The organism is Thermoleptolyngbya sichuanensis A183 (genome assembly GCF_013177315.1).
GTDB lineage: Bacteria > Cyanobacteriota > Cyanobacteriia > Elainellales > Elainellaceae > Thermoleptolyngbya > Thermoleptolyngbya sichuanensis.
Genome location: NZ_CP053661.1, coordinates 1,034,390 through 1,265,075, shown reverse-complemented (window position 1 = coordinate 1,265,075; position 230,686 = coordinate 1,034,390). Strand labels below are relative to the sequence as shown.

The window sequence follows — 230,686 nt, the reverse complement described above, 5'->3', positions numbered from 1 at the left end:
TTGATTGCCCTGGCAGTCTATATGACCATGCGGGGCGTAAAAGGGGTTGGGGGCTAGGCTGCAAAGGGTTGAGATGGGCATAGAGGAAGCCTGGAATCGGACGATCGCCCTCCATCCTTAAACCTCCATTCTCAACCCAATCGCCCTAAATAGCAAAACCTATCGCAAAACTTAGTGATATTTTTTAGTGATATTTTCGAGCTTTTTGCGCTATCCTGCGATCGCCCCAAATTCTCACATTCCCAAATTCTCACATTTTCCATCCCCTACCCCCCTCGACCTTGCTTGACTCGACCTGGCTAGATTGGTTCGCCGTCCTTGGCTATATCTCCCTGGCGCTGCTGGTTTGCTGGCGCGTCTTGCAAACGCAGCCCAAGAAGTAGCCTAGACAGTGCCTAGAAAATGCCTAGAAAATATCGCTCTTCAGAAAAACGCTCCCAAAGGTCTTCATGGCAAAGAAACCAAAGCATGATCTGAAATGGGTGAAAGAAACCCTCAGCCTGCCCGAAAACCACAACTGGAAATCGCAAGATGGCTACAACATTTTCGTAGCTGGACGCGGTGCGGTTCGATTCGACGTTCCCGAAGATTGGATCTTCGAGCCAGATGAAAAATCCTTCAAGTTTTTTGACGGCAAGCCGCCCAACGACAACTGCCGCCTGGAGGTGTCCTATAACCTGCTGCCAGAGGGCGACTGGACGCTGTTTCCGCTGGTCAGCGTGATGAAGGAACTAGTCGAAAAAGACGAACGCAACATTTTAGAAAAGGGCGAGATTGTCAGCCTCAAACGACAAACCGCCCGGATCGTCTGGACAGAGTTCAAGTTTCTCGATTCGCAGGAAAATCGCGAAGCCTACTCGCGTACCTGCATTGGGCTGGGGTCAGGGGTGCAGTGCCTAATCACCTTCGACTATTGGGTAGACGATGCCGAGCGGCTCACGCCCGTTTGGGACGTGGTCATGAATACACTGACGCTGGGGTTGTTTATCCGCGACCCCAGGCAGGGCTTTGCGTTTCCTGATTAACACTTCCTGATTAACACAATGTGCAGCTTTGCCGATTCCTTTGTGTGAATCGTTGGGCGGCGGTGCTGCCCAGCGATTCACGCTCTTAGAAAAGCATTTGTGCAAGAGGTCTACTAAAGATCAGCATCTTCTCTCCGAATGCGATCGCACAGCACGTAAATCGCCTGCACCACGCGCTCGTACAGTGCCTCATCAGACCCTTCATGCTCAAACAACTGGCGCGTTTCTTCGACCCAAGCATCGGCCGTTTCGGTCGTCCATTCTTCCATCAGGTCTAGCTCCATCTCTTCCAGTTTCATCGCTTCTAGCTCCAGGTTTTGTAGCAGTACCGGGTCTTCGGGCATGTCGATTTCTGTTTCGATCCATTGGTTCGAGTCAGCCCGTTCCGAATCAGCTGTCAAATTCCACAGCAAGTCCATCTGAGCAAAATCGGGCGGGTATTGGGGTCGTCGTGCCATGTCGCCTCACAAAATTTAGTACAAATATACTAAACCGGATTGGAGTAAAACACTAGCCCTGGTGACGGATTTTTAGCTTGATTTAACGACTTGTAGGACTTATCAGTTGGACAATTTCTCGCGGGCTGCGCCTGCGAGAAATTGTCCAAAACCCAAAGAGCTTATCGCAAGTGCCTAAGTCCTGGACTTGATTGAACGACTTGATTGACGGGCAATCCAAAATCGAGAATTGATATAGTCTCTGGCCTCAATCCGTCTTGCAAAGCGCCAAAATTTAGCCCTGAGACAGAGCATTGAGAACAGTTCTGGGCGATCGCCCGTGCTACAGTCTAAGCATCACAAGCGCTGACAATGCGCGGTTTGAAGCCCTTGGGTTTGGGAGCTTTTGGTCAACCATGCCGTTTCCCCGTTCTAGTGGTATTTTGCTGCACCCCACGTCGTTTCCCAGCCGCTATGGAATTGGGGATTTGGGAGACAGCGCCTATCGGTTTGTCGAATTTTTGCAGCGCAGCGGGCAGCAGTTTTGGCAGGTGTTGCCGCTGGGGCCGACGGGGCATGGCAACTCGCCCTATATGTGCTTTTCGTCGATGGCGGGCAATCCGCTGCTGATCAGCCCCGATCGCCTCTATCACGAGGGCTGGCTGACGGATGAAGACCTGGCAAGTTTGCCCGATTTTCCCGCCGAGCGAGTCGAGTATGACCGGGTGATTGAAACCAAGATGCCGCTGTTGCTGAAGGCAGCCCAGCGCTTCAAGGAACACGCCACGGTGGAGCAGCGCATGGAGTTCGATGCGTTTTGCGCCAGCCGCGCCTTCTGGCTGAATGACTATGCGCTGTTCATTGCGCTGAAGCAAGCCCAGGGCGGTATGAGCTGGCACCAGTGGGATGAGGCGATCGCCAGTCGAGACTCAGAAGCCCTGGCCGAGTGGCGGCTCAAGCTCAGCGAAGAAATCTTTCAGCACAAGTATTTGCAGTTCGAGTTTTTCCGCCAGTGGTCTACGCTGCGCAACTACGCCAATGATCTGGGCATCCGCATCATTGGCGACATCCCCATCTACGTGGCACACGATAGCGTGGACGTGTGGGCATTTCCCGAATTCTTCCATCTCGACCCAGAAACGGGTGAACCCTCGCTGATGGCCGGCGTGCCGCCCGATTACTTCAGTGAAACAGGGCAACTCTGGGGCAACCCGATTTATCACTGGGAAGCGCTAGAAAAAGCAGGCTTTGGCTGGTGGCTCCAGCGGTTTCGCGCCACGCTGGACTATGTAGATATCGTCCGCATCGACCATTTTCGGGGCTTTTGCGCCTACTGGGCCGTGCCCCAGGGCGAAGAAACTGCAATGAATGGGGAATGGATTGATGCACCGGGCACTGCATTCTTTGAAACCCTGGAAACGGAACTGGGGCATTTGCCGATTTTGGCAGAAGACCTGGGCGTGATTACGCCGGATGTAGAAGACCTGCGCGATCGCTTCGAGTTTCCCGGCATGAAAATCCTGCAATTTGCCTTTGGCGGCGGCGCGGATAATCCGTTTCTGCCGTTCAATTTTGAGCGTAACTGCGTCGTTTACACAGGCACTCATGACAACGACACTACCCAGGGCTGGTTTAGCGAACTGCCCGAATACGAGCGCGATCGCCTGATTCGCTACTTGGGCTGCACGTCCGAAGCGGGTATCCACTGGGATCTAATTCGGCTGGGCATGGCCTCGGTGGCTAACCAGGCCATTTTCCCGCTGCAAGACCTGCTAGGACTGGGCACCGAGTCCCGCATGAACTATCCCGGCAAGCCCGATGGCAACTGGGGCTGGCGCTATGGGGCCGAAGTTTTAACGGAGGAACTGGGCGATCGCCTCCTAGCACTCGTGGAACTCTACGGCCGCGCTCCCAAGCCTCCCTCCAAGCAGGAACGAGAACCCCTGCCCGACATCGAGCCTGGCCATCACGACCATCACTAGCTGTAGGACTTACGCATCTGTCCAATTTCTCGCGGGCTGCGCCGCGAGAAATTGGACAAAATCCAAAAAGCTTATCGCAAGTGCGTAAGTCCTGAGCTAGTTAAAACGGGATATGCAACTTTGCCGATCCCCATCAACCTTTTCTAGTGTGCCGAAGGCTTTATTTGAGCCCTCTTCCAGCGCGGGAGAGGAACTTCAAGCCTCTCTGGCGCCCCTTCTCTCAGGTCGGGAGAAGCGGCTGGGGGATAAGGGCGATTTGGAACGCAGAACTCTCAGTTGGTCTGAGCATTCGCAGAGGCTTGAGTACTGTCCTGCTCTGGCGGCGGCGGAAACACGACAGACTGCACGGCTCCAGGTTGACCGATGGGCTTTGCTTCCTGCTCGTTGTAGGACACCAGCACGCCACCCGCGTTGCCAGCGCGAATACGAACTTCGCGGTCGGCTGCCCAACTGCGCTGCGTACCTGCCTGCATCATGCCTTCAAAATCGGTACGTCCGTCCACCGTCACCCGCAGCCAGGATTGTTCCCGCAGCGTGATTTCTACACGCACGGGCTTGGCAGGTACAGCAGGCGACGGGCTGGGAGAGGGACTGGCGGCGATCGCCTGTGTGGTGGGCGATTGTCCAGGCTGGGCGGCGGGGCTGGCGGCAGTCGGCGAGGGCGAGGCGATGAGCGAGGGGACAGGAGAGGGCTGGTTCGCCGTAATCGGCGTGGTAGAACGGCTCCAGACGTAAGACAGCCCGGCGATCGCCGCTGCAATCAGCCCCAAATAGGCAAAGTACAAATGCAGCGGGCGCAGTTGCGCCTCCGGGGTTTCTTGCCAGGAGGGTTGAATTTCCGCGTTTTGCGGCTCCAGTGGAAACTCATTTGCCAGGGCGTGTCCGTCTAGCCCAAGCGCATCCGCATAGCGGCGCAAAAAGCCCCGAATATAGACTCCTTCGGGAAGCTCTTTGAAATTTCCAGACTCGATCGCCCGAATCACTCGCGGCTGAATCATCGTCCGGGCAGAAACCTGGTCAATCGAGAGCATCTGCTGCTCCCGAAGCTGGTGCAGTTCATAGCCCAACTCTTCTAGCTTCAGGATTTGCTCTTGCTCTAGTGGAGAAAGACCCTTACTCATAGCATCCAGCACCTTATGCTCCTCACTGTGACGTGACCTGTTGAGACGACATGACTTGGTGAGACATGATTCTGATGATTCGGTCGGCCGCACAAGCTCGGCATCATCCTCAAAAAGCCAGACTCTAAACCCCCAAAAGAGGGCGACACGGATAAGAGCATATTACTTCAAAATCCTACGGGTCTGAAGGGGTTTTGGCGAAGTTACCAGCCTGCGCTCGGAGAAAATCCAGCTCCTTGGAGGTCAGGTTTCGATAGCGTCCGGGAGACAAATCTCCCAGCAAAATCGGCCCGATCGCTACTCGATGGAGCGACATTACGGGATGCCCCAACTGCTCAGCGACGCGGCGGATCTGTCGATTTCGCCCTTCATACAAGACAATTTTCAGCAGGGTTTTGTTCGCTCGATCATCGAGGAGCGTGACTTCGGCAGGCAGGGTTGGGCGATCGTCTAACAGCACGCCGCCTTGCCACTGCCGTAGGGTCTCTGCGCTGGGGCAGCCAGCAACCCACACTTCGTACACCTTGGGAATGTGGTGAGACGGATGGGTGAGGGGAAAGGTCAGGGAACCGTCGTTGGTCAGCAGCAGCGCCCCGGTGGAGTTGGTATCTAGGCGGCCAACCGGATGTAGCCCACTGCTCTGGCGCAGATGCGCTGGCAACAGGTCTAGCACGGTGCGCCGTTGCTGCGGATCGTGGCAGGTGGAAACCACGCCGGTCGGCTTGTGCAGCAGCAGGTAGAGCAAGTCTGGACGCGCCTGGGCATTTAGCAGGTTGCCGTCTACTTCGAGGCGATCGCCCGCCAAATCCGCCACCTGCCCCAGCGTCGCCACCTGCCCATTCAGCCGCACCCGCCCCGCTCGAATCATCTGCTCTGCCTGACGGCGCGAAGCAATGCCATATTGAGACAAAATTTTCTGAATTCGCTCAGCCATATCGACATATCGACTCAGATTGATTCTCGATTTTGGATTTGCGATTTTGGCCGGTCGAGCATCCGCGAGGCTTCCAGCCATCCCATTCGTAGCGCCCTACAGGAAGCCTGATACCCGCCGTGCCTATCTGGTTCGCACCCTGTGATCCCCCCATCCCCCATTGCCCAACGCCCGCAGCCCTCACGATCGCCGAATATTCAAGCAGCACCAGTCCTGCCTGCGCCAGAGCGTAGCAACAACCCAGCCATTGGCTTCGAGCGAGTCGGCAATGGGCTTCACCTGATCCAGCAAGATGCCGCTGAGAACGCCCCAGGTGCTGGGCTTGGCGATCGCCCCAAAGCCAGGGATCAAGTCAAGAATCACCTCTGCCAGGATATTGCACACAAACCCATCGACGGGCGCAGGCAATATTTGGGTTAGATGATCCAGGCTGCCCAGTTTGACGATCAGGCGCTCTGGCGCAAGGCCGTTTAGCTCTCGGCTGGCATTGGTGGAGTCAATCGTCAACGGGTCCGTATCCACCGCGTAGGCTTGCTTTGCCCCCAGCAGCAGCGCCGCGATAGAGAGAATGCCAGAACCACAGCCAATATCGGCAATGGTGATATCCGACGGCCCCTCAATCCGCATTTCCAGCGCCTCCAGACAAAGCTGCGTTGTGGCGTGGGCCCCTGTGCCAAAAGCAACCCCAGGGTCGAGTTGCAGCACAATGCGATCGCCCTGTGCGGGGACAGGCAGCCAAGCAGGGTTAATCAAGAGGCGATCGCCTACTTCCTGCGGATGCCAATACTGCTTCCAGCTACTCGACCAGTCTTCTTCGTCAATCATCTGCCACTGCACCCCGGGCACCGCCACCCCCGCGCACAGGGCATCCTGCTTGAGCCGCAGCGCCAGCGCCGACAGATCCAGCAGCTCAGCTTGAGTCTGTGGCAAGTAACCGCGCACCAGCACGCCAAACTCCTTGCGTTCGCTCGCCGTGCCTTTACAGCCAAACTCCTCCAGCCGCCAAGACACCAAGTCTTCTGCCGCCGGATCGCACAACGCCTGTATTTCCCACCAGGTGGACATAAGAGGTTGGGGTGTGTTGTTAAAGCTGGCAGGAATGACGCACGTTACGCACTTAAGAACTTGAAGGACTCCAGTCCAGTGCACACATCTCGGTTTTTTGCGTCAGGCTCTGAAAGATCCCCCTAAAATCCCCCTTAATAAGGGGGATTTTCGATCCAGTTTTCCCTGCTTCGGGTCACTCCGGGTTCAGTTCCCCCCTTGTCTAAGGGGGGTTAGGGGGGATCAAAGCATCGCCAATAAGCAGACTTTCGATCCAGTTTTCCCTGCTTCGGGCCACTCCGGGTTCAGTTCCCCCCTTGTCTAAGGGGGGTTAAGGGGGGATCAAAGCATCGCCAATAAGCAGACTTTCGATCCAGTTTCCCCTGCTTCGGGTCACTCCGGGTTCAGTTCCCCCCTTGTCTAAGGGGGGTTAGAGGGGATCAAAGCATCGCCAATAGCTGAACGGTCACCTTTTACGCGACGCGCACAAACCAATCAACCCTGCAAACCAGCACTAAGAGGTGGGCAGCGTCACCGTATAGGCATCGCGGATGCCGGGAACCTGGGTGATTTCGTTGAGAATGCCGTCTGGCAGGGGATCGTCCAGGCTTAGCACCATTACCGCGTCGCCCCGCACAATCTTGCGGCCGACCTGCATACTGGCAATGTTGACATTCAAGCTGCCTAGCAGGGAACCCAGTTTACCAATGATCCCCGGCATGTCGCGGTGCAGGGTGAACAGCATGTGGCGACTGGGCGGCACGTTAATGGGGAAGTCGTCGATATTGGTGATGCGGATTTCGTTGTCGCCCAAGAGCGCACCTGTGACGGTGTGTTCGCCGTTGGGGCCGCTGGCCGACAGGCGCAGAGAACCCGTGTAGTCAATCACCGCCGCGTCGCGGGTTTCCACCACGCGAATGCCTCGCTCCTTGGCTTCGATGCTGGCGTTGACGTAGTTAACCCGCTCTTGCAAGGCAGTAGACAGCAGACCCTTCAGCGCCGCCACCACGACGGGCTGGCTCTCGTTGCTAGCAAGTTCGCCCTGGAGCCGCACATTCAGCGACTCGACGCGGCCACCCGTGAGCTGGCTAATCAGGTTGCCCAAAATTTCTGCCAGTTGCAGGTAGGGGCGCAGTTTTTCCAGCAGGTCGGGCCGCAGACCAGGAATATTGACCGCCGAGCGGGCAGGCAGCCCCAGCAGCACATCGCGGATCTGCTCGGCTACATCGATCGCCACGTTGACCTGGGCTTCTTCGGTGGATGCGCCGAGGTGGGGCGTGAGGATGGCTTCTTTGCCTAGGGCCCGCAGGGGTGACTCACCCAACGGCTCTGATTCGTATACATCTAGGGCGGCTCCGGCGATTTTACCTTCCTTGAGGGCGATCGCCAAGGCTTCTTCGTCAATGATTCCACCCCGCGCACAGTTGATAATACGAGCCGTGGGCTTCATCTTGGCTAGCGACTCAGCATTGATCATGTGCTGCGTTTCTGGCGTTTTGGGCAGGTGCAGCGTAATATAGTCCGACTCGCGCAGCAGCAGATCCAGATCCACCAAGTGGCAGCCCATCTGCTCGGCGCGTTCGCTGGAAAGGAATGGGTCGTAGGCAAGCAGGCGCATCTCCATTGCCCGCGCCACTTTCGCCACATGGGAGCCGATCTTGCCCAGCCCAACGATCCCCAGCGTCTTCTTGTAGACCTCGACCCCTGTGAAGCTCTTGCGATCCCACTCGCCCGCCTTCACCGATTGATTGGCAGCGGGGATATGACGCGACAGGGCCAGCATCATCGCCAGGGCGTGTTCTGCTGCGGCGATGGTGTTGCCTTCGGGCGAGTTGACCACGAGGATGCCGCGACGGGTCGCCGCAGGCACATCGACATTATCCACACCCACGCCCGCACGGCCAATGATTTTGAGCTGAGTGCCTGCTTCGATGATTTCCTGAGTAACGCGCGTACCGGAACGAATCATCAGCGCGTCGTAGTCGGGAATAATCTGTACCAGTTGGTCAGGAGACAGCCCGGTTTTCACATCGACCTGAGCAACCTGCGAGAGGATGTCAATTCCGATTTGGTCAATTGGGTCGGAAACAAGAACCTTAGACATGATGATGGGCTGACAGGTTGAGAGAACAGTTTAGACAGACAGCTTAGACAGTTGGACAGTTTGAAAGACGAGTCAAAAGCAAACGCGAAACCGAAACCCGCACTAAGGGTATGAAGCGCTGAGGTGTGAAGGCAACCGAATGAGGCGTTCAGACGAAGCCCAGGCGCAGTTTAGACGCAGGTTCACGCTCCTCAACAGGCAAGTTGCTCTGGTATTGAACCCGTCATGGGCGATCGCCCCAAGAACCCCAGAATCTTTGGACGGGAAAAAGCCGGGCCGGTTCGCAGTGCGCCGGAGCAGAACAAAGTTTTCCACAGACCGAAGGTCATTTTACTGCAAAGCGGTATACCAATCGGGTTTACACCCGAAAGTTTTTGGGTTTACCCGCTGGGGCCGGGTTCCAATGACGGATTTCAATGACGGCCCTTAGAGCTAATTTGTAAAGGAGCCTGAAAGCCTTGTTAATCAAGGATTTCCGAGAAACCGCTTTTCCTGGGCAAACATGACCTCAAAGCCACACATGCCAAGAGTTTCAGGCTTCTTAAGATTTGCTTCATAAATTAGCTCTTAGAGTACGGCTATCCGCACTCGCGGAGAAATTGCAATGTTTTGAAACATTTTGTTATATTTATTTACATATTGAAACAAACCAAGACAGGAGGCTGTTATGACGCTTCTCATTGCACTGTTTGTAATCGCCTGGGTCGCCGCTTCAGTCATTGGAACTCAGGCCTACTTCCGGGGCGAACAGTCCAAGCCAATTCACGAGCGCAACTGGAATTCTGAGTCCTTCGAGCAGCTTGCCGCCTCCATTACTGCGACGGAAGTGGACTACAGCACGCGAGTTCCCGGTTACCTGGGGATCAGAGGTTAGATAAGGGTTTGGGAGGCTGATCGGGCTTGCCGCTGGTTGCAGTGTCTCTCCTCACTGTGCCGCCAAGGTCGAATGGAGCGATCGCTCTCTGACACGCCTACCCACGCCTCTGAGTTTCGTTGCAACGCACGATTTGAGCCAGATCACCTGCGCCCTCCTGCTGGGGGGCTTTTTTGTGCCCAATCTTGCGTTAGGACTGACGCAGTTGGACGATTTCTATCCCAAACTCCTGAACCCCAGTCGCTAAAGCGTCATGAACATCCGTCGATCGAGCGTCCGGGGATCATGACTTTCCATGAAGTGCGTCAGGTCTTCGTCGCTTTCGAGCCGCCCATCGACCAGGCTGACAATGCGATCGGCAATGTCGAGGATGCGGTTGTCGTGGGTCACCATCAATATTGTGCAGTTCTGTTCCTTGGCCAACCGCTGCATCAGTTCTACAACTTCTCGTCCGCTTTTTTTGTCGAGGGCGGCGGTGGGTTCGTCCGCCAGGATCAGGGTTGGCTGGTTGACTAGGGCACGGGCGATCGCCACGCGCTGTTTTTGCCCGCCAGAGAGGGCGCGGGGCTTGTAATCGACCCGTTCCCCCAATCCCAGTTGGGTTAGCATGGCAACGGATTGCTCTCGCTTGGTGCGCCAGTTGGGCATTAGCTCCACGGCCATTTCCACGTTTTGGGACGCAGTGAGCGAGTCAAACAGGTTGTGGGCCTGAAAGATAAAGCCGATGTTGCGCCGCACCTCCACAAGCTGCCCCCGGCCCATGCCCACCAGCTCGCGCCCCAGCACCCTGAGGCTGCCGTCTTGCACAGTTCGCAGTGCGCCAATCAGCGTCAGCAGCGTGGTTTTGCCGGAGCCGGATGGGCCGGTCATGATGACAATTTGCCCCGGCAGCAGGTCGAGGTTGATGTTGTAAAGCACCTGCTTCTGGAGTTCGCCCTGACCAAAGAAATAATTGAGGTTGCGAATCTGAACCGTGGCGCTTGGCGAGGGTGCCACGACTGCTGTTGCGCCAGCGGCGGGGTTGGGTTCAGCCGTAGGGCGATCGCCCGCCAGATTTTCCATCATGCAGCAAAGTTCGTAATTCACTAGAAGCAGCCCACTGGGTATCCCCAGGTTGCCTCCCATTATCGCTACTGCAACGTCGTTTTGGAGACGATGCGGGTCTTTTTGCGATCGCTCTCCGACAGTTCCTCACCCTCTTGCAGGCGGGTGGCGTTTTCTTGCAGCACGGTGGCAGCCGTCTGGTCGCCCATTTGCAGCGCAGTCTTGGCAGCAGATTGCAGCATGGTAGCCGCCCCAGCGCGATCGCCCTGTTGCAGCTTTTGCTCGGCAATTTGGGTTTGGCGATATTTGCCCAGCGCCAGCACATGCTGCTGCACCTGCGGGTCGGGCGCTGGCTGGAACGTGGTCACAACGTTCGCTTCAACAATCACCGGGTCACTCAGCACGCTCTCCAAATTCTGCGCCGGGTCGTCATAGCGCACCTGCACCTGCACCAGCGGATGCCGCCCCACCGGAAGCTGAGAGGCATAGAGGTTTGCCAACACCACCCGTGGCGAGTCCACCATCAAGTCGCCCAGGCGCACCGACACCTGCCCCGCCTCCTGAATCGGCTGCAATTCCACCGTTTCGGGCACGACTTGCGCCACGGGCTTGAGTTCCGCCAGCCGTACACCGGGCATCATTCTCAGCAGCAGATAGGCATTCGTCAGTCCGACAGACTGCACCCGGCTAAACAAGCGCGTAAACTCCAGCAGCGCATCTTCCGGCGTTTGGATATAGGTCAATGCACCGCCGCCTGCATCGGCAATCTGTTCCAAAATGTCCTGGTTCCAGTGGTCGCCAAAGCCCAGCGTATTCAGCGTCAGGTTATATTCCGCCGCCAGATGGGCCAGCTTCAGGCAGCGATCGTTGTCGCCATGCTCGTTTTCGCCATCCGTCAGCAAAAACGCCTGGGAAATCGTGTCTTTTTTTGCCTTGGCCAGTTCTTCAATGCCCAACCGCATCCCTTCGTCGATGCAGGTGCCGCCGCTGGTTTTGAGGCGACTGATCTCGTTCTTGAGTCCGGCGGGATTGTCAATCACCTGGTTGGGCACCAGCACTTTGGCCTTGTGGTCAAACACCACCACCGAGAGGCGATCGCCCGGCGACAGGCTATCCACGATTTTCAGCGCCGCCTGTTTGACGGTTTCCATTGGGCGACCGTTCATCGAGCCGCTGTGATCCAAAATCAGGCACAGGTTGAGGGGTGCCGTGCGACCTGCTGAAGCGGCGATCGCCGACATCGAAATTGCCAACTGCCGCTGACTGCTCACCTGCGCTACATCCAAATTGGCATCACTCAGCGACGCTTGCAGACCCACTTTCATAGCCCCAGGCTCCAGTCTAAAGAGAATGTAATATGTTGAAAACAGGCGGCATTTCCTGACGGAGTGAAGTCCACACTGCCCGAACCAGACGAAGGGATCGGAATCTCCCGCAAACCTCACTCACTTCAAAAACGCTATATTTCGATTTTCTGCCTCTTCAATACTCCAAGGCCCCAGTTCCCAATTCCGCAAACTGCTCCAATCTTCTCACGCTTTTCCCAAATCCCTGATGGGCCAGTCTTCTCGACCGCTGCGATGCCCCGCACGCTACTATGTTAAAAGCGGCGTTCGTAGAAACAGCGCAGTTCATACGCTAATTCAGGCGTAAGTCCTCCCGCAAGTTCACACGCCAACTGTTTCGGCAAGCGTCCAGGCGAGTTTGATCCTATGAGTTCATCGATTAAGGCCGTTCAGTCCAATTATTACTACGGGGATGCTGCCTATCGCACACCCCCGCCCGATCTGCCCTCGCTGCTGCTCAAAGAGCGCATCATTTACCTGGGGCTGCCGCTGGTTTCGTCAGACGACCTCAAGCGCCAGTTAGGGGTCGATGTGACCAAGCTAATCATCGCGCAACTCCTCTACCTCCAGTTCGACGATCCCGAAAAGCCCATTTACTTTTACATCAACTCCACAGGCACCTCCTGGTATACCAACGATGCGATCGGCTACGAAACCGAAGCCTTCGCCATCTGCGACACCATTGCCTACGTTAAACCCCCTGTCCACACCATCTGCATTGGCCAGGCAATGGGCACGGCTGCCATGATTCTCTCAGCAGGCACGAAGGGCTTCCGCGCCAGCCTGCCCCACGCCACCATCGTGCTAAACCAGCCCCGCACGGGCATGGGCCAGGCCCAGGCAACCGACATCCAGATTCGCGCCCGCGAAGTGCTAATCAACAAGCAGTCCACTCTGGAAATTCTTTCTCGCAACACAGGTCAGCCCATCGAGAAAATCGCCAAGGACACCGATCGCATCTTCTATATGAATCCCTACGAAGCCAAGGAATACGGGCTAATCGATCGCGTCCTCGAAAGCGCCAAGGAATTGCCAAAGCAAGTTCCGGCACTGACCTAGCTGCATTCGCTAGCTGCATTAACAAGATGATCAGGCGATGCGGTGAGGATGGGAATTGCTGATATTCCAGGACTTCCCTACTCCCATCGCTCCGTCTGCCATTCTCGCACCCCTCCCACTCACAGTCTTGCCCATGTCTGTAGATCCCGTCCTCCGCGTTCCCTACAACATTCCCGGTAGTCCTTACTGGCAGTGGATCAACATCTACACCCGCATGAGCCAGGAGCGGATTATTTTTCTCAACCAGCCCATTACCGACGGGTTTGCCAATTCCATCATCTCAGCACTGCTGTATCTGGACTCGCAGGATCAGAGCAAACCGATTTACTTTTACATCAACTCGCTGGGCGATCCGCTGATGGCGGGCATGGGGTCGATGGCGATTGGCATGATGTCGATCAATGCTGGCCTGGCCATCTACGACACGATGCAGCACATCAAGTCGCCGATTCTGACGATTTGTATGGGCCAGTGTTTTGGAATGGCGACGGTGCTGCTGTCGGCGGGCACGAAGGGCAAACGAGCCAGCCTGCCGCATACCATGATTGCTCTGGCCCATCCCCAGAGCGGCTCTCGCGGTCAGGCAACTGACATCGAGATTAATGCAAAAGAAGTGTTGAGCAAGCAGCGCACGATTATAGAGCTACTCTCGGAAACCACCGGACAGCCCGCTGAGCGCATCCATCAAGATATGGATCGGATGTTTTATCTCACGCCGACTCAGGCAAAAGAGTATGGGCTGATTGACTTGGTACTAGAAAGCCCGAAGCTGGCAGGAGCAGGAGTTGGGCGCTAGGGGTTTCATAAGACTCTCTACCGAATCCTTCCCCAGTTCCAACACCCCCCTCCTCCAAATCCCCATTACATACCCTTTCACCCCTTCAAAGACCTATGCCGATTGGAATTCCTAGCGTCCCCTATCGCCTCCCTGGCAGTTCCTTTGAGCAGTGGATCAGCATCTACGAGCGGCTGTTTCGGGAGCGGATTATTTTTCTAGCAGAAGAAGTAGATGACGGCATTGCGAATGCAATTGTCGCCTATATGCTTTATCTCGATTCGGACGACAACACGAAGCCAATTTATCTTTATATCAATTCGCCGGGCGGCTCGGTGACAGCAGGCATGGCAATCTACGACACCATGCAGCACATCAAGTCGGAAGTGGTGACGATCTGCGTGGGGCTGGCGGCCTCGATGGGCGCATTTTTGCTGACGGCGGGCGCAAAAGGAAAGCGACTGGCGCTGCCCCATGCGCGGATCATGATTCACCAGCCGCTAGGCGGAACGGGTCGTCGCCAGGCCACCGACATCGACATCGAAGCGCGGCAAATCTTGCGGGTGCGCCAGGAACTCAATGAGATGATGGCGCTGCACACGGGCAAGACGGTGGAGCAGATTGAGAAAGACACCGATCGCGACTATTTCATGTCAGCGCAGGAGGCGATGGAATACGGCTTGATTGACCGAGTGATTACGGATGCGAACGCCCAAAGTTGAGATTTCAATCATTCTTCCAATCATTCAAATTGAAATTTCTAGGAGCGAACGATTACACTTGGAACGCTAAGTGTGAAACGCCCAGTGTGAAACCCTGAGTGTGGAACGCTAACGTGGAACGCTTGAGGCGATCGCCCGGTTGATGAGCCTTGTTGATGAACCTTGCTGAGTGCTATCGGATTTTGGGACTGAGAAGCAGCGCCACCTACGAGGAGATCAAATCTTCCTATCGGCGGCTGGCGCGGCGATATCATCCCGACCTGAATCCGGGCAGCGCTCAGCAGGCAGAGCAGTTTATCCAGGTGAATGCGGCCTATCGGCGGCTGATGGAGTTGGTGCGACCAGCGAGCATGGGCGATCGCCCTCTGCCTTCCCCTGCCCCGCCGCGACCCGCACCAAGCGCAGCCGATGCTTCCCCATCAGCCGCCTCGCCAAAAGCCACATCGCCCTCCTCCGCCCAAAAAGCCCAAACCCAGCGGAGTCCCACCGCACAGTCCAGCTCTGGCATTCGCAAGCGCCCGCCGATCCAGCGCAACCCGGATGCCTCGCCGACGGATCATCAGCTCAAAGAGCATGTCTATAGCCGCCTCCAGCAATTGTTGCGGCAGCAGCGCTATCCCCGCGCCGTCGCGCTGGTTGAAGGGCTGGCCCAGCGGCTGCCCAACGACCTAGAGGTGCGCCAATGGCTGGCGATCGCCTATCAGCGCTGGGGCCGCCACCTGGTTGACCTGAAGCAGCCCGAAAAAGCCCGCACCTATCTCAACAAGGCCCTCCGCACCGACCCGCGCAATCGCGCCCTCTGGTTTGAGGTCGATCGCGACCTGCGCCGACTGGACGGCATCGAGATTTTGTAATGTCTGTGCCCTAATATCCGTCTTTCCTGCCCTCTTAAAATAGAGCCACAGAAATAGAGCCACAGAGGAAACTGCTAGACTCCCTACACATTCCTGGCCTAGCTATCCAAAATTGCCAATCTAAAAATCTTTAGTTTGGACTAACTGGCATCACAATAATGCTCAACAGGATGCCATAAAGAATCTGCTCAACCGTTCATAACAGTTGAACTTAAGGAATTGGATACAATCCTGCTCGCAGTTAAGCTGCTGTTGCAACCGGACTGTTCAGGGATTGTTCGGATGTCTTGCGTTTCGAGGCTCGTTTTTTGACCATCGGATAGCAGGGACGAGGAGTTGGCTTGTGCCCCTTGCCTCGTCCTGGCGATTTACCACGAGGTTTAGGCGCAGGAGCAGGGGTGCCAATCGCTGCCAAAATGCCTGCAAACGCTTGTGCGACCCGACCCGGAGTCAACGTTTCTTGCGGTGCCTGCCAGGGCAAGGGGTGGTCAGTACAGTCCTTTCGCGCTAACCACAACTGCCAACTGAGCAACGGCATCAGGCTGCTCCACTGTTCGGTTGCCGATACAGAACTGAACTGGGGATGTGTCCAATATAGCCTCTGCTTGGCAAAGCGATACCAGTGTTCAATGGCAAAGCGACGGAGGTAGTGCAACCACAGGGTTTCTAACGGAGGCATCTGCTCACCCAGCCAAACTAACCACAAAGGAGCCAAGCGTCGCGTGCTGCTCTGTGTCTCCAGCACCTCCACGCGCAACACTTCCATTGCCCGTTTGGGGGATTTGCGGAAATGGTATGCACTCCAACGACTGACCCGCACTCGTCCCCAGTTGGGATCATCGACTTCAACGGTTTCGACCGGGACACTCCAAGTGTCAGGGTCATTGAGTTTCATCTTATGTCCATGCTTGGCAGGTGCGCCTCGCCCTCGATACGCTGGGGGCGCGCCATAGACACATCGATTGGATGTAACCCGCAGCAGCAAGTCTGCCTCAATCCCTGCCGTTTGGTTGACAAAACTGGCATTGCCGTACCCTCGGTCGTAGATCGCCAACGGACGCACCGCTAACTGCCGAGTCACTTGTTTGAGTTGGAATGCCGCTTTACTGGCGGGTGTTTCAAAGCTGGTGATGCGCTCATGCCGCAATGGTAATGCCCAACTGCCCCTGTCTTCAGCAATCCAGGCTAAGGTACTGTAGTTTTGTCCGGCTATCGGGGCATGTCCTGTTCTGCCTGATAAGGTGCGGTCTTTCAAACGCCTGGCAGCAGGACGGTTCCACCGACTCGCATCACCTGCCAACAACGGTTGCTGCTGAGTCGGTATCTGCTGCACCAACAGCTTCAGCACCTTTGATCGGGGTAGGCGGCTATCGCGCAACGCTTCATAGGTGCTCGACCACTGGCGACGAAAGACAGGACTCTGCGATAGCCTCACAAACGACACGATGCACGCACTCACTAACACGGCATCCATCAGATCAAACAGGGCATCTCTGGCGTTTCCCAAGCTGGCATACAACGTTTGGCGAAATTGCTGAAGTTCGTTGAAAATCATGGGGTCAATGTTGGTTGTACTTCATTGACCTTACGGCAGTCGGTGCTTCTCATTGACTGCCTTCCTCTTCACCATTAGTCCAAACTAAAGAAAAATCCAAAATTGACCAAAACTCACGCACTTGCGATAAGCTTTCTAGGTTTTGGACAATTTCTCGCTGGCTGCGCCCGCGAGAAATTGTCCAACTGTGTAAGTCCTAATTAACTAAGGCGTTGCCTTAAGCACCGTGCGCTCGGCAGGGTCGAGGGTAAATTCTAGCGGAATGCGGTCTTCGTAGGCTTTGACGACCTGGCGATAGACCTCGTAGCGCGTGGGCAGCGTGCGGTTGTCTTCGCCGGGACGACGGAACGTGATGGTGTAGTTAACGGTTTTGTTGAGTCGCGGTGTGCCAGGTCGCTCTTGGCGCTGCTGGCGGGCTTCAATGTCATCAATCGTCGGCTTGGGGGGCAGGGCGGGCCACCAGAGTCCCTTGTCGTCGGGGCCGGTGACTGCGCCCTCTGGTTTCTGACCGTTGCGATTTTCTAGCGAGGTGGAGGCAAATTCTTCGATTCGGGGCGGCCGTTCGCCTGGTCGGTTTGCGCCCTCGTATTCCACCAGCCAGGTGTAGGTTGTCGTGGCGGTGGCCTGATACTGGGTGGAAGTGGGCGTTTCGCAGCCGCTAATTGCCAGAATGGGCAGGCTGGCCAGCAGGAGCGCCACACGCTGCCAGGGGCGGCTTGCAGAACGGTTGTGCGGGAAGGGCGATCGCAGAGATTGTGTCATAGCGCGTTCTATCCAGGAATCCATACAAGCTATACAAGCACAAGCGATCCAAGCGGTTGCTATCGCTTTCGATATTTTAATTTTGTTCGCTCCCAGCAGCAGGAAAATCCCAGCCCTAGACACTTTTCGCAAAGTCACAGCCGCAGATCTGATCAATTTTTTTAGCACTAGGATGTCTCAGCGCCAAACTTTCTCAGCCCCCAGTTGCCAAAAGTCCAAAGGTTTTGAAAAGGGCGATCGCCCCCCTTCAAACTGCTAGAAAAAGTGCCATCTAAGTACGCCAGGTCAAGCTGAATGAAAGTTGATCCGCCCTGGGAAAATGGCGCTATAGTCAATAGGCGAAAACGCTCTCAAGCAAATTTCTGCCTCATTTTTTGACCATCGATCAATGGGCTTTTAATCAGCATCTAGGGTGTATCCCACTTTTGTAACCCTCACCCTAAATCCCTCTCCTGCTTTAGGAGAGGGACTTCCAATTCGGCTCCCTTTCTCCCTTTTGGGGAGAAGGGGCTGGGGGATGAGAGCAGGCTTGCATAGCTGGGATGCGCCCAGCATCTACCTGGCTGCTCAGGTCAGCACTTTGTTAATCAGCGTTAATCAGCACTTTGTTAAGGCGTTACGGCCCGTTTTCACGCACCCCAAGGATGTTTGAATAGCAACTCCGATTACAGGCGATTCTCAAAACAACCGTTTAGAAGGCACTTCTGGTAATGACATCATTTTTGGCGGTGCTGGGAACGATACGCTGTTGGGTTTAGGCGGCGATGATCGGCTGTTTGGCGAAGCAGGAGACGATCGCTTAGACGGTGGAATTGGCAGTGACTTTTTGAGCGGCGGCGAGGGAAATGACCAGCTTGATGGCGGTGCCGGTGACGATACGCTTGATGGCGGCGCAGGCAGCGACACGCTCACCGGGGGAGCCGGGAACAACACTTACGTCATTGACGCACCGGGCGATCGCATCGTTCAAAGCAACAACCAAACCACCACAACCATTCGCTCTTTCATTACCTTTAACCTTGGTTCTCTGGGGCTGTCGGCGGGTTTTCAAAACCTCGTGTTGTTGGGCAATGCCGACATCAACGGCACAGGCAACAACGGGGATAACGTCCTGGTGGGCAATCGCGGCAGCAACGTGCTGCGGGGGCTGGCAGGAGACGACCGCATCTCTGGTGGGCCAGGCGGAAACGACCTGCTGGATGGTGGTACGGGCAACGATATCCTGGTGGGCAACGCAGGCAACAACACCTTTGTAATCGACAGTCCGGGCGATCGCATTTTGGGCGCAGGACGCGGCATTGATACGGTCGAGTCTTCGGTGGACTATTTCCTGGTGCGGGGGCTGGAGAACTGCAACCTACGGGGCGAGGCGCGGCTCTGCGTGGGCAATCGGCTCAACAACGCGCTGACGGGCAACCGCAACGACAACACCCTCGTCGGCGGCGCGGGCGCAGATCGACTGCTGGGCAACGACGGCAACGACACCCTCAGCGGCGGCCAGGGCGACGACGACCTCACAGGCGGTCGCGGCAACGACACGCTGACCGGGGGCGAGGGGCGCGATTTGTTCTACTACCGGAGCGATCGCAGCTTTAGAACCAGCGACTTTGGGCGCGACACCATTACCGATTTCCGAGGCACAGACAACATCGTCTTATCGCGGCGCACCTTCGGACTCCGCAGCAGTCGAGGCTTTGGGTTTAGCCAAGACAGCGAATTTGCCGTCGTAGCCAACAATCGCCTGGCCGCCAGCAGCAGCGCCCGCATTGTCTACAGCACCGGGTCGCGCACGCTGTTTCTCAACACCAACGGCAGCAGCAGCGGCTTTGGCTCCTCTGGCAGCAGCGGTGCATTCATCACGTTCAGCAGCCCCACCAACCTCAGCGCCCTCAGCTTCTTGATTGTTTAGACCTGCCGAGTAAACCCTCTTGGTCTGCTATCTACCCTCCAGCTGACAACCTCTGCCTAGAGATTGGGGTTATGATAGAAGGCATTGTTGATATTTCTTAACACTGGATGGTTGAGTCCTCCGCTGGCTTGGGGCAGGCCAAGGCAAACCTCACGGAATTCATCACTGAGAAGGTGCTATTTGGCAATCGCCCAACGCCTGAACTGGTTGCGATTCTGCTGGTCTACTTTGTGCAGGGCATTTTGGGTCTGGCACGGCTGGCGGTCAGCTTTTTCCTGAAGGATGACCTGGCGCTGAGTCCGGCGCAGGTGTCGGCGCTGCTGGGCGTGGCTGCCATTCCCTGGATGATTAAGCCGCTGTTTGGCTTTATGTCTGACGGGCTGCCGATTTTTGGCTATCGTCGCCGTCCGTACCTGATCTTGTCGGGCGTACTGGGGGCGATCGCCTGGGTGGCTATGTCTACAGTCGTCCATAGTGCCTGGGCCGCCACGCTGGCGATCGCGCTGAGTTCATTGGCGATCGCCGTCAGCGATGTGATTGTGGACTCGCTAGTCGTTGAGCGGGCCCGCCTGGAATCCAGCAAAACGTCTGGTTCGCTGCAATCGATTTGCTGGGGCGCGTCGGCCCTGGGCGGGCTGATAACGGCCTACCTCAGCGGCTTCTTGCTGGAGCGGTTTTCGGTGCAGACCGTGTTTGCCATTACAGCCACCTTCCCGCTGATCGTGTCGCTGGTGGCAGGGCTAATCGACGAATCCCCCGTCATGCAGCCTGCCGACTGGTCAGCCATTCGGTCGCAGGTGAAGGATTTGTGGGCTGCTATTTCGCAAAAGTCCATCTGGCTCCCCACGGCCTTCCTCTTCCTCTGGCAGGCCACACCCACCGCCGAATCCGCCTTTTTCTTTTTCACCACCAACGACCTCGGCTTTACCCCAGAGTTTCTGGGCCGCGTCCGTCTGGTCACCAGCCTGGCCTCGCTGCTGGGCATCTGGCTCTTCCAGCGGTTCTTTCGCACCGTCCCCTTCCGCACCTTCTTTGGCTGGACGATTGTGATTTCTACGCTGCTGGGCATGACCATGCTGCTGCTGGTAACCCACGCAAACCGGGCGATCGGCATTGATGACCACTGGTTTAGCCTGGGCGACAGCCTGATCCTGACCGTCATGGGACAGATCGCCTATATGCCCGTGCTGATTTTGGCCGCCCGCCTCTGCCCGCCCGGTGTAGAAGCGACGCTCTTCGCCCTGCTGATGTCCATCACCAACCTGGCTGCGCTGGTGTCCTACGAACTGGGCGCAGGGCTGATGCACTGGCTCGGCGTAACCGAAGACAACTTCTCAAACCTGTGGCTATTGGTCATCATCACCAATCTCAGCACCCTGCTGCCGCTGCCTTTCCTGGGTTGGCTCCCCGGCAAAGAGGATGAAACACTGGAAATCCACACCCCCACTCCGCGAGCAACGCAGCCCGTCGTAGAGATTGGCGAAGGGGTCGGCGTAGCGGAGTGACAGATTGACAGACAGATTGGCAGACGAATTGACAGGCGGATTGACAAATGACCCTCGCAATGAACCCTCGCAATGAACCCTCGAAATTGACCCTTGCAATGGACACTTAAAACACTGCTGGAAACTCGAAAAGTTTCGACCTCCAAATCAACCTCCAAAATCGCTCATTGCTTCTGCTCAGCACTCAGTCGCCCAACACCCGCTCCAATCGCCAAACCCTCAAAATCTGACATGCAAACCCAACCGCTCTCTACCACTCGCCCCTACAGCCGCAGAGATTGGCAGACAGGCTATCGCTCCTTGGAGCAAGAGCTTGATTACGCCATCGAGGATGTTGCAGGTGAAATTCCGCCAGAGCTAGAGGGGACGCTGTTTCGCAATGGGCCGGGGCGGCTGGAACTGGGGGGGCAGCGCTATCGGCATCCGTTTGATGGCGATGGGATGGTGTGTGCGATCGCCCTCCGCAACGGTCGCGCCCATTTTCGCAATCGCTTTGTCCGCACCGAGGGATTTGTCGCAGAGCAGCAGGCGCAGAAGATTCTCTATCGCGGCGTATTTGGCACACAGAAACCGGGCGGCGTGCTGTCAAACGCCTTCGATCTGCGCCGCAAAAATATTGCCAATACCAACGTGATTTACTGGGGCGGCAAGCTGCTGGCATTGTGGGAAGCAGCCGAACCCTATCGCCTCGACCCGCGCACCCTGGAAACGCTGGGCCCCGACGACCTGAAGGGCGGGCTAAAGCCTGGTGAAGCGTTCGCGGCGCATCCCTGGGTTGACCCCGCTAGCGAACTGGACGGCGGCGAACCCTGCCTGGTGAATTTTTCCATTAGCCCCGGACTCTCGACGCGAATCACGGTCTACGAACTCAACCCGGCAGGCGACGTGGTGCGCCGCTATAGCCACTCAGTCCCCGGTTTCGCGTTTATCCACGATTTTGTGATTACGCCCCACTACTGCATCTTCTTCCAGAATGCCGTGTCGTTTAACCCGCTGCCGTTTGTGCTGGGGCAGAAGGGGGCGGGCGAGTGCGTCCAGTTTCATCCCGAAAAGCCGACGCAGGCAGTGATCATTTCCCGCCGGGGCGACCATGAGAAGCGGGTGATTTCGGTCAATTCAGGATTTGTGTTTCACCATGTGAATGCCTTTGAAGCGGGCAAAACCCTGGTGGTGGACTCCATCAGCTACGATTCGCTGCCGACGCTAGAACCGGGACAGGACTATCGCGAGGTGGATTTTGACGCGCTGGCTCCGGGGCAACTCTGGCGCTTTCGCTTCGACCTGGCATCGGGTTCTGTGGCTCAGCAAAAGCTCGACGAACGCTGTGTCGAGTTTCCGGTGGTGCATCCCGACCGGGTGGGACGCGACTATCGCTATTTGTTTGTCGGGGCAGCTCACGAACCGACGGGCAATGCGCCGCTGCAAGGGGTGCTGAAGGTGGATTTGCAGACGGGCGATCGCCAGCTTTGGAGCGCTGCGCCCTACGGCTATGGCAGCGAACCCATCTTTGTGCCGCGGCCTGGGGCCACCGCAGAGGATGACGGCTGGGTGCTGGTGCTGATCTACAATGCCGAGCGGCAAAAGTCGGAACTGGTGATTCTGGATGGGCGGGATTTGGGCCGGGGGGCGATCGCCACGCTGCGGCTAGGGCATCACGTTCCCTACGGGCTACACGGCAGCTTCACTCCCGAATATTTTGGTGACCTTTGACTTTTGGCGATCTTTGACTTTTGACGATTTTTTGACGACTAATGCATCAAGCAAAAGCCGTCGAGCGCCTGAAGCCCATAAGCCAGCATTTAGCTCTGAGCCGATTTGCCAACTAAGAAAAAGTCCGAGAACGCTTTCAGAGCTTCCTCTTCCAGCACCGGGCCAATCACTTCGACCGGGCGCTTGCCATGCCTCAGCACTGCTTCGGCGCTGAGCGGTAGTTGGTAGGGCGACTCGCCCTGGGTTTTGTAGAGGCGATCGCTGCTGAGAGCATACACCAGCCGCCCTACACCGCTCCAAAACACGGCTCCGGCGCACATCGGGCAGGGTTCGGTGCTGGCATAGAGGGTGCATTGTGCCAGCATGTCTAGGCTGAGGCTTTTGTCCATTTGCCGCAGCAGGTTGGTTTCAGCGTGCCCGGTGCAGTCTTGGTCGGTGACCTGGGTGTTTTCGCCCTCCGCCAGGATGTGACCCGACGCATCCGCCAGCACTGCGCCAAAGGGACGGTTGCCATGCTCGCGGGCGCTATGGGACAGGGCGATCGCCCGCCGCAATAGCACCAAATCCTGCTCACTGACAGCACTCATTTCGGTCACTCCTGATCACACCGAATCGATACGTCCCCCATCATCCCACCCTTTTGCTAGCTTTCGGCTGGTTTGGGAAAGCCGTTGGGAATCTCGAAGCGATCGCCCGTACGGCAATACTCGTAGCCCGCCATCCGCCCGATCGCGCCCAGCTTATCGGAGTCAATCCGGTTGCGATCCCCCAGCACGTCGTCTCGCACAAACAGATGCACCACCTGCCCGATCACCACATGAAACTGGCCCACCGGAACGATTTGCAGCGTGCGGCATTCAAACGCCACGGGCGACTCCGCCACGCGGGGCGGCTTCACCACTTTGCTGGGTGCAGGCGACAGATTCACATAGTCAAACTCCGACTCGCCATAGGGCAGCGGCTCGGCGCATTCCGCCACCTGATGCGCGTAGGATTCGATCGCCAAGTTGATGACGTATTCTCCGGTGCCGCCTTCGCTGGGCGGGCGCACGTTCCGCAGGGTATCCTTCTCGCTGCCGTCGGGCTTCAGGCTAACGCTAAACATCAGCGCCAGGGGAATGTGTCCCACCGCGTTGAAATAGGAAAACGGCGCAAGATTGGCCACGCCCTGGGGCGATAGGCTGGAAACAAAGGCGATCGGACGGGGCACGACGCTGCCGATTAGCAGCTTATAGCGCAGCGACGGTTCCAGCAGCTCAGGGTCAATTTCCATAGAGGGTTAGTTTAGTAATTACGAGGGATGGCATGAATTCTGACATGATTCGCGAGTGCATCCTGAAACAAGTACAACAGCGCGGGCTCGACAAGAGCATTTGCCCGTCGGAAGTGGCGCGATCGCTCGGTGGCGAAACCTGGCGATCGCTGATGCCGCTGGTGCGCGAGGTCGGAGCAGACTTGGCGAAATCTGGGGCGATTGTCGTCACTCAGAAGGGCATCCCCGTTGACCCACAGACCGCTAGGGGGCCAATTCGATTTAGGCAGGCGACGGATCGGGGGAATGGGGACGTTTCGTAACCTCTACTCCCGCCGCAAGTCAGCCTGCCTCCCTCACGTCCCCACCTCTTCTATGGGGCGAAAGCGAGTGCTGGGTTTGATGCCGAGTTTTTGGACAAGGGTGCGCGCCATTTCGCCGTTCCTCCTGTGATCTCCATCACGCGATCGCCCCAGTTTGGTCACGTTTGGCGACCGGATGGGTCACTTCATCTTACGGGTAGAATCACGCGATCGCCCCCCGCTCTATCACTTCCCAAATCCGAGAAATCCCCGATATTTAAGACATCCTGAATCGCTTTACGTTCCTGAAAACGTCACTTTTCCTTAGAGACTCTCACTAACCATGCTTCCGTCTATGAGCCTACTTCCCGGTGCGATCGCTGAACTCTTTGCCCAAGCCAGTGTAACGGGCGTGCTGACGCTGGCAGATCGCTACGGTCTTCTCGCCGCAATCCTAGAAGATTCATTGAGCGAAGAGGAACGCTACGCCATCAACCGGGTTCTCCGTGCGGTGTGCCGCGGCCATGTCCACGTTGTCGATGAGTTGTCTGTGGTACGTTAGGGCTGGATACTTGCACCTGCCCCAACCATGTTCGACCATCTTTCGCTGGGTGTTGCTGACCTGTCGCGCAGCCTTGCCTTCTACGATGCCATCCTCGCGCCGCTGAGCTTTACTCGATGCTTTGCCCTGCCGCACATGGCTGCCTACGGCCCGGGCCAGCGCCCAATGTTTTGGATCGCGCACAAAGCAGAATTCTCAACCCCGCCCCAGCCCGCCATTGGCTTCCATCTTGCCTTCCAAGCCGAAAGCCGTCAGGCCGTAGATGAATTCTACAAAGCGGCGATCGCCCACGGAGCCACCGACGACGGCCCACCCGGACTCCGTCCCCACTATCACCCCAACTACTACGCCGCCTTCGTGCTAGACCCCGATGGGTATCGCATCGAGGCGGTTTGCCATCAACCCGCTTAATCCAGCCCGCTTAATCTTATGCCTGCCCTCGAAGTGCCTGCCCTCGAAGCCTGACAAAAGGCTCGGTCTACCCAGGCTAAAAGCGCAATCGCTGCCGGAAATTGTGGACTGACTCCACCAGCCCAATCGCGACGAAATTGGTGAGCAGAGCCGATCGTCCATAACTCAGCCAAGGCAGCGGAATGCCAGTAATCGGTGCCAGGCCGATTGTCATGCCGATGTTGACCAATACCTGAAACACAATCATCGCCAGCACGCCAATCGCCAGCAGCGAACCAAAGTTGTCTTTGGCGTTTTGCGCGATGATGACTAGCCGGAAGCAAACCAGCCAAAAGCAAATCAGCACTGCCACACAGCCGACAAAACCCAACTCTTCACCAATCGCAGAAAAAATAAAATCGGTGTGCTGCTCAGGAATGAAGTTCAGCTGCGTCTGAGTGCCCTGATTCAGCCCCCGACCAAACAGCCCCCCAGCGCCGATGGCAATGCGCGACTGAATCAGGTGATAGCCGCCGTTGAGGGGGTCTTTATCAGGATCGAGGAACAGCGTCAGGCGATCGCGCTGATATTGCTTCAGCATTCCCCAGAGAATTTTGCCCATGCCGCCGGCCACCAGGTTGATGGTTGCTGCGCCAATTGCCCCCGGCAGCGGCCAAGGCAGGGTGCGCCATCCCAAAAAAATCATCAGCGCCGTCCAGGCCAACCAGGCCGGCAAATAGACGCTAAACAAAATAGCCGACACCAGCGGCGACAGCAGCAGCAGCAGCCAGCCGGGGTTGGCGTTCGCCCAGTACAGCATCCCTAGGGTAATTGCGCCAAACACCAGACCCGTGCCCAAGTCGGGTTGCAGCATGATGAGCAGCCAGGGTAGCCCTGTAATGGCGATCGCCTGGAGCATGGCTGGAATCGTCGAAGCCGTCCGCTCGTGCAAAATCGCCGCCAGGGAGATAATCACGCCGACCTTGGCAAACTCTGACGGCTGCACGTTGAAGTTGCCAATCGTCACCCAGCTCTGGGCCCCGTTTGCCGTTGTGCCAATCAGAATCACAATGATCAGCGATACGTTGGTAATGGCATAAATCAGCCAGTGCCAGTTCACCAGGTTGTCGTAGCGCCAGCGGGCGATCGCCAGCGCCAGCACCAGCCCCACCCCGCCTGTAATCCAATGCTGAATCCAATCCGTCAGTTGCAGCGTTAGCTCTGCACTCCGAATCGCCAGCCCCCCCAACAAAGTCAGCGCCACCGTTAGCAGCAGCAGCGTCCAATCCACATCCTGCCAGGGATAAATCAGCGACTTCCAGCGGAGACGGCTGATGAAGGACTTTTGTAGCATAGGCCTTAGAAGAGATTGAGAAACCGTGCAAAATCCGAAACCTTGCAACCCCGATAGTAACCGATCGGGCACTCGATCCAGTCAGAGAAGCATGGGTTGGAACCATCCCAAAGCTGGTCAGCCCAAGTAAACCAGTCTCTCACGGTTTGCCCCAAGTTCCCTGCCGCCTATCTCGTGGCTCTATGGCTCTCTAGCTTCACTCGTTTTCCTTTCCGTAGGCCTGCCACGACAGATCCACCAGCCCGCTGACAATTGCCGCTGCAACCACCGCATTGCCCTTGCGCCCTTCAATACGGATATGGGGGACTAGAGAATCTTTCAGCCGCTCCACCGCCGACCCCATGCCAATGAATCCGGCTGGCGTGCCAATCACCAGCGCAGGCTTAATTTCTTCTTTTTCAATCAGATCGACTAATCCAGAGAGGGCGGTTTGGGCCTGCCCAACGACAAAAATGCCCTCTGGATAGCGACGAGCCAGCGTTTCGATACCCCAGGACACGCGGGTTTTCTCGCGCTGCGGGCGAGTCAGAGCGTCCATGCTGCAATAGACCGGATTGGCAAATGTCGCCTGAATAATCGGCACAATGCCGACCTGCACCATTGGCACATCTACAATAATCGTGCTGCGGGCTGCGAGGGCTGCGGCTCCCGCTTGCAACGCCTGCTCCGAAAAGCGAATCAGATCCCGATACTCAAAGTCGGCCGTTGCGTAAATAACTCGCCGCACAATTTCATATTCCGCAGGCGAAAAGGCGTGATTGCCTATTTCCCGATCGATGATTCTCAGGCTTTGAGCATCGGTAATATGCCACTCCATGCGCCCAGTTCCTCAGGGTGCTAACTGACATTCAATAGTGGCACATTTCCATCCCGCCATTGCCCTGCACTTCGCAGAACTTGTGGGAAAAAGCCGCCTTCACGAAGCCACCTCGCCATTTCAGGGAGATTTGCAGAGTTCAAAGAGGGAAGGTTCTGACCAGATTCGGTTAGCGTCGGGAAGGCTCATTCCGCCGCCCGCAGAAGTGCCCCCAGCCGACCGAACCTCAAGTTTCAGACGGCGTGGAGCCATTGAACATGGGCGACAAGAACGCCACCAAAGCGCCCATTGCAAAGCCCGCCACGTTCCGCAGCAGGGGCAGCCAGTCGGCGGTGCGGGTAATCACTGGGGCAATGCCAAACGCAATGAACAAAATGCCCCAGAGCGGCGAGAAGATGAGCGCCCACTGCCATGCAATCACCTGACCGGGCTTGCGCGGATGAGCCGCAAAACCGCAAATGATGCCCCCCAGCACCGAGGTAATTAACGTCAAAATCCACTGTTCTCGGGGCAGACCAGGCACAACGTTACAGCCACCCTGGCGCAGGCAGGTTTCAATCGACTGGAGCGCCTGGATGATCGAGCTATCCTCACCGTTGTCGCGGACGAAGAACTGGTTTCCATAGCGGGTCTGTAGCTCGATCCAGAAGGTGCGGGGGAGAAGATCGTATAGCGCGTCGCCGACGCTGAAGTTGAGCAGATTGCCACCGCGTGGATCAGCGACGAGCATAACGCTCTTGTCGTCGAGTCCCCAGAAGTCTTTGACGGCGCGACCGGGGGTGCGGTCGAACTGGGTGAGGACGCGCAGTTTCCAGCCCGTTTCGGCTTCAAAATCTTGCAAATGCTGATCCAGCTGGTCTTGCTGGGTGTCGGTGAGGGCGTTTGCCAGATCGATGATGTTGGTCGGCCGATCGGGCAGCAGGTCTGGGTTGTCGTAGGCATAGGCGGTCGGGGCGATCGCCCAAGTCGAAAGCATCAGCAGCGTGACCCACAAACCAAGACTCAACCGAGAAAACAATGACCGCAGCATGGGCAAACTTATCAGCTTTATCAGCGTGTAGAGATGACTAGAATCCCAACTTGTGGCAAAGCTTAAGCGATAGCCGCAATTGTTTACGATTCTTTACCTTAGTCTAATATAGCAGGGATAAGGACTGAACGTTCGCTCAACCCCACCAATAGGCTTCCTGATGGTCGTCAGCTTTTCGTGAAGCGCTGCATTCCGCAGGTGTAAACAAGTGTAGACACGGAAACGTCCGCGCCGACGGTCGAGAAGTGGCGCGGACGATTGCGGGGATCGCGAGCAAGCACGAGGCAGGGAGTAAACGCCTGTCAACGAGCGCTGTGGCGTTTACTGAGAGGGATGAGAGGGGGGCTTTAGGGTCGATTTTCCAGCGGTGGGAGGTCTTCTTCCCAAAGATCCTGTTCAAAACCGTCGCGGGCTTCGCCTTCCAGAGGTCGAGTGGACGTGGGCGATCGCCGACTCAGCAATGGCGCTGCTGCATCGGGTCTAGCAGGCTCAGACGCAGGGGCATCCTCCCAACAGTTCGGCTCGTCATACTGCTCCGAGCTATAGACCCTGGGCAAATAGCTATCGGGATCGCGGGCGCTGTCAAAGTCGGTCTCTGGGTTGTGGGTCTCTGGGCTGTGGGCAGCATACTCCTCGGTATACTTCTCAGCCCCATAGGCGCGAGGCGGGCCGCCCGAATCCTCCCAATCGTCTTGGGCATCGTACCGCTTCGGCAATGCGTCGGGGTATCGATCGGGGCGATCGCCCTCCCAGTCCGGCGGCACGGCGCGGCGGGTGTGTCTAGCAGGCGGTGGCGCAGGCTTCAACAGGGTTTGCCAGGCCGCACGAAACCCCACGGCTAGGCTGCGCGTCACGCGCTGGGCTTTTTTTGCCTGCTGCTGCACCCCCAAAAGGCTCTGATCGACCTGCTTGACCATGCGACCCGCACTCTGCAGGCCTTCGCTCACGTCATCGGTCAGATCAGTTAGCTCCAGCCCCGTCCGGCGAATCGCGTCCAGCGTAGGCGGTAAATCTCGGTTCAGCGTGTCGAACAGCTTCTCAGCACTGCGGGCGGCCCGCGACAGTTCTCGAACCGCAGGCAGCAGCGCCACCAGCACAGCCGTCAGCGAGACGGCCACCAGCAGCAGGGACAATGCCAGCCAAAACAGGGGATCAGACACGGCAGATTTGTACTAACCTCTGCTCACGTCAAGCTAGAATCGCGGGCCGGGGGGCGCGGGTCGGGGGCGGGACGCGGGTCTTTTTGAGCCGTAGCCTGACGATCGCGCTGGCTGGCCTCGATGCCGACGGCGATCGCCTCCTTCAGTCGAGACAGCGTACCGTCCCAATTTTTCAGCGCCGACCCCGACAGGCGATCGGCCTGAATTTGCACACTGCTGGAAATGTCTTCGGCAATTTCGGGCAGCGCATCGGCGGATTTTTTCAGTAGGCGGCGCGTCTCACGTCCAGTGCGCGGAGCCAGCAGCAGCCCCGTCACCGCGCCGATTGCCACACCCACGATCGCCCCTGCCAAGAAGGTTCCTGCCGAACCCGACCGATTGTCTGCCATGTCTCTTTACTCCTGCCTGTTCTCCTAGAAAACCTAGCTCAAGCCCTGCGCTGAAGCTCTGCTGTACCAAAGCCTTGCCGTCGCCCTGTTGAGCGGTTCAGTTCGCTACTCTACTCCAAGTCTGACCGCTCAATCCAGAATGACATCTGACCCAACCGCACAACGGGCAACGCCCATTCAATCCCTGGATTTGCCGCGTCCCCGATAGGACTGGGATTGTCGCGCCTGTTTAGGCGCTGCCTTTGCTTTCGCGCGTCTCCGGGTCCCAAACCCCCAGCCGCCAAACCAGCGGGATTGCGCTAAGCTGACCAGGGCGATCGCCTGTCGCAGCCGCTGCACCTGGGGGCCAACCTGCTGAAGTTGCTGCCGCAGTTGTTCAATGTGGGTCTGTCCCTGGGCGATCGCTACGGGTGCGCCCTGCAACGTCCGATAGGTCTGGCGCTCGGCACGAGTCAGCGTATCAGCCACCTGTCGCAGCCCCCGCCCCAGTCGCCACACCCACCCGGCCGCATACAACCCAAACAGGGCCAGGCTAAAATTAAGCACCACCACCGCCATCAGCATGGTTTTGGGCTTCCCTCACTCAAATCCGCGTCCACTCTTGTCTTGAATAGCTTGAATAAACTGAATAAATCGTCAACAAATCGCCAGCCTATACGACAGCCTATTGCCAGTTTACTGCCCGTTAATCGCTAGACGCTTGCTGGATTCAGACCTCCCATCAAGCCCCCTCCGACGCACCCGACCCCTAAATTCTAATCACAACTGGCCTGATTTAGGCTGAAATCAGGCCCAAACCCGACCGTTCCTTCGACTCCACTCTGGCATCATGGCCCCCGCACAAAGGGGGATTTTTGAACATGGCATCCTCTTCTCCCTTTCAACCGCTCTCTCAGACGCTCTCTCAAGCGCTCTACGTCAACCCTGCCACGGGTCGCGATGACGCTAGCGGCAGCCAGTCCGCTCCTTATCGCACCATCACGCGGGCGCTGCGGCGGGCAACGGCAGGCACAGTGATCCAGCTTGCGGCAGGAACCTACAGCACCAAGACGGGCGAAACCTTTCCGCTGGTGGTTGGTGCGGGGATTACCGTGGTGGGTGATCCGGTCTCGAAGGGCGATCGCCTGATCATCGAAGGCGGCGGCGACTACCTCAGCCCCACCTTTGCCCGACAGAGCGTGACGCTGCGGCTGGAGGACAAGGCCGAACTGCGCGGCGTGACGGTAATCAATCCCCAGCCCCAGGGCACAGGCGTTTGGCTGGAAGGGGCAACCGGGGCCAACCCAGCGGCCCGCGTAGCGCAATGCACCTTCACCCGCTGCGGGCAGGGCATTGTGGCCACGGGCAGCGCCCTGCCTGAAATTGCCGACTGCATGTTTCAGCAAAACACCGTCAGCGGCATTTCCCTCAGCCGCAACGCCAAGGGCGAACTGCTGCGAAACCTCTGTCAGCAAACCGCGACGGGCATCACCCTCAGCGACAACACCGCCCCTCTGCTGGTGGGCAATCGGCTGGTGCAAAACCGCGTGGGCATCGTGATTTCGGGCAATGCTCGTCCGGTGCTGCGGAATAACGTGGTGGAGCGCAACGGCGAAGACGGCCTAGTGACCGTGGGCAACGCTGCGCCCGACCTTGGCAAGCCCCAGGACCCCGGCGGCAATGTGTTTCAAAACAACGGCGCAGCCGACGTGCGAAACAGCACCAGCGCCGTTCTGGCCTCCGTGGGCAACCAGATTAATCCAACCCGCGTCAACCTGGGCGCATTGCCGTCGGCCAAAGGCTTGGAGTTCATTGCCAGCACCGTAGCAGAGCAGATTCGACCCATCTCGCCGCCGCCGCAGCCGCGGCCCGTGCCGACTCCGCCATTGCCCCCCGTCCCGATTCCCGAAACCGGACTGACCGATATATCGGGTCATTGGGCAGAGGCCTTCATCGCGGCGCTGGTAGAACGCAGCATTATTGGCGGCTTTCCCGATCGCACCTTCAAGCCCGATTTGCCGCTGACACGGGCGCAATTTGCCACGATTTTGACGCGCACCTTTGACCTGCCCGCCGTGCGCTCGCCCTCCAGTTTTGTCGATGTTGCGCCAGACTTTTGGGCCACAGCGGCGATCGCCCGTGCTGTAGAAATGGGCTTTTTGGCGGGCTTTCCCGACGGTACGTTTCGCCCCAATGTCAACCTGACGCGGGTGCAGGCGATTTTGGCCCTGGTCAACGGGCTGGGGCTGACGGGCGGACATCCGGGGCATCTGGGCGTATACCGCGATCGCGCCCAAATTCCCACCTACGCCACCATCCCCATCGCCACCGCCACCCAAAAGCGCCTGATTGTGAACCATCCCCAGGTGGAGCTGCTGCGCCCCATGAGCGACATCACCCGCGCCGAGGTGTCGGCCATTCTGTACCAGGCACTCGTGATTACCGCCCAGGCTCGCGCCATTCCCTCGCCCTACATCGTGGTTCCCGATACGGTCGCTGTCGCCTTTTCAGACACCACCCGCCACTGGGCAGCAGACTTTATTCAGGGCCTGGTCAGCCAGGGCGCAGTCAGCGGGTTTTCCGACGGCACGTTTCGGCCAGAGGTCGGCATGAGCCGCGCCCAGTATGCTGCGCTTTTGGTCAATACCTTCAATCCGCTGCCCCGGCGGCCCGCGCTGGAGTTTACCGATGTGCCCACGACGCACTGGGCCTATCGCGCCATTCAGCAGGCCTATCGCGGCAAGTTGCTATCGGGCGTGGGCGAAAACCAGTTCCGCCCCGACCAAAACGTGCGGCGCATCGAGGTGCTGCTGTCGCTGGTGAACGGGCTGGGACTGCCGCCTGGAAATCCGCTGCTGCTGAACCGCTATGCTGACCGCGACACGCTGCCTACCTTTGCCCAGCCTGCCGTCGCCAGCGCCACGGGCCAGCGCCTCGTGGTCAACTATCCCGACCTCAATCGCCTAGAACCTGTGCGCGAAGCCACCCGCGCCGAAGTGACCGCGATGGTCTACCAGGCGCTGGTGCAGGCTGGGCGATCGCCCGCGATTTTCTCTCCCTACATCGTCGAGCCACAGGTGGCGGCTCAGTCTGCAATGGCTCCAGCGGCCCCGTCGGTGGGGCAATCGTCTCCGCCGGGTAGCTATCCCGCCGGCCGACCGGAGGATCTGCCAATGGTGATCCTCGATCCGGGGCATGGCGGCGCTGATCCGGGCGTGGTCGCGGGTGAAGCGCAGGAAAAAGACCTGACGCTGGCCATCGCCCTGGACATAGCCAAACTGCTCCAAGACTATGGCGTACAGACCCGCCTCACCCGCACGGACGACCGCACGGTGTCGCTGGGCGATCGCCTTGCGATTCTGCAACAAACCCAACCTGCACCCAGCGCCCTGATCAGCCTGCACCTCAATGCCACCCGCCCGCCGCGCCCCACCATCAACGGGCTGGAAACCTATCACCTGCCCAACGCAGCCGAGAGCCGCCGCCTGGCCCAGAGCATTCACACCAATATCGTGCAAACCCTGGAAATGGGCGATCGCGGCATTCGCACCGCCTCCTTTGCCCTCCTGAGGCCACCCATTCCCGCCGTGCATCTGGAGTTGGGCTATTTAACTGGCGAAACAGACGTTGCCAATCTGACCAGCCCCGACTATCGCCAGCGGCTTGGAAAGGCGATCGCCTTGGCAGTCGTGCAGTTTGTCAGGCAAACCGTGGGATAAGGGGGGAGGCAGAAGCGCAAAAGATGATGCGATGATGGGAGGGAAAACTGATTCGAGATCCCTCCCTGCCAACCCAATGCGTCCCTGCCTCCCTCCTGCTCCGCTCAAACCTGGCGATTTGCTGCGTGTGATTACTCCCAGTGGGGCCCTGCGAGAGATGGAGGCTTTTCATCTGGGCGTGGAAATTTGGCGATCGCACGGCTATCGGGTCGAAGTCCCCCCCCACATCGACAAGCGCTGGGGCTATCTGGCAGGCACGGATTTGGAGCGGCGATCGCAGTTTGCCGAAGCCTGGAACGATCCGACCTGTCGCGGGATTCTCTGTGCGCGGGGCGGCTATGGCGGCAGTCGCCTGCTGGAGGAATGGGACTGGGGCACAGCGGAACCCAAGTGGCTGATTGGCTTTTCAGACATTACCAGCCTGCTGTGGGGGCTGGCGCAGCAGGGCATCTCCGGCGTGCATGGCCCCGTGCTAACGACGCTGTGCGTAGAGCCAGACTGGTCGGTGGAGCGGCTAATCCATTGCGTCGAGGGCAAGCCGCTATCTCCCCTGAAGGGCGACGGCTGGGGCGGCGGCACGGCCAAGGGGCTGCTGCTGCCTGCAAACCTGACAGTGGCGACGCATTTGCTGCATACGCCGCTCCAACCCGACCTGAATGGCGTAATCCTGGCGCTGGAAGACGTGATGGAAGCCCCCTACCGCATCGACCGAATGCTGACCCAGTGGCGCATGAGCGGTTTGCTGTCGCAGGTACGCGGCATTGCGTTGGGTCGCTTTAGCCAGTGCGACGCACCGCAGCACATTCCCAGCTTTTCGGTGGAGGGCGTGTTGAGCGATCGCCTCAGTGATTTGGGCATTCCGGTCGTGTCTGATCTGCCCTTTGGCCACGACGGCAGCAATGCAGCGCTGCCGGTAGGTGTACCCGTCTGGCTGGATGGCGATCGCGGCATCCTCAGCTTTGAAGGCGAATAATTTGAAGGCGAATAAGCGATAATTGCAGCCCCCAATCCAAGATTTGAAGCTCGGCCTAGCCGATCTTTTCGTGCCGATAGAGCGTGTAGGAATCGAACAAAATACCCACCAGGCTAGACACAGACGCAATCACCAGCAGCCCGTGGAGGGGATTGCCGCTGCCAAAGACTCGCAAAAACTCGACCACCGGAGCAATGCCGGCCTGACTCATGACTTCCAGGCTGGGAATTTCTTGCAGCACCCGCAGCGGCACCAGCAAGCAGCCCACCAGCACCACAGGCAGCAAAAAGCTGAAAATGGCTGTAATCAGGAGCGATCGCATCAGGTTAGGAAACATACGCATAACGTGTGACAAAACCAGGGAAACGAACGGTGGCAGAGTTTAGGACGCAAAGTGCGATAGGCAAGTGCAGCAGAATACAGGTGCAATCAATGTGCCCCATATTCGGTGCAATCGCTCACGATGCAGACTGAACCAGCGCAAGCTCGACCCCGTTTTGGCGATCGCCCCAGTCAGCCTGTTGCATCCAAGATAGGCGGAATCTGGGGCGACCCGCAGAATATGACAGAAATCTTAAATCGCTCTCAGAAAACGCAATCTGCGAGCGATCGCCCTAGAGAAATCACTGAGACAACCTGAAACCGATGAGTATTCGCGGCTTCTAACACACTCCAACCCCAAAGCGCGGCCGAGAAACCGGAGTTGGGGCGATCGCCCGTCCTGCCCTTTCTGAATTCTGTAACGCCGAGTTAAGAAAGACACCCGGAATCAAGCCCCTGTTTTCTAGAGCGACGCGATCCAGTTTCTAGCGCGATCGAGTCATGTCAGAGGAGTGAAGTTCGCATAGTATTCGCATAGTATCAATCTATTGCACACCCTAGAGAGTCGGCGGAAACATCCTTGAGTACGGAGTTGGGAAATTCGAGTTTGGGGCGCTGGTGGCGACGGCTCGTGGCGGCAGTGTTTCTGGGCGGGCAGGTGCTGGTTCACCTGCTGACAGGCAAGATCCACGTCCGCAATACGTCGGAGCAAATGGCCGTCGTTGGGCCAGAGTCGCTGCCCATCAACCTGCTGACCGCGCTGACCGTAGGGATGGTGTTTACCATCGGCGTGGCGCGAGAATTCATCGCCTTTGGGGCAGGAACGGCGGTGGGGGGCGTTTTGGCGATCGCCCTCTCGCGAGAACTGGCCCCTCTGGTCACGGCGATCGTGGTCACAGGGCGCATCGGGTCTGCCTTTGCGGCCGAAATTGGCACCATGCAGGTGACGGAGCAAATCGACGCGCTCTACATGCTGAAAACCGACCCCATCGACTATCTGGTGATCCCCCGCGTCATCTCCTGCTGCCTCATGCTGCCGCTGCTAACGGTGTTGTCCTTTGTCACCGGAATGGCAGGCGGGGCAATTCTGGCGGAGTCGCTTTACAATATCTCGACACAGGTTTTTCTCGACTCTGCCCAAAATCTTATGCAAGAGTGGGATTTGATCAGCGCTTTAATCAAGTCGGTGGTGTTTGGGGCGCTCATTGCCATCATCGGCTGTAGTTGGGGCCTCACCACCACAGGCGGCGCAAAAGGGGTCGGCCAATCGACCACCGCCGCTGTGGTAACGGCGCTGCTGGCGATCTTTGTCAGCAACTTCTTCATGTCCTGGCTCATGTTCCGAGGCATTGACACTGGCGCTTCGTTTTGAGGCTGGCGGGCGAACGGGGTCTCCTGGCTGCGGTAATGGGCGCTCGATCCGGGTGTTCTTCAAACCGCATTCTGAAAGGGTCGTCAGCAACACGACTTAGAATAGAGGAATAGAGAGGAATCTTGTAACGCTGCTTTCAAATTTCAAAAAGCAACCCAAACATCCACTCAAAAATCAACTGCAAGAATCAACGTGAACTCACCCTCTGCGATCGCCCCTACTGATCCCGTGCAGCTTGCACCCAGCTATCGATTGCCCATCGGACTGTTGCTGCTGGCGCTGCCGCTGGTGTGGCTCCAGGTCTGGGTTGGTGCGGCGGTTGGGCTGTTTGGCGTGTTCCTGCTGGTGCAAACCGCAACACTGCGGCTCCACTTCACTGACACGGCCCTCGACATTTTTCACGGCGAAACGCGCATCCGCCGTTTTCCCTATCAGGACTGGCAAAACTGGGCGATTTTCTGGCCACCCGTGCCCATTCTCTTCTATTTCAAAGAGGTGAACAGCATCCACTTTTTGCCAATCCTGTTTGACCCCAAAGCGCTACAAGCCTGCCTGGAGCAGCGTTGTCCGACCGTTTCCGAGTAATTTGCCTCATGAATCCAGACGAATCCAACGCAGATTTTTTTGACTCGGACGAGGAGAAGTCTTCTCAGTCCCCCGGAGTGAATTTCACGACACCCGCCAGCGAAATGCCAGACGGGGCCGTTGCGCCGCTCAGCCTCTCGTCGCCAGCGACCCCGCCACCCAGGGCTGACGAGAACAGCGTCGGGGCGATCGCCAGTTTGGATGCGGCGGCTAATTCGGATTTCTCCTCGGAACCTGGGGCTGAATCGACCCTGCCAGCAGCGGATGAGAACGGGTCGAGCAACTGGGCCGATGATTTGCCCTCCGGTGCGGAACCGATGGCAGAATCCGTCGCGCCTCTGGCGGCCCCACGCTCGACTGCACCCGCCGAGTTCTCCGCCGATTGGGCGAAGGATGCCGACGACGACTCTCCAGCGGCGATCGCCGCACGGGTTGCCGACCTCAAAGCGCAGGAGCAAGACCTGAAGCGGGCGATCGCCCAACTCCAGGCCGATTTTGCTGCCACCGAGCGAATGTTGGGTCGCCTGGCCCGCGAAAGTCTGGGCGAGTTGGAACAGCGAAAACAGGCGCTGCAAGTTTCTGTGGAACAGTTGGAGCGTCGCCAAGAGCGCATTCGCACCGAAATGCGGAGTACCTTTGCGGGCAGTTCGCAAGACATCGCCATCCGCATCCAGGGCTTCAAGGATTACCTGGTGGGCAGCCTGCAAGATCTGGTCACGCTGGCAGATGACCTGAAGCTGTCTGCACCGCCGCCGCGAGAACGGGAGCGCGATCGAGAGCGGGAAAAAGAGCGCGAAGAACCCGCCCCCAAGCCTAAATTCGGCGAACCCGCGTTTCAGGAAGAAACCCGGCAGATCCGCAAGCTGCTGGAGCAGTATCGCACCTCGCCCGACTATTATGGCCCCGCCTGGCAACTGCGCCGCACCTTCGAGCCAGTCCACGCCGAGCGCGTTGCCAACTGGTTCTTTACTCAGGGCGGCCGCGGCGCAACCCGAACGATGGGGTCGCGCCTGCAAAACATTCTGGTGGCTTCGGCGATTATCTCTATCCTGCGGAAGCTCTATGGCCCCAAAGTGCGGACGCTGATTCTGGCAGACACACCAGAACGCCTGGGCGAGTGGCGGCGCGGCCTGCAAGACTGCCTCGGCATTTCCCGCACCGATTTTGGGGCAGATCAGGGGGTGGTGCTGTTTGAAGCGCCGGAACCTCTGGCCCAGCGGGCCGATCGCCTGCTCAAGCAAAAGCAGCTACCGCTGATCATCATGGACGAGTCGGAAGATGTGGTGAACCTGTCGCTGCTGCAATTCCCGCTGTGGATTGCCTTCGCCAGCGACCCCACCCGCCCGATGGTGTACTAGCGCTTTTGCCAAGGCCAAGGAACAGGGGCGATCGCCCACCCCTCAACTCCAGCCCTAAAATCCAAACCCCAAAATCCTAAATAGGACTTACGCAGTTGGACGATTTCTCACGGACTGTGCCTGCAAGAAATCGTCCAAAACCCAGGAAATTTAATCGCAAGTGCGTCAGTCCTACTAAAACCCAAACCCCAACTCCCAGCCTGCTCTATCGCTCCACCTCCACAATCCGGCGCAACGCCTGGACGCGGGTGGCAGCTTGCAGACTATCACTGCGGGATTCCAGATCTGCCAGGGTTTCCAGCATATCGATGCGGAGCGATCGCATCTGTGGCGACGCGGGCGAACTGAGGGTCAGCGCCAGGGCATCGTACCAGATACCGTCCTCAGCCATCTGCTGGGCATCGCGCACTGGGTCTGCCGAACGCGCCCCAGTCGGCGCAACCACCACAAACTCCGCCACATCGCGCAGGTTCAGCGATGGGCGATTGCTGTCGCACATTAGCACCACGCGCCACGCATAGGTTTCACCCACCGTGAGATCCTGCGGCACCGTCCAGGTCATGATGCCAGCGCGGCTGGTCAGCGTTTCGTCTAGCAGCGGCAGCTCAGTTTCCCGCTCCAGATCGCGCAGGGTCCCCCGAAACACCTGAATAACCAGCATCCCCGCCACGTCTCCGGGGACGTACCAGGCGAGAGTGGGACGGCGGGTACTGGTCTGCCCCTGGTGAAGCTGGGGCGCAAGGGCCAACAGCGGCATATTGCTGCAATCGGAGGTTCGTATTCCGCCACCGGGGGCGGGTGCTTGATAGTCCGAATTTGGTGGCGGCGGCTTGTAGGACTTGAGCGCGGCGGGCGGCTGCGAGGGTTTTGCCTGCCCGACGGTTGCCGGGGCTATGACGACACCCAGCAGAGCAAGCCCCAGCACGCATCCAGTGGCGATCGCCGGGGGCAGAACCCGCCGCCTGGATAGTCGATGGAAACGCGAACGCCGGGTCATGGGGCAAACCTCCTCGTTCAGGGCTAGGTTCAAGGTCAATGCGGTGGAAGGGGAGGAAGGGATTTGGGTTTTGGATTTTGGATTTTGAGTTTTGGATTTTGGGTTTTGGATTTTGGTGTCTGCCCTAATCCCTGTTCCTTCGCCTTGTCCCTTCGATAAGACTCTATATCAACGAGCTAATTCACCTATGCATTAGGCTATCGGAGAAAATTCCTTTTGCCTATGAAGAGTTCGGAAAGATCGCTGGCGAGTTTGGGAGGGGGCGATCGCCCAAAACCGTCATCCCCCTTGCAGAAAACAGCAGGGCAGCAGAATTCCGTTCAACCTCACGTCCAAAGTTCAACCTCACGTCCAAAATCGAATCTTGCTAGGGTTCCACATCAATTCACACAGCGTTCCGTGGGGCGTGATCGGCTCTCGTCGAAATTTGCCGCCAAGCTGATTCGCGATGCTTTCCGCGATCTGTGTGCCGCGTCCTCCCAGCGCAGGCGGCTTGATGGATTGTTCGGGGTCTATTCCTTTGCCGTTATCAATCACGCGGATGAGATTCTGACCATTTTCCTGCTTGCACACGACGTTCAACTGGGTGACTCCAACGGCGTATTTCCCCACGTTGCAAAGCGTCTCTTCCAGAAACCGACAGAGTTCTCGCTTGTGTTCTAGCGTCAGCCCAGCAGTTTCCAGCGGATCAAATGTGGTCAGGCGCAATTTCAGCGTCTTAAAGCAGTCAAAATCTCGCCGCAGCGTGTGGTCATAGACCTCGTACAGCGCTTCTTCAAAGGGGCCGTTGAGATCAAGAGCCTGGTCTTCGGACAGGTAGAGGCTGCCGTCTTCCGTCAGGATTTCTTTACGAACCGAATCGTAGACGACGCGCAGTTCCCGGTTGAGATGCTCTAGCTCTGTTTCCCACTGGCGTTCGGGCAAGTGGCCAGACCGCGTTTTGCTGAGCAGGCGCGACAGGGTTTGCAGCGGGCCGCTGTGAATGGCGTTGAAGGTGTGGTCGATGACATATTGGCGATCGCGCAATTGCAGCTTCAAATCCTGCTGGTGGCGATAGAACAGCGCCGCCGTCAGCCCTACCCCATTCAGGAAAAACGCCAGCAGCGCAGGCACCAGCGGCACCCACCAGCCCGCCAGCAGCAGCGCAAAGCACAGCCCCAGCAGAATGATTAGCCCCAGCCCCAGCCCCGCCAGAATCCGCAGGGGACTGACCAGAAACCGCCCCAGCCCGATACCCAAAATGCCCCAAAGAATCAGCCAGCCATATTCCCAGGGGTCTGCCCAATCGCGCAGCAGCGGCCGCCCGTAGAGCGCGGCCTGAATGATCTGGCTGGTGGCGTGGGCGTGGGCTTCAACTCCGGCGATGGTGCCCGCCGGGATTTCTGGAACACCCGTGACGGCGGCCATAGCGTTAAAGGTATCTTTGACGCTGGGCGCAACGACACCGATGAGGATGATGCGATCGCGCACTTTGTCTGCCGACACCTGCCCCGCCAACACCTCGCGCAGGGTTACCAAGTCAAACGGTCGAGAACCGCTGCGGAAAAACAGCAGCGTTTCCACTTCCATGAGCGGTATCTGGTGATAGCTGCCTGTGTTGGGCTGGGTGCGGGGCAGTTCCGCCGGGCCAAATCGCATGGCGTAGGGATCGCGAATGCCGCCTGCAAGCGATATACCGCGTTCCGACAGAAAGCGTTCGGCCAGACGCTGCGCCAGAGAGAAGCGAAACTCGGTCTTTTCCGCGTTGTAGCTACCGAGGGCGCTGCGGCGCAGTTTGCCGTCTAGGTCGGTGGGCAGGTCTGCGAAGCCGACTCGCTCATCGGGCAGGTCGGGGGGCGGGGCGATCGCCCGTCCGATCACTTTTTCTATGCCGTATAGGTTGGTCTGGCTACGAAACAGCGCTTGCAGGTCGGCGCTGCCCGGCTCTTGGGGCAGATCGCGGTACAGGTCAAGGGCGATCGCCGTCGGCCGCGATTGTTGCAAGGTCTGGATCAGCGCCGCCAGTTGCCCATCGGGAATGGGGTATTGCCCAACCGCCTCGATGTCGTCTTCATCAATGCCGACGATCAGGAGATGCGGGTCGGTGGGTTCGGCCGGCCGCAGCAGCAGCAGCAGATCCAACGTCAGAAGTTCCAGCACTTGCAGGCTGCCCGTCAGCCGCAGCAGCGCCACCAGCCCAATCACCGCCAGCCCCGGCAGCGCCCCCGCTTTCCAGATGCGCCACTCGCGCCGCAGCGCCGCCCAGGGCGTTTGCCGCTTGTTCATAGCTAGTCAATCAGCCCTTCTTCGCGGGCGCGGATTTCGGTCTGGATGCGCTGGTTTTTGCCGCTGTCGGGATACACGCCCAGCGCATCTTGCACCTGCGTCCAATAGTGGCGGACGGTGCGCTCAGCAACGCTCATCCGTTCGGCGATCGCCTTATCCTGCAAGCCTTCATGAAACGCCAGCCGCAGCACCTCCAGCCACTCTGGTTTGATTTCCAGCCCAGTTCGCATTTCCTTCGGCGTAAACACCAGCCCCTGCATCGCCCACTCCACCTTGGTCAGCATTTCCCTTAGCGACAGGCTCTTGTCAGCAATAATGAAACCGCCCTCGTGGGCATTGATCGCAGGCTTCAGCCGCACCAGCGACTTGGCATTGGCACTTTGCACCACAATGTTGAGGCTGGGATATTGCTGCATCAGCGTCCGCAGCAGTTGCAGCCCCACTTCTGGGCGCGAAGGTTGGCCCGGCTGTTCGGGCAGCGCCAGATCGACCACAGCCAGATCGGGCTGGGTTTGGGCAATCTGGGCGAGGGCGCTGGCTGCGGTTTGGGCCGTGGTGATTTGGGCATCGACATACTGCTGCCGGAGGGCTTCTACGGTGCTGTTCAGCACGAGTTCATGGTCGTCCACCACCACAATTTTCTTCAGGGTAGAAGATCCCGCCATGTGCGCCTCCCGTCGTTTCTCCCTCTCTAGCTTAAGCGCCAGCGCTGTGGTCATTTGCGATCGCCGCTTTTGGGGCTTGCCCGCTGCGATCGCTGGGTTAAAGGCGAGTGCTCTGGTCATCATAATGCGCCGTCCTTACTCTTGTCATAACGTGGATGGGGGCTGATCCAAGACAGCATTGCGCGATCCGCAGGGATGAGACAATCGATCCAATCGTGAATCAACCTGGGTTTAATCTGAGTTCAATCGTGAATCAATCTGGGTTCAATCTGGGTTCAATCTGGGTTCAATCTGGGTTCAATCTGGGTTCAATCTGGGTTCAATCTGGGTTCGATCTGAGTTCAACCTGGGTTCAACATCGGAGGGCGATAGGTCTGGCGAGAGCCGCCAGCGAAACTGCCAAACTATGCACTGCGCCTGTCGCCGTCGGGTGCAGCGGCCTGGAGCCAGCACCGCAAAGGCACGACTGAGCAGCGCCCACTGGGGCGATCGCCCGGCTGCCCTTGCCGCCGCCACCGCCGGATACTCCAGCCGAATGGTCAGTACGCCAATGTGACCGATGCCGAGGGGCGATCGCTCCACCAGTTCTAGGGCGATCGCCGCTGGCCCGTCTCTCCCAGACATCGCTCCCCGCAGCAGATGCGTCAACATCGACAGCAGCAGCGACACCCGCAGCGTCGGCTCCACTGGCCACCTCGACGGTAAACACAGCAGCAGCCCCGACAGCCCCTCCTCCTGCGCCCACGCCTGAAGCGCCAGCGGCAGGCTGGTTTCCAGATACGGCGGCGAGAGTTCATCGCTCAACCGCACCAGTTGCCCTACCAATTGCCCATTTAACTGCGTCACTTGGGCCATCCAGGCGGGCTGCTCGGTCAGGGGGTTGCTCAGAGCCTCCGAGTTCCTTTCCGAGTTCATTTCCAAGTTCATTTCCAACTGTCGCCGCATAACGAAGGTATTCTGCAAAGGGCCGTTGCGAACCTGCTCCGCCTCGCGACAAAGCCAGTGGTGCTGCTGCTCAAACCACCACCGCAAGGCTCGCTGCGTTTGCCAATGAAACACTGCCAGCCAAACCAGGAAACCGATCAACAGCACAGAAATCACAAAGGAACCCGGAATCGCAAACGCGAAATAGTGGCTTAAGAACTGAACCGCTCAAGTTGGGCTGGGGTGGGACACTTCCCAAACTGGAACTGCATCACACCCGAACTATATCGGAGCGACCCAGCCCTAGGGCTGAAGTTTTTGCTCAAAGGATTTGCTGAAACCTGAAAACTTGCTTGCACTTTTCTGCAATGGCCCCAGGGGAGAACCGCTAAAACTGCTGAATTTAATGAACTTTTTAGATGCGTTTCACCCAAAAGCAGGATGGTAGACTACAGGCAACTTTTGCTCTCCGAAAAGCGTCTATGCGTCCCCCATCCCGCCCCCAGTCCCAACGCCCTACTTGGTCTAGTCCACCCCAGGGAACTGTCACAGCCTTTGCCCTCGCGGCGGCCCTGGGCCTGCTGACCATGCCGTCTGCTGCCCAAGCGCAGGCAATTCTTGAAGATGGCACGCTGGGGGCAGAAAGCTCCGTAGTGACGCGGGACGTGCTGATTCAGGGCATTTTGAGCGATCGCATCGATGGCGGGGCCCGGCGCGGCGCAAACCTGTTTCACAGCTTTGAACAGTTCAACATCGACGCGGGGCGCGGCGCGTATTTCGCCAATCCCGCCGGGGTGGAAGCCATCTTTAGCCGCGTCACCGGGGGCAACCCCTCCAACATTTTGGGACGGCTGGGCGTGTTGGGCAGCGCCGACCTGTATTTCCTCAATCCCAACGGCATCCTGTTTGGCCCCGCCGCCAGCCTCGACCTCCAGGGGTCTTTCCTGGCCACCACCGCCAGTGGCTTCCAGTTTGGCAATTTGGGACGCTTCAGCGCCACTGCCCCCGAAGTTCCGTCGGCGTTGCTGACCATCGATCCTTCGGCGCTATTTTTCAATCAGGTGGCCGCAGGAACTATCGTCAACCGCTCCGTCACGCCTGTTGCTCCAGGCAACCCGTTTTTGGTGGGGCTGCGGGTTCCCAATGGGCAAAGCCTGACGCTGCTGGGGGGCGACGTGCAGGTCGAAGGGGGACGGTTGAGCGCCTTTGGCGGCCGCATCGACATTGGCGCAGTGGCGGCGGGCGGCACGGCGCAACTAAACCCTAACGGGAGCCTGGTGATTCCCGACGGGCTGGCGCGGGGTGACGTGACCTTTACTAACGGCGCAATTGTGGACGTGCTGCTGGGGGACAAGGGCGATATCAACGTCACCGCCCGAAACATCTCGCTGCTGGGCGATAGCGAGTTGCAGGCGGGCATCGCATCTACCTTCGGCGCAGAGGGCAGCCAAGCGGGCGACCTCCGGCTGAATGCAACGGGCACAGTGCGAATCGCAGAAGACAGCCTTGTGAGAAACCGCGTGAATGAAAACGCGATTGGCAACGCGGGCAATGTGGAAATTGTGGCCAATCAACTGGAACTGCTAGACACGGCCCAGATCAGCACCAGTACCCTGGGGCAGGGCAATGCGGGGAGCGTGATTCTGACGGTGGGCGATCGCATCTTACTCGATGGCGGCGATATCTTTAGCCGCGTGGGAGAAGAAACCCTAGCCCTAGACGACAGCATTCAGCTTCAGGGCGGCAATATTCAAATCACCACGGGGTCTTTGGTGCTGATCAACGGAGCGCAACTGCTCGCCAACACCGAAGGGCAGGGCAGCGCAGGCAGCATTCTGATCCGCGCCCGCGAAGACGTGACGTTTCAAGGCCGCAGCCCTACTGATACCTCGCTGCCATCCGCCGCCTTTGTGCGCGTTGATGAAGGAGCCAGAGGACGCGGCGGCAATATCGACATCCAAGCCCGCAACCTGTTTGTGCTGGACGGGGCGCGGCTTTTTGCGGGCACACTGGGGACGGGCGATTCGGGCAATATCCTGATCAACGCCACAAATCAGGTGCGCTTCGCTGGAACTGGGGCTGGCGGACAGACCACCGTGGCGTTTACCAATGTTGAAGAGGGCGGCATCGGCCGGGGCGGCAACATCAGCATTACCGCCGAAACCGTGAACCTCGCCGATGGAGCGCAACTGATCGCCAGCACAGATGGGCAGGGCGATGCAGGCAGCATCACGATTCGGGCGGCGGGCGATGTCACCTTTCGCGGACGTAGCCCAAATGGTGTATTGCCAACCGCCGCCTCTAGCCGCGTGGGAGAAGATGGACAGGGTAATGGCGGCAATATCGACATCCAAGCCCGCAACCTGTTTGTGCTGGACGGGGCGCGGCTGTTTGCAGGCACGCTCGGAAGGGGCGATTCGGGCGACATTATCATCAATGCCACCGGGCGAGTGCGATTTGCCGGAAATAGCGCCAACGGACAAAACAGCGTTGCCTTTACCAATGTTGAAACTGACAGCTTTGGGCGGGGCGGCAATATTAGCATTACGGCTGAAGCAGTAGAATTCCTAGATGGCGCGCAACTCGTCGCCAGTACAGAAGGGCAGGGCGACGCAGGCAGCGTTACGATTCGGGCGGCGGGCGATGTCACCTTTCGAGGGCGTAGCGCCAACAACCAATTCCACAGCGCGATCTTTAGCCGAATCGGCGCAGGCGGCAGGGGTCAGGGCGGCAATATCGATATCCGCAGCCGTAACTTATTCGTGCTGGACGGAGCGCGGCTGTTTTCGGGTACGTTAGGCCAGGGCAATTCGGGCGATATCATCATCAATGCCACCGGGCGAGTGCGATTTGCCGGAACCAGTCCCACTGGACAAACCAGCGTAGTATTCGCCAATACAGAGGGAAACGCAGTAGGCGATGGAGGCAACATCAGCCTGACCGCCAACGTGCTAGAGATGGCTGATGGGGCGCAACTGGTCGCCAGCACGAGCGCTGAAGGAAATGCGGGAGACGTGGTGATTCGAGTGGGCGATCGCATCTTACTCGATGGTAAGGACACGTCCATTTTCACCCGTATCAATGCAGAAACCCTGGCGCTAGACGACCGCATCCAGCTTCGCGGCGGCACCATTGACATTGAAACAGGGTCACTGTCGGTGCTAAACGGCGCACAGCTTTTGTCCAATACCAACGGTCAGGGCGATGCGGGAGATGTTTTGATTCGCGCAAGTGGGGATGTGCTGTTTCAGGGACTCAGCGCAGACCAGCAGTTGACCAGCGCCATCTTTAGCCGCGTTGACAACGGTGCGACCGGAAATGGTGGCAGCATTTACATTCAAGCCCGCAACCTGTTTGTGCTGGACGGGGCACGGCTATTTTCGGGCACGCTGGGCAAGGGCAACTCCGGAGACATCACGATCAACGCTACGGGTCAGGTGCGCTTTGCTGGAACCGGCCCCAATGGACAGGTCAGCGTTGCCTTTAGCAACGTTGAAGGGAATGCAGTCGGAAACGGCGGCGACATCAGCATTACCGCCAATCGGTTGGAACTGGCTGATGGGGCGCAATTCGTCGCCAGCACTCGCGCACGGGGCAATGCGGGAGCTGTGATTCTTCGAGTGGGCGATCGCATCTTTCTCTCAGGCACAGGCACAGGTATCTTCAGCAATGTAGAAACTGGTGGAATCGGGCAAGGCGGCAGGGTCAACATCAGAACCGGATCGCTGGCCATCACCCGTGGGGCCCAACTGGTGGCCAATACCCGCGGAGGGGGCAATGCAGGCGACATTCGGGTGATCGCAACAGGCAATGTCCGGCTGGCAGGATTGACCAACCAAACGGGTCGCTCCAGCGGATTGTTCACAAATGCTCAGCAGGGCGCACAGGGGCGCGGCGGCGAAATTTTCATTCGAGCTAACCGTCTGCGAATTCTAAATGGGGCCGTGATCTATGCGCTCAGCGAAAACAACCGTCGCGGTGGCAGCATTCGCCTATCGGTCAACGAGTTTGAGGCGACGGGCGGCGGCCAGGTGATTGCCAGCGCGTTGCGGCGAGGGCAGGCGGGCAGCGTTACCCTGGAGGGCGGCGACATTCTGTTTTCGGGCAGCGATTCAACGGTGGGCGATCGCCGCGAAAAATTTGGCACTGCGGTCGCCAACGTAGCCGATGGGCAGAGCGGGCTATTTGCCGACACCCGGCTCAACTCCAGAGGACGCGGCGGCAACATCACCCTGCGCGGCAACAGCTTGCAGGTGTTGGACAGCGCCACCATTTCTGCCCAAACCGCAGGGCAGGGAGATGCAGGCGATATCAACATCGCAATTCGCGGCGGCACGCGGTTGAACAATGGCAATATCACTGCCGCAGGACGGTTTGCCGCAGGCGGCAGCATCACGCTGAGTACTAGCAGCCTGAACCTAACCGACAACGCCGCCATTACCGCAGAAAATACGGGAGGGCGCACGGCGGGGAACATCACGCTGACCGTGGGCGATCGCACCTTTCTGACCAACAGCAACATCACCGCCGCCAGCCGCCGAGACGCAGGCGGGAACATCACGCTGAACACGGGCAGCCTGTTCCTCAACGAACGCGCCACCATCACTGCCGCCAGCAGCGGGCGCGGCACAGCAGGCAACATTCGCATCAACACGGGCGATCGCCTGGAAATGTCCGACGGCGACATCACCACCCGCGCCCCCCGCTCCTCCGGCGGCAATATCGAAATCAACACAGGCAGTCGGTCAACCCGCAGCCTCATGGTGCTGGAGGGCGACAGCGACATTACCACCAATAGCCGGGGCGACGGCGGCAACATCACCATCGGCGGCGCGGGCGTGGTCGCCTTCGACGACAGCGACATTATTAGTCGAGCAGCCGAGGGGCGTGGCGGCAACATCACGCTCCCGCCCTTTTTCAGCGAGACGAATCCCCCCGGTAGCGCAGATGACTTTGACGGCAACGACCAGGTAGACCTAAACGCCTCAGGACAAACCGCCCCCGGGCAAATCATCACTCCCGATACCAGCAGCGTCCAAAATAGCCTCACGCCGCTAGCAGATGCCTCGATAGACGAGGGGCGACTGCTGGCCAGTAGCTGCGTGGTGCGCGATCGCCAATCGGGTCGCTTCGTCATTACGGGGTCTGGCGGCTTGCCCTACGCACCGGGGGATGCGTCGCTGTCGCCCTTCCCAACCGGAGACGTGCAGCCGCTACCCGAAACGACCCCAGAGCCATTGCCCCAGAGCCGTTCCTGGCAGCCCGGCGACCCCACTATCGAACCGCAGGGCGTGTATGAATTAACCGACGGGCGGCTGGTGCTGAGCCGAGAATGTGACTCTGAGACAACCCTCTAACGTGAGCCGCAGACCCCGTCTCAAGAGAGCGGCGCAATCACAATCGGCAAAACGGGCGGCTCCGGCTCCATTGGCGAAAGCGTGGGGCGGACATGAATCAGCGGCGGCTTGATCAGCCGCACAGCAGGGCCCGGCTGCACGGGTTCGTCGCCCCCGTATCCCACGCTGGTAAAGCAGATCGTCGGGTCTTCAGGAAAGTAGCAGAACGGCACCACCACACCGCCCAAATCCGCCGCGCTGCCAGGGTTCGGCTGCACCTGGGTTTCGGTGGTGGGGGGAACTTCTGCGGCGCTGGCCCGCTGGGCAAACGACCCGCCCAACACGCCAAAGATTCCAAAGATCATCGTACCGACTGTCAACGTGATGACGGTCCAATCAAACACGGAACGCTCAAATTCGGGAACCGGGGACAGCGGAAAGGCGACATTACGAATAGCATTCTGAACCGATTTAGGAACAGATGTGAGGGCGAGTATGGCAGTCATGGGTGAATGTCCTCTTCTGGATTGATCAGGGGGGCGCACAATCAGACCGGAACAGATTTAGCAATTAAGCGCGATCGCCATGACGCTTTATTTTGTGGCTCGTGTTGCGACCTTGCTTCGATGCTTACTAGCCTACCGAGATGGAACCGAAAAGTCACTACGCTTTTACGCCGACTCAAGAGGTAAAACTGGTCTTTGAATCTGCATTTTTAGGATTTAGAACTTGCGCTTTTGTGCAACTTACTTTGCTGCATAGGGCTGAGTGAGCGTTACTGATTGCCAACCAGGCACTACCAGTCGCTTTCTCGGTGTCCAGAAGTCAATAGCTGTGGATATAGGCGCTTTAGCCAGCCACGCATCAGCTCAACAGCATAGGTATAATACCCATCCGTATCTGTAATGATGCCACATTTTTGTAATGCTGAAAGAATCGGCTGGAGGCTCGAAACACTCAGCCCGGTTTTGTCTGAAATCTCTGAGATAGAGAGTGGGCGATCGCACAAGCAAAGCAGTACTTTAGATTGATGATCAGGCTGGCTACTTCCTACCTGTCGCCAAATTCCCATAAAATAAGCATCTCCATCTCGATAGAAACTTGAGGAATTGATCACCATTTCTAGATCCTGAAGTGTTATTTTTTTATTTCGTATAGCACCTTGCTCAAATACCACCCGATTGAAGCAAGTAACTAACGTATGTCCTAGAAGTTGCACAAGGTAAGGCTGTCCATTCGTAAGGGTAAAAATTTTCTGAATAACTGCTAGTTCATATTCCAATTCGAAATCAGGAGAGGGTTGCATTATTATATTAATTGCTGCACTGCTGAAAACGAGAGAGGCCCTACTGGAATAGCAGTTACACTACTAAAAAGCGGACACCAGTAGTCTTGCCGCATTTCATCAAGGGTATGCAGTCCAGCAAAGGCCATAATAAACCACGGATAGGTTTGAATTAGCCCTCGCCAAAAGGTGATTAATCGTTGTTCTACCACATTGGCTTCAATAAGCTGTTCTAACAACTCAAACTCATCAACCGTGATAATAAATCGCCTGCCAGCTCGAACAGAATCAAGATGCTTAAGAAACCGTAGAAAAGATTGATAAGGATTATTCTGCATGAACTGAGAAAGCTGGGGTTCCTGGAATGTAACAGTTAAGGGTGGAGGCAGCCTATCGTACATTTCTATGGCAAGCGCATAGAGCAATTCGTGAGTATTATTGACGATGCCCATGACCTGCAAATTGAAGTCGACGATGACAGCGCGATCGCCCAAAATAGCTTCAAGGTTGTGCAAAATTGACGATTTTCCCATGCGCCGCTGCCCATACAACACCACAGACGGCACCTGTTGACTAGGCAACCAGAGTTCTTCGAGCCGACGCATAATGTCCTCACGACCCACGAAAAGGCTACCTGTCACTGGGTTGCCGATGACATAGGGATTAGGGATTGGCTGAATAAGCTGGGCATTGCCAATTTCTCCACTGGCTATGCAAACAAGATGCTGCCAGTGATGAATCACTTGCCGCAAAAGGATTCGCTCAGGCGTAATAACGTGTGCGTCGAGCTTTTCTTCTAGCAAGTTGAGCGTGTTGGTTGTTCGCAGCAAGGCCGCCTGTTGATTAACCCGGCTGGTTTGCTCAGATGTGTAGATGTCGATTGCAATCGTTTGCAATTGATGCAAAATCTCTAGTGCGGGTGGATTAAGCGCATCTTTTTTGCGGAGAAAGCGGAGATCTGTATGAGAGACTGTCTCTGCAAGAGGCGCAAGGCGATCGCCCTTGAGAAAAATATGAATAACATCAAACATCTGACAGATTTCTGCACCGCCGGGATAGGAGTCAAGCTGAGCTGCGATCGCCTGGATTTCAGCAATCTGCCGCAATGAAAGCTTTTGCTGGGATATTTCTGCAAGCTGCAACTGGAATAAGATCCTAGCCCATTCGGTTAGCGGGGTCTGGCTATTGTTTCGCAAACAGCGGCTGATCTGATAAATCAGATGCTCAAACAAGCGGCTGCTGGGATCAGTAGTGCAGTTGACCCAGCGATCGTGTAATTCCCCTAAAAGAACATAGTTGATTGCTGGAATATGCAGCCAGCCGTGATGACTGAGCGGCGCAAAAACGTATGCATGGCTTGCTGGGTGAGTCAGTAAGCCATGCAGCTCATGAAGTGGGCTAGGGTGATGGATAAGATAATGTTTTAGTGCAGACTGTGCAACCCAACGCTGAAAAGGATTGCAGGCTATATAACAAAGCTGTATCACACCATGATCAAAATCTTGCTGTATCTGCTGCAAAAGTTGCTGTCGCGACCCAGGAAGATAAATAACTAGCAGCTCATCCCATGCAGCAAGATTGCATTTTTGAGGGCAGCACCCTGCCCAAACTAACTCGATAATATAAAACGGCAAGCGTAGTGAGCAGGAGATGGCGATCGCCCCCGTCAGCAGACCGACAGCCGGAGTGGACGAAAACCCAACCGCAACCCCCACGGCCGCTGAAATAATAACGCTGCTAAAAATCCCCTTTACCAGACTAACCGCAGCCCCGCCAGTCGCGATCGCCACCAACCCAAACACAAATCCAAATACGATACCTGTATGCTCAGCGGCAATGTCAATTGCCGATAGGGCAACGATCAGCACGCTAAACACCATGCCAACGATCAGGCTTCCAGTGCTTCCTAACACCAGCCCCACAATGCCCCCCGCTACGCCACCGATCGTCACACCGACCATAATTCCAATAGCCAGCCCAAAGGACAACGCAAAGGACGCAATAACCCCAGGTTGTGTTTCTACATTTAGCCAGGGTAAGCTCTGCGAAATGCCAAGGATGACGCAGAATAAAATACTATTCATAATGCCGCTAGCAACGCCAACCACTGTGCTTGCCATCAGTCCTCTGGCAATACTGACCACAGTTCCAAGCACGCCTAGAAATAAGATAAAAAATAAGCTTCCTACGGCTGCTCCGGCGATCGCCCCACCTATGGCCCAAAATAGACCAACAGAATGCTGCAAGTGCCAGCCCGCGAGCCACAATAAAGGTAGCCCCAGCCCCAGTCCAAAACATAGACTCAGGATAGGAATCATGCAGTAAAGATTCCGATACGGCGAAAGCTGAGTTGTGCGAAAGATGGTCTGAAGCCCTGGTTCAGCCTTATAGATTGCAGGATTAATGTGATAGAAATATTCCTTCAACCGAGTTGGGCGAAAATAAACCCAATACAGTAGCCAGAGATAGTGTTGCCCTCGCAACAGGCTAAGGCAGCGAGTCCGCCTCGAAGCCCAGGAGCATTGGGAATCTACAGAAAACTGTGGCATTGTGGTCAATTCAGGCTTCCAACAACTGACGGTACAGGTCTGACGCACTCTCTTGTAGACGCGCAGGATGCCCCCCGCTCTGGGCAATTAGCTGGTGGATTTGGGCAGGCGTGAACTGGATTGGGCCATTTTGCAAACGGTGCATGATAAAAGATTGGGCGATCGCAGGCGAAAATGGCTCTACTTGAATAGTCTGGCAAATGCCTGCCAGTGGGGAGGTTTGCTCTGGTGAGTCGGGAAACAACTGGCTCAGGGGCAAGCGACTGGCGGTGACGAGTGTTAAGGGGGCGATCGCCCCATCTGCCAGCCCCCACAGTTCTGTCCGCTCGCGCCCGCTAAAGTCGTCGGAATGGCTCATCCGCTCGACCTCATCCAGACACAAGATATGGTGTGTATCTTTCAGCTTGCGACGCAGCGCATAGCCCCGGCAGGGCGGCTCGATGCCCAGTTCCTGACACAGCGCTTCAAAAAATTCAGCTTCATCTCGAATCGACTGCATATTGAGCTGCACAAAAGCGGTGGGCGGTAGCTGAAGCTTTGCCGGCCCCTTGGCACAAATCATCGCCAGCAAAGAAGACTTTCCTATCCGCGACTCACCGACCAGCGACACACTGACCCCATGATGCAACGCTTCAAAGACCTGCCTGAGAATCTCATATCGGTCAAAGAATCGAGAGGGGTCGGTGATACAGCCGCGATCGCCAAATGGATTGGTAGGTAAGTTAATTGACTTTTTTTGAAGGGATAAGTCTGGGGAGAGAGCCGCTTGAGCAGGTTCGGGCGGGCGATGCCCCAGCCGCTCTGACAAGCGCACTAGCGCCATCTGAAACGTAGACTTCTGAACTTTTACGCCATCTCCAAGCGCCTGAGAAAAACATTTCCACAGCCGCGAACCTGCATCTTTCACCGTCTTAAAAGCCCAGCCGTCTGTCATTTGCTCGTAGCTTTTGCCCTTAAACGACTCTTGCAGCACATAGCGCTCCAAATCGCTTAGCGGTCGTTTGAGTTCTTGCCGAACAACAGCATCCGCAACCCTGATCAACTCATCCAGATCCATAGGTTCACACCACACAGTGTATCGCCGGACTCGGTACGTTTAGTCGATTTTTCAAAACTATACGGCTTTTCACGACTTTTTGCGGCTTATACCGACCTCGTTATTTTGCAGTCACGACTTTATCGCCCTGACAGTCTCAGTCCCTTGCCACACAATTCAATGCGAATAGCAGTTAGAGGGCGATCGCGCATCACTCGTCCCATAAGCAAAGGTATTTATATACCTGACGCACCAAGCTTATCTATTTTCAGGTGTATTAAATTCATGGAACCTGTGTACTATCTATTACTTTTGTTTGATCTTTTGATGAATTTACAGCACATTTTCGTTTTTAACTTTAACAAATCGGGAATCTTGAGTAAGCGATCGCCTTTGTTTCAAAATTCATTTTAGATCTGTCGAAATCCTTGCCCAGCAAAGGTTTAGCAGATCTGATCAGAGTACAGGCGATTGCCTTCAACCTCACGAGAGGGGTGCATCCCAGTCTTACAAGACTCAGGATGAGAATTGACCATTGAGATAAGCGCAGCGATGGCGAAGGACTTGTGGAACGTTGTCTTCCTTCCACTGAGCGCCTGAAATTTTCACCCGCCTACCAATTTGCTTGATAGTCGACTCCACGGCACCCGAGCCAATTGAAATCCCCTCAGCTTGGTAGTAGCTGTAGTTAACGATACGGAGCCGATGCTTAGCCAGATAGCCGATAAACTGGTCTACCCGCTCATGGGACCAGTCGTCGAATAGCCTAACCGCCCCATCCACATCCCCTTGCCACAAGCAGGCTTCGACGGCATCAAGACGCTGTTGAGACCCACCCACGTTACCCAAATTCTCCATCAGGTGGTACCAGTCCAAGATCTCAAGGCGCTCGCTGCGATGCCCGATCTGTGAAAACAGGTTCCAGATGCCGTCGTGACCATCCCCAAGACAAACGAGGGGATGCGCTAAGGGCTGCTGGTTGAGCCAGTTGACCAAGCTGTCGTTGTCTTTGTAGAAGGCGCTAATGCTGCACTGATGCAGGTTTACCCCCTTGTAATCGCGCCACTGGCAGGGCTGCCCCTGAGGAGTCCGCAGACGGACTTTGCCCCCGTCTAAGCTCATTTCCTTAACCCCGCTGTCCACCGCTGGTGGCTCTAGGTCTTGACGATGCACCAGCCGTTGCTGGGTACTCCCTGACACGCACACCCCGGTGAGCACAGCGATATCGTCGGCAGCTCGCGCATAGGCTTCGTTGGCACTCAGCAGCAAGCAGCACGTCTCAACCTGAGGACTCCACTGGGTGCGGGCCTTGACCTTAAGCCGCTGGCTCTGGCGCTGACTCAGACTTAAGCGTCCGACGATACTCTGGATGTGCCGCTTTCGCCCAGAGCTTGTGCCGCTGCTTGTGCAGATAAAAAATTTCCGATCTCAGGCCCCACATACTCCAGTAGGTGGTCACGAACGGCGACTTCGATCCCGGCCAATGTTTTGACTTGTTCAGGGTCTGTCTCGTCGTAAAGCAACTCCGCTAACGCCAGTGCATGGGCTTTGATTTGGGCTTCCTTGGTGGCATCCATCGCTTCAACTATCCTTAGAGCAACTGCTCTGAGCCTACGGCGTCTGCCCTTAATCTGCACTAAGCACTTCTACTCATTGCATAACTGGGATGCACCCCACGAGAGCGATTCCCGTGCCAAACGAACCCCGACTCGCGACCTTTGTTTCCTGCTGCAAAGAACACTTTGCTCAGGGTGACGAGAAAAGTGAATCCCAATCGTTTTTGAACGAATTCTTTAGAGCCTTTGGATACGAAAGTGCCAAACACGCCGGAGCCGAGTTTGAATATCGGGTAGATCGTGGCGGCGAAAAAGGGCACAAGGGCTATGCGGATCTCGTGTGGAAGCCACGCCTATTGGTCGAGATGAAATCCAGGGGCGCGAACCTCAAGCACCACTACGACCAGCTTGAACGCTACTGGATGAGGCTTGCGCCAAAACCCAAATACTCAATCCTGAGCAACTTTGATGAGTTCTGGATCTTTGACTTCAACAACCAAGTTGATGCGCCAGTCGATGTCATCAGGTTAGAGGAATTGCCCAATCGGGCAAGTGCCTTTGGCTTCATGTATCCAGATGAGAAGCCGCCTGTCTTTCAAAACAATCAGGTCGAGATCACAGAGCGCAACGCTCAACTGATGGGGCAACTCTATCGAGACCTGAGCAACAGAGCCAAAAAGACAAACCATCTTGACTTTGATGAACAGGCAGCCCAGCGGTTTGTGTTGCAGTGCGTTTTGGCGATGTTTGCCGAAGACCGGGGCTTATTGCCTTGCGATATGTTTGTTTCGTGCCTAGAGGACTGCATTCAGCGCAAAGGCAGTTCCTACGACATCCTGGGTGGCTTGTTCAACGCGATGAACCAACGGGGCATCGTTCCGGCGGGTCGCTATCGCGGCGTTGACTATTTCAACGGTGGGCTATTCGCCAAAATCCACTCGATTGAGCTTAGCCCAGAAGATCTCAAGCTTTTGGAAGACTGCGCCAAACAACGATGGGATCTGGTTCGTCCTTCCATCTTTGGCAGCATCTTTGAATCTGCGATTGACCCGGTAAAACGCCATGCCCACGGGGTACATTTCACCTCCGAAGCTGACATTCGGCAAATCGTCATCCCGACCATCACGGAACCGTGGGAAGACCTAATTGCTGACTTTAGTTTGGACTAACTGGCATCACAATAATGCTCAACAGGATGCCATAAAGAATCTGCTCAACCGTTCATAACAGTTGAACTTAAGGAATTGGATACAATCCTGCTCGCAGTTAAGCTGCTGTTGCAACCGGACTGTTCAGGGATTGTTCGGATGTCTTGCGTTTCGAGGCTCGTTTTTTGACCATCGGATAGCAGGGACGAGGAGTTGGCTTGTGCCCCTTGCCTCGTCCTGGCGATTTACCACGAGGTTTAGGCGCAGGAGCAGGGGTGCCAATCGCTGCCAAAATGCCTGCAAACGCTTGTGCGACCCGACCCGGAGTCAACGTTTCTTGCGGTGCCTGCCAGGGCAAGGGGTGGTCAGTACAGTCCTTTCGCGCTAACCACAACTGCCAACTGAGCAACGGCATCAGGCTGCTCCACTGTTCGGTTGCCGATACAGAACTGAACTGGGGATGTGTCCAATATAGCCTCTGCTTGGCAAAGCGATACCAGTGTTCAATGGCAAAGCGACGGAGGTAGTGCAACCACAGGGTTTCTAACGGAGGCATCTGCTCACCCAGCCAAACTAACCACAAAGGAGCCAAGCGTCGCGTGCTGCTCTGTGTCTCCAGCACCTCCACGCGCAACACTTCCATTGCCCGTTTGGGGGATTTGCGGAAATGGTATGCACTCCAACGACTGACCCGCACTCGTCCCCAGTTGGGATCATCGACTTCAACGGTTTCGACCGGGACACTCCAAGTGTCAGGGTCATTGAGTTTCATCTTATGTCCATGCTTGGCAGGTGCGCCTCGCCCTCGATACGCTGGGGGCGCGCCATAGACACATCGATTGGATGTAACCCGCAGCAGCAAGTCTGCCTCAATCCCTGCCGTTTGGTTGACAAAACTGGCATTGCCGTACCCTCGGTCGTAGATCGCCAACGGACGCACCGCTAACTGCCGAGTCACTTGTTTGAGTTGGAATGCCGCTTTACTGGCGGGTGTTTCAAAGCTGGTGATGCGCTCATGCCGCAATGGTAATGCCCAACTGCCCCTGTCTTCAGCAATCCAGGCTAAGGTACTGTAGTTTTGTCCGGCTATCGGGGCATGTCCTGTTCTGCCTGATAAGGTGCGGTCTTTCAAACGCCTGGCAGCAGGACGGTTCCACCGACTCGCATCACCTGCCAACAACGGTTGCTGCTGAGTCGGTATCTGCTGCACCAACAGCTTCAGCACCTTTGATCGGGGTAGGCGGCTATCGCGCAACGCTTCATAGGTGCTCGACCACTGGCGACGAAAGACAGGACTCTGCGATAGCCTCACAAACGACACGATGCACGCACTCACTAACACGGCATCCATCAGATCAAACAGGGCATCTCTGGCGTTTCCCAAGCTGGCATACAACGTTTGGCGAAATTGCTGAAGTTCGTTGAAAATCATGGGGTCAATGTTGGTTGTACTTCATTGACCTTACGGCAGTCGGTGCTTCTCATTGACTGCCTTCCTCTTCACCATTAGTCCAAACTAAAGTGCTGAAGCCAACACCAAAAAAGAGCTAAACATCCTGCATCGCAAGCTGAGAGATTACAAAGTGCTGGATGCCGCCTGTGGGGCGGGAAACTTCCTGTATGTGGCGTATCAGGAACTTAAAAAGGTGGAACTGCGGCTATTGGACAAGCTCAGTCGCTACCAAACGGCTGACGATAAGCAGCTTTCCATCAGCTTCGTAACGCCAAACCAATTCTACGGGATGGACATCAACCCATTTGCCATAGAGCTGGCACGAGTCACCATGATGATCGCCCGCAAGATCGCGATTGACCATCTGGAGCTGATTGAACCCTGGTTGACTGACAAAAGTTACCTGAGATCTGCTGAACAGCTTGTGGCGCGGTAGTTTCAGGGATTGGAGGAAGAAGTGGGGAGCCAGCGTTCTAAGCTTAGATACCACTCAAAAGCGTAGATGCTGTGAAAAAAACTCCCCCCTCTACAATGCCTTGAACGCTTGGCTGGGTCAATCGGTGCCCTGGGCTCATCGTAGCCATCTGACGACCTGCCTGTGGATGGTGGTGGCTTTGCTCCAGCGCGGAGAAATCAACCTGACTCGCTGGCTGCCCTATGTGCCGTGTCGAGGGGTGCAGGCACAAAGCAAACAACGACGGCTAAGCCGCTGGCTGCACAACAGTCGCCTGAACGTCCATCGCCTGTACAAGCCCCTGATTCAAGCGGCATTAGCCCATTGGGATGAGGATTGTTTGTACCTGAGCTTGGACACCTCGCTGTTTTGGGATGAGTATTGCTTGATTCGCCTAGCGGTGGTGCATCGAGGCCGGGCGTTGCCTGTGGTCTGGCGGGTGCTCCAGCACCGCAGTGCGTCCGTCGCCTTCAGTGACTACCGGGAGATGCTCCACCAAGCCGCCCATCGCTTGCCGGCGGGGGTAAAAGTGGTCGTCTTAGCCGACCGGGGCTTCATTCACACCGAGGCCATGAGCCGCCATAACCGCTGAACTCGGGTGGCACTACCGCATCCGCATCAAGCGGAATACTTGGATTTGGCGGGCGGGCCATGGATGGTGTCAATTGAAGGACATTCACCTTCAGCGCGGGGAGGCTCTCTGTTGGCACACCGTGAAGCTCCACAAAGGCGAGTGGTACGGGCCGGTGCATATCGCCTTTGGTCATAACAGCCTCAACGGCGAGTTTTGGACCATCGTCAGCGATGAACCCACCCACCTGCGCACCTTCGAGGAATACGGCTTGCGCTTCGACATTGAGGAGGCGTTTCTCGATGACCAATCCAACGGCTGGAATCTCCAGAAATCTGAAATTCGCTCCCTCTGCGCCCTATCCCGGCTTTGGTTCCTTTTGGCCGTCGCGACGCTCTACGTCACCGCTCAAGGTCTCGAGGTCGTCGCAACAGGCAAACGGCGATGGGTTGACCCCCATTGGTTTCGTGGCAATAGCTACTTCCGCATTGGATGGGATTGGCTGAAAGCCGCCCTAGAGAACGGGTGGCCACTCATCCGTCATGTCTGTTTCACTCATAACCGCGATCCTGAACCCGCGATGGCATCTCGCAAACAGCATGAGCAACGCACCTATCGAATCGAATTCAAAGTACACACGTACTGCTGTGTCGCCGATTAGTTTTGTCAGTCAACCAGCGTGAAATCTTTATCTCCTAACTTTTTAAGCAGGTTTAAGTAAGTGGACACCAATAAACATAACATCAAGAACCCTGCACTGCCCGCACAGTGCGCGGTGCAGGGTTTGGAATCTGATTTTTAATTTAGTCTACCTACTTAGAACTTTTTCCAGGACTTTAGCGTTTCGCCAAAGCCCGTATAAACCCGTATAAAGGCGATTATCTCGATATAAACGTCTAGCAGGCTGGCAAATTGCGTGAGTTTTCGGAGTTAGCCGCTGCCCTTCTCCACCCACACTAAGAGAGCGCTGGTTTATGTGTCTTGATTTGCGCGTCTCAAGTTGGTTGCTGAAGGCGAAGCCGTATGCTGTTGCTTAATTTTTTGCTACTGGGTCTTGCGGGGCTGCTGCTGGTGCCCGTACTGGTACTGTTTGTGGAATGTGCGATGGCGCTACTGCCGCTGCCTGCGCCTAGAATGCGCGGACGCAGAGTGCATCTCCGAACGACGGTGCTGATGCCTGCTCACAACGAAGCGGCGGGCATTGGCGCGGCGATCGCCACGATTTTGCCGCAGCTCCAGGCGGGCGATCGCCTGCTGGTGGTAGCCGACAACTGCACCGACGATACCGCCGCTGTAGCCTTTGCGGCTGGCGCTGAGGTGATTGAGCGGCGCGATCCCGATCGTCGTGGCAAGGGCTATGCGCTGGATTTTGGGCTGCGCCACCTTGCCAAAAACCCGCCAGAAGTGGTGGTAATGGCCGATGCAGACTGCTGGATGAACGCTGGCGCACTGTCCGATATCGCCAGCCTATCAGCGGCAACCCATCGCCCGGTGCAGGCAGTTTATTTGATGGAAACGCCGCCCCGCCCCAGTGCCGCCAGCGCTGTGTCCTCCCTGGCGTTTCTGGTAAAAAATCAGGTGCGCCTGCTGGGGCTATCCCGCCTGGGGCTACCATCGCTGCTGACGGGCACGGGCATGGCCTTTCCCTGGGACGTGATTCGGCAGGTGTCCCTGGCCAGCGGCAATATTGTGGAAGATATGCAGCTTGGGCTGGACTTGGCGATCGCCGGCCATCCGCCCCTGTTTTGCGCCACCGCCTACGTGATGGGGCTGTTGCCCGCCCGCCGAACCGCCGCCGACCAGCAGCGCACCCGCTGGGAGCATGGCCATCTGCACACACTGATGACTCAAGTTCCCCGACTGCTGCGGCAAGCGCTGCGGCAAGGGCGTATTGACCTGCTGGCGATCGCCCTTGATCTGGCCGTGCCGCCCCTATCGCTGCTGGTGATGCTGTGGGCAATGACTTTGGGTCTGGCGGCGATCGCCCTGCCGCTGGGTGCCTCTCCCCTGCCTGCGGCGCTGCTGCTGGCCCAGGGCTGCCTGCTGCTGGGCGCGCTCTCCGGCGCATGGGTTCGCTTTGGCACAGCGCTGATCCCCGCCCATGCGCTGCTGAGCATTCCGCTCTACGTGCTTCGCAAGATTCCCCGCTACTTCGGCTTCTTCACAAACCGTCAAACCCAGTGGATTCGGACAGAGCGAGAGCCAGAGGTTGGGAGCTAGGAGGGGTGGAGGGGGAAAGAGAGAAGAGAGAAGAACGGAGAGGGAAGAACGAAGAACGAAGAACGAAGAGAGAAGAGCGAAGGGATTCCAGTTTTCGTTTTTCGCTCTTCGTTTTTCGTTTTTTTCTCGCCCCATCACTCCACTCCCCCGTCCCCCTCCAGCAACGCTTTAATCAGCATACCGATGCCGACGATGAGGGCGATCGCCACGGTTCCTAAACCCAGAGGACTGGGAACCCAAAACACCGCCTCCAAATGATTCAGCTCGCCGGGTTCCAGCCTCCAGGCAAGCTGGCGATTTTCCTTCGGAAACGCTCCGCGATCGCCCACCTCCGCTGCTGGGGTGCTGTCCACGCGCCGCACCCCCCAAGGCGTGTTGAGCCTGAAATCGACATCCAGCAGACCACCGGGCGACACCAGCAGGCGGCCATCCGCTCCCCGAACGGCGAGCGATCGCAAGTCCAAATCTAAACTTAGCCGATTGCGCTGCACCAGCAGCAGGTTCGTTTCACGGACACTCATCTGAGCGGCGATCGCAGGTAGTTCCGCCAGATCTGGCCCCCAAAGCTGCCGCCGCTCCTCCGCAGACGGGTTAAAAAAGCGGTTGAACTTCGCGGCCAAGTCTTTGCCATTATTAAACGGAATGGTAATTAGCGACTCCTGCTTCGACGGGTGGCGCACCTTGCCACCCAGTTTCCGCGCCTGTTGCTCCAGGCCATCCAGCCATGCCCGCGCCGTCGATTGCCGCGCCGCCGGAATCTGCCCATCCAGCCGAATCCGCTGCACCAGTTCTCCGTGGATCTGGCTGTCGTAGGTAATGCCCACGTCGTATTGAATGCAGCCCGTCAGACAGAGGCAGAGGAGGAGCAGCGGTAGGAGGCGGCGCATGGCTGGAAATCTGGCAGGGGAACAGATGTGAGGTCTGGGGATGAGGAATGAGGAATGAGCTTAAATACAGCCCAAGGTTGTCTCATTCCAATCCTTCAACACTCTCTTGATCTCATCATCCCACCATCAACTCTCCCCAACGCATCAAAACGCCATCACGCCCACCCCAAACCTGCTGGACAACCTTCAGGACAAGACTTCAGGACAAAAATAGTTCTCGAATTCCCGCGCTGCCAATTTCTACTGCCAGCGCTGCCAGGATAAAGCCCAGAAGCTTTGCGGCGATGGTGGTTCCGGTTTCGCCCAGCCATTTTTCAATGCGGGTAGACTGGCGCACAATGATCCAGGTCACGAACATTGATAAGACGATCCCCAGCACCACGCTCAGGCGAGCCGTAGGGCGATCGGCCATAAGCAGCGTGACGGTGGTGAGCGCACCAGGGCCTGCCAGCAGCGGCAGTGCCAGCGGCGTAATCGCCACGTCGCGCTCTTGCTCCGCCTCATAAGTGTTAATTTCTCCCTGCAACATATCCAGCGCCACGAGCAGCAGCAATAGCCCGCCCGCCACCTTCAGCGAGGCCGTGCTGATGTGCAAATAGGTGAGAATCGGCTGACCGACAAAGGCAAAACCCAGCAAAATCAGGGTGGCAACCAGCGTGGCGCGATCGACCACGCGGTTTTTTTGGTCGAGATCCATGCCCTTGGTAAGCAGCACGACGATCGGCGCATTGCCCAGCGGATCGGCTAGCACAAAGATTGCCAGAAATGTTTGCGTGAGAACGGAAATGTCCATAGGGCAGGTGCGGCGTTGTAAATCCCAGGAGGCAGGCAGGTAAGGGCGATCGCCCCAGAGAGTCCCCCCAGACTTGGAGCAGACGCTCACCAAACAGCGGGGCTTGGTTTCAACACTAGCCGCAGGTGAGAAGACCAGTCCAGGCGAAAATGCTTAAGATTTCTAAGAAGCGTTTCAACGCAATCTTCATGAAAGTTCTGTCCGCAGTTTTGGTTTTTTTTAGTAAAACTGGGCACAACCTGACCGTCTATTAATCGCTCTGCTGAGCATTTCTTCCAAGACAACCTGAGTTAGCCATAGACATTTATGGTTGAAGTTACTATAATTTCAATCATCCAGTCCTTACGCAGTTGGACGACTTCTCGCGGGCTGCGCCCGCGAGAAGTCGTCCAAAACCCAGAAAACCTATTAGAAAACCTATTACAAGTGCGTAAGTCCTGTCATCTTCAATCATCTTTAATCATCAATGACGGCTGATGGTGGCTGATGGTGGCTAATGATGGCTGAAGCTTCCTCCTCTTTCACTCGCCAACCTGGCTTATGGCTGCCTCTGCGCTGAACATTACGCCCGCAGACTACGGATTACTGACCGATCTCTACCAGCTCACAATGGCGGCTTGCTACGTCGGCGAAGACCTAGCACTGCGACCCGCCAGCTTCGAGCTATTTGTGCGGCGGCTGCCCCAGAGCTTTGGCTATCTGGTGGCAATGGGGCTGGAACAAGCCCTGGATTACCTGCAACAGTTGAAATTTAGCACGTCCCAGCTTGACGCACTGAGGGCTACCGGACTGTTTGACCATGCACCTGCTGCGTTTTGGGACATTTTGGAAACCGGGCGCTTTGGCGGCGACGTGTGGGCCTTGCCGGAGGGGACGGTCGTGTTTGCCCATGAACCAATGCTGCGGATCGAAGCACCCCTCTGGCAGGCACAACTGGTGGAAACCTACCTGCTGAACACGCTGAACTATCAAACCCTGATCGCGACGCGGGCGGCGCGGCTGCGAGATTTGGCAGGCCCCGAAGCGACGCTGCTGGAATTTGGCACGCGGCGGGCCTTTAGTCCCCAGGCTTCGATTTGGGCGGCGCGGGCGGCTCTGGCGGCGGGGTTAGACGCGACCTCAAACGTGCTGGCGGCGCTGCAACTGGGACGCAAGCCCAGCGGCACAATGGCTCATGCGCTGGTGATGGCGCTGGAAGCGCTGGAAGGCAGCGAGCAGGATGCGTTCACCGCATTTCATCGCTATTTTCCCAAAGCGCCGCTGCTGATCGATACCTACGATTCTGAGGCGGCGGCGGCCCGGCTAGCCGAGCGGATGAAACTGGAAGGGCTGGAGTTGGGCGGCGTGCGGCTGGATTCTGGTGATCTGGTGGAACTGTCGAAATCCGTGCGATCGCTCCTTCCCGGTGTTCCCATCTTTGCCAGCGGCGACCTAGATGAGTACGAAGTCGAGCGGCTGCAACGGGCGGGAGCGTCCATCGACGGCTATGGCTTTGGTACGAAACTGGTCACGGGTTCTCCGGTCAACGGCGTGTATAAGCTCGTCGAAATCGACAACATCCCGACCCTGAAAGGCTCTAGCGGCAAAGCCACCTACCCCGGTCGCAAGCAGGTGTTTCGCTTGGTGCAGGATGGACGCTTTGGGGGCGATCGCCTCGGTCTTTGCACCGAATCTCACCCCAGCGCCCAACCGCTGCTGCAACAGGTGATGAAGCAGGGCCAGCGCCTTGCTCACTCCGAACCGCTAGAGGCGATCGCCCAGCGAACCCGCGCCAACGTTGCCGCCCTCCCCTCCACCCTCCGTCAGGTCATCTGCATCGACCCCTACACGCCAGAAATCACGCCCGCACTACACAGCCTGACCGAAGAGACGCAGGCGCGGCTGCGGGGATAACCGCCGATTAATCGCTGATGCTTAGGCCGGGTCATGCAGAAAAGACAACGCTCAAATCAATCCCCTACTCCTAACCCATAGCCCCTTGCCCCTGATATGCACATCGCCCTTTTTGGAACCAGCGCCGACCCACCAACCCGCGCCCACCAGGATATTCTGGTATGGCTGGCGGATCAGTTTGATGAGGTGGCAGTGTGGGCTTCGGACAACCCGTTCAAGCTGCACCAAACGCCACTGGAACATCGCACGGCCATGCTGCGGCTCATGGTGGCGGCAATTCACCCCCCTCGCCGGAATTTGCACGTCTATCCCGACCTCAGCCATCCGCGAGCGCTGGTGACGGTGAACCGGGCACGGAGGCGATGGCAGCGGGCGACGTTTACGCTGGTGGTAGGGTCTGACTTGGTGGCGCAGTTGCCCAAGTGGTATCGGGTGGAGGCGCTGTTGCAGGCAGTGCGGCTGCTGGTGGTGCCCCGGCCGGGCTATCCCCTGCAAGAGGCGGATCTGGAGCCGCTGCGGAAACTGGGCGCAACGGTGGCGATCGCCCCCCACGAAGGCATTCCCGCCTCTTCCACCGCCTACCGCACCGACAAAGACCCACACCTGCTCATTCCTCCCATCGAGGCATATATTCACCAACAGCGCCTCTACACCTCATGCCAGGACGACACTCCCGCAAGCCTAGTGACTCCACTCCACACCAGCTAGCAGACTTCAAAGTGGGCGTGGATAACGTCATTTTTTCTGTCGATACGGAACAGAATCGGCTGCTGGTGCTGCTGGTCATGCGCGACAACGACCCCTACCTGGGCTATTGGTCGCTGCCGGGGACGCTGGTGCGCCAGGGCGAATCGCTGGAGGACGCGGCCTATCGCGTGCTGTCTGAAAAGATTCGGGTCAATAACCTGTACCTGGAACAGCTATATACCTTTGGCGGGCCCCAGCGCGATCCGCGAGAAGCGCCAAACCGCTACGGCGTGCGCTATCTGTCGGTGAGCTACTTTGCGCTGGTGCGGCTGGCAGATGCAGAACTGATTGCCGATGGGGTCAGCGGCATCGCCTGGTATCCCATGAACCAGTTGCCCGACCTGGCGTTTGACCATCAGGAAATTTTGCAATATGGCTATCGCCGCCTGCGAAACAAGCTGGAATATAGCCCCATCGCCTTTGAGGTGCTGCCCGAACTGTTTACCCTCGGCGATCTGTACCAGCTATATACCACCGTGCTGGGCGAAAATTTTTCAGACTATTCCAACTTTCGATCGCGCCTGCTGAAGCTGGGATTTTTGGCTGATACAGGAATCAAGGTGTCGCGGGGCGCGGGCCGACCCGCCAGCCTCTACCGTTTCGATGCCGATGCCTTTGCCCCGCTCAAAGACAAACCCCTGGTTTTTATTTAACATCGGGTAGCTACACAGTTCCGAGCGAGATTTCCCGACCTGGAATGCGGGCGGGCTGGGGTAGGATTTGGGAGGTTCTGCAACGAGAACGGGCAGAACAAGCTTGAAATTCAGGGCTTGAAATTCAGGAGAAATCGCGATGAAGGCTTGTGTGGTAGGCGCAACAGGGCGCACGGGGCGGCGCATTGTGGAAGAACTGGTGCGGCGAGAGATTCCCGTGCGGGCGGTGGTGCGAAATTTGGAGCGGGGGCGCGAGGTGTTGCCTCCGGCTGCCGAGTTGGTGGTGGGCGATGTGCTGCAACCGGAAAGCCTAAAAGCGGCGATCGCCGATTGTACCGTCGTGCTTTGCGCCACCGGAGCCGCCCCCAGCTTCGACCCAACGGGCCCTTACAAAACAGACCTGGAAGGCACAAAGAATCTGGTGGATGCCTGCAAGACGCAGGGCATTCAGCACGTTGTTCTGGTGTCGTCGCTCTGCGTGTCCAAGCTATTTCATCCGCTTAACCTGTTCTGGCTGATCCTGGTTTGGAAGAAGCAGGCGGAGGAATACCTTCAGCAGAGCGGTTTGATCTATACGATCGTGCGGCCCGGCGGGCTGCTAGAAGACGACCTGCCTGATGCAGTAGTAATGCAGGGCGCAGATACGCTGTTTGACGGGCGCATTCCCCGCAAAAAGGTGGCGGAAGTCTGCGTAGAAGCGCTAACCTTACCGGAGGCCCGCAATAAGATTGTGGAAGTGGTGGCCCGTCCCGATGCCCCCGCCCGTTCCTATGGTGACCTGTTTGGGGCGATCGCCTAAATCCAGGCTGGGTCATTCACTGGGTACTCCACTGGGTTACTCCACTGGGTACTCCACAATGCTGAACCTTCTTGCCAACTTGTGACTCTGATTCCTCCTTCTCAAACCTCATCCCCCAAGCCGCTGCCGTCCAAGCGCAGCGCCGTGACCCGCATTTTGCTGATGGGGGCGCTGGCGCTGATGGCGCTGCCTGTCGTGGAAAAAGTGATGGGCTGGGACGGGTCTCTGCCGCGGAGTGGAGAACCCGTCGGCAGCGTCACGCCGATTCCCCTGCGGATGAAGGGTGGCGATCCCTATATTCGAGCGCTAATGCGGACGATTTCTGCCAGCGAGTCCAACGATCCGCGGCCCTATTCGCTAATTTATGGGGGCGATCGCTTCGAGGATTTTTCCCAGCATCCCGACCGCTGCGTTCCCATCGTCGCGGGGCCCAATCTGGGCGATTGCACCACGGCTGCGGGCCGCTACCAGTTCATCACCTCCACCTGGCTAGAGCAGGCCCAGACCTATCACCCCAACCCGTCTGGCCTGTGGCGCTGGCGCAGCTACAGCTTTGAGCCAGAATATCAGGATGCCGTGGTCTATGCCTGGCTCAGCGACCCCCAGGCCTGGGGCGTAGACCTGGCCCAACTGCTGCGCGATGGGGCAATTGAGGAGGTGCTGTATATCCTTTCCCCCACTTGGACCAGTCTAGGCTACGGCATCGAAACCAATTCCATGAGCGCCTCGCTGCCCTATATCTACGAAGAGATGCTGAGAGAGGAACTGGCGATCGCCGGAAACTAAGACAGTCACCAGAACAGTCACCGGAACAGTCACCAAAACCCACACCAGAACCCAGACCAGAACCCAGAACAATTACCAGAGCCAGATCTACGGCAAAAACCGATCCAGCGCGGCTTTCAGGGCTTCCAATTCTTGCTCGATGTTGCCATCCTGGGCAGCGCGTCCGACGCATTCAGTCAGGTGTTGGTCTAGGATGACCCGCGCCACGCGATCCAGCGCTCCCCGCACAGCAGCAATTTGCACCAGCACATCAGGACAAGGGCGGCTTTCTTGCACCATCAGCTTGATGCCACGAATATGACCCTCGATCCGAGACAGCCGATTAAGGATTTGCCGGAGCGATTCCTCGCTGTGGATGTGGGCGCGATCGGGCGTGGCGGGGTCGGTATGCAGGTGTGCGGCATCAGACTGCGGGTGGGAATGCTCAGGGCTGTTTTGCGAAAGCTTGGGGGCGGTCATGATAGGGGCAAGAAAGGTACAAAACGGACGGTGCTATGACAATTACTGACAATTACTGATAATCAGTGCCACAGAGCAGGTGATAGGGGCAGCCCATCGGCTACCCGAACTGCCTTCATCTTAGCCCAGTCCTGAAAACCGTACCGCCGCTGGACTGTCGCTGGCGAAGGGCGATCGCTAAGATATGGGATGGATGTGATGGAGCGCTGTCTGCATCAAGTGCGTTCCGGCACGCTCAGAGTTATTGCGCGAGACGAGAAATTGCCATGCAACGGGACAGGTTCATGAATGGGCTGAAGTTACAAGCGCTGCGTCGGATTGTGGCGCGGCTGATGATGGTGTTTTTGTGTGGGCTGCTGTTGCTAAATCCGCTGACCACTCCGGCCGCGTCGGCTGATGTGCCCGTGGGGGCAGCGCGCGGGAGCAGCTTTGTCGCAGCAGCGGTGAACCGGGTCGGGCCGGCAGTCGTGCGGATTGACACGGAGCGCACGGTTTCTCGAAACCTAGACCCAGTGTTCAACGATCCCTTTTTCCGCCAGTTTTTTGGCGATGGCATGATTCCCCCTGGCGGTCGCTATGAGGAGCGACTGCGGGGACAGGGGTCGGGATTTATCATCAGCGCCGATGGCACGATCTTGACCAATGCCCATGTGGTGGACGATGCCGACCGGGTGACGGTGCGCCTGAAGGACGGCCGCCAGTTTGATGGCGAGGTGCGCGGCGTAGACGAAGTGACCGACCTAGCAGTGGTGAAGATCAACACGAGCGATCGCCTTCCGGTGGCAACGCTGGGCGACTCGGACGCGGTGCAGGTGGGAGACTGGGCGATCGCCGTTGGCAATCCCTTGGGGCTGGATAACACCGTCACCTTGGGCATCGTCAGCACGCTCAACCGCTCTAGTGCTGACGTAGGCATTCCCGACAAGCGCCTGGACTTTATTCAAACCGATGCCGCGATTAACCCCGGCAACTCTGGCGGTCCCCTGCTCAACGAGAAGGGCGAAGTGATCGGCATCAACACCGCCATCCGCGCCAATGCAATGGGCATCGGCTTTGCGATCCCGATCAACAAAGCCAAGGACATTTCCACTCGACTGGCTCGCGGCGAGTCTGTGCAGCACCCTTACCTGGGCGTGCAAATTGCCACGCTGACTCCAGAACAGGCGCGAGACAACAACGAAGACCCCAACGCGACCCTGATTTTGCCAGAGGTGAACGGGGCGCTGGTGATGGGGATTGTGCCCGATTCCCCCGCTGCCAAGGGCGGCATCCGTCGCGGCGACGTGATTACGCAGGTCAATGGGCAAGCCATTACCCGTGCCGACCAATTGCAAACCCTTGTGGAAAACAGTGAACTGGGCAAGCCGCTCCAGATTACCGTGAAGCGTGGCGACCTGACCCGCACGCTGTCGGTACGCACAGCAGAGCTGCAACCTGCTGGGAAGAGCAGCAGCGCCCTCCGCTAAGGCGAAACCAGCGTATTTTTAACGTATCTGACGTATCTTTAGAAAGCGGTACTTGCTGCCGCTTTCTAGCTGCTTTCTGGCCGCATGGTAGACTACCTTCTGCCTTTGGCGTTTATCGATTCTCGATTTTCGATTTGCAATTTTGGATTGCCAGTCAAGCGTCTGCGGGGCTGACACCCGTTGCACTCGTAGCGCCACCAGGGAGAATGGATATTCGACACACAAATGCACTGAATAAAGAGTGAGACGGACAAAGCCTGAGATGAACAGCGAAGCCTACAACGAAATACTGGATATTTGTGAGGAACTGACGTATCGGGAAAAGTTTCGGCTGGCTCAGCATCTCATTCAGCTAGCTCGCAAAGAAGAGGAAGAAGCACATCCCGATCAAAAAGAATCCCGGGCCCACGACCCAGAGACAATCCAGTACGTTGCGGAACGGCTACTCAAGTCCAAGCCGACCAAAAAGACTACGTTACTGAACTCGATTGGGGCGATGTTTCAGTTCCAGGGGGGCATCTCCGAGGTAGATAAGGAACTCATTGTCTATGAGCTTCAAAAGCGGCGATATATCTCAATTGATCGAGAGGGTCGCGTCTCCTATAGGGCTTCTTTTTTCGAGTAACGATGAATAACGTCAGGACTTACGTACTTGCGGTAAGTTCTCTGGATTTTAGACAACTTCTCGCGGGCTGCGCCCGCGAGAAGTTGTCCAACTGCGTAAGTCCTAAACGTATCGAGTGTATCGAGTAGATTGAACCATCGGCGGGTCAAAGACTTGGCTCAGCAAGGGGCTGGTCAGGTGCGGGCGGACGTGGGTTGAAGTTGGGAGAAGGCGATCGCCCCCAAAAAGATTACCAACTGCGTCACAACGATGCTAGGCCCAGACGGCAGGTTAAACCAGGCCGATAGCCCAATGCCTACCAGGGCGCTGACGGCTCCCAGAGCGGCCGACAGCAGCACATACTGAGCAAAGGTGCAGCTCAGCAGTCGCGACGCGCAGGCAGGAATCACCACAAACGCGCTCACCAACAGCGCCCCAATCGCCTTGATCGACACCCCGACAACGAGCGATAGCAGCACAATAAATGCCGTGCGGTGAAACTCAACAGATACCCCACGGGCGATCGCCAGCGATTCATTCAGCGTCATCAGCATTTGTGTCCGCAGCGACAGGCTGACGAATAGAACACAGACGCAAAGCAGAATGCCGCTCGTCCACAAATCAGAATACTGAATAGCCAAAATGTCCCCAAATAGGAGATTGTTAAGACCGCCTTTGTAGGAATCCACAAAACTGAGGATAATAACGGCGATCGCCAGCGATGAAGAATAGATTATGTTCAGCAGCGCGTCTGTCCACAGGCGAGTGCGTTGCAGCAAGTAATTCACGCCCAGTGCAAACAAAACTGCTGACGGCAGCAACACAATCGACGGGCTAACACCCATTAGCACGCCCAGGCTAATGCCCAGCAGGGTGGAATGGCCCAGGGCATCGCTAAAGAACGAAAGCTGTCTCAGGATCGTAAAGCTGCCCAACAGGCCGCCCATCAGCCCCGTCAGCACACCGCCCATCAGCGCCCGTTGCATAAAGGGGAACTGAAATAGCTCAATCACGCGAGTTAAATCGGCTTGCAAAGACATAGGGTTAATGGGTGAGATCAATGGGTGATGCTAGTGTATGTGTCGATACTGCACGAATTCTGAGCCGTAGGCAGCGGCCAGGTTTTCGGGAGCCAGGGCGACTTCGGGAACGCCCTGACACAGCAGACGGCGGTTCAGGCAAAGCACGCGATCGCAGTGTCGGCGCACCATTTCCAAATCGTGAGAAATTTGCAAAATCGCCCAGCCCTGCTCTTGTTTGAGCTGGTTGAGCAGGCGATAGAACTCTGACTCGCCGCGTACGTCTAGCCCCGCCGGAGCCTCATCGAGGATCAGCAGCCGCCGGGGACGCACCAGACAATAGGCCAGCAGCACCCGCTTGGTTTCGCCATCGGAGAGTCCGCTGATGGGCTGATGGCGCAGGTGGCTTGCGCCGACTCGCTCCAGCGCATCCAGCACGGTCCGATGGCGATCGCCCCCACCTGCCCACGGCCACTGCATACCCAGCGCGTCCCAGCCCAACCCCACCAATTCGCTCACGGTCATTGGAATGCGGCGGTCAAACAGCAGATTTTGCGGCAGGTAGGCAATTTGCCGCCGCACACTCATGGGCAACTTGCCCAACGGGCTGAGCGGATGCCCCAAACACTGCACATGCCCAGCCTGACGCGGCAAAATCCCCAAAATCGCCTGAACCAGCGTGCTTTTGCCTGCACCGTTTGGGCCGACGATCGCCGTGTCGGTGCCCGCCTCCAGCACAAAGGACACCTCCTGCACCGCCGCATAGGATTCTCGATACACCGTTAGCCGCTCCACGGCCAACACAACCTCTTGCAAAAGACACCTCCTGATGGAGCGCTGATTTCATCTCGGTTTTGCCCAATGGATCTGGGGCGAAGCCGATTTGAGAATGGTTATCATTCTGAACCATCTTACTAGGCGATCGGGGCTTGCTGCCACGGGCGATCGGGTGAAATGCGATTTGTCTGGTTTCCTAAACTTGGGGCGCATCCTATGCGAGTTTGCCCTCATCCCCCAGCCCCTTCTCCCAGAGCGGGAGAAAGGGAGCCAGATTGGAAGTCCCTTTCCTGCTTTAGGAAAGGAATTTAGGGTAGAGGTTACAAAAGTGGGATGCACCCTGAACTTGGGCTTTTCTAAGAGGATGTTTGAAAAGTCCTACTGTTTGTAGCAAAGCGTGCAAGATCCCCCTAAATCCCCCTTAAAAAGGGGGACTTTAAGGCGGTTTCCCCCCTTTGTTAAGGGGGGCGAGGGGGGATCTCTGAGTGCTTAACATTACAGGCGATACCTTTTCAAACACCCTCTAAGTCGTCTATGTCTATGTCGTCTATAAGAGCTAATTTATAAAGAAAATCTAAATAGAGGCAGGCGAACCTGAGGGTGAACTTTAGTCTGAAAGAGATGCTTCTGAAGCCCGCCTATGAGTCGCCTACCGGAAATCGCCAATCCCAAGCGCAAAGCCTATCCCAGTGATATGAGTGATGCAGAATGGAGCGTTTTGCAACCGCTGATACCTGCCGGTAAAGGCTTTGGTCGTCCCCGTGAAGTGGACTTTCGAGAAATCCTCAACGCAATCTTCTACGTGCAGCGTACTGGATGCCAGTGGGAAATGCTACCGCATGACCTTCCCCCGTATACAACGGTGTACTTCTACTTTTGCAAATGGCATCGCAAGGGGATTTGGCAGCAGATGCACGACCAACGCCGAGCAGACCTGCGGCAGAAAATGGGCAGAACCATAGACTCCAGTGTGGCAATTGCTGATTCCCAATCGGTCAAGACCACCGAAAAAAGGGGAGCATCTACGGTTTCGACGGTGGCAAAAAGGTTAAGGGGCGTAAGCGCCACCTCGTTGTAGACTCCCAAGGGCTTTTAATTGGGGTATTAGTCACCGAAGCGAATGCCTCAGAACGGCTTGGAGCCGTGGTCACGCTCGATGAAGCCAGCGATAAACTCTCCCGGCTTGAGGTGGTGTGGGTAGACCAGGGGTATAGCAGCAAGAAGTTTGCCCATGCAGTCCAACAGGTCTGTGGGGAACCTGTCCGCGTAGAAGTCATCAAACGAACCTCCAAGTCGTTTGAAATTCTGCCTAAGCGCTGGATTGTGGAGCGAACTTTTGGCTGGTTGAATCGCTATCGACGCTTGAGCAAAGACTACGAATTGTATTGCGAAATGAGTGAAGCCATGATCTACGGTGCCATGATTCAATTGATGCTCAAGCGCTTGGCAGCTTAGCTACTTTATAAATCAGCTCTAAAACTATGTCGTCTATAAAACTATGTCGTCTATAAAAGTTGCACGAAGCGGGGCATTCTCCTCCAAAATCATCTCTATCGAGGCGCAACCGAAAAAAAGTTGAGAAATTGGCGCAGGTTCATTAGACTTGACACCAGACCAAGCGGTTAAAATCTTCGTAAGCCGCTACACGCAGCGTTTGGGTCTGTTTCAGGGAAGTCGGGTTATGCTTTGGGCTGCGCGGCGGGTTAGGCCAGTCAGGTTTTAGGATTATGCAACAGGCAACACGGCGGAATGGCAAGCGGAACGGAAGGCGGAACCAAAGTCTGAATGAACGGTTGAGCAGCACTCGACTGCGGCGATGGGGGGCAAGTTTAGGACTGGCGGCGATGGCGGCGAACCCTACCATGATTAGCCTGGGGGCGATCGCCACCCTTGTTTCTACCACCACCGCCGCACCCGTCCAGGCTTCTACCCTAACCCAGTGGCAGTTTGACCCCGCCAGCACGCAGCTAGAAGTCACGGTGCCCGCAGGCGTTACGCCACGCACGTTTTTGCTGGCGCAGCCGACGCGAATTGTCATGGATCTGCCCAATACCGATGTGGGTGCAGTACCGGCCGGGCAGGTCTATGGCGGCGCAGTGCGGCAGGTGCGCGTGAGCCAGTTTCAGCCAGGGCTAACGCGAATTGTGATGGAACTGTCGCCCGATGCCACCCTTGCGCCAGAGCAGGTGCAACTTCAGCAGGTGGGCCCTGCGTCCAGCGGACAGATCCGCTGGGTGCTGCGTCCGGTGCTGGTGGGGGCGACGACCACCGCAACTCAGCCCGTTGCGCCGTCTATCCCGCCTGCGGAACCGTTTGGGCTTTCCGCTGCGCCCCCAGTTTCGCCAGTCGTGCCCCAGCCAGCGGCTCCGTCTGAACCAATTCAGCCGCCAGTTTCCCAGCCGCCAGTCTCCCAGCCGCAAGCTTTCCCGCCTGCATCAGCCGTTCCCCAGCCCGCGCCGCCGCCTGTCATTGCCACAACGCCGTCCCAGTCCTCTCCGATTCCGCCTGAGCTATCGGGCAGCAATACCACCGTGCGAATTCGTCGCAACGAGCTGCCAGTTGAAACGCTGTTGCCAAGCGCCCCACCTGTGCCCGTTGAGATTCCGCCCGCAGCCGCAGCGACAGCACCACCCGCCAGTTCAGCCGCTGCGGCGCTGCAAACCATGCCAGCGACCCTGCAAACCACGCCACCAGGGGCGACTGCGCCCAGCGCGGTTTCGATTCCCACGCCGCCTAGCAGCAGTGCTTCTGGCGCATGGCAGATTCCCGCAACCTTGCCGCCCTCCGCGCCAGACGGGCGGCCGGTCACGGTGACGATTCCGCCCCTGGATGCGGCTCCTGCGGCTCCTGCGGCAGTTCCCAGTGCAGTTCCCAGTGCAGTTCCCAATGCAGTTCCCAGCGCGGCTCCTGCGGCGGCTCCAATTTTGCCCGATCCGCTGCCGCCGATTGCGCCTGCGCCAGTTGCGTCTACACCCGAACCCATTGTTCCGATTGAGGTGAATCGTGCGCCTGCCTCGCCCAGTCCATCGCTTCCCGTGCTGCAACCTGCGCCGGGTGTGGTGAATGAAGGCGGTTCGAGTCGCCCGTCGAGCGCCAGTCGCCTGCCTGCTGCATCGGTCGCCGCGACACCGCTCAACCCAAACGTGCTGCTGCCATCGGGCACGTCGATGATTGCGCGGTATCCCGGTCGTGTACCGCTGACGCTGAGTGGCGATCGCCCTTGGCAAGAAGTTCTTGTGTTGACAGAACCCGTGCGCGACTACAGCGGGCGCGTGGTGTTTCCGGCAGGCAGCCAGCTTTTGGGACGGTTCGAGACGAATCGCGAGGGCAGCCGCTTTGTGGCCCAGGCAGTGAGCGTGGGTGGACGCAATCAGCGAATCGAAGCGCGATCGGATCGGCTATCGGGCGATCGCCGCGTCTCTGAAGACGACATACTGCGGAATTCCGCCATTGGTGCAGGCGGGGCGCTGCTGCTGGGCCTGCTGACGGGCGGCATCGGGCTGGTGGGGCTGGCCCTGGGAGCGGGGGCTGGAGCAGCGACGACCTTTATCACTGCCCCCCAGCCTGCGACGATCCTGCCGAACCAGATTATCGAAGTCCGTCTAACGCAGGATGTGCCACGCGGCTTCTTTTAGGCGTGAAAGTAGGCGTGAAAGCAGAAGTAAAAGCAATCCAGCCATTTTGGGGGCGATCGCCCGCTGCCGCAGCGCCGCCCGATGCAGATTGAGCCTGGATTGCAAAGCTGGGTTGCAAAGCTGGATCGCAAAGCTGGATTGCAAAGATTGAACCTGGGTAGATTATGAACTGGATCAAACACGGGCTGGGGCTGTCGCTAGTGGGCACGGTGGGCATAGTGGGCATGGCGGCGATCGCCCGTGCCGAGCAGCCCCTGGGCGTGGTCTATCCCGACGACGGCCACGAAACCACCGCCAGCCGCATTTTCCTGATTGGCACGGCAGCTCCCGGCGGCGAGGTGACGGTCAACGGGCAGCCCATTGAGCGCAGTCCAGCCGGCCACTTTGCCCCCAGTTTTCCGTTAGAACTGGGCGAAAACGTCTTCACACTGCGGCGCGGTTCGGAGGCGGTGGTGATTCGCGTGGTGCGCGTGGCGGCGGGGGCAGCGGCTCCGGTGGGCGCTAGTTTTGCAGAGGGATCGCTGTGGCCAGGGGTGGACGTGGCGCGGCGACCAGGAGAGACCGTCTGCTTTGGGGCGATCGCCCCGCCCAATGCCACCGTTTCTGTCAGCCTTGCGGGGCAGACCATTCCCCTCGCGCCCCAGCCCAGCGCCGTGGATTTGCCGCCCAACTCTGCCGTGCTGACAGACTTGAACCAGCCCGCTGTGATGGAGGCTGCCCAGCGCTACCAGGGCTGCTTGCCGCTGAGCCAGCCGATCCTCACCTACGGCAACGCAATTTCCACCGGGGCCGTGCTGCCGAACCCGGCACAGACCGTCGCGCTGGGTCAGCCAGACTATCAACTCCAGCTTCGCGGCGAAACCCTGCGCCAGACCGCTCCCGGCAGCGTGTCGCTGTTGCCGCTGCTAAACCCGCCTGTGGTGCAGGTGGTCGCTGCATCGGGAACCGCCCGCACCGGCCCTAGCACCGACTATTCCCGCCTCACCCCCCTGCCCCAGGGCACGCGAGATATGGTGACGGGGCGCGAGGGCGGCTGGCTGCGGCTGGGCTATGGCGCGTGGATTCGCGAGTCGGAAACCCAGCCCGTGCCCAATGCCGCGCCACCCCAAACGCTGATTCGTGGCGTTCGCTCTCGATCGGCTGGGGAATGGATGGAAATCGTGTTTCCGCTGCAAGCACCTGTGCCCGTGTCGCTGCATCAGGGCGATCGCACGATTGCCCTCACCCTGCACCACACCATCGCCCAAACCGACACAATCTTCGTGCCGCGCGATCGCCTGATCCAGCGCTTCGACTGGCAGCAAATTTCGCCGACCCAGGTGCAATACACCGTGCTGCTCAACTCGCGCCACCAGTGGGGCTACAAGCTGCGCTACGAGGGTACTAGCCTGGTGCTGTCGCTGCGAAACCCGCCTGTGCTGTCGTCATCGCGGCGGCAACCGCTGACGGGACTGCGGATTTTTCTCGACCCCGGCCACGGCGGCCCGGATGACCTCGGCGCTCGCGGCCCCACGGGCTATCCCGAAAAAGACGTGGCGCTGATTGTGTCCAAACTGCTGCGCGATCGCCTGCAAGCGAGGGGCGCAACGGTGATCATGAGCCGCACCGAAGACATCGACCTCGGCCCCAACGAACGCGCCGCCATGATCGTGGAACAGGAGCCACACCTCGCCCTCAGCATTCATTACAATGCGCTGCCCGACGATGGCGACGCGATCAACACCGCAGGCATTGGCACGTTCTGGTATCAAAACCAGGCGCAAGACCTGGCGGAATTTCTGCATGATTATCTGGTGGAAACGCGCGATCGCCCTTCCTACGGGGTCTTTTGGAATAACCTCGCCCTGACGCGCCCCGCCGTTGCCCCGTCCGTCCTGCTGGAACTGGGCTTTATGATCAATCCCTTTGAATTCGAGTGGATCGTCGATCCGCAGGAGCAGGAGCGCCTGGCCGATGCCCTGGCCGACGGCATCGAAGCATGGCTGCGGCAGACCACCCGCGAATAACCAGATTGATTCTCGATTAGTTCTCGATTTCGGACTTGCGATTTTGGATTTGCGATTTTAGATTGCCAGTCAAGCGCCACTCAATCTTCCAGCAACTTCATTAGCGCCACTCAATCTTCCAGCAACTTCACTAGCGCCACTCAATTAGCGCCACTCAGAAGAATTGGGCAATGTGACTCGGCAAAATTGATGACAGCTTTCTTTTAGCTTTGTTTCAGTCAAATTTCTGGATTTTTTTGTGGATCAGGCAGGATGCCCCATGCCAAGATAGTCTGGATCGCAACGCTCATGGCTTGGCTTGGATGGAAATTCCCTATGGCAGTTTCAGACGAGTTTCATCAGCGCTGGTGTGCCTTGCTCGATCGGGTAGATGGCTGCAATTCTGAAAAAGCGCTGGAAACCCAAGTCATTCTGCCCATGCTAGAACTGCTGGGCTACCGGCCGCAGGATATTCTTCAGCAGGTTCCATTCGGCAAAAAGCGGGTTGATTTTTTACTCAGGGCGCAGCAATCTGCCCCCCATTGCCACTACCTGATTATCGAAGCGAAGTCGCCCAAGCAGGCGATCGCCCACAATAGCTGGCAACTACGGGATTATCTGCTCGCTTCGGGCAGCATTTTGGGACTGTTGACCAACGGCAAGCAGTTTCGCCTGCTCTACAACGATGGCGAGGCGGTTCACTCGCTCTGGACCTATAGCCGCGACTACCTCTATCAAAGCTATCGGGTGTTAGGGTCGCTGCTGTGGAAGCGAAACTGCGATCGCGTCATGGCGGCCTTTGGCAGCAGCCACCGCAAAATTCACGAACAGCTTGTGCGGGCGATCGCCCAACTGTCGCAAGACTCCCACGTCCTCTCGGTGCTGCCCATACAGCCCGATTTGTCCCCCCACACTCCACCCCGAAACGCTATGATCATCACCGTTTTCAACAACAAAGGCGGCGTTGGCAAAACCACCCTGACCATTAACCTGGCTGCGGCCCTAGCGCAACTGGGCAAGCGGGTGCTGCTGATCGACATCGACGCACAGGCAAATCTGACCACGGGCCTGGGAATCGACCCGCTAGAAGATGTGGAAAAAGTCGGACGAAAAGACATTACCCATTTGCTCACCGAACCCCGACTGATGCTGGACGATGTGATTGTGAAAAAGCGCTGGGGCAACGTAGTTTTAGATGTCGTGCCTTCCCATATCCGCCTCAGCAATATGGAGAATCAGTTGATTCAGATTGTGGACAGCGATCGCATTTTGTCCAAAAAGCTCAAAAGCCAGGATTATGACTTTGTGTTGATTGACCCACCGCCCTCCTTTGGCAAGGTGAACCGCATTTCCCTGATGGCCTCTGGGGGCGTGCTAGTGCCGACTCAGCTTTCGCCCTATCCCATCCGAGCGCTGGAATTTGTGCTGGGGCAAATCGAAGAAGTCGGGCAGTTTCGCGAAACGCCGCTGCCCATCGTGGGCATTGCAGTCAGTATGCACGATCGCGCCTCGCGGGCCTTTAACTTATCGATGGTCGAAGAGCTATACGGACGGCTGAATAAACTGCCTGGGGGCAATCAGGTGCAACTGTTTTCAGAAGCAACCTGGGTGCCCCGCCTCAATATCGTGTCCAAGTCTCAGAGCGAGGGCTGCCCGCTGTTTGCGGTGGACTCTCTGGACGGACTCACCGCCCAAGACCGCACCGCTGCCGAGAATGCGCTTGCGTCCTTTGAGTCGCTGGCCCAAGAACTCTTGCAAAAGGTCGAAACAGCGGCATAGCCCTCAGTCGCAGCATAGCCTTCAGTCGCGGCATAGCCTGATGTCACAGATGAACAGACTCAACGGCGTTATAGCCTTCAGTCGCGGCATAGCCTGATGAACAGACCCAACGGCGTTGCTGAACAGATTTCCAATGAGTCAGGAAGCGCCCATGTGGGTCAACGTACCATCAGCCACAAACCAAGCCGTGCCAGTGCCTTCATAGATAGCAGCGAATGTGGCCCCTGAAGGACGGTGCGCGTCCACCGTGAGTTTTCCCTTGAGTCCGTATGCGGTTTCTTCGTAGCCAGCCGTAGTCATCCGCAGGTTAACGTCATAGTAGTTGAAGTCTGGCATTTCCCTTGTAATGCTGCCAGGCGTTTTGGGGTGGAGGAACCAAACTGCGGAACCATGCACCCATTCTAGGCGGATGGGCTTCCCTGTTTCGGTGTCCCATTCAATCGTAAGCTGCTCTGCTGGACTGGGAAAACTGGCGTAATAGGCTTCATCGGTCGTAAACTTGGCGATCATACTTGTCCTCCATATGTCCATAAAAGTTGAGTAACGTGGGGCGGCTCATGGGTACAACATGAGTACGCATAAGTACACATAAGTACACATAAGTACGCATGAGTACGCATGAGTACGAAAGTTATTAGATAGTGAGTAGATGTGAGCAGATAGTAAGCAGATAGTGAGCAATTGGCTTGGTTAACGCAGAGGAGGTTTCCCATTGATGAACCGCGATTGATTAATCTCGATTGATTAATCTCGATTGATTAAAGCAATGGCATCCTCAGCTTCCTGACTCACAGTCCACCACCCGTCCACAAAGGTCTTGTCGTTCTGAGCTAAGAATTGGAGCTTTGACAATGCTTCCTTGCTTTTGAGACAGCCCGCAGCAAAGCAGGCCCAAAACCTAATAACAGCTTCCGAGTCATCAAGTGCGGTCAATATTGCGTTCACTGCTTCCTGATACAGAGTTAGTAACTCCTGATGTAGAGTTAGTAACTCCTGGGAAAGTTGATTTCCCAGTCCTTCTAGGGCTTGCGCTCGAACAGAAGGAGCCTCACCCCGATGAGTTGCAACGTCAGTCAATACCCGAATCACTTGTGGGGTAATCTTGCTGTCTGATTGGAAAGAGAGAGCATACACAACACTTTCTCGCTGTGCCGGATCAAAACTCGTTTCAAGAATCGAGAGCAGGGGCCCTAAGTGCCTCTGAGTCATGATTGAACTCAGGGATGCCGCTGCCTGCACCCATAATTCACTGCGTTGACCCGCTAACACATCGGCGATCGCATCTGCATCTTGATCATCTCCTATCTTGCCAAGTAGCCAACAAGCGGTCATTGCCTTGTCTAGGTCGAGGGTGTTGATCCAACCAGGCTGGCGAGTCGCAAGCCCCAAGGTTTCAAGAGCTTCGATGTTGCTGGCTGACTCTGGAAATTGTTGTTTGATGGATGCAAGATTCATAGACTGCCCATGTGTTGCGTCTTACTCTCTCAGCTTCCCCATCAGTCATACCTGAATCGCGCGATTTTTTTTTAACGCGGTACGGGGTATGCGTTGGCATCGACTCCCCAGGAATGTAGACGGCCAGTATTGCAGTTTCCAATCCAGCCTTCCGCCCCAATCAGCACACTCTGGGAACCACGGGCATAGTTGTTGCCTAAGAAAACATAATCTGATTCCCCTGCATTCAAGAAAGTAGTGCGACCCAATAAGCGGCGCTGACCATCATTGGAGTACACCAGGTATCTCACGGCTGAACAGTGGGTTGACGGAGCCTTGAGCGTAACGGCATACTCTGTCCCTGGCCCATCCGAGATAAAGTTCAGCGTTGCCGTGCGGTCACAGAGTTGGCTAGTAGAGGTGCATTCAACCGTAAAGGTTTCAGCAGAGGCAGCCGTAGCGAACCCCAAAACGCTCATAGCACCAAGAGCAAAGGCCATAATGTACTTCATAGGAAATTACCTCAAAAATCAAAAGAACTGGTGAAATTGAGAAAATCACGGAAACCGAGAAGCCAGCGCTGATCGATAAACCGTATCCCCAAAAAACCGAATACTTTGATTGGATAAATCTCCAGTCTGGGATGACCTGACCAGCGCCACTCTTCAGCGGTTATGCACTTATCAGGCCATTCAGGCAACTTTACGCATCAATTCCGAATCAATTCCAATTACTTCCAATTAATTCCAACAGGGGCGTTGCTGAACGCAGATATTGCTCACCCTGCGATAAGCAGACTACATCCCCAACTCTTTTCCCGGAGGAGAAGGCGGTCAGGACTCTTGTTTTCCCTCTGTTGGGAGCTACTAGACCTCATCGGCGCTTCGCTGCACCGTATAGCGCAGTTCGACAAAGGCCGTGCCATAGGTCGTTGCAGACACCAGCTTGAGTGGCGGTGTGGTAATTTGGCGTGGCAGCAGGGGCGCACCGCTGCCCAGCGTTACCGAGGCAATGGTCACGATAATTTCATCCAATAGCCCGTGGTCATAAAACTGCCCTGCCAGGTCGCCGCCGCCCACTACCCAGATGTTTTTGTCTTGGGCGATCGCCCGCATTTCCTCATACACCGGGCGCACGTCGCCTTTCACAAAGCGAATATCCGCGCCTGGAATCGCGGGCAGCGTGCGCGTGGTAAATACCCAGGCGGGTTGCGTGTAGCTCCAGGCGGGCTGCGCCGGGTTTGCGTTGGGATTGTCGGGGCTGTCGTGGTTAAGAATCCACTCGTAGGTGGTAGAACCCATAGCGATCGCCCCCACTTCTTGAATAAAGCTGGGATAGCTGCCGTCTTCTGGGTCGCCAAACTGAAACAGCCACTCCAAAGAATTGTTTGCGTCGGCGATGTAGCCATCCAGGCTGGTTGCGGTGTAATACTGCGTTTTCATTGAGAATTCCTGACATTCCTGATCGAGACAATCCGAGTGCGTCGTGCGCCGTGTCCAGGATTACCAAATCTTCTGGAAGCGCCTGCGTAGAATGTGGAGCAATCGCATTGGGTATTGGCTTTGGTATCGATTCCCCATCAATAGGCTCCTACAAGAGACTCCTACAAGCCCGCCGGAGATCTTTCAGCAGCGCTGGCTTGGCAACCCAAAATCGCCACTCTAGAATCTAAAATCCAAAATCAAAATCCAAAATCTAAAATCCAAAATTAACAGTGTTCTATTTGGCTAGCGCTGATGTCATGTCTTCTGGCGATCGCCCCCCGCTCAAAATCTGCCCCCGATCAAAATCTTATGCTTAAAAATCTCTACATTGCCGCAATCGAACCGGGCAACGGCAAGTCGCTGGTGCTGCTAGGGCTGATGGAACTGCTGTCGAAACGGGTGGGGCGGCTGGGCTTCTTTCGTCCGGTGATCCACGCGGGCGACACGCCGGACAACGATATTGACCTAGTGCGGAGCCGCTACGCCATTGCCGCGCCCTACAACCTGCAATATGCCCTCACCCATGAGGAAGCGCAGGCGCTATTAGCCACTGGCCAAACGGACACCCTGCTGAAACGGGTGGTGGAGGCTTACAAAACGCTGGAGGCGCAGTGCGATTTTGTCGTGTGCGAAGGCGTGGACGCGACGGAAATCGGCTCTGCCTTTGTGGATGATTTTGACGCGCAGGTGGCAAACTTGCTGGCGGCACCGATCGCCCTAGTATCGAGCGGCGAGGGCAAAACGCTAGAGGAACTGATCAGCGCAGTGCGGACAGAGCGGGAGGCGTTTTTGAACTATGGCTGTGCGATCGCCGCTACGTTCATCAACCGGATTGCGCCAGAGATGCGCGAGGAACTGGGCGATCGCCTCCAGGCTACATGGCAAACCGACGACCCTGTGTTCCTGCTGCCGGAGGAGCCGCGCATTACCAAACCCACGGTGGCCGAGGTGATGCATACCCTAGGTGGAGAACTCGTGATGGGCGACGAAAGCCAGCTTAACCGCGACGTGCTGGGCTACAAGGTAGCGGCGATGCAGTTGCCCAATTTCTTGACCCACGTGCAGGAAGGGGCGCTGGTGATTGCGCCGGGCGATCGCGCGGATATCGTGCTGGGCTGCCTGACGACCATGTTTGCCGAAAACTATCCCAAAATTTCGGGCATCGCGCTGACGGGCGGGCTGGAGCTAGCTCCGTCGGTGCGGGCACTGCTGGACGGTTTTCGGCGATCGCCCCTGCCCATCTTCGCCGTCGCCACCGATACCTACGAAACGGCCACCCGCACCAGCCAAGTTCGTGCCCAGCTTAGCCCATTCAACGAGCGCAAAATCGCTGCCGCCCTAGGGCTGTTTGAATCGTCGGTAGATTTGTCCAAGCTGGAAGCCCGCATTGAGGTGGCCCGCTCGACGCGCATGACCCCGCTGATGTTTGAATATGAACTGATCCAGCAGGCCAAGACGATGCGCCAGCGGATTGTGCTGCCGGAGGGAGCGGACGAGCGCATCCTGCGGGCCAGCGAAATCTTGCTGCAACGCAATGTGGTAGACGTGACGCTGCTGGGCAACCGGGGACAGATTCAGGAGGCGATCGCCGCCCTCGGACTCCATCTCGACGACGCAACGCTGATCGACCCGCTAGAATCCGACTGGCAGGAAGACTTTGCCCAGACCTACTACGCCCTGCGGAAGCACAAGGGGATCACGCTGGAATTTGCCCACGACCTGATGCGCGATGTTAGCTACTTTGGCACGATGATGGTCTACAAGGGACTGGCGGACGGCATGGTGTCGGGGGCGCTGCACACCACCGCCCACACGATCCGTCCCGCGCTGGAGTTTATCCGCACGCAGCCCGGTTGCTCCATCGTCTCCAGCGTCTTTCTCATGTGTCTGGAAGACCGGGTACTGGTCTATGGCGACTGCGCCGTGAACCCCAACCCCAACCCACAGCAGTTGGCCGACATTGCCATTAGCTCGGCGGAAACCGCTGCCTTGTTTGGCATCGAGCCGCTGGTGGCGATGCTATCTTACTCCACAGGCGATTCGGGCAAGGGCGAAGATGTGGACAAGGTGCGCGAAGCCGTCCGCATTGCCCAGAGCCAGCGCCCCGACTTGCAAATTGAAGGGCCGATTCAATATGACGCAGCGGTGGATGCCAGCGTCGCCAAAACCAAGCTGCCCGATAGCAAGGTCGCAGGCCACGCAACGGTATTTATCTTTCCTGACCTGAACACGGGCAACAATACGTACAAGGCCGTGCAGCGCTCTGCCAACGCCGTCGCCATCGGTCCCGTCCTCCAGGGTTTGCGAAAACCCGTCAACGACCTCAGCCGGGGCTGCACTGTGCCCGATATTGTCAACACCGTCGCCATCACCGCAATTCAGGCGCAGCGGGTGCAGGCGGCGGCTGGCAGTGTGGAACCTGTGGACGACAGGGTGGGGGCTGGCGTGTGAAAGAATGCATTGGCGGAAGTCAGGACGACCGCGCACCCCGGACAACCAAGAACAGAACAGGCAGCGATAGGGCCTGAATCAGCACGGAAAAAATCACCAGGGCGGGCCGCGAAAAATCGTAGAGCGTACCCATCAGGGCGCTGCCCGCAAACCACGCCAGCCCATAGCCCGTGTTGAAAATGCCGAAGGCCGAGCCGCGTCGCTGGGGTGGGACGATGCCCGCAACCGCTGCCTTCATGATGGATTCCTGTGCGCCCATGCCAATACCCCACAGCACCATCCCCCAGATTGCCGTCTGGAAGCTGCCCAAAAAGACCAGCGGCGCGAACAGCAGCGACAGGGCGATCGCCAGCATCAGGCTGCCTAGCCCCACCCGGTCAAACCAGCGCCCAAACAGCAGCGCGGCGATCGCATCCACGCCCATCGCCAGCGCATAGAGCAGCGGAATCTGGCTGGTAGATTCCACACCCGTCCGTTGCAGATGGAAGGCAATCAGCGGAAAGTCGGCATAGCCCGCCGCGACAAGGGCGATCGCCCCCAGATACATCCAAAAGCGGCGCGGCAGCCCCTCCGTGTGCAAATCCGCCGGAGTCGGTGGCTCAAAGTCCCTCGGATTCGGATAAATCCGCTGCGTCACCAGCAGCACCAGCAGCCCCAGCACCGCCGGAATCACCAGAATCGCAAAGCCGCCGCGATAGCCATACTGCCAAGTCAGCATCGCCGCCACCATCAGCGGCCCGCCCACAGCCCCAATTTGATCCATCGCCTCGTGCAGCCCAAAGCCAAATCCCCGCCCGATCTGCATCGCGCCGTGGGACAGCAGCACATCTCGCGGCGGCGTGCGAACCGCCTTGCCTGTGCGTTCGGCGATCATCAATCCGGCGGCGGCGGGCCAGGTGGTGGTCAGCGACAGCAGCGGTACGACGGCCGTGTTGATGCAGTAGCCCAGCGTGGTGATGCGCCAATATTGCCGAGTGCGATCGCTCAAATAGCCAATGACCAGCCGAAACCCGTAGCCAATCAGTTCGCCCAGCCCCGCCACCCAGCCCACCACTGCGCCGCTTGCACCCAGGCTGCCCAGATACGCGCCCGTGATGCTCCGTGCCCCTTCGTAGGTCGCATCCGCGCACAGACTCACTACCCCCAAACAAATTACGAACCAAAGTGCAGAGTTTTTCATGCCAGAGGATTTGTAGCAAGAGGACTTGTAGCAGGAGGATTTGTAGTAAACACTCTTCCAAGAGTTTCCAGGGAGGCAACTGCTTCTAGGGCATCATCAGGCAACAAGCAGATTAAGCAACACTTGTTGCATCAGAGTTTGACACGTCTTCAGGATAAATGCAACACCTGTTACAATAAACCCATGTCTGGTCAGTCCTGGAATCTGCTGATCTACCGTGTCCCCTCTCAGCCGTCCACGCAGAGGGTCTACGTCTGGCGAAAGTTAAAAGGGTGGGGGGGATTGTATCTCCAGCAATCGGTGTGCGTGCTGCCCCAACGCCAGAGTTTGCAGCTACAGCTAGAGACATTGACGATGGAAATTATCGACGGTGGCGGGGAGGCGGATCTGCTGACCGTCACGATTGAAGAGGAGAAGCAAAACTCAAGACTAATTGAGCGATTTCAGCAGCAGGCGGAGGCCGAGTACGAGGAATTTCTGGGGCGCTGTCAGGACTTTCACAAAGAGCTAGAGCACGAGCGGCAAGAGCAGAATCTTACCTTTGCCGAACTCGACGAAAACGAAACAGAGCTAATTAAGCTGCGCTCATGGCTGCCAAAGATCCGCGAGCGAGACTTGTTTGATGCGGCTGGATATGCGACTGCGGTGGAGGCGCTAAAGCTCTGTGAGGAAGACTTTCAGCGATTCAGCCAGCAAGTTTACGAGGCTCAAGATTTGTAGCCTGCTCTCGCCTGGGGTTACCTTGCCTGGGGTTATCTTGCCTGGAGTCATCTTGCCTGGAGTCATCTTGCCTGGAGTTATCTTGCCTGGAGTTATCTTGCCTGCGATCGCCAGGCCTGGGTTCGGGTTTGCAGGCCGCGTGTCAAAAACCAGTACAGCAGGCGCACGCCGATACTGGTGGCCACGATGAGGGTAGACATGGCCGCAGCGGGTGCAATGTCTCCAGCATCATCCATGTTGACAATGGCCACGGCCGCCAGCGGCAACGTGGGCGGATAGAGAAAAACGATGGCAGAAATCGTCACCATCGCATTTACAAAAAAGTAAATGCCGATGTCTAAAATGGCTGGAACGCAGAGCGGCAGCGTGACGCGCCAAAAGGTTTTGTAAAATGGCACCCGCATAGACGCAGACACCGATTCAAACTCTGGATCAATTTGCTTCAGGGCAGTGGTGGCCGTTAGAAAGCAAACGGTGAAAAAGTGGATCACATTGCACAACACCAGAATTGCCATCGTGCCGTAGAGCCAGTTCAGCGGGTTTCTGATTGCCAGCCCGCCAATATTCCAGGTGGGATTGTTGAAGAAAAACACGTAGGCCAACCCCAGCACCAATCCGGGCAGCGCCAGGGGAATCGTCGCCAGGAAATAGTTAACCAGGCGCAGGCCCCTGAGTCCTTTGCCCTTCTCGACAAGGTAGGCGATCGCAAAGACAGCGGCAGTCCCAAAAATTGCCGTATAGAGCGACATGCGAATGCTGTTCCAGTAGGCTGCGTAGCCCCCACCCCCGACTGCATTGAAGTTATAGTGCCGCAGCGTTGGCTCAAAGTTGTAGGGCCAGACCTTGACAATCGAAGCCAGGACGATTGCCGCAAACACCAACAGCACAAAGCAGGCGATCGCCCCACAAATCGCAAACATCAGCCAATCGAGGGCGGGCTTGGGCTTGGGCTGATAGGGCACCGACTTGGCGCTGACCATTGCCGTCTGGTGGCGCTGCACGATGCGATCGAGGATAAATGCTAAAACTGTTGGCAGCAAAAGAAAAACGCTGATGGTTGCGCCCATCGAAAAGTTTTGCTGCCCAATCACCTGCTTGTAGATGTCGGTCGCTAGCACATTGAAGTTGCCGCCCACCACCTTGGGTACGCCAAAGTCGGTAAAGGCCAGGGTAAAACAGACAAAAATGGCGCTCATCAGCCCATACTTGACGCTGGGCAGCGTTACCGTCAAAAACGTCCGCAGCGGCGGCGTTCTCATCACGTCGGCGGCTTCATAAAGGCGAGCATCGGTGAGGCTGAGGGCGGTCGCCAGAATCACGACTGCCTGCGGGAAGCAATAGAGCGCTTCGCCCAGGGTAATGCCAACGGGGCCGTAGAGGCCGATATCAAACGGCGGCAACAGCCCAAAGAATCCAGTCGTAAACAGGCCCTTATTGCCAAACAGGTAAATTAGCCCAATCGCATGGGCTAGCGGCGGAATGAACAGCGGCAAAGTACCGAGAATGCGAAAGATCCCTTTGCCGCGCATGGCGGTGCGCGTCAGCGCGTAGGCATAGAGGAATCCCAAAATGACGGATAGGAGCGTACTGGCGATCGCCACTGAGAGAGTATTCGTGAATGACACCAGCAGCGAGGGCGTGGTCAGGTAGCGAACGTAGTTGGCCCAGCCCACCCAGTTGCCCTCTGTGTCCTGAAAGCTCCGCTGGATCATCGGCACCAAGGGCAGCACCACGCCCGCCAGCAGAAATAACGTGGCGATCGCCAGCATCAGCCGCATGATCCAGTCTTCGCGGGTGATGACGTGGCGCACCTGTGGGGGAAAGAGGCGATCGCGCAGAGAGGAGGAAGCAGGAGATGTCGTCATGGTTCAGGCTCTCACGGGTTCCTGGGCAAAGACTTGAATACAGTCGGGCGGCAATTGCGCCACCAGTGCTGCCCCCACCTGCAAATCCAGCAGTTCCGCCGCATCAGCGGGCAGTTCGCTGGTGATCAGATCCTTGGCATCGCCCTCCAGTCGCATCCCAATTCGATAGCCAGACCCCAGAAACTCTACTTCCTCTAGCTCCGCCGCAATTACATTCGGCAGGCTGCTGTCAAAGGCATCCTGTTGCGGCAGGATTTTTACATTCTCTGGACGAATTGCAATCTGCACTGGCGTATTCATGTCAAACTCATTGCGGGGTGCATCGAGCAAGAGATTGCCGCAGCGGACTTGTCCAGAAGAAGCTACCACGCCCCGCAAAAAGTTCATCACCCCGATGAAGTTGGCTACGAACGGGGTTGTGGGGCGCTGATAAATGCTGTGGGGTGTACCGACCTGAGCAATGTAGCCCTTGTCCATCACCACGGCGCGATCGGCCATGGCCAGCGCCTCCGCCTGGTCGTGCGTCACCATAATGGTGGTAATTCCCAACCGCTTTTGCAATTGCGCGATCTCTGTCCGCAATCGCACCCGCACTTGGGCATCCAGCGCCGACAGTGGCTCATCCAGCAGCAGCAGTCCGGGAGACAGGGCCAGCGCCCGCGCCAGCGCCACCCGCTGCTGTTGCCCGCCCGAAAGCTGGGCTGGATACTTGGCTCCAAATCCCGCTAAGCCAACGGTTTCCAGCAGTTCTGCAACGCGAGCATCAATTTGCGCCTTGGGCATCTTGGCATTTTGCAGTCCGTAGGCGATGTTCTGCGCCGCTGTCAGGTTGGGAAACAGCGCGTAGGATTGGAACACGATGCCAAAGTCTCGCTTGGCAGGCGGCAAGCTTGAAACGTCTCGCCCTGCTTGAATCACACGCCCGCTGGTCTGTTGCTCTAGCCCCGCAATAATCCGCAGCAGCGTGGTCTTGCCGCAGCCGCTCGGCCCCAGCAAGCAGACAAACTCCCCCGGATACACATCCAGGTAAATGTCTCGCAGCGCCACAAAGCTGCCGAAGCGCTTGTGAACATTCTCGATTTGCAGGTAAGGCGTTTCCAGAGCGCGATCGCCCTCGGTGTGGGCAACGGGCATCCTCACCGACGCAGATGAACTGGCTGAAGAAACTGGACGAGCCGTTGCTGGCGGATCAGGCGAGTAAGTCATGATTCTAAAAAATCTAAAAAATCTAAAAAATTAAGATAAGGCTCACAATGAAGCTCGAAAAATGCTCAGAATAGGAAAAGAGGATGAACCGATCTGCAAGCCAAAGAAACCGATTCATCCTCTGAGTGATCTCTGGACATTCCGTAGGAATCAGTGAGCGAATTCCTGGAGTTACTTCACTGCGTTACTGACCGAGCAACAAGGGCGATCGCCCCCACTCCAGCCCATGTCTCAGCTTCGTTTCAGTTTTGCTCCAGTTTTGCTCCAGTTTTACTCCAGTTTCGTTCCAATCTCCATTCACACTCACGTTCCTACTTAGGCTCCGATTTGCTGTCGTAGCGCTTTGTCCACTCAGCTAAAATCGCATCCCGGTTCTTGGCTGCCCAGTTAAAGTCATTCTTGATCAGTTGCTTGGTGGGATCAGCCGGGTATCCTTCAGGAATCGGTACATCCGTCTTTACCGCAGTCACCGGAAAGTTCTTGGCATACTCGCCCATAATCTCCGGAGAAATCGCCCAATCTAGGAACGTCTTCGCTCCGGGCTTGATATTCGCCTTCTTTACCAACGCATTCGCCTCGATATCCCACCCCGATCCTTCAGTTGGAAATACCGCAGCAATCAGCTCCCCGTCGTTTTTCTGCTTCACAGCCCGATAGTCAAAGGAAATGCCGATGGGATACTCGCCTGCGCCCGCCATCTTGCAAGGCTTGGAGCCAGAGTGGACGTATTGAACTACGTTCTGATGCAGCGCATCGAGATACTTCCAGCCCTGCTCTTCCCCCATCATTTGCAAAATAGCCGATATCGACAGGAATCCCGTGCCCGAAGAGGCCGGGTTCGACATCACAATCATGCCTTTGTATTCAGGCTTGGTGAGATCTGCCCAAGAGGTCGGCACGGGCACGCCCTTTTGCTCCAGTTCTACCGTGTTGGCACAGAAGGCGCTCATCCAGGCATCAATCCCGACCCAGGTCGGCGGGTTCCGGTCATCGCGAAACTGGGGCTGTACAGCTTCTAAGCCTGCCGGAGCATAGGGTTCCAGCATTCCCTGCTGATCAGCTACTAGCAGACTCGACACCGCCGTTCCCCACACGACATCGGCCTGGGGATTGTCTTTTTCGGCCAGCAGTTTAGCGGTGATGATTCCCGTAGAGTCGCGTACTTTATTCACTTTGATATTGGGATGAGACTTTTCAAACATAGGAATATATTCCGCAAGCTGGTCATCTTCCAGTGCGGTATACACCGTAATCGTTTCCGAACCCCCAGTTGCAGTCGCTGAACCCGTCGCAGTGCCCGTTCCAGGGTTTGTGGTTACAGGGCCAGAGGTGCAGGCAGCCACCACGATGACCAACCCAAACGCTGCCATAAATCCAGTCAAAAAGCGTGACCTACGCTTCCCAATCCATTTCTCAAGCATTGTAATAATCCATCGTTGAATGTAATTGCCGAACCAAGCTTAAAAGCGTCAGGACAGCCGAACTAGAACCGAAAACCAGAGCAGTGAGAAAATTTAAAGAACGTGAAGACCGGACACATAAAAAACTTTATACACCTATCTCTTTTGGGTATTTAGCAGGTATTCAGAACAAGCCTGTCGGCTGCTTAGCAAAAGCTGAAATAGTAGAATGCAGATCAGAAGTGTTGAATCTTGATGGTAAAACTTTACAAAAAGCACTCTCAAGAGGCGGATTATTGAGAATGGAAGCAATAAGTAGGTCATTACAGGCAGAATTATAGATCTTTTGTACTGGATTCAGCTATGAACTTGCCCTGCTAACATTGCGTTCAACACTTCTGAATGCAGATACATATGCTCTGACGGTACTATCAGCAACCTAAGAAGAGTTCAAGGAAAGATTAAGGCTGGATTATTTCATAATTCTCAAGATTTAAGCGCTGCTACCCTGTAAGAAATTTCGATATAGTAGCTACGGCTTGGGGGACTCGTCATAGTTCAAGCTTGAGTCAGTTCGCGCTGTCTGGTTTGTTCCAAGCTATCATTCAACCTACGCAGGAAAATTGCTGTGTCTAGTATTCAGCTTGTTGTGTTCGACATGGCGGGCACAACGGTTAAGGATGAGCAAGAAGTTGAGAAGTGCTTCTTTCTGGCAGCCGAACGAACCGGACTGGAAGCAACGACTGACCAGATTGTGTCCATGATGGGATGGGCAAAAAAACGAGTTTTTCAAACCCTTTGGGAAGCCCAACTTGGTGCAGGTCATCCAGATTTATCCGAACAGATTGATGTGTCCTACGCTGCATTTTGCTCGGTGCTAGAGGAGCATTATCAAACCCATTCTGTTTCGCCTACAGAGGGTTGTTTGGCGATGTTTTCCTATTTGCAGAACCAGGGAATTGCGATCGCCCTCAACACAGGTTTTTATCGAAAAGTAACGGACATCATCCTAAATCGTTTGGGTTGGGATGTGGGGCTAAATTCGGACTATGTGGGTGGCCCCAACTCCATCATTCAAGCCTCCGTTACGCCATCAGAAATTTACAACCAGGAGGGCAGGCCTGCGCCCTACATGATTCAGAAAGCGATGTATAAATTAGGCGTTAAAGACCCCCAGGCGGTGGTGGTTATTGGGGATACGCCGTCTGATTTGGCCGCTGGAATCAATGCTCATGCGTGCCTGTCTCTGGGGGTCACCAACGGAACCCACGAGCGATCGCAACTGGCGGCTTATCCCAATGACGGACTGCTAGATTCGCTGATGGAGCTAAAGGGAGTCTTAGTGAGTTTGGAAGCGTCGTCGTGAACGTCCCCCAAAGACAAAATTGATGAATAAAAATGAGTAAAGTAGAGGTCATTGTTGTCGGGGCGGGAATAGTGGGGCTGGCCCACGCGCTGGCAGCCGCAAAGCGCGGTCGGCAGGTGGTGGTGTTTGAACGAAATACGCGGGCGATCGGCGCGTCGATTCGCAACTTTGGCATGGTGTGGCCGATTGGGCAACCCCAGGGAGCGCTATATGCGCGGGCGCTAAAGTCACGTCAGATTTGGCTGGAAGCAGCGGAGGGCGCTGGATTTGGCATTGAGGAATGCGGGTCGCTACACCTGGCCTATCGGGCCGATGAGCTGGCGGTGCTGGAGGAATTTGTCGCGGCAAACCGTGCCGCCGATTCCATCCAACTGCTCACGGCAGACGAAGTGGCTCAAAAAAGTGCGGCGGCAGTGACGGAGGGGCTGTTGAGGGCGCTGTGGAGCGCGACAGAGATGACGGTTGACCCGCGAGAGGCGATCGCCCAACTTCCGGATTACTTGGCAGCCAAGTATGGGGTGGCGTTTCGGTTTGGGGAAGCGGTGACGGCGATCGCCCATCCCCAGGTGCTAGCAGGCGGCAAACCCTGGAGCGCGGAGGAAATTTTCGTCTGTAGCGGCGCTGATTTTGAAACGCTCTATCCTGACCTGTATGCTGCCAGTGGACTGACCAAGGTCAAGCTGCAAATGATGCGAACCGGGCCACAGCCCAACGGCTGGCGAATTGGACCATCCCTCTGCGCCGGACTGACGCTGACCCACTATGCCGCCTTTGCCGACTGTCCATCGCTGCCCGCCCTAAAACAGCGCATCGCCACAGAAACGCCCTTTTTCCCCAAGTGGGGCATTCACGTCATGATGTCGCAAAATCGTGCAGGCGAACTGGTGCTGGGCGATTCCCACGAATACGGTCTGTCGCCCGATCCGTTTGACCGTGCCGAGGTGAATCAGGCCGTGCTGGAATATCTGCGAGGCTTTGCCCGCGCTCCCAGTTTTTCGATCGCCGAAACCTGGCACGGGATCTACGCCAAACTGCCAGGGCAGGTGCATTGGATTCAACATCCCGAACCGGGTGTGACGGTGGTGAATGCGCTGAGTGGCGCGGGCATGACGCTTTCCTTTGGGCTGGCAGAAGAGGTGCTAGATCGGCAGGTCTTGGTCTAATCCAGTGCGGGCGATCGCCCCACTCCTTTCCCCTCCTGCCTGCTCTGCGGCTTCCGTAAAACCAAGAGATGCCAACTTCTCCCCCAGCAGGGTCAATCCCGTGTCAAAATAGACCATCGTACCCAGTTCTTCGTGCCCTGCTGCTCGACACGCCGCCCTGCCCTGAATGGAGTTTCACCCGTGGGTCGTTCTCCCAACTTAGCCATCACTATCTTTCTCTACGTCGCTGGCATTTTGCTGGTCATGATGGCAATCTTGCTGTTGCTGCAATCCTTCGGTCTGCTGACGGAAATCCCCAGAGAAGCGGTCTACGCGCTGGTGCTGCTGGCGATCGGGTCGGGCATCTTGGCGGGCGTTCGCAGGCGCGGCTAACCTGTCGCTATCCTGTCGTTCGCCTGTAGCGAACAGGGGGCAAGAATAGAGAAAACCTGGGGCGAACCCTGGGGCAAACTGCTGGGGCAAACTGCGATGAAGCCAACGACTGCGGCGTTTCTAATTCTCTTGGGCATTACGGTCACGGTCTGGGTGATGCGCGGGTTGGGCGTTCTCACGTTTATTCCCGGCGGGCTGCTGTGGATCTTGCTGCTGGGCACGGTTGGCGCAGGCGTGGTGGATATTGTGCAAAAAACTCGCCGCTGGTAGGTCAAGCTGCCTGGAAGTCCGACCTGTTCTGCTGTAGTTCTAGATCAAGACGCTGGCGATGGCGCTGGCTGCTGCATGTCTAGAAGCAGGTTCAGGGGATGAAAATTCAGCTTTTGGTTTTGTTCACAGGCGCGCTGCTGGGTGCAGGGATGTCCCTGGCGCTGCCACGCTCTGGGCCAACCAATCTGGCATCAGAAACCAATCTGGCATCAGAACTGGGGGCTACGCCTTGCCCTGACATCGCCGAAGTGCCCGCCTCAGACAGCCTGCGGACGCTGGAACTGCCACAGTTTGGCGTGGCGATCGCCATTCCAGAGAACTTCAGAACCCGCACACTGCCCGACGGCACGGTAGAAATCCTCGACCCTGGAACCTTTGAGGTGCTGCGTTGTATAGAACAGGGGGGACGGGCGATCGCCCCTCGCGGCATGTATTCCTTCCGCATCCGCAGCCTGCCCAATCCAGCGAACCTCGCACTTCCGGACTTTCTCCGACAGCAGGGCGAAGCAGATCCTAGCGCCCAATCGGGAAATTTGGACGCAATGCCGGTTCTGATTACTCGCCCCGAACCGGGCTACACAGTTCGAGGCTGGTTCAAGTCTCCAGACTCGCAAACCGTGATCGTGCTAGCCGAAAGCTGCGACTGTGAACTGGAATACGACGACATGCGCCTTTGGCTCCAGCGCACCCGCCTGCTACCCTAGCTGGCAATCAGCAAGCCCTTACTTGCCAGCCATTCGCGGTTATACAGGCGCGACTGATATCGGGCCCCACCGTCACACAGCACCGTCACAATCGTATGCCCCGGCCCCATCTGCTTGGCTAGGGCTACCGCCGCCCCCACGTTAATGCCGACTGAACCGCCCATAAACAGCCCGTCTTTGTGCAAAAGCTGATAGACCACGCGCAGCACTTCATGGTCGTCAATGCGGATCGCATCATCCACTGGCGCACCCTCCAGGTTGGCCGTTACGCGGCTCGTGCCAATCCCTTCGGTAATCGAGCTGCCTTCGATCTTGAGCTCTCCCGTTTTGAAATAGTTGTACAACGCGCTGCCCATCGGGTCAGCCAACACGCAGCGGATATTTGGGTTCTTTTCTTTGAAGAACATCGCGGCTCCGGCGTAGGTGCCACCTGTGCCCGTCGCCGCCACCCAAGCATCGATCTTGCCGTCTGTCTGCATCCAGATTTCGGGCCCGGTGGTTTCGTAATGCGCCCGCCGGTTGGCTAGGTTGTCGAACTGGTTCGCCCAGATGGCGTTCTCTGTTTCCTCGGCAATCCGCCCCGACAGCTTCACGTAGTTGTTGGGATCGCGGTAGGGCACAGCGGGCACCGGACGCACCTCTGCGCCCAAGGTCCGCAGCAGATCCATTTTTTCTTGCGACTGGGTTTCGGGAATGATGATCAGGCACTTGTAGCCTTTGGCATTGCAGATGTGGGCCAGCCCAATGCCTGTGTTGCCTGCTGTTCCTTCTACCACCGTCCCACCCGGTTTCAAACGCCCCTGCTGTTCGGCATCCTGGATGATATATAGCGCCGCCCGATCCTTCACAGAGCCGCCGGGGTTGAGAAATTCTGCCTTGCCCAAAATTTCGCAGCCCGTTTCTTCGCAAAAGCTGTGCAGGCGAATCAGGGGCGTATTCCCAATCGTGCCGATAAATCCGCTCTTAATATCCATGCCGCTGTGTCGTGAAGTCCTCCCAGCATTCTAGAGCTTGGGGTGAATTGGGGAAACCGGTCGATGGGGGTTCTGGCTGGTTTTAGCCTGCTTTCAGGGCGATCGCCCCCGCCTGCTAGTCTAGTTTCATCCCTCTCTGATCAGGACTTACGCAGTCGAACAATCTCTTGCGAGCTGCGCCCGCGAGAAATTGTCCAAAACCCAAAGAGCTGATCGCAAGTGCGTAAGTCCTCTCTGGTCTTATCGCTCTCTACTCTAGACTTTGGGGTCAGCGCCAACGGTGACTCAGCCGCTCCAAACCCAGCCTGCTCTGCCACCGGAAATCGCTCCATCGCCACCCCCGTTGGTCTATCCCTGTTCCGACGGTAAACCCTTGGCCGAAACCTACATTCACCTCTACGCCATGATCGTGACCCTGGAAGTGCTGAAACAGTACCTCAAAGGGCAGCGGGCAACGGTACTGGCAGATCAGTTTTTGTATTATGCCCAGGGGTTTCCCCGCCTACGGGTGGCTTCAGACGTGATAGTGATCCAAAACGTAGAGCCAGGCGGACGCGACAGCGACAAAATTTGGGAAGAGGGCGAAGTGCCTGCGGTAATTTTTGAGATCACCTAGCAGAGGTTGAGCAGTGCATGGCTCAAGCAAACGATCCGGCCGATTAAAACGCCTGAATCCATTCCTTCAGGTGATATTCCGTCCAGATACCCGCGCTCCAGTAGGGGTCTTCTTCGACCAGCGTGCGGGCAGCGGCTTCGTCGGGCGCGTCGTACACACCAAACACCATCGTCAGGTCTTGGGTGGGGCCAAGGGTGACGACGGAGCCTGCGGCTTTGAGCTGAGCCAGACGATCGAGGTGGGACTGGCGATAGGGGGCGCGTTTTTCGACGACGTTTTCGCAGTAGCTGCCCCACATGACGTATTTCGGCATTTTTGCAGTTGAGAGCTATAAGCTATATCAGTTTTCGAGCTTCAATCTTCGATCTTCAATTTTCAATCTTCCACTTACTCCGGGCTGATTTTTCGCAGCTCGTAAATGTTCCAGAGCGCACCACCCAGCGCAGAAAATTTTACCCCGTCTACGGTGTTTCTCACCGCCGACAGCGACAGCGCATTCACCAAGTGAATAAACGGCAGGTATTCCTGGGCAAGGCGCTGCGTTTCGGCATAGATGGCTTTGCGTTTTTCGTCGTCCAACTGCTGGCTACCTTCGATATAGAGGTCACTGATCCGCTGCTCCCAATCGGCGATGACGCGCCCTTCGATGGGGTCTTGTCCACGCAGTGCCCCTTGATTAAAAGCGTGTAGCGTCCCGTCAACTGACCACACATTGCGGCTGCCGTCTGGCTCCACGCCCGCGCCCGAAAAGCCCAGAATATGCGCTTCCCAATCCAGCGTGTCGGAAAGCTTGCCGACCAGCGTGTTGAAGGCAATCGGCTGAAAATCCACCGTCATGCCCAGTTTGTCCAAGTCTTGCTTGATTTGGGCCCCCATGCTTTCGCGGATTTTGTTGCCTGCATTGGTAATCAGCGTGAACCGAACCAGGTTGCCGTCGGCATCGGTCAGTCGCCCCTGGGCATTGGTGCGAAAGCCCGCCTGCTGGAGCAGTTCCTTTGCTTTGTCGAGGTTGTAGTCATAAACGGGCAAGCCTTCCTCTGGCGATAAGTGATAGGGGCTTTGCTTGTTAATAGGCGAGTCTTGGGGCACGCCAACACCTTGGTAAATGTTGTTGATCATGCGCTGGCGATCGAGCGCGTAGGCGACGGCCTGGCGAAACTCCACGCTGTTGAACCAGCGGGATTTGATGGGGTCTACCAGGGGTCTGCCATTGCGGCTGCCCTGGTTGAGGTTGAAGGCCAGGAACGTCGTCGTCAACGCCGGGCCGCCGTTATAGATGGTGAAGTTGCCGCGTTCTTCCTCGCGCTTCAGCAGAGCGAAATAGTCCGGCGTGACCCCCAGCACATCCAGCCCGCCAGAACGAAACTGGATTAGCGCCGTGTCGGTCGAACCTGCAATCTGCATGATGTATTGCTCGATGTAGGGCTGGGGGTTGCCCTGCGCGTCTTTGCGCCAGTAGTGGGGGTTGCGTTCCAGCGTAATCCGCTCGGCGGGCTGATAGCTTCTAAGGCGATAGGGGCCATTGCAGACGATTTCTGAAGGGGGGGTGTCGGTGCCCCAAACGGAGAGAAACCGGGGCTTGCCGTCAGATCCGGTGGAGAACACGTAATCCGCTAGGGCATGTTTGGGCAGAATCGGCACCCCTCCAGCAAAGCGGAGCAGCGGAGCGAAGGGTTCCGGTGAGGCAAATTCCACTTGGCGATCGCCCACTTTCGTCACCGTCGGAAACTTGCCTTCCACCCCAACGCGCAGAATGTCGCTCTCGCTGCTGGGGATATTCGGATTGAAATAGATGTCGTTGAAGCTGAACAGCACATCATCCACCGTCAGCGGTTCGCCATCAGACCATTTCAATCCGTCGCGCAGGGTAAATGTAATGCGCTGCTGATCGTCAGAAATTTCCCAAGACTCGGCTAGCTCCGGCTCTAGCTCACCTGTTTGCCCGTTTTGCGACAGTAGCCCGCTAAACATCAGCCCCAGCGACGGGTTGACCTCATTGCTCATAGGGGGGTTAAACGTTTTGGGGTCGCTCAGTTCTGCCAGCACGATGCGCGGCACCTGAGCCGCCTGAGTGGTGAACCGGCTTGGGTTGCAGCCTGTGAGGGCGATCGCCATGACCAGCAGCACGCCCAGAGACGGCACTGCCCAGCGCAGCTTGGGGCCCACCGTCCAGACAGGACTCTGGTGAAAGCCTGTGCGCCCAGAGCGCCATCCGCGCCGCCGAACTGTGAGTCGTGAGAAAAGCCTGAAAATCATGATTCGCATGGAAGAATACGGGAGCGGCCTGCAATAGTCATACCATAGCGAACTGGAGGGTCTGGTCTGACAGGGTGACCTGAGGAGGGACTGAAGCCACTGGCTAGGGAACGGCGTGGCTTCGATAGTCGATTATTCACAAAAAACTGCATGGTTTCGATAGTCGATTATTTATTCGATCCTTTGATTGACTGTGGATAGTGCGGATGTTTTAGTTGTATAGTAAGGGCGATCGCCCAAAGATGTCCTCAAAACGCTGGGAAGAACGCTAGGCAGGGTCTTAAAACCTTCTAGGTCGTTGATTGCCTTGAGTCGATCCCCCTTGAATCCCCCTTATTAAGGGGGACTTCCGGAGTGGTTCGGCTCGGTTCCCCCCTTTTCAAGGGGGCCAGGGGGGATCAAGGGGTTCTAAAACACGCCCTCGCATTTGCACCCGCAGCAAACCAGCAACAAACCTGCAACAGACCTGCGACAAAAAATTTAGTGGACTGAATGAGCCTTTTTTGAAAATTGCCCATACCCTTAGTAAGACTCGTGATCGACTGCTGTCCAGTCCTGATCGTTTAGACAAAATCGTTTAGACAAACTCTAGACAACCCCTAAATAACCCCAATCCCTTTACGCAAGATCCGACGCATGAAACCCCAATCCAACCCAGATCCTTCGCTGCGGAACCCTGGGTCCGCCCTGCCCAATTCCCCTGCCGCGCCCGCTGCGGGCTACGCGCCGACGGTGCCCATGTCGGTCTATCGCGAGCTGTCGGCAGAGCTTCAGGCTAGCAAAGCCATGCTGGACTCGCTGCATCAGCAGAACCAGCAGCTTGCTCGTCAAAATCAGCAGTTTCGCCAGGAAATTGAGCGCCTAAGTGCGTCGGTGCTAAATCTTCAGCAGATTGCGGGCTTGTCTCAACCAGCATGGGTTGCGCCCACTCGCGCCGACCAGGAAGACGCAGCGGCGATCGCCCAGCAGATCCGCCCCGTTGCCCCGCCTGTCTCTCAACCGCCTTCCAAGAAATCGCCTACCTCCTCCAAACCCAAAGCCCCGCCGTCTCAGCCTGCCATCTCCGAGGCCCACGCCCTCGCAGACAGCCTCCGGTTTACAGAGCAGCCCGGTAGCCTGCCCCTTGGCGACCCGTCGGAAAGCAGCCCCCGCGACCTCAGCGGACTCTGGCTCTGGTTCACCGTGCTGGCAATTATCATCACGGCCTTTGGGGCTGGGTTTATGGTGGTGCGGCCGCTGCTGCCCAACAGTAGCCGCTAGAGAGGAATCAGCCGTTTTGCGTGACTCACTCGCCTCAATCAGGCTACTAACTAGTGCAGTGTCATAGTTTAGTTTTGGGGTGATGCCTTGGCTCGTAGTACGCGCTTCAGCGCTAAAGCGTTTACTACCAACCTAAGTTCTAGCTGTGACACAGCACTAGGGCACGAGTCGGGCAAAGCGGTTTTTGCCTACTTGTAGGACTTTGCCCGTCAGCGCGTCGGGCGTGTCGAAGCTGGTGTCAGGATTGTCGAGGCGATCGCCATCTAGCCGCACTGCGCCGCCTTGAATCTGTCGCCGTCCGTCGCTGCTGCTCTTGCACAGGCCGCTGGCTCCCAGGATATAGGCCAGCTTGGCAGGAAACTGAATCTCTGCGAGGGAAAACTCCGGCACGGCTTCGGCCTTGGTTGCATCGCCCTGCACCAGATTCAGCGCAGCTTTCTGGGCTTCGAGAGCCGCCTCTTTGCCGTGATACTGGCTGACCACTTCGAGGGCCAGGAGCTTTTGGCGATCGCGCGGGTTTTCTGGCAGCGAGTCCAGCGGTAGGCTGGTGAGTAGCTCAAAATATTGCAGGATGGCGCTGTCGGGAATTTTCTCCAGCTTGGAATACATCGAGAGCGGGTCTTCCCGCAGCGCCACGTAGTTATTGAGCGATTTGGACATTTTCTGCACACCGTCCGTCCCCGGCAAGATCGGCATCAGCAGCCCAAACTGTGGCCGCTGCCCAAAGTGCCGCTGCAAATCGCGCCCCACCGCCAGGTTAAATTTTTGATCCGTGCCGCCCAGTTCCACATCCGCCTCCAGCGCCACCGAGTCGTAGCCCTGCATCAGCGGATAGAGAAACTCATGCAGATAAATCGGAGTCTCTTTTTCATAGCGCTCGGCAAAGCCCTCCTTCGCCAGCATTTGCCCCACGGTCATCGTGCCCAGCAGTTCTAGAATCTTTGCCAGGTCTAGCTTCGATAGCCACTCGGAGTTGTAGCGGATCTCCAGTCGCCCCGGCGTGTCAAAGTCCAGAATCGGCCGGAGTTGGTCGAGGTAGGTCTGGGCGTTTTGAGCCACTTCTGCCTCCGTCAACTGCTTGCGAACGTCCGACTTGCCGGTGGGGTCGCCGATGCGGGCAGTAAAGTCGCCGATTAGCAGAATCGCCGTGTGGCCTGCGTCTTGAAAGGCCCGCAGCTTGCGATAGACTGTGCTGTGCCCTAGGTGAATGTCCGTGCCCGTGGGGTCGATGCCAAACTTAATGCGTAAGGGGCGATCGCTCTCCGCTAGCCGCCGCGCCAGGTTCTCATCAGCATTCTGAGACTCCCGCTGATCGGGAAAAATTTCGCTGATGCCCCGATACAGCCATTGAAAAGAGGAATCAGTCGATAAGTCAGTCATAGGATAAGCGGTACTGGAGGAATGAGTTGACAGTAACAATTTGACAGTTATAAAAACCGCGATAGGCGCAATCGGGCAGCCTTTGATGCCCCCTGTAGAGCAAATCTGCTCCCTATCTTTAGAAAACCGCGCAAGACTCGAAAATTATGTAATCATCAGCCATACTTACTGAAGGCTGTACTTCAAGTTATAAGAAAGAGTGGCGGTTCGATATAGCTCAGCTTTAGCGAGTCACAATACCTGAGTCACAATACCTATGACAGAAGCCATGACGAATCGGCAGATCCTCCGCTATCTTAGTTAGTTACTCGACTTCTTTTCTCTAGCTCATTTAGCTCATGCTCTGAATCCAGATCCATCTCGATGTAGTGTGTGGGGAATCCCTCAGCACAAATTGTTCCAAAAGCCAAAGTCTCATTTTTTCACGACTCGTCTCGCTTTACCACCTGCACATCGCTATTTTTGCTGCTCAGCTTGAAAGTTCACAAATTCCTTTGGTTTTGCCAGTGAGGTCGAGTCTATTTCCTGCGGTGACGCACCCCCACTTCACCCTTTCCCTCCGTCCTGTAACCCTTTCTGTCTGAATCCCCAACCCTTTCCTGCCGTGTCGTCAAACACCGCCCGTCAAAAGAAGCCCCAGAAGAAAGCATCTGCCAAGGTGCGTGCTGCCAATGCTGCCGATGCGCCTCGGGTTGAGAGCTATGTTCAGACCAGTAATCTTGCCCCCATCTACAAGTTTGTGCAGGCGGTCGGCAAGGTCACGGCTGGAACGCTGCTGGGCACCACAATGCTGACCAGTTCCGTCATCGCGGGGGGGCTGGTAGGGCTGGCGATTAGCTTCCGCAACCTGCCCGATGTTCGAGTGCTGCGGAACTATATCCCTGCTGAGACGAGCTATGTGTATGACGTGAAGGGGGTGCTGCTCGACAGCATCCACGACGAGTTCAATCGGGAAGTGGTGGACTTGGATGAGGTGTCGCCGCACCTGAAGCGGGCCGTGCTGGCGATTGAAGACAGCTATTTCTATCAGCACCACGGTATTAACCCCACCAGCGTGGGGCGGGCGCTGCTTAGCAACCTAGAGGAAGGGCGCACGGTGGAAGGCGGCTCGACGGTGACGATGCAGTTGATTAAGAACCTGTTTCTTACCCCAGAGCGATCGCTCAGTCGCAAAATTGCCGAAGCCGTCTTGGCCCTGCGTCTAGAGCAAATCTTCACCAAGCCCCAGATCCTGGAAATGTACCTGAACCAGGTCTACTGGGGCCACAACAACTACGGCGCACAGACCGCCGCCCAGAGCTATTTCCGCAAGCCCGCTTCGCAGCTTAACCTGGCAGAGGCTGCCATGATGGCTGGGCTAATCCAGGCTCCAGAAGAATATAGCCCCTTTGTGGATTACCAATTGGCCAAGCGTCGTCAGGCAATCGTGCTGAACCGGATGCTAGAGCTAAAGTGGATTACGCCCCAGGAAGCTGCCGCCGCCAAGCAGCAGCCAATTATCCTAGGCGACATTACCTCTTTCACCACTAGCCGATCGCCCTACATCACTGAAGCCGTGGAGCAAGAACTCCAGACGCGGTTTGGTCGAGATGCCGTACTTAAGGGTGGAATGCGAGTGCAGACCACCATTGACCTGAATATGCAAAATATGGCCGAACAGGTGGTTCGGGAAGGACACCGCAGCCTGCGTCGCCAGGGCGTTCGGGCAGACCAGATGGCGCTGGTGGCGGTAGATCCACGCACCCATTTCGTGAAGGCAATGGTCGGCGGCGTGGATTATCAGACCAGCCAGTTTAACCGTGCTATTCAGGCGCTGCGCCAGCCGGGGTCTGCCTTCAAGCCGTTTGTCTATTACGCGGCGCTGGCTTCGGGTAAATACACGCCAGAATCCACCGTCATGGATACGCCCGTCAGCTATCCTGACGGCTACGACACCTATCGCCCGCAGAACTATGGCGGCGGCTTTTATGGAGCCATGAGCTTCCGGGCAGCGCTGGAGCAATCGCGCAATATCCCCGCTGTGAAGCTGGGGCAAGAAGTGGGGATTAACCGCGTCATCGAAGTCTGCCGCACCCTGGGCATCAAGAGTCCCATCGAGCCGGTTGTGTCGCTGCCCTTGGGGTCGGTGGATTTGACCCCACTGGAAATGGCGGGTTCCTATGCCACCTTTGCTAGCGGCGGCTGGCAGTCGGACACGACCTTTATCGTTCGCGTGACGGACAGCACCGGGCGCGTGCTGCTGGACAACACTCCCCGCCCGCAACTGGTGCTAGATCCCTGGGCAGTCGCCTCCCTGAACGACATCATGCAGGGCGTGATTACTCGCGGGACGGCGCAGGGGGCAGATATTGGCCGCCCGGCGGCAGGCAAGACGGGCACGACCTCTGCGGAACGAGATATCTGGTTTGTGGGCTATGTGCCTCAGCTTTCGGTGGCTGTGTGGGTGGGCAACGACAACTACAGCCCCGTCGGACAGGGCGCAACGGGGGGGAGGTATGTCGCTCCGATTTGGCGAAACTTTATGCTGCGGGCGCTGAAGGATGTGCCTGTGGAGAATTTCCAGCCACCGTCAGCGTTTATTCGGCCATAGCGTTTCGAGGTTTGTAGTGCTGCGAGGTCTTGTGTGTGAGGGATGTCGTGCTGCAAAGTCTAAAGGATTAGCTGACTTTATAGCCGCGCTCCGCTCCCTAGCACGAATAGCCCAATCATGGTAATGGCGTTCCACAGGCTGTGCAGCAGAATGGGAGCTAGCAGGTTGCGCGATCGCGTGTAGACCACGCCCAGCACCATTCCCAGTGTCGTCAGCGGAATCACTTCCGACAGGCTGAGGTGGGCCACGGCAAACAGCAGACTGCTGAGGGCGATCGCCCCCCACACAGGCACGTAGCGCGTCAGCGACGGCAGCAGAAACCCGCGAAACAGCGTCTCCTCAAAAATGGGCGCAGCGACCGCAGCGGTAAACAAAAATAGCCCCAGCGACACCGCATCGCCCTCTTCCAGGACAATTTGCAAAAGCGGATTGCTGCCGCCCTGCCCCTGCCAGATGTGCTGGTTCACCAGCGACACGCCAATCATCAGCGGCAGCGCCACCAGATAGCCGCCCAACCCCCACAGGGGCCAGCGATCGGCTCCGCGATATTGAAACCAGTCCTTGGGCAGGGGAATCCACTTGCGGATCGACCAGTACAGCACCGCCAGCCCCGACCCCGCCATCAGCAGGTAATAGGTGAAGGCATAGACCGCCTTTGCCCGTGGCCCAAAAGCAGCCAGGACTGGACTCAGCACGCCGACAATCAGCGGCGCAACCACCTGCCCTGCCATAAAAAAGCCGACAATCAGCACTTGCCAGATGATTTCCCAATCCCAGGGTACGTCCCAGGGAACCTCGCCATTCAGCGCCAGGATCGACTGTTTGCCCTGCGTCAGCCGTTGCGCCACCAGAAAAACCAGTAGCCCCGCTCCGGCGATCGCCCCCAGCACGGGCACCGTCCCCACCAGCGCCAGCTTCAGGAGGGTTCCCTGGGCGATCGCGGCCTCGTCTGCCCGCAGCGCGTTCAGCGCCTCAGTGCGCTGCTGCAAGCTATAGAGTCGATCCAGCGCTGTATAGCGAAACCAGCCTTCTAGCCCTTTCTGAAGCTGCATTTCAGCATCGGGCACAATTCGGGGCGGCTCGTTCCAGAGACCCGTCAAGGTTCTGGCGGTGTCCGCTGCGGGGCTGCCTGCTGCGGCGCTCTCGGCCAGTTTCCCCCAGGTTTGCTGGGCAGCGGTCAGATCGCCCTGCTCAGCCTGCAAAATGCCAATGCTCAAGTTCAACTGATCAAGGAGCGATCGCTGCTGCTGGAGCGCGGTGGTCAGGCGGGTCGCTTGCGAATCGACCGTGCGCGACGGAATCGGGCGCGAGGACGCAGCGGGCGGCGGGCCAGAGTCTCCTAGCGCCGCCGGATCAACCGTCGCCAGACGCTTTTCCAGCTTCGCCAGATCGGCCTCTGCCGCCTTCCGGACAGCTTGATACTGCTCCAGCGCTGTTTTCAGCGGAGACTCTCCCAGCAGCGCCTTTTGCAAGGCCGCCCCGTCTACCTCTCCCGTGATCTCGGTCGCTGCCGTGGCGTGCAGCAGCAAGTTGGTCTGATAAAGCTGCAAACGGTTCGTAATTTGCGGCTCTTGAAAACTACTCCAGAGCGAACCGCCGACCAAAATTGCCACAAACAGCGTCAACACGCTGAGAATCAGTCGTTTGAGGGTCATGCCTTTTGGGGAGAGGGGTTAGAGATTCAGAGAAGAAATAAGGGGGATTGGGGCTATGCGCCGGGTTAACAGACGATGAACCTTGGGAAATTTACTGGGGAATTTACGGGAGGATTTACTGCGGGATTTGAGGTTGGGAATAGAACACGGGCAACGGGACTAAACCCTGCTGCTTTGAGTGACAGATTGAGTGACGAACGTTTTGAGTGACGAACGTTCAGCCATAGCACAGGGTTACCCCGGCATTATCTCACTGTTCCCCCGTTGCAGCAGTGATGACCGGGTGAATTCCACCGCTCGATAGAGCATCAGATTATCGAGTGACAGCGGCAAGTGTGGCAGGATGGGGTGTGATGCAGGGCGATCGCCCCCAGATAGCCCCCAGATTCTCCCTAGATAGCCCCCAGATTTTCCCCAGATAGCCCCCAGATTCTCCCCAAATTCGTCCCAGATTCCCCCCAGATTCGGAGAACGAACGGGGTAGAATGCTTCTATTTGAAAGCAACCCTCTGCACCCTGTACACCCCTTTCATACACGGAGGACACGGCCCTGGCTACTCGCGTCATCCTGGTGCGCCACGGCATCAGCACCTACAACACCCTGCGCCGCATCCAGGGGCATTTTGACGAGTCTACGCTGACGGACGAAGGGCGGGAGGCGGCCCGGCTGACGGGGCTGGCATTGCGCGGGCTGCCCTTTGCCGCGATCTACGCCAGTCCGCTCCAGCGGGCGCGGGAAACAGCCGAAATTCTCACTGCCCAGCTTGAGAACCCACCAGCCCTGCAACTGCGGGACGACCTCAAGGAAATCAACATGGTGGAGTGGGAAGGGCTGCCCTTTGACGAGGTGAAGGAGCGGTTTCCAGAGTCCTATTGCCACTGGCAACAGGAACCAGAAAAGCTGAAGATGCGACTGACGACCCCAGAAGGGGAGCAGGAATTTTTCCCGGTGGTGGATTTGTACCGTCAGGCAGAGCAGTTTTGGCGCGACACGCTGCCGCAGCACGCGGGGGAGACAATTTTGCTGGTCGCCCATAGCGGCATCAACCGGGCGCTAATTGGCACGGCTGTCGGGCTGGGGCCGGCGGACTATCACGCGCTGAATCAAGCCAACTGCGCCATCAGCGTGCTGAACTTTGCAGGCGGTTTTGGCAAACCCGTGCAGTTGGAATCGGTGAATCTAGTGGATCACCTGGGCAAGCCCCTGCCGGACGTGCGCGGCAACCATCGCGGCCCGCGAATGCTGCTGGTGCGCCACGGCGAGACAGATTGGAACCGCGAAAAGCGCTTTCAGGGTCAAATTGACGTGCCGCTGAATGAAAATGGGCGCATCCAGGGCGAAAAAGCTGCTTTCTTTTTGAAAGATATCCCCATCGATCGCGCCATCACTAGCCCCATGCTGCGCCCCAAGGAAACAGCGGAACTGATTCTGCAATTTCATCCCGATGTTTCCTTGGAGACAGACGATCGCCTCAAGGAAATCAGCCACGGACTGTGGGAAGGCAAGCTGGAGGAGGAAATTCAAGAGGTCTATGCCGATGAACTGGCCGCCTGGAAGGTGACCCCGGAAACGGTGCAGATGCCCGCCGGAGAGAACTTGCAGCAGGTGTGGGAGCGGGCGATCGCCGCCTGGAACGAGATCGTGGCCAGTTCAACGGGCGATTCGCAAAGCGATCCCTATGAGAATCGCCCCCTGACAGTCCTCGTGGTTGCCCACGATGCGGTCAACAAAGCCATCCTCAGTGGCCTGATGGGCTGGGGCCCGGAAAAGTTCTGGGTGTTTAAGCAGGGCAACGGCGCAGTCACGGTGATCGACTATCCCCGCGGCCCGGAAAACCGCCCCATGCTGCAATCGCTCAACATTACCACCCACTTGGGCAGCGGCGTGCTAGACAAGACGGCCGCTGGAGCGCTGTAGAGGGGCTATGGCGAGTGAACTGTTCCGCCAGGTCAGGCTGCTCGATCCCGTGGCAGAAACGGATCGGGTGGTGGATGTGTGGATCGAGTCGGACAGCGTGCGGGTGATTCGCGAAGCAATCCCTCGGGGAATTGCCGACGATGTGGAGCCGCCCAGCGCTGACGTGACAGAGACGGATGCTTCGGGGCTGGTGCTGGGGCCGGCGCTGGTGGATCTCTACAGCCATTCTGGGGAACCGGGTTACGAATCGCGGGAAACGCTGGCCTCGCTGCACCGGGCGGCGCGGGCGGGCGGCTTTGGGCGGGTGCTGCTGCTGCCCGACACCGATCCGGCGATTGCCACGCCTGCTGACGTAGAGTGGATAGGGCAGCACACGCCAGCCGGACTGCCTCGCCTGCAACCCTGGGCTGCTCTGACGCTGGATGCCAAAGGTGAGCAGATGGCAGAACTGGGCGAACTGGCGCAAACGGACATTGCGGGCTTTGCCGACGGGCGACCCATCCGCCAGTGGGGACTTTTGCGGCGATCGCTCGAATATGCCCAGGCGCTGCACCGGCCGATTGCCCTCTGGTGCTGCGACGAAACCTTGCGGGGCAACGGCGTGATGCGCGACGGCCCAGACGCGATTCGGTTTGGGCTACCCGGTGCGCCTGCGATCGCCGAAACTGCTCCCCTCGCGGCCCTGCTAGAATGCGTCGCCCAGATCGGCACACCTGTTCACCTGATGCGCGTCTCCACGGCTCGCAGCGTGGAGCTAATTGCCCAGGCCAAGGCCAGTGGTTTACCGATTACCGCCAGCACCACCTGGCATCACCTGCTGCTGAATACCCAGTCCGTGGGCGGCTACGACCCCCATCTGCGGCTGGAACCCCCCCTGGGCACACCCGCAGATCAGGCGGCGCTGATCCAGGCAGTGCGCGATGGGATCATCGAGGCGATCGCCATTGACCACAGCCCCTATACTTACGAAGAAAAAACCGTCCCCTTTGCCGAAGCGCCGCCGGGGGCGATTGGGCTGGAACTGGCGCTGCCCTTGCTCTGGCAGCAGTTGGTGGAGCCAGGACAGTTGCCCGCACTGACGCTGTGGCAGGCACTGAGTACAAATCCGCTGCGGTGTCTGGGAGAGGAGTTGAGGGCAATTCCCATCGGGATCGATTCGCAAAGCGCCCCTGACACGCCTACCCCCCTGACGCTCTTCGACCCGCGCCCGCTGTGGAAAGTCACCCACCAAACGCTTCATTCCTGCTCTGCCAATACGCCCTGGCTGGGCCAAGAGATTCAGGGACAAGTGGTAAAGGTTTTCTTCTGACCAAGTGCGTTCGTTTCTCAAGAAGCACTGGTCAACGCGGTCGATCGGGCGCGGAATCCGGCTCGGTTCAGCGCGGTTACAGCGGCCTGATAATCCTGCACGCGGAACTGATTGCCCAGACGCACCAGCTCCCGACGATGCGCCCCAGCGACGATCGCCACGACGGGCGTTTTGCACTGGTCTTCGTCGCCCCGGTTTTTGAGAATGACCTCGCGCAGGGTGTTTTGCTGCACAATGTCGCCTGCAATCTGTGCGTCTAGCTCTACCATCACCAACTGCACGTCCTCCACGGGTTCGGCATCCTCGACAATCAGTTGGCTGCGCTCGTCGCGCTTGTCCACCTTGCCCCAGATCATCAGCCGCGCCTCCTGCACGATGAGACTGCCGATGCGCTCATAGGTGCGCGGAAAGACGACGGCTTCGGAGTGCCCCGTCAGGTCTTCAAGCTGGATGATGGCCATGCGATCGCCCTTCTTGGTTACCACGGGCTTGACCCCCGTCAGCATGGCGATCGCGCTAATGCTGCTGCCCTCCGGCTGCTCTTCCAGGCTACTCAGGTTAATCGGCGCTAGGATTCTGGCGGCTTCTCGAATATTTTTCAGGGGATGATCCGACACATAGAAGCCCAGCAGTTCCTTTTCCAGCTTTAGCCGCTCCTGCTGCGGAAAGTCCTCTACGGCGGGAGCCTTAGGCGCAGACTCGAAGCTCCCCGGCGCTTCGCTGATGCTGCCCAGCATATCAAACAGGTTCCCCTGCCCAATTGCCCGATCCTTCGCCCGCGACTGCGCCCACTCCAGCACCAAATCCAGATCATTCATCAACTGCCGCCGATTCGTCTCGATGCAGTCCATTGCTCCACACTGGATCAGTGCCTCCAGCGCTCGCCGGTTCACCGTGCGCGGGTCGATGCGGCTACACAGATCGCCCAGAGACTTGAAGGGGCCATCGGCCTCTCGCGCCTGCAAAATATTCTCGATCGCGCCTGCACCCACGTTTCGCACCGCCGACAGCCCGAACAAAATGCTGCGCTCCAGCGGCGTAAAATCCACGCCCGATCGGTTGATGTCTGGCGGCTCCACGGTGATGCCCATCATCGTGCAGGAGGAAATATATTTCTGCACTTTGTCCTGGTCGTCGCTGTTGGCCGTCAGCAGCGCCGCCATATATTCCACGGGGTAATTGGCTTTTAGGTACGCCGTTTGAAACGTGACGTAGCCGTAGGCTGTAGAGTGGGATTTATTAAAACAATTGGAGGCAATCAGACTGTTTTCCAGCACAAAATTGTGATCGCGCTCAACACCGATATCGTAAACCCATTGGGTGCCTAATGACTTGCGGCTGATAATTTTAACCATTTTGGCGATCGCCCCTTCCCCTTCCGTCTGTGAAACCTACCGTAAAACCTGCGGTGAAACCTACCGTGAAACCCAACTTAAAAATCCAATCTTTACTACCGATTCATGCCTATCCCAATCTCGATTACTCCCTAAACATCGCCTGACTGCAACTGACGAACCCACGCCCGCAGTGCGCGACTTGCCTCTACTTCATCGCGGCTGGCCTGCTGCAAAAACTCATAGAACTTGTCTTTGGGTACTTTAGGAAACGTCGGGCTATGTTCTACTTCAACATAGGCTTGAGATTGCAGTTGGTAGATGCTTAGGGCGGTGCCGTTAAAGCGCCAAAACTCCGGAACCCCGATGCTGGCATAGAGGCGGTTTTTATCAATATCCGTGTGCGTAATGTCGATTTCCACGACTAAATCAGGCGGGGGATCTTGCTCAAAATTAATGCGTCGCCCGCTCACCTTCGCCTGATTTTGAATATAGTAAGCGTTATCCGGTTCAACGCTGCGCTCCCGATTCGGATACTCCAGCGTTGTAGAACCGATGGACTTCATTTTTAACCCAAACTCTTCCACCAAAATCCGAATCAATAGCCCAATCCATTCTGCAAAACTTTCGTGTTCTTCCAGGGGCATGGTTAGCTCTAGCGTGCCTTGGTCGTAGGCGAGGCGGGGCGATCGCCGTTCTCCCAACGTCTGCTGAATCTGCTGATAGCCCTGCCAGCTAAGCTGATGAATCGTGACCCGCCGCTCTCCGGCCAGGGCAGACCGAGGAATTGAAAATTGGGGAGCAGTGCTAACCATTTCAGGACTCACCAGGGTAAAGGCTTGGGGAGATCATTGCTCAAACTCTCGAACCAGCAGGCACAGGGACGGCAACTCGTTTTAGCGCCAGGTTTTTCTCGAAGATCTCGTCAATGGGGCGCATTTCGCCATCTTCCGTCATGAACTTGTGATCGGGGGTAGCGCGGAGGGTGGAACCGTCTTCCAGGGTGTATTCAAAGACCTCTTGCAGCCCGCGCTGGTGCCACTGGGCGATCGCCTGCGTGTAAACAAACCCGTTGGCATCGACGCTGAACACAGTGCAGGGAAGCTGGCGTTCTACAACTTCGCCAATGGCGATCGCCCCATATTCCACAGTCAAAATCTTCGTGTCATAGCTCAGACAATACTCCGCAAACTTCACCATCTGGTCAAACAGATCCGCCGCCACCTTCTTGGGCACGCCGTTCTTTTCTGCACCTTCGGTGAAGATGCTCTGATGCTTCTCCATCTCCTCTTTTTTCTTTTTGCCCATCGCCCGCCGCAGCAGGTCGGCTTGCCCCAGCGAATAGCCCCCCATGTCCTGGGCAATTTTCATGATCTGCTCCTGGTAGACCATGATGCCGTAAGTCTCATTCAGAATGGTGGTGAGCAGCTCGTGTTCATATTCGATCCGTTCGCGACCGTGCTTGCGGTTGATGAACTTGGGAATTAGCCCCGCATCCAGCGGCCCGGGACGATACAGCGCCAGCACCGAGGAAATATCCTCCAGTCCCGACGGCTTCAGATCGCGCACAATCTGCCGCATCCCGGAGGATTCTAGCTGGAAGATGCCCTCCAGTTCGCCCCGCGCCAGCAGTTGATAGGTGGCCGGATCTTCCATCGGCAAATTGTCCAAATCAACCTGAATGCCGTGGGTCTTGCTGATGAGATCCACCGCTTTCTGAATCATCGTCAGGTTCTTTAGGCCCAGGAAGTCCATCTTCAGCAGACCCAGCAGTTCGATGTCTTCCATTGGGTATTGCGTCGTCACGCCGCCTTCCTTGCTGCGTTCCAGCGGCACCACTTCGTCCAGCGGTTCTGCCGAAATCACCACGCCCGCCGCATGAACGCCGGTTGATTTGTTGGTGCCCTCGATCCGCATGGCCATGTCAATCCAGCGGCGGTAGGTGACGGGCGGATCGCTGCCAGGCACAACGGCATCGCTATCGTATTTTTCCTTGAATTCCGGCGTGGGCGTTTCGTCGGAAATCATGACCTTGAGCTTGGTGGGCTTGCCGCGCACGACGGGAATCATCTTCGCCATCTTGTCGGATTCCCCATAGGGAATATCCAGCACCCGCGCCACATCCTTTAGGACGGCTTTGGAGGTCATGCGGTTGTAGGTGATGATCTGCGCGACGCGATCGGTGCCATACTTTTCGGTGACGTACTGAATCACCTCGCCCCGACGTTCGATGCAGAAGTCTGTGTCGATATCGGGCATGGACTTGCGCTCAGGGTTCAGGAACCGCTCGAACAGCAAGCCGTGATGCACCGGATTGATATTAGTGATGCCCAGCGAGTAGGCCACCAGCGACCCCGCCGCCGACCCGCGCCCTGGGCCCACGGGAATGCCATGATCTCGCGCAAACTTGATGTAGTCCCACACCACCAGAAAGTAGCCGTCGAAGCCCATCTGGTGCATCATTTGCAGCTCGTATTCCAGCCGCTCCTGATAGTCTGGGGGAACTTCACGGTAGGTGGCGACTTTAAGGCGCTTGGCTAGCCCAGATCGGGAGGTTTCTTCGAGGTAAGTGGCAGGCGTGTAGCCGTCGGGCACAGGGTAGTTAGGAATGCGCGGTTCACCCAGAATTTTGTAGCCTTCGACCTTTTCGGCGACTTCTAGCGTATGGGCGATCGCCTCTTCCACCACATCCGGCGGTAGGTGATCGCGGAACAAAAGCCGCATCTCATCGGCGGATTTCAAATACTCCGTGCCCGTGTAGCGCAGCCGCTTCTCTTCCACGATGGATTTGCCCGTTTGGATGCAGAGCAGCGCGTCGTGGGCTTCCACGTCGTAGCAGGAGATATAGTGCGAATCGTTGGTGCAGACCAGCTTGATGTCTAGCTCGCGGGCAATGCGGACGATTTCGGGGTTAACGATGCGCTCTTCTTGCAGCCCGTGGTCTTGAATTTCCAGATAGTAATCGTCACCGAACACGTCCTTGTACCACTGGGCAACGCGCCGCGCCACATCCGGGCGGTCCTGCATAATCGCCTGGGGCACTTCGCCGCCGAGACAGGCGCTGGTGACAATCAGCCCGTCTTTATACTGCTCCAGCAGTTCTTTGTTGACACAGGGGCGCGAAAAAATGCCCTTCCCCTGCACACCCTGGAGGTGAGAAATGGTGGTCAGCTTGACGAGATTCTTGTAGCCCTGCGTGTTTTTGGCAAGAACAACCTGGTGATAGCGGGGGCGACGCTCCTGCTTGGTGATGTCGCCGTTGATCACATACATCTCGTTGCCGATGATGGGCTTGACGGCGTTGTCGCGCTTTTTGCACACCTTGAGGATCTCGATCGCGCCGTACATCACGCCGTGATCCGTAATGGCGATCGCTGGCATTCCAAGCTCGATCGCCCGGTCGATGAGCTGGTCAAGCTGACTCGCGCCGTCTAGCAGGCTATAGTCGCTGTGAATATGCAGACCGACAAAGGACATAACTCAAACCGCAAACAGGGCTGAGCATCAGATTAACACCATCCCTGGATTTTGAAGCGCAATTCTTGTAACGGAAACTCTAGATGTGGAGCCTGTCGATCAAGAAGTGGGCAGCGTCAAACCCGTTTCTGCATGGCAATTACGAGAAACTCTATAGTACTAAGGTATCAAATTTCGACGGGGTTTTCGCGTAAGCCTTCTCTCGATTTTCCCCCTTTCCGCCGCCGGGGATTTGGGATTAGGATGCGACTGACGCTCCTTTCGCACTGTCTTCGCGCTGCCTACTACGTCTAAGTCAATTGAGCGTCGTAGCCGATTTCGACAATGCGATTCCTGGAAGGATCGCTCTGCAAATCGCCCTCTAGCTTGAACCACAGCGCTGCTGCATACTCATCGGGTACACCGTAGAACAGCAGGGTGTAGCCCTCTTCTTCGCGGATGCCGGCTGGCGGGCCATAGGTCTGAAGCAGGGTTTGGTGCGAGTCGCCGACGCGAATGCCGGCCCGCGTTGCCAAGTCGGGATTGCGTGTTCTAAAAGAAAAAACCTCAAACGTGCTGCCGTCCAGGCTTTCTAGCAGCTTGATCGTGGTATCCGGAGCATAGCCCAGGGTTCGCACCATGCCGCAGCAGGCCCAGTCTTCATCCACCTGGCTCAGGGGTTCCCCAAACCGCTGTCGGACGGCTGACTCTGGAGCCTGGAGCGGAATGCCTGCGATCGCCATTTGCTCAATGGGCAGGGGGGTGCCAAGGGACTGGGCAACAGGGGTAGGCGGCTTTGGTGCAGGACTGGGAGACGTGACCCTTGATCCATCCCCTGCATCGGTCTGAGGTTCAGTCTGGGGAACCGGGGCCGACGGGGCAACCCCAGACGTTGGGCTAACCGAGGCTTGTGGCTGCACAGAGGAGCAGCCCACCGAGAGCATCGTGGCGATCGCCAAACTGCCGAAAATTGCTTGAATAGGACGCATGATCATGGGCCTCAACCGCAGTGCATTAGAGATAGACTTCAAGAACAGTAGGGCGACTTTTACAAAGTGACTTCTGTATAGTGACTTTTGCAGGGCGCATCTCAGTTATGCAAATTCGCCCTCATCCCCCAACCCCTTCTCCCAAAACGGGAGAAGGGGAGCCGGATTCAAAGTCCCTCTCCCGTTCTGGGAGAGAGATTTAGGATGAGGGTTACAAAAGTGGGATGCACTCCTTATTTCACAGTGACTTTGGCATAGTGACTGCTGCATTGACTGCTGCATAGTAACTTCTACACCCCAGACGACTCATTTCCCGGCTATATCATCGTCACCAGAGGTCTTGCCATAATAGTCCCCACGCTAGTCCTCCCCAGCGATCGCCCCTAGTGCCCATGCCCGCCCAACTTGTTTGAGATAGTCCCTTCCGGGGCGATCGCGCCTTTTAACCCGAGTTCCCTATGTCACGCCAGCGAGACTCTCGCGCCCTTGCCGATGCCAGCGCCCTCCAGCGCATTCGCACGCTGGCCTACCTGCTGGACGATGCCATCCCGATTCCGGGTACGCCTTATCGCATCGGGCTAGACCCGATCATGGGACTGATTCCGGGGGGCGGCGACGTGGTGGGGCTATTTTTGTCGGCCTATCTAGTGCTGGAGTGTCTGCGGTTTCGCCTGCCGACGGAAACGCTATTCCGTATGGTGGGAAACCTCGCCCTAGACAGTATTTTGGGGCTGCTGCCGGGGATGGGCGATTTTTTTGATGCGGTGTGGAAAAGCAACGCCCGCAACCTGGCCCTGCTGGAGGCACACCTGGCCAACCCCGCCCAGAGTGAGGCTGCCGATCGCCAAACGGTGGCCCTGATTGCGATCGCCGTGGTCGCTATCGTAGGCGGTATTTTGCTGCTGATGGCCTCGCTGCTGAGAGCGCTGCTGGCCGCACTGACGGCCGTGGGCTAGACAAAGCTTTTGGCGAGTCTTCTGAAAAGTTGCGGGAAACCTGCCATAATAATCCAGCCCCTCCAAACTGCTCCTGCCAAACGCTAGATATGGTTGCCGCACCCTATATTTCTGATCTCACATCCACCACCCCTGAGGTTGATCTGACCTTTCAGCTTCCCGACCCAGAGGATGAGCAGATTTCCGACTACGAGTTTCAGCAGCAGATCGAGGCGGCGTGGCAGGTGTGCGATCGCTTCGATTTGCAGACCGACATCTGGCGCGGGCGCATCTTGAAAACTGTGCGCGATCGCGAAAAGCGCGTTGGCAACGCAGGCGGCGCTGGCTTCTTGCGCTGGCTGGCAGATCGAGAAATCAGCAAAAGCCATGCCTATAACCTGATGGAGCTGGCCGACAGTGCTGACCTGCTGCTGCAAGAGGGCCTGCTGGAGCCGCAAGACGTGAGCCAGTTTAGCAAACGCGCCTTCATCGAAACGGCCCAGGCCGCGCCGGAAGTGCAGCAGATGGTGAGCGAGGCCGCCCATCGGGGCGATCGCATCACGCGGCGAGAGGTGCGGCAACTGGCGGACGAGTGGACTGCCGTCACCTCCGACCTGCTGCCCATCGAGGTGAAGGAAAAAGCCGCCGACCACACCCTGCCCACACGCTATCTGGCTCCGCTGGTGCGCGAAATGGAAAAACTGCCCGAAGCGCACCAGGTTCACCTGCGAGACGAAGTGGCGGAAAATCCCGACATCGACACCGTGAAGCAGGTCACCGCCGAGGCCCGCTTTTTGGCAAAATACCTCAACGCCGCAACCCAGGTGCAGACGCTCAACCGCGACGGGCTGGATCTGGAAAGCGCCCTAGAAGAAGCGATGCGAATCGGCTGCCTGAACAGCACCGCCGACCTCGTAAACCAGGCAGCCCAACTCGAACAGGCGATCGCCAAACTTTACACCACCTGGCGGCGCATCGTCAGCCTGTCAGAGCGGGTCTACCTCGACAGCGGCAGCAGCACCCCAAACTTGCGATCGCTCCTGGCGTATCTAACTCCGCTCTCCGGCGAAATTTTGGAACTGCAACTGGGCGACCCGGACAGCGGCACTTCCCGCCGCATTCGCCTCAAGGTCATGGCGGAAGAGGAGGGCGATCCCGCTGGAGACTGGGAGTAGGAGGCTTTTTGCATCACCCAAAACCCTGTCCCTCAAGCAGAGCTACGCATAGCTACATATTTAAGATGGCTGGAAGACCCACAGACGCTGAATAGGCAATCCAAAATCCAAAATTTCCAAAATTAATCTTGAGGCTTCATGCCCAAATCCACCAGCGGCGAACAGCTTCTAGCGTTAACCGTCGCAGGGCAAAGCCAACGAGCCGATCATCTTCTGATGCGGGATTGTTTGCATTCAGCGGCAGCGTGTGGCTGAGGCGAAAGGTGAAGCGGGCGAAGGGCTGGGGGCTGCGGAGGGCGATTCCCGCAGGGATCGCTTCGCGAATCGCCGGAATAGTGCCCGTCAGCACGCCGCCGCCCTGGCGCGATTGAACATGCAGCGAAACCGGGTGCTGGTTCACCGTCAGCTCTAGGCTGTCGAGAATATCGGGGGCGATTGCCTGCTCGATTTCCAGCGTCAGCCGCACATCAGCATTGCCCGCCAGCGGCCCCACCAGCGGCAAATCCAGCACCGACACTGGCCCCGGGCCCGACCAGCGGGTGGCATCCTGCGGCGAAATGCCGTTAAAGCGACCGTTGCGCCGATGCCAGCCCTCGCCAGAGAGCGGCTGTCGAAAGTCGTAAACGAACCGCTTGCGGGAGACTTCGGGAAACTGCTCCGGCGGGTGCGTCGCCGCATAGTGGCGGGCGTAGTGCTGCTGGAGCGCGACCTGCACCGCAGGGGGGTTGCTGGCATCTTGCAAGTTCTCGTGCTGGTGTAGCGCCTCAAGCATCTGCTGATATTGGACAGCAAAGCGGGCCTTGGCGTGGTCGTATAGCGCTTGGTCGAGGGCGTTGTGCTGGGCGATCGCCTCGATCACCGCTGGCGACAGACCTTCCCGCCGCGACCGATGCGTTACCACGCGCAGGTTTTGATATTCCGCCGCTGGATACCAGCCAAATCGGTAGTTCAAAAGCTGCACCGAGGCGTGAAACTGCTCCATCAGCCCCACCCAGGCAAAGCGATCGACACTGGCGCAGGCCGACTGGAGGCGATTCGCCAAGTAATCCTTTTGGGAATCGTCCGCCGACAGCGCCGCCTCATCCCCCTCCCAAATCGCCAACTGCCGCGTCTGAAAATTGCTCGTCCGCTGCTGCACAATGGGGTCGGGATGCAGCACAAAGCCCAACAGGTCATGTTCCGCCGCCGCCCGCATCAGCACTTCGTATTCCGGCGTTTCCGCAGTGCCGCGCTGGGCCGCCCGCCGAAAAAATTCATACAGCGAAATCACCCGATCCACCGGGTCGCGTAGCACGGTGATGTAGACCGGGCGCGTCAGAAATTGCCGAATCAAGTTGTGGCTGAAGTGTCCCCGGATGAAGCGATAGCGCGTTAGCAACTGCCGCAATTCGGTGGGCGATCGCCCCTCAGCCGCCGGATCGAGCGCGGGTAGCTGATACGGCCCCGGCGCGATCTGGCGCACGTCGAACTGGGCATCGGCGATCGCCGTTAGGGTGGAACCCGCCGTTTTGGGAATGTGAATATAGCAAAGCTGGTCGGTCGCCGCCAAGGGGCAATACAGCGTCGGGAAAGTCGAGTCGTCCATGCGGCTATTATAAACCGCCGACGCTCGGTATGTTGATTTTGGATTTTGGATTTTGGATTTTGGATTGCCAGTCGTTTGTCTACAGGGCTTCCAGCAGTTTTAATTCTCAGCACGACTCAGAAGCGTGGGTATGGCCTACCGCGCTGGCAAAATGTTGAAAATGTTAAGACGTTTTTGCCCCTGCGCCTGTAGCGCTCAAGGAGACATCGATACGTTCCGTCCCCGTCCCTGCGATACACTGTTGAAGTTGAGAACCGTTAGGACTAGCAAGGCGCACGGAGCCGCCGGGTTTGGAGAATCGCATCTATGGCGACGTTTTTATTGGAAGTGGGGACAGAAGAACTGCCCGCAGGGTTTGTGGCAAGCGCGATCGCCCAGTGGCAGACGAAAATTCCCGCCAGCCTCAGTGAGCATTTTCTCAAGCCCTCAGCGGTGAACGTCTACGGCACGCCGCGTCGCCTGGCAGTGGTGATCGAGGGCTTGCCAGAGCGCCAGCCCGACCGTGTGGAAGAGGCCAAGGGCCCGTCGGTGCAGGCGGCGTTTAAGGACGGGCAGCCGACCAAGGCCGCCGAAGGCTTTGCGCGATCGCGCGGCGTGTCGGTCGCAGATTTCGAGATTCGCAAAACCGACAAGGGCGAGTTTATCTTCGTGCAGCAGACGATTCCCGGTCGCCCCACGACTGACGTGCTGACAGAACTCATTCCCGACTGGATTTTCAAACTAGAGGGCAAGCGGTTTATGCGCTGGGGAGATGGCGACCAGCGGTTTTCGCGGCCGATTCGCTGGCTGGTGGCGCTGTGGGATGAGGTCGTGCTGCCGCTGACGCTGGTGAATGGGGGAGAAACGGTGACGAGCGATCGCCTCTCCAAAGGACACCGCATCTTGCACCCCGAACCCGTCAAGATTCCAAGCGCCTCGCTCTACGTCACCACGCTGCGGAAGGCATTCATCGAAGTAGACCCGGCCGAGCGTCGTCAGGTGATTCAAGAGCAAACCGTGGCGGCAGCCAAGCGGGTCGGCGGGGTTGCTGCCGTTAACCCCAGCCTGCTGGATGAAGTGGTGGATTTGGTGGAGTATCCCACCGCCGTCGTCGGGCAGTTTGACCCAGAGTTTCTGGAGGTGCCCGCCGAGGTACTGGTGATGGAGATGGAGAGCCACCAGCGCTATTTTCCGGTGCGAAAGTCGGAAAATTCTCCAGATCTGCTGCCCTATTTCATCACCATTTCCAACGGCGACCCGGCCAAGTCAGACATCATCGCCGAGGGCAATGGGCGCGTGATTCGGGCGCGGCTGTCGGACGGGCGCTACTTTTTTGAGAGCGATCGCAAGCAGCCGCTAGAGAGCTATTTGCCCAAGCTAGAAACCGTCACCTTTCAGGAAGCCTTGGGGTCAATGCGGGCCAAGAGCGATCGCCTCGTTAGCATTGCCGAGCAACTGTGCGACCAGCTTCGGATCACGGGTACGGCGAAAACCCACGTCCTGCGGGCGGCGCTGCTGTGCAAGGCAGACTTGGTGACGCAGATGGTAGGCGAGTTTCCAGAGCTCCAGGGCGTGATGGGCGAAAAGTATGCCCGCGCCAGTGGGGAACCGGAGGCCGTCGCGCTGGCGATCGCCGAACATTACCTGCCCAAAGGCGCATCGGACTCGCTACCCCAAACCCAGACGGGGCAAGTGGTGGGCTTGGCCGATCGGATCGATACGCTGGTGGGGATTTTCAGCCTGGGCATGATTCCCAGCGGCTCTTCAGACCCCTTTGCCCTGCGCCGCGCCGCCAACGCCATTGTCAACATTGCCTGGGGCGCAAACCTGCCGCTGAATCTGGATCAGGTGCTCCAGAACGTAATTGCCGACTATCCTACGGGCACGGTCAAGGATGCCACCGCGCTGCATCATCAACTCCGCGACTTTTTCCTGACGCGGATTCGCACGCTGCTTCAGGAAGACCAAGGCATTGACTACGACCTGGTGAATGCCGTGGTGGGCGAAAATGACGCTGAGTATGGCGATCGCGCGTTGCAGGATGTGCTAGATGTGCGCGATCGCGCCCTGTTCCTCCAGTCCATTCGCAACAACAAAACCCTGGACGCAATTTATGAAACGGTGAATCGCTCGGCGCGGCTGGCTAAGCAGGGCGATCTGGACACTGCTGCGCTTGATCCCAAGCCGCTGATCGACCCGAAGCAGTTCGAGAAGTCTTCGGAGCAGGCATTTTACGACGCGCTGATTCAGCTGGTGCCCAAAACGCAGGCCGCCAAGGCCGAGCGCAATTACCAAAAGCTGGTGGATGCCCTGGCAAACGCTGCGCCCGTGGTCAGACGCTTTTTTGATGGCGAAGACAGTGTGCTGGTGATGGCGGATGACCCGGCCGTACGCCGCAATCGGCTCAACCTGCTGGGGCTATTGCGAAACCATGCGCGAGTGCTGGCCGACTTTGGGGCGATCGTCAAGTAAGCGAAGCCTTTCGTGCGACCTGTCGTAGGATCTACGCAGTTTCTCGCTTTTAGCTCGCTTTTGGATATATAGCCTTTACAAAGCCTGTGCAAAGCACGGAAGAAGTTGTGCTGGCATCACCCGGATGGCTGTTTTCTGTCAGTGAAAGAAGGAGTGGAATGCGATCGCCCGGTCGAAACGCTTCCGTTTCGATCGCCATGCCGTGAATTCAGCCGTGAATTCATGTGTGAATTCGGCCGTAATTCATCTGTGAATTCACCCTTGTAGCGCTCCAAGCTGCAAGATTTCACAGTTCCGCAGTTTTACATTATTCATTCCACAGTTTCAAAATCTCACAATTTCACATTAGGTGGTCTGCATATGGTTAGCGTGCCGGGTCAGTCGATGGTCAATCCGCAGGTGGCAAAAGGACTTTGCCGAATCGTCGGGTTTACCTGCATAGCGGGCTTTTTGCTGGATATGAGCGCGATCGCTCTGCCGTTTGGCGCAGGCGAGGCGTGGCGGATTAGCGTATTGCAACAACTGGGCGATCGCAGCATTGTCTTTTTGTTTGGCATTGCCCTGCTGCTATACGGCTTTTGGGAAGAGCGATCGCAGCGCAAGCCGCTGGCCTACATCGCCCTGGCTGTTGGCGTATTCTTTCAGATTTGCTGCCTGGTGGTAATCCGCGATGGGCTGGTCTTGCAGCAGGCAACCGTGGAAAACATCAGCACTCGCGCCGCCGAAATTCAAACCCAGATTGAGCAAAGCCGCAATCAGGAGTTGCCGCCCAATGTCACCCCAGAGCAGCTTGAGCAGGCCGCCCGCCAAGTCCAGGCCCAAGCAGACTCCCTCAAGCAAAACGCCCGCACAGGCATTACCAAATCCAGCATTGCCAGCGTGGGTAATTTGGTGATTGTGGGACTGGGGCTAATCGGGCTAGGACGAGTCGGAATGCGATCGCGCAGAAGCTAAATGCTGCTGAATAAAACTCCATGAGTCAAACCAAAAGTCGTAAAAAGAAGCGCCCTAGTATTCTCCAGAGCCTTCGGACTAGCATTCGTCAGAGCGTTCACAATGCCATCCTGCCCTGGCTCAAAGCGTCGGTCAAAACCTGGCACGGGCGGCTGGTGCTGGCAGGACTCACTGTGGGTCTGTGCTATCTTCCAGCCTGGCTCCCCGGCCTAATCACCCGGGCAGCCCAGGGATCAGCCGGCTTGCCGCTGCTATCGGTGATGGTGTTTTTGGGCTTGCAGCAGCTTTGGAAGCGGCGCGATCAGCTTGCCCAAATGCACGCTTCTGAAGAAGATCAGTTTCTCGGACACCTGCTGATTGGTTGCAGCGTCCTGCTGTTTCCCTTTTGTCGATTCGCCATTTGGCCACAGTCTATCCTCTGGCTGCTGGCCCTGGCAGGCATAGCCTGTAGCACCTGGGGGGTCAGTTTCTTCTGGCGCTATCCGGTGGCTGTAGGAATGCTGGCCCTCACAGCCTACCCAAAACCCGGTGTCATGGCGCGACTGGTCTGGACAGCGCTCACGCCGCCGGAGTTTTTGGAACGCATTATGGCGCAGGCAGGGGCCACGGCGCTGCGAGTCATTGGGCATCCGGCGATCGCCGATGGCACGGTGGTAGCCCTCCCCCAAGGCGCGGTGGATGTAGACTGGGGCTGCAATGGATTCAACATGGCGTTCACCATGGCCGCTGCTGGGCTGATCATGGGGCTATTCCTGAAGCAGACCTGGCCCAAGGTGCTGGGCATGATGGCGATCGGTGCTGTGCTGGCGCTCATCTTCAACGTACCGCGCATCATGCTGCTGACCATCGCCTCGGTCTATTGGGGCGATGCCGCCTTCAAGTTTTGGCATGGGCACTGGGGCGGACAGCTCTTTTCTAGCGTGCTGTTCACGTTCTACTACTACGCAGCGAGGGCCCTGGCAAACCGTCGTCGGCCGGCTTGAGCCACTACCCGGTTCAAGCAGCCTCCCTTTCTAGCAGCCTACCCTTCTAGCAGCCTACCCTTTAAAGAGGGCACTGACAGACTTGAGACAGCAAACTTGCTGGCCTCATCCCCCAACCCTTTCTCCCCACTTGGGAGAAGGGGAGCTAGATACGGGGTTGAAGTCCCTCTCCCGCTGTGAGAGAGGGATTTAGGGTGAGGGCTGAAATTGCTGCGTGAAGTATATTCGTGCCTTAAAGAGGCTCTAAAGAGACGCGGATCGTTGCTCCACGGAGCAAAAACGATTCGCGCCATTTCGCTATATCAGGTTGTTCGCAGGGTCCGCAAGACAGAAATGGCTTGAATTGTTAAGGTTTACGACTATCCTGTGGGTCGGCATTGACAGAACCTCGAAAAACGGTAACAATGAATACAGAATTAATTCAACACCTGATTTGCAGCACTAATTTGCTGCTCTGGAACAGCGCTAGCCGTGTGTTGGAGAGTGCGCTACGACGTTTAACCTGCAACCCTCCGGTGACCGAATTAGTCAAATCGGGTCATTCGATTACCAGCAATTCTTTTTGAGTGTCTTGAGAGGTCACTATGCAACTTCATTATCGTGGTGCGACCTATGAACCCGCCAACAACGCCGTTGAAGGGTGGGAAGGCGAGGTCATTGGCAAGTATCGGGGTGTCCCTGTCCGTCAGCACCAGTTTCGGAATGTTCCCAACCAGCCCATCGATCTGCGTCTGAAGTATCGCGGCGCTTGGGTCAAGTAGCGCTAGACTTTTTCTGTTTGGCAAGTTTGGATTAGCAACTGTGGCGAAACCGAGGCACCCTCCGGGGTGCTTTTTTTTGGCACTTTTATAGCACTTTTTATGGCACTTTTTGTGACACTGTTTGTTGTGCTTGTTGTTGTTGTTGTACTTCTTGTTATACTTCAGACCTGTGCTTGCCCTCATCCCTTTGCCTGTTTCAGGTTGCGGCCAGTTCTTGCAATAATTCCACATGTTTGGGTAACAGAATTCTTTGAGAATAGCGTTCGACGATCGTTTGACGTGCAGCGTCTCGGATGTGCTGCATGTCTTTTCCGTGTTCGAGTGCATCACAAATGCGATCGCCAATTTGTTCTATCACAAAGAAATCGACCAGTAGACCATTCACCCCGTCTTGCATCATTTCGCGAACGGGTGGCGTGTCGGACGCAACGATCAAACAGCCCGATGCCATTGCTTCCATAAAGGACCACGACAGCACAAAGGGTCGAGTCAGATAAACATGCACCGATGATGCTCGCAGCACGAGTTTATACAGCCCATAAGGTAAGTTACCGACAAAATGCACCCGCGACAGATCCAGGGGCACCTGTTTTAGCATGTAGTCCTTAAAACTGTTGCCTTCGGGGGCGGCAGGGCCGTAGGCAATGCGATCGGCGGCGACGATCACCACATGGGCCTTTGGACGACGTTCCAGCACCAGCCCCAGGGCCTGGATAAACTGCGGAAACCCCCGGTAAGCATCCATGCCGCGAGAGACGTAGGTGATAATTTCTTCCTCTTCGGACAGATCTAGAACCGTCTCGCCTCGTTCATTAACGAGCAGCATTTTCTGCGCTGGGTCGGGGAAGAAGTAGTCTGTATCTACGCCATCGTGGAGGACAGAAATTTTGGAGTGAAACTCTGGCGGAAACTGGTCGCGCTGCCAGAGCGTTGGAGCCAAGCCGCGATCGCAGCTATAGAGATCCACCAGCATCGGCGCATTGCCCGCGCGAATCCGCAGCACATCATCTGGGGTCATGGGAAAGGCAGGGTCAAAGTCGGCATCGCTGCCATGCGCTCGCCCAAACCATTCACAATAGGCCAGATAGCCTGCCTCGGGAAACGCATCTTTGATAAACATGCCCACGCCCCAGCCCGAATGGGCGCTGACCACATCCGGCACGAAGCCTGAGGCTTTTAGCTGCTCTGCCAATCGATACACTGCCTGCCCGTGCAAAACGGCGCTTTCGTAATTGCGGACGTAGTGATGGATATTGGGCGTTGGTTCTCGCGAGGGTGCAAAGTTGACCTTGTGTACTCCGGCAAGCTGCACGTTTTCGGTGTGCTTGGTGCCAAAGACGACCGTATTATTAGGGTCGGCGGCCAGCAGTTGCGACAGGTGCAAGTATTGCGCCGGAAAGTTGTTGTGCAGGAAGAGAACGCGCATTTTTAGGGGCTTCTGGGGCTGGGGGCAGAGATCAGATTCCTGAATGAATCACTGCAATTTTGGCATACATATCCCACCTCTTATAGCCCCACCTCTTATGGCCATAGTCACAAGACTTACGCACTTGCGATAGGTTTTCTGGGGTTTGAATGATTTCTCGCGGGCTGCGCCCGTGCGAAATCATTCAACGGTGTAGGTCCTAAGAGCTAATTTGTAAAGGAGCCTGAAAGCCTTGTTAATCAAGGATTTCCGAGAAACCGCTTTTCCTGGGCAAACATGACCTCAAAGCCACACATGCCAAGAGTTTCAGGCTTCTTAAGATTTGCTTCATAAATTAGCTCTAAGTCACTTTTATTAGGTATTAGGACACAGGTGGTATTGCAGGGCAGCGCTGCCCTGCAATACCACGTCCTACTTAGGGATAGATCCGATATTCCAACACTTCCAGCATTCGCCCGCTCAGATTCATCTGCGTATACTCGCCCACGATGCGGCCGCCCAGGTGTTCGGCAAGCTTGCGGCTGGCGAGGTTGCGCCGATCGACGGGATAGCGCAGGCATTCGTAGTCCAGATGCTCATCTGCCCAGGCTTTGAGGCGGGCGATCGCCTCTTTCCCATAGCCCTGTCCGTGGGCCGCCTCCTTCAGCCAGATGCCCAACTCTGGCGTGGGGGTTTGGATTTGGGTGATGCCGCACAGCCCCAAAAATTCCGCCGTTTCGCGCCGCCGAATGGTCAGGTGCAGATCTGTACCGCTGGCGTTTTGCCGCAGGGCATGGCTAAGGAATTCGTCGGTTTCGCGGATCTCCTGGGGCGGCTTGGGATACATAAAGGTGGCGATCGCCGCAGTAAATTCCTGAAACACCGCCAAACGGTCATCCGGCAACACAGGTTCTAGCCACAGCCGCGCCGTCTCCAGTTGCTCCCCGCTACTCCACCACTCCATTTCCCCAGCAATCCCCTAGCTGTGGATTCGCGGCTCTGGGTGCAGCGTTGCCAACAGCGCACTTTCGACTTCTGCCAGTTCTGCCAGCCGCCGGTTCACGGTGTCTGGGTCAAAGTAGGTCGCCGCCAGCGTCCAATACGCGCCATAGTGCCGCGCCTCCGAAGCCATCAGCCCGCGATAAAACTGCGCCAGTTCTGCATCGGGGCAGTGTTGTGCCAATAGCCCCAGCCGCTCGTGGCTGCGAGCCTCGATCAGCGCAGACACCAGCAGCGAATCCAGCATTCGGTGTGGCTCTTGGCGGCGAATCTGGCTGGACAGTCCCGCGCCGTAGGGGGGAGCCGACAGCGGGGCCAGGGCCACGCCGCGCCGATCGAGCCACTGGTTCACCTGCTCGAAATGCTCCAACTCTTCCTGGGCGATCGCCGTCAGGCTCCGCACCAGTTTGGCGCTGGAGGGATAGCGAAACATCAGGTTCAACGCCACACCCGCCGCCTTGCGCTCGCAGTGGGAATGATCGAGCAGGATGGTGTCGAGATGGGCGATCGCCTGCTCAACCCACGCCGTCGAAGTCGGCTCCTTGAGAAACTTGATGGTCTTAACAGCCTGCATAGATTCCGTGACACATTAACAAGAACGCTGCGTGACAGGGTGTTGGAATGACCCGACGAGGAGAAGGCAGCAAGCCAAGGTCAAGCCCTCTTCGCTCTTCCCTCTTCCCTCTTTCCTCATCCCACCGCCTCCACTCGGCGCGATCGCAGTTCCAGATACAGCAGCAGCGCGTTCACATCAGCCGGATTCACGCCGCCAATCCGCGCTGCCTGCCCAATCGTCAGCGGGCGCACCTGCGACAGCTTTTCGCGAGATTCTTTGGAAAGCGTGTCGATGCTGTAATAGTCCAAATCGGGCGGCAGGGGGCGGTTTGCCTGCCGAACAATCTGGTCGATCTGGTTTTGCTGCCGCTGCAAATAGCCAGAATATTTAATGTCAATCTCCGCGCCTTCCCTTTCAGCACGACTGAGGTCGGGATTGTCCAAGCCGTAGCGCTCCAAATCCCCATAGTGAAAACCGGGTCGGCGCAATAGATCCGCCAGCGTGATGGAGCCTTTAATGGCTTGCTGCGTATCGGCATAGATTTGCTGGCCCAGATCATCGTGTTCCTTGATGCGGGTAGTGTGCAGCCGCTCTTTTTCGGCAGTGATTTGCGCCTGCTTGCGGGTGAACAAGTCCCAGCGGCGATCGTCGATCAGCCCAATTTCTCGGCCCAGAGGGGTGAGGCGCTGATCGGCATTGTCCGATCGCAGCAACAGCCGATACTCCGAGCGCGAGGTCAGCATTCGATACGGCTCCCGCAGATCTTTGGTACACAAATCGTCAATCAGCGTGCCAAGGTAGCTTTGCTCACGCGGGAAGATCAGCATGGCTTCGCTGCGACAAAAGCGAGCCGCGTTAATGCCTGCCACAAGCCCCTGGGCCGCGGCTTCCTCATACCCGGTCGTGCCGTTCACCTGTCCCGCACAAAACAGCCCCTCGACTTTTTTGGTCATCAGCGTGGGATAGCACTGGGTCGCAGGCAGATAGTCGTATTCCACCGCATAGGCAGGACGCAGCATAGCGCAGTTTTCCAAACCGGGGAGCGATCGCAACATTTGGATTTGCAGCGCCTCTGGCAGCCCGGTAGAAAAACCCTGGATATAGAGTTCAGGAATATCTCGCCCTTCAGGTTCAATGAAAATCTGGTGCGACTCTTTGTCGGCAAAGCGCACAATTTTGTCTTCAATGCTGGGGCAATAGCGCGGTCCCTTGGCATCTACCCAGCCGCCGTACACCGGAGACAGGTGCAGATTTTCTCGGATCAGCCGATGGGTTTCTGCGGTGGTGCGCGTCAGGTAGCAGCACAGTTGCTCCCGCTCAACCCACACCTCCGGGTCGAAGCTGAACCAGCGCACATCGTCATCACCGGGCTGCGGCTCCAGTCGAGAATAATCCACCGAGCGCCGATCCACCCGCGCCGGAGTCCCGGTTTTCAGCCGCCCGGTTTCAAAGCCAAGGCGATTCAGCGTGTCGGTCAGCCCTGTGGCGGCAAACTCGCCTGCCCGTCCAGCCGGCATGGACTTGTTGCCCACCCAAATGATGCCGCCCAGAAACGTGCCCGTCGTCAGCACCACCGCTTTGCAGGCAAACGCCACGCCAAAGTAGGTCTGCACGCCGACGACTTCCTCGTTTTTGCCCAGGATTAGGTCAGTCGCCATGCCCTCGCGCAGGGTCAGGTTTTCCTGATTTTCCACAATGCCGCGCATAACGGACGCATATTCCCGTTTATCGGTCTGCGCTCGCAGCGCCCACACTGCCGGCCCCCGCGATACGTTTAGCACGCGCTTTTGCAGATAGGTGCGGTCGGCCATTTTGCCAATCTCGCCGCCAAGAGCATCGACTTCATGGGTCAGTTGCGACTTGGCCGGGCCGCCCACGGCTGGGTTGCAGGGTTGCCAGCCAATTTTGTCCAGGTTCAGCGTTAGCAGCAGGGTTCGACAACCAAGCCGGGCCGCCGCCAGCGCCGCCTCGCAGCCAGCGTGGCCCGCACCCACGACCACGACATCAAACGCATCTTGAAAATCGACCAAGCTCTGAAGATCCACGGCAAGATTGAACAGATTACGTCAAGTGGAGGTTGCACGACAAGAACTTGCAGCACAGAGGATGGAATGGCGAACGGGCAGTAGAAAGCTTCAGACGCAAAGTTCCAAGCCGAGCGTTGCTCCATTCTTGATCCTACAGCGATTTTCCAGCGTGTGCAGGGACTTAACGCGGTCGGGCATGAGTTGGGCGATCGCCCTGCCCACTCTCCTGCGTTCAGACAATCGCCCACTTCGATTTGTGATAAATATCACCAGCAATTAAAACTTTAGTTTGGACTAATGGTGAAGAGGAAGGCAGTCAATGAGAAGCACCGACTGCCGTAAGGTCAATGAAGTACAACCAACATTGACCCCATGATTTTCAACGAACTTCAGCAATTTCGCCAAACGTTGTATGCCAGCTTGGGAAACGCCAGAGATGCCCTGTTTGATCTGATGGATGCCGTGTTAGTGAGTGCGTGCATCGTGTCGTTTGTGAGGCTATCGCAGAGTCCTGTCTTTCGTCGCCAGTGGTCGAGCACCTATGAAGCGTTGCGCGATAGCCGCCTACCCCGATCAAAGGTGCTGAAGCTGTTGGTGCAGCAGATACCGACTCAGCAGCAACCGTTGTTGGCAGGTGATGCGAGTCGGTGGAACCGTCCTGCTGCCAGGCGTTTGAAAGACCGCACCTTATCAGGCAGAACAGGACATGCCCCGATAGCCGGACAAAACTACAGTACCTTAGCCTGGATTGCTGAAGACAGGGGCAGTTGGGCATTACCATTGCGGCATGAGCGCATCACCAGCTTTGAAACACCCGCCAGTAAAGCGGCATTCCAACTCAAACAAGTGACTCGGCAGTTAGCGGTGCGTCCGTTGGCGATCTACGACCGAGGGTACGGCAATGCCAGTTTTGTCAACCAAACGGCAGGGATTGAGGCAGACTTGCTGCTGCGGGTTACATCCAATCGATGTGTCTATGGCGCGCCCCCAGCGTATCGAGGGCGAGGCGCACCTGCCAAGCATGGACATAAGATGAAACTCAATGACCCTGACACTTGGAGTGTCCCGGTCGAAACCGTTGAAGTCGATGATCCCAACTGGGGACGAGTGCGGGTCAGTCGTTGGAGTGCATACCATTTCCGCAAATCCCCCAAACGGGCAATGGAAGTGTTGCGCGTGGAGGTGCTGGAGACACAGAGCAGCACGCGACGCTTGGCTCCTTTGTGGTTAGTTTGGCTGGGTGAGCAGATGCCTCCGTTAGAAACCCTGTGGTTGCACTACCTCCGTCGCTTTGCCATTGAACACTGGTATCGCTTTGCCAAGCAGAGGCTATATTGGACACATCCCCAGTTCAGTTCTGTATCGGCAACCGAACAGTGGAGCAGCCTGATGCCGTTGCTCAGTTGGCAGTTGTGGTTAGCGCGAAAGGACTGTACTGACCACCCCTTGCCCTGGCAGGCACCGCAAGAAACGTTGACTCCGGGTCGGGTCGCACAAGCGTTTGCAGGCATTTTGGCAGCGATTGGCACCCCTGCTCCTGCGCCTAAACCTCGTGGTAAATCGCCAGGACGAGGCAAGGGGCACAAGCCAACTCCTCGTCCCTGCTATCCGATGGTCAAAAAACGAGCCTCGAAACGCAAGACATCCGAACAATCCCTGAACAGTCCGGTTGCAACAGCAGCTTAACTGCGAGCAGGATTGTATCCAATTCCTTAAGTTCAACTGTTATGAACGGTTGAGCAGATTCTTTATGGCATCCTGTTGAGCATTATTGTGATGCCAGTTAGTCCAAACTAAAGTTAAAAAATGCCCGTACAAACCCAGCAAGAACCTGTACTGAGTGGATTTCTTAATGCAATAAGTTGAACAATTCATACATTCCAATTTCGCTTTCAATTCTGCTGAAAACTCGCTAATTCCTTCCTTTTCTGGGCAATCATGTGGCAATTCCGGCGTGCTGAAAAATCCAACGGTAGAAACCCCGAACGAAATCAGACGTTTTGCGTAGAGAATTGCGCGGTTGTAATGAGGACAAAATCAGATGCCCCGTTTCAAGTTCATTCAGAGACACCAACTTCTATACGTAAGTGCGTAGAACAAGATTGGTGCGTTATTTGTACAGTCATGAATTACCGCTCAGAGCGTTGACAGCGAAAAATCCGAAGTTTGGATCGATACTCCGTACAAGCATGGATATAGGCATGTATGTCTTTAATGATGCGGGAGTACGGAAAGCCATGATCCATAATTTACGGTCAATTCAAACTGCTTGAAGCGCCGAAATCCTTTATGACAAAGGCGGGCGATCGCCCTCAGCATATTTTTTTTACCTGACGATCGAAGGATATTGTCTGCTAATCTCCGTGTAGTTTGTGAGTTGTTCACTCCGTAAATTCCTGGGGCAACTCTACAGAAAAACAGCACGCTCTTGAATCGGGAGATTCCGTATCGTTTCAGATTTAAAAGTGTCTTTCACAACTGCGTATTGAAAGTCAAAAAAGTTCGTTTGAAGGACATATAAAGACGAGAATAAGTCCTCACATACACTTCATAGAAACTAACTCCAGCCTCCTAAAGAAGAATGCTATGTTCAAATTAAGAGCCATCTAGGCACTTGATTTCAAGGAATCCGGGGCTTTGATAGCGTTTGATAGTGGCAAGTAGCAGATCGCAGGGCAATGCCAGGGGACTCTCAGATTTCGACTCAGTTGGCAACTTTAACTCATCTAGCAACCAACTTTGTTGACTCACCTTGAGTTGTTTGTTCGCAAGTTCAATGCACAATTTGGGAATCCTGGAGATAGGCAGTTGGACTGAAGTGATTGAGTCGCTACTGAAATCCGCATCGAGTCAGCAACTCCCTCTAATCAATGGCTGACGACTTTACCAAAGTGTTTGACGTACTTTTTGACGTACTTAATTTGGTCTGTTTACGCTCCGGGTCTTCGTTGGCGTTTACTAAGTTTCTACTGGTCCTTTGTTCGGCGCAGGAGTGCGATTTTCAAACATGGAACCCAATTCTGTTCGATACCAGCCCGTTAATCCCGATGTGGGTGTTTATGACTGCGAGGTTCACCTCAAGTTTCGCCTGATCGAGGAGAAAGGAGCCTTGGGCAACCGAGAGCACTTGCTCGACACCTTGCTGGATGCCTTTGCCTGTGGTGCGGATGAATACCTAGAACCCATCGAGGTAGAAGTGTCGGCTCAAGAGGTTCCCGAAGTAAACGCTTCGCCGCAAATGCGCCGCCAGTTGATTCGGCTGAGAAACTCCAGCGACGCAAGCTAGCCAAGCAGAACGGGCTAGTGCGGACAGAACTCTGAGATTTTGACGCTTCAGCGACTGTGAGCTTCCAGAGGAGCCTCTAGATGAGCCTCTGGGAACTGCGGTGTTCGAGAGTGTGGCGATCGCCCTCCAGTCTCCCATCGCCTAGGTTCCCGCCTGTTGCCGATTTGCTCTCGTCCAGTTGGGCCTGCCCAGCTACATCACTGGCTGCCAGTGAGCTTCCAGCTTATCCGGATGGCACGTCAATGCCAGATCAATGCCGGATCTATGAAAAAGGTGTTGACATTTGCAACTTCTATTCGCTAGTCTAGTTTAAGTCTGGGACAAGCCCCCATCGTCTAGAGGCCTAGGACACCTCCCTTTCACGGAGGCGACGGGGATTCGAATTCCCCTGGGGGTATCCCGATAACAGTTCGTAAACGAGTTAAAGCTCCTCTGAGGTTCACTTCAGAGGGGCTTTGTGATTTTGAGACTAGGGCGTGTTTTAAAACCCTTTGATCCCCCCTAGCCCCCCTTAACAAAGGGGGAACCGAGCCGGGCCACTCCGGAAGTCCCCCTTTTTAAGGAGGAGGATCGACTCAGGGCAATCAATGACTTAGAAAGTTTTAAAACAGTGCCTGGAATGGCTCAGCTAGATTGACTTAGATTGAGAACAGACGATTTGCAAATTCTCGCTACAGCCTGTGCAACCTCGGCGGCACGATAAGCAAAGCAGCAAGCTTATCTAAAATTTCGCGGGTCGGGCGTTTTGCGGTTTCTTGCCCGATCTTCTGCTGACAGGGAAATGTAACGGTATGCTAAGAAAAGTGAGCTACGAAACTCAGAGCTAATTTATGAAGCAAATCTTAAGAAGCCTGAAACTCTTGGCATGTGTGGCTTTGAGGTCATGTTTGCCCAGGAAAAGCGGTTTCTCGGAAATCCTTGATTAACAAGGCTTTCAGGCTCCTTTACAAATTAGCTCTCACAGTCGCTAGGTCGTGTTTTAAAGCCTTATTGATCCCCCCCTAGCCCCCCTTAACAAAGGGGGAACTGGGACAAACCGCTCCGGAAGTCCCCCTTTTTAAGGGGGATTTAGGGGTTTAGGGGGATCGAATCAGGGTAATCAACGACCTAGAAAGTTTTAAAACAATGCCTAGGTCAATGCCTAGGTTTACTCCCCCTCCCCCCTTTGCCGTTACTCAGGTGAGCGTCATGGCTGTCTTTGGAGCGCTTTGGAAACTTTTACCCCAGGGGCGATCGCTCGTCCGGCTTGCTGCCTGCCTGCTGCTGGGCTTGTGGCTCTGGGTTGTGCCGCCTTCCCCTACTGCCCTGGCGCTGGGCGGCCCGCAGCCCCCACTCGACCAGCCCGCCCCAGAGTTTTCTCTGCCCACCAACATTGGCGACGGCACGGTTTCTTTGGCAGACTATCGCGGCCAGTGGGTCGTGGTGTATTTCTACCCCAAGGACTTTACCTCCGGCTGCACGCTAGAGGCACAGCGATTTCAGCGGGACTTGCCGCAATATCAGGCCCGCAACACCCAGATTTTGGGCATTAGCGTAGACGACGTGGATTCTCACCGGGAGTTTTGCGACTCCGAAGGGCTGAAGTTTCCCCTGTTGGCTGATACCACGGGCGCAGTCAGCAAAGCCTACGGCTCATGGTTGGGCACGATGTCCTTGCGGCATACCTATCTGATTGACCCAGACGGCATTTTGCGGGAGCGGTTTTTGGGTGTCAATCCTGCCGTTCATAGTCGTGAGGTGCTAGCACGACTGGACGAACTGCAAAAAGCAGCCGGGTAATGTTGAAGACTGGATTCAAAGATTTTCAATCAGAACGCTTGTATTGTTTTGCGAACCTGAGCTAGGATTTGGAGCAGACTGAGGGCTGACTGGGAATCTCACTGCTGCCTTATATGCTCGACTTGACCAAGCTTGCCCGCCAGATGCAGGGGATTAGCCAGCATCTCACTGCGGAGTCGATCGCCGCCCGACAGAGACTAGAGCGGGCAGAGGCGCTGCTGCGGGAGGTGGAGGGACAACAGGCAGACCTAGTGGCCCGCCAGCAGGAATGGGGCGATCGCCTGGGGTTTTCTGCGGCTCGTCCGGTAGAGCCGCTAAATACGCGCCTCCCCATTGACCCGGCCCCCCGGCTGCATACCGTTCTGGCCACCGACGGCTCCCAAATTGCCCCCAGCCACCATGAAATTGCCTATTGCTATTTGATTAACGTCGGGCGCGTGGTGCTGCACTACGGGCAAAACCGCTATCCTTTGTTGGACAGCCAGCCGGAGGTGTTTTACCGACCCGAAGACCTGTACGTATCCCGCCAGTGGGGCATCCGCACCGAAGAATGGATGGGGCTGCGACGCACGGTGTCGGAGGCGATGGTGCTGGCAGAACTGGGCGAAGGAGAGAAGGCTGAGGCTCCAGAGAGGCCCACGCTGGCAATGGTAGATGGGTCGCTGATTCACTGGTTTTTGGAGCCGCTGCCGACGGAGGCCCGCGATCGCCTACTGCCGCCCATCCTCAAAGCCTGGGATCGGCTGCGAGCCACCCGCATTCCCCTGGTGGGCTACCTCAGCGCTGCCCGCAGTGGTGAAGCGCTGAATTTCCTGCGGCTCCACGCTTGTCCTCATCCCCAACCCGACTGTCTCACCCATTGTCCCGGAAAGACCGAAGATGCGCCCTGCCAAGTGTTTGCGCCACTACGCGATACGGCGCTGTGGAATCTGCTGCTGCAACCCGGAGAGCGCAGCCCCCTGTGGCGCAGTTCCTCCCGCATTTTGGAGCTATACGGCCCGCACCATGTTTACTTTTGCTATGTCAACGTGGGCGCAGAGATTGCCCGCATCGACCTGCCGCAGTGGGTAGCAGAAGACGAGGCATTGCTCAACAGCGCCCTCAGCCTGACGCTGGCTCAAGTTCAAAAGGGCTATGGCTATCCGGTGGCGCTGGCCGAAGCCCACAACCAGGCCGTGGTACGCGGGGGCGATCGCGCTCGTTTTTTTGCGCTGCTTGAGCGGGAAATGATCCGCGCTGGGCTGAAAAATATCGGAACCTCTTACAAGGAGGCTCGGAAGCGAGGCAGCATTGCCTAATGCAGATTGCCTAATACAGATTGCCTGATGCAAATTGCCTAATGCAAATTGCCTAATTGAGAGGTGAGCCGGATTGCCGGAGTATCGGAGCCGTCACAAGGGCTAATCAGGCGATCGCCGCCAGTTTCGCTTCTTTTGCTAAGGGCAGCAGGAACCAAAACTTTGCGCCTGCCTTGGGGCGACTGTCTACTAAAATTTCGCTGCCGTGGGCCTGGATGATTCGCTGGCAAAGGTATAAACCCAGCCCCAAGCCTTGCCGAGCATTTGGACCACGCTGGTGTAGCCCAAACAGCCGCTGGCATTGCTCCTGGGGAATCCCGATGCCGTTGTCCTGCACGCTAAAGCAAACCGAATTGTTTTCCTGACGCAGTTCCACCGTCAACTGAATCCCTGGCGGATTGTGCTTCAAGGCGTTGACCAGAAGGTTTTCTAACACGTCCCACAGTCGCTTGGGATCGCCCTTGACGGGGGGCAACTCCGGATCAATATTGCAAAAGACCGTGGCCTGCGACTTTTTGAGCAGTGGCTCCAAATCCTTGATCACCTCTTGCACCAGTTCATCGAGACGAAAGGGCTGGGGCTGAATTGTCAGGTATGCATCCGGTTCGGCGTGGGCACTCAGCATCGCGTTGATCAGGCCGAGATAGCAATCGACTCCCTGAGCCATGCGCTCTAGCTCCGAGCGAGAAACCGAAACCAGGTCTACACCTGAATTCAGGGGACGAGCCGTGCCCTTGAGCAAATTTCCAAACACCATCTGCATTCCCAGGACAGGATTTCGCAGATCATGGGCGAGCGCATGCATCACATCCCGCAACGTCTGAACCGCGCACTGGCGGCTGAGGGCTTCTTGCTGGAGGCGCTGGTTTTGTCTCTGCACCTGCTGCTGCAAGGTCTGGAGCGACATCAGAATGCGAATTCTAGACTGCAACATCTGGGTGAACAGCGGCTTCACCAGGACATCGGACACGCCAGGATAAAGCTGGCCGGGATTGCTGGTCGGCGGCAGCAGCAGCAGAACAGGAATGCTGCTCGTGTTTGGATTGGACTGAAGCTGGCGGCAGGTTTCCAGGGCGATCGCCTCAGATTCGGCATCCAAGAGAATCAGCGCGGGCTGGATTTGAGCAGCCTGGGCGATTCGCGAAGCAATCCCTTCGGGAGTCGTCCCTTCGCCCGCTTCACAGACCGACAATTTGAACCCTGTTCCATTCAATGCATCCGACGCTTTGGCCGACGTTTCTGGGTCATGCTGAATTAGTAAGACGATGCCAGGTTCCATTGTCAAACGCTTGCTCCAACTCATGCCAGTTGTTAGAAATTTTGCTTCTGCTTGAACTGCTTTAATCGCACTAATTGCACTGATTGCACTAATTGCACTTTGGATGCCTTTAGGTTGGATACCTTTAGGGGCGATCGCTCAATCCCTGATGAAGGCGCATCCGCCGGACAGACTCACGACTGAGCGCTTTACGGTTGGCTTCATAATACTGTTCGGCATTTCGGAAAGCCCTCACCTAACAGGGTGTTTTTTGGGGCGAAATGCGGAATTCAGAGCGTCGGCTGTGAAGGGGGCTAGCTGCGCCCAGATAGTGCCCAGGTTGCGTCCCGATCAAAGATGGCGGCTGGGTTTTCCAATGCTCGCTCAGCCTTTATTTTTCCAGAATCAACGTAACCGGGCCATCGTTCTCAATCGACACCTGCATCATCGCGCCAAAGCGCCCCGTCTCCACGCGCAGCCCGCTCTGGCGCAGCTTTTCGACAAACTGGTGATACAGTGCCTCTGCCAGCAGGGGAGCTGCGGCCTGATCAAACGACGGTCGTCGCCCCTTGCGACAGTCGCCATACAAGGTGAACTGGCTAATCACCAGCAGGTCTCCACCAACATCCAGCACCGACTGGTCAAATTTGCCGTCACCATTGGAAAATACCCGCAATTCCAAACACTTGCGCGTCATCCAATCCAGTTCCGCTTCGGTGTCTGTACTGGCGATGCCGACCAGCAGATTCAGCCCGCGCCCAATCTGCCCTACAACTTCGCCCGCTACCGTAACCTGTGATGACGACACCCGCTGCAACACGACCCGCATTTTCCCGACTCCTTGCTGTTCCAGAACGGCTCTCTGCTTGAACCCTGTCCGAACCCTGTTTGAATCCTGTTTGAACCCTGTCCGAACCCTGTTTGAACCTTGCTTAAATCTTGCTTGAATCTTGCCTGAAGACCGCTGCTTCTATGCAGAACCCTGATTTTGCATGGCATCATAGGAGATTCGTGTAATTTTTCCTCTGTTCGCACAACGCTCTCTCAATCATGCTCAGTGCCAGTCTAATCGTCCAAGCAGAACACGCCCTCCAGCCTACCTTTGCCCGCATCGATGCCCAGGTAAAAGCGAACCTGCGGCGGGTGCTGGAGGCCTTTCGACATCACGGCGTAGGGGTTCATCACTTTGCCAGCGTCAGCGGCTATGGGCATGGCGATTTGGGACGGCAGGTGCTGGATCGGGTGTTTGCCCAGGTGATGGGGGCAGAGGCGGCGGCGGTGCGGGTGCAGTTTGTATCAGGGACGCACGCGATCGCCTCTGCGCTGTTTGGGGTGCTGCGGCCGGGGGACGAACTGCTGGCGGTGGCGGGCGCACCCTACGACACGCTGGAGGAGGTCATCGGGTTGCGGGGCAAGGGGCTGGGGTCGCTGAAGGACTTTGGCGTGTCCTATCGACAGTTGGAATTAACCCCAGAAGGGGCGATCGCCTGGCCAGATTTGGCCACTGCAATTCGCCCGGAAACCAAACTGGTGCTAATCCAGCGCTCCTGCGGCTATTCCTGGCGGCAAAGCCTGTCGATTGACGACATTGCCAAAATTATCCACCTGGTAAAGCAGCAAAATCCTGATACCGTCTGCTTTGTGGACAACTGCTACGGCGAGTTTGTGGCAGACTGCGAACCGCCCACCGTTGGGGCAGACCTGATCGCCGGGTCGCTGATCAAAAATCCGGGCGGCACGATCGTCACCGCAGGCGGCTACGTGGCCGGGCGGGCAGATTTGGTAGAAAAAGCCTGCTGTCGGCTCACGTCCCCCGGCATCGGCAGCGAGGGCGGCGCCACCTTTGACCAAAATCGGCTACTGTTTCAGGGGCTATTCCTGGCACCACAGATGGTAGGCGAGGCAATGAAGGGCAACCATCTGACGAGCTATGTGTTTCACCAGTTGGGCTATCCGGTGAATCCGCTGCCCAATGCGCCCCGCCGCGATGTGATCCAGGCGATTCGCCTCGGCTCACCCGAAAAGGTCATTGCCTTTTGCAAGGCAATCCAGGAATATTCCCCCATTGGGTCGTACCTCAGTCCCGTGCCTGCGGAAATGCCCGGTTATGAGAGTGAGCTAGTGATGGCAGGCGGCACGTTTATCGACGGCAGTACGTCGGAATTTTCTGCCGATGGGCCGCTGCGGGAGCCGTACACGGTCTTTTGCCAGGGGGGAACCCACTGGACTCATGTGGCGATCGCCCTCGAAGCCGCCATTGTAGCCGTTGGCCCAAAAACCTGACCCAAAACCTACAGGACTTACGCAGTTTATATGCAAAGAACCTGGAAGACCAAGCCAAACATAAAAATTGCCCTATTTTGGGCCATCCTGGGTGCGTTGGGGGCGCTGGCTGTGTTTCCCTACCTAATGGCGATCGCCCCTCCGCCTGCGGATCTGGCGGTGCCGCTGTCGGCCGTCGCCTTTGGGCAGGCCATCCAAACCGGACTGGTGCTGTGGCCGCTGGGCTGGCTGGGGCTGCGGCTGGGGCGATCGCTGGGCCTCGATTCGCCGCTGGTGCGGGCCTGGCTGACGGGCACCCCTCTGCCCCTCATGCCCCGTCGTCGCTGGCTCAGCATTGCCCTGCTCGGCGGGTTGGGCGGGCTGGCGATTCTGGGGCTGGATATCCTATTTCAGCCGTGGATGCCAGCCCCGCTCACGGGTTCCGCCGCCACCCGACCCCAAGTGGATCTGTGGAAAGGGCTACTGGCGAGCATTTACGGCGGAATCACCGAAGAACTGTGGCTGCGGCTGGGGCTGATGACCCTGATTACCTGGGTGCTGTGGCGACTGGCAGCGCGTCCCGTGTCGCCGCCAACCTGGATATTTGGGATGGCGATCGCCCTCTCGTCGCTGCTGTTTGGGCTGGGGCATTTGCCCGCTGCCGCTGCAGTCTGGCCGCTGACGGGGGTAGTGATTGGGCGATCGCTGCTGCTAAACGGGCTGCTGGGACTCGTCTTTGGGGCGCTTTACTGGAAGCTTGGGCTGGAGGCGGCAATGCTGGCCCATTTTTGTGCAGACTTGGCGCTGCGGGGGGTCGGGGGTAGCTAGCCGCAGTCCCCAAATGACCCAAGTTAAGGCACTGGCATAGCTTGAGACAGCAAGCTTACTGCCCTCATCCCCCAACCCCTTCTCCCAAGCGGGGAGAAGGGGAGCCAGACATAGGCTTGAAGTCCCTCTCCCGCTCTGGGAGAGGGATTTAGGGTGAGGGCTGAAATTGCTGCGTGAAGTATATTAGTGCCCCAATTAATCCAAATTAATGAAACCCAAATTAACTTATGGCAGCGGCTCGAAGAGGAGCGTGGCGGCAAGCTGAATTAGCTCCTGCGGCGGAATTCCCCTGGGTAAACTGGCCAGCCGCACAATGGTTTGCCCCGGAAACTGCGCCGCGGGAATCTCCTGACCGGGCACGTAGCGGTTATGCACCAAGTAAGTCTGCTGGATACCCAGCGCCCTGAGCGAATCCGTCAGGCGGGCCGCTTCTGCCAGGATTGCCGACTGATTTTGCGCCACGCCGATAAATTCCGTAAAGCTGGGATCTTTCAGCAGTTTTTGCGCCTTCACCACGCGCTGCCGCAGCGTCCGCAGGCGGCTCATCAAATCCACCCGCCCCACCACGTCCTGATATTTCAGCCAGAGCTTAAAAATCCAGCCAAGCCAGTCATTCAGCGCCGTCGGCATTTCCAAAAAGCGCAGCAGATGCCCGGTGGGGGCTGTATCTAAAATCACTAAATCTTGGCTGCCGTCCTCTAGCAGGTCAATCACGGCAATTAGCGCCAGCATTTCGTCAATGCCGGGGAGCGCCTGGGACACAATCTGCCGCCACGCCTGCGGCCCGTAGGCGATTTGCAGTGCGTCGTCGCCCGTGTCGCCGCTCATCATCTCCGCCAATTCCCACAGGTAATCTTCGCGGAACTGATGCAGCAGGGTGTCTGCGTCGATTTCCTGGGCGCTGAGGTTGGGCAACAGGGGTATGGGATCGTGCCCCAGCACGGTTCCAAAGGCATCGCCCAAGGAATGGGCCGGGTCGATAGAGATGACCCGCACTCGCTGCTGGGGATGGCGCTGGGCCATGCCTTGGGCGATTGCCCCTGAGAGGGTCGTCTTCCCAACGCCACCCTTGCCGCCGATGATCAGAAGACGACGGTGGAGGTCTAAAAAATCGGGAAGCGATGGCGGAATCGGGTGAAGGGTCGATGGCACGACGGGCAGAGGAATTGGGGGCAGTGGCGCGAGGGTGTGGGGCAGGAGTTGGGGCAGGAGCCTGTCGAGGGCTTCGAGGCCGACGGGTTCGGTGGGCTGCTGGGGCAGGATGAGCAGCGGAGGGTCGGGGCAGAGGGCAGCGAACTTTTCCAGGAGGTCGGCCTGTTCGCAAAGGCGACTCCCATAGGAATCGCTGCGCGAATCGCCCTCGCTGGGCTGGCTGTCGGACAAGACGCGATTGACCACAATACCGCCAATGGGAATGTGGAGCGTGTCGAGGGACTCCAGAAAACGTCGGGTTTCCTGGTAGCTCATCGGTTCCGGGATGGCGACAGCAAGGCAGGCAGTGCGGGTGGCATCTTGCAGCAAGGCGCGACCGTGGCCCAGGCGCGTTTGCATCTCTGCCAAAAACTCATCGGCTGCGTCGGCGGCGTACGTCCCAGCGAAGGTCTGCTGCATCACCCGATGCTTTTCCTGAAACAGACTGAGGGCGGCCAGGAACTGATCCAAAAAGTCCATCAGTCCAAACAGATTCAGCGTGTGCCCGCTAGGGGCCATGTCCACAACAATCCGGTCACTCTCGCCATCTTCCAGGATGCGCTGAATCTCCAACAAGCTCATGAGTTCGTCCAGCCCCGGAAAGCCCAGATCCCACACGGGGCTGAGGTCTGCGCCTTCGACAAAGCTGCCGCGTTCCACCAATAGCTCCAGCACCGACCCATAGCGGGCTTTGAACTCGGTCAGCAGGGCCGCCGCATCCAGGGCGCGGGTCTGCACGTTTGGCAAATCAGCGAGCGATCGCGCTTCGTCTGTCACCTCTGTCAGCAGCACATCGCCCAGGGAATGGGCTGGGTCAGTAGACATCAGCAGCACCCGATCCTGGGGAAATTCATGCCCCCAGCGACGGGCGATCGCACAGGAGAGGGTCGTTTTGCCGACACCACCTTTGCCGCTGACCATCAGTAGATGTACAGAATCAAATGGATACATATAGCAGCGATGAGGGGTCAGGGGTTAGGTTTGAAAGGCTAGATCCCCCTCAATCCCCCTTTAATAAGGGGGACTTCCAGAGGGGCTTGTTTCCCCCCTTATTAAGGGGAACCTCCAGAGCGGCTCGATTCCCCCCTTGTTGGAGGGCTAAGGGGGGATCTCAAGCTGCCTCGTATCGGAACCGATCCCCTCAATCCCCCTTAATAAGGGGAACCTCCGGAGCGGCTCGATTCCCCCCTTGTTAAGGGGGGCTAGGGGGGATCTCAGGCTGCCTCGTATTGGAACCGATCCCCCTCAATCCCCCTTAATAAGGGGGACTTCCAGAGCGGCTCGATTCCCCCCTTGTTAAGGGGGGCTAAGGGGGGATCAAGGTAACGCTGTATTACACTTGCGCCCCTCTCGTTAGGGTTCCCCATCCGCTGGGATGACTAAATGAAGAAACGTGACCCATTCGCCAAATTGGGGCGATCGCAACCATGAGCGACCTGTTTAAGGGATTTGAGCAACTGCTGGAACTGGCCAAAGCCCTCGAAGAAAAAGCCGCCAGCGGCGAACTCAAGACCGACGTGCAGATCCATAGCCGTCCGCTGGGGAATATTCCGCGCCAGGGCAACATTCCCCGCACGGGCAGTCCGACCGGGGGAGCGGGAGTTGGAACCAGCCGTGTCCGCCCCAATGCCGCACCCAATGCCGCAACCAGTGCCGCATCCGATGCTGCCCCCGACACGCCGCCCGTGGAAGCACCGGGAGAAGCGCCAACCGCATCGCTGCAAGACCTGGGCGGGCTGAGCGAGGTGCTGCGAGAACTGCGCGAGCAGGTGGAACTGCCGCTAAAGCGCCCTGATCTGCTGCAAAAGCTAGGACTGGAACCGACGCGGGGCGTGCTGCTGGTGGGGCCACCGGGCACGGGCAAAACCCTGACGGCGCGGGCGCTGGCGGAGGAACTGGGGGTGAGCTATATCGCCCTAGTTGGACCGGAGGTGATCGGGAAATACTACGGTGAGGCGGAGGCGCGGCTGCGGGGCGTATTTGAGAAAGCGGCAAAGTCTGCGCCCTGCATTGTGTTTATCGACGAAATCGACAGCCTCGCGCCCGACCGGGCCAAAGTGGAAGGCGAGGTGGAAAAGCGGCTGGTGGCGCAGTTGTTGAGCCTGATGGACGGCTTTGCCAAGTCGCAGGGAGTCATCGTGCTGGCGGCGACGAATCGACCCGACCACCTCGACCCGGCCCTGCGGCGACCCGGCCGGTTTGACCGAGAAGTGCAGTTTCGCGTGCCCGACCGCGATGGACGGCTGGAGATTTTGCAGATCCAGACTCGCGCCATGCCCTTGCAAAACGTGGACTTGGGGGCGATCGCCGATCTTTCGGTGGGCTTGGTGGGGGCAGATCTGAAGGCGCTGTGCCAGAAGGCCGCCTATCTGGCTCTGCGGCGGCAAGTGCCCAGCCTCAGCGCCCCGGTTCCCGCCGATTTGCACATTACCCAGGCAGACTTTTTGCAGGCGGCCCAGGAGATTCGTCCCTCGGTGCTGCGGTCAGTGGAGGTGGAGTCGCCAGACGTGCGCTGGGACGACATCGGCGGGCTAGAGAGCGTCAAGCAAACCCTGCAAGAATCGGTCGAGGGCGCACTACTCTATCCCGATCTGTATCGGCGCACGGGGGCGACGGCTCCGAGGGGCATCCTGCTGTGGGGTCCGCCGGGGACGGGGAAAACCCTGCTGGCAAAGGCGATCGCCACCCAGGCCCGGGCCAATTTCATTGCGGTGAACGGGCCCGAACTCCTGAGCAAATGGGTCGGCGCAGCCGAGCAAGCCGTCCGGGAACTGTTTGCCAAGGCGCGGCAGGCGGCTCCCTGCGTGGTGTTTATCGACGAGATCGACACGCTGGCTCCGGTGCGGGGCAGTTTTCAGGGCGATTCGGGCGTGGGCGATCGCGTCGTGGGTCAACTGTTGACCGAACTCGACGGCTTGCAGGGCTGCACCAACGTCCTGCTAGTGGCAGCGACGAATCGACCCGAAGCCCTCGACCCAGCGCTGATGCGGTCTGGACGGCTGGATCTTCAGCTCAAGATTGACCTGCCAGATGCCGCCAGCCGCCTAGAAATCCTGACCGTACATAACGGCGATCGCCCCTTGGCCCAGGTCGAGCTATCCCACTGGGCTGCTCAAACCGACGGCTGGAACGGCGCAGACCTGGCGCTGCTGAGCAACCAAGCCGCCCTACAAGCCATTCGCCGCCACCGAGCAGCCGGAAACCCTGATCCGAGTGCGCTACACATTACGCAGGAAGACTTTGCGATCGCCCACGCGCTGATCACTAGTCAGAAGCAGGCGGCAAGGTGAAAAGGGAAAAACGAAAAACGAAAAACGAAGAACGAAAAACGAAGAACGGTTAGTGTCCCGATTTATTCGCCACCCTCAAAATGACCAATCAAGAACAACCATGCTGTAAGGGTTTCAGCAGTTGCCAGATCGAGGTGGCGAAAAACTAAGGACACTAACAAAAACGAAAAACAAACTTCTTCGTTCTTCTCTCTTCGTTCTTCCCTCTTCCCTCTTCCCTGGCTCAGCGCGACAAGTCTACTGGCAGGCGATTCGCGAAGCGATCCTTTGGGGAATCGCCTGCTGCTAAACTCACGGGCGCGGTGCCGAGCTGGGTGACTTCCATATAGATGTGCGATAGCCCCACGGGTTGCCGACAGACTGAATCGAGGGAAATGCCTTCAAAGCAGGCGATGATGTCCTGCATGTCTAGGTAGGCGGGCAGCCAGAAGGTGAGGTCGTTGCCGTAGCGGCGGCAGGGAAAGCCGAGTTGCTGGGCGCGGGCGATCGCCCTCTCTTCCTCTGTCGTTTGCACCAGCACCACCTCCTGGGCTGGTACGTAGTGCCGCAGTTCTGCCAGGGTTCCCTCTGCCAACAGGCGGCCGCCTTTGAGAATGCCAATGCGGTGGCAGAGGCGTTCGGCTTCCTCCAGCAGGTGGGTGGTCAGCAGGGTGGTAATGCCCTGGTCGCGCAGACGACGGATGAGTTCCCACAGTTCATAGCGGGCTTCGATGTCGAGGCCGGTGGTGGGTTCATCCAAAATCACGAGTCTGGGCTGATGCACTAGGGCGATCGCCAGACTCAGCCGCCGCTGCATCCCGCCGCTGAGGGTTTCCACGGGCGAGTTGGCGCGGTCGAGCAGGTTTACGGCCGCTAGACAGTTGGCAATGCGGAGATCCCGCTTTTCCCGAGGGACGGCATAAATTCGCGCAAAAAAGTCTAGATTTTCGGCACAGGTGAGCGATCGATACAGCAGGTTTTCCTGAGGTACGATGCCAATCAGCCGCTTGGTGGCATCCGAGACAGGAATGCCGTCGATCGTAATGCGGCCGCTGTCGGGTTGCAGCAGGTTGCAAATCAGGTTGATGGTAGTGGTTTTGCCCGCACCGTTGGGCCCCAGCAGGCCGTATACCTCGCCGGGACGAACGTCCAGCGTCAGATCTTGCAAAACGGGGCGATCGCCGTAGGTTTTGGTCAGCGTTTCTAGATGCAGCACTGTGCTACAGCCTCCTCTCTACCCGCACCATGCGGCGATAGGCCAACCAGCCCCCGGCAACCACCGCGATCGCAAAGCCAGCCAGAAAGCGCAGATGCAACCCCACTTCAGCCAGGGTTCCGTCTGCCACGGACACACCATCCAGCGCCTCGATCATGTGAAACACCGGGTTGAACTCTGCCAGATTTAGCAGCGCATCGGGAAAAAACTGGGTCGGCACAAACGCACCACCTAAAATTAGCAGCGGCACGCCAAAGGTCGCCACCAGCGCATTCACGTCTTCCGTGCGGCGGGCAAACTGCGTCCCCAGAATAAAGCCCACGCCGACGTAGCTGGCAATGCTGAGCAAAATCACCAGCAGCTTCAGCGGCGGCGAACCCTCAAACGTCGCGCCCATAATGCTGGCGGTGGCATAGATTAGCAGCGCTTGCCCCAGCCCAATGTAGGTGTGCGCCAGAAAAATGCCGAGAAAATAGGATGTGCCGCTGAGGGGCGAGATAAACAGCCGCTTGAGGGTCTGCTGCTCGCGCTCTGCGACCACCGTGGACACGCTGCCGCCCAAACAGCTAAAGAACAAGGCCGCGCCCACCAGCGACGCAGGCACACAGCGCTCGAAGGCTTCTGCTTCGGAGAGATTGCCAGATTCGGTGAGCAGGTAGCCGTTGAGCAGCAAAATGGTGACTGGAAACAGCGTCCAAAACAGGAGCGATCGCCCCCGACGCACCAGTTCCCGCAAAATTCGCTGCGCTACTGCCAGCGTTTCTCGCCCATAGCCGCGCACCTTCGCGCCAAACTTGACTCCTAACAGGGTCCTTGCCTCCCGATGCAACCTTCGTGCCAGTGATCCTGCCGATCATACCCTTAAAGTTACAAGAGTTCATAAACTCAGGTGGCAGGGAAAAAACTGGCACGAGGGAATGCCCATGCGCGATCGCCTTTTTACAGTCAACAAGTGATTTAAGCCGGTACAATCATTGCCACCAAGCGGATAGATCAATCTCTCGTGGATGAATCAGCCAGCTCCGCTGGAGTGGCTGGGTCAGCGTTTTCACCAGCGGGGAGAGTTCGCTTAGCTCTTGCAGTCCGTTTTCGGTTTGCAGCTTGATGCCCCGCTGATAGAGCGTATAGCCCCGGCTCAGCGCCACCCGAATGCCGCAGTAATAGTCAGCAATGAGGCCCCGATGGGAGAGCGATCGCCTCACCTGCTCTAGAACCTCTGGGTGGGCCTCTGGGGAAAGCGGGCTAATATCAGTTGCTTTGAATAAATCTCGATCCACAAATCGGCGGCAGAGATCCGCCAGCACCGGGTCGTCGTGCTGCTGCCAGCGTTGCAGATGGTAGATAAACACGCCGTCGTCTGCCTGGAGATATTGCGCCAGGGGCAACGTGTTGCAGTCGCCTTGCAGCCACGCCGTCACGGTGTCGTCGGCCGATAGCTTGCCCAGCGCCAGCAGTTCCCGCGCCCGCCGAAACGCCTGCTGCAAGCCCCAGGTCGCCGCGATATTTTTGGGATGGTTATAAATCTGGGCGTACATAAAGTAGCGGACAATCAGATAATGCTCGATCGCCGCCATGCCTTTTTTCGCTACGACTAACTGCTGCGTGGTTGGGTCATAGCCCATCGCCATCAGAATTCGATCCAGATCGAGCCGCCCGTAGGATGCGCCGGTGAAGTAGCTGTCGCGCATCAGGTAATCCAGGCGATCGCAGTCTAGCTGGCTCGTCACCAGTTGCCACACCACAGGGAGTGGATGCGTTTTGTGATAGATCTGCGAGAGTTGGGGCAATAATGCGGGGTCGTGTTCATCCAGCCGCGATCGCACGGGTTCCGACTCGTCCAAGATCCGCCGCGTCCAGTGTTCGTGGTGGCTGCCAAAAATCTCTTCGCAGGTGTGGCTAAAGGGGCCATGCCCGATGTCATGCAGCAGCGCCGCACAGAGAACGGCTGCGCGGTGGGGCTGGAGTTCTCTATGACGGGTGGCCAGACGGTCAAAGGCGCGACGGGCGATCGCCATCACGCCCAGCGAATGGGTAAACCGCGACGACTCGGCTCCGTGAAACGTCAGGCTGGCGGGGCCCAGCTGGCGAATCCGCCGCAGCCGCTGAAATGCGGGCGTGTCAATCAGATCAATCAGCAATGCCTCCGTCGGATCAGCGCGATCGAGGGCGATCGCCCCATGCAGCGGGTCGTGATAGGTACGTCCGGGCATTTATAGGGTTGGGGGTTAAGGGGCGGGGCAGCAGTCAGGACTTGAGCAGTCAGGACTTGAGCAGTCAGGACTTGAGCATTCAGGCCCCAAGCACAAGATGCCCTGTCGAATCACTCACCCTCATTCTTCCCAACAGGCGGACTGATACGCCATCCCCACTTACCCCGCTGCTCCAGCGACGACCATCTGTTGCGTCAGCGCCTCAATTGCCGCCTGATATTGCTCATCGGCTTCCGTAGCGACCTGTTCGCGGCTAGTAATGTTGAGCGAAACCGAGCGATCGGGTTCGATGCCAAGGCGATTAATGTCTCGGTGGCTGGGCGTTTCGTAGCGGGCGATGGTCACCGCCAGCCCCGACCCGTCCGACAGCCCAAACAGGGATTGAATCAGCCCTTTGCCAAAGGTCTTTTCGCCAATCAATTGGGCGCGTCCGTTGTCTTGCAGTGCGCCCGCCAGAATCTCGCTGGCGCTGGCCGTGCCCTGGTTCACCAGCACGATCAGCGGGTCATCCGTCAGCGGCTCCGACAGGGCCTCAAAGCTATCCTGAATGCCGTCGCGGTTGACCGTGTAGACAATGGTGCCGTCCCGCAGCCACAGCCGCGCAATGTCGATCCCCGCTTGCAGCAAGCCGCCAGGATTATTCCGCAAGTCCAAAATGTAGGCGTTGGCATCCTGTTTTTCTAGACGGGCGATCGCATGGGCCACCTCTTCTGCGGCATTGGCACTGAACTGGGTGAGGCGAATGTAGCCCACCTGGGTTCCGTCGGGCTGGGGCCGCAGTTCGGCGTAGACCGGGTTGATGGTGATGCGATCGCGCACCAGTTCCACCTCCCAGCTTTTCGGGCTTTCATCGCGCCCAATCGTTAGCACCACACGGCTTCCCGCTGGGCCACGCATCCGCTCGGCGGCTTCGTCCAAGGTTAGGTTCGCAGTTACCTCGCCATCGATCTTCAAGATGCGATCGCGCGGTTGCAGGCCAGCCCGGTCTGCGGGGGAACCCTCAATCGGCGTAATCACGCGCAGATCACCCGTGTCGGGGTCTTGGGCAATTTGCAGCCCCACACCGCTCAGTTCGCCAGACGTATTGGTTTGCAGACTGCGATACTGATCCGGCTTCAGCAGGCGCGTATAGGGGTCGTCCAGCCCTGCCAGCATTTGCTGAATCGCGGCATAGGTATCCTCTCGGTTGGTGGGAGCCTGCTTCAGCACCTTCTGGCGCACCAGCCACCAGTTCTGGTTATTAAAGGTGCTGTCTACGTAGGCCCGATCGACAATCCGCCACACTTCATTCAGCAGCTTTTGCTCCTCGGTAAAGGCATAAGCGGGCGGAGTATTCACCTGCAACGCCATCAACCCCGTGAAGAGCCAAACCAGCACAAACCCAAGTAGTCGCTTTAATCCCTGGCGTTCTAACCCCAGGCGCTTTAATCGATGTTGCTTCATAAAACATATCTTAACGTTCTACTCAGACTGGCGGCTATCTCAGGCGTACCTATTCTGAAAGGATCGGCGGCGATCGCCCCAAGCCTGCTCCCTTCGAGTTAACCAGCCATCGTAGCAGAAGCCGCAGTCTTTATCACTTCTCTGTAAAATTGCAGCGCCGCCCAAAAAGTTGAACGAAACCTGTGCCGGATCTTGGTTACAGCGTGAAATCTGATGAGCAGCTATGTTACATTCTTTAGAAATGGCAATACATCTCTCTTTTGGAATTCTTGCTTCATGTTTACAAAGCAGGTAACTGACTCGAAAGCGTACCAGTGGTTTCAGGAGCGGCTGGAAATCCAGGCGATCGCCGACGATATCAGCACTAAGTACGTTCCTCCCCACGTCAATATCTTCTACTGTCTCGGTGGCATCACCCTGACCTGTTTCATCATTCAGTTCGCCACCGGGTTTGCAATGACCTTTTATTACAAACCCACTGTGACTGAGGCGTTCTCCTCGATTCAGTACCTGATGACTGAGGTGAACTTTGGCTGGCTCATCCGCTCGATCCATCGCTGGTCTGCCAGCATGATGGTGCTGATGATGATCCTGCACGTCTTCCGGGTTTATCTGACGGGCGGCTTCAAGAAGCCCCGTGAGCTGACCTGGGTAACGGGCGTAATTCTGGCAGTCATTACTGTCTCCTTCGGCGTGACGGGCTATTCGCTGCCTTGGGATCAGGTCGGCTATTGGGCGGTCAAGATCGTGTCCGGCGTGCCCAGTGCTATTCCTGTCGTCGGTGACCAGATTGTGGAACTCATGCGCGGTGGCGATAGCGTGGGTCAAGCAACGCTGACTCGCTTCTATAGCCTCCATACCTTTGTGCTGCCCTGGTCGATTGCGGTGTTCATGCTGCTGCACTTCCTGATGATCCGCAAGCAGGGTATCTCTGGCCCCTTGTAGATCGCACGGATTGGGTCGCCGAGTTGAAAGAGGGCGATCGCCCTTTCAATGCTTCGGCCGATCCTTTACACTGCTGGAATCAGTTAGCTGCTGGGAACTCCGACCGCTCTTCCCCTCTGTTCGATCCTTGCTGCTTAGGAGAAACCTGAATCATTATGGCAACCATTAAGAAGCCGGATCTTAGCGATCCCGCATTGCGCGAGAAACTTAAGAAAGGCATGGGTCACAACTACTATGGTGAACCCGCCTGGCCCAATGACCTGCTATACATCTTCCCGGTCGTGATTCTGGGAACCATCGGCTGCGTGGTAGCGCTAGCCGTGCTAGATCCAGCTCTCGTGGGCGAGCCCGCCGATCCATTTGCGACTCCCCTGGAAATCCTGCCGGAGTGGTACCTGTACCCCGCATTCCAGATTCTCCGAATCGTGCCAAACAAGCTGCTAGGTGTGGCGCTGCAAAGTGCTATTCCCCTAGGCTTGATGCTGGTTCCTTTCATCGAAAGCGTGAACAAGTTCCAGAACCCCTTCCGCCGTCCGGTCGCGACGACGGTCTTCCTGTTCGGAACGTTGGTGACGCTGTGGCTGGGCATCGGCGCAACGTTCCCAATCGACAAGTCTCTGACCCTGGGCTTGTTCTAGGGATGTTTTTCTAGCTTTATTGGAGCGACTTGCTCCGGCTGACTCGGCGCTCGTGCATCTACTGGGAGTGTTTCTTTCTCTTCTGGTTGCTGTACGGGCGCTTTGTTGTGAAATAGTCTTGGCTTTGAACCGGAGCGCTCGACGCAGACTGCCTCAATCCTTTGCCGTTTCGCCGAATCTTAAATCGTGGTGGATGTCATTCAGCAGCGAGAGCGATTGGTGGTGCCCAGCCAGCTAACCGCTCTGAATCCAATCCAAGCCTGGTTCCGACAGTTTTGCCTGCAAAACGAAGGGCGCTATCCCTGGCTGGCCCATCAGTGCGATCACCTCAATTTAGCGCTGGCTGAAGGCTTCACCAACGCTGTGCGCCATGCCCACCGGGGGTTGCCGCCAGAAACACCAATCGAGATTGCGCTGGCGCTGCACGAAGACTGGATCGAAATCCGCATTTGGGACTATGGACGACCGTTTAATCCCGATCGGCTAAAGGAACCCCAACCCGGCACGCTGCAATCGGGGGGCTATGGCTGGTTTTTGCTGCGGCGGTTGACCGATCGCGTATCCTATGACCGCTACATCGACGGGCGCAACTGCCTGCAACTGGTAACCTACGGCTTTAAGCACCCAGTCTAGATTTAGCAGCTAGACGGGCTGATTGATCTGCTGCGCTGTTCCCGATCCATCCGATCTGAATCGTGTCGGCTGAATTGCTCAAGGATCGCGCCTCGAAGTGGTAGCCTGTAGAGTTGATGTGTGTTGTAGAGGGAGGCGTTATGAGCGAAGATGCCGTTAAAGCCATGAAGCAGCAGGTGGGTATTGCGGCGGCGCAGCGCGTGCAGTCTGGCTCCATCGTGGGGCTGGGAACTGGGTCTACGACGGCCTTTGCAATTGAGCATTTGGGCGATCGCCTCAAATCGGGCGACCTGAAAGACATCAAAGGCATTCCGACCTCGTTTCAGGCATCGGTGCTGGCTAAAAAGTATGGCATTCCCTTGGTCACGCTGGACGATGTGGAAAAAATCGACATCGCCATTGACGGGGCTGATGAAGTTGATCCCAATAAGGTGCTGATCAAAGGCGGCGGCGCAGCCCACACTCGCGAGAAGATCGTGGACTCTCTGGCCGATGTGTTCATCGTCGTGGTGGACAGTACCAAGCTGGTAGAGACGCTGGGGTCTACGTTTCCGCTGCCCGTCGAGGTGCTGCCTGTGGCAGTGTCCCCGGTGACGCGGGCGCTAGAGGCACTGGGCGGCAAGCCCGAACTGCGGATGGGCGTAAAGAAGGATGGCCCGGTGATTACGGATCAGGGCAATATGATTCTGGACGTGACCTTCGGCAGCATTCCAAACCCGGCTGAGTTTGAGAAGACGCTGAACAATATTCCGGGTGTTTTGGACAACGGCCTGTTTGTGGGTCTGGCGGATGTGGTGCTAGTGGGCGAAATCAAAGAGGGACAGCCCATTGTCCGGGAGCTATAGTGCGGGAGCTATGGTGCGGGAACTGTAGCCGCTCTGAGGGGCGAAAGAAAGTCAAACCCTAAGCGGGTTTTGAGAAGTGGTTGACACGGCGGGCAAAAAGCTGGGATTTCAGCCCGTACTCGATCGCCTCCAAAATGCGAATCACACCTGTAGTATTGATCATTTCAGGAGACTTGCCTGCCCGCTGGGCGGCCTGCATGGCCTTATCGGTGAGTTTGTGGCTGGTGTAGCCCGTCATAACGAGAACTAAATCGGCGCTGGCCACGTGGCTTTCGGCCTGTTCGGCAATCTGTGGGCCCGCCTGCGCCGTACACCAGATTAGTTCGACTTTTGACTCCCTCAAACGGTTTCGCACGGCGGTTTCTAATCGGTCATGCCCGCCGAAAATGACCACTTTGCCCTCAAGCTGGGCATAGGGGTTGGGGCGCTTTTCGGAGGTGCGATGGCGGACACGGGGCTGGACGTTGGGCGCACGCTCGACGCGGGAGCGGTTTTCTAGCGCTTTGTTGTAGATAAACGTGAGGGTCTGCTCATGGCTACCACGCAGGCGAGCGACGGGCCCTTCCTCGCTGTAGGCGTTAATTTGCTCGATGAGCTCATCGACGACCTCTTCCAGCGCTCCGATCGCCTTCAGGTCATGCACGTAGCCTCGAATGGCGATCGCCGCATCGGTTGCATTATAGAAATCTTCCTGCTCTGCGATCATTTCCAGCAGGTCATCTTTGAGGGCCTGTCGCCAGCGGGCTGCCTGCTCCGCAACGCGCTCATCAATCAGCCGCTCTTCGTTCAAAATCATCTGGCGATCGACCATTTGTGCCGCCAGTTCTGGCGCATCGGCAATTTTCTGGCGCAGGTCGGCGACTTTTTCTTCTAATTTGGTACGGGTCACGCTGTCTGAAAAATCATCCGGCTCAAACTTAGAGAGCATTCGCTCTGTTTCCTGGAGTAGCGGTTCTAGTCTCTGGCGAATTTCGACAACTTTTTGCTGAATTTGTTCATCCCGCTGCTGCTGTAATCGTTTTTCTTCTAGCTCTATCTTTGCCAGGGATAATAAATCTTTGACGGATGACTCTAGATCATCTAAATCGCTAATATCCATACGCTTTTCTCCAAAACAATAAGTGATTAACTAGTGATTAACTTAGGGGCTATGAATTCAGACGGATAAAAAGAAAAAGCCTTCGATACCCATCCGCAGTACCAATATTGGAGGGTATCGATTATCAAATGGTATCGATCGTGGCATCTATGTCAGTTAATCCCAGTCGGTTAATCCCAGCATCCAGGCAAGGGATGGTGTTTCCGCATGAGAATCTAAATACTATCTCGAATCGGACTCGTATCGGATTTTGAGGACTGTCTTGTCATGAATCCCAAGTTCTTACTGCTAAGCCCTTTGGCAAACTCGTTGTCAAGCTTTTTGCCGAAATTTCTGTCGAACTCTCTGTCAAATGCTCTACCACCCCCCCTTATCCCCCCTTCTGTCGCCTCTCTGCCAGACCGTAATATGGCTAAACTATCGAGTCTGTAGGTTTATCAATGCACTAAGTTGACGATACTCCTATTATTGCTACTTTTGAAGGGGTTGCCCTTTTCGCATAAGACCCCTTCTCAAAATCCTATGCTCTATCGACGGTTTGGACGGACTGGGCTGGCAATGCCCGTTTTTTCTTGTGGCGGAATGCGCTATCAGCACAAGTGGCAGGATACGCCGCTGGATCAGATTCCGTCTGACAATCAGGAAAATTTAGAAGCCACGATTCGGCGATCGCTCGAAGTGGGTATCAACCACATCGAAACGGCGCGGGGCTACGGCAGCTCAGAACTGCAACTGGGTCAGATTTTGCCGAAACTGCCGCGCGACCAGATCATCGTGCAAACCAAAGTATCGCCCACGGCAGACCCGCGAGACTTTGAGCAAAAACTGGAGCAATCGCTCGCTTACCTGAATCTGGACTATATCGATCTGCTGGGGCTGCACGGCATCAACACGCCAGAACTGCTGGGCTATAGCCTGCGGTCGGGCGGCTGTCTGGATGTGGCGCGACGGTTTCAGGCGTGGGGGCGCGTGCGGTTTGTGGGCTTTTCGACCCACGGGCCGACAGAGGTGATTGTGCGGGCGATCGCCTCCGACCAATTCGATTACGTCAACCTGCACTGGTACTACATCAACCAGGTCAACTGGCCTGCCATCGAAGCCGCCCACCGCCACGACATGGGCGTGTTCATCATCAGCCCGTCCGACAAAGGCGGAATGCTCTACAGCCCGCCGCCCCGATTGGTGGAACTTTGCCACCCCCTCAGTCCGATGGTGTTCAACAACCTGTTTTGCCTCAGCCATCCGCAGGTGCATACGCTCAGCATTGGCGCGGCCCGCCCCAGCGACTTTGACGAGCATCTGAAAACGCTGGAATTGCTCGATCGCGCTGACGAAGTGCTGCCGCCCATTTTGCATCAGCTTGAGCAGGGGGCGATCGCCGCGCTGGGCGAGGACTGGTACAAGACCTGGGATGTGGGCCTGCCGAACCATCAAGACGTGCCCAATCAGGTCAATATTCGCTCGATCCTGTGGCTGCGAAACTTGGCGATCGCCTTTGGACTGACCGAATTTGCCAAAACCCGCTACAACATGCTGGGCGGGGCTAGCCACTGGTTTCCGGGCAACAAGGCCGACGAAGTTCAATCCCTCGACCTGCGCGACTGCCTGCGCCACAGCCCCCACGCCGACCAGATTCCCCGCCTGCTCGCCGAGACTCACGAACTGCTGGGTGGTGCAGCGGTCAAGCGTCTGTCGCAGAGCTAGGAGCCATGCATTTTGCAGCCAGTGGCGTTCCAAAACTAGTGCTTAATTCTCAGGTGCTTAATTCTTCAGCCCCGTCGTCGCAATGCCGCCAATCAACTGGCGCTGTCCGACTGCAAACAGCACCACCACAGGCACCGTCACCAGCACTACCGCCGCCATCAGCAACGACCAGCTATTCGTAAACTGCTCCTGAAACTCCGCCAGCGCCAGTTGCACGGTTCGCAACTCTGGGCGCGTCGTGAACACCAGCGGCTTAAACAAATCATTCCACTCGCCGATAAAGGTAAACAGGAACAGCGTCACCAGCGCGGGTCGGGCCAGCGGCAGCACAACCCGCCCCAGCACTTGCAGACGGGTAGCACCGTCTAGCGCGGCCGCTTCCTCTAGCTCGATGGGGATGGTCTGAAAAAACTGTCGCATTAGGAAAATGCCGAATCCATTGACTGCTGTCGGCAAGATCAGCGCCCCGTAGGTATTGATCAGGTGTCCTGTTTTTAATACCCAAAAAATCGGAATCACCAAAAGCTGGAACGGGATCACCAGCGTCGCCAGCACCAGCGCCAGCACAGTCTGTCGTCCCCAAAAGCGAAACCTCGCTAGGGCATAGCCTGCCAGTGCCGAGAGCAGGATTTGCAGGGCGGTGACGGCAAGCGCTACGAAGGTAGAGTTGGCGATCGCCCCCAGAAAGTGCCCCCGCGCCCACACTTGGCGATAGTTGTCGAGCGTCAGCCCTGCCCTATCTCCGGTCTGAAACGAAGTCCACAGCACCACACCCAGCGGCAGCAGCACCAGCCCCGCCCCCAGGCCCAGCAGTAGCCCGTTGAGCCAGCGCCACAGATTCAACGACAGGCCGGGAAACCGACTAGAGAGCATAACGTGATTCTAGAGAAGGAGCCAGCAGCGAAATCTTGTGCGATACAGTATGGATCAACGGTTTAGGCTTGGGCATAGATATAAATCTATGATGTCGTTGAACAGGATATCAGCTACAAGGGGACTCTAGTTTAACCATTCCATGCCGAAACCCAGTAGAGTAGAGTTTGGGCATATCTTAAGTTAAGCAAACTAGGGCACCGATTTCTTTACAATGGTTTCTTCCCAAAGCTGCTGCAAGTTTGAGACTTTCCTCCAAACCACGCCAGCAGACAGACTGACCCCGCAATGCTTAACGTCACGGCTCGATTTGCCGCCATTGCCCACTCGCTCTCGTCTAAACGTTCTGGACACCGCCGACCTCAGCGCTGCCCGAACAGACTTACAGGAGCTTGTTTTCCACCGTTTTGACCCTCAGTCAGGAGACCGACCCTACTATGCCGCAGCTTGAGCTTACCCCAGAACTCGACTATCAGAGTGCCGTCTATAAAGATGCCTACAGCCGCATCAACGCCATTGTGATTGAGGGCGAAGAGGAAGCCTTCGACAATTACCAGCGCCTTGCAGAGTTGATGCCTGATCACAAAGACCAGTTGATCGGCCTGTCGAAGATGGAAAGCCGCCACAAGAAGGGCTTTCAGGCCTGTGGGCGGAACCTGTCCGTTGAGCCAGACATGGCCTTTGCTAAGGAATTTTTTGCTGACCTGCACCGCAACTTTCAGGAGGCCGCGGCCCAGGGCAAAATCGTGACCTGCCTGCTGATTCAGTCGCTGATTATCGAGTGCTTTGCGATTTCTGCGTACAACATCTACATTCCGGTGGCAGATGACTTTGCCCGCAAGATCACCGAAGGCGTGGTGAAGGATGAGTATCTGCACCTGAACTTTGGCGAAGAATGGCTGAAGGCGAACTTTGAAGCATCTAAGGCAGAGCTAGAGGAAGCCAACAAGCAAAACCTGCCGCTGGTGTGGCGGATGCTGAACCAGGTGGAAAACGATGCCAAGGAACTGGGCATGGAAAAAGAAGCCCTGGTAGAGGATTTCATGATCAGCTACGGCGAAGCGCTGAGCAACATCGGCTTCACCACTCGCGACATCATGCGGATGTCTGCCTACGGGCTGTCGGCTGCCTAGACGGGCGATCGCCCTCTAGTCCTGCTTTCCCCAGTCCCCTGAGCGGCTCGATTCTTTTCTCCCTGGGGGGCTGGGGGAGATGGTTTGTGACAATTTTTGCCCGCTTTATGCTGTCCACAGCCCAAGGATGACCGCGCCACACCGTATCCTAATCTTGTTGAGTGAAAGGGATTTTCCATGAAGGCGCAGGTATTTCGCGGAGTCAATCAACTGAGCTACGAAGACGTGCCCGTGCCAGAACTGGCGGCAGACGAGGTGCTGGTGCAGGTGCGGGTGGTGGGCTTGTGCCAGTCGGATATCAAAAAGATTCGCTATCCGCTGTATGAGCCGCCGCGCATCTTTGGGCATGAAACGGCGGGCGTAATTGCGGCGGTGGGCGACGCGGTGCGGGGCTGGCGGACGGGGCAGCGGGTGGTCGTGCTGCACCACATTCCCTGTATGCATTGCGGCTATTGCCTGAATGAAAATTACTCCATGTGCGAGGTGTATAAAAGCATCAGCACGACGGCCGGGTTTGCGCCCAGCGGCGGCGGCTTTGCGGAATATGTGAAAGTGCCGGGGCATATTGTGCAGCACGGCGGGCTAATCGAAATTCCCGACGACGTGACCTTTGAGCAGGCCAGCTTTGTGGAGCCGACCAACTGCTGCCTGAAGGCGGTGAAGAAGGCGCAGGTGCAGCCCGGACAGACGGTGCTGGTGACGGGGGCGGGGCCGATTGGGCTGATGTTTGTGATGCTGGTGAAGTATTTTGGCGCAAGGGCGATCGCCACTGACCTGATCCCGTCTCGCCTGGAAAAAGCTCGCCAGCTTGGGGCCGAGGCCGCCTTCGATCCGCGCGACCCAGACCTGCCCGCAAAAATTCACGCGCTGACCCAGGGCATGGGCGTAGACACGACGCTGCTGGCGGTTCCCAGCGACAAGGCATTCTTTCAGGCACTCGACTGCACCCGCAAGGGCGGCAAAATTCTATTCTTTGCCGAGTTTCCCGATGAGGTGGAGATTCCGATTAATCCCAACATTCTCTATCGCCGCGAGATTGACCTGATGGGCAGCTACAGTTCGTCTTATAAGGTGCAGAGCCTCGCTGCCGATATCGTATTCAACCGACGAATCGATGTGGATGCCCTAGTGAGCGATCGCTTTCCGCTGAGTGACCTCGCCGCTGCGGTCGATCGCGCCGTGTCGCCCACCCCCGACACGTTCAAAATCCTGATTGACGTGGGGCAGGGCTAACGATACTTATCTACTTCAATGCGAGTTAATGCGAGAGGGATGGAACCTGCATGGCTCCATCCCTCTTTTGTTCATCAGATTGAGCTTAGACAAACTGGAACATTGTGCTATTGAGATTCAGCTTGCCGTTCCCCTGAACAATCGCAATCAGTTCATCCGTGCGTCCGGTTTCTAGGAAAATGGCATTCCCTTTGGGCAGTCCCTTGGGTGCGGAACCCAGGCGATAGTCGGAGGCTTTGCCGTGCAGTTGGATGGCATCCTGTTGTCGGTTGAAATCCTTGATCAGCGCGTAATCCTTGAGTCCAGCGCTATTCCGCTTGCCGTCGTCATAGAAAACGCGCTGCTGATCCCCTAGCACGAACAGATCTCGTCCGGGCCCGCCCGTCAACTGGTCGATTTCGTTTCGCCCTGGCGCGCGCGTGTTGGGATTTACCCCAATCAAGATATCGTTCCCGCCGCGCCCATTGAGCCGATCGTTCCCCCGCAAACCCACCAGCATTTCGCCCGCATTCGTGCCTGTTAGCGTATCTTTGCGGTTGGTGCCTCGGAGCGATCGCATTCCGGGTGCGGGCGACAGATCTGGCAGTCCCACGGGCGCTCCAATAGGCGCTCCAATGGGTGCAGCGTTGGGCGGCTGCGGCAGCAGTGGATCTTGAGGACGACCGGGCTGATTGATGCCACCCCCAGGGCGATCGTCGTCTAAAATCGTGATCGTTGCTTCTCGGTTGCCCTGCAAAATCGCATTTCCGCCCTGCACCTCAAGCAGCCGCATCACAATTGTTTCATCGCCTTCGATGAGCGTATCTTGCAAAATGGGAATCGTAATTGTTTTGCTCGATTCGCCAGGCTGGAATAAGATGAAATCTGACTGAGGTAGGATATAGTCTGAGCCGTTGGTTGCGGTGCCGCCAGTAATTTCGTAAGCAACCTGAGAGGCCAGGTGTAAGTCGCTAGAGCGCGTCACCGTCACCTGTGCGCCGACGGGCACGCCGTTTTCGCCGATCTGATAGGTGGGCTGACTAAAGGACACCACCGATGCAATCTCAAACTGCTGGGCATAGATGCCGTAGCCGTCGCCATCTTGCCCCAGGCTTTGCCAAGTAACGATGAAATTGCCATCCCCCTGCATGGCGACCGTTGGGGCAACCTGGAGGCCTGGAGTGTGGGAGTTTACCCGCAGCTCATCACTGAGGGGAATGCCTGTGGCGCTAAAGCGACGCATATAGATGTCGGCATCATTGCGCTCCTGGGTACTGGCCCACGCAACCACAAAGTTGCCTTGGGAATCGAGCGCAATGCTGGGGGCATAGTGGGAACCTGTCGGAGTCTGGCTGACTTGAATCTCGTCGCTGAGGGGCTGCCCTGCGGCATCAAACCGTCGGGCGACCAGCCCTTCAATTTGGCAACCCCAGGCTATGACAAACGAACCATCTGCGCCCATAGCCACCTTTGCGCCGAATTGATCGTTGTCGGTGGTCAGGTTGACGGGAAGTTCGCCGCCGACCGGTCGGCCGTTGACATTAAATCGCTGGGCATAGATGCCGTAGCCGCTGCCATCTTGACCAACGCTTGACCAGGTGATGACGAAGTTGCCTTTGCCGTCTGTGGCGATCGCCGGGTCAAATTGATTGCCGCGAGTCGTTGCGTTTACTCGCACTTCGGCTCCCGCAGGCGACCCATCGGCGTTAAATTGACGGGCATAGACTCCAGCGCCATCCCCATCTTGACCAATGCTCGTCCAAGTCACCATGTAGCTGCCGTCATCGCTAATGGCGATCGCCGCATCACCCTGGAAACCCTCAAGCTCCACAGCAAAGAAGCCGTTTTGGTTGCGGTCGGTGCTAGTCAGCCGCGAGACATAAATATCAGGGCTATTGGTTCTTTGGTTTGGCAAGGTATGGGCGATCGCCACATTGCCGTCCCGATCCATCGCAATAGCCGGGCTGGAAGCCACATCTTGAACCAGGGTATCGTCGCTCAGTGGCCGACCGTCTTTTTGAAATCGACGAGTATAGATTCGGTTTCGTCCATCGAACGCTTCTTCCCAAGCAACACGAAAGTTTCCGTCAGCATCGGTTGCAATCGCTGCGCCGTATTGGCTGCCAGCAGGGCGGTTGTTAATACGAAACTCGGAATTCACTTTGAGGATAGACATAAGTAAGTGTTGGGGTTGAGGGTTTGGAAAGGAACAGGGAAAAGGAAAAAACGAAGAACGAAGAGAGAAGAACGAAGAAGGTAGGGTAAAAAAGGCTAGGGAACTCTGTCAGCACGAAAATCATGCTGCGATCGCCCGTTTTCTGAAGATTCGCCAGATAAGGCACTAGGCAGTGTCTTAAAACTTTCTAGGTCGTTGATTGCCTTGAGTTGATCCCCCTAAATCCCCGCGCTTACGGGCCGCTTTGCTAAAAATAAGGGGGACTTCCGGAGTGGGTCGGCTCGGTTCCCCCCTTTTTAGAGCTAATTTGTAAAGGAGCCTGAAAGCCTTGTTAATCAAGGATTTCCGAGAAACCGCTTTTCCTGGGCAAACATGACCTCAAAGCCACACATGCCAAGAGTTTCAGGCTTCTTAAGATTTGCTTCATAAATTAGCTCTTAAGGGGGGCTAGGGGGGGGATCGAAGGGTTTTAAAACATGCCCTAGGTAAGGCCCGCGAACTGCCAGCACCCACCACAGCACCAAGCAGGCGGCCGGATCGAAGGGTTTTAAAACATGCCCTAGGTAAGGTGCTAGATTGGCGCGACTAGATCCCGCGCTTGGCAAATCGCGCCATCACCTGCACGTCGGTATATGCTCCAGCGCGAAAAGCGTAGTCCTTCAGCACGCCCTCGGTTACGAAGCCGAATTTTTGGTAGAGGGCGATCGCCGCGTCATTGTCGGTGTAGACCATCAGATCTAGCCGATGCAGGTTAAACCACTGGTCTGCCAAGTCGATCGCAGCTTTGACCAATGCCGTCCCCACGCCATAGCCGCGAAAGTTAGGATGCACGGCTACGGTGCTGATGTGGCCCATGTGACGCATCCGGGACTGGAGGCAGGTCGAAAAGCCCAGACTGCCTGCAACGCTCTGGTTGTATGTCGCAACCAGCGTATAGTGACCCGCAGGCGGATTGTTTAGCTGCTCACGCATCTCTTCTGCAACAACGCAGGGCATCTTACTCGTCCAGTACACGACATCCGGACTCGTCAGCAAGCTATGTAGCTTATCTATGTCTCCAGCCTGGACATGGCGAATCTGGATCAGTTCTGGGTTGGCTGCTCGGTCAAGGATTCTTGCAGCAGCGGAACGGACTGGCAAGGGATACAGCGCCGATGCGGGCTTTGTGACGTGGGGAGCTTGGGGCAGTTCTGTGGGAACCTGCGTTTTTTGTTCTACTTTTTGTTCTACTTTTTCCTCTATGGGGGAAATCTGCGAAAGCATTGGCTTTCTCCTTTGAAACAACGAATGGGGACAGAACTTTGATACGTATGAGGCGGCAGTATGCACGGGTGGGCCGATCCGGCTCAGCCCGCTTGCTGCCAACACCGCATGGCTGAAGTGAACCAGCTACGAGGCGTTCAGACCACCGTCGAGGTTGCAAATCTCTGCTGCTGGTATCTGAACACAAGTTATCGAACCGAGCGATCCCAAACCGTCCTGAAACCGCTCCCAAAGCGCTCCGCTGCAAACTCTCCAGCCTGTGACAAAAAACGTATCACCCAGGCTCTTGACTCTCTAGCAGACTGGAGGCTTCAAGATAGAAGCAGTTCCAAAGACTGTGGCAAAACCAGGGAGTTTTCACCATGACCTACGAATTCACGGTTCCTGATATGGCCTGCTCGGCGTGCAGCGACACCATCACCAAAGCAATCCAAACCATCGATGCTGCGGCAACTGTGCAAACTGACGTGAAAACCAAGCAAGTGAGCGTGGACACCCAGGCCGCAGAAGCAGACCTCCGCAGGGCGATCGCCGAGGCCGGATACACCATCGCGTGAGGGGGTTACTCAATGCAAGATCAAACCTTTCGGCTGCGCGGCATGAGTTGCGCCGCCTGTGCCCACAATATCGAGCAAGCCATCGGTTCAGTGCCGGGTGTAGAGGCGTGCAGCGTCAACTTCGGTGCAGAGCAGGCAACGGTCACCTACGATGAGCGCAAAACGGACATCGCCCAAATTCAGGCTGCCGTAGAAGAAGCGGGCTACGGAGCGCAGCCGATGAGCGATGATGCACTTGCGCCCCTTGCCGATGAAGAGCAGCAGAACCGTCTGGACGAGCACCGCAAGCTGGTTCGCAAAGTCTGGCTGAGCGGCGGGGTCAGCGCGGTTCTGGTTATTGGCTCACTACCCATGATGACGGGGCTGCCGATTCCCTTGATTCCGATGTGGCTGCACCATCCGCTGCTTCAGCTTGTGCTGACAACACCCGTGATGCTCTGGGCCGGCAGCAGCTTTTTCATCAACGCCTGGAAAGCGCTGAAGCGGCACACCGCCACGATGGATACGCTGGTGGCAGTGGGCACGGGCACAGCGTTTCTTTACTCGCTGTTTCCCACGTTTGCGCCGCAGTGGTTCCTCGCGCAGGGGCTGAGTCCCGATGTGTATTTCGAGGCGGCGGCGGTGATTATTGCGCTGCTGCTGCTGGGGCGGCTGCTGGAAAACCGCGCCAGGGGGCAAACCTCCGAGGCAATTCGCAAACTGATTGGGCTGCAACCTCGCACGGCGCGGGTGATTCGCAGCGGGCAGGAATTCGACATTCCGATTTCGGAGGTAGTGCTGGGGGATGTGGTCTGGGTACGTCCGGGCGAAAAGATTCCGGTGGATGGCGAGATTGTAGAGGGCGCGTCCACGATTGACGAGGCGATGGTGACGGGAGAAAGCGTGCCTGTGAGAAAGCAGGCGGGCGATGAGGTGATCGGCGCAACGCTGAATAAAACAGGCAGCTTTAAGTTTCGTGCTACTCGCGTGGGCAAAGATACGTTCCTGGCGCAAATCGTCAAGCTGGTGCAGCAGGCGCAGGGTTCCAAAGCGCCGATCCAGCGATTGGCAGATCAGGTGACGGGGTGGTTTGTGCCTGCGGTGATTGCGATCGCCATTCTCACGTTCGTCCTCTGGTTCAACCTCATGGGCAATGTGACGATGGCGCTGATCACGACCGTCGGTGTGCTGATTATTGCCTGTCCCTGTGCGCTGGGGCTGGCCACGCCGACTTCGATCATGGTGGGTACGGGCAAGGGCGCAGAAAACGGCATTTTGATCAAAGGGGCAGAGAGTCTGGAGCTGGCGCACAAGCTGCAAACCATTGTCCTTGATAAAACGGGCACCATTACCCAGGGCAAGCCCACGGTGACGGATTTTGTACCTGCAAATGGCATCGAGCATGAGCTAGACCTCCTACGTCTAGCAGGATCGCTCGAACGCAATTCCGAACATCCGCTGGCGGAAGCCGTAGTGCAATATGCCCGGACACAAGAGGTGGAACTGACCGACCCGCAAGAATTTGAAGCTGTTGCGGGTAGCGGTGTGCAGGGTTATGTCGATCGCCGATTTGTGCAAATTGGAACGCACCGCTGGATGAATGAACTCGGCATTGATACCAGCGCTTTGCAATCTGTCTGGGACGGGCTGGAGTATCTCGGCAGAACGGTGATTTGGATCGCAGTGGATAGCAACGTGGAAGCGGTGATGGGCATTGCGGATGCGGTGAAGCCGTCTTCGGTGAACGCGATTCGCACGCTGAAGCGCATGGGTTTGGAAGTCGTCATGCTCACAGGCGACAACCAGCGGACGGCAAACGTGATTGCTCATGAAGTCGAAATCGATCGCGTCTTTGCCGAAGTGCGCCCTGATCAAAAATCGGCAGTGATCGCAACCATTCAGGCTGAAGGCAAGGTTGTGGCGATGGTGGGCGACGGCATCAACGACGCGCCTGCGCTGGCCCAGGCCGATGTGGGGATTGCGATTGGTACGGGAACCGATGTGGCGATCGCCGCTAGCGACATTACGCTCATCTCTGGCGATTTGCACGGCATCGTCACCGCAATTCAACTGAGCCGCGCCACCCTCCGAAACATCCGACAAAACCTGTTCTTTGCTTTTATCTACAACGTCGCAGGAATTCCCATCGCAGCAGGGATTCTCTATCCCGTGTTTGGCTGGCTGCTGAATCCCATCATTGCAGGAGCGGCAATGGCGTTTAGCTCGGTGTCTGTGGTGACGAATGCGCTGCGTTTACGCAACTTTCAGCCCAGAGGATTAAGCTGATGCCTGAGATGCATACGGATAAGTCCAGTTCAGCGCACATATATTGCATCGCTCGCGATTGGACTTATCCTTGCATTCTCATTCATCCGGTAGCTTAACTGTGCGGCGACCAAATTTACTCAGGAAGGACAGAACGATGAGTAATCACATGACTTTTTTCGGCACATTGGCAGGCTTTGGTTTTCTATTGGGTCTTATTTCTGGCACGCTACTTGAAACAGTACTTGCAACGCTACTCGCGACATCGATCTAGGAGGAGATGAACATGACTTACAAAACAGCACTCATTAACGGCGTTGCAATCGTCGGAATGCTGTGTGGAATGGTCTCGAATGAGGCGATCGCCCAGGAAACGCACACAGAAATACAGCATTCGACCTCTAAAAATGCAGGACAATTCCAACGAATTGAACAACCGCTTTGGGCTAAAGTGGCGGTCACCGCAGGCGGGTTGGGGTTAATCGGGCTGGAGCTTTGGTGGTTTTTGCTCAGCAAACCCAAGTCGCGCAAAGCCACGACACAGGGCGGCATCCAGGAAGTGACCGTGACGGTGGATGGCGGCTATGAGCCAAGCCAGATCGTGGTGCAGGCGGGTCAGCCGGTGCGGCTCAATTTCGATCGCAAAGATCCTAGCAGTTGTCTGGAAGAGGTCCGCTTTCCCGATTTTCGCATTGCCCAAGCTTTGCCGCTGAATCAAACAACTGCGATCGAGTTCACTCCTACGCAACCCGGTCGATATGAGTTTACTTGCGGCATGAATATGTTTCGGGGGGTGGTTGAAGTCCAGGGCGCAGAAGAGAAGGGTGCGATCGCCCCTCCTGCATCCGCACCCACCCATCCCAACCACTCAGCCTTACAGACGCTTTAGATAATGGATGTTAAAGAGCTGCTGGGCATCCGTCCACACCTGAATAGGCTGAAACCCAGCCGCCATTGCCAGCATTTGAAACTCATCGGACGTGTATTTGTAGGAGTACTCAGTTCGCAAGGTTTCGCCATTGCCAAAGCGGATTTTGGCATCGCCAATGTGAACGGTTTGCTGCGCCAAGCTGACAATCTGCATTTCAATGCGGCCAAATGTTTCGTCGTAGCGGGCGCGATAGGTAAACAGCGACAGGTCAAAATCTGCGCCCAGTTCGCGGTTAATCCGGGTCAGCAAGTTCAGAGCAAATGCGGCGGAAATCCCCTGCGCGTCGTCGTAGGCCGGCTCTAGGATCGAAGCAGGTTTCTTCAAATCCACGCCGATGATCAGGTCGCCCAGCACTGCTGCATTTTGCAGAAACTTGACGGCTTCCGCTGGCTCTAGATTACCAATGGAAGAACCCGGAAAAAAGCCGATGGTGTGTCGGTTTTGCAGCTCGGGAATCTGGGCGATGGGGAGCGGCTGCGTGTAGTCGGTGCAGAGGGCGATCGCCTCCAGCCCCGGATAGTCTTGCGCCAGGGCAGTACAGGCTTCGTAGAGGTGCTGCCGCGAAATATCCAGCCCAATGTAGGTTTGCACCTGAGGCGCAGCGTCCAGCAAAAGGCGGACTTTCTGACTGCTGCCACTGCCAAACTCAACCAGCGCCCCGTTTCCCAGATACGTCGCGATTTCGTTTGCGTGGTCTTGCAAAAGCTGGACTTCGGTTCGCGTCAAATAGTATTCCGGCAGCGTGCAGATTGCGTCAAACAGTTCAGATCCGCGCTTATCGTAGAGGAATTGCGGCGAGATAGACTTTGGGAATCGCTGCAAGCCTTCCAACACCGCCGATCGAAAGTCCTCTAACGGCGGTTGAAAGTCGTATAGCTTAACCGGGCGATAATGCAGTTGAGAGTTGAGCGTCGCTGTCATAAACCGTTCCTTGAAATCCTAGAATACATATAGTTCTGCACAGAAGATTTCATCTTGGTGCATCAGAATAGAGAATTGAAAAAGAACTCGTCTAGGACACCAGACTACACTGCCAAACGAATGCCGCTGAACTGCCAGCGCGTACTTGCAGGAAAGAAATTGCGATAGCTGGCGCGAATATGTCCAGGCGGTGTGGCACAAGATCCACCGCGCAAGACAGTCTGGTTGCACATAAATTTGCCGTTGTATTCACCAACTGCTCCCGCAGCAGGGCGGAACCCAGGATAGGGCTGGTATGCACTCTGCGTCCATTCCCACACGTCGCCGTAGAGTTGCTCCACAGGCTGTGAATCTTTGGCAGGCTGGGGATGGAGGCGATCGCCCTCCAGCAAGTTCCCGACAACGGGCATCCCCGCAGCAGCAATTTCCCATTCCGCTTCGGTGGGCAAACGGCGATCGCACCAATTCGCAAACGCATCCGCCTCGAATAAGCTGACGTGACAGACGGGCTGCGCCAAGTTGAGCGGCTGCATTCCCATCAGCGTCATTTCCCACCACTGACCGTCTATCTGCTCCCAATACAGCGGCGCAGTCCATCGCTGGGCCTGCACCGTCGCCCAGCCCTCCGACAGCCAGTATTCGGGCTTTTCATAGCCGCCCGCTTCGATAAATTCCAGATACTCGCCATTCGTCACCAGGCGCGATGCCAGCGCAAAGTCTTGGAGATAGACGCGATGGGCAGGGCTTTCGTTATCAAAAGCAAAGCCAGATTGCTGATGTCCAATGGTGTGGAGTCCACCAGAAAACTCGACGAACCGGAGGGGTGGTGCAGTGGCAGCTAGAGCAGTTTTTGGCGCGGCAGGTCGATAAGCAGGGCGCAAAGGATTGGTGGCAAAAATATGTTTGATATCGGTCAACAGCAATTCTTGATGCTGCTGTTCATGGTGAAGCCCTAGAGTGATTAGCGCAGTCATTTCAGCGGAGAGCGGGACGCTGGAAAAGAGCGATCGCATCGCGTCATCGACATAGGCCCGGTATTGATAAACCTCTGCCACGGTTGGGCGAGAGAGCAGTCCCCGCTGGGCCCGAGGATGGCGATTTCCAACCGCTTCGTAATACGAATTAAATAGATAGCTATATTTCGGATGAAAAACGTTGTAATTCTTTAGAAAAGGACAGAGCAAGAACGTCTCAAAAAACCAGGTTGTATGGGCCAGGTGCCACTTTGGCGGGCTGACATCTGCCATACTCTGGATGCCATAATCTTCAATTTCTAAAGGACGGCAGAGCGTTTCGCTCAGTTGACGAACTGCTGAATATTGGTGCTGCAATGGAGGCAATGCCTCAGAAATTGCAACGGTCGTAGGGGACATGGTTAAACTCTCGGTTGAACGCTCAGATAACATGGTGCTGATTCTGACAGGAATCTCAAATTCAAAATGATGATAACCTCGATTTTCACTAAAACTCATCTCAATAAAGGCTGAGATTTCACTCATCAAGGACTCAGCGAAATCTCAGATTTCTTTAGGTGTTTCTCAATTTTTAAGCTTTTCTTTGTTTTTAAGACAACTTGCAGAGTGAGACTTTTAGGGAATCCTGAATTTGAACTTTTCCAGGTAGCATTCAGAATGCTCTAATTTTTCGCTTCGGTTTTGCGCGTTTAATTAGAAAGTGTCTATAGAGGGAAATCCATAAAGGAAAATCCATAAAGAGTGTTGATGTGGAACCTGCAATGTGGAACTAGCAATGCGTGATCGACATCTTGTCGATTTGCGAGTTGATTTGCGATGTGATCTATAAAACATGATTGGTAAATATGGGCAAATATCCAAAAAGACTTAAACACAGGAATTAATAACCGATACTCCTTTTCTGCTTCATCCCTTCATCCCTGCATCCCCGGACTTTCTATGAATCCTCAAGATCTTGTGTCTGATCGTGTTCAGCTTCACTATGCAGTGCAGTTTATTGCAGCAGTGGGTGCAGCACTGGGCAAACCCCAGCCCGATGGGAGCCAGGTGACACTGGATTGGGACGAAGCGCTGTTTGGTTTTATCGGCAAACCAATCCCCGACACGTCAATCCAACTGGTGCTATTGCCCGGTTTGCTGACTAGCGTAATTTTGAAAGATGGAGCAGCGATCGCCTCTTTGCCACTGGCAGGGCAAACCATGCAGCAGGCGCTCGACTGGCACAAAGCAGAACTGGCAAAACTGGGGGTTGCCACCGACTCGATCAAGCTGCTGGAATATCCGCCCGACGATTTCCCCGATCACCTCCTGGCGCACGGAGCCGCGTTCGAGTTTGGCAATTCCGCAGGGCGCGAAGCAGTGGCAGCTTATTTTGCCCAAACGCAACCGCTGCTGGCCAAAATTGTGGCAGAAAACCCAGCAGCGGCGGCGATCGCCATCTGGCCCCACCATTTTGACATGGCCACGCTAATGACCTATGCTGGCTCCACCGAAGCAGACACAAAGTACCTCGGCGTGGGGCTATCGCCAGGCGACCCGTCCTATGGTGAACCCTACTGGTACATTTCGCCTTATCCGTATCCAGAGTTATCTAACCTGCCAGCGCTGGAATCTGGCAATTGGCATACCGATCACTGGGTGGGTGCAGTGCTAAAGGCGACTCAGATTACAAAAGCAGAGGATTTGCCTACCTTTATAGATAGAACGGTTTCTATCGCAAAGCAGATTTTATCGGTTCCTTAGTCTGCCTAGCATAGTTAGCATTAAAGTACGCCGCAAAGCGCTGCGGTTTAGCCATTGCTCTCTTAATGCTCATGATTCCTGAACACCAACGCCTGCTTGAATCGCGCAGCCAAGCGACACCCTGGAAAAAGTGGGGGCCGTATCTCAGCGATCGCCAGTGGGGGACAGTTCGTGAAGACTATAGCGCGGATGGCTCCGCGTGGGACTATTTTTCGCATCAGCAGTCTCACAGCCGCGCCTACCGCTGGGGCGAAGACGGACTACTGGGCATCTCGGACGAAAAGCAGCGGCTTTGTTTTGGGCTAGCACTGTGGAATGGCAAAGATCCGGTGCTAAAGGAGCGCCTATTTGGGCTGACGGGGCCGCAGGGCAATCATGCAGAAGACGTAAAAGAGTACTACTTCTACCTGGACAGCACGCCGACCCATTCTTATCTCAAAGCGCTGTATAAGTATCCCCAGGCAGCGTTTCCCTACGAGCAACTCGTCGCAGAAAACCAGCGGCGCGACAAGTTCACGCCGGAGTTCGAGCTAATCGACACGGGTATCTTTGCTGAAAATCGCTACTTCGACGTGATGGTGGAGTATGCGAAGGCTGCACCGGAGGATATTTTGATTCAGATCTCGGTGACGAATCGCGGCCCAGACCCCGCCCCGCTGCACCTGCTGCCGACGCTGTGGTTTCGCAACACCTGGAACTGGGGTGATGCGGTCGAAAAGCCGGGAATGTACCTGCCGCACCTGGGTCAGAAGGGGCTGGAGAGTATTGCGGCGATCGCCTCTACTCACGCCGATCTGGGGCAACACTGGCTCTATTGCGAAGGAGTGGCGGTGAACGGAGCCGAAATCACGCCGCCTGTTTATTTCACTGAAAACGAGACGAACTACGAAGCGCTGTTTAACGTGGGTAACTCCACACCTTACGTGAAAGATGCCATTCATCGCACCGTGATTCACGGGGAAACGGATGCAGTGAATCCGGAACAGCGGGGCACCAAGTCCGCCGCTCACTACGTTCTGGAAATTCCCGCCGGAGAGACGCGCCAGGTTCGTCTGCGCCTTAGCGATCGCCCGTCTATTAGCCATCCCTTTGGCGCGGAGTTTGACCAGATTTTGGCAGCGCGGGTTCAAGAAGCCGATGAGTTTTATCACAAGGTCAGCCCGTTTCCGATGAATGGCGATCGCCGCAATGTGCAGCGCCAAGCGTTTGCAGGCATGATGTGGAGCAAGCAATATTACCGTTACGATGTCAGTCGCTGGCTCCAGGGCGACCCAAACATGCCCGCTCCGCCTGCCGAACGGCTGCATGGCCGCAACCGTCAGTGGGGACATCTAGATGCCGACGACATCATTTCTATGTGCGACAAGTGGGAATATCCCTGGTTTGCAGCGTGGGATTTAGCGTTCCACTGCATTCCACTGGCCATGATCGATCCTGACTTTGCCAAATACCAGCTCGATATCATGACGCGGGAATGGTACATGCATCCCAACGGGCAAATCCCAGCCTACGAGTGGGCCTTCAATGATGTCAATCCGCCGGTTCACGCTTGGGCAACTTGGCGCGTTTACAAAATCGAGCAGCGGATGTGGGGCGAGGGCGATCGCCAGTTTCTAGAGCGCGTGTTTCAAAAGCTGCTGCTGAACTTTACCTGGTGGGTGAACCGCAAGGACACCGAAGGCAGCAACGTGTTTGAAGGTGGCTTCTTGGGCATGGACAATGTGGGTGTGTTTGACCGCAGCGCCCCGCTGCCCACGGGCGGTTTCCTAGAACAGTCCGACGGCACAAGCTGGATGGCGATGTATTGCCTGAATATGCTCGTTATCGCGCTAGAGTTGGCGCAGAAAAACTCGGTCTATGAAGACATGGCGACCAAGTTTTTTGAGCATTTTGTCTACATTGCTGATGCCATGAACCACATTGGCGGCGGCAAGACGGAGCTATGGGATGAGGAAGACGGCTTCTTTTATGACGTGCTGCATCTGCCCCACGGCGATCGCCTCAAGCTCAAAATCCGCTCGATGGTGGGGCTAGTTCCCCTATTTGCCGTGGAAACGCTGGAGCCAGAGTTGCTGGATAAATTACCCGGCTTCAAGGAACGGCTGGAATGGTTTGAGGAGAATCGCCCAGACCTGAGCCACAATATCGCCAGCTTTACGGCGGAAGGGATGGGGCGGCGGCGACTGCTGGCGGTGGTGCGTCCCGATAAGCTGCGGCGCGTGCTGGATAAGATGCTGGATGAGCGTGAGTTTCTCAGCCCCTATGGCATCCGCTCGCTGTCTCGTCATCACAAAGACAATCCCTATACTTTCTATGCCGATGGCAGCGAATATCGAGTCGCCTACGAAGCGGCAGAATCCACCACTCGCTTATTTGGCGGCAACTCCAACTGGCGCGGCCCGGTGTGGTTTCCAGTGAATTACCTACTGATTGAATCCCTGCAAAAATTTCACCACTACCTGGGGGACGAGTTTCTGGTGGCCTGCCCCACCGGGTCAGATCAGGTTAAAAATCTGTGGGATGTGTCGCTTGATTTGGAGGAGCGCCTTACCCGCTTATTCCTGCAAAACGCAGACGGACAGCGCCCTGTTTTTGGCGGCGCAGAACTCTTCCAGACCGATCCCCATTGGCAGAATCACATTTTGTTCTATGAGTATTTCAACGGCGATAATGGCGCAGGGCTGGGAGCCAGTCACCAGACGGGCTGGACGGGGCTGGTGGCGAAGCTAATTCAGCAGTGTGGACGATATGCGGCAGGGGCTAGGCAGGAGCGCTACTTCTGCTAACGAGCCGCAAACCACACCAGCAAAATCTGAACCACGATGATTTTGATGATGGTGCTGCTGGGAAAGACAATGGCATAGCCCAGTTCGGGTTTGTTGGTGGGGACGGACTTGGCAGCGTAGGCCAGGATCGCCGGATTGCCCGTCACGCCAGCTACAATGCCCAGCGCCTCGTCAAAGGATACTCGAAATAGCCCACAGCCTAGCATAAAGGCGGCCACCACGATGGCGGCGGTCATGGCCGCGCCCACGCCCACCAGTTGCAGGCCCGTGCTGCTGAGGGTGGAGAAGAATGCCGGAGCCGATCGCATTCCCACCACAGCCAGAAACAGCGTCAGCCCAAAATTTCGCAGCGTCAGATTGGCTGAAGGTGGAATTGTCCAGTTTAAATGACCGATGCGGCCGCGCCAGCCCAGCAGCAGCGACACAATCATCGCACCCCCAGCTGCGCCAAAGGTGAACGTCCCCAGCCCCGGCAGCGGAAACGGAATCAGCCCAAACAACACGCCCAGCACCATGCCCAGCCCCAGCGCCAGGTAGCTGACTTCGGCCGTGCTGCGGGCAGAGTTGCCAAAAAACTGACGCACGGCAGAATGGCGATCGCGCTCGGCCACCGCCCAAATGCGATCGCCCGCCTCCAGCACCAGCCCCGGATGCGGATAGAGCGTTGCGTCCCCCCGCTGCACGGAAAGGATGGTGCAACCCGGATGCTCGCCCAAGTTTAGCGCCCCCAGCCGATGCCCAATGACGCTGTGCTTGGAGACATACACATCCAGGTCGTCTAGCTCGGTGTGGTCAGGAATAATCTGCGACGGGGCAACATCGCCAATCGTGCGGCAAGCTTGCTTGAGCGCGTCGCCCTTGGCCCCAAGCAGCAGCAGCGCATCACCCGTTTGCAGGCGCAGGTTCGGGCGCGGCATTCGGTTATGACCATTTTGGCGCACGGCGACCACTTGCACCTCGTCGGGAAATTGCGCCGTCACCTCCGACAGATACTTTCCCACCGCTGCCGGATGGCTGACCAGCGCCTCCACCTCCTCTACGCCCCGTGAGGTGGGAACCTCGACTCGCGGCCGCAGGAGCCGCTGCGCCAGATACATCCCCAAAATCGGCCCCAGTACGCCAAACGGATAGGCCACGCCGTAGCCCACTGCGGGCAGGTCACCTCCGACCTTGTCGGCCACAGACTGTAGCGCCGCTGTATTGACCATCGCCCCCGTGAATAGGCCCGCTCCCAGCGCCGGGTCGAGCCGCAGCCAGGACATCAGCAGCGCCGTCACCAATCCTGCCGCCAGCACGCTCAGCAGGGCGATCGCATTTTGGCAGCGACCGCTAGGGCTGAGCAGCCCTTCCACGAAAGGTTTGCCGTACTGAATGCCGATGCCGTAGAAAAATAAAATCAGCCCAACGGTGCCGACTAGCGCAGGCGGCGCAGCATCCTGTGCAACCGCACCCATCGCCAGCCCGACAAACAGCACCGCCCCCACGCCCAGGCTAAATCCGGCGATCGCCACTTCGCCCACCGCATAGCCCAACGCAATTACCAGAAACAGCGTCAGAATTGGCTGACCGCTGAGAAACGCCCACAATCCTTCCACGGCTGCCTCCAGAACAGAAGAGAAGTCCAAGCCACGCTCACTCTTCTTTTCATACCGCCTTTTCCTGGTTCGCTGTCGTCTTCCAAATTACGCTGGAGGCATTTGGGCGTATTTGAATGCAATTGGGGGCGATCGCGCTTGATGACCAGGCTTTTGCGATCTGTAAAATATTGAAGTGCGATCGCTGACACCTTGCTTCGTGTTTCTGATCACAAAATCAGGTGATTTTAAGCGGTTTTAGCTCACAGTAATAGAGTCAACCTTGTGAGCAACCGGATTACCAATAGTTCCCATTCTTGCAGCACTGGCCATACGATATTCATCCCAATCAAAAAAGATTGGCTGCTTGGATGCTTTGCAAAGATAACCGCGATTCTCGCAGGCAGAGCCACGGGTGCGACCGCCAAAAGCCTTATTCAATCTTGGATTAGCAATCCAAAATCTCAAATCCAAAATCCAAAATCGATATACTCTATTCGCAAAAATCAGGAATTGATATCACAATGCGCCGTATCAAATCCTGTTTTGAATCAACAAACTTCCGCACAACTTCGGAATTGTCTCTTTCTAGATTGAAGGAACAAATAGTGTTCCCCTCGCTTCGCTGCAAAGACGTAATTCATTCGGTTAATGCACTCGAGATAAGCATGACATATCCAAAATGGCTCTTAGCTGGTGCAGTTTCAACCATTGTCCTTTCATCAGCACCGGTCAGGCGTTGATCAAAATTCAATCTCTGTAACGCCAACAAACCCTTGTCAATTGCCGGATTGCCCCCAATTTGGCTCTATCAAGGGCGCTGGATATTGCTGGATATTGTACTTGTCATCTGGCAAAGGCCGTGCCTGCCCTGCAATGCTGCGTCTGGACAGTGTTTTGCGTGTTTGCAAGCTGAGCGAGAATCTGCACTTTACCTGTCAAATCCTTACTTCAAGCAACAGGAGACAAGCCCCCATGTCTATCCTCGAACGGAATTTTGTCAAAGTGTATGAACCCTCTAGTGCCGCCGCCAGATCTGCACAAAAGACCTATGTCTATACGACTATGGTGCGCCATAACGGAACGGTGATTGCCTTTGCGATGGATAGCGATCGCCATATCTATTACACAGTTCTTGATATGGAGCGCTCTGGTGTTTCTACCTCCCTCGACAGTGCATTTTGGGATATTGAGCCAAAGGAACTGATCTTTCCTGATGAACTGGCGATCGTTGGCAAATCGGCAGCGGGGACGCAGCGGATGCCGCTCGTCAATCGACATGGCGTTGCGCTGCCTGCTGGAACATTAATCGAACCCAAAGAGCGAGACAGCTTTCAATCTACTACGGCACGATTAAGCGCATCTCTGCCGAACGGCAGTCTGAATGGATTTCGACCGTTTCAGGTTCTTTCAGACGAACAGCATGTGTATGTCTTTCGTCAGTCGGCGGCACGGGATGCGTCCGATATGGTGTGGCGAACCAGCGCCCATGGCGAAGTCCTGAAAGATGCTCAGGGGCGGCCGATTCCTGTAGTGGACAATACGCTGCTGATGGATCGGTTTGTATTCACAGGTGGGCAACTCCAGCCCAAGCTAGAGGTGCGCTATCAGCGTAGCCGCCGCAAAGATTCGCCCGCCAGCCGCAAGGACGGATTGGGCTACGAAGATCTGGAAAAGAAAGCCTTTTACGAGCCAACTCAAACGCTTGACTTTGTTCGCAATTTAACGAACGGCTGGTTTACAGTGCTGCTGCTGCCGACGGCGATTCCCGATGTGCAGCGCTGGCAAATCTTTGCCTACAACCGAGTGACCCAGCGGTTTGATTCTTTTAACATCGAGCGATCGCCCAATGGCTCTTTCAACACCCGCGGCACGCAGTATTACACCAGTCCCAAGCCAGAGCATCAGCAGAGCGTATTCGAGCGGCAGCCAGGAACCTGTCCCTTTTCGGGCGAACCGCTGATTCCGCTGCTGAGTCAATCGGGGTTTGCCGAATCGGCCCTGCTGCTGGATGGGGTAGATGATGCCGTGGCGGTGCGCTCCAGAGATCGGCTGAACTTGCCCGGTGCCAACGGCTTTACGCTGGAGATGTGGCTGCTAGCTGACCCCGCACAAATTAGCGAAGCCAACCCAGATGAGGCCCCCACTGCCCAGTTCAACATTTTGGAAAAAGGCGCGGGCCGCGGCGAATGTCCCTATGCGCTGCGCTATCTGAGCAATGGCAAACTCGGCTTCTTCCGCACGGACGGGCAAAGGACGCTGGCGCTGATATCCGAAGTAGCGCTAACGGATGGTCAGTTTCATCATGTGGCGGTGGTGCGGACGGCTACGCCCCGCGCTGACCAGGAACACACCGAGTTGCCCACGATTACGCTGTATATTGACGGGGTGGCCGCAGGCACGGTTGACGATGACTTGTCCCGCGCTCTGATTAACGATGACCCGCTGTTCCTCGGCAACCGCACGGCCCAGGGCGATCACTTCAAAGGACAGATCGACGAGTTGCGGATCTGGAGCCGAGCGCGATCGCCCCGCGAACTAGAGATCGAGCGGCATCACCGACTGGTGGGCAATGAGCTAGATCTGGTGGGCTACTGGCGCTGCGACGAGGGCACGGGTACGGTGCTGTATGACCAGACGGATTTTGCCCAGCACGGGCAGATCACAGGCAGCGAGCATCCCTGGATCAAGTCGGAAGCGCCCGTGGGCGAGCATCCGGGCATTCGTCGTTCTAGCTTTGCCTTTCAAGATCGCGCGGTTACTGCTGGCTGCACGGCGCTGTTTTATTACCAGCAGGAACCCGCAGGGGTGGGCTATGTCGCGGAGGAAAAGAAGCCGATCAAGCGCAACGGCCGCGTCATGTTTGCCGTGCCGACGGAAGATCGCTCCACCGACACCGCCGCCAAACCGCTGATCGCCGTGCTGGATTTTGCCGTGTCGCGGGATGGCAACCTGGCACAGGTGCCCGACCTGCTCAACCTGAAACAGCTCGAAGCCGTCAAAATTGGCGATCGCACGCTGAGCGACACCCTGGAAGAATATAGCCAGCTCCAGCAAGACGTACAGCGCTGGACGAGTGAGCGCATCGCCAAACTCAGCACGTTGAAAAACATCGAGGCAGAGCTGGCGGAGGCTCCCATTTGCACGGGAGAACTGGATGCTTACAGCGAAACGATTAACGGGCGGACTTACTACAAGCTGCTGTATGTGGGCAAGACGGCGACTCAGGGCGCAGCCTTTGTCTTCGACCGCGATGGCAACCTGACCGAGCAGCCCATCCGACCGATTGCCGAACTGTTCCATCCCCGGAATTTCCCGGCTGAATGGACGGGGTTGGATACCCTCGTCACCTTTGGCGAACTCAACAACTGCTACCTCTTTAGAGGTGCAGCCTGTAAACCCTGGGTTAACCTGATCACACCGTCCAGCACGCCACATCACATCTCGTCAATTCAGGAGGCGTTTAGTCTCAAACCTGATGAAAGCGATTGGGCGCTGGGCATCGATGCAGCAGTCAGAGGGCACGAACAGGTTTTCTTCTTTCGGGGCGATCGCTGGCTTCGCTTTACGGGCTGGAATGCTCCCGTTGGGGAAGTCCACACCGGGTATCGCACCACCGGCCGCATTCACGACCATTTTCCAGGTTTCCCAACTGAGTGGACTCGCGTAGACGGCGTGGTGCATCGCGCTGGAACCGGAGACTTTTTCTTCTTCAAGGGCAACCAATACGTCAAGCTCCGCTTTAGCGACCTTGCGGTAAACAGCTTGCCGTATGAAGTGCCACCTGTAGCACCGCTGCATTACGAAAACCTGCGAGATGAAGGACTGGGGTATCTGGTCACCTTCTACAACGCAGCCACCACAGCCTTGCAGGCAGAGCGCGATCGCCTGCGACGTGAAATCAGCTTCCTGGAAAGCCAGCTTGCCGACGGCATCCCCACGCTCAGATACCTGCGCCTGGTGATGCACGAGTTTGGGCAAGACAACCCGCTGCCGATGCCGTTTGTCTGCGCCGATCCGACCGGACTCACTGTGTCGGGAGCCGTGCTGGGCTTTGCCTGGACGAAGGACACGCCGCTCTTGTTTGAAAGCGTCACGGGTCGCCTCAGCCTGTATTACCGGGGCACCAGCAACCAGTTCTTTGCCGCGTATTACGACGTGGTGACGGGTCGCGCCAGCTTTAGCCAGCCCGAAACGCCGGGATTGCGCTGGATCGCCCGCTCTGCTGGGGCCGCCCTCGACAGTAGCCAGATCACTATCACAGCAGAGGATGCCGACACCTGCACCGTGGCAATTCAAAACGCGGCGACGAGTATCCAGGAAAAATGGCAGCGGGTGCCGCGCGATCGCGCTCAGTTTGTCGCCGTGCTAAACGGCATGGCGCGTCCGGTTTATCTCGGCAAGCTCACCGAAGCCTTATCCGGCAGCGTCGCCCAGTTTGACCTGGAGAGCGCCGCAACGCATTCCCTCAAGGCGGGCGACACCCTGCTGATCGGCAGCGGCAAGACCAAAGCTGTCGTGCAGGCGGCGCAATCCATGCTGCCCAAGGGCGAGGTTCCGGGCTTCCAGGGGCGATCGCTCTCGTTCAACGGCTCTAGCGATTTTGTCGAGCTGACCACCGCCGAGGCGCTGGGCCTGCCCAACCGCAGCTTTACGGTGGAAGCGTGGATTAACCTGGCAGCCGACGCGCCCAGAGATTGTCCTGTGTTGGGGAGCGCGGCTCCTCGCGCGGCGCTGCGGGCGCTGCACCTAACGATCCGCGATCGCCGGCCGTATCTGGGCTTCTTTGGCGAGGCCAACGACCTCAGCAGCCCCATCGTGCTACAGCCAGAGCGCTGGTATCACGTTGCTTGGCGCTACGACAGCATAGCCCGCACCCAGTCCATTCTGGTGAATGGGCAACTGGTGGCCACGGCGACGAACCGCAGTGCGCTGCTGGGCGGCGGGCCGCTATTCATGGGGCAGTGGAATGGCGATCGCCACTTCAAAGGGCAAATCGGCGAACTCCGCATCTGGAACGAAGCCCGCAGCGAAGCCGACATCGCTGCCGGAATGCGCCGCGTGCTGAACGACCCCACCGGAGCCGCCTGGCAAACGCTGGCAGGAAGCTGGCGATTCGTGCTGCGGGAGGGTCGTCTGGTTGCCCAGGACGATTCGCGCCATCAGCGCCACGGCAGGGTGTTGGGCAGTCCTGCTCTGCGCCGGGTCAATTCGCAGATGATGCAGGTGCAAATCGACCCTGTAACGCTGGCGTGCAAAGCTGACGAGGGCGTGTATCTGCTGCCCTACGACTACGACGCTCATGCCCAGGTCAACCAGATTGCGCGATCGCTCCAGGATGGGTCGCTGCTGTTTTTGGTGGATGCGGGCAATGAACCGGAGCCAGTGCAGCCAGGAACCGCTGTCCTCAGCGATGACACCCTCAGCAACCGCTGGGTCGCCGATGCCTATGGCTATGCGCTCTCCTTCGATGCGGCTGCTCGCCCCGTGACGACGACACAGCGGCTAGCGGATTATCAAACCGAAGCCAACCTGACGATAGAAGCTTGGGTGAAGCACAGCGCGTTTCCCAAGGGCTTTACGGAAATCCTGAAGCATCAGTCGGGGTCGCCGTCTACCCGCTATCGCCTGGGCATTAGCCACGACCTGGATGCGCTCCGAGAAAATGCGCCGATCTATCGCGTGTTTGCCGAAGTGGGCGGCAAATTGGTCTACACCGACCCGATGGCATCCGCTAATCAGTGGCAGCATCTTGCGGCAGTGTTTGAGCAGGCCCACGCGCTAAGGTTTAAGGCGGGCGATCGCCTGGATTGTGGCAGCGATACAACGCTGGAACTGGCGGGCGACCTGACGATCGAGGCTGTCATTCGGCTGGATGATTTGGCTCAGCCCCAGGGCATTTTGACCAAAGGTAAGATACAAGACGGCAGTGATGATGACTGTACTTATTCTCTGTCAGTGAACAAAGAAGGGAAGCTTGTTTTCGCCTTTGAAGACAACCAGGATTCACCCGAAAATCACTTCCTAAAGTCCTCATTTTCACTCCAGCCGAATCAGGTCTATCATGTCGGCGTGACGCGCCAGCACCGTACTGAAACCGCTCAAGGTAATGCTCAAGTGAGCATCAATCAATGGTATGAATTCCATTTCTATGCACGCAGCCAGGACGGCGTGCAGTATGAGATTTGGAAATCTGTCAGCAAGGCGGAAAATCCAGAGCGGTTTGAGGGAACCATCGGCAGCGGTAGTCAGCCCCTCGAAATCGGCTGGGCTGTTTGCCAGACTGACCCGCGAGATGCCACAAAGATGGCCGCTCACTCGTTCCGGGGAGAACTGGGCGAGGTGCGCCTGTGGAGCCGTGCTCTCACTGCCTCGGAATTGGGCAAAGCGATCAAGGGCCGCGAAAAGGGGCTGGTCGGCTGGTGGCAACTGGAGGAAAACCAGAGGGCGATCGCCCAAGACTCTAAGGGCACAAATCACGCCACGATCTACGGCGCACGCTGGGTGCAGAGCAGCGACCCAGAAGCCTCGCGTCTGCGGCTCTATCTCAACGGCGATGTCGTGATGACCTATGTCTGGAGCGCCAGCAACACGCCCTATGCCTGGAGCCGTCAAAAGCCACCCTTTGAGGGTACACCTGGATTTTCGCTGGGTACGGATGCAAGCGCTCCGACCGCTAACCCAGCGTTGCAGCGCCACGCCTTCACAGGCGAACTAGATGAAGTCCGCATTTGGAAAGTCGCCCGCACGCTGGAGCAAATCCAGGACAATCTGTTCCGCCCCATTGCAGGCGATTTTGAACAGCTCCTTGCCTACTATCACGCCAGCGAAGTGGGCAACACACTGCAAGATGGCTCTGGGCGCGGGCTGCATCTAGCGATTCCGGGCACTGCGCCCAACTCGCCGCTGACGGACGCAACACTGGCTTACTTTGCCCTGTCTACGGCCCCCGTCAGCACAGAAACCGCCCAGGTTCGCAGCGCCCTGGCCCAGGTCAAGACCGACTTTCATGACGTGCTGACGAATGCGCCTGCGGTGCAGGAATACGGCGATATGCAATCCGATTCGGCGGGCAACCTGATAGGCGTGATGAAGCGCTGCTACGCCTACATCCGCAACGGCCAGTGGCGACTGCTAACGGGCTACAAGGTCGGTGATCTGGAACTAGAGTGGGTGGGACAGGCGCAGTATGACCCGCAGCTCATCGGCTTTATCGAGGGTGCGCCGCCCGTGCCCAGCGAAAACCTGACGGTGCGCGATACCTACGAAAAGGTCAGCACGGTGGAACTCACCGAAGCCGACCAGATGATGTATACCTACGCCAATACGCGCGATCGCAGCTACAAAACTGCCCTCAATATGAAGCTCGGTGCTGGCTTCAAGGTGAAAAATGAAGCTGGATTTGGGCTGGTGGTGGAAACTGTCAACACGAACCTGGTGCTGGGCATTAAGGGCAATATGGAAACCAACACAAGCTGGCTGCAAAACAGTACCGTCAGCTTTGGCAAAACCACGAACACCCTCAGCCGCCTGACTGCTCAGGGAGACTGGGAAGAGGCTGCCCACCCCCGCTATCCTGAACTGGGCAGGCGCTATGTGCCGAAAAACGTCGGCTTTGCGCTGGTACAGTCGGAAACAGCGGATGTGTTTGTGATGCGGCTGAAGCATCGCGACCCGGCACGGCGGGTGACGGTAGCTCTGCGGATGCAACCCAACCCCGACATTCCCAAAGACTGGAACGTGATCATGTTCCCCATGAATCCGAAGTATGTGAAACAGGGAACGCTGGACGGGCGCGTGGGGCTGAATGCGGATGCGGTGGATTATCCCAACACCACCGACTCCAGCCCCGACCGCAGCTACTTCAAGCCAATCGAAGCCTATGCCCTAAAGCAGCGCATCGAGCGGGAGCAGAAGGAGCTAGAGGCCGACTATCGCAGCTATGACGTGGAACCTGCGGGCAAAAAGGGCATGGCGCGAGGGACACCCGTTCTTCCCCTAGTGGGAACCAGCATTGGTGCAGCGATCGAGGGCGGCATTGCCCTGAATCAGGAAGATAAGCTGCCCGAACTGACCCGCCGCAACCTATTCAACACCTATGTCTGGACGGCCGACGGCGGGCTGTTTGCCGAAACGCAGCAGTTTATGGAGACCCAGCAAGAGGTGATTGGCGGCACATTCTCGGTGTCGGGTCAGATTGGGGGCTATATGGACTTCAACACGGCGATCGCCGGAATGGCGGTCAACTTTGAGCTAGAGTCCTTCTGGGGCGGCAGCCAGACCCTCACCAAGACCAGGACCAGCGCTTCCCAGCGATCCTTCGGGGTGACGGTGGATCTGGATGTGGAGCGCAACATCCAGGTCGCCAACCCGCAGCAGGCAGAACGGTTGGGTCTGTCGCTGTATGATGCCAAGGGCGATCGCGCCAAGTGTCCTGGGAAGGTCGATGGCTATCGGTTCATGACGTTCTATCTAGAGCCGAGCCAGGAACACTTTAAGGACTTTGAAAACAAGGTGCTCGACCGGGCCTGGCTGGAACAGAGCAACGATCCGAATGCGATCGCCCTGCGCCAGTCCATCCAGCAGAAGGTCGGCAAGCCCTGGCGCGTGATGCACCGCGTCACCTACGTCAGCCGCGTCTTGCCCCGGTATGGCTCTCCCGCCGCCACGCCCGCCGAAGACACGCTGCGAGCCGCCAACATCGAAAGCAACTGGGAACTGATCAAACGATTGGAGCCCTACGTGCAGTCAAAAACACGCAGCTATGGCGATCTGGCAGATGCAATTCGTGAGGTCATTTCTCGGTTCATGCCAGAACTGGCCAGCGCCGAGAGCTACATCATTGAATATATGAGCCGCTACTACCAGGTGTTCCCGGATTCGGTGCTGCAAAGCCAGGTGCAATAAGCGACTCCTGGCAACCAACTGCCTGAGGATTCTGTAAATCGTGGGGTGTGCTGTTCGCTTTCAGAGCGGCACACCTTTTTTGATTCACGCATCGAGTAAGTATGTTCCATTTGCGTCAGGACTTACGCACTTGCGATAAGTTTTCTAGGGTTTGGAAGATTTCTCGCGGGCTGCGCCCGCGAGAAATCTTCCAACTGCGTAAGTCCTATGTGTGTTGGCGGGGTGATCGGCTGCAATTAATGAAACGCGATTTGCAGAATAGATAGGTCATCGCTAAAAGTAGACACGCCACCCTGACTGCGAACCGCTTGCAGCAAAAGATCGAGATTTGGGATAGTTGCACCGTTGGGTGCATAGTTAGACAGAGTGTTGATAAACGGATGCAGTCCCCAAGTGGGCTGACCCGCAGAACTGGGCAAGTCATAGATGCCGTCGCTGAAGATATACAGCAGGCTGCCGGGGGGAATGTTGCAGCGATCGCTCTCAAAAACCGTATCGGGCATCATGCCAATTGGCACCCGACGCATCCCCAGCAGACAGGTTTCAGGCGGTTTATCGGGCTGGGGCAGCAGTCGTCCCGGCATCAGCACGGCGGGTGGATGTCCGGCGCAGGCGTAGGTGAGCTGCCGCTTGATCCTGTTGTACACGCCATACCAGATAGTGAAGTACTTGTCGTGCTGGCTATCCATTTGAAACGCTTCGTTCAGCGCCCGCAGCACGACGTGGGGCTGGTAAAAGTTGACATTGGGCAACGACTGCGATCGCAGCAGGTTTAGCACCGTAATCGACGGCAGCGCCGCACCCAGTCCGTGCCCCGACACATCTAGCAAATACATCGCCAGATAGTCTGGGTCGAGCCAAAAATAGTCAAAACAGTCGCCCCCAAGCTGGCTAGAGGGAATAAAGCGGCTGTCGATTTCAATGTCGCCCGTCGCTGGGTCTGGGAGGAGCGATCGCACGTAGGAGGCGGCTTCCGATAGCTCCTTTTCGAGCAGGCGCTTTTGGGTTTGCAAATCTTCACTCAGCAAGTGCAGCCGCAGCCCCGCCCGCACCCGCGCCTGAAGCTCATTAATTTCAATCGGTTTCGCCAAAAAATCATCCGCGCCCGTATCCAAGCCCTGAATTCGATCTTCCACAGCGCTCTGGGCAGTGAGTAAGATGAAGAAAGTAGTGGACAGATCTGGGTTTGCCTTGACCCGGCGGCAGACTTCTAGCCCGTCTAGTCCTGGCATCACCCAATCCGACACGATCAGCGCCGGCCGCAGCTTCTCGGCTAGCGCCAGCCCAGTCTCCCCATCATCTGCGATCGCAACCTCATATCCTTGGGATTGCAGCGCTTTTTTTAGCACCGTTTGAATAATTGAGTCGTCGTCGATGATAAGAATCTGCGGCATGGGAAGACTAGGGCTAGAGCAATGACACCTTGACGATAGTTATTAAGATAAGCGTTTATGTCGTCCTCTTCCGGCTTCACCTCCCAAGAGACGAGGATTTCCTGCGAAGTCTCACCCGCTCGATCGGCTCCTCGATCGACTCAGTTGACCATGCTCCGGAGCGAGCAGATCCAGGTCGATACGCAGCTCAACGAGCTAAATCATGTCTTGGCCTGGTTTGACGGTCTGCGATGCGCGGGTATTCCAGAGCTAGTCTGGCTACAATGTCAGCTTGCGCTGGCCGAAGGCTTTACCAATGCCGTCCGCCATGCCCATCGCAACCGTTCGCCAGACACCCCGATCGAAATTAGCGTCACGATTTTCAAAGAGTTTCTAGAAATCCAGATTTGGGACTGTGGCCCGACATTTAACTTGCGAAAAATGCTGGAGGCGATTCCAGATGAGGTAGACCGGGATGCCGCAGGCGGTCGGGGTCTGCTGTTGATGAAAAAAACAGCAGACGTTCTAGACTATCGGCGATCGCCCGATCAGCGGAACTGCCTCCTTTTTGTGAAACATTACACCCGGCAAGACTTAGCCAGACCAGACTAGAGCAGCCTCAACGCATCAGTTCCCCAGCACCGTATGAGTGACCTCCCCGCAATGTGCGATCTCCCAGCGCCGTATGGTCTGGTGCTGACGACGGCTGCTTCTCGCACCGAAGCAGAGGCGCTCGCCCGCGCCCTAGTCGCCGAACGGCTGGCGGCCTGCGTCAGCCTGTTTCCCGTCCATTCGGTCTACACCTGGCAGAATACCTTGGAGCAGCAAGACGAGTGGCAGCTTGTGATCAAGACTGACCTAACCCTGTTTCCAGCCCTCGAAACCAAAATCCGGGAACTCCACAGCTACGACGTTCCCGAAATCATCGCGCTGCCGATCGCAGCCGGATCAGCAGACTATCTCAACTGGTTAGGAGCATCAGTTAGCCCCCTGTCGCCCCTATCGAGGGTCAGCCTTCAGAATCAGGACGACAAGTCAGAACGCTAAAACTTCAGACCACTAAAAGCGAAAACCACTAAAAGCTCAGAACACCATGCAGAGCACTGAGCGCAGTTTGTCGAACCTTGGGAAAACCAGAGGAATGCGATAAACTGAAAGATAAGTGCCCAAAGCTTTGTGTACACGGCAATGGCGGTTCATCAGCACCATCATCAGCGCTGCATCGGCGGTCTATAGTCGTTGCAGTATGTGTGAGTGCAGGTGCGTCTCTAGCGCTTTCTGGCTCTGATACTGATTAGACAGAACTCAATGGCATTTTCTTCATCGGTTGCGGTTCGAGAACTCCCCCTCTTCCCCCTTTCAGAGGTTGTTCTGTTTCCGGGGCGGCGACTCCCCCTCCACATTTTTGAATTCCGCTACCGAATTATGATGAACACAATCCTCCAGAGCGATCGCCGCTTTGGAGTGCTGATGGTCGATCCTGCGGATGGTCGCGTCGCGAGCGTGGGGTGCTGCGCTGAAATCACCAACTTCCACCGGATGCCCGACGACCGCATGAAGATTATGACCGTGGGGCAGCAGCGCTTTCGAGTGTTGGATTATGTGCGCGAAAAGCCCTATCACGTTGGTCTAGTCGAGTGGATCGAAGACCATCCCACCGAGCGAAACCTCCACTCTCTTAGCATTGAGGTGGATCAGCTTTTGCGAGACGTGGTGCGGCTCTCTGCGAAGCTGACCAATCAGGAAATCGAAGTGCCTGACGATATTCCAGATTTGCCGCTAGAACTGTCTTACTGGGTCGCCAGCAATCTATACGGCGTAGCTCAGGAGCAGCAGGCGTTGCTAGAACTGCAAGACACGGCGGCTCGTCTGGAGCGAGAAGCGGAGATTTTGACCTCTACTCGTAGCCACCTTGCCGCCCGGACTGCGCTGAAGGATGCCCTGCGCTTCGATGGCTAGGTCAATTTCGGGTTAGCGCTTTTGGGTCTGCCAGCTTTATCGCAACTCGCTTGTTTGCCTCGCTGAAAGCTCAAAGTCTAAAGCTCAAACCTATTGTCCCAAATACACCACCCCAGGCAAGATAGGGATTGGCTCAGCCACGCTAGCAAGCCAATTTAGCAAGCCAATTTAGCAAGTCACTTTAGCAATGGAGTAGCTGCCCAGCAGTTTCAGGGTTTCGGTGTGCTGGGTTAGCTCTTGGAGAGCCTGCTGAACCGTTGGATCGTCTGCGCTGGCTTCGATGTCAATAAAAAAGACGTAATCTCCGAGCGATCGCTTGCTGGGTCGAGACTCGATGCGGCTCAGGTTTAGGTTGCGGGTCGCAAAGACCTGGAGCGGCGTGACCAGTGCGCCAGGGATATTGGCAGGGACGCTGAAGGCCAGGGAGGTATGGGTGCCGCCGGGGGATGGCGTTACTCCCAAGACCCAAAAGCGAGTGCAGTTGTCGGGATAGTCGTTGATCGGGTAGCTCAGCACGGGTAAATTGTAGAGCTTGGCGGCGCGGCGAGAGGCGATCGCCCCCGACTGGGGTTCTTGCTCCAGTTTGTGGAGCGCTTCGGCATTAGAGCTAGCAGGGATCAACCGCACCTCCGGCAGCATCCGTTCCAGCCAGCCCTGACACTGGGCGAGGGCCTGCGGATGTGCATACACCGTTTGCAGGGATGCCAGATCGGGGGCGCGGGAGATGAGCGCGTGGTCAATCGGCAGCACGATCGCCCGCTGGATCTGCAAGGAATTCATCTGCCAGAGCGTATCCAGCGTGGTGGTCACGCTTCCTTCAATGGAGTTTTCGACTGGCACGACCGAAAGCTGGGTTTCCCCGCTCTCGGTGGCCCGCAGCGTTTTTGGAATGCTGGAATAGGGACGCAGTTCGCTCGACAGCCCGGACGTGCTTTCTAGCCATGCGCGACAGGCGATCGCCGCATCTTCGGCATAGGTTCCGGCTGGCCCAAGATGAGCAATCAAGATAGTCATATGGTGTCCAGTAGAAATCTCAGCATTCCCTGTAAAACCTCCGTATACTACCTATAGTCAAGGTAGATTTCTGGGAAAAGCTGTAAAATTTGTTTAAGGGATAGCCAACACGCTTGTTTGCAGCTTCATATTGCTTCAGGATGAACTTAGCTGACGCAAATGAACCCACGAGTCAATCGCCCAGTCTCTCTCCCAGCAAGCGCCCAGTTAGGCATGAATTTTGGCGATTCCCGAATGGTTCAGGCAGAGTGCTATGAAAGGCTATGCAAGCTCTGGGGTATTGTTTCCAGCACGGACTGGTCAGGTATTGCTCGACTGAAGCGCTGAGCGATTACGCACTAGCTTTTTGCTACTGAGTCTTTTGTCTTTTTGCAATGGATGGTTAAGCAGGCGGCAAGGTTACTCAGTTTTCATGTTCCCGCCCTGCAATTTATTTTTTCTCCTCACGCTATCTGACATGCAGACTCGTTTCTCCGCCTCCCAATCGGTCGAACTCAAGGTTCCTGAGCAGCCGATTCCAATTCAGCACTATTTGCGTCAGCCCCATCGGTTGATCACGGCGCTGGTTGACTCTAGCCGGGTTGAAGCACTGGGGGGCGATCGCTTTCGTCTCAAAATGCGCCCGATTACGTTCCTCACGCTCAGCCTCCAGCCCACGGTGGATATTGACATCTGGAATGACGCAGAAGGCGGCATTACGCTGCGGTCGGCGGGCAGCGAGATCTTGGGTGTGGACTACATCAATGAGCGGTTTCATCTCGATCTGCTGGGGCAACTGATGCCTGTGCAAACTCGCTATGGAACTCGGCTGCTGGGTCAAGCGAATTTGCAGGTCGAGGTCGGGCTGCCGCCTGCGCTCTGGGTCACGCCCCGCCCCTTGCTGGAGGCAACTGGAAACGGGCTGCTGCGGAGCGTTTTGGGCACGATCAAGCAGCGGCTCATGCATCAGCTTTTGGTGGACTATGAAAACTGGGTCAGGGCGCAACTTGCAGAACCGGCCCGCGCTCCACTTTCCTTCGCACCAGATTTAGCAGCAGACTAAGCTAGTGACTGCGCCTAGTCCCCAGTTCGGGCGCTCTGTTCCCAAACAGTACGGCTCAAAAAAAGATTTCAAGAAGACCTCAAGAAAAGAAGACCTCAAGAAAAGATCTCAAGAGCCGACATCGAGCCTCTGCTGAACTGGCAACGCATCCAACTGGCAGGGCTTGAAGCTGCGGCGATGCTGGGATGTACAGCCGTAGGTTTGGAGCGCTAGCCGATGGGCCGCCGTGCCGTATCCCTTATTGGTGGCCAGGTCGTAGTGGGGATATCGAGCCGAGAGACGGACAATCAGGCGATCGCGCCAAACTTTGGCGAGGATGCTGGCGGCGGCGATCGCCAAACAGGTCTGGTCGCCCTTGATGATCGGCTGCTGGGGAATGGGCAAGCCAGGAATGCGCTGGTTGCCATCCACTAGGCACAGATCTGGCTGCGGACTGAGGCGAGCGATCGCCCGACGCATGGCCAATAGCGATGCCTGCAAAATATTGAGGCGATCGATTTCCCTCACCGAGGCAACGCCAATCCGGCAATCCATCGCAAGACGAGGCACCTGTTCCACCAGGCGATCGCGCTGCACAGGCGACAGGAGCTTGCTGTCCGTCACGCCGAGGGCAGCCAGCTCAGCAGCGGCACTTTCTGGCAAGATCACGGCGGCGGCCACCACGGGCCCAAACAGCGCCCCCCGCCCGACCTCATCCACGCCCGCGATTAGCTCGGCTGCCATCTGCCCTCTTCCACATCAGGTACATCCGGTGGCTGACTAGGAGGCCGACTCGTCGGCTGACACAGACGAGCGGCGACGGCGGCGACGACGACTAGGGGCGCTGCTATCCCCAGCCGCATCGCCGTCCTCAGGGTCGGGGCTGTCCAGGGCGATCGCGGCTTCGGGGGGCAAGCTTTCTGCATGTGCCACAGGTTCAACGGGCGCAGCAGATTTCAGAATAGGGTCTGGCATTGGTGCAGATTCGTCTTTTTCGAGCAGGGCGGTAGAGAACCCACTGCCATTAGCAGAAGTTGTGCCAGGGGTTGTACCAGAAGTTGTGCCAGAAGCCGTCGAGTTGCCCCCCTGTCGCCCCTGTCCCGGCAGCGCAACCATCACCACCGTTGTCTTTGGATCTTTCACAGGTTCCGGTGCCAACACCAGCGGCGAAACCCCCATCAGCGCATAAATCTCTTGCTCCTCTGGGGTCATCTCAACCGTGATCACCTGCTGTGGCTCTGCAGCGGCTCGCTCTCGTCGCCCGCGTCCACCCCGCTCCGGCTTTTCTGAGCGCCCTTCTCGCCCCTCTCGGCTCTCTTTCCCTGGGGTTGGCGTGGAGCCGTTCAGCACGGGCAGTTCTTCAAGCGCAACGGGCGTGTCTGTATCCGCCTCAAGGTCGGGCGATCGCCCCCCATTCCCGCGCATCACAGGCTCACCAGAGCGGGGCGGGCGACTCCGGCGGCGGCGGCGGTTATCAACTCGGTTGCGGTCTTGATAGCTGGGGTGGTTGGTCAGATCTAGCTCCTGCTGCTCTGCCAGCGCCGGAGAGCCAAAGTCTAACTCCGGAGCGTCCCAAGGCTCCCGCAACTGCACCGCCCGCGATTCATGAGCAGCGGGGAATGTGCGGGGCGCTTCAGCAGGCACAGCCCCCTCTTCGGTATCTCCGGGCAAATGCACCACATGCCCCAACCCGCCGCAGGTTGGACACGCCTTTCCAAACAATTCGTAAATATTTTTCCCCTGGCGCTTCCGGGTCAGCTCCACCAGTCCCAGTTCCGTTAGCTGAGCAATTTGGGGCCGGGCCTTATCAGCCCGCAGCGCCTTGTTAAACTGCTCCAAAACCTGGAGTTTGTCTCGGTGGGAATCCATATCGATAAAGTCCACCACAATCACCCCGGCAATGTTGCGAAGCCGGAGTTGGCGGGCAATTTCTGCTGCCGCCTCGCAGTTCGTCCACAGTACGGTTTCTCGCGCCGTCGCAGAGCGGGTAAAGGAGCCAGAGTTCACGTCAATCACCGTCAGCGCTTCGGTGCGCTCGATGATGATGTATCCGCCAGAAGGCAAGTCTACTCGCGGCTTTAGCGCCTCGCGAATCGCCGCATTCACCCGAAAATATTCCAGAATGGGCGTGCGTTCGCGGTGGTGGTCAATCAACACGCCGACTGGAGCCTTACCGCCGCTCCAGTTCATCAAATGCTGTTTAACGCGCTTTGCCCCCGTATGAGAGTCCACCACAATGCGGTTTACATCAGCGCTGTAGACATCCCGCAGCACCCGCTGAATAAAATCATCATCTCGATTCAGCAGACAGGGCGGACGGGTATTGGCGGCTTCTAGCTGAATAGCTTCCCACTGTTTTTGCAGCGCTTCCAGATCTTCGATAATGGCTTCTTCTGGCACGCCTTCCGCTTCGGTTCGCACCAATAGCCCCATACCCGCTGGTTTTACCAAAATCGCCAAGGCCCGCAGGCGATTTCGCTCGTTTTCATTGCGAATTCGACGAGACAGATTCACGCCCCGTCCAGAGGGCATCAATACCAGATAGCGTCCAGGCAAGCTGATGTTTCCGGTGAGCCGGGGTCCTTTATTGCCGGTCGGCTCTTTCATAATTTGCACCAGCACCTTTTGCTGGGGCACGAGCAGTTCGGTGATGGGGGCGGCCGCTTTTTTGAGGCGGAGCGGGCCAAGGTCAGACACATGGATAAAGCCGTTGCGCTCGCTGTCTCCAATGTTCACAAAGGCAGCATCAATCCCCGGCAAGACATTCTCCACAATGCCCAGGTAAATGTCGCTGACCTGGTGGCTACCTGTTGCAACAATTAGCTCTTGAATTTGGTCTCCTGAAAAGACGGCGGCGATTCGATGCTGCTCGGCAATAATAATTTGTTTTGACATTCAAGTTCCTCAGAACGGGGCAACGCAGAGCGAACAGACTCGCGGGATGCGCTTCTGCGGTGATTTTGTGTGTAGATCTGTAAACACGGAAGACCCTGGTATCGGCGAGTAGACGAGGAATGCCCTACTACCCATCGATTCGACAGCGTACTGCTTCTAACTTCTCTGGATGTAAAGACAATTAAAAAGCTGCCTGCCGTTTCAATACCTGGAGCTTTCTGATACTCGGAGCTAGCGCTTGCTAGTGGTCTGTCAACGCTCGACTCATGGGCTGATTGCCTCACGAGTTGGCTCACGAACTGCGGATGATGCAGTAGGTGAGTCCGCAAAAGCCGCCTGACGCAACACTAGTCAAGCTCGATAGAACTGGGTACATCTTCCACTGGAGCCAGGTACCCAATTTGACTCATCTTCAGTCTCAAAACCTGCGGAGGCGAACTCCCTCCCAAACGGTCTGCCTATTAAGCCACGGGCAGCAACATGGGCGCTCAGTTCGCATCAGCGTCTTTTGAAATGCATTATAGCGTGTCATTAAGATTGTGCTACCAGCCGCTGCACAATTCCTATCACATGGGGAAAGGGATGAAAAATGCTGTGGCTGAGGCTCAAAACGTGCGCTTCTCTGGACATCGGGTGTAAAAGCTTCATCTGGGATATCTCGCGAGAATCTCGATGAAACGTATTTAAACCCCATATCTAATTGTAGACAGATGAATAGAGCTATCTGTTAAAAAACGCACCGTTATGGTCTGGAGGGTGGTGCAGGTGCTGGGTGAGGGACGCTAGAACATGAGGCGATCGCGGTGGCTGTGGAGAATCTGCATCGGCTGCTGGCTAGCTTGTTCTAGCAGGTGAAGGAGGTGTTCTGGGCGGAGGAGCGTACCGTCGTTGCGGCAACTGCCGACGTAGCGAACGGCAAAGGCCTGGTTGGGGTCAGCCTCTTTCAGGACGGCAGCGATGGATGCCGGATAGCGCTCAGGGGGCAGCAGATCCAGTTCGCTAAGGCGATCGCGCAAGTTGATTTGCTGCACCTTGCCTGATTTCGTGGTTTGGTCGTACCAGAGTTCACGGGCGGTCAAGATTTCTTGCAACCACTGGGCAGGCTGCTGGGGCAAGAGCATTGGGGGCGCATCGGCGGAGAGGGCGATCGCCAGGGTATATTCTGCTTGGTCAAGCTGCTGGGTGGCGGTGGGACCGTCGGGGGCGATCGCCTCCACGCCATACAGCGGCACGTCGGGGGGCAGTTGGGCCGATAGTTTTTCCAGAAACTCGGCGGGTTCCAGGATTCGCGTCAGATCGAAATCGACGACCTCGCCCGTGCTGGTAGACCCCAAAGGCAGGGCACTGGCCACCATGATCCGGGGGCTGGGGTGGAAGCCGCCTGTGTAGGCAATCGGCAGAGCGGCTCGACGAATGGCTCGGTCAAACAAGCGCAACAAATCTAAATGACCAATCAGCGCCATGCTGCCCAGTTTGCCGTAGCGCACCCGTAGCCGCTGGGCGCGGTGGGTTTCGGGCGTAAAGTGATGCTGGAACTGGGGAATTGGCGGCGGCGGCACGACCACGTTATGTCCAAAGTCTGCCCCACACACGCCACAGTGGGAGCAACCGTCGAAGGAGCAGTCGGGAATGGTGGACGCTTCTAGGGCGCGGCGCAGGTCTTCCTGGAGCCAAGTTTTGCTGATGCCTGTGTCGATGTGATCCCAGGGCAGGGGGGCGCTGTAGTCTGGGGCGGGGAGTTCCGAAGCATCGGCGGCGCTATCGAATAGGTTCCATTCGCCGCTTTCGACCTGGCGATATTTCCAGGTGAGTCCGGCTTCGGCGATCGCCTCCGTCCAGGCCCCAAAGGCCCGCTCCAGGCTCTCCCACCAGGAATCTTCGCGGGCGCCCAGTTCCCAAGCGCGACGCACAACGGCCCCCAAGCGGCGATCGCCCCGCCCGACAAAATCCTCCATCGCCGAAATCCGCACATCGGTAAAATTCGCCTTCACCCCACGAATCGTGCGAAATTCCTGCTGCAACAGCCTTTGCTTACGCTCAAATTCTGCCGTAGACACCGAATGCCACTGAAACGGCGTGTGGGGCTTGGGCGTAAAGTTGGAAATCGTCACATTAAAGCCCAGCGGCTTGCGCCCCTTCAGCCGACACTCCCGCTGGAGCCAGCGCATTGTTTCGGCAATGCCCAGCACGTCGGCATCCGTTTCCCCCGGCAGCCCAATCATGAAATACAGCTTGACCCGATCCCAGCCCTGCTCGTAGGCAGTTTTCACGCCCCGCAGCAGTTCCTCATTGGTTAAGCCTTTATTGATGATGTCGCGCAGCCGCTGCGTCCCCGCCTCTGGCGCAAAGGTCAGCCCGCCCTTGCGCGTACCGCCGATAATATTGGCAATATTTTCATCAAACCGGTCAACCCGCTGGCTGGGCAGGCTGAGGGAAATATTTTCATCCTTCAGGCGATTTTTGATTTCCAGCCCCACTGCGGGCAGCGCCAGGTAGTCGGAGCAACTGAGCGACAGCAGCGAAAATTCGTTGTAGCCCGTTGCCCGCATTCCCTGCTCGATGGTTTCAATCACCTGCTCTGGGGCGACATCTCGCGCTGGGCGAGTCAGCATTCCCGGCTGGCAAAAGCGACAGCCCCGCGTGCAGCCCCGGCGAATTTCTACCACTAGGCGATCGTGAACCGTTTCCACGTAGGGCACTAGCCCAATGGAATAGGCGGGCATGGGGGCAGCGACGCGGCGCAGCACTCGTTCTGGCACGTCTGGCCGCAGAGGACGCACGGCCCCATCCGCAGCCATTTCGTAAAACTGCGGCACATAGACACCGGGAACCTGAGCCAGATCCAGCAGCAGTTCCTCCCGGCTGAGTGCCTGCGCCTTGCCTTCTTGCAGCACCAGCCCAATTTCGGGCAGCAGTTCTTCGCCATCGCCCAGGGCAATGAAGTCGAAAAAGTCGGCGTAGGGTTCGGGGTTGGAAGTGGCAGTCTGTCCGCCCGCAAAAATCAGCGGAAAGCTTCCCTGTTCGACGTTCCAGACCCCAGACTGCTGCCGCTCTTGCCAGGTGAGCGGAATCTGGGCCAGGTTCAGCATTTCCAGGATGTTGGTTGCGCCCAGTTCGTAGCTGAGGCTGAAGCCAAGGATGTCGAAGTCGGTCAGGGAACGGCGAGACTCGACAGCAAATAGGGGCGTATGGGATTCCTTGAGCTTGGCGGCCAGGTCTGGGCTGGGCAAATAGGCGCGATCGCACAGTTGTCGAGGCTGCGCGTTGAGAATGCTGTAGAGAATAATGTGGCCCAGGTTGGATGCGCCGACCTCGTATACTTCGGGATAGGTCAACACCCAGCGGATGTCTGCATTCGACCAGGGCTTGTGAACAGCCCCTAGCTCATTGCCCAGGTATCGAGCAGGACGGGCAATGTCGGGGGTGAGCAACTGCTCAAGGGCGATCGCCACAGAAAACCAGCCTCGCTAAACTAAATCCCTACCCACCCAGTATACGAGGACGACGCGAGTCTAACAGGGCTACGCGGTGAGCGCCACCTTGGGCAAGGGCGAAAGGATGCGAGGGCAAAACCGATGGCGAACCCGATGAGGCATAGTGATGTTTGTCTGGCTCAAGATGCGAGAGACACTTCGTAGTCAGCCCGGCTCTCGAACAGGGTAAAGGCCCGGTCGAGCTGTGTCACTTCAAAGATGATGCGGATAGAGGGCGAAACCCCGCAGATTCCAAATCGCTTTTGGTGCTGGTGAGCGGCGGTTTGTGCCGAAATCAGCACCATCAGCCCTGCGCTGTCGAGTGTTTCTACCTGGCTAAGATCGACCAGCACGGACGAACAATCTGACGCAAGAAGCGTTGCCAACTGTCGTTGAAACAGGGCTGCGTTTGAGGCATTGAGCGCCCCCACAGGCTCTACAACCGTCGTTGAAGCAGAACCGACTGGCGAAAATTCAGAGAGCAGAGATTCTGATAGTAAGGTTTGCATCACAAGCTAATTTCACCCCGACAAGAGATAAAAAAGAATTAGAATTGAACCGCGTTTAGAGGGTGTTTGAAAAGGTATCGCCTGTAATGTTAAGCACTCAGAGATCCCCCCCAGCCCCCCTTAAAAAGGGGGGTAAACCGCCTTAAAGTCCCTATTTTCAAAGGGGATTTAGGGGGATCTTGCACGCCCTGCTACAAACAGTAGGACTTTTCAAACATCCTCTTAGAATTTAGGGTTCAGAGTTCAGGCTGAGTTGAATCCTACCGAACGAAAATCGAATGGAAGTCGATGGAAAAGATCGGCTTGGCAAGGGCTTGATCCGCCTGCCTTGACTAAATCCCAACGGTACACGGACACGTTGAACCTCAAAACTGATACCGAGTGGGAACACAAACCGTGATCCCTGAAAAATAGTTCGTTCAACAGGTTCCGTGCCAGCCTATTTCCGTGTATTCGCGGAATCTTTAAAAGCAATCCGCTCTTCTATAAAGATTTAAATAAGTGTTCCTACGAGTGCGGCTTGCTACAAATTGCGCTAGCATCTACCCTCACATCGCACTGAGAACAGTCGGCGCTGCGATCGCCCCTGGAATATCCCACAAGCCTGAGATTTGCTCAGCGAGCCGAAGCGAAGCAGTTTTGGCGATTTGGCTAAAGGCTGATGTTGCCCCTGAATGGATTCAACTTTCTGAACCGTCTGCAACCCTTCACTTCCGTTTCCGCCTAGCCTTGGTGATTTAGGTCACAAAAATTACCCGTTTTAGATCACTTGTTTCGCTCGGTGGAGATCACTTCTGTTCCCGAAGAAGCGAACGACAATTTAAACAGTGTGAGATGCCCCAAACATTGCGGCGAAGAATGCAATGAAGACTACCCATGTGATTCGTCAACTGGTTGCCAAAGCCCTCTATATCAAGCAGTTGACCCCTGACATTGAGAACGAAATCAACTATGAACTGACCCGACTGGGATACATTTCAGACGCGGATTATGAAGCTCTGGAACTGCTGATGTCTGAGATGGATGCTGGCCGTGTGCGCCTAGTGCCCAGTCCATAGGGGTTAGCTGCATTTCTTCTCCGAAGACTCGAAGATTGTAGGATAGGCAGCCCAAAGTCTTTGTGTCAAAGAATGCAAAGGATTTTGAACGGGGCGATCGCCCTCAGCGGCAGGCTTGAGCGAGTGCAGCGCTGACCACAGCGGAATTAGCTCAACATCCAGCGCATGGCGCATGAGTGCAGTAGGCAAGAGCAGATCCGCCCCTTCGCGCAGATCGATCATGCTGTGGATTCTCTCTGATTCTAGCGATCGCCCAAGCGGGGGGATAGAACTGGCCAGAGCGCTCACGTCGCAGGCCGCGGATTGCTCCTCGGAGAGCAGCGTGACCAAAAGCAGCGGCCGTAGCCAGCAGACCGGACGAGTTTCAGAAAGCTGGATCACTTCTGCATAAAGGCGGATTTCTTCATGTTCGATGCAGACGATTTCGCTGGGATGAAACGTAGAAGCTGAATCCATGAATGACTCTAGTTGGCGATCGCCCCCGAATAGCCGTTTACTTGGACGATGAGTTGCAGATTGCTCAGCCGCCAAAGATCTCACATGGGCAGGGAAGCGCTGGCTCCATGAGACTTGATGCCGACTGACCTTCTTCTATCTTATAAATTGGGCTATCTAAATTGGGTTATCAAGTGGGCGGGGCACTGCTCCAGACTTTTACGCCGAGAGTGCTGCTTCGGTGGAGCATCTGGCGGAGGTTGAGAACCGAAGGCTGAGGACTGCGAAAGTACCGCTTTGGAGCGCAGAGTTCTGGCAGTGCGACACTCCCAGGTGTTGATATTCTCTTGACCTGGGATGCGTTCAATGTCAGTTTTTTGTAGGGTTGAGTGTTGAGCAACATTTAGAAATATGAATTCGCGCTAAGGTATTGATCGAAGCGCCACGTCAGACGGGCGATCGCCCACAGAGAGCAAGTCAATGCATGACAAGATGCCTACTTGACGCATCCTGCTGAATAGACTGGGCCGGATGAACAAGCTGATGCACACTCATCCATCCGTATGTATCTCCTAGATTTATTTACTAGGATTTATTTACTAGGTACATCTACAGGCGGAACCGTGTACTTGCAAGGCATCTCTCTGGCGTGTCTTCAGGCGCTTCATAAGACTTGTTAAGCTGTCACTACAGGTTTGCACTGGCGCAATTCAGGCAAGTGTGTCGTGACTGCATCTATATGACCGCACCTGTTACGTTACTGAACCTGTTACGTTGCTGTACTTTTCAGAAAAAGAGGATTAGAACTGTGGCTGTCGAGACTATTGAACAGCGTTCAACCTCCCGAAAGCTAGCTCCCCGCTATCGCGTGTTGCTGCACAACGACGATTTCAACTCGATGGAATACGTCGTTCAAACGCTGATGAAAACTGTGCCCAACCTTACGGTTCCGCAGGCCATCAACATCATGATGGAAGCACACACCAACGGCGTTGCGCTAGTGATCACCTGCGCCCAAGAACATGCTGAGTTTTACTGCGAAACGTTAAAAAGCCACGGACTGACCAGCACAATCGAGCCAGATGAATAGTGCTGGATGGTACTCCAGACTCCATAACCCGGCTTAGTAACCCAGACCAGTAGCCTAGACCAGTACCCCAGACCATTCGCCCTGCCATCATGCTTGGAGTTTTTCAACACAGTGAGTTGCGGATTGAGCTAAATGCCTCCGAAGCCGCAATTCGAGATAGCTTGCTGCGTCCTGCGGAATTTCGTCAGTGGCTTGGGCCGCAGACCTTTTCGCATGATCTGGGCGATCGCCTAGAACCGGGAATGCAGTTCACAGGCTGGCTAGGGCCGATTGCCATCCGGCATCAAGTCGATGTGCTGGACTCCAACAGTCTGCGGCTGCTGCTCAGTCAGGGCGTGGACGGATTTCACCAGTGGTATTGGGGCGAGGGCTGGGTGCAGTCGTCTTTACAGGGTATCTCGCTGCTGCCGCTGAATCTAGGGCAGACTGTGAGCCTGATGCGGCTGCGGCAATACCTTACCCGCCAGAGTCGATCCTGAGCATGGTGCAGATTGAACGGGTTGAGCCAGCAAGGTTTGGGAGGATACGCTGACCCGTGGCATTAAAAGCCCGCTTCGGGACTAATGGGATAATCGCCGGTCACTTCTTGAGCGCTGGTCGGCTTTTGCACCCGCAGGCGCACTGAGTCGGCGTGGGATGGCAGTCCCTCGGCCATCGCCAGGGTGTCAACCGCTGTCGCCATTTCCTGAAGCGCAGCCGGGGAATACTGAATCAGGCTGGAATGCTTGATAAAGGTTTCTACGCTGAGTGCGGAGGCGTAGCGAGCCGCGCCAGAGGTAGGCAGGGTGTGGTTTGGGCCGGCAAGATAGTCGCCTACGGCTTCGGGAGTCGAGTGGCCGAGGAAGATGGCTCCGGCGTGGCGAATTTTTTCCAGCAGCACCCAGGGATCGGCAATCTGAAGCTCCAAATGCTCCGGCGCAAACTCGTTGGAAAGGTCTGCTGCCTGAGCTAAAGAATCGACCAAAATCACAAGACCGTAGTGGGCGATCGCCTTTTCGGTCAGCAGGCGACGGGGATGGTTGATCAGCATCCGCTCCACCTCCGCCACGACCTTGTGGGCCAGCGTCGCGTCTGTAGTCAGCAAAATTGCCGCCGCCAGCGAGTCGTGTTCTGCCTGGGCCAGCATGTCGGCGGCGACATGGGTGGGATTGGCCGTGTGGTCGGCAATAATCAGCACCTCCGAGGGCCCTGCCAGGGAGTCGATCCCTACCGTCCCGTAGACCAGTTTTTTCGCCAGGGTAACGTAGATATTGCCTGGGCCGGTGATCACGTCCACTTTGGGGATAGTGTCTGTGCCGTAGGCCAGTGCGGCGATCGCCTGCGCCCCGCCCACTCGATAGATTTCCTGCACCCCCACCTCTTGAGCCGCCACCAAGATTGCCGGATTCACGCTTTTATCTGGGCGCGGCGGGGTTGCTATCACGATGCGCCCTACGCCTGCCACCTTTGCCGGAGTCGCGTTCATAATCACCGTGCTGGGGTAGGCAGCCTGCCCACCGGGGACATACAGCCCAGCCCGATCGACGGGCGTATAGCGCTTGCCTAGGACGATTTCTGGATCTTCAAACTGCACCCAGCTTTTGGGAACGCGCTGCCGATGAAAGGCCTCCACCCGCTTGCAGGAAATGCGAATGGCATCGAGCAGGTCTTTGGAAACTTGCTGGTAGGCTGCGTCTAGCTCGGAGCCGCTGACTCGCAGTTCTTCGGGCTTTAGGGATACCTGGTCAAACTCTTCGGCATAGTGCAGAACAGCGCGATCGCCCTGCCGCCTCACTGCCTGGAGCACCTGCTGAACCGTTGCCTCCTTGTGGAGGATTTGCTCATCGTGGGTGCGATCGCAAATTCGCCGCAGTTCCGTTGAGGCTTCAGACCGTTGATTGATAATTCGCAGCATTGCCACAGTGAGGTGAGAGACGCCAGTCCGGGAGTGCCCCGTCTACTCAAAGGTCGAACTCAAAAACCGAATCCATTCCCAGAAGCCTTCAACTCTGCCGCTCGTTGGAGGAAAACCGGACTGCTATTGAGTGCCTATGGGTACGACCTATCTCTAGATTAGCGGGATTTTTAGCGGATTAGTGTAGCCGTGAGCTAGATTTATAGGGAGTGGTTCTAGCATATTGGTGAGTTATTCGCTAGAATAGATAGCTGCCGAAATTTTGTAGCCTTTACCCAATAGAGACACACTGTGGCAAATATTAAGTCTGCGATTAAGCGGGTTCAGATTGCAGAGCGCAACCGACTGCACAATAAATCTTACAAGTCTGCGGTGAAGACCTTGATGAAGCGATATTTCACCACGGTCAACGAATATGCGGCCAATCCAACGCCGGAGCTAGAGAAAGAAGTGGGCGATCGCCTAGCGGCCGCCTACAGCAAAATTGACAAAGCGGTGAAGCGGGGCGTGATTCACCCCAATACCGGGGCACGTCGGAAGGCTCGGCTGGCCAAGGCGCTAAGGTCTCAAACGGAGACGGCCGCTAAAGCTTAGATAAAGCCTGGATGAAGCTTAGATCTAGGTTGCTCGAACCTGTCCAATGTACCTCGCCATGCGGATCAGTAATGGTTTGTGGGTGAGCTTTTAGAGCATCGGCCAGTTTAGATTAGATTGGCCCAGGCTGGGCCAGTCCCTATAAAGTCCGAGAGCATCACGTCTCACATCTAGCCTTTCTTGTCGGCCCTCGCGGGTGGCTCTATCGCTGTGACCCAACTTCCTCCGCTCATCGACACCCACGTTCATCTCAACTTTGAGAGCTTTCAGCCCGATTTGCTGGAGGTTGCTCAGGGCTGGCGGGCGGCGGGTGTGGTGCAGTTGGTTCACTCCTGCGTTGAGCCTGCCGAGTTTGACGCAATTCGGGCGATCGCCGATCAGTTTCCAGAGATTTCCTTCGCGGTCGGGTTGCACCCGCTGGATGCCGATCGGTGGACTGCGACGATGGCTGACGAAATTCGCACTCTGGCCCGCTCGGATCATCGAGTCGTAGCGATTGGCGAAATGGGGCTGGATTTTTACAAGGCGGATAATCGGGCGCTTCAGTTTGAGGCGTTCGAGGCTCAGATCCGGGTTGCGCGAGCGTTGGACTTGCCGATCATCATCCACTGCCGGGATGCAGCGGCTGAAATGGCGGCGAGCCTGCGCCAGATCTGGGCGGTGGATGGGCCCGTTCGCGGCGTGATGCACTGCTGGAGCGGCACCCCAGAAGAAACCGACTGGTTTCTAGAATTGGGGTTCTATATCAGCTTTAGCGGCATTGTCACGTTCAAGAACGCAAGCCAGGTACAGGCTTCGGCTCAGCGAGTTCCGGGCGATCGCCTCCTCGTCGAAACCGACTGTCCATTTCTGACCCCCGTTCCCAAGCGGGGCGAACGGCGCAACCAACCTGCCTATGTCCGCTATGTGGCGGAGCGTGTGGCGCAATTGCGGGGAGAATCCCTGGAGGCGATCGCCCACCAGACAACCCAGAACGCCCGTCGCCTGTTCCGCCTCGACGTTCCAGCCTCAGATCCCGCGTGGGCATCTCCGGATCGGCTGCCGTCCCTGTCTTCACCCTAAAAGTCTTAGCGACAACCCTTAGCGTGTTGCAGATTCCATCCCGCTAGCAGCCCTAGCAAAAGTTTGTCAAGAGGGATTTGCGAAAAACTGGACACGGATCAGGCGACATGCGTCATAATCTTATAGGGGCTGCGTATGGCATCGCAGGGTTGCTGGTGGTGTGCGGCTCCGCTGCTCCAGACTCAGCGCCGTTTCTTGGCTCCCTTGCCACTTTGCTGACAATCGGTTAGATTCAGATTTCTTATATAAATGCTTCTCTATTTTTCTTTCTGCCGATATGCCCTCTGGCGCAACTCTCTCATCCACGGGTTGCATTGCTCCTAGCGGCAACTCCCCCAACTTCGCTCACCTGCCCTTCCGCTAGCCCGCCCAGCTTAGCTCATTCAGCCGATTTGAGATTCAACTTGATACCGTTCAGCATTGCTCAGCCTGTTCAGCCTGAAGCTGTTCCTGTCAGGACATTGACCTTGCCCTACTTCGAGCTTCCCCCTGAGTTCGATTGGCTCACCGAAACAGTTTGGAGAGCCTTTGCGCCCACGCAAGCCCCTGTTTTCTGCTAGTTCAGAACTCAGGAACTTGTGTGGCAATCGCCGTTTCACGTCATCTTAGCTCATCTCGGTATTGGGAATCCCCTATTCTCGCCTGTTCCTTGAGCTTGCAAACCCCTGACCGCGCTTTTGACCCTACTGCCTTGCTCTCTGGGATGCTCCCCAGAATTGACCTGTTCGAGGAGACGCATGACTACACAAGCCACTGCCAACTTTACGCTGCCCGATTTGGTCGAAATCCAGCGTGCAAGCTTCCGCTGGTTCCTGGAAGAAGGACTGATTGAAGAGCTAGACAGCTTTTCTCCGATCACGGATTACACGGGCAAGCTCGAACTTCATTTCTTGGGCAAAGACTACAAGCTGAAACGCCCCAAGTATGACGTAGACGAGGCTAAGCGGCGAGACAGCACCTACGCCGTTCAGATGTATGTGCCCACTCGTTTGATTAACAAAGAAACCGGCGAGATCAAAGAACAGGAAGTTTTTATTGGCGACCTGCCGCTGATGACCGATCGGGGTACGTTTATCATCAACGGGGCCGAGCGCGTTATCGTCAACCAGATCGTCCGCAGCCCCGGTGTTTACTACAAAGCAGAAACGGACAAGAACGGTCGCCGCACCTACAACGCCAGCCTGATCCCCAACCGGGGGGCCTGGCTAAAGTTCGAGACAGACAAAAATGACCTCGTGTGGGTTCGCATCGACAAAACCCGCAAGCTCTCTGCTCAAGTGCTGCTGAAGGCGCTGGGTTTAAGCGATGGCGAAATCTTTGATGCGCTGCGCCATCCCGAATATTTCCAAAAAACTATCGCCAAGGAAGGGCAGTTCAGCGAAGAAGAAGCCCTGATGGAGCTATATCGCAAGCTGCGCCCCGGTGAACCGCCCACCGTGTCCGGCGGTCAGCAATTGCTCGACTCCCGCTTCTTTGATCCCAAGCGGTATGACTTGGGCCGCGTCGGACGTTACAAGCTCAACAAGAAACTGCGGCTCAGCGTGCCCGAAACCATGCGCGTGCTAACTCCGCAGGACATCCTGGCGGCTATCGACTACCTGATCAACCTGGAATTTGACATTGGCATGGTGGACGACATCGACCACCTGGGCAACCGCCGGGTTCGCTCGGTGGGCGAACTGCTGCAAAACCAGGTGCGAGTTGGTCTGAACCGTCTGGAGCGGATTATTCGGGAGCGGATGACCGTATCGGATGCTGACACGCTAACCCCTGCTTCGCTGGTCAACCCCAAGCCGCTGGTGGCTGCGATCAAGGAGTTCTTTGGCTCCTCGCAGCTTTCGCAGTTCATGGATCAGACCAATCCGCTGGCGGAGTTGACTCACAAGCGTCGCCTCAGCGCCTTGGGACCCGGCGGTCTGACGCGAGAGCGGGCAGGTTTTGCAGTGCGCGATATCCACCCCTCTCACTACGGACGCATTTGCCCCATTGAAACGCCGGAAGGACCAAACGCAGGTTTGATTGGCTCTCTGGCAACCCACGCCCGCGTTAATCCCTACGGATTTATCGAAACGCCTTTTTACGAGGTCAAAGAGGGTCGGGTGCTGAAGGATAAGCCGCCCGTCTATATGACGGCGGATGAGGAGGATGACCTGCGGGTGGCTCCCGGAGATGTGTCGGTTGATGAAGACGGCTACATCATGGGCGAGCAAGTGCCCGTCCGATATCGCCGAGACTTTACGACCACCACACCAGCCGAGGTAGACTATGTGGCGATTTCTCCGGTGCAAATTATCTCGGTGGCGACCTCTCTGATTCCGTTCTTGGAGCATGACGATGCTAACCGCGCCCTGATGGGATCAAACATGCAGCGTCAGGCAGTGCCCCTGCTGCGTCCCGAGCGTCCGCTGGTGGGAACGGGACTGGAAGCCCAGACTGCCCGCGACTCTGGCATGGTGATCGTCAACCAGTTTGATGGTGAGGTGTCCTATGTAGATGCGAACCGTATTCGGGTGCGCGGCGAAAACGGTAAGGAGAAGGAATACATCCTGCAAAAATATCAGCGCTCGAACCAAGATACCTGCTTGAACCAGCGCCCGATTGTGAATGTGGGCGATCGCGTCGTGGCGGGTCAGGTTTTGGCAGATGGCTCTGCGGCCGAAGGCGGTGAAATCGCACTGGGTCAGAACATCCTGGTAGCCTACATGCCCTGGGAAGGCTACAACTACGAAGATGCGATTCTGATCAGCGAACGCCTGGTCTACGACGACGTGTACACCTCAATCCACATTGAAAAATACGAGATTGAGGCTCGCCAGACGAAGCTGGGCCCCGAAGAAATCACCCGCGAAATTCCTAACGTGGGGGAAGACGCGCTGCGCCAGCTTGACGAAACGGGCATCATCCGGATTGGAGCCTGGGTAGAAGCAGGGGACATTCTGGTGGGCAAGGTGACCCCCAAGGGCGAATCGGATCAACCGCCGGAAGAAAAGCTGCTGCGGGCCATCTTCGGCGAAAAGGCGCGGGATGTGCGAGACAACTCGCTGCGCGTGCCGAACGGCGAAAAGGGTCGCGTGGTGGACGTGCGGGTGTTTACCCGTGAGCAGGGCGACGAACTGCCTCCTGGGGCAAACATGGTGGTGCGCGTCTATGTGGCGCAGAAGCGCAAGATTCAGGTCGGCGACAAGATGGCGGGTCGCCACGGCAACAAGGGGATTATTTCCCGGATTTTGCCGCTGGAGGATATGCCCTACCTGCCCGACGGTCGCCCAGTTGACATTGTGCTGAACCCGCTGGGCGTGCCGTCTCGGATGAATGTGGGTCAGGTATTTGAGTGTCTGATGGGCTGGGCCGCAGAAAACCTGGGGGTGCGGTTCAAGATGACTCCGTTTGACGAAATGTACGGACAGGAAGCCTCGCGGCTGACCACCCACGCCAAGCTGCAAGAGGCCGCAGAAAAGACCGGCCAGCCCTGGGTGTTTAATCCCGATAATCCGGGCAAGATCCAGGTCTACGACGGGCGCACGGGCGAACCCTTTGACCAGCCTGTGACCGTGGGCAAGGCTTATATGCTGAAGCTGGTTCACCTAGTGGACGACAAGATCCACGCCCGCTCGACAGGCCCGTACTCGCTGGTGACGCAGCAGCCTCTAGGCGGCAAGGCGCAGCAGGGGGGGCAGCGGTTTGGCGAGATGGAGGTGTGGGCGTTGGAGGCCTTTGGCTCTGCCTACATCCTGCAAGAGCTGCTGACGGTGAAATCCGACGACATGCAGGGCCGAAACGAAGCGCTGAATGCCATCGTGAAGGGCAAGGCGATCCCTCGTCCGGGTACGCCGGAATCCTTTAAGGTGCTGATGCGCGAGTTGCAGTCGCTCTGTTTGGATATTGCGGCGCACAAGCTGCAAACCCAGGAAGACGGTACCAGCCGCGATGTGGAAATTGACCTGATGGCTGATGTCAGCAGTCGCCGTGCGCCGTCGCGCCCTACCTACGAGTCGATTTCCCGGGACGAGATGGACGACAGCGACGAGTAGCCGCCAGAAGGGCCGTTGCGCGATCGCCCCACCCGAATCTGACAAGAACCAGGGGCTGGGCGATCGCCCTCCAGTGCTTTCACCTCGCGGCTTCACCCCCGGCAGGTTAGCCGATTTCCAATCTGCCTGCACCCTCAATACGCTTCAAGCTTTTACGCGCCTCATCGTTACAGAAGGAAGGACAACGGATGCCCAAAATTGAACAGCGGTTTGACTACGTGAAGATTGGGCTGGCCTCGCCAGAGCGGATTCGCCAGTGGGGAGAGCGCACCCTGCCAAACGGACAGGTCGTGGGCGAGGTCACCAAGCCGGAAACAATTAACTACCGCACCCTCAAGCCGGAAATGGACGGCTTGTTCTGCGAACGCATTTTTGGCCCGGCCAAGGATTGGGAGTGTCACTGCGGTAAATACAAACGGGTGCGCCACCGGGGCATCGTCTGCGAGCGCTGCGGCGTGGAGGTGACGGAATCTCGCGTCCGCCGCCACCGCATGGGCTACATCAAGCTAGCGGCTCCCGTGGCCCACGTCTGGTATCTCAAGGGCATTCCCAGCTACATGGCGATTTTGCTGGATATGCCGCTGCGAGACGTGGAGCAGATTGTCTACTTCAACTCCTACGTGGTTCTCAGCCCCGGCAACGCCGAAAACCTCAGCTACAAGCAACTCCTGACCGAAGACCAGTGGATTGAGATCGAAGATCAGCTTTATAGCGAAGATTCTCAGCTCACTGGGGTTGAAGTAGGCATTGGTGCAGAAGCGCTGCAACGACTGCTAGAAGACCTGGATTTGGAGAAAGAAGCTGAGCAACTCCGGGAGGAAATTGCCACTGCTAAGGGGCAAAAACGCGCCAAGCTGATCAAGCGGCTACGGGTGATCGACAACTTCATCGCTACCCAGTCTAAGCCGGAGTGGATGGTGCTGGACGTGATTCCGGTGATTCCGCCAGACCTGCGCCCGATGGTACAACTGGACGGCGGTCGCTTTGCCACCTCCGACCTGAATGATTTGTATCGCCGGGTGATCAACCGGAACAACCGTCTGGCTCGGCTCCAGGAAATTCTGGCTCCGGAGATCATCGTCCGCAACGAAAAGCGGATGCTGCAAGAAGCCGTGGACGCGCTGATCGACAATGGACGGCGCGGCCGCACGGTGGTCGGAGCCAACAACCGCCCGCTCAAGTCCCTGTCGGACATCATTGAAGGAAAACAGGGTCGCTTCCGCCAAAACCTGCTGGGCAAGCGGGTAGACTACTCCGGTCGTTCGGTTATTGTGGTCGGCCCCAAGCTCAAGATTCACCAGTGTGGTCTGCCCAAGGAAATGGCGATCGAGCTATTTCAGCCCTTTGTGATCCACCGCCTGATTCGTCAGGGCTTGGTGAACAATATCAAAGCGGCGAAGAAGCTGATTCAGCGCAACGACCCCCAGATTTGGGACGTGCTGGAAGAAGTGATCGACGGTCACCCCGTGCTGCTAAACCGTGCTCCAACGTTGCACCGTCTAGGGATTCAGGCCTTTGAACCCATTCTGGTAGACGGTCGAGCAATTCAGCTTCACCCGCTGGTGTGTCCGGCCTTTAACGCAGACTTCGACGGAGACCAGATGGCGGTTCACGTCCCCCTCTCGCTAGAAGCCCAGGCCGAAGCCCGCCTGCTGATGCTGGCCTCGAACAATATCCTCTCCCCAGCTACGGGGCGCCCGATCGTCACCCCAAGCCAGGACATGGTATTGGGCTGCTACTATCTGACCGCAGAAAACCCCAATGCTACCAAGGGCAAGGATCGCTACTTCTCCAGCTTGGAGGACGTAATCGTTGCCTATGAGCAGCAGCAGGTTGATTTGCACGCCTACGTTTGGGTGCGGTTTGACGGCGATGTGGAGTCGCCAGAGCCGGACAACGAGCCGATTGAGGAACAGCGCTCCGAAGATGGCATTGTCACGAAGCTCTACAAATATCGCCGCGTCCGGGAAGATGCCGAGGGCAACCGGGTGTCTCAATACATTCGCACGACCCCGGGCCGCATTATTTACCACAAGACGATCCAGGAAGCACTCGTCAGCTAGAGCCGTTGACGGCGATCGCCCCCTAGTCCCTCTCGCAACTTTACTCGCAACTTGAGATGAGCGGCAGATTAGCAGCGTCAAGGTTGGGGGTGGACAGTGAAGGGCGATCGCCCTAAAACAGGGCTTCTTGATCCATTCGTTTCCGGTTTCGCGGGCTGCACCTGGGTGTAGCTGCCAGACAGCCACCAAGTATTGCTAACCTTTTTGAGTTCTGAAGGGCGGGACATCATCTATGACAGAGCAAAGTTCGATTCAAAGATCCGAGAAGCCCGTCGTGTTTCGCAATCGCGTGATCGATAAAAAGCAGTTGCGGCGACTGATTGCCTGGGCCTTCACCCACTATGGGACCGCCCGCACAGCACAGGTAGCCGACGAGCTAAAGGATTTGGGCTTCAAGTTTGCTACGCGGGCGGGGGTGTCGATTAGTGTAGACGACTTGCAGGTTCCGCCCAGCAAGCGCAAACTGCTCGACGAAGCCGAGGACGAAATCCGCAAAACCGAGGAGCGCTATACTCGCGGCGACATTACTGAAGTAGAGCGCTTCCAGAAGGTAATCGACACCTGGAACAGCACCAACGAAGACCTAACCAGTGCGGTGGTTCGCAACTTCCGCGAGAGCAACCCGCTCAACTCGGTCTATATGATGGCATTTTCTGGCGCACGGGGAAACATCTCTCAGGTGCGTCAGTTGGTGGGGATGCGCGGCCTGATGGCCAATCCGCAGGGGGAAATTATTGACCTGCCCATTAAGACCAACTTCCGCGAAGGGCTGACGGTGACGGAGTACATCATCTCCTCCTACGGGGCGCGGAAAGGACTGGTGGACACGGCGCTGCGGACGGCGGACTCCGGGTATCTCACCCGTCGTCTAGTGGACGTATCGCAGGACGTGATTATTCGGGAGCTAGACTGCAACACGGAGCGCGGCATTCCCATCCGCAGCATGACAGACGGGGAGCGAGTGCTGATTCCTCTGAAGGATCGGCTGCTGGGTCGCGTGCCTGCGGAGGATGTGATTCATCCCGAAACGGGTGAAGTTATTGTTCCTCGCAACGAGCCAATTTCCGACGATATGGCGGAGGAAATTGGTCGGGCTAAGGTAGAGCAGGTGGTCGTGCGATCGCCCCTGACCTGCCAGGCCTCCCGTTCCGTTTGCCAGCGCTGCTATGGCTGGAGCCTAGCCCACGCCTACCTGGTGGACATGGGCGAAGCCGTGGGCATCATTGCGGCGCAGTCGATTGGCGAACCGGGGACGCAGCTGACTATGCGAACATTCCACACGGGCGGCACGGTCACAGGCGAACAGGCTCCGACCATCCGCGCCAGCTTCAACGGCACAGTTCACCTGAAGCTAAAGCGTAAGGACGAAGTGCTGCGCTCTCGCCCCTTCCGCACCCGCCACGGCGAAGACGCGCTGATTATCGAGTCGCCCTCGGTGGAAGTGATCGTGGAACAAGGCAGCCGCAAGGAGTCCCACACGATTACTCAGGGTTCCATCCTGTTTGCCCAGGAAGGCGATTCGGTCGTGGCCGATCAAATCCTGGCAGAACTGCCCGCGACGGGGCGTGTCCGCAAGGTGACGGAAAAAGCCAGTAAGGACGTGGCTTCTGACCTGGCTGGCGAGGTGAAATTTGCCGACCTCGTGCCCGAAGAGAAGCGCGATCGCCAGGGCAACATCACTCGCATTGCCCAGCGGGGCGGCTTGCTGTGGGTGCTGTCGGGCGAGGTGTATAACCTGCCACCGGGCGCAGAACCTGTTGTAAAGAATGGCGATCGCGTCGAAGCCAACAGCATCCTCGCCAAGACCAAGCTCGTCACCGAAAATGGTGGTACAGTGCGCCTGCCCCAGGATGGCGAAGGCAAAGCGGGGCGCGAAGTCGAAATCATCACCGCGTCGGTGCTGCTGGATCAGGCCCGCGTCATCGCCGAAAGCCAGCAAGGCCGCGAACACTACATCATCGAAACCCAGCACAACCAGCGATTCTCCCTGATTGCCACACCCGGCACAAAGGTGGTGAACAAGCAGGTCGTAGCGGAACTGATTGACGACCGCTACCACACCCAGACGGGCGGCATCATCAAGTTCTCTGGCATCGAGCTAGAGAAGCGCGGCAAGGCCAAACAGGGCTATGAAGTCGTCAAGGGCGGCACGATTCTCTGGATTCCTGAAGAATCCCACGAGGTGAACAAAGATATTTCGCTGCTACTGGTCGAAGACGGGCAGTTTGTGGAAGCGGGCACCGAAGTGGTCAAAGACATCTTCTGCCAGAGCAGCGGCGTAGTCGAAGTGACCCAAAAGAACGACATTCTGCGGGAAATCGTGATCAAGCCCGGCGAACTGCACATGGTTGACAACCCGGAAGCCGTCATGAGTCGCAACGGCACGATCGCCAACCCCGGCGAAGAACTGCTGCCCGGTCTCGAACTGACGGATCTGCGCTATGTCGAATATGTCGATTCGCCCGAAGGCCCAGCACTGCTGCTGCGTCCGGTGACAGAGTTTGCTGTGCCCGACGAACCTTCGGTGCCCAGCCAATCTTCGACCAGCGAGGAGTCTGGTCGCGCAATCCAACTCCGGGCAGTGCAGCGGACGATGTATAAGGACGGTGAGCGCGTCAAGTCGGTCGAAGGGTTGGAACTGCTGCGGACTCAGCTAGTGCTGGAGATTGATCAAGATGCACAACTGGCCGCGGATATCGAGCTAGTGCCTGATGAATCTGATCCTGAACTGCTGCGCCTCCAGTTGGTGATTCTGGAATCGCTGGTGATTCGTCGCGACGTGCCCGCCGACCAGACCCAGGGCAGCACGCTAACCACGCTGCTGGTGAAAGACGGGGATCAAATCTCGCCAGGAGACGAAGTGGCCCGCACCGAGATCCTGTGTAAGGAAGGTGGCGAGGTGCGCGGCGTGGGCAGCAACGAATCAGCCCGCCGGATTCTGGTCGTTCGCGAGTCGGACAAGCTGACCGTCGAGACGGAGGGCAAGTCCCCTACTGTGAAAGCGGGCGACCTGCTGGTGGCTGGAGCGGCGATCGCCGATGGAGTCACCGTTGAAGAATCGGGACAAGTCCTCTCGGTTAGCGATTCCCAGGTGCAACTGCGACTGGCACGCCCCTATCGCGTGTCAGCGGGTGCGGTGCTGCACATCGACGACGGTGATTTGGTGCAACGGGGCGACAACCTGGTGCTGCTGGTGTTTGAACGCGCCAAGACCGGAGACATCATCCAGGGTCTACCCCGGATTGAGGAACTGCTGGAAGCCCGCAAGCCCAAAGAAGCCTGCGTCTTGGCACGGCGACCGGGCACAGCGCAGGTGGTCTACAGCGACGACGACACAGTGCAGGTGAAGGTCGTCGAAGCGGACGGCGTAATCACCGAGTATCCCATCGGGCCGGGTCAGAACATGCTGATCATCGACGGGCAGGAAGTGGGTGCCGCTGAACCGCTGACGGACGGCCCTGCCAACCCCCACGAAATTCTGGAGATCTTCTTTGATCTACATCGGGAAACGCTGGGCGTTCACGAAGCCTCGCTGATCAGCCTGGAAAAGGTGCAAACCTTCCTGGTAAACGAAGTGCAGTCGGTGTATCAGTCGCAGGGGATCGAAATTTCGGATAAGCACATCGAGGTAATTGTGCGCCAGATGACCTCCAAGGCGCGGGTCGATGACGGGGGCGACACCACCATGCTGCCGGGTGAACTGGTGGAACTGCACCAGATTCAGCAGGTGAACGAGGCGATGTCGATTACGGGCGGTGCGCCAGCGGAATATACCCCGGTGCTGCTGGGGATTACCAAGGCCTCACTGAACACCGACAGCTTTATCTCGGCCGCCAGCTTCCAGGAAACGACTCGTGTGCTGACCGAAGCAGCGATCGAAGGCAAGTCGGACTGGCTGCGGGGTCTGAAGGAAAACGTGATCATTGGTCGTCTGATTCCAGCGGGCACAGGCTTCAATGCCTACGAAGAGTCCACTAGCGTTGACCTCGACGCGCTGGACGACATGGGACTGAGTGATGTGGTGCTGGATGACCTGACCGCCCGCAGCTATGACCTAGACAGCGGCTTTGACGTGTTCCCGCCGCCGGAAGGTCTGGGAATGCGAGAAGGGACTGAGTTTCCGCGTCCGTCGCACGGCTTTGGTGACGATGCCTTCTCTGGTGTCCTTGAGGACGATGAGCTGGCCGACGAGTACGCTGACGACGATGATGAGGATGACGACGAGGACGAAGACTAGGGCGTAGGAGAAGCATAGAGTGCCTGCAAAGTGCTTCTCCTAGCTCAAATGCCAAGTCCAAGCGCCCAGTTCATTCAAATACCAAATTCAAACCAAATTCAAAAAGGGGGAGATGGATTGCCTTCATCTCCCCCTTTTTGCTAAATTCCTTTGCTAAATCCGTAGATGGCTTAAAACTTTAGTTTGGACTAATGGTGAAGAGGAAGGCAGTCAATGAGAAGCACCGACTGCCGTAAGGTCAATGAAGTACAACCAACATTGACCCCATGATTTTCAACGAACTTCAGCAATTTCGCCAAACGTTGTATGCCAGCTTGGGAAACGCCAGAGATGCCCTGTTTGATCTGATGGATGCCGTGTTAGTGAGTGCGTGCATCGTGTCGTTTGTGAGGCTATCGCAGAGTCCTGTCTTTCGTCGCCAGTGGTCGAGCACCTATGAAGCGTTGCGCGATAGCCGCCTACCCCGATCAAAGGTGCTGAAGCTGTTGGTGCAGCAGATACCGACTCAGCAGCAACCGTTGTTGGCAGGTGATGCGAGTCGGTGGAACCGTCCTGCTGCCAGGCGTTTGAAAGACCGCACCTTATCAGGCAGAACAGGACATGCCCCGATAGCCGGACAAAACTACAGTACCTTAGCCTGGATTGCTGAAGACAGGGGCAGTTGGGCATTACCATTGCGGCATGAGCGCATCACCAGCTTTGAAACACCCGCCAGTAAAGCGGCATTCCAACTCAAACAAGTGACTCGGCAGTTAGCGGTGCGTCCGTTGGCGATCTACGACCGAGGGTACGGCAATGCCAGTTTTGTCAACCAAACGGCAGGGATTGAGGCAGACTTGCTGCTGCGGGTTACATCCAATCGATGTGTCTATGGCGCGCCCCCAGCGTATCGAGGGCGAGGCGCACCTGCCAAGCATGGACATAAGATGAAACTCAATGACCCTGACACTTGGAGTGTCCCGGTCGAAACCGTTGAAGTCGATGATCCCAACTGGGGACGAGTGCGGGTCAGTCGTTGGAGTGCATACCATTTCCGCAAATCCCCCAAACGGGCAATGGAAGTGTTGCGCGTGGAGGTGCTGGAGACACAGAGCAGCACGCGACGCTTGGCTCCTTTGTGGTTAGTTTGGCTGGGTGAGCAGATGCCTCCGTTAGAAACCCTGTGGTTGCACTACCTCCGTCGCTTTGCCATTGAACACTGGTATCGCTTTGCCAAGCAGAGGCTATATTGGACACATCCCCAGTTCAGTTCTGTATCGGCAACCGAACAGTGGAGCAGCCTGATGCCGTTGCTCAGTTGGCAGTTGTGGTTAGCGCGAAAGGACTGTACTGACCACCCCTTGCCCTGGCAGGCACCGCAAGAAACGTTGACTCCGGGTCGGGTCGCACAAGCGTTTGCAGGCATTTTGGCAGCGATTGGCACCCCTGCTCCTGCGCCTAAACCTCGTGGTAAATCGCCAGGACGAGGCAAGGGGCACAAGCCAACTCCTCGTCCCTGCTATCCGATGGTCAAAAAACGAGCCTCGAAACGCAAGACATCCGAACAATCCCTGAACAGTCCGGTTGCAACAGCAGCTTAACTGCGAGCAGGATTGTATCCAATTCCTTAAGTTCAACTGTTATGAACGGTTGAGCAGATTCTTTATGGCATCCTGTTGAGCATTATTGTGATGCCAGTTAGTCCAAACTAAAGTTAAAACCAACCGCCTGCCTCAATTCACACACCTCAATTCACCCGCCTCAATTCACCCGCGTCAATTGTTGTAGTTTTCGTCTACAAAGCCGGGGTTGCTGCGGGCGGGAATTTTCCAGTCTGCGTTTTCGCCGCCAATAATGAGCCGCTCGATCGTCACATAGTCCTTGCTGAACTGTTTCAGACTGTTGATTAACACGTCCAGCGCCAGGGCATCGCTCGTCCCCATATCGATCCAGCAGCGGGCCCAGTTGCCTTCATACTCCACCTCGCCCATGTTGTGCATCAGCGACATGAGGCTTTCATCGGCCTGGTCATTGTCGTAGTCCAGATAGCTGATATCCAGCCCAGTATCTTGAACCTGCAAGTTTTCGGCATTGAACCCGCCCAGCTTGCCCAGGAAAAACCAGGAGTTAAAGATCTCATCGATGTATTGCTGCTCCATTGCAGAAGGCGGCAGCGTGAATTCTAACCAAATCCACAGGTTGAAAAAGTCGCATTCTCGAAATTCGACGCGCATGGGGATTGAGGTGTTGGAGTATCAGAGAAATGAGGTGAGGGGAAAGGTGCATCTCATACCTCATTCAGCATACGACTTTCAGGACTTACGCAGTTGGACAATTTCTCACCAGCTGGGCCCGCGAGCAATTGTCCAAAATCCAAAAAGCTTATCGTAAGTGTGTAAGTCCTAGACTTTCTAAGTGAGCGAAATGAGTCATCTCTGCAAGGAGGTTGGGGTTTTCAAGCCTTGCACCCGATCGCCCTTGCGATGTGGCTCAAACCGTGCGCCTCTAGTTTTTGGGCGAGGCCGTCGAGGATGCGGCGCACCATCCACGGTCCTTCATAAAACCAGCCCGTGTAGACCTGCACCAGGCTTGCGCCAGCGGTAATTTTTTCCCAGGCATCCTCAGCGGTGAAAATGCCGCCAACCCCAATGATGGGTAGAGTCCCGCTGGTCTTCTGATAAATCAGTCGGATAATTTCGGTGGAGCGCTGGCGGAGGGGTGCGCCGCTGATACCGCCGGCCTCTTCTGTGAGCAATTTCCCCGTTGTAGGGAGGCGCTGGGTGTGGAGGCGATCGCGCTGAACGGTTGTATTAGTCGCGATGATCCCTGCCAGGTGATGGGTTTGGCAGAGGGCAAGAATATCGGCGATCTCCCCCTCGTCGAGATCCGGCGCAATTTTCACCAGCAGCGGTTTTTGCCCTGCATTTTCTTGCTGCAATAGCCCCAAAATGCGGTCAAGCTGGTCGGCATCCTGGAGCGATCGCAATCCAGGCGTGTTGGGCGAGGACACATTCACCACAAAGTAATTGCCGCAATTCTGAAGCAGCCGGAAACTGCCGAGATAATCCTCCGCCGCAGACTCCAGCGGGGTCACTTTGGACTTGCCCAGATTAATCCCCAGGGGGAACCGCAACGCAGAGGGGTCAGCGTCTTGAAGGGGCATAGCAGACACGCTCAGGCGGGCAGCCATCGCAGCGGCCCCTTCATTGTTAAACCCCATGCGGTTGAGCGCCGCCAAATCTTGAGGCAGGCGGAACAGGCGGGGTCGGGGATTTCCGGGCTGGGCATGGAGCGTAACAGTGCCGAGTTCCGCAAAGCCAAAGCCAAAATCCTGCCACAGGTGGGCGACCCGTCCGTCCTTGTCGAATCCAGCCGCCAGCCCCACCGGATTCTGAAAACTCAGGCCCCAGAGCGTTTGGCTGAGGGCAGGATGGGCGCTACAAAAGGCCCGCCGACCCTGCTGTCGCACCCAGGAGGCCAGCGGCGGATTGCGGGTTGCGTCTGCCTCGGCAAGCCCGCTAAGTGTGTCGATGAGCCGACGGTGTAGCCATTCTGGGTCAGCCCGCAGCCCGCTAAACAGCAGCGGACGTAGCCCCTGTTTATAAAGATCCACTTTATAAAGCTCCACGGATGTTTCCTTGGTGCTGAATCATCAGGCTTCCCTGCAAGAGCATTCTGCCGAGTCACAAATTGTGATTAAGCCACTTGTGATTAAGCCACTCGTGATTAAGCCACTTGTGATTAAGTCACAAAGCAAGAATTAGAGCTAATTTATGAAGCAAATCTTAAGAAGCCTGAAACTCTTGGCATGTGTGGCTTTGAGGTCATGTTTGCCCAGGAAAAGCGGTTTCTCGGAAATCCTTGATTAACAAGGCTTTCAGGCTCCTTTACAAATTAGCTCTTAAAGCAGGAAATCTCACTAGAAAATCTCACTGTATCAAGCGACGATTCAAGAATCAATCTTGAGGTTTGGCAAGACTCTTGCAAGACCATTAGCGTCCCCCAAATTGAGTAGGGATGAGTCCATAGGCATGGCTCACAAGCTGCACGTTTGGGCCCTGCATCTGCCAAACCAGCAGTTCCTCCCGGTTAGAACGCTGACCGTGAACCCATAAATGAACGCGGATAAATTCATTCGCCTGATGATCGGATGGAAGCCATTCCCAGCCGAGGATCTCGAATGCACTTGTTTTACCAGAGTTGCGCTGAATTGCGTCACAGTACATTAAGAAATGAGGCAGTGAATTGGCTTTTTGAAACGTTTCACTAGACTGTTCATAAACAGAAAGACAGTCTGCCTGGTTGACTTGGGCATGAAATTTTTGAATCGCGTCTATAATTTCATCTTGCTTTACTTTTAGATTTGTAATGTTCAAGAATTGATACTTAGCAGTAATTTCTGGTTTACAGCTAAAGGAGCCATTCGTAATATTAAACGAGCAGTTTTTTATCCCCAGCGAGGCTTCTCCGCGAAAGACCGCAAATAGCCCAGAGATAATCGAAGGTACGACAAACACGATGAAAAAGAGAGTTCCCAAGCAGCCCAAGCAGCTTGTTGTTCCAGAGGATTGAGCCATAGAACCTTGCGGGCGATCGCCAAACTCTACCAGCCAAAACCTATTGCCAAACCCTGAGGAACCTATACAGCCTGCTCCAGTTTATTTCTGGTAGAGTTTCTAATATAGTTTATTTCTAGTAAAGCCTCATGCCCTGAGACGGCAGACGGTTATTCCAAGACGGTTATTGCAATATGTAGCATTCTGTCAGCAGGATTCCCAAGATGCCCTAAGCTAGTTAAGGTTTTTACTACTCAAACTACCGTCGTGTCTGAACTGCTCTACACGGGTTTACGCGAAGGGATACAGGGAGCATTGTGGCTGGTGCATTTGGTGCTGGTTCCAGTTTGTTTTGTAATGGCTTGGGGCATGGTGGGGCTGGTTGCCTGGAACCTGATTTCGGCAGGGCGAGACGGGCTGGCCCAGGCGCAACAAATGCACAAGATTCCCTGTTCTGAATGTCGATTTTTTACGGGCGATTATCACTTGAAATGCACGGTACATCCGGAGCGAGCGCTGTCGGAAGAGGCGATGAATTGTGCAGACTACGAGCCGCAAAGGTGGGGATAATTCTAGAACGGTACTGGAGCTTTGAGCGTTAGCGTTTCATACGTTTGCGGATGCTTGACCGTCATCTGGTGAGCGTGCAGATGGAGCCGGGGCGCGTGTGCTGGACAACCGTAGAGGCGATCGCCCCAAATCGGCGTTCCCAAACCCGCCGCGTCTGCCGCATGAACCCGGAGCTGATGCGTGCGCCCGGTCACAGGCACTAGCTCTACCCGACTGCGCCATACCCCATCGAATTCACAGCGTTCCTGTCTGAGCAGGCGCACCTGAGTCTGGCTGGGCTTGCCCCGCTGCCAATCGACCTGCTGCTGGGGACGCTCGGCCGGGTCGCCCCACAGCGGCAGACAAATTTCATCAGGAACGGACGCTAGACGGCCAGATAGCAGCGCCTCGTAAACCTTTTGCACCTGACGCTGCTGAAACTGCTGATGGAGCGCCCGGTGAGTTTCTGCGTCTTTTGCCAGCAGCAGCACGCCAGAGGTATTTTGATCGAGCCGATGCGCGGGATAGAGCCGTGAGTGGGTTGAGAGTCGGGCGATCGCGCTATCTTGTCCATAGCGACCGGGCACCGACAGCAGTCCACTGGGCTTATTGACAGCCAACAGCCACGGGTCTTCGTATAGAATCTCCAGCGGTTCCGGTGCAGCGGTCTTCAATACCTGAGCCGACAAGCCCGACAGCAAGAACCCCATCAGCGGCTGACAGCGCTCTGCACAGGCTTCATAAAATTGTCCTTGCACCCGATGCTCTCGCGCAGGCGACGGCCCCCACCAAAACTCCGCCAGGGCGATCGGCGTTAGTCCGTGGGTTGCTGCATAATGCAGAAGTTTTGGGGCGCAGCAGTCGCCCGTCCCGGTGGGCAAAAAACCAGACGGCATCAGCGCTTGCAGGGGTTGAGAGTCGCCTGCAAAGTTGGTGAGATGATGAGCAGTGTAAAATTCTGCCTGGAGTTGTCGAGATAGACTTTTACGCTGCTGTTTCAGTTCTGCAATCCGTGCGTTTGCCCGGTCAATTTCTTGCTGTAGTGGATGCAGGACAGCGTTCCACTTTGCTTTCAAGTTTCGGCGCTCGATGCCATCCTGCTGGCTTTGATGATTAAGCGCCTGAAGTGCGATCGCCACTGTGTCGTCTTCAGGACGCTGGCGTAACTGCTGCCGAGTGCGATCGCGGGCTTGCTTCCGGTTCTGGTGCAGATCCGAAAGCTGCTTTAGTTCATAGTCAAACTTGAGTTTTTCAGCATGATAAACCTGACGAACCGACAGGGTTTCTAGCTGGATCAATTCCTGCTTGATTGCTTGCAGCGCATTCAGTGTTTCTAGTTCTAATGCAGCAATGCGATCGCGCCCTGGAATTGGCGGAACCCATCCTTCTTGTGTGCTGCTGCCATTGAGCAATCCAGAAAACGCTTTGAGAAAATACAGTTCATCAGCCTGCGCTTTGACGAGCAAAACGCCGTACATCTTGCCTTCACGGTTGCAGTCCTCACAGGCTGCGAGTTCCTGCATAAGAGCGTGGGCGATCGCCTCTGAAAGGCGGGTTCGGGGCAGACACAGCCACCTGCCCGAACGCGGACACACCCCACCATACCAGCCCGTCACAGTTGCATCTGCAAGAGACGCTTTAGCGCAGGATGGTAGCGGGTGGAGCGTGTGGGCGATCGCTTCAGAATACAAGCTCAGCAAGGCTCACAAGCTATACACTGGCGGTCGTCGGCGGGTAGCAGACCTTGGTGCCGCCCAGTCCGCAATAGCCCCCCGGATTTTTGGCAAGATATTGCTGGTGATAGTCCTCCGCATAATAGAACTCTGGCGCATCCAGAATTTCAGTGGTGATGCTGCCATAGCCTTCTGATTTGAGAGCAGCCTGATAGCGCTGGAGAGAGGCTTCGGCGGCTTGCCGCTGGGCCTCAGAATAAACATAAATTCCAGAGCGATACTGCGTGCCTACGTCATTCCCTTGGCGCATTCCTTGGGTGGGGTCGTGGCTTTCCCAGAACACCTTGAGCAGGTCTTCGTAGGAAATCACCGACGGGGCGTATACGACGCGCACGACTTCGTTATGCCCTGTCAGACCGCTGCACACTTCCTGATAAGTGGGGTTAGGCGTGATGCCCCCTGCGTAGCCCACGGATGTGCTGTATACGCCTTCCTGCTGCCAAAACTTTCGCTCTGCGCCCCAAAAACAGCCCAGCCCAAACAGCGCTAGCTCCATCCCGTCGGGGAATGGGGGCTGAAGCGGGTTGCCGTTGACGAAGTGGCGATTTTGAATCTGCATTGGCTGCGATCGCCCCGGCAAAGCCTCTTCAGGAGTCGGCAGCGCCAGCTTTTTACCAAACCCAAATAGCACCATAGCGGTTTACCAACTGTCTCTAGAAGTGTGCAAGAGAAGCATACAGATCACTTTCAATAAGAAGTAAAAGTCCAGCAGAACGACCTAGCGCTTTAATCAGGCACTCCCAAATCAAGGGCGCAGAGAATTCATACTTCTTTACTTCTTCTCTCATAGTACCGCAACAATAAAACACTGGAAAATACTAGAGAAAGAAGCCCTGCCCCCAAAGAGCGATCGCCCTCTAATCCTTTACGCCCCCCACATCCTAGACTCCTTTACCCAGAGTGTTGCTGGGAGTGACCTAAGAATCCCATGAGAACTAGGGCAGGATAAGCCTCGCTTCCCAATCATCTCGCTTTCAATTTTTCTAGAGAGTTTTGCGTTAGAAATTGCTCAACCAGAGAGTCTTTGAGCGAATCCCAAATCCAATCAGTAGATGGACACAAAACATCAAACCAAAAATCCTATACTGCCCGCGGCATAGGCGGCGCAAGGTCTTAAGAGATGATTTTTAATTTGGTCTACCTACGTTTAGAAGAGAGGTTTACAACAGCAACTCCAACGGTGCCACAGGAACCAGTTGAATGCTGTCCAGGCTGATAGCGTGCCCATACTGATGAGGAGCATCCCACTAGGAGCATCCCACTTTCGATGAAACAGTCAACTGGCGAGCTGTCCATTGAGGTAGGCACAGCGCAGACTCAACATGGCATTAACGGAGGCCGTATTCCAGCGAGCACCCGAAATTTGGAGGCGTCGCCCAATCTGTTTGACAGCCGATTCTACGGCTCCTGATCCAATAGAACAGAGTTGCTCAGCCTGGTAGAACCCATAATTCACGATGCGAGAGCGATGGGTGCTCAGATAGGCTTCAAAATTGCGGGCTTGCTTGCGCCGACAGTCGGCAAAGAGGGCCCTGGCGGCTTCCACTTGACCTTGCCATAACAGCATTTCCGCCGCTGCTAAGCGCTTGAGCGACCCACCGACTTTGTAGAGGTTTTCTTTGAGATGGTACCAATCGAGGATTTCCCAACGGGTCTCAACGGTGGTGAGTTGAGCAAACAGATTCCACACCCCAGCGTGACCATCGCCCAGACAGACCAGTGGGGAGAGCAAGCGTTGAGCGCTGAGATAATCAATCAAGCTGTCATTGTCTTGGAAGAAGGCGTTGTAATCAATCCCCTCCACCCGCACCGCTTTGTAGTCTCGCCACGGGCTATCGGACTCTAGCAGGTCACGCAGACGGACTTTGCCGCCATCAATGCTGACCTCACTGACGCCTTGTTTAGCCTCGGCAGACTCGAACGACTGACGCCCCACCAGACGTTGTTGGGTCGAGTGCCCGACCCGCATCCCGGTCAGGGCTACGATGTCATCCTCTGCATCTTGAAACGATTCGTTGGCACTTAAGCGTAGGTTGGCTTTCTCTAGGCCACCACTGAGACGGCTGTAAGCCTTTACGCCTAACCGTTCTGCCTGACTTTGACGAATCTCAAGGACCCCTACCAAACTCTTCAATCGGCGAACCCGGCCTCGGGCGGGGTAGGCTTTCTGGTTGACAAAAAAAGGGCAACTCGAGGGCTCACCTCCTCTAGCATTTGCCGTCGTACAGTCTGCTCGATGCCTTCTAGACTATCGAGCCCCTCTCGGTTGCTATTGCGATACAAAATCTCGGCGATCTCTGCTGTACAAGTTTCCAATCGCTTTTGGTCTTCAGGTGTCATGGTGAGTCATCCCTGGGGCTACCCTCCCATTCTCACCCTTCGCACTGTTTTCGCGAAAGTGGGATGCTCCCTACTGATGTACCCCCAGCACTGTCCCTATGGCATCTGTATCCAGATTAGTCTCAGCCACTGCAATCTTTTTCGAGACCAGCTTCAAATCTATCAATTCACTTAAAGGAGAATTCTGAAAAGGATCAAAGAGAAGCTCATCATTTAGCTCAAATCGGAATGGCGCTTCTCCGAGTCCATCTGCCAAAAGGCGATCAACATTACCAACTACGCCAACCACGATGTCATATGCACCCGGCACATGCCCAATCAGTCCATTAAGAGGCGTGTTTCCGTCCTCAATATACGTCGTGTCTGCCGTCAATCCATCCTCAATAGTGACAGAAATCGAGCTTTTTTCACCAATCTGATAGGTTGGGGAATCGACGGCAGTGATATTAATCGTAAAGGTCTCGCTGCCTTCAACTAATCCATCTCTGACAATCTGAATTGGAATTCCAGAAGCAGAGAACCCGCTCGGAAGTGATGCGGTGTCGGTGTAAATGCCTGTTTTTGGATCAAATGTTGCCGTAACAGATTCGTAAACATAATCTTCTATAGGCTGGGCTGTACCGGGCACAATTTCAAAGAAAATTGTTAGATTTTCATCTGAAGGTACAGGACTGACTGCCTGACACATCTCTGGAAGCCCCTGATTTCTCGTAGGGGACGCTGGCCCAAAAGCTCCTCTGACCAAGCCCTCCGGCTCCAACTCAGGAGCTATGGGCCTGACTGCCTGACACATCTCTGGAAACCCCTGATTTCTCGTAGGGGACGCTGGCCCAAAAGCTCCTCTGACCAAGCCCTCCGGCTCCAACTCAGGAGCTATGGGCTTCGATCCCAAGACAACGAATTTTCTGGGCTTTCGGGACTTGTGTCAGGCAACCAGGTGACCAACACTCTCGTTCTTGACAAGGTGCTTCAGAGCGTCCGCACCCGTGATCATGGAACGAAATTTGTAGAGGGTAAACGGCTGACCCGCAAGTCCGCAACGCACTTGCCTAAAAAATATCGGGCCCGGACTATCCATCTTAATCGCGATCGCCACAGGTAGAAACACAATTGCCAATACAACAAGCCCCACAAAACCACCCACCAAATCGACAGAACGTTTCACAACGGAATGCGCTGATCTATGCACAGGAACAAATTCCGCCGTACCCACAAGCTGAAGTTTTTGCACCATATTTACGAGGTCAATTCAGATGGGTAATGCACCAAAAAAAGAAAGGAAGCAACTAGACAAGAAACTATAGCGTTTTTCATTCTGGCGAGGCATAGTAACAGCAATGGGAGAACCAATTCTGTAGGTCATTCAATGACACTTGGAAGAAGGACTCCTCAATGGCTTTGTCTAGATCAAGATAGCTCCGTGCCCCAAGGGAGCGCAGAATACTCTTAATCTTTGAAAAGCAATTCTCGATGGGTGAAAAGTCCGGCGAGTACGGCGGTAGAAACATCAGTTTAGCACCTGCATCCTCAATCAACCTCCTAACTTCTTCACCAAGATGAATCGAGCAGTTATCCATGATGACACATGCCCCTTTCCACAACTTAGGAACGAGTCTCTGGGAAATGAAGGCTTCAAAGGTAAGTCCATCGACTGAACCGATGAGATTGGAATAGGTAATTACCTTTTTAAGGCTAATTGCACCAAGAATCGAGACCCGTTTCCCTCGTTTGCTGGGACGCTTACCATGGGCTCGTTTTCCTTTCGGGGCACGTGCCCGGAGTCGAGCCAAAGCCAGGTTCACTCCTGATTCGTCAATAAAGATTAAGTCTTGAGCCAGGAATCCTCGGGAGCATCCCACTTTCGCGAAAACAGTGCGAAGGGTGAGAATGGGAGGGTAGCCCCAGGGATGACTCACCATGACACCTGAAGACCAAAAGCGATTGGAAACTTGTACAGCAGAGATCGCCGAGATTTTGTATCGCAATAGCAACCGAGAGGGGCTCGATAGTCTAGAAGGCATCGAGCAGACTGTACGACGGCAAATGCTAGAGGAGGTGAGCCCTCGAGTTGCCCTTTTTTTGTCAACCAGAAAGCCTACCCCGCCCGAGGCCGGGTTCGCCGATTGAAGAGTTTAGTAGGGGTCCTTGAGATTCGTCAAAGTCAGGCAGAACGGTTAGGCGTAAAGGCTTACAGCCGTCTCAGTGGTGGCCTAGAGAAAGCCAACCTACGCTTAAGTGCCAACGAATCGTTTCAAGATGCAGAGGATGACATCGTAGCCCTGACCGGGATGCGGGTCGGGCACTCGACCCAACAACGTCTGGTGGGGCGTCAGTCGTTCGAGTCTGCCGAGGCTAAACAAGGCGTCAGTGAGGTCAGCATTGATGGCGGCAAAGTCCGTCTGCGTGACCTGCTAGAGTCCGATAGCCCGTGGCGAGACTACAAAGCGGTGCGGGTGGAGGGGATTGATTACAACGCCTTCTTCCAAGACAATGACAGCTTGATTGATTATCTCAGCGCTCAACGCTTGCTCTCCCCACTGGTCTGTCTGGGCGATGGTCACGCTGGGGTGTGGAATCTGTTTGCTCAACTCACCACCGTTGAGACCCGTTGGGAAATCCTCGATTGGTACCATCTCAAAGAAAACCTCTACAAAGTCGGTGGGTCGCTCAAGCGCTTAGCAGCGGCGGAAATGCTGTTATGGCAAGGTCAAGTGGAAGCCGCCAGGGCCCTCTTTGCCGACTGTCGGCGCAAGCAAGCCCGCAATTTTGAAGCCTATCTGAGCACCCATCGCTCTCGCATCGTGAATTATGGGTTCTACCAGGCTGAGCAACTCTGTTCTATTGGATCAGGAGCCGTAGAATCGGCTGTCAAACAGATTGGGCGACGCCTCCAAATTTCGGGTGCTCGCTGGAATACGGCCTCCGTTAATGCCATGTTGAGTCTGCGCTGTGCCTACCTCAATGGACAGCTCGCCAGTTGACTGTTTCATCGAAAGTGGGATGCTCCTGGAATCCTCGAACCAGTTGCCAAAATTTGACTCGTTCGATTTGCACCCGTTCAGTTTCCTTTTTGTCGGGATACAGCGTTTTTTTTAAGGGTTAAGTTCAGTTTCTCTAACATACGAAACATCGTCGAAACGCCAATCCAAACACCGACCCTTTGTTCCAGCAAGTCACACAACTCTGCCAATGTCGCGTCATGATTTGATTCAGCAATCGTTTTTAGGATCTCTAGTTGCTCATTACTTAATTTGGTTGGCGTTTGCTCAGTGCGGCGTTTGGGGGCAATCTCACCTGTTTCCCGATATTGTTTGATCAGCTTTCGCACGAAACTGTAAGCAACTCGAAATTGTTGAGCGATTTGACGTTGCGACGTATTCCCTTCAATGTAGACATCAATAATTTTTTGTCTAAGATCTAGTGAGTAGGGTCGCATTTGAGTTAAGGGTAAAGTAAATTCACTGAATAGATTATATCAAAATACGCCTCACTAGGCTAGAAATTGCTATAGCTCCTAATAGAAAACCTTCAGAGACAGAGCCTTGAAGTCATAAAACAGTCATGAAACCTTATCCAACGCAGTAATTCTCCAGAAACAAAACCGAATGCGAATAAGGTTCCAAGCTTGTCAAGCTCTATAGACCACTCCTTTTGTGAAGATCATGTAAAGCTGATATCCTTTCGGCTCCTAAGTGAAATCACTTATTCACATGCACATCTTTTATCAGCTTTTCGAGTTTTCTACAAGGACATATAATATAACCTGAAGAATGTTATAATATAAACTGAAGAATGTAAAGTTAGGTTGTAACTTGTGTCTTTTGCAACAGTTCATCCTGGCAATCAGACACGTAGGACTCTTTAAGAGATTCTTCAGTAATCGCTAATACAGTATTTTTTGGCGTTGGAGAGTTTTTTGCATAAGCTGAGCTTATGTGTTTTCCCACCATTTGGCGATCGCACTGATCTCTTTTAATACATTTCAATCTCCGTAATAGCACCAGGAAACCGTTCGCCACAAGTCATCAGCAGTCGGATAAGTGCATCACGGCTTTGCAAAGCTGCAAACTAAGCTGAGGTAAGCCTTACTCAGGGTTTCCGAGCATTCGCCTGGGCGAGTTGATCGGGAGTGAAGCGCTCCACAATGCTAAGGGGTAGCTGGTCATCCTGGAGTTGCTCGATGTAGCGGGCGCTGAGAAACGGGCGGTAGGTATCGTCCTGATTCAGATAGGTTTGGAAAAAGGCGAGGCTAACGGTGCGGAGATAGTAATGGGCGATCGCCGGATCGGGTCCCACGACTTCCGGCGGCAGGTTAACCGCTACATTGTCTTCTGCGGGTACATCGATCGCGGAAAAGTGGGTCGCGTTTTGCAGCAGCAGCAGATAGCGATGAGGCGTGGTCAGCCAGGTAAAGGGCGTAATTTGCTCCGGCAGCGCAGGGGTGACCGTATCGGCTCCGCTGGAAACGATCAGCGTGGGCACATCTAGCGCCGCATAGCCTTCTTCCCCAAACAGGCTGCTGCCCAGGGTGTTGATGGCGATAATGGCTTTTACCCTGGGGTCACGCAGGTTGTTGGAATCCAGCACCCAGTTTTGCAGGCGGCATTGAAGCAGCAGCGACAGGTTCAGGGTTTCATCAAGCCTGCATTCCTGGTTTAGCCGACTGAGATCAATCGGGGTGCCCGCAATGGCAAAGGCTGTGTAGCCACCGAGCGACTGTCCAACTACGCCTACTTGATCGGTATCGATCAAGTTCTTGAACCGGGGGTCACGCTCTAGCGTGTTGAGCAGACAGGTAATGTCCTGGGGGCGCTGGACAAATTCAGCGGGTTCAGTTTCGTTGCGAACAATCCCGTCAATCAGGTCTTCCAGGCGTTTGGTGTTGCTGCCGGGATGTTCTGGCACCGCAACCGCAAAGCCATAGGACGCAAGATGTTGAGCAATGTAGCTGAAGGTGAGACGATTGGAGCCTAGCCCGTGGGAGATGACCACCAGCGGCATGGCATTGGGCGGCTGATTTTGGCGATCTGCGACAGGCAGGTAGAGATCGACCTCCAGCGGGCGATTGCCAAAGCGTCGTCCTGTATAAACCAGGCTATGATCCGCAGGGGAATACAGACTAGCGGGGGTACTTAAACAGCCGCGAAACTGTTCCTGCGTGAGGGTCTGAAGCGAAACCGTGTAGCGGCCGGGACGCACCGGATTGATCTGGGACGTGGAAACCACTGGCTCTAGGCGGGCATTGTCTTCGGAAATCAGGGCGATCGCATCAATGGCCTGCTTGGTCTGGTTCACCAGCCGCTCGATGGACGAAATAATAGAAAACGCGCGGGTCAGGTCAATGCGCATCGTGTCTACTGGAAAATGCTCCAGCACGTTGAGCGGCGTTAGACCGTTTTCTCCATCGGCCGCCGCCAGCACCAGGGCCGACCGCAGTGCCCGCTTGCCCGACAGGTTCGACCCGGTGCGAACGACTTCGCCCAGCCGTTGTAGCAACAGTTCGCCCTGGTCGGAATAGAGAAACTGGGACACGGCCCAGGGGGTCAGGTTTAGCTCCAGCCGGTTTTTGAGGAGTTGTTCGAGCTGTTGGAGTTGTTCTTCTGTGGCATAGTGCCGGGCATAAACCCGCAGATTTTCAGTATAGCGCCCTTCTTCGGCATAAATCCGCAGGGCGCGGACGGAAATTGAGCGCTCAAACGGACCCAGCGACACCAGCACTCGCTCGGCTGCGCGGAGGGGCGGGGCGACGAGCGCTAGGGGCAGAGCAAAGGCGGATGCAAGCAGGGCCCGCCGCCAGCGTTTATTGCTGCAAATGCGATGTCTGGGGTGGCATTGTGGCGATCGCCCGACCCTTAGCCCGCGTGCGCCTTTCTGATTCTGAGCTAGCAGATGTGCTGGCAAAAATTGTGGCGATCGCCCAACCCTCAGCCCGCGTGCGCCGCTATTGCCAACCTGCTGGCCAGCCACGCCCGCAATCCATCGGCGCAGGCAGCGTCGAACGGACAGGGCAGACGAAAACAAACCAGGAGGCACGGGCATTGATTCAGGAGTTGGCGTAGGTCGGCTTTGGAAAAACGCTCAGGGCGACGCTCCCTCTGAATTTGACAGTAATTTGAGGAGATCCGCCTCTGACAATTGGGTGATTTTTAGAGCGATCGCCTTTTCCAATTTTGACCCCGCGTCTTCACCCACGACCACGAAATCAGTCTTCTTGCTAACGGAACTCGTCACCTTGCCGCCTGCTGCTTTAATCCGTTCAGCGGCTTCATCCCGTTTCAGCGTGGGCAGGGTTCCCGTCAGCACAAAGGTTTTGCCTGCCAGCGTTTGGGGTTTGTCAGATGCAGGTTGCGCCTCGCCTGCCAGGGTCAACCCTGCCGCCCGCAGCCGCTCCACGAGCGCTTGGTTGGCAGGTACGCGGAACCACTGATAGACCGACCGGGCGATTTCCGGGCCAATGCCGTAGACAGCGGCAATGTCCGATTCTTCAGCCGCAGCCAGGGCTTCGACGGTTGGAAAGGCTTCGGCCAGCGTTTGTGCGTTGACTGCGCCGACGTGCCGGATACCCAGCCCAAATAAGACGCGCCACCAGGGTTGGGTTTTGGATTGGGCGATCGCCCTAACTAGATTTTCAGCGGATTTTTTGCCCATCCGGTCAATGCCGATCAGTTGCTCTGCCGTCAGGTCATACAGGTCGGCAACGCTGTTCAGCAAGCCGCGATCGCCCAACTGCTGCACCCACTTCTCGCCCAGTCCGTTGATATCGAGCGCCTGCCGCGAGGCCCAATGCACCAGGGAACCGCGCACGATCGCCGGACAGGATGAATTCACGCAGCGGGTGACGGCCTCCTCTTCCGGGCGCACCAAGGGCTGCCCGCACACGGGGCAATGGGTCGGCAGTTGAAACGGTTCTGCCCCGGCGGGTCTCAGTTCCGGCAGCACGCGCACCACTTCGGGAATGATTTCGCCCGCCTTTCGCACAATCACCGTATCGCCCACGCGCACATCCAGCGCCGCGATGAAGTCGGCATTATGCAGCGTCGCCCGCGAAACAGTCGTGCCTGCAAGCTGCACTGGGGCCAGTTCTGCAACAGGCGTGACCGCGCCCGTCCGCCCCACCTGCACGGAAATGCCCTGCACGACGGTCGGCGCTTCTTCGGCGGGATACTTGAGGGCGATCGCCCAGCGCGGAAACTTTTGGGTAAAGCCCAGCCGTTCCTGCAACGCCAGCCCGTTCAGCTTGATCACCAGCCCGTCAGTGAGGTAGGGCAGGTCAAACCGGGCCCGCTCCCAGTGGTCGGCAAACTGGCGCACCTCCTCCAAGGATTCGCACAGCTTGCGGTTCGGATTCACCCGAAAGCCGAGCGTTTGCAGCAAATCCAGCGCTTCCCACTGAGACGAAGGCTTAGGAAAATCCCCGTCTCCTGCAAGATGCAGCGTGTAGGCAAAAAAGTCGAGCCGCCGCCGCGCCACAATCCGCGAATCGAGCTGGCGCAGGGTTCCCGCCGCCGCGTTGCGCGGGTTGGCAAACAGGGCCTCGCCCGCCTCCTCGCGCTCTTGGTTAATCTGCTGAAACACGTCCAGCGGCAAAAACGCCTCGCCCCGCACCTCCACCACGGGCGGCAGGTGTTCGCCCTTCAGCCGCAGCGGAATCGAGCGAATCGTCCGCACGTTGGGCGTAATGTCTTCCCCCGTTACGCCATCGCCCCGCGTCGCCCCGCGCACCAGCAGCCCGTTTTCGTAGGTCAGCGCCAGGGCGGAGCCGTCAATTTTTAGCTCGCAAACATAGGCCGAGTCGGGCAGCGCGGGCTGAGCCTCGGCAACGGTCGCGTAATAGCGTCGCCAGCGCGTGTCCCAAGTGGCAACTTCTGCCAGGTTGAAGGCGTTTTCCAGGCTGTAGAGCGGAATATTGTGGCGGATGGAGGTGAATTGGCTGGAGGGGCGATCGCCCACGCGCTGGGTGGGACTGTCGGGCGAAATCAGCGTCGGGTCTGCGGCTTCCAGATCCTGAAGCTCTCGATAAAGCTGGTCATACACCGCATCGGGCAGCGTTGGCGCATCCAGCACGTAATATTCGTAGCTGGCCTGGTTCAGCAGGTTCCGCAGTTCGGCGGCCCGCTGCGCTGGCGTGGGGGCTTGGGGAGAAGCAGTTGCAGAATTGGGAGGTTTGGCTGCCACGGTCGGTCTGGGTTAAAAGCGCAGGTTGATGATTCGCTTCTCGATTTTAGAGTCAGCCTTGCGCCTTTGGGATAGCCGGGATACCCGTTGCACAGACATACATGTTCAGAGCGCTTTTAAGCTGGGAGCCATAGACAAGTTGACTTGTAGGGTGCTGTTAGGCGTAGCCGTAACGCACCGCCCCGCAAGGCTTTGATGCGATGAGGCAAGTAATTAACTTGACGCGAAGTTGTCAGGGATTTCATCCACAGACTGGACATTTAAGACTTGCATAAGCGTCTTCCACTGTTGCGGAGTAAGCTTTGCCTCTGTCTCTCCAGATATCCAACGCTGATAGGTTCGTAGCGGAATACCGCAGTGAACAGCAAATTCAGCCTGCGACAAATTCGTGCGCTGAATCCTGAGTTTTTCAATTGGGGAGTCACTGTCTTGCGGTCGCTTATCTTTACTCATCCATTCAAATTTCACACGCCATATTGACACACGCCTAATTGGCACGTCACAATGGCGTTCATGTTTAACGGCAGAGAACAGCCCAAAGTTGCAGCGGGCTGTCCTGCCTCAGTGTCTCATTTCTCCTAACAAAAATACTATGAGCTATTACGACCAGCTTCATCCGTGGGTGGTCTATCGTCTGCTGCCCAATTGTCAAACGATTGCCGTGGCTCGGTTTCGGCGGCGCAACGATGCAGAGATGTATCTAGTTGCGGTGCGGCACTTGGTGCAGAATGCGCAGTGGGCGATCGCTTTTGATCCACCACCTATGCCAACGGCAGGGGCAAAGCGGCGATCGCCAAATTTTTTGGACGCTTCTGCCAAAGGGAAAGAACGCCAGCGCAATTGAATTCTCCATATACGTTTATGAACGATCGCCGCTACACAGTCCATTTCTGATTTATCCTTTAGCCTTTGATCCGTGTGATTCCGTAGATTTTGATCTTTCGATCTGTTGAGTTGATCTGTTGAGTTGTTTCCGCATCAAGCAGGGGTTAAATATGGCTGAGTGGCACGAAATTCCGGGTGGCGTAACTGCGCCGAAGGGCTATCGGGCAGCGGGCATTGCCGCAGGGCTAAAGCCGTCAGGTGCGCCGGATCTGGCGCTGATTTATTCAGAAGTGGAGGCGATCGCCGCTGGAGTGTTTACCACCAGCCAGGTGAAGGCAGCCTGCGTAGACTATTGCCGTCAGCGGCTAGAGGCAAAGGCGACGGCGCGGGCTATTCTGTGCAATGCGGGTCAGGCGAATGCAGCCACGGGTTCTCAGGGCTGGGAGGATGCCCTGGAAAGTGCCCAGCTTTTGGCGACAGCGCTGAATATTCCAGTCGAGCAAGTGCTGGTGGCTTCGACGGGAGTCATTGGGCAGCGCATCCGCATGGAGCAGCTACGGTCGGGCATTCCCAATCTGGTGGCCGCCGCCACGCCCGACGGCTCCGATGCCGCTGCCAAAGCCATCATTACCACCGACCTAGTGACCAAGAGCGTGGCGCTGGAAACGACGCTGGACGGTCGCCCGGTGCGAATTGGCGGCATTTGCAAGGGATCTGGCATGATCCACCCCAACATGGCGACGATGCTGGCCTTTGTCACCTGCGACGCGACCGTTTCGCCCCATCTCTGGCAGCAAATGCTAAGCCGCGCCGCCGATAAAAGCTTTAACCAGATCACGGTAGACGGCGATACTAGCACCAACGACACGCTGCTGGCGCTGGCCAACGGCGAATCCCGCACACCCGCGATCACCGAGCCGGGCCCCGATGCCGAGCGGCTAGAGGGAATGCTGACGGAGGTGTGTATGCGGATGGCCAAGGCGATCGCCCGCGATGGCGAAGGCGCAACCTGCCTGCTGGAAATTCGAGTCAGCGGCGCACCAGACGACGCAGCCGCCCGCCAGGTAGCCCGCACGATTGCCGGGTCGTCCCTGTTCAAATCGGCAGTGTTTGGGCGCGACCCAAACTGGGGTCGCATCGCCGCCGCCGCTGGGCGAGCCGGGGTGCCCTTCGACCAGGGCGAACTCCAAGTCAAGCTGGGCGACTTTTTGCTGATGGATCACGGACAGCCGCTGCCCTTCGATCGCCCCGCCGCCAGCAACTACATGAAGCAAGCCGCTGCTGGGGAATACCTGAAAACCGACACGGTGCTGGTATCCGTCAGCATTGGCAGTGGCCCTGGAATGGGCATGGCCTGGGGCTGCGACCTCAGCTACGACTATGTGAAGATCAACGCAGAATATACGACCTAGAAGGGCGGTTCCGATGGATGGACTGACGCTGCGGGCGATCGCCGCCGACACAATTAGCTACGCCATCGGCTCGATTCGCAGCAATCGGGCGCTGGTGCAGTCGGTGCAGGCCTCGCTGAACCGGATTGGGCACCCGGTTGGAACTGCCACAGGCGACTGGAACCCCCATACGGAGGCGGCCTACCGCGCCTTCGCTGCCCAACACCAGCTGCCCCCCGACGAGCTATCGCCCCGGTTGGCCAGCCTGCTGCTGAGCCTGCCCACGGTTCACACCCCGCCCGCACCCGCGCCCAGTCCGGCCCCGATCGCCCAACCTGCCCCAAATCCAACGCCCGCGACCAGTCCGGCTCCCGCCGCCCGCCCCGCGCCGATCGCCCAATCCGCCCCTACCTCTACCCCTGCCTCGCGCCCCACGCCGATCGCCCAACCCGCGCCCAACCCAACCCCTGCACCGATCGCCCAGCCTGCGCCCAGCCCTATCCCTGCCTCGCGCCTCGTGCCGATTGCCCAACCCGCGCCCAATCCAACCCCTGCGCCAATCGCCCAGCCTGCACCCCAACCCGTCCTTCGTCCTGCGCCCAGCCCTGTGCTGACGGAAGCACAAGTTTTTCAGGAGGCGCTGCGGTTTACGCTGCGGTGGGAAGGGGGCTATGTGAACCATCCAGCCGATTGCGGCGGCGAGACGAATTTTGGCATCACCACTGCCACCTATCGCGCCTATCGCCAGAGCAGAGGGCTGCCAGTGCAGAGTGTGCGGCTGATTACGGAAGACGAAGTGCGGGACATTTATGAGCAGCTTTACTGGCAGCCCGCGCAATGTAGCATGATGCAGCGGCCACTGGCGATCGCCCATTTCGACACGGCGGTTAATTTTGGCGTGGGCGGCGCGACGATGTTTTTGCAAGAAATCTTGGGCTTGCGGGTGGATCGCGTCTTTGGCCCCGTTACCCAGCAGGCGACTG

At 56.7% G+C, this 230,686-nt stretch carries 183 protein-coding genes, 1 tRNA gene and 4 pseudogenes (2 of these 188 cut by a window edge); 96 read left to right on the top strand and 92 right to left on the bottom strand.

What is annotated here, in order from left to right; genetic code table 11:
• Both HPC62_RS05410 and HPC62_RS05405 read left to right on the top strand, forming a co-directional pair.
• A protein-coding gene (locus tag HPC62_RS05410; RefSeq protein WP_172354097.1) for a sulfite exporter TauE/SafE family protein crosses the window boundary here: on the top strand, positions 1-57 show its end. The gene continues 759 nt to the left of window position 1, outside the view; only the last 57 of its 816 coding nucleotides appear in the window; the start codon falls outside the window, past its left edge; it ends in the stop codon at positions 55-57.
• Positions 58-449: 392 nt separating this feature from the next.
• Positions 450-1,025: a hypothetical protein gene (locus tag HPC62_RS05405; RefSeq protein WP_068512842.1), complete on the top strand. Its 576-nt coding sequence runs from the start codon at positions 450-452 to the stop codon at positions 1,023-1,025.
• Between the two features lie 113 nt (positions 1,026-1,138).
• On the opposite strand, the gene HPC62_RS05400 is transcribed toward HPC62_RS05405, so the two are convergent.
• Complete coding sequence (locus HPC62_RS05400; protein ID WP_172354096.1) at positions 1,139-1,483, bottom strand: hypothetical protein; 345 nt, start codon at positions 1,481-1,483, stop codon at positions 1,139-1,141.
• A 395-nt stretch (positions 1,484-1,878) separates the two neighbouring features.
• Here HPC62_RS05400 and malQ point away from each other — a divergent pair, with 395 nt between their 5' ends.
• Entirely contained in the window at positions 1,879-3,444 is a 1,566-nt protein-coding gene (malQ, locus tag HPC62_RS05395; protein ID WP_172358792.1) for a 4-alpha-glucanotransferase, read from the top strand.
• A gap of 272 nt (positions 3,445-3,716) precedes the next feature.
• On the opposite strand, the gene HPC62_RS05390 is transcribed toward malQ, so the two are convergent.
• The 4 genes from HPC62_RS05390 to serA form a co-directional block, all read right to left on the bottom strand.
• Positions 3,717-4,565 (bottom strand): helix-turn-helix domain-containing protein, encoded by an 849-nt coding sequence (locus HPC62_RS05390; protein ID WP_172354095.1) that lies wholly within the window; start codon positions 4,563-4,565, stop codon positions 3,717-3,719.
• A 175-nt stretch (positions 4,566-4,740) separates the two neighbouring features.
• Complete coding sequence (locus tag HPC62_RS05385; protein ID WP_172354094.1) at positions 4,741-5,499, bottom strand: pseudouridine synthase; 759 nt, start codon at positions 5,497-5,499, stop codon at positions 4,741-4,743.
• A gap of 180 nt (positions 5,500-5,679) precedes the next feature.
• Positions 5,680-6,564, bottom strand: coding sequence for a 50S ribosomal protein L11 methyltransferase (prmA, locus tag HPC62_RS05380; protein WP_172354093.1), 885 nt, complete (start codon positions 6,562-6,564; stop codon positions 5,680-5,682).
• Positions 6,565-7,057: 493 nt separating this feature from the next.
• Positions 7,058-8,647, bottom strand: a complete 1,590-nt coding sequence (gene serA, locus HPC62_RS05375; RefSeq protein ID WP_172354092.1) for a phosphoglycerate dehydrogenase — start codon at positions 8,645-8,647, stop codon at positions 7,058-7,060.
• A 667-nt stretch (positions 8,648-9,314) separates the two neighbouring features.
• On the opposite strand from serA, the gene HPC62_RS05370 reads away from it, so the two are divergent.
• Positions 9,315-9,521, top strand: a complete 207-nt coding sequence (locus tag HPC62_RS05370; RefSeq protein ID WP_172354091.1) for a photosystem II protein, Psb35-related — start codon at positions 9,315-9,317, stop codon at positions 9,519-9,521.
• A gap of 243 nt (positions 9,522-9,764) precedes the next feature.
• On the opposite strand, the gene HPC62_RS05365 is transcribed toward HPC62_RS05370, so the two are convergent.
• Together HPC62_RS05365 and HPC62_RS05360 are read right to left on the bottom strand one after the other, a co-directional pair.
• Positions 9,765-10,607, bottom strand: coding sequence for a DevA family ABC transporter ATP-binding protein (locus HPC62_RS05365; protein ID WP_225906744.1), 843 nt, complete (start codon positions 10,605-10,607; stop codon positions 9,765-9,767).
• Positions 10,608-10,651: 44 nt separating this feature from the next.
• Positions 10,652-11,890, bottom strand: a complete 1,239-nt coding sequence (locus HPC62_RS05360; RefSeq protein ID WP_172354090.1) for a vWA domain-containing protein — start codon at positions 11,888-11,890, stop codon at positions 10,652-10,654.
• A 387-nt stretch (positions 11,891-12,277) separates the two neighbouring features.
• On the opposite strand from HPC62_RS05360, the gene HPC62_RS05355 reads away from it, so the two are divergent.
• From HPC62_RS05355 to HPC62_RS05340, 4 genes are all read left to right on the top strand, one after another.
• Entirely contained in the window at positions 12,278-12,970 is a 693-nt protein-coding gene (locus HPC62_RS05355) for an ATP-dependent Clp protease proteolytic subunit (protein WP_172354089.1), read from the top strand.
• Between the two features lie 133 nt (positions 12,971-13,103).
• Complete coding sequence (locus HPC62_RS05350) at positions 13,104-13,766, top strand: ATP-dependent Clp protease proteolytic subunit (protein ID WP_172354088.1); 663 nt, start codon at positions 13,104-13,106, stop codon at positions 13,764-13,766.
• A gap of 95 nt (positions 13,767-13,861) precedes the next feature.
• Positions 13,862-14,467 (top strand): ATP-dependent Clp protease proteolytic subunit, encoded by a 606-nt coding sequence (locus HPC62_RS05345; protein WP_172354087.1) that lies wholly within the window; start codon positions 13,862-13,864, stop codon positions 14,465-14,467.
• 155 nt (positions 14,468-14,622) lie between these two features.
• Positions 14,623-15,321, top strand: a complete 699-nt coding sequence (locus HPC62_RS05340) for a J domain-containing protein (RefSeq protein WP_172354086.1) — start codon at positions 14,623-14,625, stop codon at positions 15,319-15,321.
• A 241-nt stretch (positions 15,322-15,562) separates the two neighbouring features.
• Here the strand turns inward: HPC62_RS05340 and HPC62_RS05335 are convergent, their stop codons facing one another.
• Together HPC62_RS05335 and HPC62_RS05330 are read right to left on the bottom strand one after the other, a co-directional pair.
• Positions 15,563-16,876, bottom strand: a complete 1,314-nt coding sequence (locus HPC62_RS05335; RefSeq protein WP_172353244.1) for an NF041680 family putative transposase — start codon at positions 16,874-16,876, stop codon at positions 15,563-15,565.
• A 204-nt stretch (positions 16,877-17,080) separates the two neighbouring features.
• Positions 17,081-17,638: a hypothetical protein gene (locus HPC62_RS05330; RefSeq protein ID WP_205370567.1), complete on the bottom strand. Its 558-nt coding sequence runs from the start codon at positions 17,636-17,638 to the stop codon at positions 17,081-17,083.
• A gap of 652 nt (positions 17,639-18,290) precedes the next feature.
• Here HPC62_RS05330 and HPC62_RS24350 point away from each other — a divergent pair.
• From HPC62_RS24350 to HPC62_RS05315, 4 genes and pseudogenes are all read left to right on the top strand, one after another.
• Positions 18,291-18,362 (top strand): annotated as a pseudogene (locus HPC62_RS24350) (hypothetical protein); the annotation flags it as partial.
• A gap of 24 nt (positions 18,363-18,386) precedes the next feature.
• Positions 18,387-19,547, top strand: a complete 1,161-nt coding sequence (locus HPC62_RS23670) for a calcium-binding protein (RefSeq protein ID WP_172354085.1) — start codon at positions 18,387-18,389, stop codon at positions 19,545-19,547.
• A 107-nt stretch (positions 19,548-19,654) separates the two neighbouring features.
• Positions 19,655-21,052, top strand: a complete 1,398-nt coding sequence (locus HPC62_RS05320) for a folate/biopterin family MFS transporter (protein ID WP_172354084.1) — start codon at positions 19,655-19,657, stop codon at positions 21,050-21,052.
• Positions 21,053-21,283: 231 nt separating this feature from the next.
• A complete protein-coding gene (locus tag HPC62_RS05315; protein WP_172354083.1) occupies positions 21,284-22,762 on the top strand; it encodes a carotenoid oxygenase family protein in 1,479 nt (492 codons plus the stop codon).
• An 89-nt stretch (positions 22,763-22,851) separates the two neighbouring features.
• On the opposite strand, the gene HPC62_RS05310 is transcribed toward HPC62_RS05315, so the two are convergent.
• Together HPC62_RS05310 and HPC62_RS05305 are read right to left on the bottom strand one after the other, a co-directional pair.
• Complete coding sequence (locus tag HPC62_RS05310) at positions 22,852-23,349, bottom strand: nucleoside deaminase (RefSeq protein WP_172354082.1); 498 nt, start codon at positions 23,347-23,349, stop codon at positions 22,852-22,854.
• Between the two features lie 56 nt (positions 23,350-23,405).
• Positions 23,406-24,035, bottom strand: coding sequence for a flavin reductase family protein (locus tag HPC62_RS05305; protein WP_172354081.1), 630 nt, complete (start codon positions 24,033-24,035; stop codon positions 23,406-23,408).
• A 32-nt stretch (positions 24,036-24,067) separates the two neighbouring features.
• On the opposite strand from HPC62_RS05305, the gene HPC62_RS05300 reads away from it, so the two are divergent.
• From HPC62_RS05300 to HPC62_RS05290, 3 genes are all read left to right on the top strand, one after another.
• A complete protein-coding gene (locus HPC62_RS05300; protein ID WP_172354080.1) occupies positions 24,068-24,337 on the top strand; it encodes a DUF3253 domain-containing protein in 270 nt (89 codons plus the stop codon).
• A 334-nt stretch (positions 24,338-24,671) separates the two neighbouring features.
• A complete protein-coding gene (locus HPC62_RS05295) occupies positions 24,672-24,878 on the top strand; it encodes a hypothetical protein (RefSeq protein ID WP_225906743.1) in 207 nt (68 codons plus the stop codon).
• Between the two features lie 27 nt (positions 24,879-24,905).
• Complete coding sequence (locus HPC62_RS05290) at positions 24,906-25,289, top strand: VOC family protein (protein WP_172354078.1); 384 nt, start codon at positions 24,906-24,908, stop codon at positions 25,287-25,289.
• A gap of 76 nt (positions 25,290-25,365) precedes the next feature.
• Here HPC62_RS05290 and rodA read toward each other — a convergent pair whose 3' ends face one another.
• From rodA to HPC62_RS05260, 6 genes are all read right to left on the bottom strand, one after another.
• On the bottom strand, positions 25,366-26,622 hold the full coding sequence (gene rodA / locus HPC62_RS05285; RefSeq protein WP_172354077.1) for a rod shape-determining protein RodA: 1,257 nt from the start codon (positions 26,620-26,622) through the stop codon (positions 25,366-25,368).
• 196 nt (positions 26,623-26,818) lie between these two features.
• Positions 26,819-27,439 carry a precorrin-8X methylmutase gene (locus HPC62_RS05280; protein ID WP_172354076.1) on the bottom strand — a complete coding sequence of 207 codons (621 nt, stop codon included), beginning with the start codon at positions 27,437-27,439 and terminating at the stop codon, positions 26,819-26,821.
• Between the two features lie 226 nt (positions 27,440-27,665).
• Complete coding sequence (locus tag HPC62_RS05275) at positions 27,666-28,469, bottom strand: TPM domain-containing protein (protein ID WP_172354075.1); 804 nt, start codon at positions 28,467-28,469, stop codon at positions 27,666-27,668.
• Between the two features lie 347 nt (positions 28,470-28,816).
• Positions 28,817-29,629, bottom strand: a complete 813-nt coding sequence (locus tag HPC62_RS24275) for a hypothetical protein (RefSeq protein WP_216655330.1) — start codon at positions 29,627-29,629, stop codon at positions 28,817-28,819.
• Positions 29,630-29,652: 23 nt separating this feature from the next.
• Complete coding sequence (locus HPC62_RS05265; protein ID WP_172354074.1) at positions 29,653-30,018, bottom strand: YtxH domain-containing protein; 366 nt, start codon at positions 30,016-30,018, stop codon at positions 29,653-29,655.
• A gap of 177 nt (positions 30,019-30,195) precedes the next feature.
• Entirely contained in the window at positions 30,196-30,582 is a 387-nt protein-coding gene (locus HPC62_RS05260) for a hypothetical protein (protein WP_172354073.1), read from the bottom strand.
• 296 nt (positions 30,583-30,878) lie between these two features.
• On the opposite strand from HPC62_RS05260, the gene HPC62_RS05255 reads away from it, so the two are divergent.
• Both HPC62_RS05255 and HPC62_RS05250 read left to right on the top strand, forming a co-directional pair.
• Positions 30,879-33,716, top strand: a complete 2,838-nt coding sequence (locus HPC62_RS05255; RefSeq protein ID WP_172354072.1) for an S-layer homology domain-containing protein — start codon at positions 30,879-30,881, stop codon at positions 33,714-33,716.
• A gap of 76 nt (positions 33,717-33,792) precedes the next feature.
• Positions 33,793-34,689 (top strand): S66 peptidase family protein, encoded by an 897-nt coding sequence (locus HPC62_RS05250; protein ID WP_172354071.1) that lies wholly within the window; start codon positions 33,793-33,795, stop codon positions 34,687-34,689.
• 55 nt (positions 34,690-34,744) lie between these two features.
• Here HPC62_RS05250 and HPC62_RS05245 read toward each other — a convergent pair whose 3' ends face one another.
• The gene (locus HPC62_RS05245; RefSeq protein WP_172354070.1) at positions 34,745-35,032 is read right to left on the bottom strand and encodes a hypothetical protein; all 288 of its coding nucleotides are present in this window, start codon (positions 35,030-35,032) and stop codon (positions 34,745-34,747) included.
• A gap of 570 nt (positions 35,033-35,602) precedes the next feature.
• Between HPC62_RS05245 and HPC62_RS05240 the strand changes: the two genes are divergently transcribed.
• The 3 genes from HPC62_RS05240 (at position 35,603) to HPC62_RS05230 (ending at position 38,325) form a co-directional block, all read left to right on the top strand.
• The gene (locus HPC62_RS05240) at positions 35,603-36,382 is read left to right on the top strand and encodes an MlaE family lipid ABC transporter permease subunit (protein WP_228721710.1); all 780 of its coding nucleotides are present in this window, start codon (positions 35,603-35,605) and stop codon (positions 36,380-36,382) included.
• 192 nt (positions 36,383-36,574) lie between these two features.
• Positions 36,575-36,967, top strand: a complete 393-nt coding sequence (locus HPC62_RS05235; protein WP_216655329.1) for a DUF3119 family protein — start codon at positions 36,575-36,577, stop codon at positions 36,965-36,967.
• Positions 36,968-36,975: 8 nt separating this feature from the next.
• Positions 36,976-38,325: a DUF3086 domain-containing protein gene (locus HPC62_RS05230; RefSeq protein WP_225906742.1), complete on the top strand. Its 1,350-nt coding sequence runs from the start codon at positions 36,976-36,978 to the stop codon at positions 38,323-38,325.
• A 205-nt stretch (positions 38,326-38,530) separates the two neighbouring features.
• On the opposite strand, the gene HPC62_RS05225 is transcribed toward HPC62_RS05230, so the two are convergent.
• The 4 genes from HPC62_RS05225 to HPC62_RS05210 form a co-directional block, all read right to left on the bottom strand.
• Positions 38,531-39,322, bottom strand: a complete 792-nt coding sequence (locus HPC62_RS05225) for a DUF928 domain-containing protein (protein ID WP_172354068.1) — start codon at positions 39,320-39,322, stop codon at positions 38,531-38,533.
• Between the two features lie 345 nt (positions 39,323-39,667).
• Positions 39,668-41,587 (bottom strand): sensor histidine kinase, encoded by a 1,920-nt coding sequence (locus HPC62_RS05220; RefSeq protein WP_172354067.1) that lies wholly within the window; start codon positions 41,585-41,587, stop codon positions 39,668-39,670.
• A 2-nt stretch (positions 41,588-41,589) separates the two neighbouring features.
• Positions 41,590-42,252 carry a response regulator transcription factor gene (locus tag HPC62_RS05215; protein WP_172358787.1) on the bottom strand — a complete coding sequence of 221 codons (663 nt, stop codon included), beginning with the start codon at positions 42,250-42,252 and terminating at the stop codon, positions 41,590-41,592.
• A 297-nt stretch (positions 42,253-42,549) separates the two neighbouring features.
• Positions 42,550-43,353 carry a hypothetical protein gene (locus HPC62_RS05210; protein ID WP_205370559.1) on the bottom strand — a complete coding sequence of 268 codons (804 nt, stop codon included), beginning with the start codon at positions 43,351-43,353 and terminating at the stop codon, positions 42,550-42,552.
• Positions 43,354-43,658: 305 nt separating this feature from the next.
• On the opposite strand from HPC62_RS05210, the gene HPC62_RS05205 reads away from it, so the two are divergent.
• Positions 43,659-48,533 carry a two-partner secretion domain-containing protein gene (locus tag HPC62_RS05205; protein WP_172354065.1) on the top strand — a complete coding sequence of 1,625 codons (4,875 nt, stop codon included), beginning with the start codon at positions 43,659-43,661 and terminating at the stop codon, positions 48,531-48,533.
• Positions 48,534-48,553: 20 nt separating this feature from the next.
• On the opposite strand, the gene HPC62_RS05200 is transcribed toward HPC62_RS05205, so the two are convergent.
• The 5 genes from HPC62_RS05200 to HPC62_RS05180 all read right to left on the bottom strand — a co-directional run bounded on the left by HPC62_RS05200 (position 48,554) and on the right by HPC62_RS05180 (position 54,959).
• Positions 48,554-49,018, bottom strand: a complete 465-nt coding sequence (locus tag HPC62_RS05200) for a hypothetical protein (RefSeq protein WP_172354064.1) — start codon at positions 49,016-49,018, stop codon at positions 48,554-48,556.
• Positions 49,019-49,308: 290 nt separating this feature from the next.
• Positions 49,309-49,818, bottom strand: a complete 510-nt coding sequence (locus HPC62_RS05195; RefSeq protein WP_172354063.1) for an ArsR family transcriptional regulator — start codon at positions 49,816-49,818, stop codon at positions 49,309-49,311.
• A 2-nt stretch (positions 49,819-49,820) separates the two neighbouring features.
• Positions 49,821-52,223: an ATP-binding protein gene (locus tag HPC62_RS05190; RefSeq protein WP_172354062.1), complete on the bottom strand. Its 2,403-nt coding sequence runs from the start codon at positions 52,221-52,223 to the stop codon at positions 49,821-49,823.
• Between the two features lie 133 nt (positions 52,224-52,356).
• Entirely contained in the window at positions 52,357-53,418 is a 1,062-nt protein-coding gene (locus tag HPC62_RS05185; RefSeq protein WP_172354061.1) for an ATP-binding protein, read from the bottom strand.
• Positions 53,419-53,898: 480 nt separating this feature from the next.
• Positions 53,899-54,959, bottom strand: a protein-coding gene (locus HPC62_RS05180; RefSeq protein ID WP_172353248.1) for an ISKra4 family transposase whose coding sequence is annotated in 2 segments (ribosomal slippage) — positions 53,899-54,803 and positions 54,803-54,959 — 1,062 coding nt in all. Because the reading frame shifts where the segments join, the coding sequence is not laid out codon by codon here.
• 113 nt (positions 54,960-55,072) lie between these two features.
• On the opposite strand from HPC62_RS05180, the gene HPC62_RS05175 reads away from it, so the two are divergent.
• Positions 55,073-56,107: a type IIL restriction-modification enzyme MmeI gene (locus tag HPC62_RS05175; RefSeq protein ID WP_172354060.1), complete on the top strand. Its 1,035-nt coding sequence runs from the start codon at positions 55,073-55,075 to the stop codon at positions 56,105-56,107.
• A gap of 97 nt (positions 56,108-56,204) precedes the next feature.
• On the opposite strand, the gene HPC62_RS05170 is transcribed toward HPC62_RS05175, so the two are convergent.
• Positions 56,205-57,518, bottom strand: coding sequence for an NF041680 family putative transposase (locus tag HPC62_RS05170; RefSeq protein WP_172353244.1), 1,314 nt, complete (start codon positions 57,516-57,518; stop codon positions 56,205-56,207).
• A 97-nt stretch (positions 57,519-57,615) separates the two neighbouring features.
• Between HPC62_RS05170 and HPC62_RS05165 the strand changes: the two are divergent.
• The 4 genes and pseudogenes from HPC62_RS05165 to HPC62_RS05150 form a co-directional block, all read left to right on the top strand.
• Positions 57,616-57,927: pseudogene (locus HPC62_RS05165) on the top strand (DNA methyltransferase); the annotation flags it as partial.
• A 172-nt stretch (positions 57,928-58,099) separates the two neighbouring features.
• Positions 58,100-58,585: a hypothetical protein gene (locus tag HPC62_RS05160; RefSeq protein ID WP_172354058.1), complete on the top strand. Its 486-nt coding sequence runs from the start codon at positions 58,100-58,102 to the stop codon at positions 58,583-58,585.
• Positions 58,586-58,706: 121 nt separating this feature from the next.
• Positions 58,707-59,225: a hypothetical protein gene (locus tag HPC62_RS05155; RefSeq protein WP_225910564.1), complete on the top strand. Its 519-nt coding sequence runs from the start codon at positions 58,707-58,709 to the stop codon at positions 59,223-59,225.
• Between the two features lie 362 nt (positions 59,226-59,587).
• On the top strand, positions 59,588-60,784 hold the full coding sequence (locus tag HPC62_RS05150; protein WP_172354057.1) for a glycosyltransferase family 2 protein: 1,197 nt from the start codon (positions 59,588-59,590) through the stop codon (positions 60,782-60,784).
• A 134-nt stretch (positions 60,785-60,918) separates the two neighbouring features.
• Here the strand turns inward: HPC62_RS05150 and HPC62_RS05145 are convergent, their stop codons facing one another.
• Together HPC62_RS05145 and HPC62_RS05140 are read right to left on the bottom strand one after the other, a co-directional pair.
• Positions 60,919-61,671 carry a DUF3153 domain-containing protein gene (locus tag HPC62_RS05145; RefSeq protein WP_172354056.1) on the bottom strand — a complete coding sequence of 251 codons (753 nt, stop codon included), beginning with the start codon at positions 61,669-61,671 and terminating at the stop codon, positions 60,919-60,921.
• Between the two features lie 199 nt (positions 61,672-61,870).
• Positions 61,871-62,464, bottom strand: coding sequence for a MarC family protein (locus HPC62_RS05140; RefSeq protein ID WP_172354055.1), 594 nt, complete (start codon positions 62,462-62,464; stop codon positions 61,871-61,873).
• Between the two features lie 540 nt (positions 62,465-63,004).
• On the opposite strand from HPC62_RS05140, the gene HPC62_RS05135 reads away from it, so the two are divergent.
• The 5 genes from HPC62_RS05135 (at position 63,005) to HPC62_RS05115 (ending at position 67,342) form a co-directional block, all read left to right on the top strand.
• Positions 63,005-64,357 (top strand): nicotinate phosphoribosyltransferase, encoded by a 1,353-nt coding sequence (locus HPC62_RS05135; RefSeq protein WP_172354054.1) that lies wholly within the window; start codon positions 63,005-63,007, stop codon positions 64,355-64,357.
• A 96-nt stretch (positions 64,358-64,453) separates the two neighbouring features.
• The gene (locus HPC62_RS05130; protein WP_172354053.1) at positions 64,454-65,065 is read left to right on the top strand and encodes a nicotinate-nucleotide adenylyltransferase; all 612 of its coding nucleotides are present in this window, start codon (positions 64,454-64,456) and stop codon (positions 65,063-65,065) included.
• A complete protein-coding gene (locus tag HPC62_RS05125; protein WP_172354052.1) occupies positions 65,014-65,757 on the top strand; it encodes an NUDIX hydrolase in 744 nt (247 codons plus the stop codon). The genes HPC62_RS05130 and HPC62_RS05125 overlap by 52 nt, the downstream gene beginning before the upstream one ends.
• A gap of 139 nt (positions 65,758-65,896) precedes the next feature.
• Complete coding sequence (locus HPC62_RS05120; protein ID WP_172354051.1) at positions 65,897-66,556, top strand: SDR family oxidoreductase; 660 nt, start codon at positions 65,897-65,899, stop codon at positions 66,554-66,556.
• A gap of 207 nt (positions 66,557-66,763) precedes the next feature.
• Complete coding sequence (locus tag HPC62_RS05115) at positions 66,764-67,342, top strand: glycoside hydrolase family 24 protein (protein WP_225906918.1); 579 nt, start codon at positions 66,764-66,766, stop codon at positions 67,340-67,342.
• An 87-nt stretch (positions 67,343-67,429) separates the two neighbouring features.
• Here HPC62_RS05115 and HPC62_RS05110 read toward each other — a convergent pair whose 3' ends face one another.
• On the bottom strand, positions 67,430-67,801 hold the full coding sequence (locus tag HPC62_RS05110; protein WP_172354050.1) for a metal-sensing transcriptional repressor: 372 nt from the start codon (positions 67,799-67,801) through the stop codon (positions 67,430-67,432).
• A 266-nt stretch (positions 67,802-68,067) separates the two neighbouring features.
• Between HPC62_RS05110 and HPC62_RS05105 the strand changes: the two genes are divergently transcribed.
• Together HPC62_RS05105 and HPC62_RS05100 are read left to right on the top strand one after the other, a co-directional pair.
• Positions 68,068-69,267 (top strand): HhoA/HhoB/HtrA family serine endopeptidase, encoded by a 1,200-nt coding sequence (locus HPC62_RS05105; RefSeq protein ID WP_172354049.1) that lies wholly within the window; start codon positions 68,068-68,070, stop codon positions 69,265-69,267.
• Between the two features lie 262 nt (positions 69,268-69,529).
• Entirely contained in the window at positions 69,530-69,892 is a 363-nt protein-coding gene (locus HPC62_RS05100) for a hypothetical protein (protein WP_172354048.1), read from the top strand.
• A 173-nt stretch (positions 69,893-70,065) separates the two neighbouring features.
• Here HPC62_RS05100 and HPC62_RS05095 read toward each other — a convergent pair whose 3' ends face one another.
• Both HPC62_RS05095 and HPC62_RS05090 read right to left on the bottom strand, forming a co-directional pair.
• Positions 70,066-70,911, bottom strand: a complete 846-nt coding sequence (locus tag HPC62_RS05095) for a metal ABC transporter permease (RefSeq protein ID WP_172354047.1) — start codon at positions 70,909-70,911, stop codon at positions 70,066-70,068.
• Between the two features lie 30 nt (positions 70,912-70,941).
• A complete protein-coding gene (locus HPC62_RS05090) occupies positions 70,942-71,706 on the bottom strand; it encodes a metal ABC transporter ATP-binding protein (protein WP_172354046.1) in 765 nt (254 codons plus the stop codon).
• 601 nt (positions 71,707-72,307) lie between these two features.
• Here HPC62_RS05090 and HPC62_RS05085 point away from each other — a divergent pair.
• The 4 genes and pseudogenes from HPC62_RS05085 to HPC62_RS05070 all read left to right on the top strand — a co-directional run bounded on the left by HPC62_RS05085 (position 72,308) and on the right by HPC62_RS05070 (position 79,066).
• Positions 72,308-73,122 (top strand): annotated as a pseudogene (locus HPC62_RS05085) (IS5 family transposase).
• Between the two features lie 272 nt (positions 73,123-73,394).
• A complete protein-coding gene (locus HPC62_RS05080; protein ID WP_172354044.1) occupies positions 73,395-75,302 on the top strand; it encodes an AMIN domain-containing protein in 1,908 nt (635 codons plus the stop codon).
• A 164-nt stretch (positions 75,303-75,466) separates the two neighbouring features.
• On the top strand, positions 75,467-77,308 hold the full coding sequence (locus tag HPC62_RS05075; RefSeq protein ID WP_172354043.1) for an N-acetylmuramoyl-L-alanine amidase: 1,842 nt from the start codon (positions 75,467-75,469) through the stop codon (positions 77,306-77,308).
• 315 nt (positions 77,309-77,623) lie between these two features.
• Positions 77,624-79,066 (top strand): AAA family ATPase, encoded by a 1,443-nt coding sequence (locus HPC62_RS05070; RefSeq protein WP_172354042.1) that lies wholly within the window; start codon positions 77,624-77,626, stop codon positions 79,064-79,066.
• 138 nt (positions 79,067-79,204) lie between these two features.
• Here the strand turns inward: HPC62_RS05070 and HPC62_RS05065 are convergent, their stop codons facing one another.
• The 4 genes from HPC62_RS05065 to HPC62_RS05050 all read right to left on the bottom strand — a co-directional run bounded on the left by HPC62_RS05065 (position 79,205) and on the right by HPC62_RS05050 (position 81,942).
• Positions 79,205-79,576: a hypothetical protein gene (locus HPC62_RS05065; RefSeq protein WP_172354041.1), complete on the bottom strand. Its 372-nt coding sequence runs from the start codon at positions 79,574-79,576 to the stop codon at positions 79,205-79,207.
• Positions 79,577-79,810: 234 nt separating this feature from the next.
• The gene (locus HPC62_RS05060) at positions 79,811-80,521 is read right to left on the bottom strand and encodes a HEAT repeat domain-containing protein (RefSeq protein ID WP_172354040.1); all 711 of its coding nucleotides are present in this window, start codon (positions 80,519-80,521) and stop codon (positions 79,811-79,813) included.
• Positions 80,522-80,592: 71 nt separating this feature from the next.
• Positions 80,593-81,012, bottom strand: coding sequence for an SH3 domain-containing protein (locus tag HPC62_RS05055; protein ID WP_172354039.1), 420 nt, complete (start codon positions 81,010-81,012; stop codon positions 80,593-80,595).
• 354 nt (positions 81,013-81,366) lie between these two features.
• A complete protein-coding gene (locus HPC62_RS05050) occupies positions 81,367-81,942 on the bottom strand; it encodes a dihydrofolate reductase family protein (protein WP_172354038.1) in 576 nt (191 codons plus the stop codon).
• Positions 81,943-82,293: 351 nt separating this feature from the next.
• Between HPC62_RS05050 and pta the strand changes: the two genes are divergently transcribed.
• Entirely contained in the window at positions 82,294-84,435 is a 2,142-nt protein-coding gene (gene pta / locus HPC62_RS05045; RefSeq protein WP_172358784.1) for a phosphate acetyltransferase, read from the top strand.
• 19 nt (positions 84,436-84,454) lie between these two features.
• On the opposite strand, the gene HPC62_RS05040 is transcribed toward pta, so the two are convergent.
• The gene (locus HPC62_RS05040; RefSeq protein WP_172354037.1) at positions 84,455-85,615 is read right to left on the bottom strand and encodes an MFS transporter; all 1,161 of its coding nucleotides are present in this window, start codon (positions 85,613-85,615) and stop codon (positions 84,455-84,457) included.
• 183 nt (positions 85,616-85,798) lie between these two features.
• On the opposite strand from HPC62_RS05040, the gene HPC62_RS05035 reads away from it, so the two are divergent.
• Positions 85,799-86,335, top strand: a complete 537-nt coding sequence (locus HPC62_RS05035; protein ID WP_172354036.1) for a Chromate resistance protein ChrB — start codon at positions 85,799-85,801, stop codon at positions 86,333-86,335.
• Between the two features lie 92 nt (positions 86,336-86,427).
• Here the strand turns inward: HPC62_RS05035 and HPC62_RS05030 are convergent, their stop codons facing one another.
• The 3 genes from HPC62_RS05030 to HPC62_RS05020 form a co-directional block, all read right to left on the bottom strand.
• A complete protein-coding gene (locus HPC62_RS05030; protein WP_172354035.1) occupies positions 86,428-88,200 on the bottom strand; it encodes a putative 2-aminoethylphosphonate ABC transporter permease subunit in 1,773 nt (590 codons plus the stop codon).
• 3 nt (positions 88,201-88,203) lie between these two features.
• Positions 88,204-89,406, bottom strand: coding sequence for a putative 2-aminoethylphosphonate ABC transporter ATP-binding protein (locus HPC62_RS05025; protein WP_172354034.1), 1,203 nt, complete (start codon positions 89,404-89,406; stop codon positions 88,204-88,206).
• A gap of 311 nt (positions 89,407-89,717) precedes the next feature.
• Positions 89,718-90,776, bottom strand: a complete 1,059-nt coding sequence (locus tag HPC62_RS05020; RefSeq protein ID WP_172354033.1) for a putative 2-aminoethylphosphonate ABC transporter substrate-binding protein — start codon at positions 90,774-90,776, stop codon at positions 89,718-89,720.
• 134 nt (positions 90,777-90,910) lie between these two features.
• Between HPC62_RS05020 and HPC62_RS05015 the strand changes: the two genes are divergently transcribed.
• From HPC62_RS05015 to HPC62_RS05005, 3 genes are all read left to right on the top strand, one after another.
• Positions 90,911-91,147 carry a hypothetical protein gene (locus tag HPC62_RS05015; RefSeq protein ID WP_172354032.1) on the top strand — a complete coding sequence of 79 codons (237 nt, stop codon included), beginning with the start codon at positions 90,911-90,913 and terminating at the stop codon, positions 91,145-91,147.
• A 287-nt stretch (positions 91,148-91,434) separates the two neighbouring features.
• A complete protein-coding gene (locus tag HPC62_RS05010) occupies positions 91,435-92,172 on the top strand; it encodes an HAD family hydrolase (protein WP_172354031.1) in 738 nt (245 codons plus the stop codon).
• A 32-nt stretch (positions 92,173-92,204) separates the two neighbouring features.
• Positions 92,205-93,335, top strand: a complete 1,131-nt coding sequence (locus HPC62_RS05005; protein ID WP_172354030.1) for a TIGR03364 family FAD-dependent oxidoreductase — start codon at positions 92,205-92,207, stop codon at positions 93,333-93,335.
• On the opposite strand, the gene HPC62_RS05000 is transcribed toward HPC62_RS05005, so the two are convergent.
• Positions 93,312-93,452 carry a hypothetical protein gene (locus HPC62_RS05000; protein ID WP_172354029.1) on the bottom strand — a complete coding sequence of 47 codons (141 nt, stop codon included), beginning with the start codon at positions 93,450-93,452 and terminating at the stop codon, positions 93,312-93,314. The two genes, HPC62_RS05005 and HPC62_RS05000, sit on opposite strands and share 24 nt — an antisense overlap.
• Before the next feature lie 63 nt (positions 93,453-93,515).
• Here HPC62_RS05000 and HPC62_RS04995 point away from each other — a divergent pair, with 63 nt between their 5' ends.
• From HPC62_RS04995 to HPC62_RS04985, 3 genes are all read left to right on the top strand, one after another.
• Positions 93,516-93,707 (top strand): hypothetical protein, encoded by a 192-nt coding sequence (locus HPC62_RS04995; RefSeq protein ID WP_172354028.1) that lies wholly within the window; start codon positions 93,516-93,518, stop codon positions 93,705-93,707.
• Positions 93,708-93,803: 96 nt separating this feature from the next.
• Complete coding sequence (locus HPC62_RS04990) at positions 93,804-93,977, top strand: hypothetical protein (protein ID WP_172354027.1); 174 nt, start codon at positions 93,804-93,806, stop codon at positions 93,975-93,977.
• A 98-nt stretch (positions 93,978-94,075) separates the two neighbouring features.
• Positions 94,076-94,681: a hypothetical protein gene (locus tag HPC62_RS04985; protein ID WP_172354026.1), complete on the top strand. Its 606-nt coding sequence runs from the start codon at positions 94,076-94,078 to the stop codon at positions 94,679-94,681.
• On the opposite strand, the gene HPC62_RS04980 is transcribed toward HPC62_RS04985, so the two are convergent.
• On the bottom strand, positions 94,678-95,655 hold the full coding sequence (locus tag HPC62_RS04980; protein ID WP_172354025.1) for a cysteine synthase A: 978 nt from the start codon (positions 95,653-95,655) through the stop codon (positions 94,678-94,680). The genes HPC62_RS04985 and HPC62_RS04980 overlap by 4 nt on opposite strands.
• A gap of 310 nt (positions 95,656-95,965) precedes the next feature.
• Here HPC62_RS04980 and HPC62_RS04975 point away from each other — a divergent pair.
• Positions 95,966-96,268 (top strand): annotated as a pseudogene (locus HPC62_RS04975) (Uma2 family endonuclease); the annotation flags it as partial.
• A 46-nt stretch (positions 96,269-96,314) separates the two neighbouring features.
• Here HPC62_RS04975 and HPC62_RS04970 read toward each other — a convergent pair.
• Complete coding sequence (locus HPC62_RS04970) at positions 96,315-96,584, bottom strand: YciI family protein (protein ID WP_172354024.1); 270 nt, start codon at positions 96,582-96,584, stop codon at positions 96,315-96,317.
• Positions 96,585-96,658: 74 nt separating this feature from the next.
• On the bottom strand, positions 96,659-98,386 hold the full coding sequence (locus HPC62_RS04965) for an ABC transporter substrate-binding protein (protein ID WP_225906916.1): 1,728 nt from the start codon (positions 98,384-98,386) through the stop codon (positions 96,659-96,661).
• 777 nt (positions 98,387-99,163) lie between these two features.
• Between HPC62_RS04965 and HPC62_RS04960 the strand changes: the two genes are divergently transcribed.
• On the top strand, positions 99,164-99,787 hold the full coding sequence (locus HPC62_RS04960; RefSeq protein ID WP_172354022.1) for a hypothetical protein: 624 nt from the start codon (positions 99,164-99,166) through the stop codon (positions 99,785-99,787).
• Positions 99,788-99,943: 156 nt separating this feature from the next.
• Here HPC62_RS04960 and tyrS read toward each other — a convergent pair whose 3' ends face one another.
• Positions 99,944-101,167, bottom strand: a complete 1,224-nt coding sequence (gene tyrS, locus HPC62_RS04955) for a tyrosine--tRNA ligase (RefSeq protein ID WP_172354021.1) — start codon at positions 101,165-101,167, stop codon at positions 99,944-99,946.
• 604 nt (positions 101,168-101,771) lie between these two features.
• Between tyrS and HPC62_RS04950 the strand changes: the two genes are divergently transcribed.
• Positions 101,772-103,757: a transglycosylase domain-containing protein gene (locus HPC62_RS04950; protein ID WP_390820011.1), complete on the top strand. Its 1,986-nt coding sequence runs from the start codon at positions 101,772-101,774 to the stop codon at positions 103,755-103,757.
• A 77-nt stretch (positions 103,758-103,834) separates the two neighbouring features.
• Here HPC62_RS04950 and HPC62_RS04945 read toward each other — a convergent pair whose 3' ends face one another.
• Positions 103,835-105,412, bottom strand: a complete 1,578-nt coding sequence (locus tag HPC62_RS04945) for a CPBP family intramembrane glutamic endopeptidase (RefSeq protein ID WP_172354020.1) — start codon at positions 105,410-105,412, stop codon at positions 103,835-103,837.
• Between the two features lie 571 nt (positions 105,413-105,983).
• Here HPC62_RS04945 and HPC62_RS04940 point away from each other — a divergent pair.
• Both HPC62_RS04940 and HPC62_RS04935 read left to right on the top strand, forming a co-directional pair.
• The gene (locus tag HPC62_RS04940; RefSeq protein WP_267313424.1) at positions 105,984-107,330 is read left to right on the top strand and encodes a histidine phosphatase family protein; all 1,347 of its coding nucleotides are present in this window, start codon (positions 105,984-105,986) and stop codon (positions 107,328-107,330) included.
• Between the two features lie 7 nt (positions 107,331-107,337).
• Positions 107,338-108,639 (top strand): dihydroorotase, encoded by a 1,302-nt coding sequence (locus HPC62_RS04935; RefSeq protein WP_172354019.1) that lies wholly within the window; start codon positions 107,338-107,340, stop codon positions 108,637-108,639.
• Between the two features lie 17 nt (positions 108,640-108,656).
• Here HPC62_RS04935 and HPC62_RS04930 read toward each other — a convergent pair whose 3' ends face one another.
• From HPC62_RS04930 to HPC62_RS04915, 4 genes are all read right to left on the bottom strand, one after another.
• On the bottom strand, positions 108,657-109,994 hold the full coding sequence (locus HPC62_RS04930) for a helix-hairpin-helix domain-containing protein (RefSeq protein ID WP_172354018.1): 1,338 nt from the start codon (positions 109,992-109,994) through the stop codon (positions 108,657-108,659).
• Positions 109,995-110,125: 131 nt separating this feature from the next.
• Positions 110,126-110,788, bottom strand: coding sequence for a Uma2 family endonuclease (locus HPC62_RS04925; RefSeq protein WP_172354017.1), 663 nt, complete (start codon positions 110,786-110,788; stop codon positions 110,126-110,128).
• A gap of 40 nt (positions 110,789-110,828) precedes the next feature.
• The gene (locus tag HPC62_RS04920) at positions 110,829-113,450 is read right to left on the bottom strand and encodes a DNA polymerase III subunit alpha (RefSeq protein ID WP_172354016.1); all 2,622 of its coding nucleotides are present in this window, start codon (positions 113,448-113,450) and stop codon (positions 110,829-110,831) included.
• A gap of 290 nt (positions 113,451-113,740) precedes the next feature.
• Positions 113,741-114,418 (bottom strand): hypothetical protein, encoded by a 678-nt coding sequence (locus HPC62_RS04915; protein WP_172354015.1) that lies wholly within the window; start codon positions 114,416-114,418, stop codon positions 113,741-113,743.
• Positions 114,419-114,876: 458 nt separating this feature from the next.
• On the opposite strand from HPC62_RS04915, the gene HPC62_RS04910 reads away from it, so the two are divergent.
• Entirely contained in the window at positions 114,877-115,374 is a 498-nt protein-coding gene (locus HPC62_RS04910; protein WP_172354014.1) for a DUF4112 domain-containing protein, read from the top strand.
• 89 nt (positions 115,375-115,463) lie between these two features.
• A complete protein-coding gene (locus HPC62_RS04905) occupies positions 115,464-116,528 on the top strand; it encodes a hypothetical protein (RefSeq protein WP_172354013.1) in 1,065 nt (354 codons plus the stop codon).
• Between the two features lie 136 nt (positions 116,529-116,664).
• Here the strand turns inward: HPC62_RS04905 and HPC62_RS04900 are convergent, their stop codons facing one another.
• The gene (locus HPC62_RS04900; protein WP_172354012.1) at positions 116,665-118,113 is read right to left on the bottom strand and encodes a sulfotransferase family 2 domain-containing protein; all 1,449 of its coding nucleotides are present in this window, start codon (positions 118,111-118,113) and stop codon (positions 116,665-116,667) included.
• Between the two features lie 306 nt (positions 118,114-118,419).
• Between HPC62_RS04900 and glyS the strand changes: the two genes are divergently transcribed.
• From glyS to HPC62_RS04880, 4 genes are all read left to right on the top strand, one after another.
• Positions 118,420-120,564 (top strand): glycine--tRNA ligase subunit beta, encoded by a 2,145-nt coding sequence (gene glyS, locus HPC62_RS04895; RefSeq protein ID WP_172354011.1) that lies wholly within the window; start codon positions 118,420-118,422, stop codon positions 120,562-120,564.
• Between the two features lie 360 nt (positions 120,565-120,924).
• Positions 120,925-121,518, top strand: a complete 594-nt coding sequence (hpsJ-C, locus tag HPC62_RS04890) for an HpsJ-like protein, cyanoexosortase C-associated (protein ID WP_172354010.1) — start codon at positions 120,925-120,927, stop codon at positions 121,516-121,518.
• Positions 121,519-121,538: 20 nt separating this feature from the next.
• Entirely contained in the window at positions 121,539-122,501 is a 963-nt protein-coding gene (crtC, locus tag HPC62_RS04885) for a cyanoexosortase C (protein WP_172354009.1), read from the top strand.
• Positions 122,502-123,085: 584 nt separating this feature from the next.
• On the top strand, positions 123,086-123,262 hold the full coding sequence (locus tag HPC62_RS04880; RefSeq protein ID WP_084782687.1) for a DUF4278 domain-containing protein: 177 nt from the start codon (positions 123,086-123,088) through the stop codon (positions 123,260-123,262).
• Positions 123,263-123,458: 196 nt separating this feature from the next.
• Here HPC62_RS04880 and HPC62_RS04875 read toward each other — a convergent pair whose 3' ends face one another.
• From HPC62_RS04875 to mnmG, 4 genes are all read right to left on the bottom strand, one after another.
• The gene (locus HPC62_RS04875; RefSeq protein ID WP_172354008.1) at positions 123,459-124,688 is read right to left on the bottom strand and encodes a glycosyltransferase; all 1,230 of its coding nucleotides are present in this window, start codon (positions 124,686-124,688) and stop codon (positions 123,459-123,461) included.
• A 415-nt stretch (positions 124,689-125,103) separates the two neighbouring features.
• Positions 125,104-125,631, bottom strand: a complete 528-nt coding sequence (locus HPC62_RS04870; protein WP_172354007.1) for a GNAT family N-acetyltransferase — start codon at positions 125,629-125,631, stop codon at positions 125,104-125,106.
• Between the two features lie 15 nt (positions 125,632-125,646).
• Positions 125,647-126,240, bottom strand: coding sequence for a tRNA-(ms[2]io[6]A)-hydroxylase (miaE, locus tag HPC62_RS04865; RefSeq protein WP_172354006.1), 594 nt, complete (start codon positions 126,238-126,240; stop codon positions 125,647-125,649).
• 116 nt (positions 126,241-126,356) lie between these two features.
• Entirely contained in the window at positions 126,357-128,267 is a 1,911-nt protein-coding gene (mnmG, locus tag HPC62_RS04860; RefSeq protein WP_172354005.1) for a tRNA uridine-5-carboxymethylaminomethyl(34) synthesis enzyme MnmG, read from the bottom strand.
• A 354-nt stretch (positions 128,268-128,621) separates the two neighbouring features.
• Between mnmG and HPC62_RS04855 the strand changes: the two genes are divergently transcribed.
• From HPC62_RS04855 to HPC62_RS04835, 5 genes are all read left to right on the top strand, one after another.
• Positions 128,622-129,935, top strand: a complete 1,314-nt coding sequence (locus HPC62_RS04855) for an NF041680 family putative transposase (RefSeq protein ID WP_172353244.1) — start codon at positions 128,622-128,624, stop codon at positions 129,933-129,935.
• Positions 129,936-131,256: 1,321 nt separating this feature from the next.
• Positions 131,257-131,535 (top strand): Npun_R1517 family heterocyst differentiation transcriptional regulator, encoded by a 279-nt coding sequence (locus HPC62_RS04850; protein ID WP_068511929.1) that lies wholly within the window; start codon positions 131,257-131,259, stop codon positions 131,533-131,535.
• 324 nt (positions 131,536-131,859) lie between these two features.
• Positions 131,860-131,932 (top strand) — tRNA-Glu (locus HPC62_RS04845).
• 791 nt (positions 131,933-132,723) lie between these two features.
• Positions 132,724-133,314: a peroxiredoxin gene (locus tag HPC62_RS04840; RefSeq protein ID WP_172354004.1), complete on the top strand. Its 591-nt coding sequence runs from the start codon at positions 132,724-132,726 to the stop codon at positions 133,312-133,314.
• A gap of 113 nt (positions 133,315-133,427) precedes the next feature.
• A complete protein-coding gene (locus HPC62_RS04835) occupies positions 133,428-134,612 on the top strand; it encodes a DNA double-strand break repair nuclease NurA (RefSeq protein WP_172354003.1) in 1,185 nt (394 codons plus the stop codon).
• 106 nt (positions 134,613-134,718) lie between these two features.
• Here the strand turns inward: HPC62_RS04835 and HPC62_RS04830 are convergent, their stop codons facing one another.
• Both HPC62_RS04830 and dtd read right to left on the bottom strand, forming a co-directional pair.
• Positions 134,719-135,915: a hybrid sensor histidine kinase/response regulator gene (locus tag HPC62_RS04830; protein ID WP_172354002.1), complete on the bottom strand. Its 1,197-nt coding sequence runs from the start codon at positions 135,913-135,915 to the stop codon at positions 134,719-134,721.
• A gap of 346 nt (positions 135,916-136,261) precedes the next feature.
• Entirely contained in the window at positions 136,262-136,699 is a 438-nt protein-coding gene (dtd, locus tag HPC62_RS04825; RefSeq protein WP_172354001.1) for a D-aminoacyl-tRNA deacylase, read from the bottom strand.
• 221 nt (positions 136,700-136,920) lie between these two features.
• Here dtd and HPC62_RS04820 point away from each other — a divergent pair, with 221 nt between their 5' ends.
• Positions 136,921-138,153 (top strand): methionine gamma-lyase family protein, encoded by a 1,233-nt coding sequence (locus tag HPC62_RS04820; RefSeq protein WP_172354000.1) that lies wholly within the window; start codon positions 136,921-136,923, stop codon positions 138,151-138,153.
• Positions 138,154-138,183: 30 nt separating this feature from the next.
• Complete coding sequence (locus HPC62_RS04815; protein ID WP_172353999.1) at positions 138,184-138,960, top strand: CPBP family intramembrane glutamic endopeptidase; 777 nt, start codon at positions 138,184-138,186, stop codon at positions 138,958-138,960.
• 225 nt (positions 138,961-139,185) lie between these two features.
• On the opposite strand, the gene HPC62_RS04810 is transcribed toward HPC62_RS04815, so the two are convergent.
• On the bottom strand, positions 139,186-141,102 hold the full coding sequence (locus HPC62_RS04810) for an ArsA family ATPase (protein ID WP_172353998.1): 1,917 nt from the start codon (positions 141,100-141,102) through the stop codon (positions 139,186-139,188).
• Between the two features lie 476 nt (positions 141,103-141,578).
• On the opposite strand from HPC62_RS04810, the gene HPC62_RS04805 reads away from it, so the two are divergent.
• Entirely contained in the window at positions 141,579-143,441 is a 1,863-nt protein-coding gene (locus tag HPC62_RS04805; protein WP_172353997.1) for an AAA family ATPase, read from the top strand.
• A gap of 223 nt (positions 143,442-143,664) precedes the next feature.
• Here the strand turns inward: HPC62_RS04805 and HPC62_RS04800 are convergent, their stop codons facing one another.
• The 4 genes from HPC62_RS04800 to ctpA form a co-directional block, all read right to left on the bottom strand.
• Positions 143,665-144,636, bottom strand: a complete 972-nt coding sequence (locus HPC62_RS04800; protein WP_172353996.1) for an ABC transporter ATP-binding protein — start codon at positions 144,634-144,636, stop codon at positions 143,665-143,667.
• 4 nt (positions 144,637-144,640) lie between these two features.
• Positions 144,641-145,417, bottom strand: a complete 777-nt coding sequence (locus HPC62_RS04795) for an ABC transporter permease (RefSeq protein ID WP_172353994.1) — start codon at positions 145,415-145,417, stop codon at positions 144,641-144,643.
• A 190-nt stretch (positions 145,418-145,607) separates the two neighbouring features.
• On the bottom strand, positions 145,608-146,846 hold the full coding sequence (locus HPC62_RS04790) for an HD domain-containing protein (RefSeq protein ID WP_172353993.1): 1,239 nt from the start codon (positions 146,844-146,846) through the stop codon (positions 145,608-145,610).
• A 159-nt stretch (positions 146,847-147,005) separates the two neighbouring features.
• A complete protein-coding gene (ctpA, locus tag HPC62_RS04785) occupies positions 147,006-148,196 on the bottom strand; it encodes a carboxyl-terminal processing protease CtpA (RefSeq protein WP_172358781.1) in 1,191 nt (396 codons plus the stop codon).
• Positions 148,197-148,565: 369 nt separating this feature from the next.
• Here ctpA and petB point away from each other — a divergent pair, with 369 nt between their 5' ends.
• The 4 genes from petB (at position 148,566) to rpiA (ending at position 151,350) form a co-directional block, all read left to right on the top strand.
• Positions 148,566-149,234, top strand: coding sequence for a cytochrome b6 (petB, locus tag HPC62_RS04780; RefSeq protein WP_172353992.1), 669 nt, complete (start codon positions 148,566-148,568; stop codon positions 149,232-149,234).
• Between the two features lie 155 nt (positions 149,235-149,389).
• On the top strand, positions 149,390-149,872 hold the full coding sequence (gene petD, locus HPC62_RS04775) for a cytochrome b6-f complex subunit IV (protein ID WP_068511887.1): 483 nt from the start codon (positions 149,390-149,392) through the stop codon (positions 149,870-149,872).
• A 186-nt stretch (positions 149,873-150,058) separates the two neighbouring features.
• Positions 150,059-150,505 (top strand): ATP-binding protein, encoded by a 447-nt coding sequence (locus HPC62_RS04770; protein WP_172353991.1) that lies wholly within the window; start codon positions 150,059-150,061, stop codon positions 150,503-150,505.
• Between the two features lie 140 nt (positions 150,506-150,645).
• Positions 150,646-151,350, top strand: a complete 705-nt coding sequence (rpiA, locus tag HPC62_RS04765) for a ribose-5-phosphate isomerase RpiA (RefSeq protein ID WP_172353989.1) — start codon at positions 150,646-150,648, stop codon at positions 151,348-151,350.
• Positions 151,351-151,408: 58 nt separating this feature from the next.
• Here rpiA and HPC62_RS04760 read toward each other — a convergent pair whose 3' ends face one another.
• Positions 151,409-152,449: a DUF2325 domain-containing protein gene (locus tag HPC62_RS04760; protein WP_172353988.1), complete on the bottom strand. Its 1,041-nt coding sequence runs from the start codon at positions 152,447-152,449 to the stop codon at positions 151,409-151,411.
• Between the two features lie 522 nt (positions 152,450-152,971).
• Between HPC62_RS04760 and HPC62_RS04755 the strand changes: the two genes are divergently transcribed.
• Entirely contained in the window at positions 152,972-154,153 is a 1,182-nt protein-coding gene (locus HPC62_RS04755) for an aldo/keto reductase (RefSeq protein WP_172353987.1), read from the top strand.
• A 57-nt stretch (positions 154,154-154,210) separates the two neighbouring features.
• Here HPC62_RS04755 and HPC62_RS04750 read toward each other — a convergent pair whose 3' ends face one another.
• Positions 154,211-155,026 (bottom strand): carbohydrate ABC transporter permease, encoded by an 816-nt coding sequence (locus HPC62_RS04750; protein WP_172353985.1) that lies wholly within the window; start codon positions 155,024-155,026, stop codon positions 154,211-154,213.
• 437 nt (positions 155,027-155,463) lie between these two features.
• On the opposite strand from HPC62_RS04750, the gene HPC62_RS04745 reads away from it, so the two are divergent.
• Both HPC62_RS04745 and HPC62_RS04740 read left to right on the top strand, forming a co-directional pair.
• Entirely contained in the window at positions 155,464-156,159 is a 696-nt protein-coding gene (locus HPC62_RS04745; protein ID WP_068511873.1) for an aldehyde oxygenase (deformylating), read from the top strand.
• A gap of 177 nt (positions 156,160-156,336) precedes the next feature.
• Positions 156,337-157,392, top strand: coding sequence for a zinc-dependent dehydrogenase (locus tag HPC62_RS04740; RefSeq protein ID WP_172353984.1), 1,056 nt, complete (start codon positions 156,337-156,339; stop codon positions 157,390-157,392).
• Between the two features lie 85 nt (positions 157,393-157,477).
• On the opposite strand, the gene HPC62_RS04735 is transcribed toward HPC62_RS04740, so the two are convergent.
• Together HPC62_RS04735 and HPC62_RS04730 are read right to left on the bottom strand one after the other, a co-directional pair.
• Positions 157,478-159,547, bottom strand: coding sequence for a Calx-beta domain-containing protein (locus HPC62_RS04735; RefSeq protein ID WP_172353982.1), 2,070 nt, complete (start codon positions 159,545-159,547; stop codon positions 157,478-157,480).
• A 585-nt stretch (positions 159,548-160,132) separates the two neighbouring features.
• On the bottom strand, positions 160,133-160,810 hold the full coding sequence (locus HPC62_RS04730) for a GNAT family N-acetyltransferase (RefSeq protein WP_172353981.1): 678 nt from the start codon (positions 160,808-160,810) through the stop codon (positions 160,133-160,135).
• 362 nt (positions 160,811-161,172) lie between these two features.
• On the opposite strand from HPC62_RS04730, the gene HPC62_RS04725 reads away from it, so the two are divergent.
• The 3 genes from HPC62_RS04725 (at position 161,173) to HPC62_RS04715 (ending at position 164,500) form a co-directional block, all read left to right on the top strand.
• Positions 161,173-161,367, top strand: a complete 195-nt coding sequence (locus HPC62_RS04725; protein ID WP_172353980.1) for a heavy-metal-associated domain-containing protein — start codon at positions 161,173-161,175, stop codon at positions 161,365-161,367.
• A gap of 12 nt (positions 161,368-161,379) precedes the next feature.
• Positions 161,380-163,632: a heavy metal translocating P-type ATPase gene (locus tag HPC62_RS04720; protein ID WP_172353978.1), complete on the top strand. Its 2,253-nt coding sequence runs from the start codon at positions 161,380-161,382 to the stop codon at positions 163,630-163,632.
• 265 nt (positions 163,633-163,897) lie between these two features.
• Complete coding sequence (locus HPC62_RS04715; protein ID WP_216655325.1) at positions 163,898-164,500, top strand: cupredoxin domain-containing protein; 603 nt, start codon at positions 163,898-163,900, stop codon at positions 164,498-164,500.
• On the opposite strand, the gene egtD is transcribed toward HPC62_RS04715, so the two are convergent.
• Together egtD and egtB are read right to left on the bottom strand one after the other, a co-directional pair.
• Positions 164,486-165,463: an L-histidine N(alpha)-methyltransferase gene (gene egtD / locus HPC62_RS04710; protein ID WP_172353976.1), complete on the bottom strand. Its 978-nt coding sequence runs from the start codon at positions 165,461-165,463 to the stop codon at positions 164,486-164,488. The genes HPC62_RS04715 and egtD overlap by 15 nt on opposite strands.
• Before the next feature lie 104 nt (positions 165,464-165,567).
• On the bottom strand, positions 165,568-166,836 hold the full coding sequence (gene egtB, locus HPC62_RS04705) for an ergothioneine biosynthesis protein EgtB (protein WP_205370504.1): 1,269 nt from the start codon (positions 166,834-166,836) through the stop codon (positions 165,568-165,570).
• A gap of 558 nt (positions 166,837-167,394) precedes the next feature.
• On the opposite strand from egtB, the gene HPC62_RS04700 reads away from it, so the two are divergent.
• The gene (locus HPC62_RS04700) at positions 167,395-168,180 is read left to right on the top strand and encodes a hypothetical protein (RefSeq protein ID WP_172353973.1); all 786 of its coding nucleotides are present in this window, start codon (positions 167,395-167,397) and stop codon (positions 168,178-168,180) included.
• 71 nt (positions 168,181-168,251) lie between these two features.
• Positions 168,252-170,966, top strand: a complete 2,715-nt coding sequence (locus tag HPC62_RS04695) for an MGH1-like glycoside hydrolase domain-containing protein (RefSeq protein WP_172353971.1) — start codon at positions 168,252-168,254, stop codon at positions 170,964-170,966.
• On the opposite strand, the gene HPC62_RS04690 is transcribed toward HPC62_RS04695, so the two are convergent.
• A complete protein-coding gene (locus tag HPC62_RS04690) occupies positions 170,963-172,561 on the bottom strand; it encodes an aspartate:alanine exchanger family transporter (protein WP_172353970.1) in 1,599 nt (532 codons plus the stop codon). The genes HPC62_RS04695 and HPC62_RS04690 overlap by 4 nt on opposite strands.
• Positions 172,562-173,515: 954 nt before the next feature.
• On the opposite strand from HPC62_RS04690, the gene HPC62_RS04685 reads away from it, so the two are divergent.
• Entirely contained in the window at positions 173,516-181,447 is a 7,932-nt protein-coding gene (locus HPC62_RS04685; RefSeq protein WP_172353969.1) for a LamG-like jellyroll fold domain-containing protein, read from the top strand.
• A gap of 236 nt (positions 181,448-181,683) precedes the next feature.
• Here the strand turns inward: HPC62_RS04685 and HPC62_RS04680 are convergent, their stop codons facing one another.
• Positions 181,684-182,841 carry a PP2C family protein-serine/threonine phosphatase gene (locus HPC62_RS04680; RefSeq protein WP_172353968.1) on the bottom strand — a complete coding sequence of 386 codons (1,158 nt, stop codon included), beginning with the start codon at positions 182,839-182,841 and terminating at the stop codon, positions 181,684-181,686.
• 57 nt (positions 182,842-182,898) lie between these two features.
• Between HPC62_RS04680 and HPC62_RS04675 the strand changes: the two genes are divergently transcribed.
• The 3 genes from HPC62_RS04675 to HPC62_RS04665 all read left to right on the top strand — a co-directional run bounded on the left by HPC62_RS04675 (position 182,899) and on the right by HPC62_RS04665 (position 184,779).
• A complete protein-coding gene (locus HPC62_RS04675) occupies positions 182,899-183,432 on the top strand; it encodes an ATP-binding protein (RefSeq protein WP_225906737.1) in 534 nt (177 codons plus the stop codon).
• 51 nt (positions 183,433-183,483) lie between these two features.
• Positions 183,484-183,867 carry a divalent-cation tolerance protein CutA gene (gene cutA, locus HPC62_RS04670; RefSeq protein ID WP_172358779.1) on the top strand — a complete coding sequence of 128 codons (384 nt, stop codon included), beginning with the start codon at positions 183,484-183,486 and terminating at the stop codon, positions 183,865-183,867.
• A gap of 261 nt (positions 183,868-184,128) precedes the next feature.
• Positions 184,129-184,779: an LON peptidase substrate-binding domain-containing protein gene (locus tag HPC62_RS04665; protein ID WP_068511235.1), complete on the top strand. Its 651-nt coding sequence runs from the start codon at positions 184,129-184,131 to the stop codon at positions 184,777-184,779.
• 168 nt (positions 184,780-184,947) lie between these two features.
• Here the strand turns inward: HPC62_RS04665 and pheA are convergent, their stop codons facing one another.
• Entirely contained in the window at positions 184,948-185,793 is an 846-nt protein-coding gene (pheA, locus tag HPC62_RS04660; RefSeq protein WP_172353967.1) for a prephenate dehydratase, read from the bottom strand.
• 457 nt (positions 185,794-186,250) lie between these two features.
• On the opposite strand from pheA, the gene HPC62_RS04655 reads away from it, so the two are divergent.
• The gene (locus HPC62_RS04655) at positions 186,251-186,835 is read left to right on the top strand and encodes a DUF1997 domain-containing protein (RefSeq protein ID WP_172353965.1); all 585 of its coding nucleotides are present in this window, start codon (positions 186,251-186,253) and stop codon (positions 186,833-186,835) included.
• Between the two features lie 108 nt (positions 186,836-186,943).
• Here HPC62_RS04655 and HPC62_RS04650 read toward each other — a convergent pair whose 3' ends face one another.
• From HPC62_RS04650 to HPC62_RS04635, 4 genes are all read right to left on the bottom strand, one after another.
• A complete protein-coding gene (locus HPC62_RS04650; RefSeq protein ID WP_172353964.1) occupies positions 186,944-187,558 on the bottom strand; it encodes a ribonuclease HII in 615 nt (204 codons plus the stop codon).
• Positions 187,559-187,594: 36 nt separating this feature from the next.
• The gene (locus HPC62_RS04645) at positions 187,595-189,709 is read right to left on the bottom strand and encodes an Rne/Rng family ribonuclease (protein WP_172353963.1); all 2,115 of its coding nucleotides are present in this window, start codon (positions 189,707-189,709) and stop codon (positions 187,595-187,597) included.
• Positions 189,710-190,491: 782 nt separating this feature from the next.
• Entirely contained in the window at positions 190,492-193,161 is a 2,670-nt protein-coding gene (locus HPC62_RS04640) for a TIGR03960 family B12-binding radical SAM protein (RefSeq protein ID WP_172353961.1), read from the bottom strand.
• A gap of 161 nt (positions 193,162-193,322) precedes the next feature.
• The gene (locus tag HPC62_RS04635; protein ID WP_084782602.1) at positions 193,323-193,691 is read right to left on the bottom strand and encodes an STAS domain-containing protein; all 369 of its coding nucleotides are present in this window, start codon (positions 193,689-193,691) and stop codon (positions 193,323-193,325) included.
• An 863-nt stretch (positions 193,692-194,554) separates the two neighbouring features.
• On the opposite strand from HPC62_RS04635, the gene HPC62_RS04630 reads away from it, so the two are divergent.
• Positions 194,555-194,749 carry a hypothetical protein gene (locus HPC62_RS04630; RefSeq protein ID WP_068511224.1) on the top strand — a complete coding sequence of 65 codons (195 nt, stop codon included), beginning with the start codon at positions 194,555-194,557 and terminating at the stop codon, positions 194,747-194,749.
• 3 nt (positions 194,750-194,752) lie between these two features.
• Here HPC62_RS04630 and HPC62_RS04625 read toward each other — a convergent pair whose 3' ends face one another.
• Entirely contained in the window at positions 194,753-195,205 is a 453-nt protein-coding gene (locus HPC62_RS04625; protein ID WP_172353959.1) for a hypothetical protein, read from the bottom strand.
• A gap of 787 nt (positions 195,206-195,992) precedes the next feature.
• Between HPC62_RS04625 and clpS the strand changes: the two genes are divergently transcribed.
• Positions 195,993-196,274, top strand: a complete 282-nt coding sequence (gene clpS / locus HPC62_RS04620) for an ATP-dependent Clp protease adapter ClpS (protein ID WP_068511220.1) — start codon at positions 195,993-195,995, stop codon at positions 196,272-196,274.
• Between the two features lie 89 nt (positions 196,275-196,363).
• Positions 196,364-196,753, top strand: a complete 390-nt coding sequence (locus HPC62_RS04615) for a hypothetical protein (protein WP_172353958.1) — start codon at positions 196,364-196,366, stop codon at positions 196,751-196,753.
• Between the two features lie 62 nt (positions 196,754-196,815).
• On the opposite strand, the gene hisD is transcribed toward HPC62_RS04615, so the two are convergent.
• Entirely contained in the window at positions 196,816-198,168 is a 1,353-nt protein-coding gene (gene hisD / locus HPC62_RS04610) for a histidinol dehydrogenase (protein WP_172353957.1), read from the bottom strand.
• Between the two features lie 291 nt (positions 198,169-198,459).
• Between hisD and rpsT the strand changes: the two genes are divergently transcribed.
• From rpsT to rpoB, 3 genes are all read left to right on the top strand, one after another.
• Positions 198,460-198,762, top strand: a complete 303-nt coding sequence (gene rpsT, locus HPC62_RS04605; RefSeq protein WP_172353956.1) for a 30S ribosomal protein S20 — start codon at positions 198,460-198,462, stop codon at positions 198,760-198,762.
• A 210-nt stretch (positions 198,763-198,972) separates the two neighbouring features.
• Positions 198,973-199,824, top strand: coding sequence for a TatD family hydrolase (locus HPC62_RS04600; RefSeq protein ID WP_172353955.1), 852 nt, complete (start codon positions 198,973-198,975; stop codon positions 199,822-199,824).
• A gap of 737 nt (positions 199,825-200,561) precedes the next feature.
• Complete coding sequence (gene rpoB / locus HPC62_RS04595; protein ID WP_172353954.1) at positions 200,562-203,855, top strand: DNA-directed RNA polymerase subunit beta; 3,294 nt, start codon at positions 200,562-200,564, stop codon at positions 203,853-203,855.
• On the opposite strand, the gene HPC62_RS23840 is transcribed toward rpoB, so the two are convergent.
• Positions 203,810-203,938: a hypothetical protein gene (locus HPC62_RS23840; protein ID WP_267313423.1), complete on the bottom strand. Its 129-nt coding sequence runs from the start codon at positions 203,936-203,938 to the stop codon at positions 203,810-203,812. The genes rpoB and HPC62_RS23840 overlap by 46 nt on opposite strands.
• A gap of 105 nt (positions 203,939-204,043) precedes the next feature.
• Here HPC62_RS23840 and HPC62_RS04590 point away from each other — a divergent pair, with 105 nt between their 5' ends.
• The 3 genes from HPC62_RS04590 to HPC62_RS04580 all read left to right on the top strand — a co-directional run bounded on the left by HPC62_RS04590 (position 204,044) and on the right by HPC62_RS04580 (position 211,735).
• Positions 204,044-205,918 (top strand): DNA-directed RNA polymerase subunit gamma, encoded by a 1,875-nt coding sequence (locus HPC62_RS04590; protein WP_172353953.1) that lies wholly within the window; start codon positions 204,044-204,046, stop codon positions 205,916-205,918.
• Positions 205,919-206,150: 232 nt separating this feature from the next.
• Positions 206,151-210,155: a DNA-directed RNA polymerase subunit beta' gene (locus tag HPC62_RS04585; protein ID WP_172353952.1), complete on the top strand. Its 4,005-nt coding sequence runs from the start codon at positions 206,151-206,153 to the stop codon at positions 210,153-210,155.
• Positions 210,156-210,421: 266 nt separating this feature from the next.
• The gene (locus HPC62_RS04580) at positions 210,422-211,735 is read left to right on the top strand and encodes an NF041680 family putative transposase (RefSeq protein WP_172353244.1); all 1,314 of its coding nucleotides are present in this window, start codon (positions 210,422-210,424) and stop codon (positions 211,733-211,735) included.
• A gap of 174 nt (positions 211,736-211,909) precedes the next feature.
• Here HPC62_RS04580 and HPC62_RS04575 read toward each other — a convergent pair whose 3' ends face one another.
• The 3 genes from HPC62_RS04575 to HPC62_RS04565 form a co-directional block, all read right to left on the bottom strand.
• Positions 211,910-212,368, bottom strand: coding sequence for a DUF3531 family protein (locus HPC62_RS04575; protein ID WP_172353951.1), 459 nt, complete (start codon positions 212,366-212,368; stop codon positions 211,910-211,912).
• A 221-nt stretch (positions 212,369-212,589) separates the two neighbouring features.
• A complete protein-coding gene (locus HPC62_RS04570; protein WP_172358778.1) occupies positions 212,590-213,747 on the bottom strand; it encodes a quinone-dependent dihydroorotate dehydrogenase in 1,158 nt (385 codons plus the stop codon).
• 379 nt (positions 213,748-214,126) lie between these two features.
• The gene (locus tag HPC62_RS04565; protein WP_172353950.1) at positions 214,127-214,711 is read right to left on the bottom strand and encodes a hypothetical protein; all 585 of its coding nucleotides are present in this window, start codon (positions 214,709-214,711) and stop codon (positions 214,127-214,129) included.
• Between the two features lie 246 nt (positions 214,712-214,957).
• On the opposite strand from HPC62_RS04565, the gene HPC62_RS04560 reads away from it, so the two are divergent.
• Positions 214,958-215,260: a hypothetical protein gene (locus HPC62_RS04560; RefSeq protein WP_228721704.1), complete on the top strand. Its 303-nt coding sequence runs from the start codon at positions 214,958-214,960 to the stop codon at positions 215,258-215,260.
• 2 nt (positions 215,261-215,262) lie between these two features.
• On the opposite strand, the gene HPC62_RS04555 is transcribed toward HPC62_RS04560, so the two are convergent.
• The 6 genes from HPC62_RS04555 to HPC62_RS04530 form a co-directional block, all read right to left on the bottom strand.
• Positions 215,263-216,939, bottom strand: coding sequence for an RluA family pseudouridine synthase (locus HPC62_RS04555; protein ID WP_228721703.1), 1,677 nt, complete (start codon positions 216,937-216,939; stop codon positions 215,263-215,265).
• Between the two features lie 10 nt (positions 216,940-216,949).
• Positions 216,950-217,606, bottom strand: coding sequence for a peptide-methionine (S)-S-oxide reductase MsrA (gene msrA / locus HPC62_RS04550; protein ID WP_172353949.1), 657 nt, complete (start codon positions 217,604-217,606; stop codon positions 216,950-216,952).
• 642 nt (positions 217,607-218,248) lie between these two features.
• Positions 218,249-219,312, bottom strand: a protein-coding gene (locus HPC62_RS04545) for an ISKra4 family transposase (protein WP_172353946.1) whose coding sequence is annotated in 2 segments (ribosomal slippage) — positions 218,249-219,156 and positions 219,156-219,312 — 1,065 coding nt in all. Because the reading frame shifts where the segments join, the coding sequence is not laid out codon by codon here.
• A 70-nt stretch (positions 219,313-219,382) separates the two neighbouring features.
• Positions 219,383-220,000, bottom strand: a complete 618-nt coding sequence (locus HPC62_RS04540) for a hypothetical protein (RefSeq protein WP_172353948.1) — start codon at positions 219,998-220,000, stop codon at positions 219,383-219,385.
• Positions 220,001-220,237: 237 nt separating this feature from the next.
• Positions 220,238-220,546, bottom strand: coding sequence for a sugar transferase (locus HPC62_RS23835; RefSeq protein ID WP_172353947.1), 309 nt, complete (start codon positions 220,544-220,546; stop codon positions 220,238-220,240).
• Between the two features lie 76 nt (positions 220,547-220,622).
• A complete protein-coding gene (locus HPC62_RS04530) occupies positions 220,623-221,231 on the bottom strand; it encodes an IS630 family transposase (RefSeq protein WP_216655324.1) in 609 nt (202 codons plus the stop codon).
• Here HPC62_RS04530 and HPC62_RS04525 point away from each other — a divergent pair.
• A protein-coding gene (locus HPC62_RS04525; protein ID WP_172353946.1) for an ISKra4 family transposase occupies positions 221,230-222,293 on the top strand; the annotation gives its coding sequence in 2 pieces (ribosomal slippage) (positions 221,230-221,386 and positions 221,386-222,293; 1,065 coding nt in all). The genes HPC62_RS04530 and HPC62_RS04525 overlap by 2 nt on opposite strands.
• A 77-nt stretch (positions 222,294-222,370) precedes the next feature.
• On the opposite strand, the gene HPC62_RS04520 is transcribed toward HPC62_RS04525, so the two are convergent.
• On the bottom strand, positions 222,371-222,748 hold the full coding sequence (locus tag HPC62_RS04520; RefSeq protein WP_172353945.1) for a helix-turn-helix domain-containing protein: 378 nt from the start codon (positions 222,746-222,748) through the stop codon (positions 222,371-222,373).
• Between the two features lie 653 nt (positions 222,749-223,401).
• Entirely contained in the window at positions 223,402-225,024 is a 1,623-nt protein-coding gene (locus HPC62_RS04515) for an alpha/beta hydrolase (RefSeq protein WP_172353944.1), read from the bottom strand.
• On the opposite strand from HPC62_RS04515, the gene HPC62_RS04510 reads away from it, so the two are divergent.
• The gene (locus tag HPC62_RS04510; RefSeq protein ID WP_172353943.1) at positions 224,997-225,371 is read left to right on the top strand and encodes a hypothetical protein; all 375 of its coding nucleotides are present in this window, start codon (positions 224,997-224,999) and stop codon (positions 225,369-225,371) included. The two genes, HPC62_RS04515 and HPC62_RS04510, sit on opposite strands and share 28 nt — an antisense overlap.
• 19 nt (positions 225,372-225,390) lie before the next feature.
• On the opposite strand, the gene ligA is transcribed toward HPC62_RS04510, so the two are convergent.
• Complete coding sequence (ligA, locus tag HPC62_RS04505; protein WP_172353942.1) at positions 225,391-227,487, bottom strand: NAD-dependent DNA ligase LigA; 2,097 nt, start codon at positions 227,485-227,487, stop codon at positions 225,391-225,393.
• A 213-nt stretch (positions 227,488-227,700) separates the two neighbouring features.
• Positions 227,701-227,940, bottom strand: coding sequence for a helix-turn-helix domain-containing protein (locus tag HPC62_RS04500; protein ID WP_172353941.1), 240 nt, complete (start codon positions 227,938-227,940; stop codon positions 227,701-227,703).
• A gap of 139 nt (positions 227,941-228,079) precedes the next feature.
• Here HPC62_RS04500 and HPC62_RS04495 point away from each other — a divergent pair, with 139 nt between their 5' ends.
• The 3 genes from HPC62_RS04495 to HPC62_RS23830 all read left to right on the top strand — a co-directional run.
• Positions 228,080-228,331 (top strand): hypothetical protein, encoded by a 252-nt coding sequence (locus HPC62_RS04495; protein WP_172353188.1) that lies wholly within the window; start codon positions 228,080-228,082, stop codon positions 228,329-228,331.
• Positions 228,332-228,482: 151 nt separating this feature from the next.
• Complete coding sequence (gene argJ, locus HPC62_RS04490; protein ID WP_172353940.1) at positions 228,483-229,724, top strand: bifunctional ornithine acetyltransferase/N-acetylglutamate synthase; 1,242 nt, start codon at positions 228,483-228,485, stop codon at positions 229,722-229,724.
• Positions 229,725-229,737: 13 nt separating this feature from the next.
• A protein-coding gene (locus HPC62_RS23830) for a glycosyl hydrolase 108 family protein (RefSeq protein ID WP_172353939.1) crosses the window boundary here: on the top strand, positions 229,738-230,686 show its 5' portion. The gene runs 164 nt beyond the window's last position; 949 of the gene's 1,113 nt are visible here — the first part of the coding sequence; its start codon is at positions 229,738-229,740; the stop codon falls past the right edge of the window.

What these genes read in the sequence shown, in the direction of transcription:
- HPC62_RS05145 (WP_172354056.1), bottom strand. Translation starts at nt 61,671, where the DNA reads ATGCGCCGCCTCCTACCGCTGCTCCTCCTCTGCCTCTGTCTGACGGGC.
- HPC62_RS04695 (WP_172353971.1), top strand. Translation starts at nt 168,252, where the DNA reads ATGATTCCTGAACACCAACGCCTGCTTGAATCGCGCAGCCAAGCGACA.
- HPC62_RS05310 (WP_172354082.1), bottom strand. Translation starts at nt 23,349, where the DNA reads ATGAGTGCTGTCAGTGAGCAGGATTTGGTGCTATTGCGGCGGGCGATC.
- HPC62_RS05355 (WP_172354089.1), top strand. Translation starts at nt 12,278, where the DNA reads ATGAGTTCATCGATTAAGGCCGTTCAGTCCAATTATTACTACGGGGAT.
- HPC62_RS04615 (WP_172353958.1), top strand. Translation starts at nt 196,364, where the DNA reads ATGCTTGGAGTTTTTCAACACAGTGAGTTGCGGATTGAGCTAAATGCC.
- HPC62_RS04630 (WP_068511224.1), top strand. Translation starts at nt 194,555, where the DNA reads ATGAAGACTACCCATGTGATTCGTCAACTGGTTGCCAAAGCCCTCTAT.
- HPC62_RS04905 (WP_172354013.1), top strand. Translation starts at nt 115,464, where the DNA reads ATGGTTGCCGCACCCTATATTTCTGATCTCACATCCACCACCCCTGAG.
- HPC62_RS05315 (WP_172354083.1), top strand. Translation starts at nt 21,284, where the DNA reads ATGCAAACCCAACCGCTCTCTACCACTCGCCCCTACAGCCGCAGAGAT.
- HPC62_RS05150 (WP_172354057.1), top strand. Translation starts at nt 59,588, where the DNA reads ATGCTGTTGCTTAATTTTTTGCTACTGGGTCTTGCGGGGCTGCTGCTG.
- HPC62_RS05300 (WP_172354080.1), top strand. Translation starts at nt 24,068, where the DNA reads ATGAATTCTGACATGATTCGCGAGTGCATCCTGAAACAAGTACAACAG.
- HPC62_RS04590 (WP_172353953.1), top strand. Translation starts at nt 204,044, where the DNA reads ATGCCCAAAATTGAACAGCGGTTTGACTACGTGAAGATTGGGCTGGCC.
- HPC62_RS04500 (WP_172353941.1), bottom strand. Translation starts at nt 227,940, where the DNA reads ATGAGTAAAGATAAGCGACCGCAAGACAGTGACTCCCCAATTGAAAAA.
- HPC62_RS05335 (WP_172353244.1), bottom strand. Translation starts at nt 16,876, where the DNA reads ATGATTTTCAACGAACTTCAGCAATTTCGCCAAACGTTGTATGCCAGC.
- ctpA (WP_172358781.1), bottom strand. Translation starts at nt 148,196, where the DNA reads ATGGCGTTGCAGGTGAATACTCCGCCCGCTTATGCCTTTACCGAGGAG.
- HPC62_RS04990 (WP_172354027.1), top strand. Translation starts at nt 93,804, where the DNA reads ATGAAGCCAACGACTGCGGCGTTTCTAATTCTCTTGGGCATTACGGTC.
- crtC (WP_172354009.1), top strand. Translation starts at nt 121,539, where the DNA reads ATGAGTCAAACCAAAAGTCGTAAAAAGAAGCGCCCTAGTATTCTCCAG.
- HPC62_RS05205 (WP_172354065.1), top strand. Translation starts at nt 43,659, where the DNA reads ATGCGTCCCCCATCCCGCCCCCAGTCCCAACGCCCTACTTGGTCTAGT.
- rpiA (WP_172353989.1), top strand. Translation starts at nt 150,646, where the DNA reads ATGAGCGAAGATGCCGTTAAAGCCATGAAGCAGCAGGTGGGTATTGCG.
- pheA (WP_172353967.1), bottom strand. Translation starts at nt 185,793, where the DNA reads ATGACTATCTTGATTGCTCATCTTGGGCCAGCCGGAACCTATGCCGAA.
- HPC62_RS05280 (WP_172354076.1), bottom strand. Translation starts at nt 27,439, where the DNA reads ATGGAGTGGCATATTACCGATGCTCAAAGCCTGAGAATCATCGATCGG.
- HPC62_RS04625 (WP_172353959.1), bottom strand. Translation starts at nt 195,205, where the DNA reads ATGGATTCAGCTTCTACGTTTCATCCCAGCGAAATCGTCTGCATCGAA.
- HPC62_RS05405 (WP_068512842.1), top strand. Translation starts at nt 450, where the DNA reads ATGGCAAAGAAACCAAAGCATGATCTGAAATGGGTGAAAGAAACCCTC.
- HPC62_RS05000 (WP_172354029.1), bottom strand. Translation starts at nt 93,452, where the DNA reads ATGGTCTATTTTGACACGGGATTGACCCTGCTGGGGGAGAAGTTGGCA.
- hpsJ-C (WP_172354010.1), top strand. Translation starts at nt 120,925, where the DNA reads ATGGTTAGCGTGCCGGGTCAGTCGATGGTCAATCCGCAGGTGGCAAAA.
- HPC62_RS04910 (WP_172354014.1), top strand. Translation starts at nt 114,877, where the DNA reads ATGTCACGCCAGCGAGACTCTCGCGCCCTTGCCGATGCCAGCGCCCTC.
- HPC62_RS05080 (WP_172354044.1), top strand. Translation starts at nt 73,395, where the DNA reads ATGCAACAGGCAACACGGCGGAATGGCAAGCGGAACGGAAGGCGGAAC.
- miaE (WP_172354006.1), bottom strand. Translation starts at nt 126,240, where the DNA reads ATGCAGGCTGTTAAGACCATCAAGTTTCTCAAGGAGCCGACTTCGACG.
- HPC62_RS05385 (WP_172354094.1), bottom strand. Translation starts at nt 5,499, where the DNA reads ATGGCTGAGCGAATTCAGAAAATTTTGTCTCAATATGGCATTGCTTCG.
- HPC62_RS04735 (WP_172353982.1), bottom strand. Translation starts at nt 159,547, where the DNA reads ATGTCTATCCTCAAAGTGAATTCCGAGTTTCGTATTAACAACCGCCCT.
- HPC62_RS05170 (WP_172353244.1), bottom strand. Translation starts at nt 57,518, where the DNA reads ATGATTTTCAACGAACTTCAGCAATTTCGCCAAACGTTGTATGCCAGC.
- HPC62_RS04745 (WP_068511873.1), top strand. Translation starts at nt 155,464, where the DNA reads ATGCCGCAGCTTGAGCTTACCCCAGAACTCGACTATCAGAGTGCCGTC.
- HPC62_RS04655 (WP_172353965.1), top strand. Translation starts at nt 186,251, where the DNA reads ATGCAGACTCGTTTCTCCGCCTCCCAATCGGTCGAACTCAAGGTTCCT.
- prmA (WP_172354093.1), bottom strand. Translation starts at nt 6,564, where the DNA reads ATGTCCACCTGGTGGGAAATACAGGCGTTGTGCGATCCGGCGGCAGAA.
- HPC62_RS05215 (WP_172358787.1), bottom strand. Translation starts at nt 42,252, where the DNA reads ATGGCGGGATCTTCTACCCTGAAGAAAATTGTGGTGGTGGACGACCAT.
- HPC62_RS05360 (WP_172354090.1), bottom strand. Translation starts at nt 11,890, where the DNA reads ATGAAAGTGGGTCTGCAAGCGTCGCTGAGTGATGCCAATTTGGATGTA.
- HPC62_RS05390 (WP_172354095.1), bottom strand. Translation starts at nt 4,565, where the DNA reads ATGAGTAAGGGTCTTTCTCCACTAGAGCAAGAGCAAATCCTGAAGCTA.
- rpoB (WP_172353954.1), top strand. Translation starts at nt 200,562, where the DNA reads ATGACTACACAAGCCACTGCCAACTTTACGCTGCCCGATTTGGTCGAA.
- msrA (WP_172353949.1), bottom strand. Translation starts at nt 217,606, where the DNA reads ATGGTGCTATTTGGGTTTGGTAAAAAGCTGGCGCTGCCGACTCCTGAA.
- HPC62_RS04645 (WP_172353963.1), bottom strand. Translation starts at nt 189,709, where the DNA reads ATGTCAAAACAAATTATTATTGCCGAGCAGCATCGAATCGCCGCCGTC.
- HPC62_RS04675 (WP_225906737.1), top strand. Translation starts at nt 182,899, where the DNA reads ATGTCGTCCTCTTCCGGCTTCACCTCCCAAGAGACGAGGATTTCCTGC.
- HPC62_RS04915 (WP_172354015.1), bottom strand. Translation starts at nt 114,418, where the DNA reads ATGCGTCCTATTCAAGCAATTTTCGGCAGTTTGGCGATCGCCACGATG.
- HPC62_RS05200 (WP_172354064.1), bottom strand. Translation starts at nt 49,018, where the DNA reads ATGACTGCCATACTCGCCCTCACATCTGTTCCTAAATCGGTTCAGAAT.
- HPC62_RS05110 (WP_172354050.1), bottom strand. Translation starts at nt 67,801, where the DNA reads ATGACCGCCCCCAAGCTTTCGCAAAACAGCCCTGAGCATTCCCACCCG.
- HPC62_RS05295 (WP_225906743.1), top strand. Translation starts at nt 24,672, where the DNA reads ATGAGCCTACTTCCCGGTGCGATCGCTGAACTCTTTGCCCAAGCCAGT.
- HPC62_RS05245 (WP_172354070.1), bottom strand. Translation starts at nt 35,032, where the DNA reads ATGCGTATGTTTCCTAACCTGATGCGATCGCTCCTGATTACAGCCATT.
- HPC62_RS05060 (WP_172354040.1), bottom strand. Translation starts at nt 80,521, where the DNA reads ATGAATCTTGCATCCATCAAACAACAATTTCCAGAGTCAGCCAGCAAC.
- HPC62_RS04790 (WP_172353993.1), bottom strand. Translation starts at nt 146,846, where the DNA reads ATGCCCGGACGTACCTATCACGACCCGCTGCATGGGGCGATCGCCCTC.
- HPC62_RS04945 (WP_172354020.1), bottom strand. Translation starts at nt 105,412, where the DNA reads ATGACCCTCAAACGACTGATTCTCAGCGTGTTGACGCTGTTTGTGGCA.
- HPC62_RS04815 (WP_172353999.1), top strand. Translation starts at nt 138,184, where the DNA reads ATGCAAAGAACCTGGAAGACCAAGCCAAACATAAAAATTGCCCTATTT.
- egtD (WP_172353976.1), bottom strand. Translation starts at nt 165,463, where the DNA reads ATGACAGCGACGCTCAACTCTCAACTGCATTATCGCCCGGTTAAGCTA.
- HPC62_RS04740 (WP_172353984.1), top strand. Translation starts at nt 156,337, where the DNA reads ATGAAGGCGCAGGTATTTCGCGGAGTCAATCAACTGAGCTACGAAGAC.
- HPC62_RS04585 (WP_172353952.1), top strand. Translation starts at nt 206,151, where the DNA reads ATGACAGAGCAAAGTTCGATTCAAAGATCCGAGAAGCCCGTCGTGTTT.
- HPC62_RS04730 (WP_172353981.1), bottom strand. Translation starts at nt 160,810, where the DNA reads ATGCTTTCGCAGATTTCCCCCATAGAGGAAAAAGTAGAACAAAAAGTA.
- HPC62_RS04850 (WP_068511929.1), top strand. Translation starts at nt 131,257, where the DNA reads ATGGAACCCAATTCTGTTCGATACCAGCCCGTTAATCCCGATGTGGGT.
- HPC62_RS05220 (WP_172354067.1), bottom strand. Translation starts at nt 41,587, where the DNA reads ATGAACAAGCGGCAAACGCCCTGGGCGGCGCTGCGGCGCGAGTGGCGC.
- HPC62_RS04880 (WP_084782687.1), top strand. Translation starts at nt 123,086, where the DNA reads ATGCAACTTCATTATCGTGGTGCGACCTATGAACCCGCCAACAACGCC.
- HPC62_RS04870 (WP_172354007.1), bottom strand. Translation starts at nt 125,631, where the DNA reads ATGGAGTGGTGGAGTAGCGGGGAGCAACTGGAGACGGCGCGGCTGTGG.
- HPC62_RS04540 (WP_172353948.1), bottom strand. Translation starts at nt 220,000, where the DNA reads ATGTGTCAGGCAGTCAGTCCTGTACCTTCAGATGAAAATCTAACAATT.
- HPC62_RS05120 (WP_172354051.1), top strand. Translation starts at nt 65,897, where the DNA reads ATGAAGGCTTGTGTGGTAGGCGCAACAGGGCGCACGGGGCGGCGCATT.
- HPC62_RS04760 (WP_172353988.1), bottom strand. Translation starts at nt 152,449, where the DNA reads ATGGATATTAGCGATTTAGATGATCTAGAGTCATCCGTCAAAGATTTA.
- HPC62_RS04680 (WP_172353968.1), bottom strand. Translation starts at nt 182,841, where the DNA reads ATGCCGCAGATTCTTATCATCGACGACGACTCAATTATTCAAACGGTG.
- serA (WP_172354092.1), bottom strand. Translation starts at nt 8,647, where the DNA reads ATGTCTAAGGTTCTTGTTTCCGACCCAATTGACCAAATCGGAATTGAC.
- HPC62_RS04935 (WP_172354019.1), top strand. Translation starts at nt 107,338, where the DNA reads ATGGCGAGTGAACTGTTCCGCCAGGTCAGGCTGCTCGATCCCGTGGCA.
- HPC62_RS04520 (WP_172353945.1), bottom strand. Translation starts at nt 222,748, where the DNA reads ATGCGACCCTACTCACTAGATCTTAGACAAAAAATTATTGATGTCTAC.
- HPC62_RS04685 (WP_172353969.1), top strand. Translation starts at nt 173,516, where the DNA reads ATGTCTATCCTCGAACGGAATTTTGTCAAAGTGTATGAACCCTCTAGT.
- HPC62_RS04840 (WP_172354004.1), top strand. Translation starts at nt 132,724, where the DNA reads ATGGCTGTCTTTGGAGCGCTTTGGAAACTTTTACCCCAGGGGCGATCG.
- HPC62_RS04665 (WP_068511235.1), top strand. Translation starts at nt 184,129, where the DNA reads ATGGCATTTTCTTCATCGGTTGCGGTTCGAGAACTCCCCCTCTTCCCC.
- HPC62_RS05255 (WP_172354072.1), top strand. Translation starts at nt 30,879, where the DNA reads ATGGCATCCTCTTCTCCCTTTCAACCGCTCTCTCAGACGCTCTCTCAA.
- HPC62_RS04965 (WP_225906916.1), bottom strand. Translation starts at nt 98,386, where the DNA reads ATGGCGATCGCCCTCACAGGCTGCAACCCAAGCCGGTTCACCACTCAG.
- HPC62_RS04970 (WP_172354024.1), bottom strand. Translation starts at nt 96,584, where the DNA reads ATGCCGAAATACGTCATGTGGGGCAGCTACTGCGAAAACGTCGTCGAA.
- HPC62_RS05095 (WP_172354047.1), bottom strand. Translation starts at nt 70,911, where the DNA reads ATGTCTTTGCAAGCCGATTTAACTCGCGTGATTGAGCTATTTCAGTTC.
- argJ (WP_172353940.1), top strand. Translation starts at nt 228,483, where the DNA reads ATGGCTGAGTGGCACGAAATTCCGGGTGGCGTAACTGCGCCGAAGGGC.
- HPC62_RS04875 (WP_172354008.1), bottom strand. Translation starts at nt 124,688, where the DNA reads ATGCGCGTTCTCTTCCTGCACAACAACTTTCCGGCGCAATACTTGCAC.
- HPC62_RS05260 (WP_172354073.1), bottom strand. Translation starts at nt 30,582, where the DNA reads ATGCTGATGGCGGTGGTGGTGCTTAATTTTAGCCTGGCCCTGTTTGGG.
- HPC62_RS04900 (WP_172354012.1), bottom strand. Translation starts at nt 118,113, where the DNA reads ATGGACGACTCGACTTTCCCGACGCTGTATTGCCCCTTGGCGGCGACC.
- HPC62_RS05340 (WP_172354086.1), top strand. Translation starts at nt 14,623, where the DNA reads ATGAACCTTGCTGAGTGCTATCGGATTTTGGGACTGAGAAGCAGCGCC.
- HPC62_RS04530 (WP_216655324.1), bottom strand. Translation starts at nt 221,231, where the DNA reads ATGGTGAGTCATCCCTGGGGCTACCCTCCCATTCTCACCCTTCGCACT.
- HPC62_RS04805 (WP_172353997.1), top strand. Translation starts at nt 141,579, where the DNA reads ATGAGCGACCTGTTTAAGGGATTTGAGCAACTGCTGGAACTGGCCAAA.
- HPC62_RS05225 (WP_172354068.1), bottom strand. Translation starts at nt 39,322, where the DNA reads ATGACCCGGCGTTCGCGTTTCCATCGACTATCCAGGCGGCGGGTTCTG.
- HPC62_RS05125 (WP_172354052.1), top strand. Translation starts at nt 65,014, where the DNA reads ATGCCAGGACGACACTCCCGCAAGCCTAGTGACTCCACTCCACACCAG.
- HPC62_RS04750 (WP_172353985.1), bottom strand. Translation starts at nt 155,026, where the DNA reads ATGCTCTCTAGTCGGTTTCCCGGCCTGTCGTTGAATCTGTGGCGCTGG.
- HPC62_RS05275 (WP_172354075.1), bottom strand. Translation starts at nt 28,469, where the DNA reads ATGCTGCGGTCATTGTTTTCTCGGTTGAGTCTTGGTTTGTGGGTCACG.
- HPC62_RS04985 (WP_172354026.1), top strand. Translation starts at nt 94,076, where the DNA reads ATGAAAATTCAGCTTTTGGTTTTGTTCACAGGCGCGCTGCTGGGTGCA.
- HPC62_RS04575 (WP_172353951.1), bottom strand. Translation starts at nt 212,368, where the DNA reads ATGCGCGTCGAATTTCGAGAATGCGACTTTTTCAACCTGTGGATTTGG.
- HPC62_RS04930 (WP_172354018.1), bottom strand. Translation starts at nt 109,994, where the DNA reads ATGGTTAAAATTATCAGCCGCAAGTCATTAGGCACCCAATGGGTTTAC.
- HPC62_RS04580 (WP_172353244.1), top strand. Translation starts at nt 210,422, where the DNA reads ATGATTTTCAACGAACTTCAGCAATTTCGCCAAACGTTGTATGCCAGC.
- hisD (WP_172353957.1), bottom strand. Translation starts at nt 198,168, where the DNA reads ATGCTGCGAATTATCAATCAACGGTCTGAAGCCTCAACGGAACTGCGG.
- HPC62_RS05290 (WP_172354078.1), top strand. Translation starts at nt 24,906, where the DNA reads ATGTTCGACCATCTTTCGCTGGGTGTTGCTGACCTGTCGCGCAGCCTT.
- HPC62_RS05105 (WP_172354049.1), top strand. Translation starts at nt 68,068, where the DNA reads ATGCAACGGGACAGGTTCATGAATGGGCTGAAGTTACAAGCGCTGCGT.
- HPC62_RS04495 (WP_172353188.1), top strand. Translation starts at nt 228,080, where the DNA reads ATGAGCTATTACGACCAGCTTCATCCGTGGGTGGTCTATCGTCTGCTG.
- HPC62_RS05005 (WP_172354030.1), top strand. Translation starts at nt 92,205, where the DNA reads ATGAGTAAAGTAGAGGTCATTGTTGTCGGGGCGGGAATAGTGGGGCTG.
- HPC62_RS04920 (WP_172354016.1), bottom strand. Translation starts at nt 113,450, where the DNA reads ATGTCCTTTGTCGGTCTGCATATTCACAGCGACTATAGCCTGCTAGAC.
- HPC62_RS05025 (WP_172354034.1), bottom strand. Translation starts at nt 89,406, where the DNA reads ATGACTTACTCGCCTGATCCGCCAGCAACGGCTCGTCCAGTTTCTTCA.
- HPC62_RS05400 (WP_172354096.1), bottom strand. Translation starts at nt 1,483, where the DNA reads ATGGCACGACGACCCCAATACCCGCCCGATTTTGCTCAGATGGACTTG.
- HPC62_RS05115 (WP_225906918.1), top strand. Translation starts at nt 66,764, where the DNA reads ATGGGCTGGGACGGGTCTCTGCCGCGGAGTGGAGAACCCGTCGGCAGC.
- pta (WP_172358784.1), top strand. Translation starts at nt 82,294, where the DNA reads ATGCTTAAAAATCTCTACATTGCCGCAATCGAACCGGGCAACGGCAAG.
- HPC62_RS04980 (WP_172354025.1), bottom strand. Translation starts at nt 95,655, where the DNA reads ATGGATATTAAGAGCGGATTTATCGGCACGATTGGGAATACGCCCCTG.
- HPC62_RS05055 (WP_172354039.1), bottom strand. Translation starts at nt 81,012, where the DNA reads ATGAAGTACATTATGGCCTTTGCTCTTGGTGCTATGAGCGTTTTGGGG.
- HPC62_RS05330 (WP_205370567.1), bottom strand. Translation starts at nt 17,638, where the DNA reads ATGACACAATCTCTGCGATCGCCCTTCCCGCACAACCGTTCTGCAAGC.
- HPC62_RS05320 (WP_172354084.1), top strand. Translation starts at nt 19,655, where the DNA reads ATGGTTGAGTCCTCCGCTGGCTTGGGGCAGGCCAAGGCAAACCTCACG.
- HPC62_RS05250 (WP_172354071.1), top strand. Translation starts at nt 33,793, where the DNA reads ATGCGTCCCTGCCTCCCTCCTGCTCCGCTCAAACCTGGCGATTTGCTG.
- HPC62_RS05195 (WP_172354063.1), bottom strand. Translation starts at nt 49,818, where the DNA reads ATGCAACCCTCTCCTGATTTCGAATTGGAATATGAACTAGCAGTTATT.
- HPC62_RS05075 (WP_172354043.1), top strand. Translation starts at nt 75,467, where the DNA reads ATGAACTGGATCAAACACGGGCTGGGGCTGTCGCTAGTGGGCACGGTG.
- HPC62_RS05065 (WP_172354041.1), bottom strand. Translation starts at nt 79,576, where the DNA reads ATGATCGCCAAGTTTACGACCGATGAAGCCTATTACGCCAGTTTTCCC.
- dtd (WP_172354001.1), bottom strand. Translation starts at nt 136,699, where the DNA reads ATGCGGGTCGTGTTGCAGCGGGTGTCGTCATCACAGGTTACGGTAGCG.
- HPC62_RS04960 (WP_172354022.1), top strand. Translation starts at nt 99,164, where the DNA reads ATGAAACCCCAATCCAACCCAGATCCTTCGCTGCGGAACCCTGGGTCC.
- HPC62_RS05100 (WP_172354048.1), top strand. Translation starts at nt 69,530, where the DNA reads ATGAACAGCGAAGCCTACAACGAAATACTGGATATTTGTGAGGAACTG.
- petB (WP_172353992.1), top strand. Translation starts at nt 148,566, where the DNA reads ATGTTTACAAAGCAGGTAACTGACTCGAAAGCGTACCAGTGGTTTCAG.
- HPC62_RS04720 (WP_172353978.1), top strand. Translation starts at nt 161,380, where the DNA reads ATGCAAGATCAAACCTTTCGGCTGCGCGGCATGAGTTGCGCCGCCTGT.
- HPC62_RS04925 (WP_172354017.1), bottom strand. Translation starts at nt 110,788, where the DNA reads ATGGTTAGCACTGCTCCCCAATTTTCAATTCCTCGGTCTGCCCTGGCC.
- HPC62_RS23835 (WP_172353947.1), bottom strand. Translation starts at nt 220,546, where the DNA reads ATGGTGCAAAAACTTCAGCTTGTGGGTACGGCGGAATTTGTTCCTGTG.
- HPC62_RS04755 (WP_172353987.1), top strand. Translation starts at nt 152,972, where the DNA reads ATGCTCTATCGACGGTTTGGACGGACTGGGCTGGCAATGCCCGTTTTT.
- HPC62_RS04565 (WP_172353950.1), bottom strand. Translation starts at nt 214,711, where the DNA reads ATGGCTCAATCCTCTGGAACAACAAGCTGCTTGGGCTGCTTGGGAACT.
- HPC62_RS04650 (WP_172353964.1), bottom strand. Translation starts at nt 187,558, where the DNA reads ATGGCAGCCGAGCTAATCGCGGGCGTGGATGAGGTCGGGCGGGGGGCG.
- HPC62_RS05020 (WP_172354033.1), bottom strand. Translation starts at nt 90,776, where the DNA reads ATGGCAGCGTTTGGGTTGGTCATCGTGGTGGCTGCCTGCACCTCTGGC.
- HPC62_RS05265 (WP_172354074.1), bottom strand. Translation starts at nt 30,018, where the DNA reads ATGGCAGACAATCGGTCGGGTTCGGCAGGAACCTTCTTGGCAGGGGCG.
- HPC62_RS04830 (WP_172354002.1), bottom strand. Translation starts at nt 135,915, where the DNA reads ATGAGTTGGAGCAAGCGTTTGACAATGGAACCTGGCATCGTCTTACTA.
- HPC62_RS05040 (WP_172354037.1), bottom strand. Translation starts at nt 85,615, where the DNA reads ATGAAAAACTCTGCACTTTGGTTCGTAATTTGTTTGGGGGTAGTGAGT.
- malQ (WP_172358792.1), top strand. Translation starts at nt 1,879, where the DNA reads ATGCCGTTTCCCCGTTCTAGTGGTATTTTGCTGCACCCCACGTCGTTT.
- tyrS (WP_172354021.1), bottom strand. Translation starts at nt 101,167, where the DNA reads ATGACTGACTTATCGACTGATTCCTCTTTTCAATGGCTGTATCGGGGC.
- HPC62_RS04725 (WP_172353980.1), top strand. Translation starts at nt 161,173, where the DNA reads ATGACCTACGAATTCACGGTTCCTGATATGGCCTGCTCGGCGTGCAGC.
- HPC62_RS04855 (WP_172353244.1), top strand. Translation starts at nt 128,622, where the DNA reads ATGATTTTCAACGAACTTCAGCAATTTCGCCAAACGTTGTATGCCAGC.
- egtB (WP_205370504.1), bottom strand. Translation starts at nt 166,836, where the DNA reads ATGTCCCCTACGACCGTTGCAATTTCTGAGGCATTGCCTCCATTGCAG.
- HPC62_RS05030 (WP_172354035.1), bottom strand. Translation starts at nt 88,200, where the DNA reads ATGACGACATCTCCTGCTTCCTCCTCTCTGCGCGATCGCCTCTTTCCC.
- HPC62_RS05130 (WP_172354053.1), top strand. Translation starts at nt 64,454, where the DNA reads ATGCACATCGCCCTTTTTGGAACCAGCGCCGACCCACCAACCCGCGCC.
- HPC62_RS05050 (WP_172354038.1), bottom strand. Translation starts at nt 81,942, where the DNA reads ATGAAAACGCAGTATTACACCGCAACCAGCCTGGATGGCTACATCGCC.
- HPC62_RS04635 (WP_084782602.1), bottom strand. Translation starts at nt 193,691, where the DNA reads ATGCAAACCTTACTATCAGAATCTCTGCTCTCTGAATTTTCGCCAGTC.
- petD (WP_068511887.1), top strand. Translation starts at nt 149,390, where the DNA reads ATGGCAACCATTAAGAAGCCGGATCTTAGCGATCCCGCATTGCGCGAG.
- HPC62_RS05230 (WP_225906742.1), top strand. Translation starts at nt 36,976, where the DNA reads ATGAATCCAGACGAATCCAACGCAGATTTTTTTGACTCGGACGAGGAG.
- HPC62_RS05305 (WP_172354081.1), bottom strand. Translation starts at nt 24,035, where the DNA reads ATGGAAATTGACCCTGAGCTGCTGGAACCGTCGCTGCGCTATAAGCTG.
- HPC62_RS05070 (WP_172354042.1), top strand. Translation starts at nt 77,624, where the DNA reads ATGGCAGTTTCAGACGAGTTTCATCAGCGCTGGTGTGCCTTGCTCGAT.
- HPC62_RS05135 (WP_172354054.1), top strand. Translation starts at nt 63,005, where the DNA reads ATGGCTGCCTCTGCGCTGAACATTACGCCCGCAGACTACGGATTACTG.
- HPC62_RS04820 (WP_172354000.1), top strand. Translation starts at nt 136,921, where the DNA reads ATGCTCAGTGCCAGTCTAATCGTCCAAGCAGAACACGCCCTCCAGCCT.
- HPC62_RS05140 (WP_172354055.1), bottom strand. Translation starts at nt 62,464, where the DNA reads ATGGACATTTCCGTTCTCACGCAAACATTTCTGGCAATCTTTGTGCTA.
- HPC62_RS04715 (WP_216655325.1), top strand. Translation starts at nt 163,898, where the DNA reads ATGACTTACAAAACAGCACTCATTAACGGCGTTGCAATCGTCGGAATG.
- HPC62_RS05370 (WP_172354091.1), top strand. Translation starts at nt 9,315, where the DNA reads ATGACGCTTCTCATTGCACTGTTTGTAATCGCCTGGGTCGCCGCTTCA.
- HPC62_RS04835 (WP_172354003.1), top strand. Translation starts at nt 133,428, where the DNA reads ATGCTCGACTTGACCAAGCTTGCCCGCCAGATGCAGGGGATTAGCCAG.
- HPC62_RS05035 (WP_172354036.1), top strand. Translation starts at nt 85,799, where the DNA reads ATGTCTGGTCAGTCCTGGAATCTGCTGATCTACCGTGTCCCCTCTCAG.
- cutA (WP_172358779.1), top strand. Translation starts at nt 183,484, where the DNA reads ATGTGCGATCTCCCAGCGCCGTATGGTCTGGTGCTGACGACGGCTGCT.
- HPC62_RS05345 (WP_172354087.1), top strand. Translation starts at nt 13,862, where the DNA reads ATGCCGATTGGAATTCCTAGCGTCCCCTATCGCCTCCCTGGCAGTTCC.
- glyS (WP_172354011.1), top strand. Translation starts at nt 118,420, where the DNA reads ATGGCGACGTTTTTATTGGAAGTGGGGACAGAAGAACTGCCCGCAGGG.
- rodA (WP_172354077.1), bottom strand. Translation starts at nt 26,622, where the DNA reads ATGCTACAAAAGTCCTTCATCAGCCGTCTCCGCTGGAAGTCGCTGATT.
- HPC62_RS04810 (WP_172353998.1), bottom strand. Translation starts at nt 141,102, where the DNA reads ATGTATCCATTTGATTCTGTACATCTACTGATGGTCAGCGGCAAAGGT.
- HPC62_RS05350 (WP_172354088.1), top strand. Translation starts at nt 13,104, where the DNA reads ATGTCTGTAGATCCCGTCCTCCGCGTTCCCTACAACATTCCCGGTAGT.